The sequence below is a fragment of the Microcoleus sp. FACHB-1515 genome (assembly GCF_014696105.1).
Lineage (GTDB): Bacteria > Cyanobacteriota > Cyanobacteriia > Elainellales > Elainellaceae > JAAUTJ01.
This window is the reverse complement of the sequence record NZ_JACJPO010000020.1, coordinates 114,656-339,605: the sequence shown is the minus strand read 5'-3', so window position 1 is coordinate 339,605 and position 224,950 is coordinate 114,656. Positions and strand designations below refer to the sequence as shown.

General features: G+C 53.5%; 233 protein-coding genes, 2 tRNA genes and 2 pseudogenes (1 of these 237 only partly in view). 117 read left to right on the top strand and 120 right to left on the bottom strand.

The features are described from left to right. From H6F67_RS07260 to H6F67_RS07245, 4 genes are all read right to left on the bottom strand, one after another. On the bottom strand, positions 1-1,546 hold the 5' portion of the coding sequence (locus tag H6F67_RS07260) for a DEAD/DEAH box helicase (RefSeq protein WP_242020550.1). Its footprint begins 1,154 nt before the window's first position; 1,546 of the gene's 2,700 nt are visible here — the first part of the coding sequence; it begins with the start codon at positions 1,544-1,546; the stop codon falls past the left edge of the window. A 12-nt stretch (positions 1,547-1,558) separates the two neighbouring features. Then, a complete protein-coding gene (locus H6F67_RS07255; RefSeq protein WP_190764753.1) occupies positions 1,559-2,089 on the bottom strand; it encodes a hypothetical protein in 531 nt (176 codons plus the stop codon). 247 nt (positions 2,090-2,336) lie between these two features. Continuing rightward, positions 2,337-2,654, bottom strand: a complete 318-nt coding sequence (locus H6F67_RS07250; RefSeq protein ID WP_190764751.1) for a XisI protein — start codon at positions 2,652-2,654, stop codon at positions 2,337-2,339. Beyond that, a complete protein-coding gene (locus tag H6F67_RS07245) occupies positions 2,642-3,058 on the bottom strand; it encodes a XisH family protein (protein WP_190764749.1) in 417 nt (138 codons plus the stop codon). The genes H6F67_RS07250 and H6F67_RS07245 overlap by 13 nt, the downstream gene beginning before the upstream one ends. Before the next feature lie 581 nt (positions 3,059-3,639). On the opposite strand from H6F67_RS07245, the gene H6F67_RS07240 reads away from it, so the two are divergent. Both H6F67_RS07240 and H6F67_RS07235 read left to right on the top strand, forming a co-directional pair. After that, on the top strand, positions 3,640-4,092 hold the full coding sequence (locus H6F67_RS07240) for a DUF29 domain-containing protein (RefSeq protein ID WP_190764747.1): 453 nt from the start codon (positions 3,640-3,642) through the stop codon (positions 4,090-4,092). After that, complete coding sequence (locus tag H6F67_RS07235) at positions 4,093-4,287, top strand: hypothetical protein (RefSeq protein ID WP_190764745.1); 195 nt, start codon at positions 4,093-4,095, stop codon at positions 4,285-4,287. 23 nt (positions 4,288-4,310) lie between these two features. Here H6F67_RS07235 and H6F67_RS07230 read toward each other — a convergent pair whose 3' ends face one another. The 3 genes from H6F67_RS07230 to H6F67_RS07220 form a co-directional block, all read right to left on the bottom strand. Next, positions 4,311-4,604 (bottom strand): 4a-hydroxytetrahydrobiopterin dehydratase, encoded by a 294-nt coding sequence (locus H6F67_RS07230; protein ID WP_277874566.1) that lies wholly within the window; start codon positions 4,602-4,604, stop codon positions 4,311-4,313. Positions 4,605-4,780: 176 nt separating this feature from the next. After that, positions 4,781-6,301 (bottom strand): NAD(P)H-hydrate dehydratase, encoded by a 1,521-nt coding sequence (locus H6F67_RS07225; protein WP_190764902.1) that lies wholly within the window; start codon positions 6,299-6,301, stop codon positions 4,781-4,783. Positions 6,302-6,318: 17 nt separating this feature from the next. Beyond that, positions 6,319-7,197 carry a hypothetical protein gene (locus H6F67_RS07220; RefSeq protein ID WP_190764741.1) on the bottom strand — a complete coding sequence of 293 codons (879 nt, stop codon included), beginning with the start codon at positions 7,195-7,197 and terminating at the stop codon, positions 6,319-6,321. Positions 7,198-7,615: 418 nt separating this feature from the next. On the opposite strand from H6F67_RS07220, the gene H6F67_RS07215 reads away from it, so the two are divergent. After that, complete coding sequence (locus tag H6F67_RS07215; RefSeq protein ID WP_190764739.1) at positions 7,616-8,899, top strand: MFS transporter; 1,284 nt, start codon at positions 7,616-7,618, stop codon at positions 8,897-8,899. A gap of 34 nt (positions 8,900-8,933) precedes the next feature. On the opposite strand, the gene H6F67_RS07210 is transcribed toward H6F67_RS07215, so the two are convergent. Next, positions 8,934-9,440 (bottom strand): GUN4 domain-containing protein, encoded by a 507-nt coding sequence (locus H6F67_RS07210; RefSeq protein ID WP_190764737.1) that lies wholly within the window; start codon positions 9,438-9,440, stop codon positions 8,934-8,936. A gap of 212 nt (positions 9,441-9,652) precedes the next feature. Between H6F67_RS07210 and H6F67_RS07205 the strand changes: the two genes are divergently transcribed. From H6F67_RS07205 to H6F67_RS07155, 11 genes are all read left to right on the top strand, one after another. Continuing rightward, positions 9,653-10,843, top strand: a complete 1,191-nt coding sequence (locus H6F67_RS07205) for a bifunctional 2-polyprenyl-6-hydroxyphenol methylase/3-demethylubiquinol 3-O-methyltransferase UbiG (RefSeq protein WP_190764735.1) — start codon at positions 9,653-9,655, stop codon at positions 10,841-10,843. Between the two features lie 331 nt (positions 10,844-11,174). After that, positions 11,175-11,531 (top strand): ATP synthase subunit I, encoded by a 357-nt coding sequence (locus H6F67_RS07200; RefSeq protein WP_190764900.1) that lies wholly within the window; start codon positions 11,175-11,177, stop codon positions 11,529-11,531. Between the two features lie 47 nt (positions 11,532-11,578). Continuing rightward, entirely contained in the window at positions 11,579-12,331 is a 753-nt protein-coding gene (gene atpB, locus H6F67_RS07195; protein ID WP_199304269.1) for a F0F1 ATP synthase subunit A, read from the top strand. Positions 12,332-12,447: 116 nt separating this feature from the next. Then, positions 12,448-12,693 (top strand): ATP synthase F0 subunit C, encoded by a 246-nt coding sequence (gene atpE / locus H6F67_RS07190; protein WP_190764733.1) that lies wholly within the window; start codon positions 12,448-12,450, stop codon positions 12,691-12,693. 70 nt (positions 12,694-12,763) lie between these two features. Beyond that, a complete protein-coding gene (locus tag H6F67_RS07185; protein WP_190764731.1) occupies positions 12,764-13,261 on the top strand; it encodes a F0F1 ATP synthase subunit B' in 498 nt (165 codons plus the stop codon). Between the two features lie 22 nt (positions 13,262-13,283). After that, complete coding sequence (locus H6F67_RS07180) at positions 13,284-13,811, top strand: F0F1 ATP synthase subunit B (protein ID WP_190764729.1); 528 nt, start codon at positions 13,284-13,286, stop codon at positions 13,809-13,811. Between the two features lie 4 nt (positions 13,812-13,815). Continuing rightward, positions 13,816-14,373 (top strand): ATP synthase F1 subunit delta, encoded by a 558-nt coding sequence (atpH, locus tag H6F67_RS07175; protein WP_190764727.1) that lies wholly within the window; start codon positions 13,816-13,818, stop codon positions 14,371-14,373. Positions 14,374-14,409: 36 nt separating this feature from the next. Next, positions 14,410-15,927, top strand: coding sequence for a F0F1 ATP synthase subunit alpha (gene atpA / locus H6F67_RS07170; protein ID WP_190764725.1), 1,518 nt, complete (start codon positions 14,410-14,412; stop codon positions 15,925-15,927). Between the two features lie 78 nt (positions 15,928-16,005). Then, entirely contained in the window at positions 16,006-16,956 is a 951-nt protein-coding gene (locus tag H6F67_RS07165) for a F0F1 ATP synthase subunit gamma (protein WP_190764723.1), read from the top strand. 236 nt (positions 16,957-17,192) lie between these two features. After that, positions 17,193-18,845 carry a chaperonin GroEL gene (gene groL / locus H6F67_RS07160; RefSeq protein WP_190764721.1) on the top strand — a complete coding sequence of 551 codons (1,653 nt, stop codon included), beginning with the start codon at positions 17,193-17,195 and terminating at the stop codon, positions 18,843-18,845. A 122-nt stretch (positions 18,846-18,967) separates the two neighbouring features. After that, on the top strand, positions 18,968-19,453 hold the full coding sequence (locus tag H6F67_RS07155; RefSeq protein WP_190764719.1) for a DUF1643 domain-containing protein: 486 nt from the start codon (positions 18,968-18,970) through the stop codon (positions 19,451-19,453). Here H6F67_RS07155 and H6F67_RS07150 read toward each other — a convergent pair. Continuing rightward, positions 19,450-20,076, bottom strand: a complete 627-nt coding sequence (locus H6F67_RS07150) for a TenA family protein (protein WP_190764717.1) — start codon at positions 20,074-20,076, stop codon at positions 19,450-19,452. The two genes, H6F67_RS07155 and H6F67_RS07150, sit on opposite strands and share 4 nt — an antisense overlap. Before the next feature lie 160 nt (positions 20,077-20,236). Next, positions 20,237-21,001, bottom strand: a complete 765-nt coding sequence (locus tag H6F67_RS07145; RefSeq protein WP_190764715.1) for a YebC/PmpR family DNA-binding transcriptional regulator — start codon at positions 20,999-21,001, stop codon at positions 20,237-20,239. A 215-nt stretch (positions 21,002-21,216) separates the two neighbouring features. On the opposite strand from H6F67_RS07145, the gene H6F67_RS07140 reads away from it, so the two are divergent. Further along, positions 21,217-21,504 carry a WGxxGxxG family protein gene (locus tag H6F67_RS07140; protein WP_190764713.1) on the top strand — a complete coding sequence of 96 codons (288 nt, stop codon included), beginning with the start codon at positions 21,217-21,219 and terminating at the stop codon, positions 21,502-21,504. A 127-nt stretch (positions 21,505-21,631) separates the two neighbouring features. Here H6F67_RS07140 and H6F67_RS07135 read toward each other — a convergent pair whose 3' ends face one another. Genes H6F67_RS07135 through H6F67_RS07125 form a run of 3 tightly spaced genes read right to left on the bottom strand, consistent with a single transcriptional unit; the run spans position 21,632 to position 26,948 of the window. Continuing rightward, positions 21,632-23,185, bottom strand: a complete 1,554-nt coding sequence (locus H6F67_RS07135) for an HlyD family type I secretion periplasmic adaptor subunit (protein WP_190764711.1) — start codon at positions 23,183-23,185, stop codon at positions 21,632-21,634. A 32-nt stretch (positions 23,186-23,217) separates the two neighbouring features. Next, on the bottom strand, positions 23,218-26,202 hold the full coding sequence (locus H6F67_RS07130) for a type I secretion system permease/ATPase (RefSeq protein WP_190764709.1): 2,985 nt from the start codon (positions 26,200-26,202) through the stop codon (positions 23,218-23,220). After that, on the bottom strand, positions 26,199-26,948 hold the full coding sequence (locus H6F67_RS07125; RefSeq protein ID WP_190764707.1) for a peptidylprolyl isomerase: 750 nt from the start codon (positions 26,946-26,948) through the stop codon (positions 26,199-26,201). Before H6F67_RS07125 ends, H6F67_RS07130 begins: the two co-directional genes overlap by 4 nt. 8 nt (positions 26,949-26,956) lie before the next feature. Between H6F67_RS07125 and H6F67_RS07120 the strand changes: the two genes are divergently transcribed. Together H6F67_RS07120 and H6F67_RS07115 are read left to right on the top strand one after the other, a co-directional pair. Then, a complete protein-coding gene (locus H6F67_RS07120; RefSeq protein ID WP_190764705.1) occupies positions 26,957-27,181 on the top strand; it encodes a hypothetical protein in 225 nt (74 codons plus the stop codon). A 230-nt stretch (positions 27,182-27,411) separates the two neighbouring features. Then, complete coding sequence (locus tag H6F67_RS07115; RefSeq protein ID WP_190764703.1) at positions 27,412-28,251, top strand: metallophosphoesterase; 840 nt, start codon at positions 27,412-27,414, stop codon at positions 28,249-28,251. 23 nt (positions 28,252-28,274) lie between these two features. Here the strand turns inward: H6F67_RS07115 and H6F67_RS07110 are convergent, their stop codons facing one another. After that, complete coding sequence (locus tag H6F67_RS07110; protein WP_190764701.1) at positions 28,275-29,801, bottom strand: gluconokinase; 1,527 nt, start codon at positions 29,799-29,801, stop codon at positions 28,275-28,277. 95 nt (positions 29,802-29,896) lie between these two features. On the opposite strand from H6F67_RS07110, the gene cobO reads away from it, so the two are divergent. After that, entirely contained in the window at positions 29,897-30,514 is a 618-nt protein-coding gene (gene cobO / locus H6F67_RS07105) for a cob(I)yrinic acid a,c-diamide adenosyltransferase (protein ID WP_190764700.1), read from the top strand. Here the strand turns inward: cobO and H6F67_RS07100 are convergent. Both H6F67_RS07100 and H6F67_RS07095 read right to left on the bottom strand, forming a co-directional pair. Then, a complete protein-coding gene (locus H6F67_RS07100; protein ID WP_190764699.1) occupies positions 30,511-31,266 on the bottom strand; it encodes a 2-phosphosulfolactate phosphatase family protein in 756 nt (251 codons plus the stop codon). The two genes, cobO and H6F67_RS07100, sit on opposite strands and share 4 nt — an antisense overlap. A 120-nt stretch (positions 31,267-31,386) precedes the next feature. Then, complete coding sequence (locus H6F67_RS07095; RefSeq protein ID WP_190764698.1) at positions 31,387-33,876, bottom strand: U32 family peptidase; 2,490 nt, start codon at positions 33,874-33,876, stop codon at positions 31,387-31,389. A gap of 128 nt (positions 33,877-34,004) precedes the next feature. Here H6F67_RS07095 and H6F67_RS07090 point away from each other — a divergent pair, with 128 nt between their 5' ends. After that, entirely contained in the window at positions 34,005-34,400 is a 396-nt protein-coding gene (locus H6F67_RS07090; RefSeq protein ID WP_190764697.1) for a hypothetical protein, read from the top strand. Positions 34,401-34,463: 63 nt separating this feature from the next. Further along, entirely contained in the window at positions 34,464-36,368 is a 1,905-nt protein-coding gene (gene glmS, locus H6F67_RS07085) for a glutamine--fructose-6-phosphate transaminase (isomerizing) (RefSeq protein ID WP_190764696.1), read from the top strand. Here the strand turns inward: glmS and glpK are convergent. Then, positions 36,329-37,822: a glycerol kinase GlpK gene (gene glpK / locus H6F67_RS07080; protein WP_190764695.1), complete on the bottom strand. Its 1,494-nt coding sequence runs from the start codon at positions 37,820-37,822 to the stop codon at positions 36,329-36,331. The genes glmS and glpK overlap by 40 nt on opposite strands. 2 nt (positions 37,823-37,824) lie before the next feature. Beyond that, positions 37,825-38,001 carry a hypothetical protein gene (locus H6F67_RS07075; protein WP_190764693.1) on the bottom strand — a complete coding sequence of 59 codons (177 nt, stop codon included), beginning with the start codon at positions 37,999-38,001 and terminating at the stop codon, positions 37,825-37,827. Between the two features lie 345 nt (positions 38,002-38,346). On the opposite strand from H6F67_RS07075, the gene H6F67_RS07070 reads away from it, so the two are divergent. Then, a complete protein-coding gene (locus tag H6F67_RS07070) occupies positions 38,347-39,177 on the top strand; it encodes a restriction endonuclease (RefSeq protein ID WP_190764691.1) in 831 nt (276 codons plus the stop codon). Between the two features lie 124 nt (positions 39,178-39,301). Here the strand turns inward: H6F67_RS07070 and H6F67_RS07065 are convergent, their stop codons facing one another. Continuing rightward, the gene (locus tag H6F67_RS07065; RefSeq protein WP_190764689.1) at positions 39,302-40,726 is read right to left on the bottom strand and encodes a DEAD/DEAH box helicase; all 1,425 of its coding nucleotides are present in this window, start codon (positions 40,724-40,726) and stop codon (positions 39,302-39,304) included. A gap of 9 nt (positions 40,727-40,735) precedes the next feature. Continuing rightward, on the bottom strand, positions 40,736-42,100 hold the full coding sequence (gene rimO / locus H6F67_RS07060; RefSeq protein ID WP_190764687.1) for a 30S ribosomal protein S12 methylthiotransferase RimO: 1,365 nt from the start codon (positions 42,098-42,100) through the stop codon (positions 40,736-40,738). Between the two features lie 366 nt (positions 42,101-42,466). On the opposite strand from rimO, the gene btpA reads away from it, so the two are divergent. Both btpA and H6F67_RS07050 read left to right on the top strand, forming a co-directional pair. Beyond that, complete coding sequence (btpA, locus tag H6F67_RS07055) at positions 42,467-43,315, top strand: photosystem I biogenesis protein BtpA (protein ID WP_190764685.1); 849 nt, start codon at positions 42,467-42,469, stop codon at positions 43,313-43,315. 95 nt (positions 43,316-43,410) lie between these two features. Then, positions 43,411-44,361, top strand: coding sequence for a vitamin K epoxide reductase family protein (locus H6F67_RS07050; protein WP_190764683.1), 951 nt, complete (start codon positions 43,411-43,413; stop codon positions 44,359-44,361). A gap of 84 nt (positions 44,362-44,445) precedes the next feature. On the opposite strand, the gene H6F67_RS07045 is transcribed toward H6F67_RS07050, so the two are convergent. Continuing rightward, complete coding sequence (locus tag H6F67_RS07045) at positions 44,446-44,688, bottom strand: hypothetical protein (protein ID WP_190764681.1); 243 nt, start codon at positions 44,686-44,688, stop codon at positions 44,446-44,448. A gap of 155 nt (positions 44,689-44,843) precedes the next feature. On the opposite strand from H6F67_RS07045, the gene H6F67_RS07040 reads away from it, so the two are divergent. Further along, the gene (locus H6F67_RS07040; RefSeq protein WP_190764679.1) at positions 44,844-45,776 is read left to right on the top strand and encodes a LysR family transcriptional regulator; all 933 of its coding nucleotides are present in this window, start codon (positions 44,844-44,846) and stop codon (positions 45,774-45,776) included. A 48-nt stretch (positions 45,777-45,824) separates the two neighbouring features. On the opposite strand, the gene H6F67_RS07035 is transcribed toward H6F67_RS07040, so the two are convergent. The 6 genes from H6F67_RS07035 to gmd all read right to left on the bottom strand — a co-directional run bounded on the left by H6F67_RS07035 (position 45,825) and on the right by gmd (position 51,767). Beyond that, positions 45,825-46,241: an HHL1-like protein gene (locus tag H6F67_RS07035; RefSeq protein ID WP_190764677.1), complete on the bottom strand. Its 417-nt coding sequence runs from the start codon at positions 46,239-46,241 to the stop codon at positions 45,825-45,827. A 241-nt stretch (positions 46,242-46,482) separates the two neighbouring features. After that, positions 46,483-48,369 carry an ATP-dependent zinc metalloprotease FtsH4 gene (gene ftsH4 / locus H6F67_RS07030; protein WP_199304268.1) on the bottom strand — a complete coding sequence of 629 codons (1,887 nt, stop codon included), beginning with the start codon at positions 48,367-48,369 and terminating at the stop codon, positions 46,483-46,485. Positions 48,370-48,555: 186 nt separating this feature from the next. Then, the gene (locus H6F67_RS07025) at positions 48,556-48,747 is read right to left on the bottom strand and encodes a DUF2949 domain-containing protein (RefSeq protein ID WP_190764675.1); all 192 of its coding nucleotides are present in this window, start codon (positions 48,745-48,747) and stop codon (positions 48,556-48,558) included. 301 nt (positions 48,748-49,048) lie between these two features. After that, positions 49,049-49,972, bottom strand: a complete 924-nt coding sequence (locus H6F67_RS07020; RefSeq protein WP_190764674.1) for a DNA polymerase III subunit delta' — start codon at positions 49,970-49,972, stop codon at positions 49,049-49,051. Beyond that, complete coding sequence (gene tmk, locus H6F67_RS07015) at positions 49,945-50,631, bottom strand: dTMP kinase (protein ID WP_190764673.1); 687 nt, start codon at positions 50,629-50,631, stop codon at positions 49,945-49,947. Before tmk ends, H6F67_RS07020 begins: the two co-directional genes overlap by 28 nt. A gap of 65 nt (positions 50,632-50,696) precedes the next feature. After that, a complete protein-coding gene (gene gmd / locus H6F67_RS07010) occupies positions 50,697-51,767 on the bottom strand; it encodes a GDP-mannose 4,6-dehydratase (RefSeq protein ID WP_190764672.1) in 1,071 nt (356 codons plus the stop codon). A gap of 26 nt (positions 51,768-51,793) precedes the next feature. On the opposite strand from gmd, the gene H6F67_RS07005 reads away from it, so the two are divergent. From H6F67_RS07005 to H6F67_RS06995, 3 genes are all read left to right on the top strand, one after another. After that, complete coding sequence (locus H6F67_RS07005; RefSeq protein ID WP_206753893.1) at positions 51,794-52,054, top strand: hypothetical protein; 261 nt, start codon at positions 51,794-51,796, stop codon at positions 52,052-52,054. Between the two features lie 117 nt (positions 52,055-52,171). Then, entirely contained in the window at positions 52,172-52,468 is a 297-nt protein-coding gene (locus H6F67_RS07000) for a hypothetical protein (protein WP_190764669.1), read from the top strand. A gap of 251 nt (positions 52,469-52,719) precedes the next feature. Next, positions 52,720-53,172, top strand: coding sequence for an orange carotenoid protein N-terminal domain-containing protein (locus tag H6F67_RS06995; RefSeq protein ID WP_190764668.1), 453 nt, complete (start codon positions 52,720-52,722; stop codon positions 53,170-53,172). 56 nt (positions 53,173-53,228) lie between these two features. Here the strand turns inward: H6F67_RS06995 and H6F67_RS06990 are convergent, their stop codons facing one another. Then, a complete protein-coding gene (locus tag H6F67_RS06990) occupies positions 53,229-53,546 on the bottom strand; it encodes a hypothetical protein (protein ID WP_190764666.1) in 318 nt (105 codons plus the stop codon). Positions 53,547-53,658: 112 nt separating this feature from the next. Here H6F67_RS06990 and H6F67_RS06985 point away from each other — a divergent pair, with 112 nt between their 5' ends. Further along, positions 53,659-54,999 (top strand): 16S rRNA (cytosine(967)-C(5))-methyltransferase, encoded by a 1,341-nt coding sequence (locus H6F67_RS06985; RefSeq protein WP_190764663.1) that lies wholly within the window; start codon positions 53,659-53,661, stop codon positions 54,997-54,999. Positions 55,000-55,053: 54 nt separating this feature from the next. On the opposite strand, the gene psb35 is transcribed toward H6F67_RS06985, so the two are convergent. The 3 genes from psb35 to chlG all read right to left on the bottom strand — a co-directional run bounded on the left by psb35 (position 55,054) and on the right by chlG (position 58,915). Beyond that, positions 55,054-55,272 carry a photosystem II assembly protein Psb35 gene (psb35, locus tag H6F67_RS06980; RefSeq protein WP_190764661.1) on the bottom strand — a complete coding sequence of 73 codons (219 nt, stop codon included), beginning with the start codon at positions 55,270-55,272 and terminating at the stop codon, positions 55,054-55,056. A 103-nt stretch (positions 55,273-55,375) separates the two neighbouring features. Next, positions 55,376-57,691 carry a penicillin-binding protein 1A gene (locus H6F67_RS06975; RefSeq protein WP_313926776.1) on the bottom strand — a complete coding sequence of 772 codons (2,316 nt, stop codon included), beginning with the start codon at positions 57,689-57,691 and terminating at the stop codon, positions 55,376-55,378. 231 nt (positions 57,692-57,922) lie between these two features. After that, entirely contained in the window at positions 57,923-58,915 is a 993-nt protein-coding gene (gene chlG, locus H6F67_RS06970; protein WP_190764659.1) for a chlorophyll synthase ChlG, read from the bottom strand. A 359-nt stretch (positions 58,916-59,274) separates the two neighbouring features. Here chlG and cysE point away from each other — a divergent pair, with 359 nt between their 5' ends. The 3 genes from cysE (at position 59,275) to H6F67_RS06955 (ending at position 62,159) form a co-directional block, all read left to right on the top strand. After that, the gene (gene cysE, locus H6F67_RS06965) at positions 59,275-60,006 is read left to right on the top strand and encodes a serine O-acetyltransferase (RefSeq protein WP_190764893.1); all 732 of its coding nucleotides are present in this window, start codon (positions 59,275-59,277) and stop codon (positions 60,004-60,006) included. Positions 60,007-60,047: 41 nt separating this feature from the next. Further along, positions 60,048-61,382 carry a 3-phosphoshikimate 1-carboxyvinyltransferase gene (gene aroA / locus H6F67_RS06960; RefSeq protein WP_190764658.1) on the top strand — a complete coding sequence of 445 codons (1,335 nt, stop codon included), beginning with the start codon at positions 60,048-60,050 and terminating at the stop codon, positions 61,380-61,382. A gap of 132 nt (positions 61,383-61,514) precedes the next feature. Further along, a complete protein-coding gene (locus H6F67_RS06955) occupies positions 61,515-62,159 on the top strand; it encodes a Crp/Fnr family transcriptional regulator (protein ID WP_190764656.1) in 645 nt (214 codons plus the stop codon). On the opposite strand, the gene H6F67_RS28325 is transcribed toward H6F67_RS06955, so the two are convergent. From H6F67_RS28325 to H6F67_RS06925, 6 genes are all read right to left on the bottom strand, one after another. Further along, on the bottom strand, positions 62,111-63,100 hold the full coding sequence (locus H6F67_RS28325) for a septal ring lytic transglycosylase RlpA family protein (RefSeq protein WP_313926775.1): 990 nt from the start codon (positions 63,098-63,100) through the stop codon (positions 62,111-62,113). The two genes, H6F67_RS06955 and H6F67_RS28325, sit on opposite strands and share 49 nt — an antisense overlap. Before the next feature lie 426 nt (positions 63,101-63,526). Then, a complete protein-coding gene (locus tag H6F67_RS06945; RefSeq protein ID WP_190764652.1) occupies positions 63,527-63,664 on the bottom strand; it encodes a hypothetical protein in 138 nt (45 codons plus the stop codon). A 66-nt stretch (positions 63,665-63,730) separates the two neighbouring features. Further along, a tRNA-Val gene (locus H6F67_RS06940) sits at positions 63,731-63,804 on the bottom strand. 47 nt (positions 63,805-63,851) lie between these two features. Continuing rightward, the gene (locus tag H6F67_RS06935) at positions 63,852-64,910 is read right to left on the bottom strand and encodes an endonuclease/exonuclease/phosphatase family protein (RefSeq protein ID WP_190764650.1); all 1,059 of its coding nucleotides are present in this window, start codon (positions 64,908-64,910) and stop codon (positions 63,852-63,854) included. Continuing rightward, positions 64,911-65,690, bottom strand: coding sequence for a photosystem II S4 domain protein (locus tag H6F67_RS06930; protein ID WP_190764647.1), 780 nt, complete (start codon positions 65,688-65,690; stop codon positions 64,911-64,913). A 95-nt stretch (positions 65,691-65,785) separates the two neighbouring features. Then, positions 65,786-66,277 (bottom strand): MarR family winged helix-turn-helix transcriptional regulator, encoded by a 492-nt coding sequence (locus H6F67_RS06925; protein WP_190764645.1) that lies wholly within the window; start codon positions 66,275-66,277, stop codon positions 65,786-65,788. Positions 66,278-66,390: 113 nt separating this feature from the next. Between H6F67_RS06925 and H6F67_RS06920 the strand changes: the two genes are divergently transcribed. The 5 genes from H6F67_RS06920 (at position 66,391) to H6F67_RS06900 (ending at position 70,471) form a co-directional block, all read left to right on the top strand. Further along, positions 66,391-66,846, top strand: a complete 456-nt coding sequence (locus tag H6F67_RS06920) for a DMT family transporter (RefSeq protein WP_190764643.1) — start codon at positions 66,391-66,393, stop codon at positions 66,844-66,846. Positions 66,847-66,980: 134 nt separating this feature from the next. Next, a complete protein-coding gene (gene sufU, locus H6F67_RS06915) occupies positions 66,981-67,445 on the top strand; it encodes a Fe-S cluster assembly sulfur transfer protein SufU (RefSeq protein ID WP_190764641.1) in 465 nt (154 codons plus the stop codon). A gap of 71 nt (positions 67,446-67,516) precedes the next feature. Next, on the top strand, positions 67,517-68,056 hold the full coding sequence (locus tag H6F67_RS06910) for a Ycf51 family protein (RefSeq protein WP_190764639.1): 540 nt from the start codon (positions 67,517-67,519) through the stop codon (positions 68,054-68,056). A gap of 76 nt (positions 68,057-68,132) precedes the next feature. Beyond that, positions 68,133-69,269, top strand: a complete 1,137-nt coding sequence (locus H6F67_RS06905) for an iron-containing alcohol dehydrogenase family protein (protein WP_190764637.1) — start codon at positions 68,133-68,135, stop codon at positions 69,267-69,269. After that, positions 69,266-70,471 (top strand): aspartate aminotransferase, encoded by a 1,206-nt coding sequence (locus H6F67_RS06900; RefSeq protein WP_190764635.1) that lies wholly within the window; start codon positions 69,266-69,268, stop codon positions 70,469-70,471. The genes H6F67_RS06905 and H6F67_RS06900 overlap by 4 nt, the downstream gene beginning before the upstream one ends. A gap of 10 nt (positions 70,472-70,481) precedes the next feature. Here H6F67_RS06900 and H6F67_RS06895 read toward each other — a convergent pair whose 3' ends face one another. From H6F67_RS06895 to H6F67_RS06885, 3 genes are all read right to left on the bottom strand, one after another. Then, positions 70,482-71,525, bottom strand: a complete 1,044-nt coding sequence (locus H6F67_RS06895) for a chemotaxis protein CheB (RefSeq protein WP_190764634.1) — start codon at positions 71,523-71,525, stop codon at positions 70,482-70,484. A 44-nt stretch (positions 71,526-71,569) separates the two neighbouring features. After that, positions 71,570-72,925: an ATP-binding protein gene (locus tag H6F67_RS06890; protein ID WP_190764632.1), complete on the bottom strand. Its 1,356-nt coding sequence runs from the start codon at positions 72,923-72,925 to the stop codon at positions 71,570-71,572. A 400-nt stretch (positions 72,926-73,325) separates the two neighbouring features. Then, entirely contained in the window at positions 73,326-73,505 is a 180-nt protein-coding gene (locus H6F67_RS06885) for a hypothetical protein (protein ID WP_190764630.1), read from the bottom strand. A gap of 131 nt (positions 73,506-73,636) precedes the next feature. Here H6F67_RS06885 and H6F67_RS06880 point away from each other — a divergent pair, with 131 nt between their 5' ends. Continuing rightward, on the top strand, positions 73,637-73,849 hold the full coding sequence (locus tag H6F67_RS06880) for a helix-turn-helix transcriptional regulator (RefSeq protein WP_190764892.1): 213 nt from the start codon (positions 73,637-73,639) through the stop codon (positions 73,847-73,849). A 139-nt stretch (positions 73,850-73,988) separates the two neighbouring features. Continuing rightward, positions 73,989-74,162 (top strand): VOC family protein, encoded by a 174-nt coding sequence (locus tag H6F67_RS06875; RefSeq protein ID WP_190764628.1) that lies wholly within the window; start codon positions 73,989-73,991, stop codon positions 74,160-74,162. Positions 74,163-74,168: 6 nt separating this feature from the next. On the opposite strand, the gene larB is transcribed toward H6F67_RS06875, so the two are convergent. Together larB and H6F67_RS06865 are read right to left on the bottom strand one after the other, a co-directional pair. Beyond that, a complete protein-coding gene (larB, locus tag H6F67_RS06870; protein WP_190764627.1) occupies positions 74,169-74,945 on the bottom strand; it encodes a nickel pincer cofactor biosynthesis protein LarB in 777 nt (258 codons plus the stop codon). Positions 74,946-74,959: 14 nt separating this feature from the next. Further along, complete coding sequence (locus H6F67_RS06865) at positions 74,960-76,756, bottom strand: ABC transporter substrate-binding protein (protein ID WP_313926774.1); 1,797 nt, start codon at positions 76,754-76,756, stop codon at positions 74,960-74,962. A gap of 305 nt (positions 76,757-77,061) precedes the next feature. On the opposite strand from H6F67_RS06865, the gene H6F67_RS06860 reads away from it, so the two are divergent. The 6 genes from H6F67_RS06860 to H6F67_RS06835 all read left to right on the top strand — a co-directional run bounded on the left by H6F67_RS06860 (position 77,062) and on the right by H6F67_RS06835 (position 91,885). Continuing rightward, on the top strand, positions 77,062-77,379 hold the full coding sequence (locus H6F67_RS06860) for a DUF3155 domain-containing protein (protein WP_190764625.1): 318 nt from the start codon (positions 77,062-77,064) through the stop codon (positions 77,377-77,379). Positions 77,380-77,681: 302 nt separating this feature from the next. Next, the gene (locus H6F67_RS06855; protein ID WP_190764623.1) at positions 77,682-78,560 is read left to right on the top strand and encodes a lipid kinase; all 879 of its coding nucleotides are present in this window, start codon (positions 77,682-77,684) and stop codon (positions 78,558-78,560) included. Between the two features lie 562 nt (positions 78,561-79,122). Next, positions 79,123-87,945, top strand: a complete 8,823-nt coding sequence (locus H6F67_RS06850) for a calcium-binding protein (RefSeq protein ID WP_190764622.1) — start codon at positions 79,123-79,125, stop codon at positions 87,943-87,945. Between the two features lie 15 nt (positions 87,946-87,960). Further along, positions 87,961-89,166 (top strand): hypothetical protein, encoded by a 1,206-nt coding sequence (locus H6F67_RS06845; RefSeq protein ID WP_190764620.1) that lies wholly within the window; start codon positions 87,961-87,963, stop codon positions 89,164-89,166. 14 nt (positions 89,167-89,180) lie between these two features. Next, positions 89,181-90,425 (top strand): FAD-dependent oxidoreductase, encoded by a 1,245-nt coding sequence (locus tag H6F67_RS06840; protein WP_190764618.1) that lies wholly within the window; start codon positions 89,181-89,183, stop codon positions 90,423-90,425. Beyond that, positions 90,425-91,885: a hypothetical protein gene (locus H6F67_RS06835; RefSeq protein ID WP_190764616.1), complete on the top strand. Its 1,461-nt coding sequence runs from the start codon at positions 90,425-90,427 to the stop codon at positions 91,883-91,885. Before H6F67_RS06840 ends, H6F67_RS06835 begins: the two co-directional genes overlap by 1 nt. A 143-nt stretch (positions 91,886-92,028) precedes the next feature. Here the strand turns inward: H6F67_RS06835 and H6F67_RS06830 are convergent, their stop codons facing one another. Continuing rightward, positions 92,029-92,754: a DALR anticodon-binding domain-containing protein gene (locus tag H6F67_RS06830; RefSeq protein WP_190764614.1), complete on the bottom strand. Its 726-nt coding sequence runs from the start codon at positions 92,752-92,754 to the stop codon at positions 92,029-92,031. 422 nt (positions 92,755-93,176) lie between these two features. Here H6F67_RS06830 and H6F67_RS06825 point away from each other — a divergent pair, with 422 nt between their 5' ends. Next, entirely contained in the window at positions 93,177-93,866 is a 690-nt protein-coding gene (locus H6F67_RS06825) for a Crp/Fnr family transcriptional regulator (RefSeq protein WP_190764612.1), read from the top strand. Here the strand turns inward: H6F67_RS06825 and H6F67_RS06820 are convergent. The 4 genes from H6F67_RS06820 to H6F67_RS06805 are packed head-to-tail and all read right to left on the bottom strand — an operon-like array spanning position 93,863 to position 98,119. After that, a complete protein-coding gene (locus H6F67_RS06820; protein ID WP_190764610.1) occupies positions 93,863-94,132 on the bottom strand; it encodes a hypothetical protein in 270 nt (89 codons plus the stop codon). The genes H6F67_RS06825 and H6F67_RS06820 overlap by 4 nt on opposite strands. Before the next feature lie 38 nt (positions 94,133-94,170). Continuing rightward, complete coding sequence (locus H6F67_RS06815) at positions 94,171-95,586, bottom strand: ABC transporter substrate-binding protein (protein ID WP_190764608.1); 1,416 nt, start codon at positions 95,584-95,586, stop codon at positions 94,171-94,173. A 55-nt stretch (positions 95,587-95,641) separates the two neighbouring features. Next, a complete protein-coding gene (locus tag H6F67_RS06810) occupies positions 95,642-97,072 on the bottom strand; it encodes a serine/threonine-protein kinase (protein ID WP_190764607.1) in 1,431 nt (476 codons plus the stop codon). A 36-nt stretch (positions 97,073-97,108) separates the two neighbouring features. Further along, positions 97,109-98,119 carry a LysR family transcriptional regulator gene (locus tag H6F67_RS06805; protein ID WP_190764605.1) on the bottom strand — a complete coding sequence of 337 codons (1,011 nt, stop codon included), beginning with the start codon at positions 98,117-98,119 and terminating at the stop codon, positions 97,109-97,111. Between the two features lie 238 nt (positions 98,120-98,357). On the opposite strand from H6F67_RS06805, the gene H6F67_RS06800 reads away from it, so the two are divergent. From H6F67_RS06800 to H6F67_RS06765, 8 genes are all read left to right on the top strand, one after another. Further along, positions 98,358-99,107: a hypothetical protein gene (locus H6F67_RS06800; RefSeq protein WP_190764603.1), complete on the top strand. Its 750-nt coding sequence runs from the start codon at positions 98,358-98,360 to the stop codon at positions 99,105-99,107. Beyond that, positions 99,107-99,592 (top strand): 2Fe-2S iron-sulfur cluster-binding protein, encoded by a 486-nt coding sequence (locus H6F67_RS06795; RefSeq protein WP_190764601.1) that lies wholly within the window; start codon positions 99,107-99,109, stop codon positions 99,590-99,592. The genes H6F67_RS06800 and H6F67_RS06795 overlap by 1 nt, the downstream gene beginning before the upstream one ends. A gap of 309 nt (positions 99,593-99,901) precedes the next feature. Next, a complete protein-coding gene (locus H6F67_RS06790) occupies positions 99,902-100,375 on the top strand; it encodes a phycobilisome protein (protein WP_190764599.1) in 474 nt (157 codons plus the stop codon). Between the two features lie 66 nt (positions 100,376-100,441). Next, positions 100,442-101,113, top strand: coding sequence for a V4R domain-containing protein (locus tag H6F67_RS06785; protein ID WP_190764597.1), 672 nt, complete (start codon positions 100,442-100,444; stop codon positions 101,111-101,113). Further along, the gene (locus tag H6F67_RS06780) at positions 101,110-101,385 is read left to right on the top strand and encodes a hypothetical protein (protein ID WP_190764595.1); all 276 of its coding nucleotides are present in this window, start codon (positions 101,110-101,112) and stop codon (positions 101,383-101,385) included. The genes H6F67_RS06785 and H6F67_RS06780 overlap by 4 nt, the downstream gene beginning before the upstream one ends. A 22-nt stretch (positions 101,386-101,407) precedes the next feature. Further along, positions 101,408-101,896, top strand: coding sequence for a hypothetical protein (locus H6F67_RS06775; protein ID WP_190764593.1), 489 nt, complete (start codon positions 101,408-101,410; stop codon positions 101,894-101,896). Positions 101,897-101,915: 19 nt separating this feature from the next. Further along, positions 101,916-102,569 carry a V4R domain-containing protein gene (locus H6F67_RS06770; RefSeq protein ID WP_190764591.1) on the top strand — a complete coding sequence of 218 codons (654 nt, stop codon included), beginning with the start codon at positions 101,916-101,918 and terminating at the stop codon, positions 102,567-102,569. A gap of 10 nt (positions 102,570-102,579) precedes the next feature. Next, entirely contained in the window at positions 102,580-104,256 is a 1,677-nt protein-coding gene (locus H6F67_RS06765) for a serine/threonine-protein kinase (protein WP_313926773.1), read from the top strand. A 69-nt stretch (positions 104,257-104,325) separates the two neighbouring features. Here H6F67_RS06765 and cysK (H6F67_RS06760) read toward each other — a convergent pair whose 3' ends face one another. Further along, a complete protein-coding gene (gene cysK / locus H6F67_RS06760) occupies positions 104,326-105,288 on the bottom strand; it encodes a cysteine synthase A (RefSeq protein WP_190764589.1) in 963 nt (320 codons plus the stop codon). A gap of 184 nt (positions 105,289-105,472) precedes the next feature. On the opposite strand from cysK (H6F67_RS06760), the gene H6F67_RS28060 reads away from it, so the two are divergent. Beyond that, entirely contained in the window at positions 105,473-105,601 is a 129-nt protein-coding gene (locus tag H6F67_RS28060) for a hypothetical protein (RefSeq protein WP_277874562.1), read from the top strand. 26 nt (positions 105,602-105,627) lie between these two features. Here H6F67_RS28060 and H6F67_RS06755 read toward each other — a convergent pair whose 3' ends face one another. Further along, complete coding sequence (locus H6F67_RS06755; RefSeq protein ID WP_190764587.1) at positions 105,628-107,163, bottom strand: metallophosphoesterase; 1,536 nt, start codon at positions 107,161-107,163, stop codon at positions 105,628-105,630. Positions 107,164-107,305: 142 nt separating this feature from the next. Then, positions 107,306-108,046 carry a DUF2993 domain-containing protein gene (locus tag H6F67_RS06750; RefSeq protein WP_190764586.1) on the bottom strand — a complete coding sequence of 247 codons (741 nt, stop codon included), beginning with the start codon at positions 108,044-108,046 and terminating at the stop codon, positions 107,306-107,308. A gap of 187 nt (positions 108,047-108,233) precedes the next feature. Here H6F67_RS06750 and H6F67_RS06745 point away from each other — a divergent pair, with 187 nt between their 5' ends. Together H6F67_RS06745 and H6F67_RS06740 are read left to right on the top strand one after the other, a co-directional pair. Continuing rightward, positions 108,234-108,623, top strand: coding sequence for a peptide chain release factor 1 (locus tag H6F67_RS06745; protein ID WP_190764584.1), 390 nt, complete (start codon positions 108,234-108,236; stop codon positions 108,621-108,623). A 106-nt stretch (positions 108,624-108,729) separates the two neighbouring features. Further along, positions 108,730-109,113, top strand: a complete 384-nt coding sequence (locus H6F67_RS06740; RefSeq protein ID WP_190764582.1) for a rhodanese-like domain-containing protein — start codon at positions 108,730-108,732, stop codon at positions 109,111-109,113. Positions 109,114-109,317: 204 nt separating this feature from the next. Here the strand turns inward: H6F67_RS06740 and modB are convergent, their stop codons facing one another. From modB to H6F67_RS06720, 4 genes are all read right to left on the bottom strand, one after another. Then, the gene (gene modB / locus H6F67_RS06735; protein WP_396797683.1) at positions 109,318-111,183 is read right to left on the bottom strand and encodes a molybdate ABC transporter permease subunit; all 1,866 of its coding nucleotides are present in this window, start codon (positions 111,181-111,183) and stop codon (positions 109,318-109,320) included. Next, positions 111,167-111,958, bottom strand: a complete 792-nt coding sequence (gene modA / locus H6F67_RS06730; protein WP_190764580.1) for a molybdate ABC transporter substrate-binding protein — start codon at positions 111,956-111,958, stop codon at positions 111,167-111,169. The genes modB and modA overlap by 17 nt, the downstream gene beginning before the upstream one ends. Positions 111,959-112,072: 114 nt before the next feature. After that, positions 112,073-112,144 (bottom strand) — tRNA-Val (locus tag H6F67_RS06725). 72 nt (positions 112,145-112,216) lie between these two features. Next, positions 112,217-113,632, bottom strand: coding sequence for an amidohydrolase (locus H6F67_RS06720; protein WP_190764578.1), 1,416 nt, complete (start codon positions 113,630-113,632; stop codon positions 112,217-112,219). 95 nt (positions 113,633-113,727) lie between these two features. On the opposite strand from H6F67_RS06720, the gene H6F67_RS06715 reads away from it, so the two are divergent. Continuing rightward, positions 113,728-114,117 carry a RidA family protein gene (locus H6F67_RS06715; protein ID WP_190764576.1) on the top strand — a complete coding sequence of 130 codons (390 nt, stop codon included), beginning with the start codon at positions 113,728-113,730 and terminating at the stop codon, positions 114,115-114,117. 19 nt (positions 114,118-114,136) lie between these two features. On the opposite strand, the gene H6F67_RS06710 is transcribed toward H6F67_RS06715, so the two are convergent. Next, positions 114,137-114,802: a Uma2 family endonuclease gene (locus H6F67_RS06710; protein WP_190764574.1), complete on the bottom strand. Its 666-nt coding sequence runs from the start codon at positions 114,800-114,802 to the stop codon at positions 114,137-114,139. 187 nt (positions 114,803-114,989) lie between these two features. On the opposite strand from H6F67_RS06710, the gene H6F67_RS06705 reads away from it, so the two are divergent. Genes H6F67_RS06705 through H6F67_RS06695 form a run of 3 tightly spaced genes read left to right on the top strand, consistent with a single transcriptional unit; the run spans position 114,990 to position 117,880 of the window. Next, complete coding sequence (locus H6F67_RS06705) at positions 114,990-115,793, top strand: cysteine hydrolase family protein (RefSeq protein WP_190764572.1); 804 nt, start codon at positions 114,990-114,992, stop codon at positions 115,791-115,793. Positions 115,794-115,812: 19 nt separating this feature from the next. Further along, positions 115,813-116,268: a cupin domain-containing protein gene (locus H6F67_RS06700; protein WP_190764570.1), complete on the top strand. Its 456-nt coding sequence runs from the start codon at positions 115,813-115,815 to the stop codon at positions 116,266-116,268. A 4-nt stretch (positions 116,269-116,272) separates the two neighbouring features. Continuing rightward, entirely contained in the window at positions 116,273-117,880 is a 1,608-nt protein-coding gene (locus H6F67_RS06695) for a CocE/NonD family hydrolase (RefSeq protein WP_242020532.1), read from the top strand. Here H6F67_RS06695 and H6F67_RS06690 read toward each other — a convergent pair. Next, on the bottom strand, positions 117,877-118,416 hold the full coding sequence (locus H6F67_RS06690) for a Uma2 family endonuclease (RefSeq protein WP_190764568.1): 540 nt from the start codon (positions 118,414-118,416) through the stop codon (positions 117,877-117,879). The two genes, H6F67_RS06695 and H6F67_RS06690, sit on opposite strands and share 4 nt — an antisense overlap. Positions 118,417-118,535: 119 nt before the next feature. On the opposite strand from H6F67_RS06690, the gene H6F67_RS06685 reads away from it, so the two are divergent. Next, positions 118,536-119,075, top strand: coding sequence for a hypothetical protein (locus tag H6F67_RS06685; protein ID WP_199304266.1), 540 nt, complete (start codon positions 118,536-118,538; stop codon positions 119,073-119,075). A gap of 8 nt (positions 119,076-119,083) precedes the next feature. Here the strand turns inward: H6F67_RS06685 and H6F67_RS06680 are convergent, their stop codons facing one another. From H6F67_RS06680 to H6F67_RS06670, 3 genes are all read right to left on the bottom strand, one after another. Beyond that, positions 119,084-120,484 carry a sensor histidine kinase gene (locus H6F67_RS06680; protein ID WP_190764566.1) on the bottom strand — a complete coding sequence of 467 codons (1,401 nt, stop codon included), beginning with the start codon at positions 120,482-120,484 and terminating at the stop codon, positions 119,084-119,086. A 185-nt stretch (positions 120,485-120,669) separates the two neighbouring features. Continuing rightward, complete coding sequence (locus H6F67_RS06675) at positions 120,670-122,334, bottom strand: FAD-dependent oxidoreductase (RefSeq protein ID WP_190764564.1); 1,665 nt, start codon at positions 122,332-122,334, stop codon at positions 120,670-120,672. A gap of 175 nt (positions 122,335-122,509) precedes the next feature. Then, positions 122,510-123,019 carry a hypothetical protein gene (locus H6F67_RS06670; RefSeq protein WP_190764562.1) on the bottom strand — a complete coding sequence of 170 codons (510 nt, stop codon included), beginning with the start codon at positions 123,017-123,019 and terminating at the stop codon, positions 122,510-122,512. Between the two features lie 197 nt (positions 123,020-123,216). Between H6F67_RS06670 and pyrE the strand changes: the two genes are divergently transcribed. The 3 genes from pyrE to H6F67_RS06655 all read left to right on the top strand — a co-directional run bounded on the left by pyrE (position 123,217) and on the right by H6F67_RS06655 (position 126,142). Continuing rightward, positions 123,217-123,813: an orotate phosphoribosyltransferase gene (gene pyrE, locus H6F67_RS06665; RefSeq protein ID WP_190764560.1), complete on the top strand. Its 597-nt coding sequence runs from the start codon at positions 123,217-123,219 to the stop codon at positions 123,811-123,813. A 30-nt stretch (positions 123,814-123,843) separates the two neighbouring features. After that, positions 123,844-124,809 (top strand): EamA family transporter RarD, encoded by a 966-nt coding sequence (rarD, locus tag H6F67_RS06660; protein ID WP_190764559.1) that lies wholly within the window; start codon positions 123,844-123,846, stop codon positions 124,807-124,809. A gap of 631 nt (positions 124,810-125,440) precedes the next feature. Beyond that, positions 125,441-126,142 carry a glycosyltransferase gene (locus H6F67_RS06655; RefSeq protein ID WP_190764557.1) on the top strand — a complete coding sequence of 234 codons (702 nt, stop codon included), beginning with the start codon at positions 125,441-125,443 and terminating at the stop codon, positions 126,140-126,142. A 105-nt stretch (positions 126,143-126,247) separates the two neighbouring features. On the opposite strand, the gene H6F67_RS06650 is transcribed toward H6F67_RS06655, so the two are convergent. The 3 genes from H6F67_RS06650 to H6F67_RS06640 are packed head-to-tail and all read right to left on the bottom strand — an operon-like array spanning position 126,248 to position 129,221. After that, positions 126,248-127,543 (bottom strand): dihydroorotase, encoded by a 1,296-nt coding sequence (locus H6F67_RS06650; RefSeq protein ID WP_190764555.1) that lies wholly within the window; start codon positions 127,541-127,543, stop codon positions 126,248-126,250. Between the two features lie 57 nt (positions 127,544-127,600). Continuing rightward, positions 127,601-128,956, bottom strand: coding sequence for a histidine phosphatase family protein (locus tag H6F67_RS06645; RefSeq protein ID WP_190764553.1), 1,356 nt, complete (start codon positions 128,954-128,956; stop codon positions 127,601-127,603). A gap of 25 nt (positions 128,957-128,981) precedes the next feature. Continuing rightward, entirely contained in the window at positions 128,982-129,221 is a 240-nt protein-coding gene (locus H6F67_RS06640; protein ID WP_206753892.1) for a hypothetical protein, read from the bottom strand. Between the two features lie 2 nt (positions 129,222-129,223). Here H6F67_RS06640 and H6F67_RS06635 point away from each other — a divergent pair, with 2 nt between their 5' ends. Further along, positions 129,224-130,723, top strand: coding sequence for a type II CAAX prenyl endopeptidase Rce1 family protein (locus H6F67_RS06635; protein WP_190764549.1), 1,500 nt, complete (start codon positions 129,224-129,226; stop codon positions 130,721-130,723). On the opposite strand, the gene H6F67_RS06630 is transcribed toward H6F67_RS06635, so the two are convergent. The 3 genes from H6F67_RS06630 to H6F67_RS06620 form a co-directional block, all read right to left on the bottom strand. Beyond that, on the bottom strand, positions 130,689-130,979 hold the full coding sequence (locus H6F67_RS06630; protein ID WP_190764547.1) for a DUF4926 domain-containing protein: 291 nt from the start codon (positions 130,977-130,979) through the stop codon (positions 130,689-130,691). The genes H6F67_RS06635 and H6F67_RS06630 overlap by 35 nt on opposite strands. Positions 130,980-131,064: 85 nt before the next feature. After that, on the bottom strand, positions 131,065-131,193 hold the full coding sequence (locus H6F67_RS28470; RefSeq protein WP_396797720.1) for a ribbon-helix-helix domain-containing protein: 129 nt from the start codon (positions 131,191-131,193) through the stop codon (positions 131,065-131,067). 37 nt (positions 131,194-131,230) lie between these two features. Next, a complete protein-coding gene (locus tag H6F67_RS06620; protein ID WP_190764543.1) occupies positions 131,231-131,437 on the bottom strand; it encodes a hypothetical protein in 207 nt (68 codons plus the stop codon). 154 nt (positions 131,438-131,591) lie between these two features. Here H6F67_RS06620 and H6F67_RS28055 point away from each other — a divergent pair, with 154 nt between their 5' ends. Then, positions 131,592-131,720, top strand: coding sequence for a hypothetical protein (locus H6F67_RS28055; protein ID WP_277874561.1), 129 nt, complete (start codon positions 131,592-131,594; stop codon positions 131,718-131,720). 1 nt (position 131,721) lies between these two features. Next, complete coding sequence (locus tag H6F67_RS06615; RefSeq protein ID WP_190764541.1) at positions 131,722-131,931, top strand: hypothetical protein; 210 nt, start codon at positions 131,722-131,724, stop codon at positions 131,929-131,931. 59 nt (positions 131,932-131,990) lie between these two features. Here the strand turns inward: H6F67_RS06615 and H6F67_RS06610 are convergent, their stop codons facing one another. Beyond that, positions 131,991-132,272: a type II toxin-antitoxin system RelE/ParE family toxin gene (locus tag H6F67_RS06610; RefSeq protein ID WP_190764539.1), complete on the bottom strand. Its 282-nt coding sequence runs from the start codon at positions 132,270-132,272 to the stop codon at positions 131,991-131,993. A 1-nt stretch (position 132,273) separates the two neighbouring features. Beyond that, entirely contained in the window at positions 132,274-132,552 is a 279-nt protein-coding gene (locus H6F67_RS06605; protein ID WP_190764537.1) for a type II toxin-antitoxin system Phd/YefM family antitoxin, read from the bottom strand. A gap of 78 nt (positions 132,553-132,630) precedes the next feature. Here H6F67_RS06605 and H6F67_RS06600 point away from each other — a divergent pair, with 78 nt between their 5' ends. Further along, positions 132,631-132,882: a hypothetical protein gene (locus H6F67_RS06600; protein ID WP_190764535.1), complete on the top strand. Its 252-nt coding sequence runs from the start codon at positions 132,631-132,633 to the stop codon at positions 132,880-132,882. 13 nt (positions 132,883-132,895) lie between these two features. Here H6F67_RS06600 and H6F67_RS06595 read toward each other — a convergent pair whose 3' ends face one another. The 5 genes from H6F67_RS06595 to clpB form a co-directional block, all read right to left on the bottom strand. Further along, positions 132,896-133,231: a DUF5615 family PIN-like protein gene (locus H6F67_RS06595; RefSeq protein ID WP_190764533.1), complete on the bottom strand. Its 336-nt coding sequence runs from the start codon at positions 133,229-133,231 to the stop codon at positions 132,896-132,898. Further along, positions 133,200-133,535: a DUF433 domain-containing protein gene (locus tag H6F67_RS06590; protein ID WP_190764531.1), complete on the bottom strand. Its 336-nt coding sequence runs from the start codon at positions 133,533-133,535 to the stop codon at positions 133,200-133,202. Before H6F67_RS06590 ends, H6F67_RS06595 begins: the two co-directional genes overlap by 32 nt. A gap of 3 nt (positions 133,536-133,538) precedes the next feature. After that, on the bottom strand, positions 133,539-133,958 hold the full coding sequence (locus H6F67_RS06585; RefSeq protein ID WP_190764529.1) for a PD-(D/E)XK nuclease superfamily protein: 420 nt from the start codon (positions 133,956-133,958) through the stop codon (positions 133,539-133,541). A 23-nt stretch (positions 133,959-133,981) separates the two neighbouring features. Then, positions 133,982-134,860, bottom strand: a complete 879-nt coding sequence (locus H6F67_RS06580; RefSeq protein ID WP_190764528.1) for a hypothetical protein — start codon at positions 134,858-134,860, stop codon at positions 133,982-133,984. A gap of 571 nt (positions 134,861-135,431) precedes the next feature. After that, complete coding sequence (gene clpB, locus H6F67_RS06575; RefSeq protein WP_190764525.1) at positions 135,432-138,050, bottom strand: ATP-dependent chaperone ClpB; 2,619 nt, start codon at positions 138,048-138,050, stop codon at positions 135,432-135,434. Between the two features lie 323 nt (positions 138,051-138,373). On the opposite strand from clpB, the gene H6F67_RS06570 reads away from it, so the two are divergent. From H6F67_RS06570 to H6F67_RS06550, 5 genes and pseudogenes are all read left to right on the top strand, one after another. Next, on the top strand, positions 138,374-139,321 hold the full coding sequence (locus H6F67_RS06570) for a restriction endonuclease (RefSeq protein ID WP_190764523.1): 948 nt from the start codon (positions 138,374-138,376) through the stop codon (positions 139,319-139,321). Between the two features lie 181 nt (positions 139,322-139,502). Beyond that, on the top strand, positions 139,503-139,694 hold the full coding sequence (locus H6F67_RS06565) for a hypothetical protein (protein ID WP_190764521.1): 192 nt from the start codon (positions 139,503-139,505) through the stop codon (positions 139,692-139,694). Between the two features lie 44 nt (positions 139,695-139,738). Next, a pseudogene (locus H6F67_RS06560) lies at positions 139,739-140,038 on the top strand (type II toxin-antitoxin system PemK/MazF family toxin); the annotation flags it as partial. A 183-nt stretch (positions 140,039-140,221) separates the two neighbouring features. Continuing rightward, positions 140,222-140,509, top strand: coding sequence for a BrnT family toxin (locus H6F67_RS06555; protein ID WP_190764519.1), 288 nt, complete (start codon positions 140,222-140,224; stop codon positions 140,507-140,509). Beyond that, positions 140,496-140,750 (top strand): CopG family antitoxin, encoded by a 255-nt coding sequence (locus H6F67_RS06550; protein WP_190764517.1) that lies wholly within the window; start codon positions 140,496-140,498, stop codon positions 140,748-140,750. The genes H6F67_RS06555 and H6F67_RS06550 overlap by 14 nt, the downstream gene beginning before the upstream one ends. Before the next feature lie 149 nt (positions 140,751-140,899). Here H6F67_RS06550 and H6F67_RS06545 read toward each other — a convergent pair whose 3' ends face one another. After that, positions 140,900-141,250 (bottom strand): DUF5615 family PIN-like protein, encoded by a 351-nt coding sequence (locus H6F67_RS06545; protein ID WP_199304265.1) that lies wholly within the window; start codon positions 141,248-141,250, stop codon positions 140,900-140,902. Then, positions 141,199-141,432: a DUF433 domain-containing protein gene (locus tag H6F67_RS06540; RefSeq protein ID WP_190764515.1), complete on the bottom strand. Its 234-nt coding sequence runs from the start codon at positions 141,430-141,432 to the stop codon at positions 141,199-141,201. The genes H6F67_RS06545 and H6F67_RS06540 overlap by 52 nt, the downstream gene beginning before the upstream one ends. 217 nt (positions 141,433-141,649) lie before the next feature. On the opposite strand from H6F67_RS06540, the gene H6F67_RS06535 reads away from it, so the two are divergent. The 3 genes from H6F67_RS06535 to H6F67_RS06525 all read left to right on the top strand — a co-directional run bounded on the left by H6F67_RS06535 (position 141,650) and on the right by H6F67_RS06525 (position 143,225). Next, positions 141,650-142,105 carry a DUF29 domain-containing protein gene (locus H6F67_RS06535; RefSeq protein ID WP_190764514.1) on the top strand — a complete coding sequence of 152 codons (456 nt, stop codon included), beginning with the start codon at positions 141,650-141,652 and terminating at the stop codon, positions 142,103-142,105. A gap of 202 nt (positions 142,106-142,307) precedes the next feature. Continuing rightward, entirely contained in the window at positions 142,308-142,763 is a 456-nt protein-coding gene (locus H6F67_RS06530) for a DUF29 domain-containing protein (RefSeq protein ID WP_190764512.1), read from the top strand. Positions 142,764-142,871: 108 nt separating this feature from the next. Next, positions 142,872-143,225, top strand: coding sequence for a DUF4258 domain-containing protein (locus tag H6F67_RS06525; RefSeq protein WP_190764510.1), 354 nt, complete (start codon positions 142,872-142,874; stop codon positions 143,223-143,225). On the opposite strand, the gene H6F67_RS06520 is transcribed toward H6F67_RS06525, so the two are convergent. The 3 genes from H6F67_RS06520 to H6F67_RS27610 are packed head-to-tail and all read right to left on the bottom strand — an operon-like array spanning position 143,158 to position 143,724. After that, positions 143,158-143,403, bottom strand: coding sequence for a hypothetical protein (locus H6F67_RS06520; RefSeq protein ID WP_190764508.1), 246 nt, complete (start codon positions 143,401-143,403; stop codon positions 143,158-143,160). The genes H6F67_RS06525 and H6F67_RS06520 overlap by 68 nt on opposite strands. Beyond that, on the bottom strand, positions 143,400-143,546 hold the full coding sequence (locus tag H6F67_RS27615; RefSeq protein WP_242020530.1) for a hypothetical protein: 147 nt from the start codon (positions 143,544-143,546) through the stop codon (positions 143,400-143,402). Before H6F67_RS27615 ends, H6F67_RS06520 begins: the two co-directional genes overlap by 4 nt. A gap of 34 nt (positions 143,547-143,580) precedes the next feature. Further along, positions 143,581-143,724 carry a hypothetical protein gene (locus H6F67_RS27610; RefSeq protein ID WP_242020529.1) on the bottom strand — a complete coding sequence of 48 codons (144 nt, stop codon included), beginning with the start codon at positions 143,722-143,724 and terminating at the stop codon, positions 143,581-143,583. Positions 143,725-143,939: 215 nt separating this feature from the next. Between H6F67_RS27610 and H6F67_RS06510 the strand changes: the two genes are divergently transcribed. Next, a complete protein-coding gene (locus H6F67_RS06510; RefSeq protein WP_190764506.1) occupies positions 143,940-144,176 on the top strand; it encodes a DUF433 domain-containing protein in 237 nt (78 codons plus the stop codon). Then, a complete protein-coding gene (locus H6F67_RS06505) occupies positions 144,116-144,505 on the top strand; it encodes a DUF5615 family PIN-like protein (RefSeq protein WP_313926770.1) in 390 nt (129 codons plus the stop codon). The genes H6F67_RS06510 and H6F67_RS06505 overlap by 61 nt, the downstream gene beginning before the upstream one ends. Before the next feature lie 294 nt (positions 144,506-144,799). On the opposite strand, the gene H6F67_RS06500 is transcribed toward H6F67_RS06505, so the two are convergent. After that, positions 144,800-145,141: a hypothetical protein gene (locus H6F67_RS06500; protein WP_190764503.1), complete on the bottom strand. Its 342-nt coding sequence runs from the start codon at positions 145,139-145,141 to the stop codon at positions 144,800-144,802. Between the two features lie 328 nt (positions 145,142-145,469). Between H6F67_RS06500 and H6F67_RS06495 the strand changes: the two genes are divergently transcribed. The 5 genes from H6F67_RS06495 to H6F67_RS06475 are packed head-to-tail and all read left to right on the top strand — an operon-like array spanning position 145,470 to position 152,823. Continuing rightward, entirely contained in the window at positions 145,470-146,774 is a 1,305-nt protein-coding gene (locus H6F67_RS06495; RefSeq protein ID WP_190764501.1) for a hydroxymethylglutaryl-CoA reductase, read from the top strand. After that, positions 146,771-147,658, top strand: a complete 888-nt coding sequence (locus tag H6F67_RS06490) for a UbiA family prenyltransferase (RefSeq protein WP_190764499.1) — start codon at positions 146,771-146,773, stop codon at positions 147,656-147,658. The genes H6F67_RS06495 and H6F67_RS06490 overlap by 4 nt, the downstream gene beginning before the upstream one ends. Before the next feature lie 10 nt (positions 147,659-147,668). Continuing rightward, on the top strand, positions 147,669-150,353 hold the full coding sequence (locus H6F67_RS06485) for a PEP/pyruvate-binding domain-containing protein (protein ID WP_190764497.1): 2,685 nt from the start codon (positions 147,669-147,671) through the stop codon (positions 150,351-150,353). Beyond that, entirely contained in the window at positions 150,350-151,450 is a 1,101-nt protein-coding gene (locus H6F67_RS06480) for a DUF3419 family protein (RefSeq protein ID WP_190764495.1), read from the top strand. The genes H6F67_RS06485 and H6F67_RS06480 overlap by 4 nt, the downstream gene beginning before the upstream one ends. Continuing rightward, on the top strand, positions 151,450-152,823 hold the full coding sequence (locus H6F67_RS06475; protein ID WP_190764494.1) for a diacylglycerol/polyprenol kinase family protein: 1,374 nt from the start codon (positions 151,450-151,452) through the stop codon (positions 152,821-152,823). Before H6F67_RS06480 ends, H6F67_RS06475 begins: the two co-directional genes overlap by 1 nt. Here H6F67_RS06475 and H6F67_RS06470 read toward each other — a convergent pair. The 7 genes from H6F67_RS06470 to rfbC all read right to left on the bottom strand — a co-directional run bounded on the left by H6F67_RS06470 (position 152,820) and on the right by rfbC (position 160,795). Then, positions 152,820-153,806: a glycosyltransferase family 2 protein gene (locus H6F67_RS06470; protein ID WP_190764492.1), complete on the bottom strand. Its 987-nt coding sequence runs from the start codon at positions 153,804-153,806 to the stop codon at positions 152,820-152,822. The two genes, H6F67_RS06475 and H6F67_RS06470, sit on opposite strands and share 4 nt — an antisense overlap. A 21-nt stretch (positions 153,807-153,827) precedes the next feature. Continuing rightward, positions 153,828-155,546, bottom strand: a complete 1,719-nt coding sequence (locus H6F67_RS06465) for a cellulose-binding protein (protein ID WP_242020528.1) — start codon at positions 155,544-155,546, stop codon at positions 153,828-153,830. A 346-nt stretch (positions 155,547-155,892) separates the two neighbouring features. Continuing rightward, entirely contained in the window at positions 155,893-156,978 is a 1,086-nt protein-coding gene (gene rfbB / locus H6F67_RS06460) for a dTDP-glucose 4,6-dehydratase (RefSeq protein ID WP_190764490.1), read from the bottom strand. 47 nt (positions 156,979-157,025) lie between these two features. Next, positions 157,026-158,066, bottom strand: coding sequence for a glycosyltransferase (locus H6F67_RS06455; protein WP_190764488.1), 1,041 nt, complete (start codon positions 158,064-158,066; stop codon positions 157,026-157,028). A 76-nt stretch (positions 158,067-158,142) separates the two neighbouring features. Further along, positions 158,143-159,216, bottom strand: a complete 1,074-nt coding sequence (locus H6F67_RS06450; RefSeq protein WP_190764486.1) for a glucose-1-phosphate thymidylyltransferase — start codon at positions 159,214-159,216, stop codon at positions 158,143-158,145. Between the two features lie 95 nt (positions 159,217-159,311). Beyond that, on the bottom strand, positions 159,312-160,253 hold the full coding sequence (rfbD, locus tag H6F67_RS06445; protein ID WP_190764484.1) for a dTDP-4-dehydrorhamnose reductase: 942 nt from the start codon (positions 160,251-160,253) through the stop codon (positions 159,312-159,314). After that, positions 160,250-160,795, bottom strand: coding sequence for a dTDP-4-dehydrorhamnose 3,5-epimerase (gene rfbC, locus H6F67_RS06440; protein WP_190764482.1), 546 nt, complete (start codon positions 160,793-160,795; stop codon positions 160,250-160,252). The genes rfbD and rfbC overlap by 4 nt, the downstream gene beginning before the upstream one ends. A 178-nt stretch (positions 160,796-160,973) precedes the next feature. Here rfbC and H6F67_RS06435 point away from each other — a divergent pair, with 178 nt between their 5' ends. Next, positions 160,974-161,255, top strand: a complete 282-nt coding sequence (locus H6F67_RS06435) for a hypothetical protein (RefSeq protein WP_190764480.1) — start codon at positions 160,974-160,976, stop codon at positions 161,253-161,255. 144 nt (positions 161,256-161,399) lie between these two features. Here the strand turns inward: H6F67_RS06435 and H6F67_RS06430 are convergent, their stop codons facing one another. Next, positions 161,400-161,540: a hypothetical protein gene (locus H6F67_RS06430; protein ID WP_190764479.1), complete on the bottom strand. Its 141-nt coding sequence runs from the start codon at positions 161,538-161,540 to the stop codon at positions 161,400-161,402. A 336-nt stretch (positions 161,541-161,876) separates the two neighbouring features. Between H6F67_RS06430 and H6F67_RS06425 the strand changes: the two genes are divergently transcribed. Further along, complete coding sequence (locus H6F67_RS06425) at positions 161,877-163,346, top strand: CoA-acylating methylmalonate-semialdehyde dehydrogenase (protein ID WP_190764477.1); 1,470 nt, start codon at positions 161,877-161,879, stop codon at positions 163,344-163,346. Here the strand turns inward: H6F67_RS06425 and H6F67_RS06420 are convergent. Genes H6F67_RS06420 through H6F67_RS06410 form a run of 3 tightly spaced genes read right to left on the bottom strand, consistent with a single transcriptional unit; the run spans position 163,343 to position 164,777 of the window. Continuing rightward, positions 163,343-163,960, bottom strand: coding sequence for a helix-turn-helix domain-containing protein (locus H6F67_RS06420; protein ID WP_313926769.1), 618 nt, complete (start codon positions 163,958-163,960; stop codon positions 163,343-163,345). The genes H6F67_RS06425 and H6F67_RS06420 overlap by 4 nt on opposite strands. 57 nt (positions 163,961-164,017) lie before the next feature. Next, positions 164,018-164,485 carry a DNA starvation/stationary phase protection protein gene (locus tag H6F67_RS06415; RefSeq protein ID WP_190764882.1) on the bottom strand — a complete coding sequence of 156 codons (468 nt, stop codon included), beginning with the start codon at positions 164,483-164,485 and terminating at the stop codon, positions 164,018-164,020. Between the two features lie 28 nt (positions 164,486-164,513). After that, a complete protein-coding gene (locus H6F67_RS06410) occupies positions 164,514-164,777 on the bottom strand; it encodes a ParB N-terminal domain-containing protein (RefSeq protein WP_190764473.1) in 264 nt (87 codons plus the stop codon). A 173-nt stretch (positions 164,778-164,950) separates the two neighbouring features. On the opposite strand from H6F67_RS06410, the gene H6F67_RS06405 reads away from it, so the two are divergent. Next, positions 164,951-165,217: a hypothetical protein gene (locus tag H6F67_RS06405; RefSeq protein ID WP_190764471.1), complete on the top strand. Its 267-nt coding sequence runs from the start codon at positions 164,951-164,953 to the stop codon at positions 165,215-165,217. Positions 165,218-165,220: 3 nt separating this feature from the next. On the opposite strand, the gene pgsA is transcribed toward H6F67_RS06405, so the two are convergent. The 6 genes from pgsA to recA all read right to left on the bottom strand — a co-directional run bounded on the left by pgsA (position 165,221) and on the right by recA (position 168,527). After that, a complete protein-coding gene (pgsA, locus tag H6F67_RS06400; protein ID WP_190764469.1) occupies positions 165,221-165,748 on the bottom strand; it encodes a CDP-diacylglycerol--glycerol-3-phosphate 3-phosphatidyltransferase in 528 nt (175 codons plus the stop codon). Between the two features lie 229 nt (positions 165,749-165,977). Then, a complete protein-coding gene (locus tag H6F67_RS06395) occupies positions 165,978-166,220 on the bottom strand; it encodes a type II toxin-antitoxin system HicA family toxin (protein ID WP_190764467.1) in 243 nt (80 codons plus the stop codon). Continuing rightward, a complete protein-coding gene (locus H6F67_RS06390) occupies positions 166,213-166,479 on the bottom strand; it encodes a type II toxin-antitoxin system HicB family antitoxin (RefSeq protein ID WP_190764465.1) in 267 nt (88 codons plus the stop codon). The genes H6F67_RS06395 and H6F67_RS06390 overlap by 8 nt, the downstream gene beginning before the upstream one ends. Before the next feature lie 156 nt (positions 166,480-166,635). Then, positions 166,636-167,031 carry a hypothetical protein gene (locus tag H6F67_RS06385; RefSeq protein WP_190764463.1) on the bottom strand — a complete coding sequence of 132 codons (396 nt, stop codon included), beginning with the start codon at positions 167,029-167,031 and terminating at the stop codon, positions 166,636-166,638. Between the two features lie 80 nt (positions 167,032-167,111). Next, positions 167,112-167,312: a hypothetical protein gene (locus H6F67_RS06380; protein ID WP_190764461.1), complete on the bottom strand. Its 201-nt coding sequence runs from the start codon at positions 167,310-167,312 to the stop codon at positions 167,112-167,114. A 111-nt stretch (positions 167,313-167,423) separates the two neighbouring features. Next, the gene (recA, locus tag H6F67_RS06375) at positions 167,424-168,527 is read right to left on the bottom strand and encodes a recombinase RecA (RefSeq protein WP_190764459.1); all 1,104 of its coding nucleotides are present in this window, start codon (positions 168,525-168,527) and stop codon (positions 167,424-167,426) included. 358 nt (positions 168,528-168,885) lie between these two features. On the opposite strand from recA, the gene xseA reads away from it, so the two are divergent. Beyond that, complete coding sequence (xseA, locus tag H6F67_RS06370) at positions 168,886-170,124, top strand: exodeoxyribonuclease VII large subunit (protein ID WP_190764457.1); 1,239 nt, start codon at positions 168,886-168,888, stop codon at positions 170,122-170,124. Then, the gene (gene xseB / locus H6F67_RS06365) at positions 170,121-170,375 is read left to right on the top strand and encodes an exodeoxyribonuclease VII small subunit (protein ID WP_190764455.1); all 255 of its coding nucleotides are present in this window, start codon (positions 170,121-170,123) and stop codon (positions 170,373-170,375) included. The genes xseA and xseB overlap by 4 nt, the downstream gene beginning before the upstream one ends. A gap of 95 nt (positions 170,376-170,470) precedes the next feature. Here xseB and H6F67_RS06360 read toward each other — a convergent pair whose 3' ends face one another. Further along, complete coding sequence (locus H6F67_RS06360; protein ID WP_190764453.1) at positions 170,471-170,947, bottom strand: CRR6 family NdhI maturation factor; 477 nt, start codon at positions 170,945-170,947, stop codon at positions 170,471-170,473. 273 nt (positions 170,948-171,220) lie between these two features. Between H6F67_RS06360 and H6F67_RS06355 the strand changes: the two genes are divergently transcribed. The 5 genes from H6F67_RS06355 to H6F67_RS06335 all read left to right on the top strand — a co-directional run bounded on the left by H6F67_RS06355 (position 171,221) and on the right by H6F67_RS06335 (position 175,997). Beyond that, on the top strand, positions 171,221-171,664 hold the full coding sequence (locus tag H6F67_RS06355) for a Fur family transcriptional regulator (protein ID WP_190764880.1): 444 nt from the start codon (positions 171,221-171,223) through the stop codon (positions 171,662-171,664). 337 nt (positions 171,665-172,001) lie between these two features. After that, complete coding sequence (locus tag H6F67_RS06350; RefSeq protein WP_190764451.1) at positions 172,002-173,006, top strand: multicopper oxidase domain-containing protein; 1,005 nt, start codon at positions 172,002-172,004, stop codon at positions 173,004-173,006. A gap of 83 nt (positions 173,007-173,089) precedes the next feature. Beyond that, positions 173,090-174,097, top strand: coding sequence for a helix-hairpin-helix domain-containing protein (locus tag H6F67_RS06345; protein ID WP_190764450.1), 1,008 nt, complete (start codon positions 173,090-173,092; stop codon positions 174,095-174,097). 88 nt (positions 174,098-174,185) lie between these two features. After that, the gene (locus H6F67_RS06340) at positions 174,186-175,115 is read left to right on the top strand and encodes an FTR1 family protein (protein WP_190764448.1); all 930 of its coding nucleotides are present in this window, start codon (positions 174,186-174,188) and stop codon (positions 175,113-175,115) included. Positions 175,116-175,232: 117 nt separating this feature from the next. Then, a complete protein-coding gene (locus H6F67_RS06335) occupies positions 175,233-175,997 on the top strand; it encodes an ABC transporter ATP-binding protein (RefSeq protein ID WP_199304284.1) in 765 nt (254 codons plus the stop codon). A gap of 196 nt (positions 175,998-176,193) precedes the next feature. On the opposite strand, the gene chlP is transcribed toward H6F67_RS06335, so the two are convergent. Further along, positions 176,194-177,417, bottom strand: a complete 1,224-nt coding sequence (gene chlP / locus H6F67_RS06330) for a geranylgeranyl reductase (protein WP_190764444.1) — start codon at positions 177,415-177,417, stop codon at positions 176,194-176,196. Between the two features lie 258 nt (positions 177,418-177,675). On the opposite strand from chlP, the gene H6F67_RS06325 reads away from it, so the two are divergent. The 9 genes from H6F67_RS06325 to H6F67_RS06285 all read left to right on the top strand — a co-directional run bounded on the left by H6F67_RS06325 (position 177,676) and on the right by H6F67_RS06285 (position 188,859). Further along, complete coding sequence (locus tag H6F67_RS06325) at positions 177,676-178,269, top strand: CPBP family intramembrane glutamic endopeptidase (RefSeq protein ID WP_396797664.1); 594 nt, start codon at positions 177,676-177,678, stop codon at positions 178,267-178,269. Positions 178,270-179,097: 828 nt separating this feature from the next. Further along, positions 179,098-180,213: a glycosyltransferase family A protein gene (locus tag H6F67_RS06320; protein WP_190764442.1), complete on the top strand. Its 1,116-nt coding sequence runs from the start codon at positions 179,098-179,100 to the stop codon at positions 180,211-180,213. Positions 180,214-180,224: 11 nt separating this feature from the next. After that, positions 180,225-182,018, top strand: a complete 1,794-nt coding sequence (locus H6F67_RS06315; RefSeq protein WP_190764440.1) for an ABC transporter ATP-binding protein — start codon at positions 180,225-180,227, stop codon at positions 182,016-182,018. Positions 182,019-182,023: 5 nt separating this feature from the next. Next, positions 182,024-183,232 (top strand): glycosyltransferase family 2 protein, encoded by a 1,209-nt coding sequence (locus H6F67_RS06310; protein WP_190764438.1) that lies wholly within the window; start codon positions 182,024-182,026, stop codon positions 183,230-183,232. Beyond that, positions 183,225-184,262 carry a glycosyltransferase gene (locus H6F67_RS06305; RefSeq protein WP_190764436.1) on the top strand — a complete coding sequence of 346 codons (1,038 nt, stop codon included), beginning with the start codon at positions 183,225-183,227 and terminating at the stop codon, positions 184,260-184,262. The genes H6F67_RS06310 and H6F67_RS06305 overlap by 8 nt, the downstream gene beginning before the upstream one ends. Beyond that, a complete protein-coding gene (locus tag H6F67_RS06300) occupies positions 184,259-185,311 on the top strand; it encodes a glycosyltransferase family A protein (RefSeq protein ID WP_190764434.1) in 1,053 nt (350 codons plus the stop codon). Before H6F67_RS06305 ends, H6F67_RS06300 begins: the two co-directional genes overlap by 4 nt. Before the next feature lie 62 nt (positions 185,312-185,373). Beyond that, a complete protein-coding gene (locus H6F67_RS06295; RefSeq protein ID WP_190764432.1) occupies positions 185,374-186,747 on the top strand; it encodes a glycosyltransferase in 1,374 nt (457 codons plus the stop codon). Continuing rightward, the gene (locus tag H6F67_RS06290; RefSeq protein ID WP_190764431.1) at positions 186,704-187,474 is read left to right on the top strand and encodes a class I SAM-dependent methyltransferase; all 771 of its coding nucleotides are present in this window, start codon (positions 186,704-186,706) and stop codon (positions 187,472-187,474) included. The genes H6F67_RS06295 and H6F67_RS06290 overlap by 44 nt, the downstream gene beginning before the upstream one ends. Next, positions 187,462-188,859 (top strand): glycosyltransferase family 4 protein, encoded by a 1,398-nt coding sequence (locus H6F67_RS06285; RefSeq protein ID WP_242020527.1) that lies wholly within the window; start codon positions 187,462-187,464, stop codon positions 188,857-188,859. Before H6F67_RS06290 ends, H6F67_RS06285 begins: the two co-directional genes overlap by 13 nt. 54 nt (positions 188,860-188,913) lie before the next feature. On the opposite strand, the gene H6F67_RS06280 is transcribed toward H6F67_RS06285, so the two are convergent. Continuing rightward, a complete protein-coding gene (locus H6F67_RS06280; RefSeq protein WP_190764429.1) occupies positions 188,914-189,426 on the bottom strand; it encodes a type IV pilin-like G/H family protein in 513 nt (170 codons plus the stop codon). Positions 189,427-189,792: 366 nt separating this feature from the next. Beyond that, positions 189,793-191,127 carry a class I SAM-dependent methyltransferase gene (locus tag H6F67_RS06275; RefSeq protein WP_190764426.1) on the bottom strand — a complete coding sequence of 445 codons (1,335 nt, stop codon included), beginning with the start codon at positions 191,125-191,127 and terminating at the stop codon, positions 189,793-189,795. A gap of 284 nt (positions 191,128-191,411) precedes the next feature. Between H6F67_RS06275 and H6F67_RS06270 the strand changes: the two genes are divergently transcribed. Next, positions 191,412-193,718 (top strand): pentapeptide repeat-containing protein, encoded by a 2,307-nt coding sequence (locus H6F67_RS06270; RefSeq protein WP_190764424.1) that lies wholly within the window; start codon positions 191,412-191,414, stop codon positions 193,716-193,718. Positions 193,719-193,722: 4 nt separating this feature from the next. Here H6F67_RS06270 and ilvN read toward each other — a convergent pair whose 3' ends face one another. Next, positions 193,723-194,244: an acetolactate synthase small subunit gene (gene ilvN / locus H6F67_RS06265; RefSeq protein WP_190764422.1), complete on the bottom strand. Its 522-nt coding sequence runs from the start codon at positions 194,242-194,244 to the stop codon at positions 193,723-193,725. Positions 194,245-194,570: 326 nt separating this feature from the next. After that, a complete protein-coding gene (locus H6F67_RS06260) occupies positions 194,571-194,855 on the bottom strand; it encodes a hypothetical protein (RefSeq protein ID WP_206753891.1) in 285 nt (94 codons plus the stop codon). Between the two features lie 226 nt (positions 194,856-195,081). Here H6F67_RS06260 and H6F67_RS06255 point away from each other — a divergent pair, with 226 nt between their 5' ends. The 5 genes and pseudogenes from H6F67_RS06255 (at position 195,082) to H6F67_RS28465 (ending at position 198,442) form a co-directional block, all read left to right on the top strand. Continuing rightward, positions 195,082-195,867, top strand: coding sequence for an MlaE family lipid ABC transporter permease subunit (locus tag H6F67_RS06255; RefSeq protein ID WP_190764418.1), 786 nt, complete (start codon positions 195,082-195,084; stop codon positions 195,865-195,867). A gap of 55 nt (positions 195,868-195,922) precedes the next feature. Then, positions 195,923-196,318 (top strand): DUF3119 family protein, encoded by a 396-nt coding sequence (locus H6F67_RS06250; RefSeq protein ID WP_396797659.1) that lies wholly within the window; start codon positions 195,923-195,925, stop codon positions 196,316-196,318. A 29-nt stretch (positions 196,319-196,347) separates the two neighbouring features. After that, positions 196,348-197,742 (top strand): DUF3086 domain-containing protein, encoded by a 1,395-nt coding sequence (locus H6F67_RS06245; protein WP_190764417.1) that lies wholly within the window; start codon positions 196,348-196,350, stop codon positions 197,740-197,742. Positions 197,743-197,778: 36 nt separating this feature from the next. Further along, positions 197,779-198,408, top strand: a pseudogene (gene plsY, locus H6F67_RS06240) (glycerol-3-phosphate 1-O-acyltransferase PlsY); the annotation flags it as partial. Continuing rightward, positions 198,380-198,442, top strand: coding sequence for a hypothetical protein (locus H6F67_RS28465; RefSeq protein ID WP_396797718.1), 63 nt, complete (start codon positions 198,380-198,382; stop codon positions 198,440-198,442). The pseudogene plsY and the gene H6F67_RS28465, both read left to right, overlap by 29 nt. Here the strand turns inward: H6F67_RS28465 and H6F67_RS06235 are convergent. After that, a complete protein-coding gene (locus H6F67_RS06235; RefSeq protein WP_190764412.1) occupies positions 198,439-198,732 on the bottom strand; it encodes a hypothetical protein in 294 nt (97 codons plus the stop codon). The genes H6F67_RS28465 and H6F67_RS06235 overlap by 4 nt on opposite strands. 258 nt (positions 198,733-198,990) lie before the next feature. Between H6F67_RS06235 and H6F67_RS06230 the strand changes: the two genes are divergently transcribed. Beyond that, the gene (locus H6F67_RS06230) at positions 198,991-199,527 is read left to right on the top strand and encodes a GNAT family N-acetyltransferase (protein ID WP_190764410.1); all 537 of its coding nucleotides are present in this window, start codon (positions 198,991-198,993) and stop codon (positions 199,525-199,527) included. 90 nt (positions 199,528-199,617) lie between these two features. Here H6F67_RS06230 and proC read toward each other — a convergent pair whose 3' ends face one another. The 13 genes from proC to H6F67_RS06165 all read right to left on the bottom strand — a co-directional run bounded on the left by proC (position 199,618) and on the right by H6F67_RS06165 (position 212,402). Beyond that, positions 199,618-200,409: a pyrroline-5-carboxylate reductase gene (gene proC, locus H6F67_RS06225; protein ID WP_190764408.1), complete on the bottom strand. Its 792-nt coding sequence runs from the start codon at positions 200,407-200,409 to the stop codon at positions 199,618-199,620. Positions 200,410-200,480: 71 nt separating this feature from the next. Beyond that, on the bottom strand, positions 200,481-201,068 hold the full coding sequence (locus tag H6F67_RS06220; RefSeq protein WP_313926768.1) for a cell division protein SepF: 588 nt from the start codon (positions 201,066-201,068) through the stop codon (positions 200,481-200,483). Between the two features lie 519 nt (positions 201,069-201,587). Then, on the bottom strand, positions 201,588-202,286 hold the full coding sequence (locus H6F67_RS06215; RefSeq protein ID WP_242020526.1) for a YggS family pyridoxal phosphate-dependent enzyme: 699 nt from the start codon (positions 202,284-202,286) through the stop codon (positions 201,588-201,590). Positions 202,287-202,446: 160 nt separating this feature from the next. Next, a complete protein-coding gene (pipX, locus tag H6F67_RS06210) occupies positions 202,447-202,755 on the bottom strand; it encodes a transcriptional coactivator PipX (RefSeq protein WP_190764406.1) in 309 nt (102 codons plus the stop codon). 252 nt (positions 202,756-203,007) lie between these two features. Next, the gene (locus tag H6F67_RS06205; RefSeq protein WP_190764404.1) at positions 203,008-203,943 is read right to left on the bottom strand and encodes an energy-coupling factor transporter transmembrane protein EcfT; all 936 of its coding nucleotides are present in this window, start codon (positions 203,941-203,943) and stop codon (positions 203,008-203,010) included. A gap of 96 nt (positions 203,944-204,039) precedes the next feature. After that, positions 204,040-205,404 carry a ribosome biogenesis GTPase Der gene (gene der, locus H6F67_RS06200; RefSeq protein WP_190764402.1) on the bottom strand — a complete coding sequence of 455 codons (1,365 nt, stop codon included), beginning with the start codon at positions 205,402-205,404 and terminating at the stop codon, positions 204,040-204,042. 150 nt (positions 205,405-205,554) lie between these two features. Then, a complete protein-coding gene (locus H6F67_RS06195) occupies positions 205,555-205,986 on the bottom strand; it encodes a hypothetical protein (protein ID WP_190764399.1) in 432 nt (143 codons plus the stop codon). 12 nt (positions 205,987-205,998) lie between these two features. After that, entirely contained in the window at positions 205,999-206,688 is a 690-nt protein-coding gene (locus H6F67_RS06190; RefSeq protein ID WP_190764397.1) for a J domain-containing protein, read from the bottom strand. 40 nt (positions 206,689-206,728) lie between these two features. Beyond that, the gene (gene cysK / locus H6F67_RS06185) at positions 206,729-207,688 is read right to left on the bottom strand and encodes a cysteine synthase A (protein ID WP_190764395.1); all 960 of its coding nucleotides are present in this window, start codon (positions 207,686-207,688) and stop codon (positions 206,729-206,731) included. A gap of 22 nt (positions 207,689-207,710) precedes the next feature. Then, positions 207,711-208,148, bottom strand: a complete 438-nt coding sequence (locus H6F67_RS06180; RefSeq protein ID WP_190764394.1) for an Rrf2 family transcriptional regulator — start codon at positions 208,146-208,148, stop codon at positions 207,711-207,713. 150 nt (positions 208,149-208,298) lie between these two features. Then, a complete protein-coding gene (locus tag H6F67_RS06175; protein WP_190764392.1) occupies positions 208,299-210,143 on the bottom strand; it encodes an iron uptake porin in 1,845 nt (614 codons plus the stop codon). Positions 210,144-210,330: 187 nt separating this feature from the next. Next, positions 210,331-212,040 (bottom strand): iron uptake porin, encoded by a 1,710-nt coding sequence (locus H6F67_RS06170; protein WP_190764390.1) that lies wholly within the window; start codon positions 212,038-212,040, stop codon positions 210,331-210,333. Positions 212,041-212,123: 83 nt separating this feature from the next. Next, the gene (locus H6F67_RS06165; RefSeq protein ID WP_199304262.1) at positions 212,124-212,402 is read right to left on the bottom strand and encodes a 4a-hydroxytetrahydrobiopterin dehydratase; all 279 of its coding nucleotides are present in this window, start codon (positions 212,400-212,402) and stop codon (positions 212,124-212,126) included. Positions 212,403-212,877: 475 nt separating this feature from the next. Here H6F67_RS06165 and H6F67_RS06160 point away from each other — a divergent pair, with 475 nt between their 5' ends. The 3 genes from H6F67_RS06160 (at position 212,878) to H6F67_RS28050 (ending at position 214,668) form a co-directional block, all read left to right on the top strand. Next, positions 212,878-213,405, top strand: coding sequence for a cofactor assembly of complex C subunit B (locus H6F67_RS06160; protein ID WP_190764387.1), 528 nt, complete (start codon positions 212,878-212,880; stop codon positions 213,403-213,405). Between the two features lie 104 nt (positions 213,406-213,509). Next, positions 213,510-214,460 (top strand): beta-carotene hydroxylase, encoded by a 951-nt coding sequence (gene crtR / locus H6F67_RS06155; RefSeq protein WP_190764385.1) that lies wholly within the window; start codon positions 213,510-213,512, stop codon positions 214,458-214,460. Positions 214,461-214,539: 79 nt separating this feature from the next. After that, positions 214,540-214,668: a hypothetical protein gene (locus tag H6F67_RS28050; RefSeq protein ID WP_277874560.1), complete on the top strand. Its 129-nt coding sequence runs from the start codon at positions 214,540-214,542 to the stop codon at positions 214,666-214,668. Between the two features lie 218 nt (positions 214,669-214,886). On the opposite strand, the gene H6F67_RS06150 is transcribed toward H6F67_RS28050, so the two are convergent. Continuing rightward, positions 214,887-215,888, bottom strand: coding sequence for a hypothetical protein (locus H6F67_RS06150; protein WP_199304261.1), 1,002 nt, complete (start codon positions 215,886-215,888; stop codon positions 214,887-214,889). 157 nt (positions 215,889-216,045) lie between these two features. Here H6F67_RS06150 and H6F67_RS06145 point away from each other — a divergent pair, with 157 nt between their 5' ends. The 4 genes from H6F67_RS06145 (at position 216,046) to H6F67_RS06130 (ending at position 220,751) form a co-directional block, all read left to right on the top strand. Continuing rightward, entirely contained in the window at positions 216,046-216,276 is a 231-nt protein-coding gene (locus tag H6F67_RS06145) for a hypothetical protein (protein WP_190764383.1), read from the top strand. A gap of 125 nt (positions 216,277-216,401) precedes the next feature. After that, positions 216,402-217,463, top strand: a complete 1,062-nt coding sequence (gene mnmA, locus H6F67_RS06140) for a tRNA 2-thiouridine(34) synthase MnmA (protein ID WP_190764381.1) — start codon at positions 216,402-216,404, stop codon at positions 217,461-217,463. A gap of 89 nt (positions 217,464-217,552) precedes the next feature. After that, positions 217,553-218,731 carry a sulfate adenylyltransferase gene (gene sat, locus H6F67_RS06135; protein ID WP_190764379.1) on the top strand — a complete coding sequence of 393 codons (1,179 nt, stop codon included), beginning with the start codon at positions 217,553-217,555 and terminating at the stop codon, positions 218,729-218,731. A 4-nt stretch (positions 218,732-218,735) separates the two neighbouring features. Next, entirely contained in the window at positions 218,736-220,751 is a 2,016-nt protein-coding gene (locus tag H6F67_RS06130) for a caspase family protein (RefSeq protein WP_190764377.1), read from the top strand. Positions 220,752-220,775: 24 nt separating this feature from the next. Here H6F67_RS06130 and H6F67_RS06125 read toward each other — a convergent pair whose 3' ends face one another. The 3 genes from H6F67_RS06125 to H6F67_RS06115 are packed head-to-tail and all read right to left on the bottom strand — an operon-like array spanning position 220,776 to position 222,841. Then, positions 220,776-221,294: an N-acetyltransferase gene (locus tag H6F67_RS06125; RefSeq protein ID WP_190764375.1), complete on the bottom strand. Its 519-nt coding sequence runs from the start codon at positions 221,292-221,294 to the stop codon at positions 220,776-220,778. Further along, positions 221,294-221,515 (bottom strand): hypothetical protein, encoded by a 222-nt coding sequence (locus H6F67_RS06120; protein WP_190764373.1) that lies wholly within the window; start codon positions 221,513-221,515, stop codon positions 221,294-221,296. The genes H6F67_RS06125 and H6F67_RS06120 overlap by 1 nt, the downstream gene beginning before the upstream one ends. Positions 221,516-221,554: 39 nt before the next feature. Next, positions 221,555-222,841 carry an AmpG family muropeptide MFS transporter gene (locus H6F67_RS06115; protein ID WP_190764371.1) on the bottom strand — a complete coding sequence of 429 codons (1,287 nt, stop codon included), beginning with the start codon at positions 222,839-222,841 and terminating at the stop codon, positions 221,555-221,557. Positions 222,842-222,993: 152 nt separating this feature from the next. On the opposite strand from H6F67_RS06115, the gene glgA reads away from it, so the two are divergent. Then, a complete protein-coding gene (gene glgA, locus H6F67_RS06110) occupies positions 222,994-224,418 on the top strand; it encodes a glycogen synthase GlgA (protein WP_190764369.1) in 1,425 nt (474 codons plus the stop codon). A gap of 69 nt (positions 224,419-224,487) precedes the next feature. On the opposite strand, the gene H6F67_RS06105 is transcribed toward glgA, so the two are convergent. Next, positions 224,488-224,802 carry a hypothetical protein gene (locus H6F67_RS06105; RefSeq protein ID WP_190764367.1) on the bottom strand — a complete coding sequence of 105 codons (315 nt, stop codon included), beginning with the start codon at positions 224,800-224,802 and terminating at the stop codon, positions 224,488-224,490. Positions 224,803-224,950 lie beyond the last annotated feature (148 nt).

Here is a 224,950-nt window from a genome sequence, read left to right as displayed (position 1 = left end):
CCTTTGCTTTAGGGCTTGTTGTTTCTTCTTTCGCGAAATTACAAATTTGCTTCAGTTGTGTTATCAATGCAAAAATATGGCTTTTAGTTTGAGACGCTTGTTCTCCATTTAGTGAAGTTTCAATCTTTCTACGACCTGCATCTAATACTTGATCGTAAGCGTTTTGCTGGACGGTATCCAAATCAAGCCAGACCTCCTGCCTCTCCTTATCAGGAAGATCTTGCAAAACATCCTGCTTCAAGCGACGCAACACAAACGGCTTGATAGTGCTTGAAACGTCCTGGGGCGAATACTCAGCACTTCCCAAAAAAGTTCCCGGACGAATAAAATCAAACAATGCTTTCACATCATCTAATCGATTCTCAACTGGTGTACCAGTTAAAGCCCAACGATAATTTGTCTGAAGGCCATAAATGGCTCTTGCCGTCTTTGTATTTCTGTTCTTAACTTTTTGGGCTTCATCTAGAATGACGCAGTCAAATTGTTGGAGATCCACGAGTACACCTTCAGTTAGATCGCCTCTCAAAGTATCGTAGGTTGTAATATAAACATGAAAAAGTTTACACCAGTTTAGCCTTCTTTGTTCTTTCGTCATGCCATGCATAACAGCAACTTGCAACTCTGATGCCCAGTGATAGAGATGTCCTCTCCATCCTTCAGAGTTGCCAGTTTCAATACTTAGATCAACGCTACCAATAACAGCAGGAGGGCAAACAATCAGAACCGATCTAATGTGTGCTTGACGAAATAGTAATCGCAGCGCATTTACTGCTTGAACGGTTTTCCCAGTTCCCATTTCGTCCGCTAGCAATGCTGATTGATTATCAAACAGGAACTTAACACCTTGCTTTTGGTAATCACGTAACGGGCTATAAAAATCTAGGCTATCATAATCTTCTAGATGTAAGGGTGGTAGGAGAATAGGGTGTAGAATTTCGCAGTAGCTCGGTGACTTAAATAGAGCTTTGTCCTTTCCTTCCTGTATGTTCTTCCGTTTTCTTAAAGGTTCTTGAATTGATTGTATCTTCCCTTGTTGTCCGTTTTGACTAAAACAACACTTTAAGATTTCTGGTCTATCGAGAGTAGCAAAAAAATCTTCTAATATCTGAGGAATATCTAAAGCGAAGAACCAATCTGTCAGTACTGCTACTCTAAACTTCTCAATATTTCTGTATCTATAGATATTGGGAACTGCGAGAGTTTCTACATGATTCCTGGAGCAGGCTGCTTCAGCCAGCCAGTCAGTTAATTCAAGAATTTCTGGCGTCGCAATCTCGACACTGGCATAAGCTGAGATGTCGAGCTTATTAAATGGTTCTGATATTTCATGAATTTTGGGTATTTGTGGCAGCAGGTTAGCTGATGATCTGCTTTCTACTACTGCGGAGTGAAGGTCAGCAGATACTAAAACGTTAGGCAGCCGAAAACGCTTTGCAGCAATTAGTGGTGACTGAATTTTGCAATCTGAAACTGGATAAATTTCAGGCTGACAAACACCCGATGCTTTGCGAGTAATTTGTTTTGCAATCCAGCGGATTGGATTCATAAACACTGTTTATTACCTGCGTTCAGTACGATGCACATCAGTACAAGCCTTTTCAAGACGCTCGAATGGTTCTACAAGGTTTTTCAGTGAAAAGATCACTTGTAGCTGTTCAGCAATTGTTTTGCGATTTTCCGTATATTTTTCAGGAATGTAGAGCTGTGCTGATGGATAATTTGAATTTGGCGAGATTAGTTGCTGAATCTCAGCTTCCTTTTTTCCCAAGGTTTCACCTGCTCTCGCTATCCGGACTACCGGAACTTGCTGTTTGCTGCTTATACCCAGCAGCAAGTCATCGCACACTAAAACCAAATCAGGTTTACTCTCTAACACATTGAGAAGAGGTAGTCCAATCAGTTCTACTGCAACATACTCATCTAGCAACTCACCATATAAGATCGCCTGAAAACTCTGTGGGCGAATAGGTTCTGTGATGCGAAACTCTAGAGGCTTCGTGTCTGTAGCAGTAACTAGAATTGCTCCCCTTGTAGCGGCTCCCTTCTCAAAACGTTCTATCTTGAGGAATCCAATTGTATTGATTTCCATATGCACCGAGAGATTGTCTGGCGTACGAGTATCTATAGAGACCTGTTCTATGCTAATCGATCGCCTATTATCTTTGGGGAGTCAGAGCAGGTGATCGTACTCACAACAGACTCGATGATTTTGGAGAAGCAGGAATGAGTAAATCTAATCGCGATCGCGATCGACTGGACTGAAAGGCGATCGCTCCTTCTCCCTACGACAAGAAGCGATCGCTCATGCGATTAATTACGTCCAAAATTTCACAACCTCATAGAGTCGCTGCAAGACGTTCTCGAATGCTGGGCGATCGAAATCCCAAGATTATATCTTTGCGGGAAATGCCACGCTGAATTAGTTCTCGGTCGATAACAATTTCAGTGCTATTGTGCTGAAGCCAAACTTTGCCATCGATAATATCTAGCTGCATTGCACAACCGTAGATGCGATAGTCGCCTCGCCAACCTATATGCATGACCAGATAGCGATCGCGCTCAGTATCAAAAATCAGTTGGGCTTCGGGATCGTCAGCGGCGAAGTTTTGAAGAAATTCGCGCACAATTTGGCGGTATTCATCTACTCGATCCATTGTTCGATGCTCTCTTGAATTGGGTTGTAAACTATTAGGTAAACGTCGTATCGATCGATTACAGTTTTCGCTGGCTCAAAGCGAAGAAAAGTTTGATAAACATCGCTGGGCACTGCTAGATAGAGAATGCGGTTTGGCTCCTCTGAAGATTCTAGAGCGATGCGGTAGTTCAGGAACTGGCCGAGGGCAGTATGAAACTCAGAAATGGTTGAACCGCTTGCAAAGCTTTTGATCTCTACGGCAATTTTACGTCCTTCTTTTTCGGCAGCGATCGCTTCTTCGGCAGCGAGATCAATATAAACGTCGGCAATGCCATAGCGCAGGCGATAAGGATCGTGGGTGATTTTCCAACCATCCTTTTGCAAAGCAGTTTTTACTGCATCGTGAAAAATGTCTTTTGCCATTGCGATCGATTCTACTAAATGAGTGGATTTTGCTCAGCCCCTTATCAACAATTTCGATTGCTTTTTATTTTTCGGAACCAGAGCGATCGCGCTTGTCCTTTTTCGACAGAATCATCAAAGCTCGATCGATTTCGCCTACCTTAATGCCCCTGAGTGCAACGAGGATTGACTTGATCAGGGCAACCTCGTCATCTGAAAGTATCACCATCGATATTGTCTCCATAAGCTTTCGCTAATCATATCCTATTTGCCACAATGCCACAATACCACTACGCCACGTTGCTAAAATTCGGTGTAGGACAATGAAGCTTATTCTTCCTAGCGTTGTGATGCTGTGGCTGCAAAGCGAAAACCAGAGTTCAGAGTGTTCTGCGATGAGGGGACAGCCGCACTGATTCGGACGCTTGCCGCCCTGAAAAACATCAGCATTTCTGAGCTATTCAATGAATCGATGGAGTTATATCTGTCTCAAGATGAGATTCAACGGCTGATCGATCGACATAACCTCGATGAGATTGAAACAAAAGATTAGATCCTAGACTGGATGAATCGTTTAAGTTTGGCGACAACGCTTAAAAACAATGGCTAAACTTACAGCCCGACTGTACGAAACCGATTTTGTTGCCTGGGCGGAGCAGACCGCTCAGCAAATCCGGTCGCAACAGTTCGATCGATTGGATTGGGAAGCGATCGCGGAGGAGATTGAAAGCTTGGGGCGATCGGAACGGCGCGAGCTAAAAAGCCGCCTGGAAGTACTGTTACAGCATTTGCTCAAGTGGCAATATCAGCCGAATCGACGTAGCGGATCTTGGCGAAACACGATCGACGAGCAGCGCAACCGCATTGCTGATTTGCTGCAAGAAAGTCCGAGTTTACGGCCAAATCTGGCGGAACTGCTGGCCGAATGCTATCAGCGTGGACGAAAAGCGGCGAGTAACGAAACTGAACTGGCGATCGAAACTTTTCCCGCAGAATGTGGTTGTTCGATCGCCCAAATTCTCGATGATCAGTTTTTGCCGTCGGGCGATCGATAGATGGCAAAACGAAAAGATCAGCGAGAATTTCGGGTCTATGTGCCGGATGAGGTTTATAGACTCATCCAAAGCGTTGCGGCGATTCGAGATTCGTCAGTGAATGCGGTTGTGAATGAGGCGATCGAGTTTTGGCTGGCGGATGAAAATCAGCAAAAGACGATCGATCGCCATCGACTCGATGATCTCGAAGGATAGAATCGATTCGCTAAGCAAGTCCGTTAGCAAGCAGCTTGACATTCCTCATCCGCGAGGCGATCGATTTGTCGAGCGAGTGTAAAGTCTTGCTCAGTCAATCCTCCGACATCGTGGGTAGTTAAGCTGACAGTTACTTTGTTGTAAGCGATCGCGATGTCGGGATGGTGACCTGCTAACTCGGCGGGTGCAACTAAGCGATCGACAAACGCGATCGCCTCAACAAAATTTTCAAACTCGTAGGTGCAATAAATTCGTTGTCCGTCGGTTGTCCATCCAGGCAATTGCTGCATCTGCTCGGTCACTTCTGTTTGAGTCAAACGATGAAGTGGTGCTTCTGTAGCCCAAGTATTGCTGCTCAAAATGAATGTCGTTGCGATTGCCAGCAAACTTGATGTTGCACTTTGCCAAATCATCCTGGTTCTCCATTGTGCCCGTCAGATCTTCAGTTGTAAGTGTGTATCAGGGCGATCGATGTGTCGTGTCTACCAAACGTTCAGGCTGGATCGGTGCTTAGCCAGCGGCGCAGCGTTGGAATTAAAGCTTGCGACAGCGTCACCGGATCAACGCCGCGATCGCTCCGTTCCTGTGCAGTAGCGATCGCGGCCTGCGCGTGCCACCAAGTCGCACTGACGGCAATTTGAGCGATCGGATTGGGTTGATTCGCAGCAACCGCTTCGGCCAGCAGTCCGCCTGCCAATCCGGTCAGCACATCACCGCTGCCGCCCCGTGCTAAAGCTGGAGTGCTAGCAGGATTGACCCACATTTGATCTTGATGAGCGATCGCGACTCTTGCGCCCTTAAGCAGCACGGTTGCGCCACACTGCTGCGCGGCCTGCCAAACGGCCATCAGGCGATCGTCAACGGCAATTGTGGGAAAGAGCCGCTTGAATTCGCCGGGATGTGGCGTCAGCAGCGTTGAAGCAGAGCGATCGCGCAGCAGATCCAGCCGTTCCGCAATGATGTTGAGTCCGTCTGCATCCAGAACGAGTGGGCGATCGCTCTGCACAATTTGCTCGACGATCGCCGTTGCGTCCGAGGTGAGACCGGGGCCACAGGCGATCGCGTTGTATTTGCTCAGGTCGATCGGGAGTTGAGCGATCGCACCTGATTCGGTTTCTGCACAGCCGACGATCAGCGCTTCGGGCAGCCGAGCGGTGAGGATTGGCTTAAGCGTGTTGGGCACGGCGATCGATAACATTCCTACGCCACTGGCGCTCGCTGCCAGTCCTGCCAGAATTGCTGCCCCGCCATATTGCCGCGACCCGCAGACCAAGAGCAAGTGTCCCTGCCGATATTTGTGGGAAAGAGGCGATCGCGCAGCTCCAAGCGGAACAAGGGCGATCGTAGGCGTAACTCGCTGGAGTTGGGGCAATGTGCCGAGTACAGCTTGAATCTCTGCGATCGAAATGCCAAAGTCGATTCGCTCTGCTTGACCTGTGTAGGGCAAGGTGCGATCGTGCAGATAAGCTCGCTTCCACAAGCCCAAACATAAGCTGTGCGTAGCGCGAATTGCCGTGCCCATCACTTCACCTGTGTCGGTGTGCAGGCCAGAGGGAAGATCGATGCTGACGATCGCTTTGCCGCTGGAATTGATTTGCGCGATCAGTTCGGCTAGATTGCCTTCGATCGATCGGGTCAGCCCAAAGCCAAACAGTCCGTCGATGATCCAATCGCAGTTGAGCAGATCAGCCAGTTCAACTTGCGGAATGCCAAGGCTGGCCGCGTAGCGGGCGTGTGCTGCCGTGAGTTCTTTGGCGCGATCGATCGGCTGATGCAGCAGTACCTGATAGCCCCGAAAATGCAGCTCGCGAGCGACCACTAGGGCATCGCCGCCATTGTGTCCAGTTCCGACCAGCACGCCAACGCGACGATGGCAATGAAGCTGCTGCATTCGGTTTGCCAGCAAAATTCCGGCCTTTTCCATCAGCGCGGCAACTGGCATTCCAGCGGCAAAAATGCGAGATTCGATCGCGCTCATCTCGGCGGCAGTGACGGCGATCGCCTCAATGTCCATCATTTCGCGGCAATTCTTCAACGGCGATAGTAAACGCGAGCATCCAAGCCGAAATCGCGAAAATAGCGATTCCAGCGCGATGCTGTGCGGCGATCGACAAACGGCCCCACCAACACGTGCGGGCCACGTGGCGATCCGAGTTCTTGCACTTCCTCTTCGCTGACGTTCAGCCCACCGCCCAGCAGCGTCACCAAGTTGGCAATGTCCGGTAGGTTCGATCGCCGTCCGGGAACCACGACATAGTAGGAACTGCTGCGGACTGCGACTGCACTACTGGCAGGCGCGATCGGAGCGAGCGGCTGACCAAACTCGACCTGCTGGGGAACCACCACTTCCGGCAGCAAATCCGGCGGCAGGCCGTTGGTTGCTACTGCCTCTGGGCGATACTGTTCCGAGACGCCACGATCGATTGTTGGCGGAGCCGATCGCGTGATCCGACGCATCTGCGCTTCAATGCCCTGCTGCTGCAAAGCGAGAATTTGCTGCTGAGCGCGGTTTTCCTCGCCAAATACTCCGGCCTGAATCACCTGCTCGCCATCGCGATCGTCCACAAACGCGCTCGACTCGACTCGCCGCACCTGCGCCAGCAGCAAAGGACTGTCGCCCTCCACATACACCATATAGGCAGACGATGGCCGATCGGCTTCTGGCTGTAAGGGAATTCCTTCGACGGGGCGATCGGCAGGTGTGACAGCGGGAACAGGAGAAACCGGAGCCGTAAATTCCGGCGGCAGTGCAGGCTGAATGGTCGGCAGATTGGGTGGCGGCGGCAAACCATCGACAATGTTTTGCGCTCGCAGTGGTGCGGCTGTGCCACCCAGCAGCACTGCGGCAATCAGCAGCCGTGCGGCAACCCGTCGCCGCCAGCACCCGGATGAAGCGATCGATAACTCCATGACTCGCTCACTTGGTCGCAATTGAACCCACCAATTTTTGCGGTTAAGTTTAGCACGGTAGGTTGCGATCGAAAGATGCGTCAACTGGAAAAATTTGTGTGCTGCAATGGCGTCTCGATCGCAGCCCAACACTATAAATAGGACTTGCGCGAAATTGGGACTTACGCACATGTACCAGGAAATGAATTTCCTGGCTGAAAGCTCAAGTCAGTTGAAACAGACTTAAACTCCTTACTAACCCATTTGAATGGGTTTGCGCTTTGAGCCGGAAATTGATTTCACGGCTCCTGGGTTATCCCTGTATGAATTAGAGACATCCTGTATTGCCCAGAATCGTAAACAGGCTGACAAGCACTCAGACAGAGGCACAGTGGTCTGCTTCGCGGCAAAATCGGAAAGCATTGCAAAAAATCGATTCATGACATTGAGTTTTCCTGCCCTGCGATCGCGCAACTACCGATTGTTTTTTGGCGGACAGGGACTGTCGCTGATTGGCACCTGGATGACGCAGATCGCGACGGTTTGGCTGGTCTATCAGCTAACAAATTCCGCGCTCATGCTGGGCGTGGTCGGCTTTGTCGGGCAAATTCCCAGTTTTGTGCTGGCACCATTCGGCGGGGTTCTGGTCGATCGCCGCAATCCGCATCGAATTTTGGTGGTGACGCAGGTGTTGGCGATGATTCAGTCGCTTGCCTTGGCCGCCTTAACCTTAACGGGCATCATTCAAATCTGGCAAATTCTCGCGCTGAGTTTGTTTCAAGGCTTGATCAACGCCTTTGATGCGCCTGCTCGTCAAACGTTAGTTAAGGATATTGTCGATCGCCGTGAAGATCTCGCCAGCGCGATCGCCCTCAATTCCTCTTTGGTGAACGGAGCGCGACTGGTCGGGCCAGCGATCGCAGGCGTAATTATTGCTCGCATCGGCACGGGCTACTGCTTTTTGCTCGATGGCGTTAGCTACATCGCCGTGATCGCGGCACTGCTGGCGATGCGGTTGCGATCGCGTCCCCTCTTGCAGGCCGACGGTGCCACTCCGCTCCAGCGGATTCGTGAAGGCTTCGCCTATGCGTTTGGCTTTCCGCCGATTCGCGATGTGTTGCTGCTGCTGGCAACCTTTAGTGTCTTTGCCATGTCATATACGACGCTTGTTCCCATTTATGCAACGCAAATTCTGCACGGCGACGCACACACTTTGGGCTGGCTGATGTCGGCTTCGGGAATCGGCGCACTGGTGGGCGGCATCTATCTGAGCAGTCGCAAAACCGTTGTTGGACTGGGGAAAGTGATTGCTGCTGCTCCTGCCATCAGCGGAATCGGACTGATTGCCTTTTCGCAGTCGCGCAATTTGTGGCTCTCACTGCTGTTTGCGCTAGCGATCGGGCTGGGATCGATCTTGATCATCGCGGCGAGCAATACGGTCTTGCAGGCGATCGTCGAAGATGATAAGCGGGGGCGCGTCCTCAGCTTGTTTACGATGTCGTTTTTAGGGATGGTTCCCTTTGGCAATTTGCTTGCAGGCAGTTTAGCCAGCCGCATTGGAGTTGCCAACACGATGCTGATCGGCGGTTGCGTCTGCGTTGCCGCAGCGATCGCATTTTCGCGTCATCTCCCTTCCCTGCGTCGCATGGTGAAGCCGATCTACGAGCGAGCCGGAATTTTACCTGTTGAGCATCGAGCGGCCATCGATCAAAAGGTGCTGTAGCAGCTTACCTCAGAGCGATCGCGGCTTAGGCGAGTTAGCGCAATCGACACACTTCGAGCCTGCTGTAGAGTCGCGTAAAAACAGCGGGATGAGCGGTTAGCTGTGTGTGACTGGCCTCTACCCAAATCGGAAAATATCCGGTTGGAGCGCTGAGCTTGTTTGTCGGCGCATTCCAGCCTATTCGATCGCAAAACTGTATCCACCGCGAGTCTTGCGTGTTTTGAATTTCGATCGCGTCCTGACACATCTGCCGCCAAATGCGCTGCTGCACGCTAAAGCCAAAGCGACCCCGACTATATTTCAGCCACAGCGAGTCAAGCAGATGCAGATCGTAGCAGGAAAGATTGCCAATCTTGATGGTGCGATCGCTGGTCAACCCACAGATGCTAGACAGAATTGCAAAGGTTTCTTGGTTCGCAGTTTGCCACTCTTTCGTCGCTAAAAGCTGCTCAAGTTTGGTGAATTTTTCATTTTGAATTGGATAAGCAGCGATTGGAACTGGATGGGACGACAAGGAACCGACAACGCGAAATGACTGCATGTGCAAACTCAGGCGAAATGAAAGGTTTGGGTTGAACAGCAAAACAATTGGTTGAAGAATGAGCGAGAGTTGCGGGTTGCAATGTGCAATCGAGTTCTCTGCGTCTTGGTGGTAGGCGCACCCGCATTTAGATTTTCTTTAGATTTCCCTGAATAGCCGCGATCGTAACACTACTTTCGCTAGACTCTAGATCGCTGCCATTGTCCGCACTCATGTCTGATCCCCAAACCGTTAGCGCTGCCGTCGCCAAACTTTACGACACCTATCCCTTTCCACCCGAACCGCTGCTAGACGAACCACCTCCGGGCTACAACTGGCGCTGGAACTGGCTCGCCGCTCATAGCTTCTGTACGGGACGCAAGCCCGATCGCTCGAATATCCGCATTCTCGATGCTGGCTGCGGTACGGGAGTGGGAACCGAATATCTCGTCCATCTCAATCCGCAAGCTGACATTACGGCGATCGATCTGAGCAGCGGAGCCTTAGCCGTTGCTCAAGAACGCTGCCAGCGATCGGGCGCAAACCGCGTCAAATTTCACCACTTGTCGCTCTACGATGCCGATCAGCTAGAAGGCGAATTTGACCTGATTAACTGCGTCGGCGTACTGCATCACCTCCCCGATCCGATTCGCGGCATCCAGTCACTTGCCAAGAAGCTTGCTCCGGGCGGCTTGATGCACATCTTTGTCTATGGCGAATTGGGACGGCATGAAATCAAGTTGATGCAGCAGGCGATCGCTCTCCTGCAAGGCGACCAGCGCGGCGACTACAAGGACGGCGTCCAGGTTGGACGGCAAATCTTCGCCAGTCTGCCTGAGAAAAATCGACTGGTACAGCGCGAACAGGAACGCTGGTCAATAGAAAATCAGCGCGACGAATGCTTTGCCGATATGTATGTCCATCCGCAAGAGATTGACTACAACATCGACACGCTATTTGAGCTAATCGATGCATCCAGCTTAGAATTCGTCGGCTTCTCAAATCCGCGTGTGTGGGATCTCAATCGCCTTCTGGGAAAAGCACCCGATCTAATCGATCGCGTCCAAAATCTGAGCGATCGCCAGCGCTATCGACTGATCGAACTGCTCGACCCGGAAACGATCGCCCACTACGAATTTTTCCTCGCTCGTCCACCGTTCGATCGCACCGATTGGTCAAACGATCAGGATTTGCTGCAAGCGATCCCCGATCGATCGCCGTGCATGGACGGTTGGGATAGTCGCTGTCTATTTAACTACGACTATCAGATCGTCAATTTGAGCGAAGTGGAGTGGCAATTTCTCAAAGCTAGCGATGGCAATGAGAATCGGACGGTGGAGGAGATTTTGAAGGATGTGCCGTTGGGATTGGACGGAGTGCGATCGCTCCAGCAACAGCAGCTAATTTTGCTTACGGCTCGGTGATGGGGGCGATCGGCTTTTCCGCTGGCTCTCGCCCTCACCCTAAATCCCTCTCCCTAGGGGAGAGGGACTTCCGATCCCGGTTCGGCTCCCCTTCTCCCTGGGGAGAAGGGGTTGGGGGATGAGGGCAGGCTGTTGATCCCCCAAATGATCCCCGAAAAATTTCTCAATTAAGTATTGTTACCTTCGAGTGGTATGATTTTTTTGGGGTTAGCCGTAGCCCCTTGCCAACCACTCTGGTACAAGGTTCTAACTCGTGAACTCGCCAGAACAACCTCTTGATGCTCCCCAGTCGGAGCAACCTGGTGGCCTTCCACCAGAGCCAAATGCGTCCATGCAGGAGTACTACCAGCTTCAGCAAGAGTTATTCAAAACAACTCTGGTTTTGACTGGAATTGTCTTCTTCTCTGTATGGGTCACTTACTCGCTGAACATTGCGCTCAATTATCTAATTGGAGCGTGTACAGGTGTGGTTTACTTGAGAATGTTGGCAAGAAATGTGGAGCAGCTTGGCAGGCAGCGCGATCGATTAAGCAATACTCGGCTCGCACTGTTGATTGGCTTGATTTTAGTGGCTTCTCGCTGGAATCAGCTTCAAATCATGCCAATTTTTTTAGGTTTCCTCACCTACAAGGCTGCGCTCATCTTCTACATGCTGCGGACGACGCTTAGCGCGTCAACTTCAAACTGATTCAGGTGATCCTAGCACCATTCAAGATTTTGGGGAAACTTTTTCCGATGGAACTGTTGAACTTTTCTTTCAACGCCTTCCCCCTGGCGGAACTCGAAGTCGGTCATCACTTTTACTGGCAGCTTGGCAACTTTAAAATTCACGGCGAAACGATTCTCACCTCCTGGGTGGTGATCGGTATCCTGCTGGTGTTTGCCACGCTTGCTACGCGCAAGGTGGAACGAGTTCCGGCAGGCTTTCAAAACGCGATGGAATACGCGGTTGATTTCACCAGAGATCTCGCGAAAAACTCGATCGGCGAAAAAGAATATCGCCCTTGGGTTCCGTTTATCGGCTCGCTGTTTCTGTTTATCTTTTTGTCGAACTGGTCAGGCGCACTCGTTCCTTGGCGGCTGTTCAAGCTGCCTGCCGGAGAACTCGCCGCTCCGACGAGTGACATTAACACCACTGTCGCCTTAGCACTATTAACCTCGCTGGCCTACTTCTACGCTGGCTTTAGCAAGAAGGGGCTGGGCTACTTTGGTAACTACGTGCAGCCTGTGCCGTTCATGCTGCCGTTCAAAATTATTGAAGATTTCACCAAGCCGCTTTCCCTGAGCTTCCGTCTGTTCGGCAACATTTTGGCGGATGAACTGGTGGTTGGTGTGCTGGTTCTTCTGGTTCCCCTGTTCGTGCCTCTGCTGGTCATGGCGCTGGGTTTGTTCCTGAGTGGAATTCAAGCTCTGATTTTCGCCACGCTTGCGGCCACCTACATCGGGGAAGCGATGGAAGAACACGGCGAAGAGCATGGGGCGCACTAGCTCCCCAGTAGACGAGACGGTTCACGCGATCGATCGACATCGACGCAGAAGAACTCGGCGCACTCGCGCAATCGATTTGTTTCCGTTCATTTTGTACACAAGGTAAGGAAATCATCATGGATCCATTAATTGCTGCTGCTTCTGTTGTGGCTGCTGCGCTGGCAGTCGGCTTGGCGGCGATCGGCCCTGGCATCGGTCAAGGTAACGCTGCTGGTCAAGCTGTGGAAGGGATTGCTCGTCAGCCCGAAGCAGAAGGCAAAATTCGCGGAACGCTGCTGCTGAGCTTGGCGTTCATGGAAGCGTTGACGATCTACGGTCTGGTCGTTGCCCTCGTGCTGCTGTTTGCCAACCCGTTCTCGTAATTCTTCACAGGTGGGGGCGCAAGTCACTTTCGTCCCCACGCTCTATTTAACGTGACGGGAGACAAGCACAATGCACTGGACAATCTTGCTGGCAGTTGAAGCTGCTGAAGCTGTTGCCGAAGAAGGTGGCGGCGGACTATTTGATTTGGATGCCACGCTGCCCCTGATGGCAGTGCAGTTTCTCTTGCTGGTGGCCGTCCTGAACGCTTTGCTGTTTAAGCCACTGGGCAACGCGATCGATGAGCGCGACACCTACGTCCGCACGAATCTCACGGACGCTCGTGAACGTTTGTCGAAAGCCGAAAGCCTCGCCAAGCAGTACGAACAAGAACTGGCAGAAACGCGCCGTCAGTCGCAAGCGGTAATCACTGCCGCCCAAGCCGACGCGCAAAAGATCGCCGCTCAAAAAATTGCCGAAGCGCAGCAGGAAGCTCAGGCTCAGCGCGAACAGGCACAGCAGGAACTCGATCGCCAAAAGCAAGAAGCGATGCAAACGCTGGAGCAGCAGGTTTCCGCCTTGAGCCAGCAAATTCTCGACAAGCTATTAGGCGGCGTATCGATCGGTTAGGAGAAGGCAAGCGAGGAAGATCATGGGAATGGTATGGCTAGCGGTCGCCGCTGAGGAGGCATACGAAGCGGGATTCGGCCTCAACTTCGATATTTTAGAGACCAATTTAATCAACATTTCGATCATCGTCGGCGTTTTGGTGTACTTCGGGCGCGGCATTGTGAGGAAGACTCTGGGCGATCGACGGGCTGCGATCGAATCGGCGATCCGCGATGCCGAAAAGCGCAAGCAAGATGCCGCCGCCCAGCTTGCCGACCAGCAGCAAAAGCTGGCGCAAGCCCAAACGGAAGCCGCTCGCATCCGCTCCAGTGCCGAGGAAAGCGCCAAGTCTGCTAGAGCAGCGATTCTCGCTCAGGCTGAGCAAGACATCGAGCGTCTGAAGGCAACCGCAGCGCAAGACTTGAATTCACAGCAGGAGCGCGTGATCAGCGAACTGCGGCAGCGGGTCGCACAACTGGCGCTTGAGCAGGTGGAATCGAGGCTACAATCGATCAACCCCGACGCGCAGCAGCAGCTTATCGATCGATCGATCGCCCAGATGGGGAGTTAGGTAGATGAAAGACAATCTCGCTCAGTCTGAAATTTTTGAACCCTACGCGCAGGCGTTGATGTCGATCGCGCAGTCGAACAATCAGGTCGATCGCATTGGCGACGATGTGAACTACCTGCTGGGCTTGCTGAACGAATCGGAAGACTTCAAAACGCTGCTCTCCAGCCCGCTCGTAAAGCCGGACGCGAAAAAAGGCGTTTTGCGACAGATCGCCAACGATCAGGTTCACCCCTACACGCTGAACTTTTTGCTCGTCCTGGTCGATCGCGGTCGTATCCTGTTCCTCGAAGGCATCCTCAAGCAGTTCCAAGCTCTCCTGCGCGAACTGCGGCAAACCGTTCTGGCAGAAGTCACCTCAGCCGTTGAACTGAATGACGGACAGAAAGAAGCCGTCAAAGATCGCGTCCGACGCCTCGTGGATGCTCAGCAAGTCGATCTCGAAACGCGCATCGACCCTGACCTGATGGGCGGCGTGGTCATCAAAGTCGGCTCCCAAGTGATCGATGCCAGTCTGCGCGGACAACTGCGACGGATTGGTTTACGCCTGACCAGTTCCGTTTAACTCAAAACCCCTTAACCGTTCTATAGAGCAACAATCATGGTAGCGATTCGACCGGACGAAATTAGCAGCATTATTCGCCAGCAGATTGAGCAGTACGACCAAGACGTAAAGGTTTCCAACGTCGGAACCGTGCTGCAAGTCGGTGATGGCATCGCCCGCATCTACGGCCTTGAGCAAGCGATGGCAGGCGAACTCCTCGAATTTGAAGATGGCACAGTAGGCATCGCCCTCAACCTGGAAGAAGATAACGTCGGCGCAGTGCTGATGGGTGCGGGCTTGGGAATCCAAGAAGGTAGCTCCGTCACCTCAACCGGAAAAATTGCCTCGATTCCCGTTGGCGATGCAATGATCGGTCGCGTCGTGGATGCGCTCGCCCGCCCGATCGACGGTAAAGGCGAAATCAACACAACCGAAACCCGCCTGATCGAATCTCCCGCACCGGGCATCATCGAGCGCAAATCAGTTTACGAGCCGCTGCAAACGGGCATTACGGCGATCGACGCCATGATCCCGGTAGGACGCGGCCAGCGCGAACTGATCATCGGTGACAGACAGACGGGCAAAACCTCGGTTGCGGTCGATACGATTCTCAACCAGAAGGGCGAGAACGTGATCTGCGTGTATGTGGCGATCGGGCAGAAAGCCTCGACAGTGGCTCAAGTCGTCAACGTGCTGCAAGAGCGCGGCGCACTCGACTACACGATCATCGTCGCCGCCAACGCCAACGACCCCGCCACGCTGCAATACCTCGCGCCCTACACAGGTGCAACCCTGGCCGAATACTTCATGTATCGAGGTCAGCACACCCTGGTCATTTACGATGACTTGTCGAAGCAAGCACAAGCCTATCGCCAGATGTCCCTGCTGCTGCGTCGTCCGCCCGGTCGTGAAGCTTATCCTGGCGACGTGTTCTACCTCCACTCGCGCTTGCTGGAGCGTGCCGCCAAACTCAGCCCTGAATTGGGCGAAGGCAGCATGACCGCCCTGCCGATCATCGAAACCCAAGCGGGCGACGTGTCGGCTTACATTCCGACGAACGTGATTTCGATTACGGACGGACAAATCTTCTTGTCGTCCGACCTGTTCAACTCCGGCTTGCGTCCGGCTGTGAATGCAGGGATCTCAGTGTCCCGTGTAGGTTCTGCCGCTCAAACTAAGGCGATGAAGCAGGTCGCAGGTAAAGTGAAACTCGAACTCGCACAGTTCGCAGAACTCGAAGCCTTCTCGCAGTTTGCCTCTGACCTTGACCAAGCGACGCGCAACCAGCTTGCACGCGGTCAACGTCTGCGGGAAATTCTCAAGCAGCCGCAATACTCGCCGCTCTCAGTGGCCGAACAGGTCGCGATCATCTACTCCGGCATCAACGGCTATCTCGATGATATCCCGGCTGACAAAGTGTCGGGATACACCAGCGGCCTGCGCGACTATTTGAAGAACAGCAAGCCGCAGTTCCTCGAACTGATTCGCAACGAGAAGAAAATGGGTGAGGAAGCCGAAAAACTCTTGAAGGAAGCGATCACTGAATTCAAGAAGACCTACCTGGCATCGATCTAGGCGGAATTCGGAGTGGGGGTGAGGCGATCGCTTCCCCCACTTCCCCACCCCTGTGTACTCCCCCTCTCCCTCCTCGCTATGGCAAACCTCAAATTCATTCGCGATCGCATCCAGTCGGTCAAGAATACGAAAAAAATTACTGAAGCAATGCGGCTGGTGGCTGCGGCCAAAGTTCGTCGCGCTCAAGAGCAGGTGACAGCAACTCGTCCGTTTGCCGATCGCCTCGCCCAAGTCCTCTACGGTCTGCAAACTCGTCTGCGATTTGAAGAAGCCGATCTGCCTCTCCTGCGGAAGCGCGATGTGCAGACGGTTGGATTGCTCGTAGTATCGGGCGATCGCGGTTTGTGCGGTGGCTACAACGCCAACGTCATCCGCCGCGCCGAGAACCGCATCCGCGAACTGCAAGCCGAAGGCACCGACTACAAAATGGTGATCGTTGGACGCAAAGCCGCCCAGTATTTCCAGCGGCGCAATCATCCGATCACCGAAGTTTTTGCTGGATTGGAGCAAATTCCGACCGCTTCCGAAGCCTCAAAGATTGCCGATGAACTGCTCTCCTTGTTTTTAGGTGAAGCGGTCGATCGCGTCGAGATGATCTACACCAAGTTCGTCTCGCTCGTCAGTTCGCGTCCGGTCATCCAAACGCTGCTGCCGCTCGATCCAGAAGGACTGGACGATGCCGACGATGAAATCTTCCGCCTCACCACTCGCGGTGGCGATTTCCAGGTTGAACGTCAACGCATTGAAGGCGCACCGCAGCGCAGCCTGCCGCCCGATATGATCTTCGAGCAAGATCCGGTGCAGATTCTTAATGCGCTGCTGCCGCTCTACCTCAACAACCAGCTTCTCCGGGCACTTCAAGAATCTGCCGCAAGTGAACTGGCTGCCCGAATGACCGCGATGAACAACGCCAGCGACAACGCCAGCGATCTGATCGGCAGTTTGACACTGACCTACAACAAGGCACGTCAGGCGGCGATTACGCAGGAAATTCTGGAAGTGGTTGGCGGTGCGGAAGCGTTGACCTAGAGCCATACCGTAGGAGCATTGCACGATCGTCCACTCAAGGAAAGCGCTGGAGGACAAACCTTCGGCGCTTTTTGCTGCTCGATAATTCTCCCTGAATACCGTGAGTGATAACTTTTTGAGGGTGTGGAAATCCCTACCGCGATCGCCGCTAAACCGCCGAGCGATCGCCGCGTGAAAAGGTAGCACTCTCACCCTGTGAGTGCTAAATTGCAGTGTGGAGCGTTTCAAATCGGTAAATGGCAAAATTTGTTGTCTTTAATGAAGAGTCGCGGCAGGCGCTAGAGCGAGGCGTGAATGCGCTGGCGGATGCGGTGAAGATTACCCTTGGTCCCAAAGGACGCAACGTTGTTCTAGAGAAAAAGTTTGGGGCACCGCAGATTGTCAACGATGGCGTCACGATCGCCAAGGAAATTGAGCTAGAAGATCCGCTCGAAAATACCGGAGCGCAACTAATTCGCGAAGTTGCCTCGAAGACAAAAGATTTGGCAGGCGACGGCACGACGACCGCGACGGTTTTAGCACAGGCAATGATCCGCGAAGGCTTGAAGAACGTGGCAGCCGGAACTAATCCGGTTGCCCTGCGGCGCGGCATCGAAAAGGCGATCGTGCAGCTTGTCGATGGCATCGCCAATATCGCCAAGCCGATCGAAGGCAATGCGATCGCGCAGGTGGCAACGGTGTCGTCGGGCAACGATGAGGAAGTCGGCCAGATGATCGCCCAGGCGATGGATAAGGTCGGTCGAGACGGCGTGATCACGGTTGAAGAATCGAAATCCTTGGCGACCGAAATGGATTTGGTTGAAGGGATGCAGCTCGATCGCGGCTACATTTCGCCCTACTTCGTCACCGATTCGGAGCGGATGATCTGCGAACTGGAAAACGTCCGCATTTTGATCACCGACAAAAAAATTAGCTCGATTCAAGACCTCGTTCCGGTTCTCGAAAAGATTGCGCGATCGGGTCAGCCACTTTTGATCATTGCGGAAGATGTGGATGGTGAAGCCTTGGCGACGCTCGTTGTGAACCGTTTGCGCGGCGTGCTGAATGCGGTTGCAATCAAAGCTCCCGGCTTTGGCGATCGCCGCAAAGCGATGCTGCAAGATATCGCGGTTCTCACAGGCGGACAGATGATTTCAGAAGAAATCGGGCTGAGCCTCGATACGGCGACTTTGGAAATGCTCGGTACGGCTCGGAAAGTGACGCTGACCAAAGACACGACGACGATCGTAGCGGAAGCGGAAAATCGGGGCGACCTCGATCGCCGCATCGCTCAAATTCGGCAAGAACTGGAGCGAACCGATTCTGATTACGACAAAGAAAAGCTGCAAGAGCGTCTGGCGAAACTGGCAGGCGGCGTGGCTGTGATCAAAGTCGGCGCGGCGACTGAAACCGAACTCAAAGACCGCAAGCTGCGAATTGAAGATGCCCTCAACGCGACGAAAGCTGCTGTGGAAGAAGGCATCGTTCCCGGTGGCGGCACAACCTTGATTCACCTGGCGCAACAGCTTCAGGATTTCAAGAGCAGCCTCAGCACCGAAGAGCAAATCGGAGTGGAAATCGTGATTCGTGCCTTGGAAGCGCCGCTGCGCCAAATTGCCGACAATGCAGGCGTGGAAGGTTCGGTCGTGGTGGAAAAAGTGCGTGATCTCGACTTCAACATTGGATACAACGCTTTGACCAATCAGTATGAAGACTTGATTGCAGCAGGCATCATCGATCCGGCAAAAGTCGTGCGATCGGCGCTCCAAGATGCTGCTTCAGTGGCCGGAATGGTTCTCACAACCGAAGCGCTCGTGGTTGAGAAACCGGAGAAACAACCTGCTGGCGGTGCGCCCGACATGAGCGGCATGGGCGGCATGGGCGGCATGGGCGGCATGGGCATGATGTAGTGTCCGCCTGAATAACGCACTAACCTGGAGGGGTGGTTTCCGAACTGCCCCTCGTTTTTTTGATGCAGGCTCGATCGCCACCCTAAAATCAGAAAGTCCCAATCACTGCTCGAATTTACCAGATGCCGTTGCTTGCATCGCTCCGCAGCGGAGCCGTTTTTGATCAAAGCGAAACCTACCGCTATTGGCTGTGGCGCGAGTGGAATGTAGAATTGCCGCGCTTGAGCTTCGTAATGCTAAATCCCAGCACGGCAGATGCCGATCGCAACGATCCGACAATTCGCCGCTGCATTCAGTTCGCACAGTCTTGGGGCTATGGTGCGGTAGATGTGGTGAACTTGTTTGCCTACCGCACCACGCAGCCGCAGATGTTGTGTCGAGTGAAAGCACCGATCGGCCAGGAAAACGATCGCCATCTGCAAACTGTTTGCGCTCAGACGGATGCGATCGTGCTGGCCTGGGGCAACTGGGGATCGCTACACGGGCGCGATCGAGCCGTGCTGAAATTGCTGGAGGGGCAACGCGCTTTTTGTTTGGGGATGACGCGATCGAATCAGCCGCGCCACCCGCTATATGTCCGAGGAAACACGCTGATGCAAAGCTTTTAGTCTTTGCTGACCCAAGCAGCCTGAAAGAAATTGAGTTCGCACTGCATCGCGTAGCGGTAGGTTGCCTGAATCTGTGGATTGTTGGTGGCGTAGCGATCGGCCAATTCCGCCAACTGCTTGACTAGCGGCGCAAATTCCGTACCGCTGTAGGTGCGAATCCAGTCGGCGTATTGATGGCTGGGGATGCGCGGCTGCGCGAGCATTTGTCCCAGATAAGCATACAGGCGCATACAGGGCAGCATTGCCACTGTGATCATGCCGACCTCCTGACTCCAAGCGGTGGCAATCAGAAAATCGGTGTAGTGGCGCGTGGCAGATCCCGGTTCGACATTCGCAAGGCTAACGCCCCAGTTTGCAGCATAGCTGCCGTGCAGCTCAAGCTCTTGCAACACGCCGTTAGCGAGCGTGTGAAACACACCGAAGCTTTCCCAGTCGGGCGCTTTGGCGGCAGCGATCGAATAAGCTCGCGCAAACGCCTCCAGAAAGAAAGCATCTTGCCCAACGTAATTAGCAAATTTTTGGCGCGACAGCGACCCATCCCCAATGCCGCGCACAAACGGATGATCGAGACAGGCGATCGCCAGATCTTGATTTGCCTGCCAAAGTTGTTCAGCCAGCCCCATTGCACTCCTGATCCATCATCTGTTACTGCCCTAGTCAGTCCGGTAAGAAGTTGGAGCGTCAAAAGCGTGATCAGCCCGCTTCATTCTTCATCCTTGCTCCTTCTGCTATCTCCAGTTTCCCAGAATTGTCACGCCCTTCAATGGTCACACCATGCTCATGTCACACCATGCTCAACGACAAGAGTTCATCGGCCATCTCAAAATTTGCTGTAACGCTTTGCACATCGTCTAAATCTTCGAGCGCGTCCATGAGTTTGAGGAGCGATCGCGCCAAATCCGGATCGGTCACTTCCACTCGATTACCGGGAATCCAGCGGACTTCGGTTTCCACAATGCGATAGCCGTTTTGCTTCAGCGAGTCTTGCAGAGCTTCTAGATTGGCAGGATCGGTGAAGACATCGGCTCCCGGTTCATCTTCGTCTGCGATTAGTTCGTAGGATTCGGCTCCGCCTTCGATCGACGCTTCTAACAGTTCATCTTCATCAATTTCGCCTGCGATTGTAATTACGCCTTTTTGCTCAAACATCCAGCCAACGCAGCCTGTTTCGCCCAAATTGCCGCCGCGCTTGTTGAAGGCGGCTCTGAGATCGGCAGCGGTGCGGTTGCGATTGTCGGTCAACGCTTCGATCAAAATTGCAATTCCACCGGGGCCATAGCCTTCGTAGCGAATCGCTTCAAGTTCTGCCCCCGACCCGCCCATGCCCGATCCTTTGGCAATGGCGCGATCGATATTTTCGTTGGGAATTCCGGCTGCTCTAGCTTTTTCGATCGCCGTGCGAAGCTGAAAATTTCCGGCAGGGTCAGGAACGCCACTGCGAGCCGCCACAATAATTTCGCGCGAGATTTTGGCAAATATCTTGCCCTTAACGGCATCGACTCTGGCTTTTTGTCGCTTGATATTTGCCCACTTACTATGTCCGGCCATGCAGATAAAAATTGATAGGTTGCTGAGGAATGACTCTTTCTAATTTTATCTCTTGAGTAAGAGTGAATAATCGATCGAGCCTCTACCACAGATTGATTTGAATCGGCAGTCTCGATCGCTATTCTTGATTCGTAACGATAGTTTTGCAATCGAAAACAGATAGCTAGCAAACGTTAGTTATCGACTCAAAATTTGACTGAAAAAAGGAGCTTAAAATGACGAACTCGAAATTGACCAAATTGGTGAGCGCCACTGCTCTGTCTGTGGGTTTGGCTGTTCTGCCTGCGACGATCGCTTCGGCCACCACGACCACCACGACCGACCCCGCTGTGCCAACCGAAGCCAACGACGGCGTCCGCGAAACTGAAAACAATTTTGACTGGGGCTGGCTGGGTCTGCTGGGTCTGCTGGGCTTAGCAGGTTTGGCAGGTCGCAAGGAAGAACCCACTCGCTACCGTGAGCCGGAAGTCACCACCCGCACGACGGGCAGCGATCGCTACTAAGATTTACCGCGTCTGAAATTGATGGATTCCGACGAGGGGCAATGCGCCCCTTTTTTGTTGGCAATTACCGTAGGGGCGGTTCGCGAACCACCCCTACCGCAAATCTGCACAGATTGCGATCGCGCTTTTACCGCACGGTGCGGATGCTGTTGATCTTGTCGTCAAACAAATCGGTGAAGATGCTCATGACCGTGCGATCGCGGACGCGAATATTGGCCGTAACGGACATCCCCGACTGAAGGGGCAGTTGGCGACCGTTGACTTCGAGCGTTTGGCGTTCGAGTTCCACCTTGGCCGGAAAGTGGTAGAAAGGCAGCACTTCCGTTGGCGGCAGCGCATCATCGCCGATCGAAACGAGCTTGCCTTGAATGTCGCCAAATTCGCTAGAGGGGAACGAATCGACCCGCACATCCACCTCCATGCCTTCATGCAAAAAGCCGATGTCCTGATTGGTGATAAACACTTCAGCCACCAGCGCATTGCTCGGCACAATTTTCAGAACGGGCTGGCTCGTGTTTGCAACAAAGCCTGTGCCCTTGGGCTGCACGTCGAACACAACGCCATCGACGGGAGCGCGGAGTTCTTGATATTGCAGGCCGACTTGTGCCTGACTCAGTTGCGAATTCACTTCGGCCAACCGCTTGTTGTTCTCGACCAAAGCGCGATTAAGCTGGCTGTCGATTTCGGCGATGTCTTTGTCATTTTGGGCAATGCGTCCGAGCAAATCAGTCTGCGTCGTGTCGCGGGTGTTTTGGACGCGCTGGCCTGCTTGCGAAATGGCGTACTGAAGGCGGGCTTGCTCTTTGACCAGTCGATCGACTTCTGCCTGACCGTTGAGCACTTCAGTTTGCTGGCGCAAAAATTGAACGCGAGCGATCGCGCCTTCTTCCACAACGGGCGCAATGTCATCAAGAATGCCTTGATTGATCGCTAGAGTTTGCCGTGCGGTGGCAAGCTGACCTTGTGTTTGACTCAACTGCTGCTGAAGCTGTGACACTTCAAGCTGAGCCGCTGCCGTGCGCGAATCGGCTTCCGAGCGAATTGCCCCCAGTCGTGCTTGTTCTTCACCGCTCAAGCCGCCGCCGCCCGCTCCGGCAAGCTGACGGCGAAACAAATTGTTTTCTGCAACGAGATTCGACCGACTCGTCGTCAGGGCAACCACTTCGGGTGGCAGTCCGGCGAGCGCGGCAGGCGAAGCAGAGCCGCCATTTTGCAGCAGCGTTTGATAAAGGCGATTTTCCTGCTGAAGCGAGTTACGCACCTGTTCGAGCGATCGCACTTGTGCAGTGGCAGCAGTGGCATCAAAGCGCACCAGCACGTCACCCTGCTTCACTTCCTGTCCATCGCGCACCAAAATTTCGCGAACCACGCCGCCAGTGGGAGCCTGCACTTCCTGGACGTTGCCCTGTGGCTCCAGTTGGCCTGTGGCAGGAACGGCTTCTTCGATCTTGGCAACGGAAGCCCAAATCAAGCCAAACGTGGTAACGCCGACGATGCCCCAGACGATCGCTCGTGACCACAAGGCGGTTTGCTGCAAGATTACAGGCTGGTCGAATGCCTCGGTGCGAATCGCCTGACGCGATGGTTTCGCTTCTGCAGGTGCAGTGGGAGGCTGCGGGGCAGGAGCGGGTCGCTTGCCGTTGCCGTTATGTCCGTTGTGGCCGTTGGTGGTTACTGTCATACATCACCTAAAGAATGAGAAGGGGGCAAAAGCTACATCTGCGATTCTTGCTGCTGGTAGAGGCAGTAGTACCGTCCGCGCAAAGCCATCAGTTCTTCATGCACGCCTTTTTCGACGACCGAGCCTTTGTCCATCAGCACAATCATGTCGGCGTTGCGAATCGTGCTGAGACGGTGCGTGATGAAAAAGACGGTGCGATCGCGAAACGCTTCGGCCAGATTCAGGCACACCTGCCGTTCCGAGTCGTAGTCCAAGGCGCTCGTCGCTTCATCCAAAATCAGCATTGAGGGCGACTGAAGGACGGTGCGAGCGATCGCGATCCGCTGCCGCTGTCCGCCAGACAAAGCTGATCCGCGCTCTCCGACTCTTGTATTGTAGCCATTCGGCAATCCCATGATGAAATCGTGGGCAGCAGCGATTTTAGCAGCTTCGATGATTTGATCGGCGGACGCATCCGGGCAGTTGAGCGCGATATTTTCCTGCACCGATCCGTCAAACAGCAGCGTGTCTTGCGGCACGATGCCGATTTGCTGACGCAGCGAGTAGAGTTCCACTTTGCTGATGTCGTAGCCGTCGATCAAAATCCGTCCTGATTCCAGGTCGTACAGGCGCGGCAAAAGTTTCATCATCGTACTTTTGCCCGATCCGCTTTGGCCGACGATGCCGATGAACGATCCGGCGGGAAATTCCAGCGTCACCTGATTGAGCTGCAAGGGGCCACTCGTGCCGAAGCGGAACGACACATCATCGTATTTCACTTCGCCCTGAATGACGGGCATCGGGATGTTTTGGCGATCGATTTCGTCTGCTTCCGGTGCGGCGTCCACAATGTCGCTCAGCCGTTCGATCGACAAGCCAATTTCCTGGAAGTTCTGCCAAAGCTGAGCCAGTCTGAGCAGCGGGCCAGTTACATATCCGGCAATAATTCGGAAGGCGATCAGTTCACCCAAGGTCAACGTGCCTTGCAGCACAAGGTACGCGCCAACCCAAAGGACGAGCAGGCCAGACAGTTCATTGAGGAAGTTGCTGGTCGATCCGGCAGTTGTTCCGGTCAGAACCGTTTTGAATCCGGCACTGACATAGCGGGCGTAGCGCTGCTGCCACTGCCAGCGGGCACGGAGTTCCATGTTTTGCGCCTTGACGGTTTGAATGCCCGACAGGACTTCGACCAGATACGACTGCGTTTCAGCGTTGCGTTCGGCTTTGACGCGCAGTTGCCGACGAATCAGCGGAGAAGCGATCGCCGCCAGCGCCACGAAAAACGGAATCGTCACCAGTGAGACCAGAGCCAGCACCCAGCTATAGATGAACATCACGATGATGTAGATCACCGAGAAGATTGCGTCGAGTACGACGGTCAGCGCCGTCCCGGTGAGAAACTGGCGGATATTTTCAAGCTCTCCGATTCGTGTCGAAAGTTCACCGACTGGCCGCTTCTCGAAATAGCGCAAGGGCAGACGCAGCAGGTGATCGATAATCTCGGAGCCGAGCGACATATCGATCCGATTGGTCGTATCCACGAACAGGTAGGTTCGCAAGCTCGTCAGCAGCGCCTCGAAAATCGAGATCACGACGAGGAAAACGCCCAAAACTTGCAGCGTATCGACGCTTTTTTGCACAATCACCTTGTCGATGATCACCTGCACCATCAGCGGATTGGCGAGGGCGAAAAGCTGCACGAAAAACGAGGCGACAAACACTTCGATCAGCACTTTGCGGTGGCGCTTGATCGCAGGCAGAAACCACTCCAGCCCAAAGCGACGAGTTGGCGTTTCCTTCGTCGGCTTCACCATCAACACTTGTCCGCCTTCGCCCCAAGTTTCGGCAAAAGCGGCGGGTTTGCGCTTGACGATGCCCACGTCCGGCACGGCGATCACCAGTTCGCGATCGCTCGCTTCATAAATCACTGAGAGCGTGTCCTGCCACATGATCAGGGCGGGTGCTTCGATCCGTCCGATCGCGCTGGCCGGAATGCTAACAAGCTGCGCGTTCAGCCCCATCAGTTCCGAAACCACGCCGCACAGCTCCAGCGACAAGCCGCCCGTGCGCTGCATCTGGTTGTCGAGGACGCGGCGAATCACATCACGCCGGAAGGGAAGATTGAAGTGCTGGCACAGCATTTGGAAGCAGGCCGACGCGCCGTCAAGCGCTCCGCGTCCTCGCACGAGCGGATACTTGGACGGCTTGATCTGGTCGGCATCGGCGCGGAGGCTGTAGTCCCCTTCGGCGGGGCGATCGGGCGCGTAGGGAATATCCACCAAGGTCGCCTCGACCGGAATCGCCACATCTTGATCGGCTTCTGGCGAATCTGTTTGCAGCAGAGCAGCGGGCAGACCGATGATCCGAGCGGGACGCTTGCCGACGACTTCGATCGATGCCTGCTCAATGCGACTGGCAACCGGATGATCGGTAATGGCTCCACCCCCGCTAACCATCCAAAGGCGACCGGAGGCGGCGGAGCCATCGCTGGACTGCGGTAGAGTGGCCGTGCCCGAAGACAGATAGCGCAGTTCTGACTGCGCTTGTGCTTCGATCGCCAAATCTTTCAAGTCCACATCGCCCTCGGCGCGGCGGTGCAGTTCGGCTCCAAGCAGATCGAACACTTCAACCAGCGAAATTTGCTGCTCAAACGCTTTTTTCAAGGCGGGTTCGCGATCGAGCAAATTGACAAAATCCATTGCCGACATCACGAGGCAGACCGTTTCCGTTGAGGCGATCGCCGTTTCGCAGGGTACACCGCGCACTAATCCGATCGCGCCCAAGATCGATCCGGTAGACATCCGCTCTAGCGTCACAGGGCGCTGGGTGCGCGGGTCGTAGGCCAAGAAGCGGGCTTGGCCTTCCCAAATAATCGACAGTTGGGCGGGGAGGCGATCGCGCACCAAAATGGCCTGTCCCATCCGGTAGCGCAAAAGCTGAAACTGTTCGGCCAGCTTCGATCGCGTTTGGGCGGACAACTGGCTAAACGGCGGCACAGTTGCCAAAAATTCTTGAACGTTGACTTTGGTGTAGGTCATGATGCGGCACTCGTGGCAGCAGGAAGATTCACAGATTCAATTTGGTCGAGCTGCTCTTGCAGCCAAGTTTCAAAGCGTTCGTTCAGCAGGCGACGGCGCATTGTATCGTCAAGCTGGGCGGGCATGAACTTTTCTAGCCGAACGATGACGAGCCATTCGCCCACGCGAGTCGGTGGGGCAAGCTGTCCGGGCTGGCTGAGCGAAAGGATTTGCGCCAGGGTGGGATGCGGAACGCTGAGTTCAACGGGGCCAATTAAACCGTCGGTTTGCGCTTCGGGGCCTTGCGAATATTCGCGAGCCAGTTCTGCAAAGCTCTGTTCGCCTTCGTGGATGCGGAAGTAAAGCTCTTGGGCGATTCCCAAGTCCTGCGTGCGAATCAGCGAGTAGATGACTTTATCAAGCTGGCTTTTGCGCGTCAGAAAGTAGGATTCGAGCTTTGGTCCCCAAGTCGCCTGCTTGAAGCGATCGATCCGTAGTCCTCTGGTTGCCAAAGCTTCAAGCTGTGCCTCGGTCATGCCATAGCGTCCGAGCCAAGCTTGCCGCGCTTCTTCGCTGTCGATTTGCTGCTGGTGGCAGAACTGTTGGCAGGCGGCAGTCGTTTCTTCGGGCGTCAGTTCGATCGCGCCGATCGCCTGATCAATGATTAGCTCTCGCAAAAGCTGCGGCAGCATTTGATACCCCGAAATCAAGGGCAAAATTTCTTCTGCGGTAATCGTGCGATCGCCAATTTGCAAAACGACTGTCATTGTGACCCGTGAATGAACGACGAAAAACGAGCAGGCAGGATAAGCAGAAAAATATCGAGCATTTTGCTAAGAACGTAGCAGAAATCGTCAACGCAACTCAGATACAGCAGATGGCTCAGCTTCATCTTGGCGAAAATGCACCTCTCAAGATAGGTGCTTTATCAAAAATTGACATTTCAGATCGTGTTTTTGCTGAACTAGGTGCAGTTTGCCCCAGTGTTCCCCGAAGGTAACATCGCTACGCAAATTCTCGCTTGCGATCGACCCTAGCCGATCGCACAACCGGGATTTCTTTAGCTTTGCCATCGTCGTCCCTTGCTTCTTCCTTCTCTTAGAGTAGAAAGAATCCGGGCAGAATCGGCACGGCATCTGCTGCTAACATCATCGCCGCCAGCCTGCATTCCCAATTGCATCGGCTGCACCACCGTTCACTTTTATTACAGTTACAAACAGACCTGAAGCTATGCATTCAATTTTTTCTGGATCGCTGCGGGTCGAACCAATTACGGTCACGATCGCCAATCTGCCACCCGCGCTGGCAGGCTGCCGCATCGTGCAGATGTCCGACTTTCACTATGATGGATTGCGACTGCGAGAATCACTGCTGAACGAGGCGATCGCAGCCTGCAATCGTGCCCAGCCCGATCTGATTGCCCTGACCGGAGATTATGTCACGGACGATCCTAGCCCGATCGAACCGCTGGTCGATCGGCTGCGGCGGCTCAAAAGTCGCTGTGGCCTGTATGCCGTTTTGGGAAATCACGACTTACGCCACTACGACTCAAAAGATAAGATTACCCGCACCTTGGAAGCAGCGGGGATCACGGTTTTGTGGAATCAAATTGCTTATCCGTTTGGTGCAGATCTGCCGATCGTGGGTTTGCCAGATTTCCGGTCGCGATCGTTCGATCCACACACGCTCGATCGGCTTGCCGACACTACACCGCGCCTCGTCCTATCTCACAATCCTGACAGCGCGGCTGTTTTGGCGGAAAAACGAGTTGATTTGCAGTTGTCCGGCCACACGCACGGCGGGCAGGTGGTAATTCCCGGTTTGAAGCCGCTGCCCGCTTGGATTCCCACCATTGCACGCTGCGTTCCCAAACCGATGCGGCAGCAAATTCCGTATCTGCGAAAATCTTGCCGGACGATCGTGCAGCACTGGGAATGGTCGCAAGGGTTGCACCAAGTCGGCAACAATCAGCTTTACGTCAATCGTGGATTGGGAACGTATCTGCCGGGGCGGTTGTTTTGTCCGCCAGAAGTCACCGTGATTACGCTGTTGCCAGGTCGTTCAAGCTAGCAGTCATTACGAGATAAAAATCATCAGGCTGGGTTGAGGCGAGCAAGCTGAGTGAAAGCGTCAAGATTGTCGCGGTAAAGTCGATCGAACAGTGGATAAATTCGCTGATAGGCTTCGGTTTTCGATCGATCGGGCTGATACGAATCTTGAATCTGCACGAACTGCTGAACCGCTTCGAGGCGATCGATCGCGCCCACCGCATACATCGCCAACACTGCCGCGCCGAATCCGCTTCCTTCCGTGACGGCGGGAACTTGCACCTCGCAACCGCACAAATCAGCCAGCAGTTGCAGCCAAATTGGAGAGCGGGCAAAACCGCCAGAAGCGCGAAAGGCTTGCGTTGCGCCGCTGAGGTCTTCGAGGGCGGAGTTGATGCTGTAAACGGCGAACAAAATGCCTTCGAGCGTCGATCGAATCAGGTGCGATCGATTGTGATGCAGCCCCAGTCCAAAGAAAACGCCTCGCGCCCGCGCGTTCCAGTGCGGCGCACGTTCACCCGACAGATACGGCAAACAGATTAACCCTTCTGCACCCGGAGCAATTTTAGCGGCAGCTTCGATCATCACCTGATACGGATCGACGCCTTGCTGCTGTGCCTGCTGAACTTCAAGCAAGCAGAAGTTGTCGCGCAGCCAGCGTAGCAGGATGCCGCCATTGTTCGACGGGCCACCGATTATCCAATGGTTTTCCGTCAGGGCATAGCAAAAGGTGCGCGCTTGCTCGTCGGTGCGCGGCTGCGAAACAACCGTGCGAACCGCGCTGCTCGTTCCGATCGTCACGGCAACCTGACCCAGTTCGATCGCCCCCACGCCCAAATTTGCCAGCACGCCGTCACAAGCTCCCACCACAAACGGCGTCGCCGGATTCAGGTGCATCGCTTGCGCGTATTCGGGCTTGAGGTCGCGCAAGATGTGTGTCGTTGGCACAAGTTCGCTAAGCTGGCGGGCTTGAATTCCAGCAATTTCTAGAGCTTCTGCGTCCCACTGCAAGGAATTGAGGTTGAGAAATCCGCCTGCTGAAGCGATCGAATAATCAACAGCAAACACGCCGAAAAATCGATAGAGCAAATACTCTTTCAGCGAAATAAATCGAGCCGCTTTTTGAAAAATTTCCGGATCTTTCTCGCGCATCCACATCAGCTTTGTGACGGGTGAAACCGGATGAATTGGCGCTCCCGTCCGGCGGTAGAGCGCATGGCTAGCTGGATTTTGCTTGAATGCTTCGGCCTGAGCCAATCCGCGATTATCCGCCCAAATGATATTTCGCGTTAAACAGTTGCCCGATCGATCGATCGCAATCAAGCTGTGCGTCGCGGCACTCAGCCCGACTGCGGCAATTTCAGCAGGGGCGATGGCGGATTGCGCGATCGCCGTCCGAATCGCTTTCACAACGGCTTGCAAAATCATTTCGGGGTCTTGCTCTGCCCATCCCGGTTGCGGCACAACCAGCGGGTATTCCTCGGTGCAAATGCCTTTGGTTTCACCTGTTTCCGAGAAAACGATCGCCTTTGTGCTGGTTGTGCCAATATCAGCTCCAAGAAAATAAGACATTCGCGGCCTGATTGGTTTAATAAAACTTTGCTACAGATCTTCGATCGATTCCTTCCTTTCTATCGCATTCTTAAGAAGTGATTTCTGTTTGAAATATGGATTCTACAACGCCACTCAGCGCCGAACAGCACAAGCAAAAGATGCAGCGGCGCAAAGAAATTCAAGAGCAGCGATTGGCCGATCGAAATCTTGAAAAAGGCTTAATTATTGTCAACACGGGAAACGGCAAGGGCAAAACGACAGCGGCTTTGGGAATGGTGCTGCGATCGCTCGGTCATGGCTACAAAGTGGCGATCGTGCAGTTCATCAAAGGTGCGTGGGAACCTGCCGAAAAAGCCGTTTTCAGCTTGTGGCCGGATCAGCTTGAATTTCACGCGATGGGCGAGGGTTTCACATGGGAAACGCAGGATCGCGATCGCGATATTGCCAAAGCGCAGGAAGCTTGGGAAAAAGCGCTGACCTTCATTCGCAATCCAGAATTTCGGCTGGTTTTGCTGGATGAGGTGAATGTGGCGCTGAAGCTGGGCTATCTTTCGGCTGAAGCCGTTCTCGCCGGACTGGACGAGAAGCCCGCCGATTCGCACGTGATTTTGACAGGCCGAGGTGCGCCTCAAGCCCTGATCGATCGCGCTGATTTAGTGACGGAAATGACGCTCATCAAGCACCCGTTTCGCGAACAAGGCGTGAAAGCGCAGCCGGGCATTGAATTTTAGCTGTGGGAAAGCACTTCGCTGGTTTGCGGCGCACCGACAAGAACGCCCGTCTCGCGCTGCATTGGCAGGATGTTGAGCGTGTCGAGTTTGGCGCAATATTGAAGGTCGGTGTCGCAGTCGAGCCGCAACAGGCGCTTGCCATGACTGGCGTGGTGAAACAATTCGATTAGATTGTCTTTCCAAGTGGTGAACAGCGCGATCGCTGAAACGGTTTCGTCGTTTCCGGCTAGATCAGCGCCAAGCTGGATGCTGAGGCTGTGGGCGATCGCTCCGGCACAAACGGTATCCTCCAGCGAAAACGCGCCTTCCCAGCCTGACCCGACGATCCACACGGTTTCCGGTTGCTTCTCTAGCAGATGCTTAACGACGGCAGCGCGGTTAATCATGGCGGCGGTTAGAACAGTGGGCGCTGCTTGAATGCGGGTCAGACAGCGCGTTCCGTTCGTGGTGCTGATGAACAGGCGTTTGCCGCCGACGCGATCGGGCGTGCAGTCGAGCGGCGAATTACCCATGTCACAGCCTTCGACCATTGCTCCGCCACGCTCTCCAGCCCTAAGACGGCGATCGACAGGCCAAGCTTCGCTGTCGTGCATCAGTTGCTCCATTGAGCTGAACACCTGCACCGCTTCGGCTCCGGCAGCAAGCGCAGTCGCGATCGTGCTGGTGGCTCGCAGCACGTCTACCGCGATCGCACAGTCGGGCACGACGTGAGGAGGTGTCAGTTCAGGAGTATGAAATACAAAGAGTTTCACAGGCGAATTTGGTAGAAACTATAGAGTTATCTTAAGGCGATCGCGCCGTTTCCCTATGGTTCTCTAGATTGGGATCGATCGAGTCCAGCAATAGACTGACTCACGACTCGACGCAGAACGCTAGCGCAGCACAGCTTTTGACGATTCAGATTCCAGTGTACCCCGCGTCACGCCAAGCTGATTTTGCAGCTTGAGTTCGCGCCAAAGCTGCGCCCCGGTGATTTTACCTTCGAGTAGGTCTTGGTAGCGATCGATCGTCTGTCGCACCTGATCCGGCGTTTCGTTGACAAATTCGATGCGGAAATGCCGCAATCCCAGCTTGAGCAAATGCTGAACCAATTCGGCTCCAGTCTGTGCTGTGCCGTTGAAAACCGTGTTGCGACAGCCCGCATCGGCTTGAAGAATATGTTCTGTGCCGACGCGATCGCGCAGCTTCACCTCATGCGTTTCACAAGGCCGACCGCAATTCGTGTAGTCCGTTCCTTCGGAAAGAAACGCACAGAAAACGCAGTGTTCCATGTGAAACATCGGCATGTGCTGGTGAATCGTCACCTCAAACCAGTTCGGCGGACAGTATTTGAGTAACGCTTCAAGCTGCGTGATGTTGAGATCGTAAGAAGCGGTCAGCCGCTCCAGTCCTTGCGATTTGAACAGATCAGCCGCGATCGGATTGGCGACGTTGAGCGAGAAATCTCCGATGCAGCGTCGATCGGCAAAGAACTTGAGATGGTCGTAATTCCGCACGAGATAGCCATCCGCCTCAGATGCCAAAACTTGTTTAAGGATGTAATTCTCTCCGGGCTTGGTAATCCGGGGCGGCGCGACCCAGATGGTTGCATGATTTGACTGGCGAACTTTCTGGACAGCTTGACGATACAGCCGGACATCTTCAAATTCGCAGTAGATTGTTTGACTGTGGGAATCGATCGCGGCCTTAAGCTGATCGAGATTGCGAACTAAAACAATTAATTCTGGTTCAACAGGTGGAACCGAATCGATAGTCGGAAGCAAGTCGGTGAAGGATCGATCGCGGTGAAGCTGCCAGCGTTTCGGCTGAGCGCGAAGCTGTTCAAGCTGCCTGACAAACTCGCGCCGCATCCGATTCAGTTCGCTCACAGGTAAAAGGACTGCACCCTGTAAATGATTCGCCAGGGTTCCGAGGCGAAACGGCGTATTCCCCAAGCGTCCGAATTGTTCTTGGAGGCGATCGCTCGTCAACTGCTGATTTTGCGCTTCAATCAGCGGCATTTCTGAGGCGACTTCAATCACATGCCCGATTTCATCGCGGACGATCGCCACTAAAGGTTCTCCGATCGCACCGTGAACTTCGATCGCAATTTCGCGCTGAAACTGCGGCTTCTCTGCGGTGAAGGTTTGGCGAAGTTGGCGATCGAGTTCGGGGTCGCTGGTTTTCCACAGTCGATCGCCCACTTTAACGCGGCGCAGATCGATCGCTTGCCGTCCGAAGGTAACTAGAGTTTCTTTGCCTCGCGATTCAACGGCGTAAATGCGTCCGCCTTGCTCTTGCTGAGGATTGCCGGAATCGAAGACGACGCCATCACCCGCCTTCAACGGAGCTTGCAGCCGCAGGGCAATTTGCTTTTCGCGTCCGTCGTAAATTTTGCTGACTTCACCCAGAAAAACGCCACGCTTTTTGCCGAATTGGGCGTGAACCAAGCGCTGATTGTCGATGCCGTTCATCCATCCGGTCGAAAGCCCGCGAGAAAACGCCATTTCTAAGGTGTAACGGTCGCCCGCACTCACTTCATGCTCGAAACCTTGGACGATGCGATCGATTGCATCCCGATAAGTTCGCGTCACAGCGGCAACATATTCCGGCGTTTTCAGCCGTCCCTCGATTTTGAGCGACGTTACGCCCGTCCGAATCAGATCGGGCAATACTTCCAGTCCAGCCAAATCTTGCGGACTAAGAAGATATTTGCGATCGCCCAAGTCCCACTGCTGACCGTCCACAATCAGGTCATACGGCATTCGGCAAGCCTGAGCGCACTCGCCCCGATTGGCCGATCGCCCGCCCAGCGATTCGCTGGTCAAGCACTGCCCGGAATAGGCGACGCACAACGCGCCATGCACAAACACTTCCAGCGGCAAACCGCCATCGATTTTCGCTTGAATTTTTTCGATTTCTGCGATCGAACATTCCCGCGCCAGCACGACGAGATTGCAGCCGATCGATCGAGCAAACTCGACGCCTGCCGCATTCGAGACGGTCATCTGAGTAGAGCCGTGAATTGGAAAATCCGGCGACAAATGGCGGATCAAGCGACACATCCCCACGTCCTGGACGATCGCCGCATCCACGCCCGCCGCAATAATGCTGCGTAAATACTGCTCGGCATCCGCCAATTCTTGAGTAAAAACCAGCGTGTTGAACGTGACGTAGCCCTTCACACCGCGCTGATGCAAAAACGCCATCAGTTCGGGCAAATCCGCCTCGGTGAAGTTGTGCGCCCGCATTCGCGCGTTGAACCGCTCTAGGCCAAAGTAGATCGCGTCGGCTCCATTTTCGACGGCGGCTTTGGCACAGTCCCAACTGCCTGCGGGGGCGAGGAGTTCTGGCACGTGGAAGGAAGGAAGGGCGATCGTCATAAAAAATAGCGGCTCACTTCCTCCAGGATATCGTTCGTGCAGGAGGCGAGGTTCTGATCCATCGGCCTGCCTTTTCCTTCCCGATTGCTTTGTCGCTATAAGTGATGTAGTTGTTTGAATTTTCTTTTATGAGCGAACTACAGCCTGCGGAATTTTTGACTGAGACAGAATCGGCCTCAGTCGATCGCGCTCTTCTCGTTACTCGCGATAAATTTCTGACTCGCGTGGCGCTCTATTCGCTGCGATCGCTGCGTCAAATTGCCGAAACATCAGGGCAGGCGATCGAATCGGTGACGCCCGATCAGGTGCAGGCTTGGATCGCGCAGGATGCCAGCTTGCAAAAAGACGCGATCGATCCGTCATTTCGCAGTTTCTTTACGCAGCTTGTTTTATCTTCGCTGAAGCCATTGGGTCAGGCGGCGGAAATGAATGGAAAGGCGATCGCAGACCTCAGCGTTGACGAGGTGATCGCTTGGTTTGAGCAAGATGCCAAGCAGCGATTAGGCACGGCAGCGTCCGAGTAGCGCCCTACATTTCGCATTCCCATACAATAATCAGAATGGATTTGCGGGAAAGGAGCAGAATCGATGTGCGGAATTGTCGGCTATATCGGAACGCAGGCGGCGAGCGGCATTTTGCTGGAAGGGCTGCGGAAGCTGGAGTATCGCGGCTATGATTCTGCCGGAATTGCCACCGTTTGGGAAGGCAAGCTCGATCGCGTCCGCGCCAAAGGCAAACTGCAAAACTTGCAGGAAAAGCTCGAAGGTATGGAAAACCCGGCTCAGGTTGGCATCGGGCACACGCGCTGGGCAACGCACGGCAAGCCAGAGGAATACAACGCGCATCCACATTCGGATTCGAGCGATCGCATTGCCGTCGTCCAAAACGGCATCATTGAAAACTACCGCGAACTGCGCGAAGAACTGAAGGAAAAAGGCTACGAATTTCTTTCCGATACCGATACTGAAGTCGTGCCGAATCTGATTGCTGAATCTCTGAAGCATCCCGACAAAGCGGAAAAATCGCTCAGCTATCAGTCAGATTTGCTCGAAGCTGTGCGGCAAGCCGTCAACCGATTGGAAGGCGCGTTTGCCTTGGCGATCGTTTCTGCCGACTTTCCTGATGAACTGATTGCCGTTCGCAGACAGGCTCCTTTGTCGATCGGATTTGGGCAGGGCGAATTTTTCTGCGCGTCCGATACGCCCGCTTTGGTGGCTCATACTCGCGCCGTGCTGACCTTGGAAAATGGCGAAATTGCCCGTCTGACGCCGCTGGGCGTGGAGGTGTATAGCTTTGCGGGCGACAGGCTTCGCAAAACGCCGCGCACCCTGAACTGGAATCCGATCGTCGTGGAAAAGCAAGGCTTCCGGCACTTTATGGTGAAGGAAATCTATGAACAGCCTGGAGTTGTGCGAACTGGATTAGAAACTTATGTCGATGGCGACTGGACACCCGAATCGAATTCAAACCCGATTCGCCTCAATTTGCCGGATGCAATGTACGAAAATCTGGCGCAAATTCAGATCGTCGCCTGCGGCACAAGCTGGCACGCAAGTCTGGTCGGAAAATTTTTGCTAGAGCAGCTGGCGGGCGTTCCGACCTTGGTGGAATATGCGTCTGAGTTTCGCTATGCGCCGCCGCCACTTGCGCCCAACGTCCTGACGATCGGCGTGACGCAATCCGGCGAAACGGCGGATACGCTTTCGGCCTTGAACATGGAAATCGATCGCCGTCGATCGCTTGCTCCAGAAGAGTTTCAGCCGCGCCTGCTGGGAATCACCAATCGCACCGACAGCACGATCGCCCATCTGGTTAACTACCTGATCGATACTCATGCTGGAATCGAGATCGGCGTGGCAGCCACGAAAACTTTCACCGCGCAGCTAATCGCCTTTTACTGTTTGGCGTTGGATTTGGCCTATCGCCGCAATGCCTTGTCGCTCGATCGCATCGCGGAAATTCTCGATGGCTTGCGGCAGCTACCCGCGCAGATGGAAGCGATTTTAGAAAGTCAAGAGCGCTACATCGAAGAACTTGCCCACGACTTCGCGGAAACGCAGGATTTCATCTTTTTGGGGCGCGGCATCAACTTTCCGATCGCCCTCGAAGGCGCACTCAAGCTGAAGGAAATCAGCTACATCCACGCCGAAGGCTATCCGTCCGGCGAAATGAAGCACGGACCGATCGCGCTGTTAGATGTGAAGGTTCCGGTTGTGGCGATCGCCGTTCCTGGCAGCGTCTACGAAAAAGTGCTGTCTAACGCTCAAGAAGCCAAAGCCCGCGATGCTCGTTTGATCGGCGTGACGGAGATGAGCGATCCCCAAGCGGCGGAGGTGTTTGACAATCTGCTGCCAATTCCGGCAGTGGACGAACTGCTGTCGCCTTTGCTAACCGTGATTCCACTTCAGTTCTTGGCCTATCACATCGCCGCCCGTCGCGGTTTGGATGTCGATCAGCCGCGCAACCTAGCGAAGTCGGTGACGGTGGAGTAGGATTCTGCCCAATGTTTCGATCGCTCCACTGCCTCTAACCAGCGCTCAAATCCACTCGGTTTCGCTTGCGGCTCAAACACACAATCGATCGATCGCATCTGCATAAGTTCCGCATCGCTTGACCAGAAATCGATCGCCAATCCTGCTGCAAATGCCGCCCCCTGCACAGTGGAATCGCGCATCGTTGGCCGCTCGACCGGAATACCCAGCAGGTCGGCCTGAAACTGCATCAAAAAATTGTTTTGACAGGCGCCGCCATCCACGCGCAATCGCTCGACCGCAATACCGCTTTCCGAAATCGCCTGCACAACTTCTTTCACCTGAAACGCAATCGATTCCAACACGGCGCGGACGAGATGCGATCGCGTTGTGCCACCCGTGATCCCCAAAAACGCACCGCGAGCCGTTGCGTCCCAGTGCGGTGCGCCCAAGCCACTGAGAGCCGGAACAAAAAAGACATCGTTCGTATCGTTCACCGATCGAGCGATCGCTTCGGTTTCCGCTGCCGATCGAATCAGCCCCAGTCCGTCGCGCAACCACTGAATGCAGGCTCCGCTGGTGAACATGCTGCCTTCGATCGCATAGCCAATCGGCTGGTTGGCCTGAGTCCAAGCGATCGTGGCAATCAGATTGCGAGGCGATTTGACAATTTCTGATCCCGTATGGGCAACCAAAAAGCTGCCCGTGCCATACGTGCATTTGCTCAAACCAGGGCGATCGCATCCCTGTCCGAACAGCGCCGCCTGCTGATCGCCCAAGATTGCGGTAATCGGAATTTCTCCGCCTAAAAGAGTTGTTGTTCCGAACGTGCCAAGGCTCGATCGAATTTCGGGCAGAATCGATCGCGGAATGTTAAACAGATCGAGGAGGCGATCGTCCCAATCTCCGGTTCTAAGATTCATCAGCATCGTGCGGCTGGCGTTGCTGTGGTCGGTGGCGTGAAGTCCGCCCGTCAGCTTCCACAAAATCCAAGTGTCGATCGTGCCTGCCAAAGTCGTATCGGGATCAACCTCGCAGTGATTCAGCAGCCAAGCGAGTTTCGTTGCGGAAAAATAAGCATCGATGATCAGGCCAGTGGAATCGAAAATCTCCTGACTGTAGCCTTGCTGCTGAAGCTGCAAACAATGTCCAGCCGTGCGTCGATCCTGCCAAACGATCGCATTGTGCAGCGGTTCGCCCGTTGTTTTGTTCCACAGCAGACAGGTTTCGCGCTGCACGGTCAGCCCGATCGCCGCAATCTGACTGGCGGAAATTTTCGCCTGAGCAATTGCCGCCTCGATCACCTTGCAAGTATCTTGCCAAATTTCGATCGGGTCATGCTCTAGCCAGCCGGGTTGCGGATAGTGCTGCCCTAGTTCTTCGTAGGCCTGCGCGATCGCTTGTCCGGCGCGATCAAACACAAACGCGCGATTGCCTGTTGTTCCTAAATCCAGCGCCAAAATATATTGTGACATTGCTAATCTTGACGACGACGAAATTCATCGACCCATCCGGCACTGAGGCCAGTTGCGATCGCGCCCGTTGGCGTCAGCAACATTGAAGCGAGTTGCGGATAGCCCATTAGCAAGGTGACGATCGTGGCGCTCATGCCGCCCAACACGCTAATGACTAAACCTTGATAAAGCTGCTGCATACTATCAATTCATCCTTCATCTTCTACCCTACCAACAGTTGGGAAGCGATCGACTTTTCGTTCATCAAATATCACGCAATCGATCGGGGGATGGGTTGGATTGTGGATGAGTAGCGATCGCCCACTCAAAGAACGGTAGTAGGGTAGGGGTTCGATCGAGTTTGGAAAAGGTGTGGAGTGAACATGAGGGCGATTGGGTTGTTGAATCTTTGAATGGCGCTACTCACAACATCCAAAACCATTCATTTTGGACGCATTAATAGAACATCACAATTATTACTAAAAGCACAGAATCTTTAGTTCTCAAAGTTATACTAGTGCAAGAATATTACTTGAGTATCAGCTATGCCCAAGACTCCTTGTATTGAATGTGGTAAGAAAACAGTAGGACGACACCCAATTCTTGAATTTCCGCTTTGCAGGGATTGTCGCTTTAGAAATCCGGACAAGTATGGGTTTGTTACTAAAACACGGGCTGTTCGAGATTACCGCTTGAAACCTGATGAATTGTATAAGCTAAAGTTCATCGAAGAAAAGAATCCTCATTGGCGCTCCGGTCCTCATCCGATGCATTTGTTTCTGCATCAGCAAGTCAAAGATCTTTCCAAGCAGAAGTGGGGAAGCTCTGAAGTATATACTGTCAGCCTGTCTCAGTTCTCTGAACAACTTCTTGCATGGTTTCTTGAAGACTCAGATAGACTCAAGCAACTTCCGCCAGACAAGTTTCAGTTCTTTATTGCAGATAGATTAGAACGTCTTGGTTTGGAACCTAAACTTGTCGGTGATGTTAACAGAAAAGATGGCGGCGTAGATATAATTGCGTATCCAAAGAATCTCACCGTTCCATTCCTGTTGGCTGTGCAAGCAAAGCATCACCGCAAAGATTCACCCACAAAAGTTGGCGATGTTCGCGATTTTCATGGAGTTTTGACCTCGAACAACTCTCCATTTCATATGGGAATGCTTGTCACAAACACTAGGTTTACTGCTGATGCACAATGGTTTGCTGATAACAACAAGAAGTTGTTAAGGCTTAGAGGAATGCAAGATTTGCAGCGATGGCTAAAAGAGGATTTTGTTAACGAACATGAGTGGCGTGAAATTCCAGAAGAAATTGAGCTTGCACCAGGAATACGTGTCCAAATTCCCAGAGAAAAGCTGTGGCTGCCTAGTTAATATCGATGCAATCAGCGATGAAGCAGTCAGATTAAGAATTGAGGTTTAGGGGCGAATCGCCCCCACCCACAAAAAAATCAGGGCACAAACTGCACCCTGACTTCAGACTATCTATCTTGACGCACTATTGCTTCGGGGAAGCGGGCGTTCTGGGTGTCGGCTTGGCGCTGTTCGATCGCTTCACAGGCTTCATCGAATACGATTTTGGCTCGTCGTAAACCGGGTCTTCGCTGACGCCTTGATCGGTGCGCATCCAGGAAGGACGGGTTTGATCGTATGCCATTTGCAAAGCGGCGGCGGCGATCGTGCGGAGGTCGTATTCTTCGCTCAGTTGCGAGACGATCGGCAAGAACGAGGCCATGCGTTCGCCTGCGAGAGCTTCGCGGACTTGCGACTGGAGCTTTTCAAGCTGACGCGCCTCGATTTGGGCGCGAGTCGGAATTGTGCCCATCGTCAGCGATTGACGGACGTGGCGTTCGATGTCCTTCAGCTTGCGGCGATCGAGCGGCTGAATCAGCGAAATGGCTGTGCCTTCTTTGCCTGCGCGTCCGGTTCGTCCGATGCGGTGAACGTAGCTTTCGACGCTATCGGGCAAATCGTAGTTGATCACGTGCGTTAGATCTTCGACGTGCAAACCGCGAGCGGCGATGTCCGTTGCGACCACCCAGCGGACTTGACGTTGACGGAAGCGGAGCAGAAGACGTTCGCGCTGCGACTGGCTGAGGTCGCCGTGATATTCGTCAACGCTGTGTCCGGCAGCCTGAAGCTGACGGGTGAGGTCGGCGGCGGCGCGGCGGGTGCGAACGAAGATCAAGGCCGATTCGGGGTCTTCCAGTTCCAGGATCGGTTGGAGGGCGCGGGCTTTCGTCCAGCCACGCGGAACCATGTAGGCGATTTGGTTGATCCGAGTCGGGGCGGCTTTCGGCTGCTCGACCGTGACCGTAACGGGCGATCGCAAGAACTTCGCGGCCAAAGCGCGGATCGAGGGTTCCATCGTGGCTGAGAAGAAAGCAGTTTGCCGTTCAGCCGGAGCTTGACTGAGGATCTTCTCGACATCTTGAATGAAGCCCATGTTCAGCATTTCGTCGGCTTCATCGAGGACGAGCCAGCTTAGCTGATTCAGCTTGAGATCGCCGCGCTTGAGCAAATCAAGGACGCGACCGGGAGTGCCAACGACGATTTGAGCGCCGCGACGGAGCCGCTGGAGTTGCAGATCGATCGATTGCCCACCATAAATCGGTAGGACATGGATGCGGCGATCGTCGTTGAAGGCGCGAATTGAGGTGCAAACCTGCACGGCCAACTCGCGAGTCGGGGTGAGAATCAAAGCTTGAACGGCGTGATTGTTCACGTCGATTTGTTCGAGCATTGGCAGCGAGAAAGCTGCGGTTTTGCCCGTTCCGGTTTGCGCCTGACCGACGACATCGCGACCGGAAAGGAGGTGCGGAATTGCTTGGGCTTGAATGGCAGTCGGTGTCTCAAAGCCTGCTTTTTCGAGGTGTGCGACACGTGCTTCAGACAAACCGAGGCTGTGAAATGAAAGGGTCATCGAGTCTCCTTAATTGAGGGTTGCAGAGACACGACGAATCGCGCCTCTCAGTTGGGTGTGTGAGTTTGCGATCGATCCGTACAGGTCGTACACATCTGCGCCTGTGATCAGGACGGGCGCGATCGAACCCAATCGTGCCGAGCCTTGTACGTAGACCAAGCCATCAACTTCCGGCGCGAATCGGGGCGATCGTCCCACGAGTTCTCCGGTGTCTGGATGTTCTTGTTCGATCAAGACATCCACGACTTTGCCGACTTCGGCTTGATTTTTGAGTTGCGATATAGGCTGCTGAAGCGACATCAGCGCATCGCGGCGATCGTCCATCACGTCCTGCGGAATCTGGTTCGGCAGGTCGTAAGCGGCTGTGCCTTCTTCTTGTGAGAAGGTGAAAACGCCAACGTGATCAAACTGATGGCGATCGACAAATTCGAGTAGATGCTCAAACTGCGCGTCCGTTTCGCCAGGGAAACCGACGATGAACGTCGTCCGTGTGACCGCTTCGGGGATCGCGGTTTTGATGCGATCGATGATCTGGTCGTTCACCTGACCCTGCCAAGGCCGATTCATCGATCGCAGCACATCGGGATGCGAGTGCTGAAGCGGCAAGTCGAGGTAGGGCAGGACGTTCCGCGTTTCGCGCATTGCGGCGAGAACATCGTTTGTCAATCCGGTCGGATAGGCGTAGTGCATCCGAATCCAGGGAACTTCGACGCGACCGAGTGCCCGCAGCAGTTCGGCCAGCATCGGCTTTCCGTAAAGGTCAAGTCCGTAGTTCGTCGTGATTTGCGAAATCAAGATGATCTCTTGGACGCCTTCAGCGGCAAGCTGTTCGGCTTCGCGGACGATCGATTCGATCGAGCGCGATCGCTGCTTGCCCCGCAACTGCGGAATGATGCAGAACGCGCACTTGTAGTCGCAGCCTTCCGAGACGCGCAGGTAGGCAACGCCCTCGGTCGTGGTGCGATAGCGCGGGATGTTCTCGTCTGCGATGAACGTCGGATGGCTCGATACTTCCTGGACGCGCTCTCCGGTTTCTGCTCGCTGGATGACATCGACGATCTTGTGATAGTCACCTGTACCGACAACCGCGACGGCTTCGGGCAGTTCATCGAGCAGTTCTTTTTGGAAATGCTGCGCCATGCAGCCTGTGATTACGACTTTCTTGCCGTCTTCAGCCAGTTCGACGAGGGTGCGAACCGATTCTTCGCGAGCGGCCTGAATGAAGCTACAGGTATTGACAATGACGTAGTCGGCTAATTCTTCGTTGCTATCGACTTCATAGCCTGCCTGCACGAGCAGACCTAGCATATGTTCGGTATCGATGCGGTTTTTTTCGCAGCCTAAGTGAGAGATGGCAATTGTGGGTTTGCCCATGAATGACGGGATAGATTCACAAGAAGGGTTGACAGGTATTCAGCAGCAAAAAGCTGCCGAGCGATCGCATAATCAACGGACTTCTTCGTGTCCTATGTTCGTGTCACCAGAAGAGTCGAGTGACCCGCGAACAACCGTCAATCGCAACCGCAGTAGTGATTACGTTTCCATCCTAGCGCACAATTACATAACTTAACCATATTCACGGTGAATTCAATGTGACAGGGAAAGTTTTTCGGGCGGGGATCAACTATCGAAAGGAAGATGCGGCTCCCTGAAATCGTGCAGCCCATCCGCTGTTAGAGTAGATCTAAGCCAGCGGCGATCGCTGGATGTAGATACTAAAAGTCCGAATCTCAGATCCAAGTGGACTTAAGACAAACCTTCAACACGCCCAATCCGATTATTGGGGTCGTTCATTTGATGCCCCTGCCCACGTCTCCGCGCTGGGGCGGTTCGCTCAAAGCCGTAATCGATCGCGCCGAACAAGAAGCGACCGCGCTGGCTTCTGGCGGTGTCAACGGCATCATTGTCGAAAATTTCTTTGATGCCCCGTTCACGAAAAACAGAGTTGATCCCGCGATCGTCAGTGCAATGAGCCTTGTGGTAGAGCGCTTAAAGCATCTGGTGGAAGTGCCAATCGGTCTCAACGTTTTACGCAACGATGCCTTGAGCGCGATGGCGATCGCCTCTTGCGTTCAAGCCCACTTCATCCGCGTCAACGTCTTGACCGGAGTGATGGCAACCGATCAGGGGATTATCGAAGGGCAGGCGCACGAACTGCTGCGCTATCGGCGCGAACTGGGCAGCAACGTCAAGATTCTGGCGGATGTGCTGGTGAAACACGCAAGGCCGCTGGGATCGCCCAATTTGACGACAGCCGTGCAGGAAACGATCGATCGCGGCTTAGCCGATGGCGTGATCCTCTCCGGCTGGTCAACCGGAAGTCCACCGACACTAGAAGATCTGGAACTCGCCAGTGCTGCCGCGAACGGAACGCCCGTCTTCATCGGCAGTGGGGCAAGCTGGGAGAATATTCCGCAACTGATTCAGGCGGCGGATGGCGTGATCGTGTCGAGTTCCTTGAAGCGGCGCGGCCAGATCGAACAGCCGATCGACCCGATTCGCGTTAGTCAGTTTGTCGAAGCGATGCAGCGCAGCCTTGCCCTCAAAGCGCAGGAGAAAGCGCAGGCGATCATCACGGTTTCGCCTTAGGCGGCACTCGATCGCCAGAATGTAAGTCAAAATGGATGAGGTGGCAACTTTTGCCGCCATGATATTGTGTTGACGGAAATTTACAGCGTGAAGTTATGAGTCGTCGCCGCAGCCAACCTACTTCTTGGATTCACCGCTGGTCGCGTCCGCTGATTGGGGCGATCGCCCTGCTGGGTGCGCTGAATACGGGCTACATTACGTTCAATCGTTTGTTCGGCGGCGAAACCACCTGCCCGACCGGAGGCTGTGAGCAGGTTCTCACCAGCGACTACGCCTACATCGGCACAATTCCGCTGTCACTGTTTGGCCTGCTGGCTTATCTTGCCGTTGCCGCTTTTGCCCTTGCGCCCTTGCTGATCAATCCTGAGCGGAATAAACAGCAGCGATCGCAAGCCGAGTCTACAACCTGGCTATTGCTGTTTGTCAGCACAACGGCAATGATGATTTTTAGCGGCTATTTGATGTACATCATGGCCTCGAAGTTCATTGCTGTGTATGGTGCCAACGGCATTTGCTACTACTGCATCGCGTCTGCAATTTTTGCCACCAGCCTGTTTGTGCTGACGCTGGTGGGTCGCGCTTGGGATGATATCGGGCAACTGCTGGTTACGGGCGTCATTGTGGCAATGGTCACGTTAGTCGGAACGCTGGGCGTATATGCAGGTGTGCCAAATCCGGGAGAACCGCCGAGCGTCAGCACACCGGGAGAAGTGGGACCGCCGATTACGACAACATCAGGAGAGTCGGAAATCGCGCTGGCAAAACATCTCAAGTCGATCGGCGCGAAGATGTATTCGGCTTACTGGTGCCCACACTGCCACGATCAAAAGCAGCTATTTGGACGGCAAGCGGCTCAGGAGCTTCCCCTCGTTGAGTGCGATCCCGCAGGTCGAAATTCGCAAACTGCGCTTTGCCAGGAGAAATCCGAGCAAGTGACCGGATATCCCACTTGGGAAATCAACGGGAAATTCTACAACGGAACTCAATCGCTGGAACAGCTAGCTGAAGCATCGGGCTTCACCGGATCGCGCAACTTTAGAAACTAGCTTGAAGCTGGTGAAAGCTTGAATTTACATTAGAAAAACAGGGTGCGATCGCACCCTGTTTTGTATTTTTCATTGTTTCGCATCCTAAAAGTGATACCGCTGCTCTAACCACATCCGCACTTCTTTTTCACTTGAAAGATACAGCGTTTGATGGCGAATTGGATCGTAAACGCGCCAGCTATTATCACTGATCCGCTGAACTTTTGGCTCAGAACTTCCGGCTAGAAACGCGATGATCGATCGCCCGATTTTGCTGAGATTGCAGCGGTCACGCGATTGCTGGACACGAGCAAATTCTGCTGAAAGATTAACGCTTGATCCTTCCATTTTTCCGCCTCCGATGAAATCGTTTTCCCTTTGCCAATTACTGTAGGAAGTTGGCGATCGAAATTCAAAAGCTGGCGTGAATCACATCAATAGATTTTCTTCATGCAGCGATCGCGTCCTTCAGGCACAATTAAAATCAAGCGGAGGACGAGTGCATGGAGCGATTTAACCTGGATCAAGTCAAGCTGTCGCAGGTGCGGGCGTTTGTCGCGGTGGCAGAATGCAGCAACTTTGGCGAAGCAGGATTGCAATTGGGTGTGTCGCAATCAGCAATTAGCCATGCGATCGCCACCTTGGAAGATCAGTTAGGCGTGGTTTTGCTAACGCGAGGACGACATGGCGCAATGCTGACTCCGGCAGGCGAGCAGATTTTGCCTCATGCGCGGCAGATGTTGCAGGTTTTGGCTGCGATCGGCAACGAAGCGCGTCTCGTGCGCGGCTTGCAGGGCGGACAGGTGCGCGTTTCCACGTTTCGCAGCATCGCAACGCATATCCTGCCGGAAATGATTGCCCGCTTTCGCCAAGCCTACCCACAAGTTTCAGTTTCCCTCGATTTGGTGCGCGGCAGTGACGGTGTTGAGCAAGCGTTGCGGCAAGGTCGCGCCGACATTGGCTTTATCTGTGTCCCTGTCGCCAACCCCGATGAATTTGAACTGTGGGAGCTAATGCGCGATGAATATGTGGCGCTGCTGCCGCCCGATACTCAGGTGGATGAACCGCTGACCTGGAATGAACTTGCCCGCTTTCCGCTGATTTTTCCGCCCGAAGAGGACTACTGTGCGATTTTGATTCGCAATCATCTCGCTCAGGTTGCTCCCCACTTAAAGCCGAGCTACCGCATCAACGAAGATTCCGCGATCGTCAGTATGGTGATGCAGGGCTTGGGTGCCACAATTATCGCTCGCCTTGCCGCCGCTCCCCTGCCAACCGAGGCTCGCGTCTATCCTCTTCCCGATCCGCTCGATCGCGTCATTCAGGTGGCAACTCTTGCGGATGCACTACTTTCACCCGCCGTCTATGCGTTTTTGAATTTGGTGAAGCAGAGCGATCGCGTGTCTGCTCTGGCTGCCCTGAGTCATTCACTCTAAGCAATTCCCTCGGTTCTCCAACTGTGAAGCACCGAGGGAATCGTAGAATTAGCCGCGCTTGAAGAGTTTGGTGGCGCGATCGCGCAATCCAGCGATCGCAGACTGTACGGGCGGTTCCGGCTTGACGGCAAGCTGGATCGGTTCATCTTTGAACTCTTTGAGCCGATAGCCGTATTCAAGCTGATTTTGGTTTTTCCGCAGGACAGGATAGAGGCGGAATGCGCCTTGCAGCAGTTGCTCTTGGCTGTCGAAGATGGCGCGGTTGATCAGGCTCGATCGCTTCACGGCAAGCGCTCCGACCGGATACCACGCTTTTTTGCCTTGAATGCGAATGTAAATCTCAAAATCAGGAATACCGTCGGATTTCATCTTGTCGTACTGCTTGACGGCTGCGTCGCGTTCAGTCGTCCGCTTTGAAACTTTGGGCGCAGGCGGGGTTTTTCCGAATCCGAGGCTCTTGGTCATTGCGATTTATGAAAATTCTGTTAATGAAAGTTTACCTTAATTTCTATCCAGATTGAAGTGAATGGTTAGGGCCGTGCCTCTGCGAAAAATCCACGCTGAAGACTAATTCCAGGACAGGCAGAGGCCGTGAAATCAATTTCCGGGTGTTAATGCGTCAGTCCTGTAATTCGTTTGGTGCGAAATCAAAAAAATCCCCGATCGCACCAGGCAAGCGGGGACAAGAATAATTTCAACTCGATCGCTAACCCACTGTCGTCGGTGTTTGCTCCGGTGCTTTCACCTGCGCCAGCAGATCGTGCAAGATTTCGCCTTCGATCACTTCAGTTTCCAGCAGCTTTTGCGAGATCGATTCGAGCAAATCGCGATTCTGCGTCAGAATGTCCAGCGCGTGCTGGTGAGCATCTTCAACGATCGCCTTAACTTCTTGATCGATCGCTTCTGCCGTTTGAGCGCTAACCATCCGGCGCGGATTCATTGGTTCAGCACCGAGGAACGACTGCTGACCTTGCTGATAGGCCAAGGGGCCAAGCACTTTGCTCATCCCGTAAGTTGTCACCATCCGTTCGGCCAAGTCAGTTGCTCGCTGAAGGTCGTTGGAGGCTCCAGTGGTGATGCTGTTGAAGATGATTTCTTCAGCCGATCGACCACCCAGCATGGTTGCAATCTGACCGCGCAGTTCCGATTCGCTCATTAAGAAGCGATCTTCGGTCGGCAGTTGCAGGGTGTAGCCCAATGCTGCCATGCCGCGAGGGACGATCGAAATCTTCTCGACGCGACCGCTTCCCGGCATCAGTGCGCCGACGAGAGCGTGACCGACTTCGTGATAGGCCACGATTTTCTTTTCTTTTTCATTAAGGACGCGGCTTTTCTTTTCCAGTCCGGCCACGACGCGCTCGATCGCTTCGGCAAAGTCGGCTTGCGACACAGCTTCCCGGTTGTTGCGAGCGGCCAGCAGTGCAGCTTCGTTCACCAAGTTGGCAAGATCGGCTCCGGCAAATCCGGGTGTGCGCGTGGCGATTTGCCGCAGATCCACGTCTGAACCTAATTTGACTTGACGCGAGTGGATGTTGAGGATGGCTTCGCGACCGCTCAAGTCGGGGCGATCGACCAGCACCTGTCGATCAAATCGACCCGGACGCAGCAAAGCGGGGTCAAGCGTTTCGGGGCGGTTGGTTGCAGCAAGGACGATCACGGTTTGATCGCCTGCTGAGAAGCCGTCCATTTCGGTCAGCAGTTGGTTCAAGGTTTGTTCGCGCTCGTCGTTACCGCCATAGAAGCCGCCGCTGTTGCGCGACTTACCGATCGCATCCAGCTCGTCGATGAACACGATGCAGGGCGCTTGCTTTTTGGCCTGCTCGAATAGATCGCGGACGCGAGACGAACCAACACCAACAAACAGTTCAACAAACTCGGAACCGGAAATGCTGAAGAAGGGAACGCCTGCTTCGCCTGCAACGGCCTTGGCGAGAAGGGTTTTACCCGTTCCTGGCGGCCCAACGAGCAGAACGCCTTTGGGAATGCGAGCGCCAATTTGCGTAAAGCGCTTCGGATTTTTGAGGAAGTCTACGATCTCGACGAGTTCGGTCTTGGCTTCTTCGACACCTGCGACATCGGCAAATGTGATTTTGTCAGCTTCGCCTTCAACGTACACTTTGGCACGGCTCTTGCCGATCGACAGCGCACCTTGCGGACCACCCCCGCTGCGGTTGATGAAGAACTGCCAGATCGCCACAAAAATCAGCGGCGGAATTACCCAACTGAGGATATTGCCCACCCAGCCGTTGCGGGCAGGGGGAGCAGCGGCGAATTCAACGCCTTTGGCTTCCAGCAGTTTGGGAAGTTCCAGATCAAAAATCGGCGTGGTGGACAGAATTTGACCAGACTGTCCATCTTCTGGAGGAATCTGGTCGCCAAGCTGATAGCGAATTTCATTTTGACCAACTGAAACTCTGGAAACTTGGCCTTCTTCAACCTGATGGATGAACAGGCTGTAGGGCACTTGTGGCGTGCGCGGAGCAAACAGGCTGGGAAATAGCAGGTTTACAACTAAAAATAGACTTGACAACAGAATTAAAACGTTGCCAATTTGCCGCGATCGAGGCGGCTGGGGCTTGTCTTTAATAGGCATGGCAATGACGCTCCTTGAAAAAGCCTGGACGATCGACCGTCGATCGCAACCAGCAGCGCAGACGTACTAATCTTCGTACGCTCTTCGCTTCTTTAAGTTTAATTAACTTTATGTTTCTCAGACTTCTTCCAAGGGCGAGATAGCCGCACCTGTATCGCGCTTGACAGCAAGCGCGGCTTGAGAGTGCTAGGTCGTCTCCATCCAGTCGAAAATGCGATCGAGTTGTTCGGTTGTGATCAGGCCGTACTGCCACAAAATCATCGGCAGCAGGTTCGACCCCGGTTCATTATGTCGCAGGGCAAGGGCGATCGCCGAAGCGGGAACCGCCAGTTCTTCTTTTAGAAATTTAATTAAACCTGTCTGTTTTGCCGCGTCCATTGCGTTGAGGATGAGAAATGAATACAGTTTGTTAAGTTTTCGCAATATTTTCTCAGAAATATTACGGCCAATTATAAAGGAAACCTTTCTCCTGTGATCGGTGAATTTCGTGAATTTTGTATTCAATTTTGCAAAAAGTTGGCGAAGGAGCGGAATTGCAGTCAAGATCAGCGCAGCAATTGCTAAAAATCAGCGAAGGTTGCACTCGTTCCGGTCTCTCAGATTTCCACAAACTGTACTTTAATCTGGCGATCGACTTTATCTGTCTTAGGGACGATGCTGATCCCCGCCGCAGGTGAGATCACGTTGAGATCTGCAAAAATGTCACTTCCCACACTAGCCGCGCCTGTGCAAACGCCTGAAGCGATCGCCTCGTGGTTTCAAGAACTTGCAGCAATTTTGGCCGTCCAAGCTGCCAATAGCGCTGCTGGAGATAGTCAATCAGCCAAAGCTGCGTTTCCAGGTCAAGCTGTGCCACCTGTCGGGCTAATTCTAGCGCTTGTCGAGGCGATCGGGGCGGCTGCAACAATTCTTTTTGTAGTTCGGCTGGAATCCGTTCAAGCTGTTGGTGCGCCTCGATCGCACTGCTGACGCTGCCCTGCGCCAACGTCATCACATCTGAGAGCTGGAAGAGTTCGGTTTGCCCGTTGCGCTGCAAGATTTGGGCGATCGCGGCTTGGCTGAGCCGAATAAACGGAATCACCTGACAGCGCGAAACCAAAGTCGGCAGCAGCGACTCGACGCTGGGCGCAATCAAAATCATCGTTGCGCGTCCGGGTTCTTCCAGCGTTTTCAACAACCCATTTGCGGCTGGTTCGGCCATCGTTTCGGCCTGCTCGATCACGACGATCGATCGCTTCGCCTCCAGCGGCGGACGACTCAAAAACACAGTAATTTCGCGAATCTGCTCTAGCCGAATTTGGGGTGCGGCTTTGCGCTTCACGTTCATCTCAGTTGCTTCTGCTGCTGAAATTCGCTTGCCCTGATGCAGATAGGTTGGCTCAACCCAAAGCAAATCCGGGTGGTTACCTTGATTGACGCGATCGATCGCAGGCGATCCGCCCAGCAATTCCGTCGCAAAACAGCGAGCCGTCAAACCGCGACCCACTCCCGGAACGCCCGCAAACAAATAAGCCGGAGCAATTCGATCGCGGGCGATCGCCTGGCTGAGCAGCGTCACCGCCTGCGTCTGACCGATTACCGAAGCGAAAGCTGGGGATACCATTGCTGCATCTGCTGCGTAAAAACGGTTTGAATGGCTTGCGCTACTTCGTCAGGCGATCGACTTGCATCAATGGAAATGGTGCGATCGCTTGCTTGCGCCAGTTCTGTGAAGCCGCGCTGTACTCGTTGATGAAAAGCAAGGCCAGCCTGTTCGATTCGATCAATCACTTTACCATTCCGCTCAGCAGCACGAGCTAAACCAACTGAAACATCGAGATCAAGCCAGAAGGTGAGGTCGCTGGTGAGTTTGTCTGTGGCGATCGCATTCAGTTGATCGATGAGTGCTAAATCCAAGCCGCGCCCATAACCTTGATAGGCCAGCGTGGAATCGGTGAAGCGATCGCACAAAATTAGCGCACCATTGGCAAGCTGCGGCTGAAGCTGATGGGCAACATGTTGAGCGCGATCGGCAGCATAGAGCAGGAGTTCAGCGCGATCGCTCCAGCTTTCTGCTTCCGTTGGAGTCAAGAGTAAGCGGCGAATTTGCTGGGCGAGCGGTGTGCCGCCAGGTTCGCGCGTGACAATGAGTTCGCAGACGCAGCCGGACTGCTGCAACTGATTGAAAAGGCCGCTGGTGCGGAGCCACGTTTCGAGGCGGGAGATCTGCGTGGTTTTGCCGCAGCCCTCAACGCCCTCAAACACAATCAGTTTGCCTCGCATGGTGAAATTGGTGCGATCGACATCGCTCAGCTTAGCTTGATTTGGGTCGATCGCGAAAAACCCATCTAGCCGATCGAGAACTGACGAACAGTCGCTTGATCGTTGACAATTTGCGGCGTATGGCCGTTCAGCGGAATTAAACCCAATCCTTTTAGATCGGCTTCCACCATCATCGTCACCAGTTGCTCAAAGGGGACAGAAGGTTCCCAGCCAAGTTTCTGCTTGGCCTTGGTCGGGTCGCCAATTAGCAAATCGACTTCAGAGGGACGCAAATAGCGCGGGTCAAACTCAACGAAATCATGCCAGTCGAGATTGACATGGCGAAACGCAATTTCCAAAAACTCCTTGACTGCATGAGTTTCACCCGTTGCCACCACGTAATCATCCGGTTGATCTTGCTGAAGCATCAGCCACATGGCGCGGACGTAATCTTTGGCATAGCCCCAGTCGCGCTTCGCGTCCAAGTTGCCCATGTAAAGTTTCTTTTGCTGTCCGGCTACGATGCGAGCAACGGCGCGAGAGATTTTGCGCGTCACAAAAGTTTCACCGCGACGCGGAGATTCGTGGTTGAACAAAATGCCATTGCAGGCGAACAAACTGTAGGATTCGCGATAGTTGACGGTTTGCCAATGCGCGTAGACTTTCGCGCAGGCGTAGGGCGATCGCGGATAAAACGGCGTGGTTTCAGTTTGCGGCACTTGCTGAACTTTGCCATACATCTCTGACGATCCGGCTTGATAAAAGCGCACTTCGATTCCGGTTCGCTGCTGATAGTCGCGAATCGCTTCAAGCAGGCGCAACGTTCCCATGCCAACGCAGTCAACGGTGTATTCCGGCGAGTCGAAGCTGACGCGCACGTGCGACTGAGCACCAAGATTATAGATTTCAATCGGCTTCACGTCTTCAAGGATGCGGCGGAGCGTTGTGCCGTCGGTCAAATCGCCATAGTGCAAAAACAGGCGCGTCTGCTCGTCATGTGGATCGGTGTAGATGTGGTCGATGCGATCGGTATTAAAGGTGGAAGTGCGGCGAATGATGCCGTGCACCTCATAGCCTTTTGCCAACAAAAGCTCACTCAAATACGAGCCATCTTGACCTGTGATTCCTGTAATGAGTGCACGCTTGCGTTCTGTCATTCTCAATCATTCCCTCGTGTGCTTTGTTGGCTTGTCGTCAATTTGCGCCTGTTCCATTCTTGCGGTATCGCTGCTCAAAACGACAAGCCGATTCATCTAAAAGCTTACTGGCAGCGATCGCCCTGCCGACTGCAACGGCAGCAAACCTGTCGCTATTTGCACCGAAGCTTGGCGGACTTGACTGGCTCGATCGCCGCTGCAATTATTCGGTCTTTGGCATCGAAATTGATAAAAATCTCAACAAACAAATTTCAATGGTTCAAGCGAAACTCCAGAGAAATATCTAGAGCGAATTAACTGCCTATCTCTACAGGTCGAGTCAGAATCTATCTGCGGAGAGTCTGAACTGCGAAGGCAAGCCTGATAAATTTGGCTCACAAATGAATTGATATAGGAGCAAATCAATGGCACCCGAAATGGATGATCAAAGCCAATCGTTTGATGCTCAGCAAATGGTTGAAGAGATTCAAGAAGGCGAGCAGAAAGCTCCTTCTGTTGATCTCGATGCTGATTATGAAGCTGCAAAAGCGTTTAGCGTGAGTGAAATTGATGCCACTGAAGAGGGTGCAAAAGCGGCTGAAGCTGCAACCTCCAGTCATCTTGAAGTGCCGCAACCGCAAAGTGAACCGATCGAAGCTGCGGAAACTGGCGACCCAAGCGACTATGTAGAAATGGCAAAGGATGTCAATCCGAATCTGTAATTGTTGAGATAAACTTTTCACTGAATTATTCAAGAGGATCAGCATGATCCTCTTTTTGTTTGTCTAGCTGATTGTTGTATATCTCAATAAAAGGTTCTCCAACGTTTTCATCCGCCAATGGTAGCGATCGCGCTTTGCCCCGAAGGTAGAGTTATTCTGCCGTAATATTTTCTAACTTTTGTAAAAGAGCTTGAAAAGGTTTGCTTTTCTGCTTTGTTCACTCAATAGCAATCGAAGTTTCATAGAATCTCATGACATTTACAACAGACGACATCACCAAACAAGCGCTCGATCGCTTCCAGCAGTTTGATGCAGACACGCAGCTTGCCCTCTTGTGGTATGGCTATCTCGACATCAAAGATGAGCTTTCCCCCGGAACTCAAACAGCGGAAGAGCCAGCTCGTGCAGTTTATGATCAAATCAGAAATCTCTCGGCTGAAGAACAGCTACAGGCTCAGCGCGATATCGTCAATCGTGCTGATTCGCAATACAGCAAAGCCTATACTGCTTTGAGTTCCAGCGGCAAGCTGTATCTGTGGTTGCTGCTGGCGCAAGGCATGGAAGAAGGCTCGGTGATTCAAGTTCCTGAAAGCTATGAATTGCCGCAGGAAACCAACGAATTTGTCGAAATGATCAAAGGGTTGGACTTTGAGCAGCGGCTTAACTTCTCGCGCAGTGCCGTTGTGGAAATGGGTGCGAAGTAATCTCCTTTGTTGTGGCTGAATGGTTTGATTTGATGAAGCTGATTTGCGATCGCAGGTCAGCTTCTTTCTTTTTGCAACAGTCGCAAGGCAATCAATCCACTCGCCCAAAAAATCGCTGCATAAAATAGACTGTTGATTCCTAATGCGGAAAGATTGACGCTAGCCACATCGCCCTCATCAATTTTTCCCCAGCTTTGAGTTGGCGATTCGCCCACATTGTCGTCAAGGACAGGCAGCGGAAATCCACCTTGCTGTTTGCCAAACTGCGGGCAATCGGGATAGGGAATCGTACAGTTTGGCGGATTGACATAGAGAAATGCCGAAGCCACAGCCGCAATTAAGCCGATCGGCAAGCAAACGAAAAACAATTTCATCGAACTCGATCGCCATTCATTTCTTAATTTTTGACTTGAAAATCGTTGGTTTGTTTCGATCAGCTTCAACCGCAATTGATATCCTAGAAATCTGTTTCACTTCATTTTCTGCGTGACGCCATCGGCTCGACAACAAGCATTTCTCGCTCTGCGATCGATTACCTATCAAGACGCATTTGCCGATATTGCGCTCGATCGCGTTTTGCGGTCGGCGCAAATGGAACGGCTCGATCGCAGCCTAACGACCGAACTGGTTTATGGCTGCACGCGCCGTCGCCGCACGCTCGACGCCCTAATCGACCAGTTTGCAACAAAATCGGCAGCCCAGCAGCCACCGGATCTGCGAATTATTTTGCACTTGGGGCTTTATCAGCTTCGCTATCTCACTCAGATTCCGCCCAGTGCAGCGGTGACAACAACGGTTGATTTGGCAAAGCAAAATCGGCTGGGAGCGCTATCTGGATTTGTGAATGGCGTGCTGCGGCAGTATTTGCGGCAGGCGGCAGAAGCCGATCCGCTGCGACTGCCGAATGAGCCGATCGATCGCCTTGCGATTCAGTACAGCTATCCCGACTGGCTCACGCAACTGTGGATCAATCAGTTTGGGCTAGAGGTGGCTGAAACGCTGTGTGACTGGTTTAATCAGCCGCCGTCGATCGATTTGCGCGTTAATCCGCTTGCCACATCGATCGATCGGCTGGAAGCAGAATTTGCTGCGGCCAAAGTGCGAACCGTGCGTCTGCCCTATCTTCCGCAGGCGTTGCGCTTACAGGCTCGCACGGGCGCGATCGATGCCCTGCCCGGATTTGCACAAGGCTGGTGGACAGTGCAAGATGCGAGCGCTCAGCTTGTCGGACATCTGCTCAATCCACAGCCCGGAGAAGTTGTGATCGATGCATGTGCGGCTCCGGGCGGCAAAACAACGCATTTAGCGGAACTGATGCAGGATCAAGGCAAGATTTGGGCGATCGATCGCGCCGCCTCGCGCCTGAAAAAAGTCCAGCAAAATGCCGATCGCCTGAAGTTGCGATCGATCGAAACGCTGACCGCAGACAGTCGCGATCTGCCACAGTTTCACAAAACTGCCGATCGCGTTTTGCTGGATGCGCCCTGTTCCGGTCTGGGAACGCTGCACCGTCACGCCGATGCCCGCTGGCGGCAAACGCCCGACTCGATCGCCCAACTGGTGCAACTGCAAACGGAACTGCTCGCCCAAGCTGCCACCTGGGTAAAACCTGGCGGAGTTTTGGTGTATGCCACCTGCACGCTAAATCAGCAGGAAAATGAAGCGATCGTGCAGCAGTTTCTCGCCGATCATCCTGACTGGCAAATTCAGCCACCAGATTCAGAATGGGCTGAATTTGCAACCTCTGAAGGCTGGCTAAAGATTCGCCCGGATCAGCAGCAGATGGACGGCTTTTTTATGACAAAACTGCAATTGCGTGAAGAGTGACGGTAAAGCCCTGCTCGATCGATAAGCAGGGCTGAAGATGAAACGAATGGGTGACTATTCGAGCGGCTTGCCGATTCCCGGTGTTTCTTCCTTTTGCACTTCGGGCACAATATCGGGACGCTCCTTGTTTTCCCAACCGGGGGGACGCTTGGAGTTGTACCAGGCGATCGAGCCGATGCTCACCGCAGCAATGAAGCCGACCACATAAACCAGCGTGAACGAAACGGGAAAATGCGACTCTGCGGCCACCCCAACATCCATAAGCAGCATCATCTCGAAATTGCTCCTTGCACGAAAAAACTTACTCTAAACTATAGGGTTAGTTTGCCCCTGCACATCCATCCTTTTAGAGATCTCGTCGTTTTAACTACAGCCGCTAGGGTGGAGGCGGCTCGCCGGGTGCAGGTTCGCTGGCGGCAGGCGGTGCTGCTGGAATTGGCTTCGGCGCAGCTTCAACAGGTGCTGGGGCAGCAGGTTCGGGTGCAGGAGCAGACCGCTGAACTGGAGCAGCCTGACGACGCTGCGATCGACGGGCGGGTGCAGGTGCTTCTTCGGCAACCGGGGCAGCCTGACGACGACGACGACGCGGTTCTACCGGAGCTGATTCTTCGATGCGTGATGCGCTGCTGCGACGGCGCGATCGCGCTGGTGTGCTTGCTTCTTCGTCTTCGCTGTTGCGCGTCGGGGCAGTGTCGGCTCGCATCCGACGCGGTTTGATTGGTTCTGCCTCGATCGAGCCTTCGCGTCCTCGCAGGCGCGGCAGTTCCGGGAATGGCTCAACCTCCATGCCGTCCACAATGTCGCCCATGTAGTTGCGCCAAACGCGAGCCGCTGTGCTGCTTGCCCCATAGGTGGGGCGGTTGTTGTCGTTGCCCAACCACACACCCGTTACTAATTGCGGCACATAGCCGATGAACCACAGGTCGCGCCGATTTTCAGACGTTCCGGTTTTGCCTGCAACAGGACGATCGATCGCGGCATTTCCGCCCGTCCCACTCGACACGACGCCGCGCAGCATCCAGGTCATGATGGCGGCAGTATCCGCATCAACGGCTCGCTGTGCTTCCGGCTGGGCGCGATAAATTTCGTTGCCAAATCGATCGAACACGCGCCGAATGGCATGAGGCTGAACGTAATTGCCTTGATTTGCCAGCGTGCCATACGAGCTGGTGAGTTCCAGCAGATTCACTTCCGAGGATCCCAGCGCGAGCGAATAGGCCGGAACTAAATTCGACTGAATGCCCATGCGCTTCGACATAGCAATCACCGGATCGAAACCCACCTCGATCAGCGCCTTGACCGCAATGATGTTGACGGATTTGATCAGCGCTTCGCGCATCGACATCGAGCCGCTGTAGGTACGGCTGTAGTTTTGTGGTTCATAGCCGTCCACGACGAGCTTCGCATCCATGTACGGCTTATAGGGCGAAAAGCCTGCCGCGATCGCTGTCGTATACACCAACGTCTTGAACGTTGATCCCGGCTGGCGCTGTGCCTGCGTTGCGCGGTTGAACTGACTTTCGTTGAAGTCATTTCCACCAACGATCGATTTGATTTCGCCTGAGCGAGGATCGATCGACACCAACGCCGCTTCACCAAAATTTTGACCAGGGCCATAGCGCTCGATCGCGTTCTGAATCGTTTCTTGCCCGTGTGTTTGCTGGGCGACGTTCATCGTCGTTTCCACCGTCAGACCACCGATTTCAAGCTGCTCAGCCGGAATCAGCTTGGGCAACTGCTGCTGCACATAGGAGGTGAAGTAGGGATAGGGGCTGTAGAGGTTGCGCGGCTGACTCGGCTTGAGCACAAGGGGCGTGGCGATCGCTGCATCCGCTTCGGCCTGGGTGATGTAGCCTGCTTCGACCATTCGTCCCAAGACGAGATCGCGACGGCGATGGGCGAGTTCTTCATTCACCAGTGGCGAATAAGCACTCGGTGCAGGCGGCAATCCGGCGATCATTGCCATTTCCGGCAGCGTTAGCTGGTTGACCGATTTGCTGAAATAGATCCAGGCAGCATCGGCCACGCCGTAAGCACTCGACCCCAAATACACCAAATTGAGGTAGCGCTCTAGAATTTGCTCTTTGCTAATCTCGCGCTCGATTTTGCGAGCGAGCATGGCTTCACGCAGTTTGCGCTCGATACTGCGCTCTTGGTCGAGAAAAACGATGCGAGCAAGCTGCTGGGTAATGGTGCTGCCGCCTTCGACCACTTCGCCTTCAGTGACGTTGCGTAAAGTGGCGCGGGCGATCGCCTGAAAATCCACGCCGCTGTGCTGGTAGAAATCTGCGTCTTCTGAGGCCACAAATGCTTCAACAAGCTGCGTTGGCATTTGGCTCAAAGTCATGCGCTGGCGTGTCGCAGGGCCAAGCTGCTGCAAAACGGTTCCATCCGACGCCTTCATTGTCAGCGTGCCGTTACGCACATAGTTCAAAATCAGCTTTGTTTCTGGCAGGCCACGTCCGATCGACTGCATCGTTTGCGCGATCGCGATTGCACTGCCGCCTGCTGTTGCTCCGATGCCGAGGAGTGCCCAAATCCACCAGCGCTGATAGAGCGGAGGGGGAGTGCGACGACGCGATCGCCGCCTTCGTGTCGGTTCACCTTCGGTTTCGGGCGGAGGCGTATCTGTCTGATTGGGATCGCCCAGTCGGGTAGACATGGCTTTGAGCCGAGAGATGAAGTCTGTCACTGCAATTCCTCACACTGCCGCTGGGGATCGCTCGCCAAGGCGATTCGATCGTATGGTTGGTTCATCGAAAGCTGCATCAAAAATCGGGCGATCCCCAATTGTGACGTTCCTTGAACTCCAATCAAGGGTAGGGGAATCACCCGTTGATGTCAACTCAAGTCGAGAGCTTCGGGGATCGAGTATCGAGTATTAGCTGTTTCCTTTGGCCTTTTGCCCGCTGCTCTTTGCCTTCTAACTGCCTGCATGACCGATCGCCAACGCCGTCACCAGCATTCCCAACACGAGAAACGGCTGAGCGCTGGCTTGATATTTCACGTCGTTCTTGAGCGGATCGCGCAGGAAGTACATATCTTGAAACGTAATTTGCGGCACGATCAGCAAAATCAAAATCACGGCGTACAGATTTTGCTGAATGCTGATGAGATATCCGGCCACTCCCGCTTGAAACACATCGATCGCCAACACGCAAATCCACGCCGCATTGGTCACGCCAAACATTACGGGCAGCGATTTCAATCCAAGCTGGCGATCGCCCTCCACGCTCTTAAAATCGTTGACAACTGCAATTCCCAATCCGGCTAGGCTGTAGAACAGCGTTAGAACTACGATCGTCCAGTTCAGATTGCCAAACAAAGCGTGACCCGTCCACCAAGGCAGCGCAATGTAGCTCGCACCCAGCGCATAGTTACCCAACCAGCCATTTTGCTTGAGCTTCAAAGGTGGGGCAGAATAGATGTAAGCGAGGAACGAACCGCCGATCGCCAGCGCCGTAATGGTCGGAAACGGATGGCCTGCCCAAGTATCGAGCGCAAAGGCGATCGCGATTCCGGCAATGAGCAACATCCAGATCTGGGTCATCACCTGCGGCACAGAAATCGCCCCAGACGGAATGGGGCGGTAGGGTTCGTTGATGGCGTCGAGGTCGCGATCGTAATAGTCGTTGAGCGTTTGTGTGTATCCGGTCAGCAAGGGGCCAGCCAGCAGCATCGCCGCCGCCGAAATCAAAACGTTCTCCAACGTCCAGGTATATCTGCCGCCCGAAGCCGCCCCGCATACGACGCCCCAAATCAGGGGAATCCAGGTAATCGGCTTCATCAGTTGCAGGCGAATCTTCCAAATTGAAGTTTCACCTGAATTTGCGCCTTTCATGCCCAAAAGCTGACGCGCTTTTCCCGTCCGGCTCGGCTCAACGGGTGCTTCGATCGAAGGAGGAGTTTCAGACATACGGCAGAAGGTAGGGTTTCATTTGTTCAGTCTGCCATAGAAGCTAAGGAGGAGGGCGAGCGAGCTTCAGCCAAACTGAATTGAAGCAAGATGTGAAAAACTCGGCCTGCTCAAGGTGAGCAGCATATTCTGGAAGGTTCACTCTTGAAGGTCGAAGCCTGTACCTTTAAGCCGCGCCAGCGAACAGGTTGGATACAGCAGGCTGCCAGCAACTTGTGCGATCGCTCGATCGAAATTTAATCGGAGCGGAGTTAAAATTCTGCCGATCGTCCTCTGGCTTCCGCTCAACGCTCGATCGCCTCTCGATACCCAGAGCGCTAAAATATTTGTGGCCTTCACAATTACCGGGAAAGCTGCTCGTGTTTTCTTCTTTGCTGGCTGACTTTCGCATTATCTTTGAGCGTGACCCTGCGGCTCGAAATTGGCTGGAGGTGTTGTTTTGCTATCCGGGGTTGCAAGCGCTGTTGCTGTATCGGGTGGCGCATCGGCTGCACCAGTGGAAGCTGCCGTTTGTGCCGCGCTTGATTTCGCATTTGGCTCGCTTTTTCACGGGCATCGAGATTCACCCCGGAGCGGCGATCGGGTCTGGCGTCTTTATCGATCACGGCATGGGCGTGGTGATTGGTGAAACGGCGATCGTCGGAGACTATGCGCTGATCTATCAAGGTGTGACCTTGGGCGGAACCGGAAAAGAATGCGGCAAACGCCATCCCACTTTGGGCGCAAACGTCGTCGTCGGGGCGGGTGCGAAAGTGCTAGGCAACATCAACGTCGGCAGCAATGTGCGGATTGGCGCGGGGTCGGTTGTTTTGCGCGACGTGCCGTCTGACTGTACCGTTGTGGGCGTTCCAGGTCGAATTGTGTATCGATCGGGTGAGCGCGTTGGGCCACTGGAGCATGGCAGCCTGCCGGACTCGGAAGCGCAGGTGATTCGGGCGTTGCTCGATCGCATCGAATCGCTAGAGCGACAGGTGCAGCAGCTTCAATCTTCTCAGCCGACTCTGCCTGTGATGGCCGCAGTGGAAGATTCGGCCAGTTGTGATTTGCGCGATCGCCTGATCGAAGAATTTCTGAATGGAGCGGGAATTTAGCGGTACGATCGCTACGCCCACTTTTTGCACAGCGTTTCAGTATGGCGACGATTTCCCTCAGCGACACGAATGCTCATCACGTCCTGACGATCGCGCCACCTGCTGATTTGGCGTTGCGTGGACGCATTCAAATTCCTGGAGACAAATCGATTTCGCATCGCGCCTTGATGTTGGGGGCACTGGCCGAAGGCGAAACTTCGATCGCCGGATTGCTGCTGGGTGAAGATCCGCGCAGCACCGCAGCTTGCTTTCGATCGATGGGCGCAACGATTTCAGACCTCAATTCCAACCGCGTTACGGTTCAAGGCATTGGCTTGGGCAATCTGCAAGAGCCGATCGACATTTTGGATGCCGGAAATTCAGGAACGACGATGCGCTTGATGCTGGGAATTTTAGCTTCTCATCGCGATCGCTTTTTCACCGTCACGGGCGACGCTTCGCTGCGATCACGCCCGATGAAGCGCGTGATCGATCCGCTGCGGCAGATGGGCGCAGAAATTTGGCATCGTCAAGGCGGATTTGCACCGATCGCCGTGCAGGGTCGATCGCTCAAGCCAATTACCTATCGTTCTCCGATCGCGTCGGCTCAGGTCAAGTCCTGCATTTTGCTGGCCGGACTGCTGACCCAAGGTGAAACGACGGTGATCGAGCCTGCTCTGTCTCGCGATCACAGTGAACGAATGCTGCAAGCGTTTGGCGCAATGCTCAAGGTTGACCCAGAGCGGTGTAGCGTCACAATAATTGGAGGTGGACGGCTCCAAGGTCAGGAAGTCATCGTTCCGGGCGATATCAGTTCGGCGGCATTTTGGCTGGTGGCCGGAGCGATCGTGCCGAGTTCTGACTTGACGATCGAAAATGTCGGCGTCAATCCGACGCGAACCGGAATTCTGGAAGCGCTTTCCCAGATGGAAGCGGACATCACGTTAGAAAACGAGCGAATCGTCGCGGGTGAACCTGTGGCCGATTTGCGGGTGCGATCGAGTCGGCTCAAGGCAGCAGCGATTTCGGGCGATCTAATTCCTCGATTGATCGATGAAATTCCGATTCTGGCGGTTGCCGCTGCGGTTGCAGACGGCACAACGACAATTCGCGATGCGGCAGAACTGCGAGTCAAGGAAAGCGATCGCTTAGCAGTCATAGCGGCACAGCTTCAGCAAATGGGCGTTTCCGTCAGCGAATATCCAGACGGACTCGATATTGTCGGCGGCGCAGCGTTGAAAGGCACGGAAGTCGATAGCCATACCGATCACCGCATTGCAATGAGTTTGGCGATCGCTGCCCTCTGCGCTCAAGGCAAAACCACGATTCACCGTGCCGAAGCTGCCGCCATTTCTTACCCCAACTTCACCCCGACCCTACAGCAACTTTGCGAATAAGGTGGCAGCCAAGAAAACCAACGACAGGTGTTCGCTAACACAACCTTAACCAAAGGCCAATCTGCAAATTACCTGTTCTTCAGTTGAATGCTTTAGCCTGAAAGCCAGAACCTAGCGCACCCCTTCAACTTTATGCTGCAATCGATCGTGGCAACCTCGCCCCAGCCCGATTTGCGTCAGGCGCTCGAAGCGCTTTACAGCGGACGAAACCTTTATCCGTTTCGCAGTGGTCAAGCGATCGAACTGCTGCCAAACGAAATTTGGGTCGTCTGTCGCGGCGTTGTCCAGCTTGGCACGCTGTATGACAGCGGTGAAGAATCGCTTTTGGGCTTGGCCTGTCCGGGAATGCCGTTTGGTCTGCCGTTCTCGCTGATTCGTCCCTATCAAGCGTCGGCTCTGTCGGAAGTCGATTTGATGCGGCTGACGCTGGCCGAAGTTGAGCAGTCGCCCGCTCTGTCGCAAGGCTTGTTTCGCCAAATCGCTCGCCGCTTGCAGCAGGCCGAAACGATTTTGGCAATGGTGGGCTATCGGCGCGTCGAAGACCGCTTGCGGCATCTGCTGCTCTTACTTCAACAGGAAATTGGTCAGCCCACCGAGCGCGGCATTCGCCTCAGCGTGCGACTGACCCATCAGCAGCTTGCCAACGCGATCGGCACAACCCGCGTCACGGTCACTCGGCTGCTGAGCCAGTTGCGCGACGAGGGTTGGCTGGCGATCGATCCTCAGCGTCACTTGGTATTGCTCAACGCGACCGCATCCGGTGATGGACGGTCTTGAGCGATCGCAGGCGCATCAAGAATCACCGCTTCGTAATTGACGACGCCGCGAAGCTCGCTGCCGATGCTGCGGGCGGCCTGTCTGGATAAATCTAGCGATCGCGTACCGACATAGGGGCCGCGATCGTTAATTCGCACAATCACCGATTTTCCGGTTTCCAGATTGGTGACTTTGAGGAACGTATTGAATGGCAAGCTGGGATGCGCTGCCGTCAGTTCATTTTGATTGAAAATTTCGCCTGCTGCCGTTAGCCGTCCGTGAAAATACGGCCCATACCAAGAGGCAATGCCGCTCAGTTCGCCCTTGGACTGGTCAGATAAACCATAAAGCTGCATCTGCGCTTCCACCAAGCTCAACGGCTCAGCGTTTAGGGCGAGCCGAAGCTGATTGAGCCAGTCGATCGCAATCAGTTCGCGGTTGCGCCGGAGTGCTTTACTCAGACGAGGATCGATCGAAACCAGCACAGTGTCATCGACCAGAATCGCAGGCATATCATTCACAAACTGAAGCTGAAGGCGATCTGCCGATCGATCAGCTTTAAGCCACTGCCGCAGTCGATTTGCCATCGCGTCTGCCTGCGCTGGATTGGAAAATTCAGCCACGACGCGATCGCGCAGACAAACCTGAAAAATTTTGCCCTTTGACGGCTGCTTCTGACTCGATTGAAGGCAGTCATCCGCATCTTCTCCGGTTTGAAAGCGCGTTGCTCGCTGCACCGAAGTTAGATTGGGCGGCGCGATTGGTGCGCTGATGCGGTCGGGCTGGCGCTGCCACAGCGAAACGGCAAGCGGAATAACGCTGTTGGGCACGATGGCGAGGGCAGGACGAATTTTTGTTGCGGCTTGGGGCGTGCGCCTGGTCAACGCGGCGATCGACTGTAGCGACCGGACTGGCTTGGTAATTGAGGCTTGGAGCGATCGCACGGGTGGAAATGTTTTCACAAAAAAGCTTCCAGACCCGTAATCTGAAAGCTTTGGGAAGCTGGTTTGTGAAAAGAAACAGGTAATAAATGCAGCCGAAAAAAGTCCAAATAAATTCATGGACGGGTAAAAATCCAATGTAGAGTGCACGAAATTCAGTCAACGATCACTGACGATACTGAGGTTTTTCAACCTTCAAATCTATCTGGTGGTAGAAAAATGGTTGGTTGATCCCCTGCAACGACAAACAGCACTAACCCGACAAACTGGGCGATCCCAGCAGTCGGCTTTCCTAATTTGTATTAGCTTTTGCCTCTTGGAGTAACGATCGCTGCCTTGATTAACCCAGTGCATTGTGTGAAATTTTTCTTCACAATACGACGTGAACTGAACAAAATTTCTGTAAAAAGCAGACGATTTGTTCAGTGCTGGAAAGCAAGCAAACTATTAAGAAAATTCGTAATTCTTGCGCTTGAATTGCACGGCGGCGATCGCTTCATCAGGTGCTTGAATTTCAACTAAAGCTGGAATTTTTGCTAAGAATTTACTGCTGCGATCGATTGGCGGCTGCATCGTTGACGGCACAGCAGAACGGCGATTATCCGCTGGCAATCAGGCAGCAGGTATCCCCTTAAGCGGCAAAACGAGTGATGGACACAACTGGACTCGAACCAGTGACCCCTACGATGTCAACGTAGTGCTCTAACCAACTGAGCTATGCGTCCTTGCAGTAAACGATAATAGCACAGTCGATCGCTAAACTGCAAATTTTTTACTGACCGTTTGAAATCGCCAAATCCACCACGATCGGCAGGTGGTCAGAACCGACTGGCGCTCCGGTGTGCATGTCGATCGTGCGGAGATTTTGGCTGATCAGGCAGTGGTCGATCGGAATTGCCAGCAGCGGCGCGAGCCAAGCGGGAAACGGCGAAACCGGACTGGGTGTTGTCCAAGTGGGCAAAATACCAAAGCCTTTGCGCGAGTTGTGCAGGCCAAGCTTGGCGGTGAGCATCTGCAAGTAGGGCGACCACATTGTTGCGTTGAAATCGCCAACCACAATCAGCGAATTGGAGCGATCGATCTGCTCGCTCATTCCGGCAAACTGGCGATTGCGGCGATGAAAGAGGGCAGGGCGGACGGGAACCAGCGGATGCACGGCAACGAGCGAAACGGGATGCTGATCGATCGTCAACTGCGTCATAATGCTGGGCGTACTGTCCCGACGAAAGCGCACGATTTGGGAATTTTCCAGCGGCGATCGACTCAAAATCGCAATGCCCGCGCTCGCCTCTTCAGACAGCCCAAACCAGTAGGGATATTGGCGGTGCAAAGGTGCGAGCGGTTTGCCCCAGGTGTCGTTCACTTCCATCAAAACAACTACATCCGGCTGTTCTTGCTGCACCAGGTTGAGTAATCTCGAATAGTCGAAATTATTGACGTTCAAGTTCGAGGCCAGTACGCGCAGCAATGCGGTGTTGGCAGTGGGCAGATGGGGCAGATACCAAGGCAAAATTTGCTGTGCCAGCAGCGAAATACAGAGCAGACTAATCAAAATTAGCCAGCGTTGCCGAGTCAGCAGCAGCAGACCCAGCAGCACCAGCGAAAATCCGAAATACTGAAGCTGAAAGTGCGACGCTAGCTCCAGCAGCATCGGCCAGCCATAGCGCGTACTGACGATCGCCACCAGCGTACTTCCGACAATTCCTCCAAAGCAAAGCAAGGCCAGCAGCTTAACGGCCAGTTGGTTTTGGAATTTCGATCGCGGCATGACGCAGTAGACAGGACGACGCACGGAAATACAAGCGCTGAACGCAAAATTCCCGATCGCCATCTACACATATCGCGTTAGCTGCACACGGTAGCGGTCTTTTTTCGTCACAGCCACTTCGCCAATTTCCAGCCGTCCCTTGCCGCGAATTGCCACCAAATCGCCGGACTTGAGCGCGTGACTGGGCTGCGTGGTTTCCTTCCAGTTGACGCGCACATCGCCTGCGCTGATCAGGTCGGCCATTTTGCTGCGCGACATGCCAAATCCGGCTGAGGCAACTGCATCCAGCCGCATCGAAGCTTCCACTGTCGTCATTTCTTTTTTCTTCGGTTCGCGAATTTTCAGTTCGCTAAAGTCAATGCGGCGCGTTTTGACGGGAACCGATCGCACCTGCGTCAAGCTCATTTCCAGAAATTCCACCAGTTCCGGCACGACGATCGCCTGTGCCCCGCGTTCACCCAGGACGAGAATATCGCCTACCTTTTCGCGAACGATGCCCGTTCCCAGCAGCGCCCCCAGAAAATCGCGATGCGTCGCCGGATCGAACAGAAAGTTTCCGGCAATGTCGATCGCCGCCAAAGCCACCTGAGATGCATCCAGCGGAATTTCCGAGCGAGCGATCGCCACGCGCTGACGTTCGGCCTGCGGGTAGCCGCCCCACGCCAAAATTTCTACGTCCGTTAGGCGGGCAAACATCCGCTGCACGTCGGCCAGTTCCGGCGGCGAGAGAAAATCGGTGCATTCCACTTCCCAAGTTTTAAGGGCGCGATCGGCCTGATCAACAACTCGCGCTGCGCTGTCTCGGTCTTCGACGCCCTGAAGTAAGTCTTCTCTCGGCAGCATTCTTTCAGTTGCTCAATATCACAGAGCCTTTATTGTATCGATTGTATTCATTTGACGATCGCTGATGGCCTCAAGCAGCCCTAAATTACGCTCAGCTACTCCTCAAACGACGCTAAAAACTTACGAAGTAGCTGAGTGAGAACTTCACGTTCCGACGCTTCTAAACCGTTGAGGATTCGCTGTTCATTGATCACATGTGCTTCAACCGCTTTTTCGACCACGCTAAAGCCTTTCTCAGTTAGCTGAATTTGCGTTCCCCGACGATCGCTTCGATCGGGAATTCGCCGAACGAGTTCAGCTTGCTCTAAGCGATCGATCCGATGCGTCATCGTGCCGGATGAAACCATGAGGGTATTAAACAATTCGGTGGGTGAAAGCTGGTACGGCTGACCAGAACGACGCAGCGTTGCTAGCGCGTCAAACTCGCCAACAGTTAAGCCAAAATCTGAAAATGTTGTTTGGATGGCGTGTTCTAGATGTTTGGCTAATCGAGTCACCCGTCCAATAATCCCCATTGGGGAAACGTCTAGGTCAGGGCGTTCTCGCTGCCACTGCGCCAAAATCTGATCGACGCGATCGAACTCCATCGTGCAGCTTCCTCAGCTAAGTCTCTTGACATTAAATATCTTGACATCAAAACAGGTGCTACAATCTCGACATCAAGTATCTTAACTTCAAGATAAATCGAGAGGCTTCCAGCATGAATGGTCGGACAATTTACCTCCTCGCAGCCCTTGCTGGCGGTACTTTCATTCCAATACAGGTCGCCCTGAACACACTGCTGCGGCGTTATGTGGGCGAACCGATGCAGGTTACGTTTGTTTCGTATCTTGCAGGGACGTTGACCTCGCTCCTGATTTGCTTTTTTGCACAGTATCCACTTCCCACTTCGACGGCGTTGACTCAAACTTCTTGGTGGATGTGGACGGGTGGATGCTTGGGCACGCTCTACGTTTGGGCAACCATTGTGGCAACGCTAAGAATCGGAGCGACCCTAACGCTAGCGCTCACGTTTGCAGGACAGATGCTCGCAGCGCTATTTCTCGATCACTATGGCGCGATCGGGCTGGCAAAATATCCGGCCAGTCCAGCCCGAATTGCAGGAGTCGTCATTGTGTTCATTGGCGTTTCACTTGTGGCTTACGCCAAGCGGTAAACATCAGCGGCAGAAAGAGGCTGAGGCAGCGATCCGCAACCCACACCGCTTTGAGCGCAATATCCCTACTGCTAACCCCACACCAAGCCTGTTAGGATCAAGATATAGAGTAAGTATTTTGACCTGATCTCATCATGGCGCTAGACAACTTACGCGACCTCTATCAGCAGGTCATTTTGGAACGCTACAAGAAGCCGCGCAATCGCGGTACAACCACGCCCGTCGATCGCTACCAAAAAGGCCACAATCCCTCGTGTGGAGATACGATCGAACTGACGCTGCATCTGGACGAAACGGGCGATCGAATCGAGGATGTTCGGTTTGAGGGGGAAGGCTGTGCGATCGCGATGGCTTCTGCCGACCTGATGGCCGATGCTCTGCGCGGCAAAACGACCGAAGAAGCTTTGGCAATGGTGCAGCGCTTCCAAAGCATGATGAAAGGCGAAGCCGAATTTCCCAACGAACTCCGCAAGCTCAACGTCATGCAGGGCGTCGCGCAATTTCCCGTCCGCATCAAGTGCGCTAATCTGTCATGGCACACGGTTAAAGCGGCTTTAGAGCAATCGACCGCACAGCCCGCAGTTGTCAGCAACGAATAGCTGGCGATCGAATGTCGGCGAGTCGATCGCGACTTTTTGACATCCGCTTCTTGATCTTTGAACTCAAAACTATGATCACTCCCGCAGAATTTCTCATCTATGCACAATGGGCAGGCATTGCCACAGCCGTTTTTGCCGCGATCGCCGTTCTCAGCTTCCTCTTCAAGTGGGGCATTCGCTTTCAGATGATTGGCGTCACAGGCTTCACGGCGGTCTTGGCGTTCGGCCTGTTTGCCTTGGGGCTAGAGCCGTTTACGCGCACGGTAATCCCCGGTGCGGTGCGCTATTCGACCGTGTATGACGGCGGTGGTTCGCAAGTGGTGATTGTGGTGCCGGAAACGATCACTGAGACAGAACTGGAAGCGACGCTGAAGCAGGCGGCGAGTAATTTCTTTTCGCTCGGACGCTTGGGACAAGGTGAGCCGCAAATGACGATTCGCGCTCGGACGGTTCTGCATCCGGAACCGGGCGTGTCGCAGCCGCTCGTGCTGGGGCAGATTAAGCGATCGCTCGCTTCGCGCACCGACGATCAAATGGAAATTGAAATTTATCGCGATCGCCTCGCCCAGCTACCCGCTGCCGATGTGCCCTCAGATGTCAGGCAACAGTGACTTTGTTAAGTACGCTACAGATTAGATCGTGTAAATTAATAATCTATCGCAAGGGAATTTGAGGTTTGCTTGGCTTATGACCCAGACTGCTGAATCGGTGCTGTCGCTGATGGTGGCTCCCGCTTGTGTGGTGCGCGGCGGAGGTGCGATCGCTCAGTCAGGAATGTTGCTTGCCCGACTTGGTGGGCGGCCTTTGGTGATTGGTGGGGATCGATCGCTCACCGCCATTCAACCGCATCTCCAGCTTGTCCTTGAAGCGCACAATCTGACCTGGACGCAGGCAAGCTACGGGGCAGACTGTAGTGAATCTTCGCTGGCAAAATTGCGGCAGGCAGTCGCCAATCATCAAGCAGACTTGATCATCGGTGTGGGAGGCGGCAAAGCGATCGACGCTGCGAAGCTGATCGCCCATCAGTGCAATCTACGAATTGCCACAATTCCCACGTCGGGCGCAACCTGTGCGGCCTGGACAGCTTTGTCAAACGTCTATTCAGAGGAAGGCGCGTTTTCCTATGATGTGGCGCTCGATCGCGCTCCTGACCTGCTGATTCTCGACTATGACGTGATTCAAACCGCGAGTCAGCGCACGCTCGTAGCCGGAATTGGCGATGCGCTGGCGAAGTGGTATGAAGCTTCGGTGAGCAGTGGACAGAGCGATCGCACCCTCATCATCGCCGCCGTCCAGCAGGCCAGAGTTTTGCGCGATCTCCTCTTCCAAAAATCTGCCGCTGCCCTCGCCGATCCGGGCGGAACACAGTGGCGCGAAGTTGTGGATGCCACCGTGCTGCTGGCGGGCGCGATCGGCGGATTGGGCGGAGCGCAGTGCCGAACCGTCGCAGCTCACGCGGTTCACAACGGCCTGACTCACTTGTTGCAAAGTCACGGCACATTGCACGGCGAAAAAGTCGCTTACGGCATTTTGGTTCAGCTACGGCTGGAAGAACTGGTGCAGAACAATCGACTGGCGGCAACCGCTCGCCAGCAGCTACTCAAGTTTTATGCCGAAATTGGCTTGCCGCAGAGCTTGGCGGATTTGGGTTTGGCAAATATGACGATCGCTGACCTCCAACATGCTGCTGAAGTTGCCTGCTCGATCGGCTCCGACATTCACCGCCTGCCGTTTGCCGTGACGCCCGCCCAACTGATGGCCGCAATGGTTTCGACCACTGCGCCGACCGACAGCATGATCTCTAGCGTTGAGGTGACGGCATGAGCTTGGATTGGATTACGCCCGCCGATCGCCTCCGCGCCCTGCCGCCCTACGTTTTTGCCCGATTGGATGAACTCAAAGCCCGCGCCCGTGAACAAGGCTTAGACCTGATCGATTTGGGCATGGGAAATCCCGATGGCGCAACGCCTCAGCCCGTTGTGGATGCGGCGATCGCGGCTCTGCAAAATCCCGCCAATCATGGCTACCCGCCGTTTGAGGGAACCGCGAGCTTCCGGCGATCGATTACCCAGTGGTATCACCGTCGCTATGGTGTCGAACTTGATCCAGAGGGCGAAGCGTTGCCGCTGCTGGGATCAAAGGAAGGACTGGCGCATTTGGCGATCGCCTACATCAATCCGGGCGATCTGGTTCTCGTGCCGAGTCCCGCCTATCCCGCCCATTTTCGCGGCCCCTTGATTGCAGGTGGCGAAATTTATCCCTTGGTGCTGAAGGCAGAACAAGACTGGCTGATTGACTTGGGAGCGATTCCCGATGCAGTGGCCGATCGCGCCAAAATCATGTACTTCAACTATCCGAGCAACCCGACAGCGGCCACTGCTCCGCGTGAATTTTTCGAGGATGTGGTTGCCTTTGCTCGCAAGCACGAAATTCTGCTGGTTCACGACCAGGCGTATGCGGAACTCGCCTTTGATGGCTACCAGCCGACGAGTTTGCTGGAAATTGAGGGCGCAAAAGAGATCGGCGTGGAGTTTCACACGATGTCGAAAACCTACAACATGGCAGGCTGGCGCGTCGGCTTTGTCGTCGGCAATCGCCACGTGATTCAGGGCTTGCGGACGCTGAAAACCAACATGGACTACGGCATTTTTGCCGCCTTGCAATCGGCAGCGGAAACGGCTTTGCAGCTTCCTGATGTCTATTTGCATGAAGTGCAAGCTCGCTATCGGACGCGCCGCGACTTTTTGATTCAGGGGTTGGGCGAGTTGGGCTGGTCTGTGCCCAAAACGAAAGCAACGATGTATCTTTGGGTTCCCTGTCCGCCCGGAATGACCTCGACCGATTTTGCGCTTTCGGTTTTGCAGCAAACCGGAGTGGTGGTCACCCCCGGAAATGCCTTTGGCGCGGGCGGCGAAGGCTACGTCCGCATCAGCCTGATTGCGGAACTCGATCGCCTCCAAACCGCGCTCGATCGACTGCGCCAAGCGAACATCCGCTTTCAGCCGGAAGCGATCGCCGGAAAGTGAAGCGAGCCATCTAGCCGAGTGTTGACTTGCGGTCGGGCAGGTCGCCGTTGGGCGGCTCTTTCACCGGATCTTTCAGCAAAATGCGGCGAATTGTTTCGGCGTGCTGCTTGAGTTCATTCGCATCTTCTTCATACCGAGCCACCATGCGGTTTTGCTGCCGATCGCGAGCGCGATCGGCCATCCGCATCGTCAAAGCTGCTCGCTCTTCTAGTGACTTGAGCGCGACCCACAGCGCTTCCTCGATCGCTTCATTCTGTTCGGCCAGCAGGCTATCTTCCGACCAAGCATGACCAATGCGGCAGCGGAAGCGCAGAAACTGCCCTTCATTCATTTCCCACAGCGCCCCGCCACAAGACGGACAGCCAAACCCCGAAGGTTTACCCGGACGATCGCCGTTGGCTTTTTCGCTCGCGTCCATATCAATCTCCACCGTGTCTGATTCAAATTCAACTGTTCTTGGAACCGATCCGTTTGGCTCGTCGGGAACAGGTTCATGGGCAAGCTGCACCAGCGCATCGGGAATTTCTGACAGCGGCAAAATGCGATCGACCTCCACGCGATTGATCGCATTTTGCGGCATTCCAGCAAACAGCGCATCGTCGGGCGACTGCACGATCGCCTTGCCGCCGCTGTGTTTGACAACCAGCAATCCGGCACTGCCATCATCCAGCGTGCCCGACAAAATTACGCCGACGACTCGTCGCCCATATGCTCGAGCCGCCGTGCGAAACAGCGGGTCGATCGCAGGGCGATGTCCGTTTTCTCTTGGCCCCTGCACCAGCCGCACATAGCCGCGCTTGAGCAGCAAATGATAGTTGGGCGGCGCAATGTAGATTTTGCCCGGTTCGATCGCATCGCCGTCTTGGGGATGAAAGGCTTTGAGGTTGCCAGCCCGTTCAAGAATGCGGGGCATCGCGCTGGTTCCCGTTGTGGGCACATGCAGCACGACAAAAATCGCTGCCGGAATATCCGCAGGCAACCCTTTTGCCAGTTGCGTCAACGCCTCCACACCGCCGACCGAAGCTCCTACAACGATGATGTCGTGACCAGACATGAATTTCTCCTTACAGCGGGATCGGCACTTGCTGCCGCTTGAACCTATCGCAGAACCGAAGGCAGCGGAGCAGATTCCGCCTCAACCGCCTTCACGCAGCGCGGCAGCTTGACCGTGAAGGTTGAGCCGTTGCCCAGTTCGCTCGTGAGAGACAGCTTGCCCTGCATGATCTGCACCAGCGATCGCGTCACAGCTAGCCCCATTCCCGTACCTGAATGTCGGCGGTTGATGGCCTGATCGCCTTGCTGAAATGCTGTAAAAATCTGCTCCCGATACTGCGGCTCAATGCCAATTCCGGTATCTTGCACGCTCAGCACCAGTTCATCATCACCTGCCTGCCGCAAGCGAACCGTCACGCCGCCGCGATCGGTAAACTTGACAGCGTTGATAATCAGGTTGACCAAAATTTGCCGAAGGCGGGTGCTGTCGTTGATGGCGATCGGATTGTCCAGATCAATGTGTACATCGAGAAATAGCTGCTTTTGGTCGGCCATGCCGCGCAGTTCTGCGGCTGTCGTCTGCACCAGTTCCACCACGTTCACCGCTTCTAGATGCAGCCGCAAACTGCCCGTTTCCATCTGCGACAGGTCGAGCATATCGCTGATCATCGCCAGCAGATGCAGCCCGTTTCGATGAATGCGATCGATCATGTCGGCAGGTGTTCCCATTTGAAGCTGCCGCATCAGCAGACGCGAAAAGCCGATGATGGCGTTGAGCGGCGTGCGGAACTCGTGCGACATAACGGTGAGAAACTGTGCCTTGAGCTTGTTGGCTTCTTGCAGCCGCAAATTTTCAAGCTGAATGCGTTGCAGTTGCGCTTCGGCCTGCTTGCGAGCTTGAATGTCGCGCAAAATCCACCGCAGCGTGTGCGCTGTTTCTGTGGATGAGTCGGTGCTGACCGAGATTGCAACGGTAATCGGCTGCTGCTGGCGCGGCTGCAACTGCATTTCCCACTCTTGGACGCGATCGATCTCGCCCAGCTTCAAACGATTGAGCCGATGGCGAAACGTCAAGCGATCGGATTCGCTAATATAAACCGACAGCGGCTTGCCGACCAAAAATCGCTTGTCAACGCCCAGCAGCTTCGCCGCCATTTGATTGACTTCTTGAATCGTGCCATCTGCACTGGTGACAACGTAGCCATCTGGCGCAAACTCAAACAGTTCGGCATAGCGCGATCGCTCTGCTTCGATTTGTCTTCGCGCTTGGTCGAGTTCTTCATTCTGTTGCTGAAGCTCTTCAAGTGCCGCGTTCAATTCTTCCGTAGCGGTGCGTAACTCTTCAAACGAATCGGCTAGCAGCTCTGCCGATCGCAAATCGGGCGATTGCCCTTGATGAAACAGGCGATCGGCATATTCATAAACTTCCTGAATTTGCTGCTCAAACTGTTCAATGTTCATTACAGCGACTGACAGATGTTCAAGGCAGTGACGCGAAAGCGACCAATCGCCTCGATCGGCTGTGTGGCAATCCACGCACTCTGGCTGGAGTTGAACACGAACCGTCAGCAAGACGACTATCAAAATTGCCCTCGTTCTGATGGCAGCGCGTGGCTCAGAGGAGAGGGAAGTGGATTCTTGTCCTGACGATCATCTTAGTAGCAGTTGCAGTGTGCGATCGCCTTCTAAAGGTAGAGAGGCGATCGATTTTGTAAAAGTTGCTTCGGCATTTACTTATTCATTTTCTAAAAAAAACTTAGCACTAACAAGTTAGCAGGCTAAACAGTCCTCAAATTCTTCAGACTGAAAGTAATTCGAGGACTGTTGATTTTGTGCTGTCTGCTTCAAATTAAACCGAATTTCAAGGAGAAAACACGATCGCAAAAGCCGCTTCTGGTTCGATCCGCCGCAACACACTCAAATAGCCGTCGGCATTGCTGCGGTGATGAAAACGAGCGATCGTAATCCGCTGCATGTTGGGCAGCAACCGCACAATGCACCAAGGATAAAGACTTGATTTGCGCTGGAAGCTTGATACCATAGAGCAATCCTTCCCGCTTTTTGCGGGGGTTGAGGAACAGCGATCGATCTCTCGTTTTCCAGGCAAGGCGATCGATCGCTTTTGATGTCATTCATACTACGGGACTCGCCTGAGTCTTGTCAACACTTTCGATGGGGCTAATTCGGCTACGAATTCTTGAGCTTGCAGAAGAACGCGGCTGGACGCAGAAAGAAGTTGCTGTACGAGCAGGACTTCCCTACAGCACCGTCAAGAATTACGTTCAGCGTGGTGCAATGTCAACGACAGATTACACCGCAATTCTCAAGATTGCTCGTGCGTTTGATGTGGCGATCGAGGATCTTGTTGAAGTCCTAGAAGAATAGAACAAACGCTTTGGGATGTGTTTGAAGACCGTCAGGTGATTAGATTGCTTGGCGGGGATCCCCCTAAATCCCCCTTGAAAAGGGGGACTTTGAGAAGTGGTTTGGCCCCCTCCTTTTTAAGGAGGGCGGGGGAGGATCAATGGCTGTTAAAATGCACCAAGTCGATACGTTCTATCAAAAGCTGATTGAACTGGGAGCAACGATTCTCGATGCACCTGCCGAATACAGCTATTCACCGGGATATTACGCCGTGTTTTTTGCTGACCCGGACGGCATCAAGCTGGAACTTGTTCACATGCCAGACATTGCTTAACGTGGCTTAATGTGCTGATAGTTTCGCGGCAGTTCTTAAGATTTGTCCCGCCAAAATTGCTGCTCCAAATCCGTTGTCAATGTTGACCACGCCAACTCCTGCCGCGCAAGAATTCAGCATCGTCAACAGCGGCGCGAGTCCTTGAAAGCTTGCGCCATAGCCGACGCTGGTGGGAACGGCGACGATCGGACAGTCCGCCAAGCCTGCAACGACGCTGGGCAGTGCGCCTTCCATTCCGGCCACCACGATTAGCACGTCTGCCGACTGAACGAGATGGCGATGATTCAGCAAACGATGGATTCCAGCAACGCCCACATCCCACAGGCGGCGGACAGGAAAGCCGCAGAGTTCCGCTGTCACGGCGGCTTCTTCAGCAACGGGCAGATCTGCCGTACCTGCCGAAAGCAAGGTGATTGTGCCGATCGGCTGCGGCGGAATTGGCTCAGAGACGATCGCACAAATTCGCGCCATTTCGTAATAGCGCAGGTAGGGAATACGCTGCTGTAGCTGTTCATAAACATCGGGCGTAATTCGCGTTGCCATCACAACGGGCTGTTGCTGCTGCATCGTTTGGAAAATCTTGACCAGATGTTCGATCGATTTGCCTTCGCCCCAAATCACTTCTGGAAATCCGGTTCGCAGCGATCGATGGTGATCCAGCTTGGCAAAATCGCCAACAGGTTCATAGTCAAAATATTTCAGCTTTTCAAAAGCAGTATTCGGGCTAACTTGCCCTTGTGCGACGGCATCAAGCAGCGATCGCAAAGCATCAGGTTGTGTCATCACTCAATCATTAACTACTCATCTTCTACTCTAAGCGTTTGCACATTCCATAAGCCCCAACTTGGCAAGCCAGAGTATTTTTCGCCTTGGACGCGATCGCGCACGGCCATCAGCGCAATTTCGTGAACGAGGTGGATCACAGGCAATTGTTCCTGAACAATTTGCTGAAATCGATCGTAGATTTCTTTGCGTTTGGCTTCGTCAAATTCGCGTGCGCCTGCGATGAAGAGGCGATCGATCTCGCGTTCCCAATCGGACACTTGGCGGCCTTCTAGTGGAGCTTGTCCGGCCAAAGAAGCGCGATTAAATGAATGCGAACTGCCGTTACTTGTCCACAAATTTGCGGCCTCATGCGGTTCCAGTCCACCTGTGAAACCAATCAGATGCGCTTCCCAATCGCGCGTGTCATCAATTTTGCTAATTAAAGTATTGAAGTTAATCGGTGAGAAGTCTACCTGAATACCTATTTTGCTTAAGTCAACTTTAATTTGAGAACCGATCGCTTCCCGAATTCGATTGCCCGCATTCGTAATCAAACTAAACTGAACGCGATTGCCGTCTGAGTCGAATAGCTGTCCGCTAGAGTTGTATTTGAAGCCGACGGACTGCAATAATTCTTTTGCTTTTTCAACATTGTAATCGTAAACTTTCAGGCCATCTTCCGGCTTCAGATAAAACGGACTTTGCACGGAGATGGGCGAGTTTTGAGTTTCGCTGATGCCGCGATAGATGTTGTTGATCATGCGGGGACGATCGATCGCATACGCTACCGCTTGCCGAAATTCTTTGGTGTTAAACCAGCGCGATTTAATTGGGTCTACAAGCGGCTGACCGTTTTTCTTGCCTGTGTTGAGATTAAAGGTGAGATAGGTTGTCCCCGACCAAGGGCCACCGTTGAGAATGGTGAATCGGCCTCGTTTCTCTTCGCGCTTAAGCAGAGAAAAATATTCGGGGCGCAGGGGACGAACATCGCCCATTGCATCCAGTTCACCCGATCGAAATCGCAAGAGTTGCGCGTCAGTGGATTCCATCAGTTGCCAAACGACTCGATCGATATACGGCAGTTGATTTCCTTGTTCGTCTTTTTCCCAGTAGTACGGATTGCGCCGAAAAATAATTCGTTCTCCCGGCACATAGCGCTCCATCACATAGGGGCCATTTGTAATAATTTTGCTGGGATCGGTTCCGGTGTTCCAAGCGGCAATAAACTGGGGATTTCCGTTTGCGTCAAGCTGCTTAACCGAGTCTTCTAAAATGTGTTTTGGCAAGATGTGAACACCTGACCACTGGGCAGAAGTCGCTCGCAAAATCGGAGAGAACGGTTCAGGTAAAAGAAATTCGACGCGGCGGTTGTCTAGCTTACGAATTGTTGGCAAGATTCCTTTTTCACCAATCCGAAAGCCGTCTTTTGAAGTCGATGGAATCTTCTCATTAAAGACAACATCGCGATAGGTAAAAACTACATCATCGGCAGTGAGTGGCTGTCCGTCTGACCAGCGCAGATCAGGCCGCAAGGTGAACTGAATTTTTCGTTTATCTGGTGCAATTTGCCAGGATTCAGCCAAGGCGGGCAGAACTTCTCCGGTTGTGCCGTCTTCGATCGTCAGGCCGCGAAAGGTAAACATGAAGATCGAGGGAAATTCGCCGTTCATCGCCGGATTGAATGTGCCCGGATCTTGCAGCGAACTGAGGACAATTTGCGAACCCGAAAAGGCGGGAGCCGAAGCGGTTTGAGAATTGGAGCGTCCCCAAAGCAATGTAAAGATTAGTCCCAGTGCAATCAGTCCCAACAGCCAGCCACGACGCTTCACGGCAACTCTCCAGCGCAGAGCAATTTTGACACTGTAGCGCTAGGGAGATGCGGTGGCAGTATCAAGTGAGCGCGATCGCACTTTACAAATTATGAAGCTACAGAATTTCTTCATATTTTTCAAAAAATTGCTCTAACCTAAGAAATAGAAACACTCGAAAAGAATCTATCGGACGGCGGTTTCCAGCGTTTGTATCGATACATGAAGTACGCTTGCAATCCTTGCCGACAGCCGATATACTTTCGACGGTTTCTGCATTTTGTAACTACGACTACATCGACGCTTTAAGAGAGGAGGTAAGGAGGTTGGCAAGGAGACGTAAGCGTAAAAGCCGTCGTCGGCAGGAAGGTCGCCGGATTTTGGAATCGGTTCCTCAGTACAGCATTGAAAGCGGTGAAGATAAACCTGTCACTGCTGCCCGCAAGTTCATCGCCGCAGAAGGAATTTTGCCTCCCGCTTTGCTGCTGGTGAAGCGAAACGAGCATACCACAGATCGGTACTTCTGGGCGGAAAAGGGGCTGTTTGGCGCTCAGTATGTGGAAGAGAATCACTTCCTCTTCCCCAGTCTGCGTACGAACGAAGATGAAGCCGAAGCGCTGCCTGTCGCAGTCGGCAATTCTTAAGTTTTCGATCGAAATCGATTTGCGATCGATGCTAAAGGCTCAATTTCAGTCGGCTTTCAGCATTCCTGGCAAAAGTGACGAGCTTGACTTTTAGCAATTGAGCGCTACAAATTCAATGTCGAGCAAAGCGGAATGAAGCTTCGTTCCGCTTTGTTTTTTGCTGATGTAGATGCGATACCGTTCCGCCAGCGAAAGCGATAACCGTTCCGCAAGCTAAAGCGATACCGTTCCGCAAGCTAAAGCGATCGCCACTGCAAAAGCCAAAGTATGCTTAAAGCAATTCGTTTTTGAGCATCTAAGCAATGAGCCAGCGAGCATTGTTGTACGTGAATCAGCGAGCTAGACAGGGAAAACAGCAGCTTGGTGAAGCCGTCTCGCGACTCGAAACGCTCGGCCTGGAAGTTTTACTGGTTTCAGCAAAAAGTGGAGAGCAGCTTGGTGAAGCGATCGAACGGCATCGATCGCACATTGATCTGGTGATTATTGGCGGCGGCGATGGCACGCTCAATGCCGCTGTTGACAGTTTGGTGAAGCATCATCTGCCGCTGGGAATTTTGCCACTGGGCACGGCAAACGATTTGGCTCGCACGCTCAATCTGCCGACATCGATTTCCGAAGCGTGTCAGGTGATTGCGAGGGGCAAGCAGCGATCGATCGATTTGGGCTGGGTGAACGGCAAGTATTTTTTCAATGTTGCCAGCTTGGGATTGAGCGTCAAAATTACCAAGCGGCTCACCAAGCAGGTGAAGCAACGCTGGGGCGTGTTTGCCTACGCGATCGCTGCCACCCAAGCGATTCGGCAGACGCATCCGTTTGCCGCCCAAATTCAAATTGACGGGCGAGAAACTCCAGTGCGGACGGTGCAAATTGCGATCGGCAATGGGCGCTACTACGGGGGCGGTTTGGCAGTTGCGGCAGATGCGGCGATCGACGATCAGCGGCTTGATCTCTACAGTCTCGAAATCAAAAACTGGTGGCAAATGCTGCGAATTTTGCCGAAAATGCGGCAAGGGGAACATACGAATTTTCCCTGGGTGCGCCAGCTACACGGACGCGAAATCACCATCCAAACTCGCGATCGCCAGCAGATCAACACCGATGGCGAACTGACAGCCTACACGCCTGCCACCTTTCGCGTCATTCCCAACGCGATCTCTGTGTTTGTGCCAGAATCGCCTTGAAGCCAGCGGCTCGATTGTGGCTGCGATTGCGATCGGTTCAACTTCCAACGGTCGCGTTTACAAAAATTGCCATGAAGTAACCTAGATTTTTTGCTTTAGCAGCTATACTGGGCTGCTAAATTTACTGCAAAAAAAGGTATTCTATGTGTTCACTGTTTCGATTGTGGTGCGAGGAGATGAAATCAACTTGGAAAAAAGTTAGAGCTTTGTGTAATTTACAGCGAGCAATTGGGTAAGCTTACTAGCGATTTCTTTTTGATAAGCGACCCGCTTCTGATGTGAACAAATTAATACTGTTTTTATCTGACAAGCGAAATGCAGCATTCGTGCAGCGATCGTCCTAGCATCCAGCTTGCGCTCAACTGAGGTTGCGATCGCCCCCACTCTTCTCTTCCTCAGTTCTACATCGAAACGATTGCGCTGAATCTCTGTAGAATCATCAGCGTACAGTTGTCGCTGCAATCTTCAACATGTCTAAAGGCATCTTCCATCGAATTTTGCTTTTAAACAAAACTTGATTTTTTGTTCGTTAAATCTCCAGTCCTGATCGAGGGTAAATGACATGGCAACGATTCGAGGCACGAACGGCAACAACCGACTGAGAGGAACAAACAGTCGAGATAGCATCTTCGGTCTGGGCGGTAACGATGTCCTACTTGGCTTGAATGCTGACGACCTGCTAGATGGTGGTAGTGGCAACGACACGCTTGAGGGTGGTGCGGGCAACGATACCCTAGAAGGCGGCGGCGGCAGCGACACGCTCGATGGTGGTGCGGGCAACGATCGAATGGAAGGCGGTGGCGGCAACGATGTCTACGTGGTCGACAGCGCAGGCGATCGCGTGATTGAGCGGGGCGGACAGGGCACCGATACTGTTCAAGCGTCAATCAGCTTCAACCTGGGAGCCAACGTTGAAAACCTGACGCTGACGGGCAATCGCAACCTCAACGGCACAGGCAACAACCTCAACAACGTCATTAACGGCAACAGCGGCAACAACACACTGGAGGGCGGCGGCGGCAGCGATACGCTCAATGGCGGCGGTGGAGAAGACACGCTGCTTGGCGGCGACGGCAACGACCAGCTTAACGGCGGCGCGGGCGACGATTCGCTTGACGGTGGGGCAGGTGTTGATGCGCTGGTGGGTGGCGTAGGTAATGATGTCTATTCGGTTGACGATGCGGCAGACAGCATTACTGAAAACGCAGGCGAAGGCAACGATACGGTGAATGCCAGCGTCGACTATGCGATCGGCGCTAACGTTGAAACGCTCAATCTCACCGGAACAGGCAACATCAGCGGCACAGGTAACGACACTGACAACGTCATTAACGGCAACGAAGGCAATAACACGCTCAATGGCGGTGGCGGCAGTGATGTGCTCAACGGTGGCTTGGGAGCCGACACGCTCAATGGCGACGCGGGCAATGATTTTCTCGATGGTGGCTTGGGAGCTGATTTGCTCAATGGCGGGTTGGGCGATGACACCTACGTTGTGGATAATGCGGGCGATCGCGTCAGTGAAGTGGGCGGTGGCGGCATTGATCGTGTGTTTGCCAACTTTTCCGCAACGCTCAGCGCCGATGTCGAAGATCTATTTCTCTTAGGAAGCTCGAACGCCAGCGGTACAGGCAACGAGCTTGCCAACGTGATCGGCGGCAACAGCGGCAGCAACGCTCTCAATGGCGGTGCAGGCAATGACTATCTCGATGGGGGAGCCGGAGCCGATAGCTTGACGGGCGGGCTGGGCGATGACACCTACGTTGTGGATAATGCGGGCGATCGCATCATTGAGGTTGCGGATCAAGGAAACGATACGGTTGTTGCCGCAAGCAGCTACACGCTGAGCGAAAATCTCGAAAACTTGATTCTCACGGGAACAGCAGGCAATCGCGGCGTCGGCAACAGCGCCAACAACATCATCACTGGCAACGAAGGCAACAATGCGCTGGCTGGTGCAGACGGAAACGATGTCCTCAATGGTGGAGCGGGCAACGATTCGCTCGATGGTGGGGCAGGAATTGATACGCTTGTCGGCGGCCTGGGCAACGACACCTACATCGTCAGCGACAGCACCGATCGAATTGTTGAAGATGCGGGCGGTGGCTTTGACATTGTGCAGGCGAGCAGCGACTTCAGCCTGGGAGCCAACGTTGAAAACCTTCAGCTCACTGGAACAGGCAACCTCAGCGGAACGGGCAACGACGGCGACAACTCGATTATCGGAAACGCAGGCAACAACACGCTCAATGGCGGTGCAGGAGTTGATACGCTTGCGGGTGGCGCGGGCGATGACACCTACATCATCAGCGATAGCGGCGATTTGATCGTGGAAACAGCAGGCGGCGGCAATGATGTTGCCAACTCGACTGCGGTTTCTTTCAGCCTCGGCGCCAACGTTGAAACGCTTAATCTACTTGGCACGGCCAGCATCGGAATTGGCAATGCCAACAACAATACAATCAACGGCAACGCAGGCAACAACACGCTAGAAGGTGGCGACGGTAGCGATCTTCTCAACGGTGGCGATGGTGCAGACACACTCAGCGGTGGAGGAGGCAACGACACGCTTAATGGCGGTGCGGGAGCCGATGCGCTGCGGGGCGGTTTGGGGAACGACACTTATCTGATCGCGGACGCAACCGATACGGCGATCGACGAAGCGAATGGTGGAACCGATACGGCTCTCCTCAGCGTTAACTTTACGCTGGCAAGCGGCAGCAACATCGAAAACATCGTGCTGGCTGATGGCGTCCTGAACGCAGGCGGCAACGACAGCGACAACTCGATTCAAGGCAATGCAGGCAACAACTCGATCTCTGGCGGCGCGGGCAACGACATTCTCAACGGCAATGGCGGCACCGACACGCTGTTAGGCGGTGCGGGCAATGACACCTACTTCATCGACGACCCCACTGACGTTGCAACCGAACAAGCAGACGCAGGCATCGACACGATCATCTCCAACAGCAGCTACACGCTCGGTGCAAACCTGGAGAATTTGACGCTGACGGCTGAGGCAGGTGACGCGATCGGCGTGGGTAGCGCTGTCAACAACACGATCATCGGCAACGCAGGCAACAACTTCCTCGATGGTGGTGCGGGAGTCGATCGCCTCGTGGGTGGCGCAGGCGACGATAGCTATGTCGTGGATAACAGCGGCGACGTGGTGGTGGAACTCGCAAACGGTGGAAATGACACGGTGATCGCGCTGGTCAACTACACGCTGGGCGTCGAAGTCGAGAATTTGATTCTCGGCCAAGGTGCGGGCAACATCAGCGGCACGGGCAACGCTGTTGACAACACGATCATCGGCAATGAAGGCAACAACAGCCTCAGCGGTGTAGCAGGCAACGACAGCATTGATGGCGGTGCGGGCAACGACACGCTCGATGGTGGATTGGGAATCGATACGCTCACGGGTGGCGCGGGCAACGATACCTATGTTGTCGATAACCTGGAAGATGTGGTCGTGGAAAGCGACGCAGCAGGCGGCACGTTAGACACGGTGCGATCGAGCGTTGACTACACGCTAGGCGAAAATTTAGAACGGCTGGAACTTACAGGCACCGCCGCAACAGGCGTAGGCAACGCAGCCGCTAACACAATCCTTGGCAACGCAGCGGATAACCTGCTAGATGGACTCGGTGGTACAGATCTGCTGGTTGGTGGTGCGGGCAACGATATCTACTTCATCGAAACGGGTGACACCGTGCTCGAAGAAGTGAACGGCGGCATTGACACGATCAACTCAAACGGCGGCTACTCGCTGCGTCCGAATCAAGAAAACTTGACGCTGCTGGGCGATGGCGACTTTTTCGGCACAGGCAACGCGCTCAACAACACGATCATCGGCAACGACGGCAGCAATGACCTGGACGGCAGAGCAGGCGTGGATACGCTGCAAGGCGGCTTAGGCGACGACACCTACACCGTTGACAACGCCGCCGATGAGGTGGTCGAAGAAGACGGGGCGGGCAATGATACGGTGCGATCGACCATCACCTACACCCTGAGCACCAACCTCGAAAATCTAACGCTGTTGGGCAGAGCCAACATCAACGGCATAGGCAATGAGGGCAACAACACAATCATCGGAAACGATGGAGTGAACCTGCTCGATGGTGGTGCGGGTGACGATAATTTGCAGGGCGGCAGAGGCAACGACACCTACCTGGTCGATAGTGAAGGCGATGTGGTGACAGAAGCCGCTGATGCTGGAATTGATACGGTCGGTGCCAGCATTACTTACAGCCTTGGTGCCAACCTTGAGAATTTGAACCTCGAAGGCGAAGAGGCGATCGACGGCACAGGTAACGATCTCAACAACATCATCCGAGGCAACAACAACAACAACACGCTCAATGGCGGCGACGGCAGAGACACGCTGATCGGCTTGGCTGGCGACGACACCTACTTTTTGGGAGCGGGCGATCGCATCTTGGAAGGTGCGGATGCGGGCATTGATCTCGTCAACGCTGCCGTTTCCTTCACCCTGAGCGCAAATTTGGAAAACCTCGTCTTGCAAGCGGGCGCAGGCAACCTGATCGGCAGAGGCAATGCGTTTGACAACACGATCACCGGAAACGAAGGAAACAACTTGCTCAATGGCGATCTGGGAGCAGACACGCTCACGGGTGGCGGTGGCAACGATACCTACATCGTGGATAGCCTCGATGACGTGGTGACAGAAGCGTTGGAGACCGATGGACTCGATCTGGTGCAGTCCAGCGTTTCGTTCACCCTGGGCGAGAATCTAGAAAACCTGACGCTGACGGGAACCGCCAGCATTGACGGCACAGGCAACGCGCTCGACAACTCGATCGCCGGGAACAGCGCCAACAACACGATCGACGGCAGCACGGGCGCAGACATCATGGCTGGTGCTAGAGGCGACGACACCTATTTTGTTGATAACCTGGGCGATCGCGTCATCGAACTTCCGGGCGGCGGCAACGATACCGTCTTCACCAGTGTGGACTTTTCTTTCTCGCTCAATCCCAACATTGAGTCGGTTTCGATCGTCGGCAGCGAAAACGTCAACCTGATTGGTGACGATCGCGCCAACACTTTGATCGGCAACAGTGGCAACAACACTTTGTTGGGACTTGGCGGTAATGATCTGCTGATTGGCAACGAGGGCAACGACTTCCTCGATGGCGGTACGGGTGCCGATGTGATGAACGGCGGCGCAGGTGACGATACTCTCCTGGTGGATAGCGTCAGCGATCGCATCATTGCGGTGGAAAACGATGGCATTGATACCGTCATTTCTTCGGTCTCCTACACGCTGACGGAAAATCTGGAAAACCTCACCTTGATCGGCAATGCGATCGTCGGTCAGGGCAACAGTCTCAATAACGTCATCATTGGCAACAACCTCAGCAACACGCTGTTGGGGCTGCAAGGCGATGACACGCTCACGGGCAATGATGGCAACGACACGCTGTTAGGCGGCGAGGGCGTTGATGCCCTGAACGGCGGCGAGGGCAACGATGTTTATGGTGTGGACAATGCTGGCGATACCGTCGTCGATTCGGGCGGGATCGATCGCGTCCAAGCGCTGATCAGCTACAGCCTGGGCGAGGGCATCGAAAACTTAACCTTGCTGGGCACAGCAGCAGACGGACGCGGCAACGACCTCAACAACACGATCATCGGGAACGAGGGTGATAACTTCCTTGACGGTGAAGCGGGAGCCGATTTGCTCAATGGCGGTGCAGGCGGCAACGACACCTACATCGTGGACAATCTGGGCGATCGTGTCGAAGATGCGGGCGCAGGCATTGACCTGGTGGAGTCGAGCGTGTCGTTTACGCTGGGCAGCACGCTGGAAAATCTGACGCTCACTGGAACAGATGCGATCGTTGGCGTGGGCAACAGTCTCAACAACACGATTCGCGGCAACGACGGCGACAACACGATCGACGGTCGTGCAGGCGCAGACACGATGATCGGCGGCTTAGGCAACGACAGCTTTATCGTGGACGACTTGGGCGACACCGTCACGGATGCAGGCGTCGGCCTAGATAGCGTCACGTCCAGCGTCTCCTTCACCCTGGGCGCAAATTTGGAAAATCTTTTCCTGACAGGTGCAGCGGCGGAAGGCATCGGCAACAACCTCAACAACACGATCGTCGGCAACAACAACGACAACACGATCGATGGTCGCGAAGGAGCCGATGCGCTCAGCGGCGGCTTGGGCAACGACACCTACGTTGTGGACAACTTCGGCGATACCGTGACGGAAACTGGAGCGGGAATCGATCGCGTCGTGTCCACCGTAGCGTTTACGCTCGGCGATCTGCTCGAAAACCTAACGCTGATTGGCACTGCCGATCGAGGCATCGGCAACGACCTAAACAACACCATCATCGGCAACGAGGCCAACAACTTCCTCGATGGCGGACTTGGAGCCGACCAGCTTGAAGGCGGTGAGGGCGGCGATACCTACACCATTAATGAGGCGGGCGATCGAATTATCGAAACGGGAACCAGAGGCGTCGATCGCGTCATCTCCAGCATCTCGTTTACCCTGGCCGACAATCTGGAAAACCTCGACCTGATTGGCACAGCCGCAACGGGCGTTGGCAACCGTTCCAACAACACCATCAACGGCAATGAGGCCAACAACTTCCTCGATGGCGGACTTGGAGCCGACCAGCTCAACGGCGGCGCAGGCAGCGACAGCTATCTGGTCGATGATGTGGGCGATCGCGTTACGGATTCGGGAGCCGACCCAGCCGACATCGACACGGTATTCTCCTTCGTGTCATTTACGCTGGGTGCGAACCTAGACACTCTGGTGCTGCTGGGCGACAACGGCGTTAGCGGCGTCGGCAACGAGCTTGCCAACACGATCGTGGGCAACGTCGGCAATAACCTGTTGATCGGTGGCTTGGGTGATGACGTGCTGGCGGGCGGCATTGGCAGCGATGACTTGCAGGGCGGAGGCGGAAACGACACCTACTTCGTAGACAACACGGGCGATCGGGTTTCAGAAGCGGTCAACGCCGGACTGGATACGGTTTTCTCGACGGCTTCCTTCACCCTGCGCGACAACGTTGAAAACCTGACGCTGACGGGTGAAGACAACATTGACGGCACAGGCAATCGCGATGCCAACACAATTATCGGCAACAGCGGCGACAACCGCATCGACGGCGGATTTGGAATTGATACGCTCGAAGGCGGCGAGGGCAACGACACCTACACCGTTGATAATGCGGGCGATACGGTAATTGAAGCCGCCGATCAAGGTACGGACGCCATCATTGCCAGCATCAGCTACACGCTGGGCGACAACATCGAAAACTTGCTGCTCACGGTTGGCAGTCTTAACCTGGTGGCCGCTGGCAACGACCTCGACAACACGATCGTCGGCAACGACGGCAACAACGTGATCGACGGTGGCCTCGGAGCCGACACGATGTTTGGCGGACGCGGCAACGATACCTACACCGTAGACGACAGCCAAGACCTGGTTCTAGATGAGGCAGGCATTGATGTCGTGAACGCCAGCGTTGATTTCGATTTGTCTACACGCGGCACTGCGGTCGAAGTGCTGAACCTGCAAGGGTTGGCGATCAGCGGCACAGGCAACAACCTCGACAACACCATCAACGGCACTGACGCGAACAACGTCCTCGGCGGTGGTGCGGGCAATGATGTCTTGAATGGTGGTGCGGGAGCCGACGAACTGCGCGGCGGCGAAGGCGACGATACCTACTTGGCCGTTGGCGAAGGCGATCGCGTGCTGGAAGAAGTCAACCAAGGCCGCGATCTTGTTTTTGCAACCGTCAACTTCTCGCTCGATGCTCCCGTCGAAAATTTGGTTTTGGTGGCGGGAGCAGGCGATCTCGAAGGTCGAGGTAACGATCTGGTCAACTCGATCACGGGCAACGAGGGAAATAACCTGCTCGATGGCGGTGCGGGTGCTGATGTGCTGACGGGCGGTGCGGGCAACGATACCTATGTGGTCGATACGCTCGACGATCGCGTGGTTGAAATCAACACAGGCGGAACGAGCGATACGATCATCGCGCTGCTCGACTACACGCTGCCTCAATTTGTCGAAAACCTAACGCTCCAAAACAATGCGATCGGCGGAATTGGCAACGGCGTCGCCAACACAATCACAGGTAACGCTGCCAACAACTTCCTTGATGGTCGCGCTGGAGCCGATCGCTTAATTGGTGGAGCCGGAAACGACACCTATTTGATCGACAATGCGGGCGATGTAATCGATGAAAGCGGCGGACTTGCGACCGACATCGATTCGGTCTTCAGCACAACCACCTTCTCCCTCACTCCCGAACTGGAAAACCTGACGCTGGTGGCGGGCAACATCGACGGCACAGGTAACGACAGCAACAACACGATCGTCGGCAGCGCAGGCAACAACACTCTAAACGGCGGCTTGGGCGTTGATCAGCTTGAAGGCGGAGCGGGCAATGACATCTATGTGGTCGATTCTGCTGCCGATCGCGTCATCGAGCAGGCAGACGGCGGCACGGATTTGGTTCGCGCTGCGTCCAACTTCTCGCTGAGAGACAATCTGGAAAACCTGGAACTGCTTGGCACAGGCAACTTCAGCGGCACAGGCAACAATCTTGCCAATACGATCACAGGCAATGAGGGCAACAACGCGCTCAATGGCGGCGGCGGAAGCGACCTGCTGCAAGGTGGAGCCGGAAACGATGTTTACATCATCGACGCAGGCGACACGGTGATCGACACGGCGGGCATCGATCGCATCGAAGCAGGCTTTAGCATCGACCTCAGCGTTGGCAATTTCCTACAAATTGAAAACCTGACTTTGACAGGGACAGCAGCGATCGACGCGACGGGCAACACCTCAGCCAACAGCATTCGTGGCAACAGCGGCAACAACTCGATCAGCGGCTTGGCCGGAGATGATTTCTTGATCGGGCAGGGCGGCAACGATACCCTGTTGGGCGGCGTGGGTGCAGATGCGCTTCAGGGTGACGAGGGCGACGACATTCTCAATGGCGGAGCTGGCTCTGACGTTCTCGACGGCGGTGCAGATCTAGATGCCTTTGTCTTCGATACGTCATTAACCATCGAAGGAATCGATACGATCAACAACTTCGTGAGTGGCCAAGATGTAATTCGACTTTCGGCGACGGTCTTTTCTGACCTTAGCTCGGCACTCGATGGTTCGCTTCCAGACAACTCCAACCTGTTCCGCGTTGTGGCGACGGATCAAGCCGCTACGGGCACCAGCGGTACTCAGCCTGGCAACGCGATTGTTGAGTACAGTCAGGCCACAGGTAATTTGTTCTACAACAATCGCCTGTTTGCCACAATTAACCCGCAGAACAGCACTCAGGTAGCAGGGGGAGACATCATCATCATTTCGTAGTCCAACGAGTGATTGATGCAAGCGGGTGTCCGGTTCACTGGATGCCCGCTTTTTTACCACTCCAGCCGCCGCTCCGTCCAACTCCCTGTGATGAACGCGATCGCCCTCCGCCAGTTTCTCAGAACCCTACTCAAATCGCTGCCAGCCGATCGCCCTGCGCCCGAAGGTGGTGAAGCCATCGTGCCCGTTTCGGATGCACCCTTGATTCTGCCGCCGTTTGGGGGAGAGTTGGGGCACGAAGTGCGATCGTTTCTCGGTCGTGTTGAACCTTGGCTGCGATCCGGCTGGAAAATTCTTGCCAAACGACCGGATTTGTATCCGCCAGAAACGGCGATCGTCGATTCGGCCTATTTTGCACAGGAAAGCGTGCTGCTGCAAAAATACGGAGCGGTGCGATTAGGATTGAGCTATCACATTCCCCCTGCGGCCTCGGCACAGCCCGCCCCTGCCAGCTTGACGATCGACTCGCAACTCGCCCAAGCGATTCGTCTTAACGTTGAGAACATTCGCGATTTGGTGCAGGAAGCGCAGTTTGAATCCGAATTGCGATCGCTGTTTGCGCCTTATTTGCTTCGGCGCGATCGTCCGCTCACCGCTTGGGATACAACGCTGCTTTCGGTAACGAATTTCTTGAGCTACGAGCATCTGGCCGACTTCACGAACATCGTGGTGCCTAGCTATCGACCTCATGCCTTTGAGCAGCCGATCGCCACTTGCGATCTCCACATCGGGGTGCAGTTGCGATCGCGTTCCGAGTGGTCGCCCGATCGCAATTCCAATCCGGAGCGCGTCCTCACCTGGGCAAAGCGAGCCGCCGCACATCTGCAACTGCCGATTTTGATCTACGGGCATCCGCAGGGCGCTTATTTGCCAGCGGGATTCATTCACACTGCCGATCGCGGCGTGGAGAATTTGCTGCGGCGTGAACTTGGCTTTTTGCGGCAGTGTCAGGTGATGTTTGCGCCCGATAGCGGCTGGGCCGATTTGATGGCGTGGCTGCAAATTCCGACGCTGATTGAACAAGAAGTTGTCAGCCATGCGTTTACTTGGCTCGCGCCGTTTCGTCCGCGCCTCGCCGTGATCCGTCCCGACGTAGATATCATTGAACAGGTCGATCGCATTCGATCGCAGCCGCAGTCCGTCCCGATTCCCAATCCGAGTGGCGTGCAGGTTTCAACGCCCGATCGCCTCATGCAAATTAAACAAGCTTTCTTAAAATAGGCGGAGTTTTACTGGTGAAATCTTATCAGGTTGTGATTTTGGGCAGCGGCATCAGCGGCGTCGCATTTGCGCGGCTGATGCAGCGAGCTGGGCTGCATGATTTTGTTTTACTAGAAGCTGCTGGTGAAGCAGGTGGACTCTGCCGGACACGCCACATTGACGGGCACTGGCTTGACATCGGCGGCGGACATTTTTTATGCACAAAATATCCAGAAGTGTATGATTTTGTCTTTGCCCACTTGCCCAAAAGCGAATTTAATTTCTTTACACGAGTGTCAAAGCTGGCGATCGAAAATCACGAAATTGATTACCCGATCGAAAGCAATTTGTGGCAGCTTCCGATCGCGCTGCAAACCGAATTTCTCAACAGCGTTTTGCAAAACGGCGAGTCGCGAGGTTTACCTGCTCCCCAACATTTTGAGGACTGGGTGCGCTGGAAACTGGGCGATCGAATTGCCGACAGCTACATGATTCCCTACAACACAAAAATCTGGGGCGTTTCTCCGCAAGAACTTGACATCGACTGGCTGAGCAAGATTCCGAGATTGAATCTAGAAGAAATTATGTTCGCCTGCAAACATCAGCAAGCACCCAGCGGAAAGATGCCCAGCCACGAAGGATTTTACTATCCCAAGCAAGGCGGCTTTCAAACTGTTTTTGACGCGATCGCTCGTCCCGTTCAAAATCACATTCAACTCAATACGCCAGCGATCAATGTGGCAATTTTTAGTGAAAGAATTATCGTGAATGATGAATTTGAAGCGGCGATCGTGATTAATACCGTTCCCTGGTCAAAGCTGAATTTTGAATTTGCTTCACCAGAGATTGAGCGATCGATCGCTCAGCTTCAGCACAACTCAATTACCGTTTCTCTGCATGAGCAACCGAAGCATCTCACAGCACACTGGATTTATGAACCTGATCTGAATTTACGTCATCACCGCCGCTTCTTTATTCACAATTTTGCGCCGCACAGCCGCAAAGATGGCGTGTATTTTGAGACGAATCAAAAGCGCTGGTCTACTTCAACGGATGTCGTTTATTTTCACCACAATGAATATGCTTATCCCATTCCGACGCTCGGTCGGGCGCAGGCGATCGATCGCGTTTTGAGCTACATGCGCGATCGTCAAATTTTCGGCCTCGGTCGATGGGGACAGTGGCAATATTTCAACAGTGATGTTTGCATCTGGGAAGCAATGAAGCTGTTTCGATCGCTATTTCAAGCTGTGCCTATTCGACCTGTAGGAGTGCGCTAATGCTGAACGCAAACGCCACAATTTCACTGCTCGCACCGACGCGAGGACGACCCGAGCAAGCAGTTCGATTAGCCTTGAGCGTTCTGCAAACTGCCAGCCAACCGAAGCGAGTCGAACTGCTGTTCTATGTCGATAACAACGACGCTGAACAGACTAATTATATTCAAGCCTTTCAGCAACACAAATCGCAGTTCGATCGATTTTTGCGCTGCGCTTTGATGATTGGCGAACCGATCGGAATTTCTAAAGCTTGGAACGAATTAGCTGCTCGCAGTCAAGGTGACTTACTGGTTATGGCGGCAGACGATCAAACTTACAATACAACAGGGTGGGACGATCGATTACTATCAGAAATTCAGCGATTTGAAGATGAAATTTTTTGTGCCTGGTTTAATGATGGACACTGGGGCGCGAAGCTATGCACGTTTCCGATCGTCAGTCGTCGCTGGTGTTTAACCTTAGGGTATTTCACCACTGGACTGTTTGAATGTTTGTATGATGATTTGTGGATTATGGATTTAGCGCAGCGGCTCGATCGACTGCACTATATTCCAAATGTTTTAACTGAGCATTTGCACTGGAGCTATGGCAAATCTGAAATTGACGCAACCTATGAATGGAAGCAGGTCAATTCAGAAGGGCAGCTTAAGCCTGCGGTGCGTCGAGACATGAATTTGTTTAGCCGCACTGCGCCCTATCGCGAAACGGATGCACGGCGATTAATGCAGCAGATGAATTTGCCGTTGCAATCTTTAAAATCCGGTCTAGCGCTGATGGGAGAAGCCAGCATTTTCGTAGAAGAAACGCCGCTACCTGTTCGCTCCTTAGACTCGCGTAGCGAATCGATTCAGCCCACGATCGCCAATCTTCATTTGCCCAATCAAACCGAATGCAAATTGCTTTTGAAGCCGAACCTACCGAAGCAGCAGCAAATGCTACTGGCCTTTCAGCAGGGAAGATACTATCAGCCAGCAGCGTCACAACTGCTGATGCAACTGTTGCAGCCTGGGGATAGTTTTGTCGATTTAGATGCTGAAATTGGCTACTTTGTGGCACTAGCAGCGAAGACAGTAGGCGATCGCGGTAAAGTCATTGCGATCGAATCAAACTGTGATCATTACGCACAGCTACTCGAAACCATTCGCCTCAATCGTTTTCCTCAGGTGCAAGCGACGCAAGCAGAAGTGGACGCCACGCTGATCGATCGCCTGTTGGTTGAATCGCCAAAGTTATTGAAGCTGCCGATCGATCAAGCGGTTCGGTTGCTGTTGGCTTTGAGAAGCGATCGCACAGCTCCCAATCTGCTTTGTGAGGTCAAAACTGGATTTTCAAACTGGCAAGATTTTGAGCAAACTTTAGCGGCGAGTGGCTACACGGCTCACGAACTGACGGTGAAAGGATTGCAGTCGATCGGGCAGACTGTCCGCGAAGGAAGCTATTTGCTGCTGAGGACGGTATAGATGCAGAAAGAGCGCCGACGACTGACCGTGTTTCGTCTCGGCGCTCTTGCTGGTTCGCTCCTCACACTCCAATACAGTAGCAGACTCCTCTTGATTTGTCACCCTTTTGTAGGAAATATGTCGCAGATATGACAAAACGCAACCTAGAGCAATTTTGGCGCATCCAGATCTAGAGCGTTGAGCAGCACTTGCAGCAGTTGTTGGCCTGCCCAGGTTAAGCCCAACCGTGCTTGTGCCAAAGGTAAATCTTCTTTAAATTCGCTCCAGATTCGGCAGGCGGCATGAAAGGCGTCAAGCTGGCAGCTAAGGCTAACCGCTTGTTTCCACAGTCGATCGCTCGTCTGCTCCAAAGCCAGCGCATCAACCGCATCAAACAGCAAGCCGATCGCTTGCCGCTCAGCCTGCTGTTGCAGCCGCAAGTTACCCTTGCGCGTTAGCCAGGGCAGTGCAGGCGGCGGCAGCGATCGCTCAAACCAACCTTCTCGCCCTGCCGATTGCAGCAGCATCCAGCAGCGGGCATGAACGTACTGCACGCGAAAAAGCTGGTCAGGCGGACGCGATCGCTCAACATGCAGTTCGGACGTGCAGCCTGTTGGAACGGCCAGCAATCGCTGTAATTCAGCCGCAATGTTCGGTTCGCTGGCCTGAAGGCGGAGAAGACCGGATGGACTGGTGTGAATCTGCCAGCCTTCGACCACCGTAACAGTGGCGGCAATTTCGGCAGCTACAACTGCGGGCGATCGCTGCTGCTGGGCGGCGAGTTTGCGGGCGATCGCGCTTTCGTAGCAAATCGGCCACTGGGCAGAGTGGCGGCGAAGTGGCGCAATGGGTTCGCAAAGCGAAGTCGCGATCGATCGGCTCAGGGACAAAGCAAATGAGCGAGTTTGAAAAAAATCTTTACAAGTTTGGTTTGACCAGCTCGGTATTTTTGCAGACATTAGACTGGGCTTGCAACAGCGCGATCGCCAGACTCCGCACGATCGCGTAGGATAAGCAGACAGCGTGGATCAATTCACAACTTAAATGCGCCAATTTTGCAAAGAACGGATAAAACTTAATCAGGGAAAATAGCGCGATCGTAGTCTGCAACTGTAGAAATGTGACAAAATGCACATCTGTCCGTACTTTTCCCTACTTTAATAAAAAGCGATGAAGTTAAGCTAGTTCTACCGTGTCCCAAATAAAGCCGATTTGAGAAGTTGTGTCGAATGCGCGGTGCGCTCAGCCAGTTGCGGCTAGCAGCTTCTTGACGGACTACCTTGAACTCTCCCTATGTACTCAGTGAACCCCTATGTACTCAGTGAACACACAATCCGAGACCGCAAGACCGTTTCTGACTTGGCAGCGCATTCTCGACTGGGCGCAAGAGCATTATCGCTGTCGCACGTTTGCCAAAGACGAAAAGATTCCGACGCGCCCCGGTTTGCTCTATCTGGTACAGCGGGGCGCTGTGCGCTTGGTGGGTGAAGCCCAAGTCAGCGCCACGCCGAGCAATTCGCGCTTGCCCCGCATCAACTCCGAAGAAGCATTTTTGGGCTTTGTGGGTGCGGGTCAACCATTTGAGATTGTTTCGCAGTCTCCATTCACGCTGCAAAGCTTCGCCCATGTCGATCAAACAGCGGTGATCTGGCTCTACTGGCATGATTTAGACAACTGGCCGCACTTCCGTCGTGAAGTGCTAGACGCCTTTCGCTATCAACATCAGCGCAAACTGTTGTGGCTGAGCACTTTGGGTCAAAGGCGAACGATCGATCGCCTCCTCGGTTTCCTGACGCTGCTGATCGAAGAGTTTGGCGAACCTTGTGAGGAAGGCTACTGCCTGCCTTGGGCGCTCACTCATGCTCAGATTGGCAGCGCGATCGGTTCAACGCGCGTCACCGTCACGCGATTGATGGGTAAATTGCGGCAGCGCGGCTTGATTCGATCGTATGGCGATAATCTGTTGTGCATCCCAGCGGAGTCGGCTGTGCTTCAGCGCTAACGAATCGGGACAAAGCCTGCTTGCCTCAACAGGTCTTGTCCCTGCCTTGTCAGCAGCAGGTTGGCATACGCCTCGCCTGCTTGCTGATCGGACTGGCCGTTTTGCTTCACGATCACAAACAGTCGGCGCGTCAGCGGATAGTTATCGCGCAGCGCGTCCAGGTCAAGCTGCGTCCGCTGACCTGGACACTGCGGCGACAGAAAAATTTGCCCCTGATAGGGCGCGACAAACTGACCTGATTGCCGTCCGATCGCCAATGACTTCACAGTACAACGGCAAGTTGCGAATTTGGGTTACGCCTAGATTAAGGAATCGGCACAAAATCGTAGCCAAAGCCCGATCGATTTCCGGTTTTGACTGTGACAAGCTGCACGCCCTGATTGCGATCGCCCGAAGGCAAAAACCGCACCGTTTCCGACGCACCTTGAGCCGAGAAATCGGGCGATCGCAAGGCTTGCTCAACCCCGTCACGAGTCGGGTTACGTCCCAAAGCGGCAATCAAAGCCGCAGCAGCGTCATACGTCATTGCCGTGCGCCAGTTGACATCGCCACCCCAAAGCTGACGTGATTCGTTCACAAACGGTGTGCCCTGATGCGCCAGGACGTGCCAGGGAACTGCAACAATCATGTCAACGGCAGAAGCCCCACCGACTTCGAGCGTTTTCGGTGAATAGACATCATCGCCGCCGAGCAGCTTGAGGCGATTGCCGTTGACTTCGGCGACTTGCAAAGCGCGATCGAGCAAGCCGGAATTGGGAAACAGAGCGAGAACCGTTGCCTGCTGTGCGATCGCTTCATTGACGCTTTGAGCCGGACTGAAGCCGCCCTGCGACAAATCATATTCGTTTGTTACCTGTGCGCCTCCGAGAGACAGAGCCGTGACAAATTCCGATTTGAGCGACTGACTGTAGCCGCTTTGAGAATTGAAGAAAACTGCCGATCGCTGCTCATTCAGCGTGGTTTGCATGTAGTTGGCGAGCGCGCGAGCGGCCACGTAGTCGCTCGGTACGGTGCGGAAGGTGTAGGGACTGAGGCCAGAGAGCTTCACAGACGTACTGACGGGCGAAATTGAAACGAGTTTTCCCTGCGTGTAGACTTCTGAGGCGGCGATCGTCGTGTCGCTGGCAAAGTGACCCACCACGCCTAGCACATCTGGATCGGCTACTAAAGCGGCTGCTACCTCCTTGACCGTATCCGCACTGTCGTCATCGTTCGCGATGAGTACCTTCAGCGGAACGTTGCCAATGCCGCCCGCCTGATTAACGGCATTTTGTGCTTGGGCGACGCCGCGCAGCATTTCTTTTGCGCCGTTGATGTCGCTGCCGATCGGCACAGAAACCGCAATTTCATACGATCGATTCGTGCCGATCCGCGCGTTGTTGAGGTAGATCAGCGCTTCGGGATCGTTGGGTCGCGATCGCAACGACGCTTCTAACCGAGTCACCGCTTCGCCAAAATTGCCCGCTTTAATTGCGTCGATGCCCGCCTGCTTATCGGGTGTGACATCGTCGGAAACCAAAATGCGATCGCCTGTGCTGAGTCGATCGCTCACCTGTTCGATCGAGCTTCCTCCGCTTCCTCCGGTGCCGCCCGTTCCGCTATTTCCACTGAGGCCGGGGATTTGATTGCGAAAGAATCCTAGCCCAAGCGCGATCAGAACGCCTGTAATCAGCAGCGCAAGGAACAGGATCAGCGTTTCGTTTTTCGGTTTGGTGGACATGGCAGCGGTGAATCGCGGAAGTGTATTGATCATACACATCCAGACCGCTCGACTCCTAAAGGATGCGAGAGAGCAGCTTATAGATAATTTGGAATACGGCCATGATTGCGATCGCCACAAGTCCTGCCATCGCTGCAATGACAACGACCCCCGCTGCATTCGCGCTGACCACATCCCGCAAAGCCGGAACAAACCAAACCACCGCCAAGGTAATCGCACTAATGATTAGAAAATCTTTGCCTTCGATCGTGCGGCGGTTTTGCAGAAAGACCAACGCTCCAAGGAGGACAAGCCAAAAGCCAGAGCCGATCAGCGTCGTTCCCAATACGCTCAACGCGGCAATGCCCAACAGTCCGCCTTCAAATCCGGTGAACGCCGCATTGCCTAGCAACTCCAGCGTCGAAAATTGAGGTGGCGATGCAACTGGCGGAGAAATGGGTGGTTGAGGCGGCGTTCCGGGTGGGGAAATCGGGGGCGGCGAAACGACAGGCGGGGAAACGGGAACCTGAGTGGGTGGAGCAGTCGGCGGTGGCGTGGGAGTTGTAAGGGCAGCTAGCACGTCGTTGGCTGAGGCAAATCGATCGCCCGGATTGGGTTGCAGCATTCGGTTGAGGACGGCTTCGAGGCGATCGCTCACCTGCGCGTACTGACGCCAACTCCAACGGTTGTTGTAGGAATCAAAAAGATCTTCCGGCTCCTTTCCAGTCAGCAGCGCGATACAAGTAACGGCCAGCGCGTACAGGTCAGATGAAGGATAAACTTCGTTGCCGCGCATTTGCTCTGGAGCAGCGTACCACTGCGTATAGATGCCTGTTGATTTCCCTGGTGAGCCAACGCCCTGTGCCACTTTTTGCTTGACTGCGCCAAAATCGAGCAGATACAGCCGTCCGTTGCGATGACGCATAATGTTGGACGGCTTGATGTCGCGATGAATCGAGCCGTTGTCGTGAACATACTGCAAAACTTTCAGCGTTTCAGTCAGCACTTCTTGCACTTCGGCTTCGCTGAATTTACCTTTGGCTGCGAGTTCTTCTTCGAGGTTTTTGCCATCGATGAATTCTTGCACCAGGTAAAAGTAGCGTGTTGGCTTGCCGCCGCCCATGCTGGGCACATCCAGTTCAAAAAACGAAAACAAATCAGGAATTTGCGGATGCTTGTTGCCAAGCTGCTCTAGCACTTCGCCTTCACGCTCGAATAAACTTTGAGCAACCTGAAGCTGCTGCGGGCTGAGATCGGCTGCGGGCTGAAACTGCTTAACGACGCAATAGCGCATCGAGGGCGTGTAGCGATCGCGCCCCAAAAACGCCGCTCCGAATCCGCCTTTGCCAAGCAGCTTTTGCGGAATGTAGTGGCCGACCAAAATCAGCGGCATTCCGCAGGTCGTACAGAATTTTTGCTGCACTCGCTGACGAGTCTCTTTGTCATCGAGGTCAGCGAATTGGTTGACGGGACGGGGACAGCCCGGACGAGTGCAGTAAACTTCCATGAATGTAAAGGGCTAGCTCTACCTTTGTTATAAGTGCTAACTTCCGGCTGAGTGTGAAGAAGTCGGCTCTAGCGGACGCGAATCTAGCACTTCATGCACGATCGCCGTTCGATCGGCAGCGGGAATATGCGTGGCAAACTGCGGCAAAATTTCTTGCGTAAACGCTTCTGCGGCCTTCGATCGATAGCGATTTGGATTGATGATCACCGACAGCATTCGCGTCACGACGACATCTTCAACCCCTGCGCGATGCAATACGCCCATCTGTAGCTCTTTTTCGATCGCGCTGATCGAGACAAACGCCGCGCCCAGTCCGGCCTGCACTGCGTTTTTAATCGCCTCGATCGAATTCAGTTCCATTTCGATTTTGAGGCGGCGCGTTTCGATGCCGCAGCGCGTCAACACCTGATCGATGACTTTGCGAATCGTCGATTGCGAGTCGAGGGCGATGAAGTTGAGCTTGTAGAGGTCATCTTTTTGAATCGCGGAACTGCGAGCGAGCGGATGATCGACTGGGAGAATCAGTGCGAGTTCATCTTCCGCATAGGGAATAATTTCGAGAGATTCTTGTAGTTCTGGAGGCACTTCCCCCCCGATGATTGCCAGATCGATTTGTCCATTGGCGACGCTCCAAGCGGTTCGGCGCGTTGAATGCACATGAAGCTGAACGGCCACATCGCTGTAGCGCTGGCGAAACAAGCCGATCATGCGGGGCAGCAAATATGTTCCGGTCGTTTGGCTCGCGCCGACAATCAGCGTGCCGCCTTGCAGATTTTGCAGATCTTCGATCGCCCGACAGGTTTCTTGACACAGCGTCAAGATGCGATCGCCATAGCTCAAGAGCAGATGACCTGCCTCAGTGAGTTGGGCGCGTCTGCCGCCGCGATCGAACAGGGGCACATCAAGTTGGCGTTCGAGGTTTTGCACCTGCAAGCTGACGGCAGGCTGCGAGACGTATAGACTATCGGCGGCGCGTTTGAAGCTGCCTTCAGCGGCGATCGCCTTGAGAATGCGGAGTTGATCCAGCGTGAAAGGAAGGTCAGACATAGATAATTTTCAGCCTGAGAGGAACAATCCTGTGGCGAAAATATGCCTCCAGGTGTGTGTAGCACTGCGGCGCTGAAGCGAGCGACCGCCTCAGGTCATGTAAACGCAAACTAACCATATCCCATCAGTAAACCTTATTGGCGCAAACTGCAATAAAGTTGTTCCACCTGTCCAACTGCTTCGTTGCGCCGCAAAAATTTCAAACGAAAAGTCAATCAATCTATCTTTAAAGCGGCTTATGAAGCGGGAGGTTGTCCAAGACTTTCTGAATTTACCAGGAATTGCAGGCGTTGCTCTCATGGACGGTCGATCGCGTCCATTTTTTTGCGGTCTTGACCAAATCTTGAGCCTGCCACAGCGCGAAATGCTAGCTCAAGGCATTCATCAGGTGATGATCACCACGCCTGCCAATTTTGAGCGATTTGAATTTCAGTTTGTCCGCTATCAGGTGCATCTCTACAAGCTGGCTCACGGCTTGGTGCTGCTGATTCTAGCAAGCGTTGAGTTTGACGCAGTTCATCACGCGCAGATTGAACGACTCAAACTCGAACTTCAAGATTTTGCCAGCGCGATCGCAACCTTTCGTCTGCTGTCGGGAACGATTACCTTATCTGAGCAGCGCTACCCAAAGCGATTGACTGAAGCTGCGATCGACCCCGCCGATCTCGTCAACGCGCTCAATCAAATGAGTCAGCTTGCTAGCCGCTATCTTGGCGCAACCGTCAGCAGCAACTACTGGAAGGCTACGCGCCCCACTGAACAAGAACTGGCTGCCTTCGAGGTCGATCGCACGGCCTGCATTCAATTCACAGGTGCATCTACCCGAATTAATGCCAAGACTCAGCAGCAGATTCAAGTTTGGGCAGCAACATTTGTCGATCGCGGCACCAAAATCATCCGCGACTTTCCGATTTTGATTCAGCACAATCTTGATCCGCAGTCGTATCACCTACTTTTTTCCCCTGAAACTCAAAAGGATTCTTTGTAATGGCGAAAATCGTCCGGCTAGAGCCAATTGCGATCGAAACCTCCGTCGAAACCAACGGCAACCTCCTCTCCGTTCTGCTCAACAAAGACCTCGACGTTCTCAAAGAATGCGGCGGACGCGGCATGTGCGCCACCTGCCACGTCTTCGTACAGCAAGGCATGGACGCGCTCACCCCAATCAACCGCCGCGAACAGCGCACCCTAGAAGTAATCACGTCTTGCAACACCAACTCGCGCCTCGCCTGCCAAGCCCGCGTTTTGGGCAACGGCGTTGTTGTCGAACTGCCACCAGGGATGTACGTCAATTCCCTCCAAGACATCGAAGCCCTAATCGGTCGCCGCGCCGAACAGAATCTACTCCATCCAGTGACAGGTCAGGTGCTTGTAGAGGCAGGGAAGCTGATTACGCGATCGACCCTCAACCAAATCAAAGACACCACGAGCTTTCGCTTAAACGAATATTTTTCGCAGACACGAAATTTTTAAGGCGATCGGATGGAGACAGAGGGCAGAGGGCAAAAGGCAGAGGGCAGGAGGATCGGGAACGAGGGACGCGGCGGGTAAGCAGATGCGTAGCGCCACATTGAAGCCCACAGACAATCCCTTGCGTAGGGTGCAGGGAAAGGCACTCTCCCTGCTGGGGTTGGAGGTGTGGAGGAGGGGCAACGCCCCTAGCCTCCACTGGCTCGGAAATCAAAAGTAGTCCTGACAAGAGAAAGCCTATTGGCGATCGCGATTCCACCTTCCCATCCGGGAATTCTACTTCCAAGAGTTCCTGAAAAAGGAGGAAAAACGATGTTGAGCCAACTCCAACACCTCAGCCAAGAAATCGACGGACGCTACGCCACCGACACCGAACTACAATTCCTCACCGAAATCGCCCAAACCTTTCACCTCCGCGCCCAAACCTACCAAAAACTGCAAGCAGCCGAAGCCACCATCATTCAGCAGCTTCAAACCAAAATGCAAGCGCTCGACCCGACGCTATTCCGCAGCGGCAGCGAAGACATCACCGCCAAATGGAAGCGTGACACGATCCGCGTTTTGCGCTACTCCGCGATCGCCATGCTCCTCAACGACCCCGACACCCTGCGCGATCGTCTGCTCTTCTGGATGCAAACCGTAATGAAAGCCTTTGGCGCTCAGCGTTCCTGCAACGTCACCTACGAACTCATGCAGGACATCGTCAAACAGCACCTCACCCCACCCCAAGCCAAACTCTTCTGCCCAATTCTCGAACTCAACCGCCGATCGCTCGGCATCAGCTAGCGTTAGTTTCCCTTTGCGATCGGGCACTTTTTGAACAAGCTTGATAATTCCCTTCTAGAAACTTCGATGACAACGGCAACCGCACATCCCAAACTGCGAAATCCCAAAAAGCACAATCATTACGGCTTTCGTGAATTCTTTCAGTTCGACCCCGACAAAGGCACGATCGTCGATTGGAACGACAGCCAAAACATTCTCACCACTGAAGACTTCATCATCGGACTGGTCGAAGGACTGCAAGACGAAGTCGGCGATGCTGCCGCCGCCACGATGTATACGATCGGCTGCGAGTGGGGACAAAAAGACGCCTTTTTCTTCGAGTCCTGGTTTGAAAAAGAATTCGATCGATCGATTCGCCAAACCAACCTGATGTTCCTTTTAGAAACCTGGTGGTGGCCGCTTGCTGCCCAAGGCTGGGGACGCTGGGAAGTTGACATGGGCGATCGCAAACAAGGCTTCATGTTCATCAACCTGTTCGATTCTGCCGTTGCTCGCACCCTGGGTGATGTCGGCAAACCCGTCTGCTACCTCTACGCCGGATTGTTCTCCGGCTTCTTCACCGAACTGGTTCGCAAACAGCTTAGCTGCATTGAGCTTCAGTGCTACTCGATGGGCGAAACCTACTGCAAATTTTTGTTGGGCGGACGCGATCGCATCGACGCCGCTACCTTCTGGCAAACCGAAGGCGCAACCGCCCGCGATATCGAAAAGCGCCTCCGATCTGGAGAACTGCAATGACCTTCACCTTGCTACGCAGCAGTGCCGAACTCGTTGACCCTTCTCTCTTGCAAGCTTCGGTCAAATCCGTCTTTTCCAGCTTCAACTGGAGCGATCGCCCCGCCGCCTTGCAGTTCGATCGACCGAATGAACCGTTCAATTTGACCATGAGCGTACAGCAGTTTTTCAGCGGCTTTGCCTGGAAAGCTGGAGCGATCGCCCCACTCGCTGAGCCAGAACTGCCGCCGAGCGATCGCAACTTCACGCTCGATGATTTCTCGGCTTTGTTCTAATTCCCCACCCCCGGATTCCCATATGCACCCACAACTCACCCAGCTATTTGACGAAGCTGAAAATCGATATCTTAAGCCCGATGAGATTGGCAGCATTCACCAGTACATCACCTCGCTGCCCGAACGACTTGACGCCTACCGCAGTTTGCGCGACCAAGAGCTAGACCTGATGCAGCGTGTCGCCGATCAGCTACAGCGCGACTTCCCCAGCACTTCGATCGACACGCTAGCTCGCAGCCTCAAACATGCCCTCCTCCTGCTGCGAGCTAGCGCAATGGCAATGCTGCTCGACGACGAAATTTATCTACAGCGACGTCTGCTGCACTGGCTGACACCAACGATGCAGGTCTATCAAACGCAGGCGATCGACACGTCCCTCTATCGCAGCCTCAACCAGCAGCTTCAGCAAACCTTGACCCCCCAGCAAATGCAGCGCCTCAAGCCAATGCTCGTGCTGGCACAAACGACGCTACTGCACACCGGAACAGCCGCCACAAACGGCTCTCGCTAGCTCTTTCACCTTCACCGCCATGATCTCTGTCGCCAACCTCTTCACCAACGATCGCATTCCTAGCAGCTACTTTGCGCCCGACGCCTACTTGCGCGGCGATCTCGAGATGGGACTGCTCGAAAATCGTCAGGGCGATCGCCTCATCGCCCTTCCCGCCACGCTGCTTCAAGCGATTTATAGCGGACTCGATAAGGAAACCGGACAAGCATCGCGGCTGGTACTGATGAACTGTGGTCGCTGGTGGGGCAAAAATTTCTACCGTCGCTTTCACGAAGAACTGTCAAACTATCACGGACGATCGATCGCTGATTTGCCGATGGTCAAATTCCTCCAGTCGCTTCAGCAGTGCTGGCAAACGCACGGCTGGGGATCGATCGAACTCGACTTCAGCTATCAGCCACGCGGATTTCTCAGCGCCAAAATTCAAAATTCGGCCTTCGCGCAGCTTGCTTCTAACAGTACGCGGCCTGTTTGCTTCCTCGAAGCGGGTATTCTTGCCGCCTTTTTCAGCCAGCTTACCGGACAAGATTTGCACTGCATCCAAACGACCTGTGAATCTCTTGGAGCCGATCGCAATCACTTCGTCCTCGGCTTAGCGCAGCGGCTAGAGCCTGCTGAACCGCTGATCACGAAGTTCGATCACGACGCAATCATGCAGCAGTTGTGCGTTTAATTCAAGACCAGTGAAATTGCTGAGCCGCACCTCGAATCGATCGCAATACCGCATTCTTGGCCTGGTTGGTCAGGGACAATATGGGCGCGTCTATTGTGCAGTCCATTGCACGACAGGTCGGCTGGTTGCCCTCAAGCTGCTTGAGCCGCAATTTCCGACTCGTCAATTTTTGCGCGAACTGCGGTTTTTGCTGAGCGTTGATCATCCCAACATCGTTGCTTGTCGAGCGATCGAACACATGCCGCAAGGTCGATCGCTCGTGATGGACTATTGTGAAGGCGGCACACTGCGATCGCTCCTCAGCAAAACGCGAATTCCACCCTTACAAGCCGTTCAGCTTGTGTGCAATATTCTTGCTGGACTCGATCATGCCCACGCTCGCGGCATCGTGCATTGCGACATCAAGCCAGAAAATGTTTTGCTCTCGATCGCGCCTACCGGGTGGAATGCCCGCCTCAGCGACTTTGGGATTGCTCGTCTCAGTCAAGAATGCAATCATCCGGGCAGCGGGCAGACCGGATCGCCTGCTTACATGGCTCCTGAGCGCTTTTACGGTCAGTATTCAGTGCGATCGGATCTCTACTCGGTCGGCGTAATTTTGTTTGAACTGCTCACGGGCGATCGCCCTTTTTCCGGTACACCGCTCGAACTGATGTCCGCCCATCTGAATGATTCGATCGATTTGTCCGAGGTGATTCCCGATTGCTTGCAATCCATTGTGAAAACTGCGCTGCAAAAACTTCCGGCGCGACGCTTTGACTCAGCAGCACAGATGCAGACGGCACTGCTGAAGGCAGCTTCACAGCTACAAAATTCGCCATTGCTGCTGCCACGATCGATCGCCCCCGCCTCAGCGCAACTGCTCTCAGAGCGGATTGACTACCTCGCTGCCAGTGCATCGCATCGCTATTGGGTGACAAGTTCGCCGCGTGGAATTCGCCTGCACCGAGACAAAACTGAGACGATCGTGCCGGAACCTGTTCGATCGCTGCTGCTGCGTCCGCAAGGCTGCTTTGTGCTGACAAAAACAGCATTACATTTGCAGCCGATCGACTCCACCAAACTGCAATTGATCCGTTCGATCGCGCCTGAAACTCAAGTGGCGATCGCGCCGAATGGCCGTTGGTTTGTTGCGGTTTCACCCGAAGCAATCAAAATTCAAACGGTGGCAGGAGGGCGATCGATCGTTTGTCCTGTGTTGGAATCACCTGCTGAAGTAGTGATGCTCAGTTCGCGGCATTTTGCGATCGTCCGCCATGCAGATGAGAGCAACACGCAGATTGAAGTTTGGACGCGCCAAGGTCGGCGGATGGTCTGCTTTGAAATTGCTGCTGCGCTCAGTCAAATCACGCCTAGCCAGACGCAAGGTCAATTTTTGGCGATCGATCGCCAGCAGCCTAACCAGCTTTTGCAGATCGACGTGAAGCCGTTTCGTCTTCAGCGAATTGACCTGCCGATCGCCCCTTGCTCGATCGCCGCAGGTGCTTGGGGCTACGCCTGCGCCAGTGCCCAGGGTGAAATCGTCTTGCTCGATTTGGAAGGACAACCCTGCGAACAAATTGACGGAATTGGCGCTCCAACTGTGATCGCCGCGATCGATTCTCAGCTTGAAATTGCCACCTGGTCAACAGAAATTGGACATTTGTATCGCTTTGATTTCAGCACGTTAATCTCAGCACGACTGTAAGGCGAATGCATCTCGATCGTGACATCGGCTGAGACCAGCGGCCTGTCAGCAAGGCCTGAATCAAACTTGCTAAACGCGATCGAGCCATTCGGCTTCATCTGGGTCTTTGAACAGGGGCGTACTAAGATAGCGCTCGCCAAAGCTCGGTTGAATCATCACAATTAGCTTGCCTGCATTCTCTGGCCGCTTCGCCACCTTGATGGCAGCAAATAAAGCGGCTCCCGCTGAAATGCCCGACAGCAACCCTTCTTCTTTCGCCAGCCTGCGACCATAGGCGATCGCCTGCTCGTCCGTCACCGTAATCACTTCATCGATCAGGTCAGGCCGATAAACATCAGGAATAAATCCGGGACCGATGCCCTGAATCTTGTGCGACCCCGCTTGACCACCAGACAGAACAGGGCTGCTGATTGGCTCAACGGCGATCGCCTGAAAGCTGGGTTTACGCGCCTTGATCACTTCTGCGACTCCAGTAATCGTGCCGCCCGTGCCGACCCCGGCAATGAGAATATCAACCTTGCCCTCTGTGGCCTGCCAGATTTCTTCAGCCGTTGTTTCGCGGTGAGTCTGAGGATTGGCCGGATTGCGAAACTGTTGCAGCATATGGGCGTTGGGCGTGACGCTGACAATTTCTTGGGCACGGACGATCGCGCCCCGCATTCCTTTGACTCCCGGCGTTAGCTCCAGCTTTGCGCCATACGCTCTGAGCATTCTGCGTCGCTCAACGCTCATGGTGTCGGGCATCGTCAGAATCAGCCGATAGCCACGAGCCGCCGCCACCATTGCCAGCGCAATACCCGTGTTGCCGGACGTGGGTTCAACTAATGTGGTTACGCCAGGAAGAATCAAACCCGATCGCTCTGCTGCCTCAACCATGCTCAAAGCAATGCGGTCTTTCACCGAAGCTGCCGGATTCATGCTTTCGAGCTTGAGCACGATTTGCGCTATTGCTGCTTCGGCTTGGGGAATGCGGTTAAGCTGCACCAGCGGCGTGCGGCCAATCAGTTCGGTAACGTCTCTGGCAATTTGCATAGCGTCTTGTTACTTGGGAAATACTGCAAAAATCGATTGAGCAGCGCTCTGATGTATCAGCAGCTTAGGTTGGAGGCGAGTCCAGCGCAAGTACTGCTGCCAATATACTACGGTTCATCAATCGAATTACTGATATTAGTTCGACGACAATGAATTGTTCGATCGCGAGGTTGAAGAGCAGTCTGTGAGCGAGCAGAAAATGCGGTGCGATCGCCTCGCGCCACCAAGATTTCTACCAAGCGAATCGTATGTCAGCCAAAGCTGCGACATTCACCAAACGGGCGTAAAACTTTATATCGATCGCCTTAACTGAATGAAGACGGTTTGAACGGCGATCGCTCAAATCTCGAACGGATCGACATTGTAGGTGTTCCATTTGCCCTGAAAGCGTTCGGCCACACCCGGACGAACGACAAACCTCGGAGGCGTTCCGGGCTTTACGTCGATCCGCAGAAACGAATAGGGACGGCGGCGAAACGAGCCTTGGCCGTTGCGACCGACAAACAGCTTCGATCGCGCTACCATCCGACCTTCTTCCATCAGGTCTGCGCCTTCTTCGCGCTGGCGACGCAGACTGTAGCCGCTGCCGCCACACACGATCCAGTTCATGTTGGAATCGGCGTGTCCGGTGTCTCCGGTGCGGAGATATTCCAGACAGTGCGCGTGACCGTTCAACACTAAATCGACCAAGGGACGATCGCCCGCCAGTTTTTCAACTTCGATCGACACGGCATTGAGGACGCGCCTGAGCCGATGCCGGATCGCCAGCGTTTGCGCCTGATACCACTTGGTCGCCTCAGTGACGTAGGGCGGATGGTGAAAGAAAATGACGCGACCGCGCACATCCGGATTTTGCCAGGAGGCGATCAGGCGGTCTTTGAGCCAGTCAAGCTGCTCGGTGTCAACGGTGACCTCGCGATCGCTCTTCATCTGCTTTTCAATGTCGTTGATCATTTCATCAAGCTGCTGAATTTTCGCTTGAATGTCATCGAGGCGATCGGCTTCTTCGGTCACATTCGGATCGAACTTGGTCGATTCGGCCATCAGCGCTTGCTTTTCGCCTTCGAGTTCCGCAATTCGCGCCCGCAGCCGATTCACGTCGTCATCGGATTCGAGCGGGTCAGGATCGTTGAACGTGTTGGAGTCGATCGCAAAAAAATCGACGCCGCCGCAGCGAAAGGTGTAGTAGCGATTGGGCAGGCGCGTGAAGCTTCCCGGTTCATAGCGCAAACAGCGGCCTGTTTCGGTTTGGGCGGTGTAGTGGCGATCGAGATGGCGCTCTAGCTCTCCGGGCAGCAGGAAGCGATCGAGCGAGTCGATGAAGGCGCGAGTGTAGGCTTTGCCCTGCTCAGAACCGTGCCAGCCAATGTCAAAATCAAGGCGCGATCGCAAGAGATAGCGAAGCGGCTGCGCGGCCTGCGCCAGAAAACCGTAGGCCAGCGGCAGATCGTAGTAGTCGTGATTGCCCGGAATCGGAAGAAACGGCTGATTAAACACCATTTGGTCAAAGGCGATCCGCTTGGGATTGTCGCCACCGACCAAAAATTCGCGGTAGGGTTCGATGAAGTTGCTGGGGTAGTATTCGCTCGACCCGACTAGATAGATCACGTCTCCGGTGTGCAGCACAAACCGCGCTGCATCGCGATGTGCCAGCATCAACTCGGCAATTCGCCGCTGGGGATTGTGGCCTCGGTGTCCGCCCGATCCGCTGTCGCCCACGACGAGAAACGAGAATTCAGGATCGTCGGTGCCGTTATCTAGCACGAGTCGCGTTTGGTCGATGCCGCGATCGCGCACAACCGGATCTTGCCAGCGGACGCGCTGACGCATTTTGCGAATTTTAAGAGCGATCGGCGGATCGGTAACAAATTGCATTGCTAAAGGCTTTTCGATCGCGAATGAACGTTCCTTTCAACTATAAATCTGCCTGCTGCCGCCAGCGATACAGCTTAAGTTACAGGCGGCTCCTTCTTTAGACAGAAATGCCGATTACAAGTCGATCGGTTTGTAGCGTCGATTACATTGAGGGAATTTCTGCTAACAGAGCTTCACCGGAAAGAATCAAGCTGTCATCCACGATCGACAACTCTTTGACATGCAGAATCATTCCTTCCAATGCCAGATAAGGCGACTTGAGCAAATCTTGAGCTTTCTGCATCAGCGCGATCGTAAAGGGAATGGTGACGCCCTGTCCGGGCTGACAGTCAAACGATTCGAGTAGTGGCGGCTGATTTCCTTGACGCGGACAGCAAACTGCGGTGAAACTCGTTGGCCGCGTGCCATCCGGATAGTGCGCCAGCATCGTGCCGCTAAACCGCATTTTTCCAGGCGTGCTCAGGTCGATCGCCAGTGGCGGCTGCATCTCGATCGGAATTGTCACGCCCTCAACCAGGAGATCGATCGCAGTCATTTTGCTTTGCACAAACTCGGAGTTCATGGCGCGATTGAGATCTGCACTGGTCAACACCATTCGCGCCTGAGCGTTCAGCGGTTCTTTCAACTTAACGTGACCGAACAGGGCGCTGAGCGGATTGATCGCCAATCGATCGGTTTTCAGTTCCATTTGCTGAACGCGCACATCCGGTTGCAGCACCACGCCCTTGCCGTCGATCGCCACCGAATCGGCTTCGCCCTGCGCGGCTTTCAGCAAGTCGGTGTGAACTTCGACATTGAGATCTTCAGCAGTTTCGATCTGGGTGGAAAGGCCAAGTTCGATCGCCTGGGAAATCACCTGTTCGTCTGGCCGCAAGTCTGACATTGCTTTTGTTCGCGCTCTTCACTTGCCACTGTAATCAATGCCACAACTGCAAGTCTCTATACTGCGGCAGAAGTTGGCGATCGATCTAAAGACCGTGTCTTCCAGATTCGCTTTGCCGCTGAACTGATTTCAGCTTGCGGCTATGCTAGGAAGCACCGATCGAGGCGCCCTTTCAAGGCAGTCCACTATGCCCAATCCTCTGAGACGACTTCAGCAATTTCCCTGGCTTGCCCTCAGCCAAGCCGCCGCCGTTGCAACTGTGGTTGACACGCTGCTGGCGATCGGCCTTGGCGTTCCCGTCATTCGGCAGGTGGCGATTGTGCTGCTTCAGCCCACGCTGGCCGCATTCACGCTGATCGGATTTGCCTTTGTGATGGGCGCGATCGCCGTCTATTTGATAGAACATTTGCATCGCCAAATCTTCCTAAATGTGGGTGTGCTTTGGGCGCTGGTGCTGTGTGTCATGCTTACCCTATTGCTCAAGTCTCTTTTTCTGCCGACTTTGCTTTCGGGTGAACTTGCCCTCGTCGGCATTGTGTTGGGTGTGTTCTGGAAGGGTCGGCGCTACTGGCGGTAGAAATACTCAAAGCACATCAGCGCAATTTGGTAAAGAAGATTTCAATAAATGTTTGCAATTTATAGAAACAATCGTTACATTACGGGTAACGCGCTGGTTCTGTGATATGCATCCTCTGCACAAGCTTTTTGGTTTTCTACCGATTCCTGCTCCGCTGAAAGCTCGATCGCGAGTTCACGACCTCAAATCCCGGCTCGACTGGGGCGAACCTGCGCTGACGATCATCGATGTCCGCGATCGCGCCGAGTTCAACAGCGGTCACATTCCAGGCGCGGTGGCGATGCCCGCTGCCGAACTGCTCTATCGCGCGTTGACCAGCATTGGCCGCGATCGCGACCTGTATGTGTATGGCGAAACCGACGATGAAACGGCAGAAGCAGCGCAACTGCTGCGTAAAGCTGGCTATCAGCGTGTTTCAGAGCTGCGCGGCGGCCTGTCGGCTTGGAAGGCGGTTGGCTATCCGATCGAATCGCTGCGCGTTGCCGCCTAGGGCGTATGTTAACAGCGCCAAAGGGGACCGATCCCCCTGTCCCCTTAACAAGGGGGACTTTGAGGGGTGGTTCGGCTCCCTCCTTTTCAAGGCGGGTTGGGGAGGATCGAGCAGTCTGAAAACGCAGCCTAGTGTCAAAGAACCGCACACGACAAACTTCAGTAGACCAAGTTAGGCGAAGCATCAAACCCGATCGCGCTTCTGTCACCAATCTGCCATCAGCATGAGGCGGCTGGGTTCAAGCTGCACGTACCAGGGAAATGGCTGGTCTTTGATTGCGTGCCATTTTTCTTTGAAAATTTCTGCTTGAAGATGATAGTCTTGGGCGTCTGCGGGTGGAGCGTTAAGTTTGAGCAACAGCGTCATGCGGTGCGGCGTTTCGCTGGTGGCGGCGAGCCAGCAAGGGTAGGTGTTGGGACTGCTGGGAGCGATCGCCAGCTTGACTTGGTGAGCGCGAATACCTACATCCGTAAACGAATCGGGAATCGCTTCAATCACCTGAAGCGTAATGCCCCAGTCGATCGCCTGAATTGAATTGGCCGACTGCATCACGGCATGGGAAAAGTTTTTGCATCCGGTCAGTTGCGCGACGCGGACGGTTTGCGGATGCTCGAAAATTCGGTGTTTGCAGTCGTGGGCGATCGGCACTCCGCCGGACATCACCAGCAGCCTGTCACAAATTCGGTAGGCTTCTTCTAAATTGTGCGTCACAAACAGCGTAATGCCGCGATAGGTCGATAGCGTTTGCAAAAGCTGCCGCTCCATCTGACTGCGTAAGTAGGTGTCAAGTGCGGAAAACGGCTCGTCGAGCAGCAACACTTCTGGCTCGGTTGCCAAGGCTCGTGCCAACGCGACGCGCTGCTGCTGGCCGCCCGATAGTTGATGCGGATAGCGATCGCCCAAGTTCTGCATCTGCACGGCTGCGAGTTGCTGATTGACGCATTGCGATCGCAGCGATCGAGACAAATGCTGCAAGCCAAAGGCGATATTTTGACTCACCGTCAGGTGCGGAAACAGCGCGTAGTTCTGAAACACCAAGCTGACGTTGCGCTGATGGCTAGGCAGGTTGATGTGGCGATCGCGATCGAACAGCGTTTTGCCGTTCAGCACAATTCTCCCCTGCGTCGGCGTTTCAATTCCCGCGATGCAGCGGAGCGTCATGCTTTTGCCGGAACCGGAAGCGCCCAAAATGCCCAACCCGGACTGAGCGGTAAACGCCGTGTCGAGCCGGAAAGAAGGAAGCTGCTTTTCGATCTCGACAAGCAGGCCGCGAGTTGAATCGAGGATCTGCGGTTGTGACTGATGGCGCAACAGGGCAGGTGTGCGGCGTCTGCCGTTGCGATCGAGCGGTTCATCCGCTTCGATCTGGCCTGAGTGCGGGTGGCGATGTTCAAGCTGCTGCCAGCGATTGACGGTAATCAAACCAGACAGGGAAAGCGTCAAAATGGCGATCGACCACAGCCACGCGAGGGAGCGATCGCCCGCTTCAACTGCAAAGTAGATCGCCATTGGCATCGTCTGCGTTTGGCCGGGAATGTTGCCTGCCAGCATCAGCGTCGCGCCAAATTCGCCCAGTGCCCGCGCAAACGCCAGCGTCACTCCGGCCACCAGTCCCGGTGTTGCCAGCGGCAAAAGAATCTGGCGAAAAATCCGAAATTCAGATGCGCCCAATGTCCGGGCAACTTGCAGCAAGCTACTGTCGATCTGCTCGAATGCGCCCAAAGCGGTTTTGTACATCAGCGGAAACGACACGACGATCGCCGTGACGACAGCCGCATACCAGGTGAAGACGATCGAGAAATCAAACGCCTGCATCAGTTGACCGAGCCAGCCGTTTTTGCCAAACAGCAGCAGCAGCAAAAATCCCACAACCGTTGGCGGCAAAATCAGCGGCGCAATCAACACGCCCTCAATCAGCGGTTTCCAGCGACCGCGATAGCCCAGCATTCCGTAAGCTGCCGCTGTACCGAGGAAAAATGTGGCGATCGTTGCCACTCCAGCCGTTCTGAGCGAAATCCACAGCGGCGACCAGTCCACCTGCATCATCGCCTCCTCACTGAGTAATGCCAAAGCCAGCTTGTCGAAATCCTGCTTGAGCGGCTGGACTGCTGAGAAAATCCGCGTAGGTGCGAGCAGCCTGCGGATGACGGCTCGATCGAATCACGGCAATCGGATAGACGATCGGCGAATGCAAATTGCGGGGAGCCGTTGCGACCGGACGGACGCGATCGGAGATTCGAGCATCTGTGGCGTAAACAATGCCCGCATCCGCATCGCCGCTCTCGACCGTTCCCAAGACGCTGCGAACCGAGTTGCCGTAGACAAATTTCGATCGCAACGATTCGAGAATGCCCAAATTCTCCAGCAGTTCTTGGGCATAGCGTCCTGCCGGGACGCTGCGCGGCTCTCCGATCGCAATTCTTTTGATGCTGGCCTCGGTCATCTGCTGAAAGGTGCTTAGCTCTAGCGTGGAGCGACTGGGAACAATCAGCACCAGTTCATTGGTTAAGAGATTGCGCCGAGTTTCCGGCAAAATCAAGTTGCGAGTTTGCAGCGCATCCATCTGGGCGGCGGCGGCTGAAATAAACACATCAACGGGTGCTCCCTGCTCGATCTGCTGCTGAAGCGGACTGGATGCCGCGAAATTGTAGTTGATGGTAATTCCGGAATTGCCGCGCTCAAAGCTGGGATCAAGTTCTTCTAAGACATTTTGTAGGCTGGCTGCCGCCGCGACCAGCAGCGTGGTCGATTCTGCCTGGGTCGATGGAAGCAGAAACCTCAAGGCCGCAGACAGCAGTAAGGCCGCAAGCAAGCCCAGCACAACCAAAAGACCACGCCTGTTCATATCGTCAGATGCAGTTGCGAGTCAGCAGAAGCGATTATACGTGAGGAATCATGCGTCAAGTATGACACTTCGATCGCAGCATGACTGCTTGCATCATCGTCGCTAACTTTAGAATGGGCGATACTGGATTCGAACCAGTGACCCCTTCCGTGTGAAGGAAGTGCGCTACCGCTGTGCTAATCGCCCGCAGTTACTAACCATAGCACGGAAGCAACTGCTTTTACCAGATTGTTGAACGCCACCGATCGCCATTGCGATTTAGGGCTTCAGTCCCATTACCGATCGATAGTGCGATTCAGCAGCCATTGCCTGCGGAGACGATCGATTGCTGTGCCAATTGCTGTGGCGAAACAGTTCTTGCTGGAGGTGAGCCAGATCGATCGTGGTGAGTTGACCCTCAGCGATGACTTGCCGACCTGCGACCCAAGCGCTGTGAACCACTTGGGTTGGACGACCCCAGACCAGCAGGCCGATCGGGTCAGTGCGCGGCAGCAGCGAAAGATTCGTCAGGTCATACAGCACCAGATCCGCCTGCTTGCCGATCGTGAGACTGCCGAACTGGTCGGCCATGCCCAGCCCGATCGCGCCGCCCAGTGCCGCCATTTCGATCGCTTCTCGCGGCGTGATCCACTCGCGATAATCCAAATCCGTGACGTTGTGCAGCATCGAGCCGATCTTGATTGCTTCGAGGACATCTTGCGAATCATTGCTGGCCGCGCCGTCACAGCCAAACGTGACATTGACGCCTGCCCGACGATATTTGAGAATTGGCGCGATGCCGCTGCCCAGACGCAGATTGCTCAGCGGATTGTGAACGACGGTCGATCGCGTCGCCGCCAAAATTTCAATATCTGCATCGTCCAGCCAAACGCAGTGCGCCAGTGAGGTGCGCTCATTGAGAAAATCAAGTCGCTTCAGGTGTTCAACCGCGCTGTAGCCATATTTTTCTTCGGCAATCAGCTTTTGTGCTTTGGTTTCCAGCAGATGCGTGTGGCGGCAAAGATCATAGCGATCGCTCAGCTCGACGCAGCCTTTCAGCAGCGCATCTGAGGCGAGGTGAATCCCGGTCGGGGCGGGCATCATGCAAATGCCTTCATCGGGACGGTGGAACTGTTCGATCGCCTCGGTCAGCCACGCCAGCACTTCCTCAGTGGTGCGCGGAAACGCTTCATGTTCGCGCTCGGCTCCGCCTTCTGGAATTCCCGTCGAGATCGATTGGTCTTGAATCAGCGGCGCAACATAAGCGCGAATGCCAATTTCGCGATACGCTCGGACGGCAGCGGCGATCGTCTCAATTTCCCGATGCGGAATCAGGACGAGATGATCAACGACGCAGGTTCCGCCCGTCAGCAAAGTTTCCGCTGCCGTATGCAGAGCGCTCAGATAAATATGCTGCGGATCGAGCGGCGAAAAATCGTACAGTTCAGCTAGCCAAAGCTCCAGCGGTCGAGGCGGAATGCTGCCGCGCTGCCACATTTCTGAGGAGTGCGTGTGCGCGTTGACAAATCCGGGCAGCAGCAGCTTGTTTGTGCCGTCGATCGCGGTTCCCTGCACCTCCAGACCTGACCCGATCGCTGCAATCCGTCCATCAACAATTTGCACATCGATCGATTCGTAGCCCTCATTTTGATTGAAACAGCCGGGAACGATCGCGCCTCGAATTGTGTAGTTCACTTTACTTTCCTTAACCCTAGCCTTCACATCTGTACACAAGCGCTTCTAGCGTATCATTTCAAGCTAGGCTGAACTGTCGTTTTTATACTGAACCCGTGCTGGAATACATTACTTTACCCACTGATATTTTGCCTCCGGTCGCTCCTTATTCGCACGCGGTTCGCGCCGGAGATTTGCTGTTTGTGACCGGGCAACTGGCCGAAGATCCGGCGACAGGTGAAGTCGTCCGAGGAGCGATCGAAGACCAAACTCGCCGCGTCATGGAAAATCTCAAGCTCGTTCTAGACCACTGCGGCACGAGTTTCGATCGCGTCACAATGTCGCGAATTTTTGTGACCGATTTCCGCTTTTTTCCGATCGTCAACGAAATTTATGCCTCGTATTTCGCCAGCGATCGCCTGCCCTGCCGCACCACGATCGGCGTCACTGCACTGGCCGGATTGGGCGATGTCGAGATTGATTTAATCGTTTACTGCGGCAGTTAAAAATCTACAAAGCGATCGATCACTTCAGCGATTGAAGCTGCTGAGCAAACCAAGCTGCTGCACTGGTATTTGTTTCTTCAGCAAGCCGATCGATCGCTTGCTCTAACAGCGCGATCGGCAATCCTGACAATGCTTGAGAAGTCGTACAAATCTCATACTTTCCTAACTGTAACTCAAAAGCAAAAATGCGTCTGCCGCGCACATCGATCGCCCAATATTCCGGAATTTCTAGCGCTTCATACAAATGTTTCTTCTCATCTAAATCTGTCGCCAAAGTTGTATCACCAATTTCACCTACCAAATTTGGAACTCGCCAGCGTGACAAGTCAATGCGGCGCGGTTCACCTTCCCGCCAGCGCGGATAATCCTCACCGATATAAAGAACAAGATCCGGCGCACAAGCTTGGGTTTCCGGTTTCTCTAACAGGCAGCGACCAAACGAGTTGTACATCTGCTCTGGATGCTGCACTGCCCAAAATCCAAACAGCATTGTCAACAAATCGCTGACCTGAGAATGATTAATTCCTTCTCCGCCCATATCAAGCCACATCCTGCCGCGATCGAAAAATAGTCGCATCCGTTCCTCGATCGGCGCATCCCGCAGCACAACATACTCTGCCCAAGTTGCAGCAATCCACTGGTGCAGCGGCGGAATTGTGATTGAAGGTTGAGGGGCGATCGACATTTGGAGTAGCTGTGCTTGCGCTGATTATATCGAGCCTGCTTGTGGAGTTCGATCGCTCCAGTCACAAAAGATTAAGTTTTTCTACTTCCTATGACAGATTCTCGCGTTCTACAGAACGGTTCGTGCCTCACGTTACGGAAGCAAGCTAGGCTTTTGGCATACGACAGCAGTATTTAGACTCAGTGTCATGCCAACCAATCGATCGCTTCAAACCTTGGGTGTGCCGCCGAATGCGTGGTCGGTGGATGCCAACTTTGCCGACATCACACGCCCGCCTTTGACACCGCAGCCGATTACGCTGGCAACCGAAACAAAAGATGTGCGACTTGATTTGGCGAAAGCGGCGATCGTCGTGGTCGATATGCAAAACGATTTTTGTCACCCGGATGGCTGGCTGGCGCATATTGGCGTGGATGTCAGTCCGGCGCAAAGTCCGATCGCGCCGCTGCAAGCTCTCCTGCCCGCCCTGCGGCAAAAGCAGGTTCCCGTGATCTGGCTGAACTGGGGCAATCGCGCGGATTTAATCAACATTAGCGCCAGCGTTCGCCATGTTTACAATCCGACTGGCTTAGGCGTCGGTTTAGGCGATCCCTTGCCTGCCAATCAAGCACCCGTTTTGCAAAAGGGCAGTTGGGCGGCGGCAGTTGTCGATGAACTAGAGCAGTTGCCAGATGATATTTATGTCGATAAGTATCGGATGAGCGGATTTTGGGATACGCCGCTGGATAGCATTTTGCGGAACTTGGGGCGATCGACGCTCTTTTTCACCGGAGTCAACGCCGATCAGTGCGTCATGGCGACTTTGCAGGACGCAAACTTCCTCGGCTACGACTGCATTCTCGTCTCCGACTGCACAGCGACCACTTCACCGGAATATTGCTGGCAAGCGACGATCTACAACGTCCGACAGTGTTTTGGTTTTGTGTGCAGTTCGCACAATATTCTAGATGCCGTGAAGATGAACGAAAGCCGCCGATTGCCCGACGCTTAACAATCTGGAGAAATCAACCATGAATTCCAAAAGCTGTGTGATTCCCGTTATCAAATCGCCGACGGAATATCAGGCGTTTCGTATCAGCCCTGATGCGACAAATCGACTGGCGCTCGTCTTCGACCCCGTAATCGCCAACATGTCGCTCACCTTTTGCGTCGAAATCTTCGATGTAGGTGGAAAAACGCCGCCCAACCGACACCAAATGGCGGTTGAAATGTTCTTCGTCCTGAAAGGCGAAGGCACAGCAACCTGTGATGGCAAAACTGTTCCGATTCAGGCTGGAGATAGCCTGCTCGTGCCGCCCACTGGAATTCATGAGATTGAAAATACTGGGGCAGAGCGACTTTACACCTTGACCATTATGGTTCCCAACGAACACTTCGCGGAACTCATTCGCAGCGGTGTCCAGGTCGAGCTTGATGCCGAAGATATGGCTGTCCTCCGTCGCGCTCCGGCTGCGCTTTTAGCCTAAACCGATGCTGAACGTGCTTCCTCCCACAGTCGTTTCGATGCGGACGCGAGACGGCATTCGGCTCGATGCGGATGTTTACTATCCCGATGCGGACGGTGAATTTCCGGTTCTGCTGATGCGGCAGCCCTATGGCCGATCGATCGCCTCCACCGTCGTTTATGCTCACCCCACTTGGTACGCCGCGCAGGGCTACATCGTCGTGATTCAAGATACACGCGGACGCGGCACATCCGAGGGCGAGTTTTCCCTATTCGGGCACGAAGTCGAAGACGGCGAAGATACGGTGAACTGGGTCTCTCAGCTTTCCCGCAGTACAGGCGTGGTTGGGATGTATGGCTTTTCGTATCAGGGGATGACTCAGCTTTACGCCGCGAGTGCAAAACCGAGTGCGCTCAAGGCGATCGCGCCCGCAATGGTGGGCTATGACCTCTACCACGACTGGGCCTATGAAAATGGCGCGTTCTGCTATCAGCAAAGTTTGGGCTGGGCAATTCAGCTAGCCGCAGAAACAGCCAGACGCAAAGGCGACGAATCGGCATACAAACGGCTGTATGCAGCAGCGCGAATACCGCTGCAAGATCCCGTCAATGTGCGATCGCTCCTGCTCGAAGAACTCGCCCCCGATTCCTTCTACCACGATTGGATCGCCCATCCCACACCCGACGAATACTGGCAAAACCTCAAGCCGAATTTACAGGATGTCGATTTACCGATGCTGCATGTGGGCGGCTGGTTCGACATCTATTTGCGCGGCACAATGCGGCTGTATCGCGAAATGGCAGAACGGACTCAGCCGCAACATCTGTATGTTGGCCCTTGGGCGCATTTGCCTTGGAGTCGGCGCGTGGGCGCGATCGATTTTGGCGCGGCGGCAAACCACGATATCGATCGCATCCAAATTCGCTGGTTCGATCACTTCCTCAAAGGCAAAGATACCGGATTGCTCGACGAACCGCCCGTCCACTGCTTCGAGATGTTTGGCGATCGCTGGCGCAGCTTTCCCGAATACCCAACGACGAACCCCCAACTCCTTTATCTCACTTCAACCGGACTCGCCAGCCTGAGCGAAACCGAAGGTCAGCTTGTTGAACAAATTCCCGATCGTTCCCTCGAACTGCTCGTGCATGATCCTTGGCGACCCGTTCCGGCTTTGGGCGGACATGCAACCTTTCCGGCAGGATCGTTCGATCGATCGAGCCTCGACGGGCGATCGGACATTTTGACCTACACGAGTGAACCGCTCAGCGCAGATTTGCATTTGGCAGGTGAAGTGGTGCTTGAAGTGGATTGCGTTGCGGATGCAGCCAGTTTTGATCTATGTGCGGTTTTGTCGGACGTGCACTCGATCGGCATTTTCAACATCACTCAGGGCTATGCGCGGTTTGACTTGTCGAGTTCACCGCTCCGCATTCCCTTACAGCCAACTTGTGCGCGAATTGCGGCGGGTCACGCCTTGCGCTTGAGTTTGAGTGCGGCCTGTTCGCCTGCGTATGCGGTGAATGCGGGAACGGGTGATGCTCCACGCGACAGTCGGCTAATTGAGGCGCGAGTGATCACTTTGAGAATTGGGGGAGCGGGGCGATCGTTCCTCGAATTACCCGTCGCTCCTTAGAATTCCGGCGGCCAAATTTCGCTGATGACCAGTTCCCAGCCGGGCAGTAGATCGGGCAGCGTCAGAATCTCGCCGTCTTGCAGCGTGACGGGTGCTGCGTTGGAGCGGCGAACTTCGAGCGATCGCTGTTCTGGATTGATTAAGATACCAACCTGCGTTCCTTCTGCCAAAAAGCTGTCAATTTTGTTTCTCAGTCCGGTAAGGCTGTCGCTGGCCGACTTCACTTCTACGATTAGATCCGGTGCGAGTTCAGCAAAGCTGCGCGGACTGCGGCGCAACCGTTCTGCCAGAACAAACGATACATCAGGCGCACGCATGTCCGAGTTTGGCAAAACAAATCCAGCACTTGATCCGGTGACTCGTCCAAGCTGGCGCGGCTTTGCCCAATTGCCAAGCTGACGAGCCATCTCGGTTGCAACTTCTTCTGATTCATACCCTGACGGACTCGTTACAACAATTTCTCCATTGACTAACTCCATTCGATAATCTGGATAGTTGGCTTGCAGCTTTTCTAAATCTTTGAGTGTGAGTGACATTTTTACCTTCCTTTTGATTCATCTCAATTTTAGGGTCGAGATTTCGCTACTTTCGAGATACTAATCTTGTCTAGCTTGAAGGGTATACTGATTGTCAAAGTTGGGTCATTTTTGAATTCATGCTGCATCTGGCGCAGGTAAAAACCCAATCCACCGAGAAGACAACCCTTCAACTGCTGGCGGTCCAAAAATCCGATCCGGTTTGGGAAGTGCTGTCTAGTGAATCGATCGCCACTGTCGATCGCCTCGACTATGAAATTGGCGTGCTGCTGCTGGTCAAGCTGGCCGCATCAGGCGAACTGATCGAGGCCGAATCTGCCAAAGATTGGGTACTTGATTTGGTAGAACAATATCTTGCGGTTGGCATCACGCCCGAAACTTTGCAGCAAGAAGAACAGCGAGCCGAGCAGTGGCGACAATCGCTTACTCTGCAAAGTCAAGAATTGGGACGGCGATCGCTGGAAATGGAAGCGCGGCGCGACCAAATTCAAGACCTGGAAGAAAAGCTGAAAGCCGAAAAGCAGCAGCTAGAGCAAAAAGCCAAAGAAATCGAAGCGCGACACAGTGAAGTGATTGCGCTGCAAAGTGCGATCGATGCCGAAAAGCAGCGAATGCTCGATCGCATTGCAGAACTTGAAGCCCGATTAAATCAGCAGTAGCGGGTTGATTAATGAGTGATCGGCAGGCAAATGTTGAACTTGGTTTCTCCGGGTTTCGACTGAAGTGAAATTGTGCCGCCATGCCGATTTTCGATGATGCGGCGAGACAGTTCTAAGCCGAGGCCAGTGCCTTTACCGACGGGTTTGGTTGTATAAAATGGTTCAAAGATGCGCGATTGAATTTCGATCGGAATGCCCGTTCCCGAATCAGTAAACTGCACTTGAATTCGATCGCCCAGTCGCATCGTGGCAATTTGGATTGTGCCTTTGCCTGCAATTGCATCGATCGCATTGTCAATTAAATTTGTCCAGACCTGGTTGAGTTCGCTGCCATAAGCAAGGATTTTCGGCAGGGTGCGATCGTAACAGCGTTTAATTTCAATGCCTTGCTTCAGCTTGAAGCCAAACAGCCGCACAGTGTCTTCAATGCCCTCATGAATATCAATGAGTTGTTGTGCTCCTTGATCGAGATGTGAGTAGGATTTCATTGCCTGAACAAGTTCGGAAATTCGCTGTGCGCCCCGCAATCCACTAGTGATTAAAGTCATCACATCAAAAGAAAGTGCAAGCCAGCGGATTCCCATTTCTCGCAGTTCAGTCGGGTCATCTTGCCAGCGTTCCATCAGCATCGATAGCGTGTCTGGATCAACATTTCCCATTGCCAGCGGTGCCGCTAGTTTCCACGCATCATGAATGCCATAATTTTCCAGCCAGTCGAGCAGTTCCTCTTCGCGATCGCTCACCGCCATCACACTAAGGGAATGATTGAGAATCGTATCGTGACCGCGATCGCGCACGTTTGTCCACTGCTGCACATGATCGTCATCCATCTGCGCCCGACCTGCCACTAAATTCATTCGTTGCAGTTCCACTAACGCCGGAACAACATCCTGCATCGCTCGCACCACTGCCGCAGCCGGATTGTTTAATTCATGTGCCAATCCAGCCGAAAGCGTACCCAATGCCGCCATCTTTTCGCGATTGCGAATGAACGATTCCAATCCGCGCAATCGCTGTGCAACAACTTGAAAAATTTTGCGCTCAAACTCGCGGCATTCATGCAGCAGTTCAAGAAAATCTTCCTCCAAAATTTGAAAAATTCGGCAGTCTGTTTTGGCATAGAGCGTCACGGGCGTTCGGTCTCCGGTCAACACTTGAACTTCGCCAAAAAAGGCGGGTGCTTCGTGCTGACCGATCGGCATTTCGATTCCTTCACTGGTGCGCGTAATGCTGATTCGACCTTCCATCAAAATCAAGAATCCGCGCCCCGGATCGCCTTCGCGCACAAAAACATCGCCTGTTGCTAAGCGAATTTCTTGAGCGCGATCGCACACCCATTCCAAGCGCGTTCTCGGCAAAATTTGAAACAGTTCGATCGTCAGCAAACTATCCACACAAAGTCCGCTCATGGCTGCTCCACTGAAGAGGTTTTCCTGATTCGATCGTCGGGCGATCGGATTGGCTGAGAACAAGCCTTGAAATCAATTTCAGGCTAAAAGCGATAACCCATTGAAATGGGTTAAAGTTCGATCCCAGTCAGTTTCAACTGACTTTAGCTGTCAGCCCGAACTTTAGTTCAAGGCACTCGATCGCCTCACACTTTGCTCAAATAGCGATGCACAAACTGCACCGCGATCGCGCCTTCTCCCACGCCGGACGCGACGCGCTTCACCGAGCCGTAACGTACATCGCCAGCGGCAAAAATTCCAGGGACGTTGGTTTCCAGCAGGAACGGGTCGCGATCGAGCGTCCAGCCTTTCGGACGTTTGCGCTCCAGCATGAGATCGGGACCTGTGAGGACGAAGCCTTGTTTGTCGCGCTCCACCGTGCCGTCCAGCCAGTCGGTTCCCGGACTTGCACCGATGAAGATAAACAAAGAAGCGGCGGGAACCGTTTCAGTTCCTCCCGTGCGGGCATCGGCGATCGTCAGCGCTTCAAGATGCGTGTCGCCCTTAACTTCTTGAACAGTGGTGAACGGGCGCACGATGATATTTTCGGTCGATTCAATCTGGTCGATCAAATATTGCGACATGCTTTTGGTGAGCGATTCGCCGCGCACCAGCATGATCACTCGTCCGGCGTATTTGGAGAAGTACATCGCCGCTTGTCCGGCTGAGTTTGCGCCGCCGACAATGTAAACATCTTCGCCAGAGCAGGAGAGCGCTTCGGTCATGGCTGCACCGTAGTAAACGCCTGCTCCCGTGAGGCGATCGAGTCCCGGCACATCCAGTTTGCGATACGACACGCCCGTTGCAATCAGCAAAACGTGACAGCTAATTTCGCTGCCGTCTTGAAGTTCTACAACGCGATAGGGATCTTGCACGCGCACCCGCACCACCTCCTGCGGCGACAGCAGTTCCACACCAAATCGTCTGGCTTGCGTCACGGCGCGACGCGCCAAATCTGCTCCGCTCAGGCCAACGGGAAAGCCGAGGTAGTTTTCAATGCGCGAGCTTGATCCGGCCTGTCCGCCCGGAGCTTCGCGCTCAATCATCACGGTGCTGAGTCCCTCAGATGCGCCATACACTGCCGCTGCGAGTCCAGACGGACCACCACCGACAATGACGAGATCGTAGAAGGGGCGATCGGCTTGTGTTCTAAGGCCAATTTTTTCAGCAATTTGTAGGTTGGACGGTTTGATCAGTTTGGAGCCGTCAGGAAACAGAACCAGCGGCAAATCTTGGTGACAGTTCGACTCCGCAAATGTAACTAATTTTTCCGCTTCCAAGTCAAGTTCAATGTCCATCCACTGATAGGGAACTTGGTTGCGCGCGAGAAAATCTTTCACCTGATGCGACTGCGGCGACCAGCGATTGCCGACGACGCGAATGCCTTCAAACGGCGGGCGAAATGAGGCGAGCCAATCATTGAGCAAATCATCAAGAACCGGATAAAGTTTTTCTTCTGGCGGATTCCAAGGCTTCAGCAGGTAATAGTCAATTTGGGTACTGTTAATGGCTTGAATGGCTGCATCCGTATCGGCATAAGCCGTCAACAAGGCGCGTTTTGCATCAGGAAAAAGCGGCAGCGCCTGCTCTAAAAATTCAACGCCGTTCATCTGTGGCATCCGCTGATCGACCAAGAACAAAGCGATCGCTTCGTTTCTCAGCTTCAACTGTTCCACTGCATCGATCGCGCTTTGACCTGAATCGGCGCGAACAATCCGAAAGCGATCGCCATATTTTTGTCGTAAATCGCGGGCGATCGCCTGCAACACTTCGGGGTCATCATCAACGGTGAAAATTGCAGGTTTAGCCATATTCTTTTCCAACAATCAGCATTTTTTAAGTGTGGCAGAAATGTCCAAAAATAACCGCATTGAGGAATACGCCTACCGCATGAAATTCGATGGCAAAATTAAAAAGATGCCCAAGCGATCGCTTAAGCATCTTCAAAAAGATTCACCAAACGTTAATTAGACAAGCGCGATCGCTCTACCAAAGAGCAGGAACGGGAGCGCTGGGAGCCGCTGGCGGGGCGACTTCGGGCACGGGAGCGGGCGGCGGCGAAAACGGCACCACCGGAACGGGCGGAATGTCATTGACGGTTGAAAGCGTGGCCGAAGAAGCAGGCAGCAACAGCAGCGAAGTATCAAAAGGATTTTCTTGATCGGGTGTGCGAATAATGCCGTCGCTTAAAGTTTGATCGCGCAGTGCTTCGCGATAGAGGCGATCGACTGCTCGTCCATCTCCAGCGATTTCATTGTCTGTGAAGCTGTTGAGAAAATTGGTTCCCACGCCCAACACAAAATCAATTTGGCGACCGAGCCTGCGGTTTTGATAAAAGTTGCCGTCGTTGGCATAAAACGCTCGCAGAAATTCATCATTGAGTGGACGAGGCGGATCGCTTGGATTAACAGTTTGTGCGGCTGCGACATTGCCGATCGAGCTAGCGGCCATTGCGATTGTTAGCCCTGTGAATATTCCCCGCAGTTTCATAGACATACGTTCAACTCCTCGCATTGATTCTTCATCATAATGCCTTTGTGAAAAAGGTAATCAAATTCTGCCCATCATTTGCGGTCAAAATGACGGTTTGAGCAGGAATTTCTCAATTCGTTGAGCGAGTCGATCGCGAAATTTTGCAATTCCCCAATTGCCCAACCAAAGCTAGGCTATTGAGAGGAATTTATTCGATCGCTATGGATGCTACTGTGCTTGCTTCGCTCACCGATATTGCTAAACTGCGTGAATATTTGCTCGATTTGTTTTGTCAAGTCGCCTATCGCGAAGGCGATTTTCTGCTCTCGTCCGGCCAGCGCAGCACCTACTACATCAACGGCAAGCAGGTGACGCTGCATCCACAAGGGTCGCTTGCGGTTGGGCGTGTGCTGCTGTCGATGTTGCCTGCCGACACTCAAGCGGTTGCAGGCTTGACGCTCGGAGCCGACCCGATCGTCAGCGCAGTCAGCGTTGTCGGCGCAACGCAGGCGCGATCGATCGCCGCTCTCATCGTCCGCAAAGAAGCCAAAGGACACGGCACACAGGCTTACATCGAAGGGCTGGCGCTGCCTGAAAACAGTTCGGTTGTTGTCCTTGAAGATGTCGTCACAACTGGACAATCCGCCCTCAAAGCCGTCGATCGCCTGCGCCAAGCGGGATACAGCGTCGATCGCATCATTGCCCTGGTCGATCGACAGCAGGGCGGCGCGGAACTTTATCAGCAGCAGAATTTGCAGTTCGATACCGTCTTTTCAATCGCCGATCTGCAAGCACGCTGGGCACAACTGCACGGGTGATCGATCGCTGCCAATGCAATTCATTCATGGATGCAATCGATCGAATCAATCGATCGCGCTTTGGGAGAACCGCTACAATCAATTCCTGCCCTAAATTCACCTGATCAATCTTTGAACCGCCGACCCGCTTCTACCGGACTGCTCTACGCGATATTGGCCTATGCTGCTTGGGGAATGCTGCCCATTTACTGGAAGCTGTTTGGGCAAATTCCGGCTGTGGAAGTGTTGAGCCACCGCATGATCTGGTCGATGGTGCTGCTGACCGGACTGCTAGTTCTGCTGAAGCGGCGATCGGAACTGGCCGAAGCGATTCGGAAACCAAAAGCGATCGCGCTGCTTCTTGCCACTGCCCTCCTGCTCACGTTCAACTGGGGACTGTATATCTACGGCGTGAACAGCGATCGCGTTGTCGAAACCAGTCTGGGCTATTTCATCAATCCGCTGGCAAGCGTGCTGCTGGGCTTTGTATTTCTCAAAGAGCGGTTGACTCGCGCTCAGGTGGCGGCTGTGCTGCTGGCCGCTGTCGGCGTGGGCTATTTTGTTTGGAATGTCGGTCAGGTTCCGGCGATCGCCTTGGGACTCGCGTTTTCATTCGCCTTTTACGGACTGCTCCGCAAAATTGTTCCAGTCGCGCCAATGGTTGGGCTGGCGATCGAAACGCTGTTGATCACGCCGATCGCGCTGCTGCTGGTTGGCTATTGGGCGGCCACAGGTGTCGGTCATTTTGGGACAGACTGGCGAATTAATCTGCTGTTCGTTGGGGCAGGCGTCGCGACTTCGCTGCCGCTGTTGTGGTTCAACAATGCCGCCAAGCGGCTTCAGCTTTCAACTTTAGGCTTTTGCCAGTACCTCGCGCCCAGCCTGCAACTGCTGCTGGGCGTTTGGCTGTATCGCGAACCGTTCACGCCCGCTCATGCCGTCACGTTTGGCTGTATCTGGTCGGCGCTGCTGATTTTCTCGCTGAGCGCGGTCTGGCAGCGATCGCGCCATCACTAACTATTTCAATTTTTTAACAACCAGATCAACAATAGCAAGACCAATTGTTTTTACGCGAAGGTGGTATTTTTTATACTCAATTTTCTTAAATTTACGGTCACTGAGAATGTTATGAAGCAGTGTAGTTAATATAACAAGCACAATACAGTTTAGCCGCTGAAAAGTAACAAATTCGATTCACGTTTGTCCCTTAGCGCAACTCAAATAATGTGACACCTATCTTGAGAAAATAGTGCATCTCCTCTCAATTGCAGTTGTTTAATTCGTTTGCCTGATTAATGGTGGTTACAACCTTGTGCAAACACCATCTCTTAACAGAATTTCCATGCTGATCGTCTACTACACGAATTTGGGAGCGGGATGGGAACCATTAACCTACATGGTTAATCTTGCAGTAGAACTGTTTGAAGCCGAGCTTTTGGTGTTGGATGGTAAGAGGCCAAACCGCTTTCAGCAGCTAGAATATTTTTTGAGAAGACGAAAAAATACAGGCGGCGAATCTTGCCTGCTCATCTGTCCAAACCCCACCCTTCTTTTGTCTCTCTCGCTGATTCAAGGTTGGAGAAAACGTTTTAACCGGATTGCAGCCTGGATTATTGATTCCTATTGGGTGGATTGGATACCAAAAATCATGCAGGTCTCTCAGCTCTTTGATCACCTTTTTGTCACGACTCAAGAAGACGTGTTGGAATGGCAAAAGCTGATGAAAACTCCAACAACCTGGCTGCCTTGGGGCAGCGATGCTTTACGGCTTGGGGGAAGAAATTCAAACCGAATTTGGGACTTAGTTCGTGTTGGACGACAGCCACTTGAATGGGAAGATGATTCACAAACCGCACAGTTTTGTCTCGATCGAAACCTGCGCTTTCATGGACGACCCCAATTCTTTGCAAATGCAAACGAAAATCAAGCTAAACTCATGGAGTTTTATCGTCAAACAAAGTTTTCGCTTGCTTTTTCTAACATTGCCAATCCAACAACCTACACGCATCCATCGCGTGAATATTTGACGGGGCGCTGGGTTGATGCTTTGGCTTGTGGCGCGGTTGTGGCCGGAATTCCGCCTAAAGCGCCAAGCATCGATCGCTTACTGTGGGAAGGTGCGACTCTGGATTTGCAGTCGGTTCACATCCAAGAGGGGCTACAAATTATCTTTGAAGCAGCGCGAAACTGGAGAGCCGAGCAAGCAGAAAAAAACTATCAGCAAGCGCTAGAGCGACTTGATTGGCGCTGGAGATTTGCAGCGATCGCGGATACTCTTAACGAGTCACCAAAGCGCCTACACGATGAACTGCAACTCCTCAATCAAAAAATTGAGCGCTGCATGTGTTGAGGCTGCAAGTTCTACCTGCGAAAAGAGTCAGAATTTTTTGCTGTGGCGCACATCGTGACGGTGAATTGAATATTCGATCGCACTGACGCAACAGCCTTCCCTCATTCAACGCCAAACTCGCACCACGCGCCCTTGGATCTCCTGACCATACCAAGGCGTATTGCTCGATCGCGATTTCAGCGTTTGCTCATCGACCCGCCAAATCTGCTCAGGGTCAAACAAAATGCAGTTGGCGGGTTTTCCAGGTTCGATCGCATTCAAACTCAAGCCCAGACAGCGAGCCGGATCAACGCTCAGCTTGCGCCACAGATCGATCGCCGTCCACTGCCCTGATTTCACCAAACAACGCCACAGCAGCGGCAAGGCTAGCTCCAGCCCGATCGCTCCTGCGGGCGCTTCGGCAAACGCCACCGTTTTTTCTTCATAGGTGAACGGACTGTGATCAATGGCGATCGCGTCGATCGTGTCGTCTTGCAATCCGGCAATGAGAGCTTGGCGATCGATCGGGTTGCCCAGCGGTGGGTCAAGGTGCAGACTGGGTGCGTAGCTGATCAAATCATTGGTGTCGAGCAGCAGGTGCATCCAGGTTGTGCTTGCGGTAATCGGCAGTCCTTGCGCTTTGGCCGTGCGAATCAGGTCAACGCTGCGAGCGGTCGAGAGGCGCATCAGGTGAACGGGCGATCCGTCCCGGATCAGCTTGGCTGGTCGCACAGTACTCCCGGTGCGGTAGTGTATCTCAGCGACAATTTCCAGCAGAGCCGCGATCGCGCTGGTTTCGGACATGGCTGGATTTCCGGGTAGACCCAGCCGAATGGAGTTTGCCCCTTCACGCATGACGCCATTGCCAGCAAGCTTGGGATCGCAGCAGTAAAGCGCGATCGGACGATCGATCGGCTGCGTGTATTCCAACAGGCGACGCAACAAAGCAGAATTGGCGATCGGCTGACCGTCGGCAAATCCCACTACGCCTGCTGCCGCTAGTTCCACCAGTTCGCTCAACGCATTACCTGCGGCATCTTGCGTGAATGCACCCCAAACGTGAAGCTGCACTTCGTCGCCTTGCGCGAGTTGCCGCACTCGATCGACGTTCGCCGGATTGTCCACAGCAGGATGCGTGTCAGGCAAAATTGCCACCTGCGTAAAGCCGCCTGCTTTGGCCGCCTGCATGAGGGAATCGATCGTTTCTCTAGATTCAAATCCGGGTTCTCCCGAATGGCTGTAGAGGTCGATCAGTCCAGTTCCCAACACTAAACCAGGGCGATCGATCACTTCATCTGCCTGCGCGTCGATCGAGTCGGCAATTTCTGCAATCACGCCATCGGCTAGCAAAACATCCGTGACGCGATCGAGGGAAGCGATCGGATCAATCAGCCGGACTTGGCGCAACAGGTGACGAGGCATGGCGAAAACCATTCAGGGAACGGCTGAAATCGTAGCACCTGATGGGCTACAAATGGGCTACAGTGCGCCTGCCGCTGTGCGATCGATCACGCCGCCCAAATGCGACGTAATGTTCATCGCTTTGATAATCGGTTTGTCGCTTGCGCCTTTGGGATAGTCGATGACGCTGACGGCTCCGTTGCCCTGCTTGAATGCCCAGAAATGTTCAGGACTCCAGCCGACCAGATGACACAAAATCGCTTTGTTGACCGCATCGTGAGCGCTGACAAGAACCGTTGTGGGGCGATCGTCGCGCAGTTCGGTGGAGGAAACGATCGCCTCCCAAGCGCGGCTCGATCGATCCCAAACCTGCTGGAGATTTTCACCTCCGGGCATTTGCACGGTATGCGGAAGTTTCTGCCACTGATGCAAGTCGCCCGGAAAAGCCGCTTCGATTTCCGCTTCCAGCTTGCCTTCCCAAAGTCCGTGACTAATTTCCTGCAAATCGTCGATGAATTCCAGTTCGACATCGGGGTGATGCTGCAAAATGGCCTGAGCCGTTTGTTTGGGACGCAGAAGCGGGCTGCTGACGGCGCGATCGATCGGCACATCGCGCAAAAACGCTGCCGCCTGCTCTGCCTGAATCTGTCCCTGCTCGTTCAGCGGCACGTCGATCTGGCCTTGAAAGCGCTTTTGCCGATTCCAATCCGTCTCGCCATGTCGCACCAGCAACAGCCGAATCCCTTTTTGCTTGCGCCGCAGTTTCGGCAAGGTTTCGCCCAGATGCGCGGTGAGATTCACCGATTCCATCTGCACCATGTCGCCCAGCAGCCCATTCAAGTTCAAAACGCTGATGCCGCAGTTTGACTGGTGCATTCGCGGATAGTCTTGCGGCTCCAGTCCGACAGCCGTGTTGATCAAGGCGCGATTGATGCCGCTGTGTCCGACGATCAGCACGGTTTGCCCGTCGTGCTGGGGCAAAATGTCTTGCCAAAGTTTGCGGGCTTGGTCATACAGCGCGGGGACAGGGTAGAAGTTTTCGATCGCCCCAGCCTTTTCAATCTGCATACAAAGTTCGTGCGGCGCTTCCGTCCACTGGCGAAAGCCTTCGGGAAATTTGGCTTTCACCTCGTCAAACTTCATGCCTTCCCACAGCACCAAGTTGATTTCCTTCAGGTTGTCGGTGAAGCGAATTTCCGGTTGGGGGCGATCGCCTCCCCAGGTCGATCGAATAATCTCTGCTGTTTCACGCGCCCGTCGCAGCGGACTGCTGTAGATCGCATCAAACTTGACATCTTTGAGCGCGATTCCCGCTTGCTGCGCTCCCGATCGCCCTGCTTGAGTCAAAAACGATTGGTCACAGTGACCTTGAACGATGCGATCGACGTTGAACGTACTTTCACCATGCCGAACCAAAATCACGCGAGTCGCCACGTTGCCCTCTCAGTGCAAACCAAATTCAGTGCAAGCCAGATTGCATTCTACCGCGATCGGCAAGTGCTGCCTGCAAGGATTTGAGGGCTTCCGTTTGATTGCCCAACAAATCAGCTTCAGTGACTTCACCGCCTTGTCTGCCGCTGGTAAAGCGATCGCCGCTCCGTCGATCGAGCAAAATGCCATAATCCAGGTTGAGGGTGATTTGGCTTGCCCTCGTTTCCATCTCGATCGAGCAAGTGCGATCGCGCAATTTCCTGGGCAACTATGACGCTGAAACGATTGATTCTGGCTGGGCTGACGCTGATTGTCGTGTTTTTGGTGGGAACGAACCTGCTGAGCAGTTGGAACGAGCCGCAAATCTCCGATCGACTGGAGCTATCGCAAACCGATCTGCTGCTGCACGCCAGCGAACTTCAAGCAGACCAGACGCAGCCAAATCTACGCACGGCGATCGTTGGGGCAGAACCGCTCAAAACCGCATTAGAGCAATATCAAGAGGTGCGGCAGACTGCCCAGAAAAATTTGGACAAGCTGGAAAAACAGCTTGCAGACGCCGCGCTTGAACCAGCCGGACTGCTGCCGAAACCCACTGTCGAGAAGTTGAAGCCTGCGATCGTCCGCGAGCAAGCGGAGTTGCAAGACCTCGATCTGCGAATTGGATTGTTGCAGGCAAAGCAAAATAACGGGCAGGCCGCGATCGAAACTTGGAGGCAAGTCACCAGTCCGCAGCGAGAAGCGATCGCTGCGGTGCTGAGCGGCTTGTGGAGCGAACCGCCGCGTCTGCTGCCCGATGCCGAAAGCCAAATTCAAGCTTCGCTCGACGGCTGGTTTCGCTACACGGCACTGCACAAGCTCTATGAACTTCAGCAGCGATCGGATGCGATCGCCCAGCTTGAGCAGGCGCAACAAGAAACGGCACAGCAAACGATCGGCAAACTGGCGCTAGTCGGAACGGTTCCTGTACTGGGAGTTTTAACCGGAATCGGCCTGCTCGTATTTCTGGTGGTGCAGCGCGTGGTGCGCGGCAAAGAAGCGGTTCTCGCACTCGATGGCGGCTGGAGCGTTCCTTGGAATTGGGAAACGATCGTGCTGGTGCTGGTGGTCGGCTTTTTCCTGGTTGGGCAGGTCTTTTTGCCCCTGACGCTGCAACTGTCGGGTCTGAAATTCTCTGGGTTTGGAGTGCGATCGCAAGCCGTCTTCTCGCTGACGTTCTATCTGCTGATGGCAAGTTCTGGCCTGCTGGTGCTGTATCTGGCTGTGCGTCGCTGGTTGCCGTTGCCCGACGGCTGGTTTCAGTTCAAGTTCGGTGGCCGCTGGGCGCTGTGGGGCTTGGGCGGCTATTTTGTCGCGCTGCCGCTGATGATTGTGGTGTCGATCGTCAATTCGCGCATTTGGCAAGGGCAAGGCGGCAGCAATCCGCTGTTGCAACTGGTGCTGCAAGAAGGCGATCGCATCTCTCTGCTGATTTTTCTATTTACCGCTGCGGTGGCCGCCCCAATTTTTGAGGAAACGCTGTTTCGCGGATTTCTCTTGCCCTCACTGACGCGCTACTTGCCCGTGTGGGGCGCGATCGGATTAAGCAGCTTGATTTTTGCGATCGCGCACCTCAGCTTGTCGGAAGTGCTGCCGCTGACGGTTTTGGGCGCTGTCTTGGGATTTGTGTATACGCGATCGCGCAATTTGCTAGCTTCAATGCTGCTGCACAGCTTGTGGAACAGCGTCACGATGATCAGCTTGTTTCTGCTGGGCAGCGGCACGCGCTAGCGCGGATGCGATCGCTTCTCACCGCACTGCGATCGATCAAAATCCAAACGTAGTGTAGTTTGAGCAGTTGGCTTGTGTGGAGCGATAGCATGGCATAGGTTTGGCCGTTGTTGTCGCTGAAGTCAACCTCGTAAACATCAGGGGCTAAAAGTTCGACGATCGTTCCCACTTGACCTGCAAGTAACCCATTTTCAGGTAATGGTTCTTTGAGGGCAATGACATCTAAAAGCTGAAGTTGATTGAGGGTGTTGAGCATTGCATTACCTCAAGATGTAGCAACTGGTGAGCCGAGGAAAAGTTGATGAAGGAGATTTCAGCGTTCGGAAGTTGCATCGCGATCGCTACGATTGCTTGCTGTTTCTAGCTTCTAAAGCTTCCAAAATCAAGATCTCAATCAGCACACTGACCGATCGCTTATCCTTCTGTGCCTCAACAGATAAGCGATCTTTTAGCGCTTGAGGCAAGTACACGGTAATTCTGGCTTTATCGGTCGTCACGGAGCAAATTTTATTCTTCCAAATTACTCAGGTCTTCCAGGTTGAACCGTTTAATCAACTTTTGTACATCCGCATTGTGATTGATGTAAAACTCGATCGCCTCATTCACCAAACCGCTTAATGAAGTGTCTTTGAGACCCGAAAGTGCCTTGAGGAGCCGATCCAAGTCTTCCTCAACAAACACTCGAATCTCTGGCTTTCGTTTCTTTGCCGCCACGATCGACACCTAGATCCGTCAATGTCATTGTCTCTGATCACAGTTGCAAAATGTTTTATTTGCCGTGTTGTGAAACATGCCACACTACGGTATATTAGATTTCAAGTAGCCCAATCAAACAAACCATAGGGTGGCTACTGAAGGAGTTTTGCAAATGGTCACACTCTCAGACGACGAAGTTGCTTTGATTCGATCGATCCTGACCGCACTTCGGGCAATCAAGATTCGAGACATCGACAAAGCCCTCGTTATTTTGGCAAAAGCTGAAAAAGGAGGTCGCTAAAATGCTCGTTCTCAACGACTCACAAGCCTTGATTGTGGAAAATCTGCTGATTCGGATGCTGACGCAGGAGCCGTACTCGGTTCAGCAGTTGGAGGAGGCGATCGCTTGGTTTCAGCCTGAACGTCGAACGGTAAGCTGCCCGATGGAATCAACCTTGGCAAAAAGCATTTCTGAGGAGTTGTTTCGGTTGATCCGCTTGAATCAGGGTTGAAAGTGCCTGTTTCACAAGTCACAGGGGCGATCGATTCTGTGTGGGTTACGCCAATCACTCTATCCCAACAATCGCTTCAGTTGCTTGTAAACTTCATCATCATTGCGTTTACCAACTAAAACGATTTCAACTAAATCTTCGCCAGGTTTGAATCGATAAACAATTCGGTATTCGCCGCTGTCTACTCGGTAGTAGCCCGGATAACCAGTCAGTTCTTTGCTGTCGATCGGCCTTGGCTCTACGTTAAGCGCTAGAACTTTTTTGGCAATTTGAGCCGCAATCTTGGGCTGTAGTCCTTGAAGAAAATCGAGAACGATCGCAAGACCATCAAGCTTTGCCATCCTACTGCCCGCTGTCTAATGCGGCCAGTCGCTCCAGTTCTGCTGTGAAGGTTTCTGTACCAACCATGTGCGATCGCCCCAGCGCATCCTTAGCAGACTGCCCCAAAAGCCGATCTTCAAGCTCACTCAGTCGCTGAATGAGTTGCTGGTAGTTCTGAGCCGACAAAATTACATAGCTCGGCTGCGATTCTTCCGTCAGCAACACGGGTTCAGCGATCGCCTGCTCAAACACTTCCTTGAGTCGCGCATCGCCCAGTTCTGCGAGAGGATAACTTTGCATGACAGGTGGCTAGCTGGGATGTTTTCACTGTAACAGAGGCGCGATCGCTTACACTTCATGTAGCGGACAGGGTAAGTTATGAGGGCGATCGAAGTCACAGGCACAATTGACGCTGAAGGAAATCTGCTGCTAGATGCGCCAATCCAAGCGGCTGCTTCTAGTCGTGTGCGCGTCATTCTGCTATTTTCGGAACCTGCTGAAGAAACAGACGATTCAGACGATACGCCTGTTGAGGAAATTAAGGCAAGTCTTCAGCAAGCATTGCAGCAGGCAAAGTCGGGCGATCGAATTCCGCTATCCGAGATGTGGGACGGAACTGATTTGGAGTAGATAGCGATCGCCCTCACAAAAATTCAACTCGTCCAGCCATTTCTTCGGGTTCAACGAGTTCCCAGATCAAAACTAAGCCTCGGATGATTTCGCCGATCGATCGCGTGTTGTTCCGACAAAAAGCAATGCCTGCATGAGTCATTCCAGCTTGATGCAGTCTGAGCAAATCGGCATCTTGTGTAAACAGCACTCTTTGCTGAGCCGTTGCAAATGCAAGTTGTTCTTCATCGGATACACCCAGTAGTCCTTGCTCTGCGGTTGTTGTCACATCGATGCTGCGTCGCCGCAAGCCTTCCGCTACTGCATTGCTGACGTTTTCACCCAGATGGAAGCGAACTGTTGCGGACATTTTGTTCGGTCAATTTCTGCTGAACTAGCGAAGGCGTTTCGGCCTGCATCTGAGCGACTAAGGCATCGTCGGCTTGAATTTGCGATCGAATTTCTTCTAGGTGATCGTGATAGTAAGCCAAGGCAGCATAAACATCGGCTAGCGTGATGCTAGGGTAGTGCGTGACGATTTCGTCTGGGGAGAGGCCAAGGCGATCGCTCCAAACGACAATATCTTGCACCCGAATTCGATGTCCGGCAATCCTCGCTCTGCCGCCACAAATCCCAGGCGTAATTTCGATGTGTTCAGCAATGACGGATTCCATAAGCTAAGCTGCTAAAGTTAGTTTACGAGTAACCCAAGAAACAAATTCTTCTAGTGAAAGAACAGCAATCAATTTGTCTTGATCAACCTGAGATTTCAACCACCTAATTGCTCCTGGTCGAGTGCCACCTCCATGAATGACAATGACCGCAGGAAAAGGATAAATCGACTTGATGTTAGTAACCAGGTAAGGTAGCTTTTCGTCTACCGATCCTTTAACGTCTTGCCATTTGGATTCAACAGCTAAACCTTTTGGAAACGCAGGAATTCCCTCAACAAACAGATCGATCTTTAGCTCACAGTCATAAATGCTACGGCCAGCAATATACTGTGGTTTTACTACAAAGCCGTGATGCTTAAGAATACAAGCAAGAATATGTTCGGCTGTTTTTCCTGACAAGTTTGCTCTAGAACCCGATGACATTGTTTACCCTCTAGATTTCATTTCTAAAACTCAAGAGTTAACTGGCGCTCTGCCGTGTCTTGAGTCTCGTTCTGGTGAAAGATTGGAACTTCCTCAATAAATGCAACCCATGTTACCCATTTCATCAGGCAATTTGCCCGCCTTGTGATGGTTTCAGCCTTGTGATTGCCAGGGCTAACAAGCTCGATTATCTCTTCGACTAACTCGCGTGTTAGATTCTGCTTGGCTCTAGTAATTTCATTAAAAACTGCCTGGACTGGGTAGAAGCCAAGCATTGCCTTTGCTAGCAGGCGTTCTTTTGCAGTTCGATCGCGGCAGGTTGCGATGTACCTTCCTACAGTTGTCAGTTCGTACTTGTAGGAGCGGCCTTCTTTGCGATGCGTTAAAAGTTTAAGCTCCTCTGCTGCTCTGGCAAAATATGAGCCATGACGGGCGATGTCATCAAGATTATATTTTCTTCCTCCATGACCCAATCCAACGCCCAAGTCAAACGAATTGGTATATCCTTCACAAACCAACTCTAAAGTGCGAATCAGCTTGTCAGGACGATCGGCTTGAGGAATGTAAATTTCCACTTCTGTTTCTTCACTTTGCCAACCCGTTTCAATTGAATCGATGTATGCCGAAAATCTTTGAGAAGCATCCATTTCAAATCCGTATATCTTGATCTGTTTCTTCTTGGTTTCAACTGTGTAGACAATTTGACAAGAACGACAAGAAATTTGAAAACCTTCGCAAATGCTTAAGTCTTGGGCAAAGCGAATAAGTTTAGCACCAAAAAGATGACCCGCTTGAGCAAGCCTCTGTAGATACATTGCAGCATCATCAAATCGGCTGTCTCGTTTATGGAGCTTTGTCAGTATTTCGGTTGCCAAGCGATTGCCAGAAATCAGTTGAAACATTCTCTGTACCGTTCCAGTTAGTCATGAATGAGGGATCAGTCGTCAGCAACCAGCAAGACTTTTCCAGAATAGTCAAATACTGGAATTGAAAGATGAGGACTTAAGCGTCGATTAACAAAAGCCATAATGCAACGGGTGTGGAAAGTCAAGTATATGCAATCAACATTAGATTCGAGAAGCTCCCATGTTTCAGTTAATTCTTCTCTGAACCTGGTTAAAGGCATTTCTACTGACTTCTGAATTGGAACGTTGCAATCAGGAGCTAGATCGCTTAGTGGCAGTAGAAATCCTACTGTCTCCCCATAGTGAGTTACAACAATACGTTGCTGTCCCAACTGGACTTGCCGCTTGATCTTTGTCAACCTGATTCGTAGTTCGGAAATGGGAACTACTTTGAAGTTTTTAGACACAGCACTTTTCTCTCATCTACAAAGCTATGGTACTGAAACCAAAGAAGTTTGTCAAACATTTAAAACTTTTATCCTGGATCGGCCTCACTGCAAGCAACACAGCCAACAAAAAAGGGTGAGCATTGCTGCCCACCCCCAAACTTACAAAACCCGATCGCTCCTTACAGCGTCACCAACTCAGCAGGCAATCGCTTAAACGCCAGCCGCTCATTCTCGACATCGACAAAAATCGTGTCGCCATCGTTGAAGTCGCCGCGCAGGATGGCTTTGGCAATTTGCGTTTCGAGTTCGCGCTGGATGGCTCGCTTGAGCGGGCGTGCGCCGTAAACCGGGTCATAGCCGACTTCAGCGAGGAAGTCGAGGGCGGCATCCGAGAGGCGGAGAGACATTTTGCGATCGCCCAGTCTCCTTCCCAATCTCTCAACTTGCAGCTTGACGATCTCACGCAGTTCCGACTTGTCGAGGCCGTGAAAGATGATGATTTCGTCAATGCGGTTGAGGAATTCGGGGCGGAAGCTTTGGCGCATCGCTTCCATAACGCGACCGCGCATCTCGTCGTAGTGGCGATCGTCACCCGCCACATCGAGGATGTACTGCGACCCGATGTTGCTGGTCATGATGATCACGGTATTCTTGAAATCGACCGTGTGGCCTTGCGAATCGGTGACGCGACCATCATCGAGAATTTGCAGCATGACGTTGAAGACATCTGGGTGCGCCTTTTCGATTTCGTCAAACAGAATCACGGCATAGGGACGGCGGCGAATCGACTCGGTAAGCTGGCCGCCTTCGTCGTAGCCCACGTATCCGGGAGGCGCACCAATCAGGCGCGAAACCGAATGCTTCTCCATGTATTCCGACATATCGATGCGGACGAGGGCTTCTTCGGTATCGAACAGGTAGGCGGCGAGGGCTTTGGCGAGTTCGGTTTTGCCGACTCCAGTGGGGCCAAGGAAGATGAAGCTCGCTGTGGGGCGATTGGGGTCGGCGAGTCCGGCACGCGATCGCTGAATCGCATCCGCAACCGCTGTCACCGCTTCGGCCTGACCAATGACGCGCTTGTGCAGTTCGTCTTCAAGCTGCAAGAGTTTGTGCATCTCGGATTCGACCAGCTTGCTGATCGGAATGCCCGTCCACTTCGAGATGATTTCGGCAATGTCGGCCTCGGTGACTTCTTCGCGCAGCATCGACTTACCCGTCGTCTGCGTTTCCGCCAGCTTTTGCTCGGCTTCTTCAAGCTGCCGCTGGATGTCCGTCGATTTGCCGTACTTCAATTCGGCAGCGCGGTTGAGGTCGTAGTCGCGTTCGGCCTGCGCGATCTCGACGTTGAGGCGATCGAGTTCTTCCTTCAGCTTTTGGATGTCCGTAATCACATCCTTTTCGGCCTGCCACTGAGCATTCAGGGCGGATTGCTCTTCCTTGAGGTCGGCCAGTTCCTTCTCGATCCGCTCTAGTCGTTCGCGAGAGGCGCGATCGGTTTCCTTTTGCAGCGACAGCCGCTCCATCTCAAGCTGAAGAATCTTGCGATCGACTTCATCCAACTCTTCCGGCTTCGAGGTGATTTCCATCTTCAGCTTCGCAGCGGCTTCGTCTACCAGGTCGATCGCTTTGTCAGGCAGGAATCGATCGGAGATGTAGCGGGTCGAAAGTGCGGCGGCAGCAACGAGGGCACTGTCGGAAATCTTGACGCCGTGATGCACTTCGTAGCGTTCTTTCAGGCCGCGCAGAATCGAAACCGTGTCTTCGACTGTCGGCTGATCCACGTAGACCTGCTGGAATCGCCGTTCCAAGGCGGCATCCTTCTCGATGTATTTGCGGTATTCGTCCAGCGTGGTCGCACCGATGCAGCGGAGTTCACCCCGCGCCAGCATCGGCTTGAGCAGGTTTCCGGCGTCCATTGCGCCCTGCGTTGCGCCCGCGCCGACGACCGTGTGAATTTCGTCAATAAATAGAATGATCGTGCCGCGAGAATCGGTGACTTCTTTGAGGACGGCTTTGAGGCGTTCTTCAAATTCACCTCGGTATTTGGCTCCGGCGATCAGTGCGCCCATGTCCAGCGCGATCAGCTTGCGGTCTTTGAGCGACTGCGGCACGTCGCCGCTGACAATCCGCTGGGCGAGTCCTTCGGCGATCGCGGTCTTACCCACGCCCGGTTCACCAATCAGCACCGGATTGTTCTTCGTGCGGCGCGACAAAATCTGAATCGTGCGGCGAATTTCGTCATCTCGTCCAATCACCGGATCGAGCTTGCCTTCACGAGCGTACTGCGTCAGATCACGACCGTACTTTTCCAATGCTTCGTATTTTCCTTCGGGATTCTGGTCGGTCACTTTTTGATTGCCTCTCACCTGTTCGATCGTGCGGCGCAGCTTGTTTTCATCCAGGCGAAATTCCTGGAACATCGCCTTACCAAATCGATCGTCTTTTGCATAGCCCAACAGCAAATGCTCGATCGAAATATACTCGTCGCCAAATTCTTTGCGAAACGCCTCAGCCCGATCGAGCAGGGTATCGAGCGATCGCCCCAGATACACGGACGAACCCGCACCGGAAACTTTCGGCTGGCGGCTAATAAAGTCATCCGTATAGTCGCGCAGCTTTTGCGTGTTGATGCCTGCTTTGCTCAAGATGCTCGCGGTCAATCCTTCTTGGTCGAGCAGCGATCGCATCAAATGTTCAGATTCGATCTGCTGGTGCTGCGCTTGCTTGGCAACGTCGGGAGTTCGGGTAATCGCCTCCCACGCCTTTTCGGTAAATTGATTGGGATTGGTTGGCTGCATGGGTTAGGAGTTAGGGATTAGGGGTTAGGGATCAGGGCGACAGCCATGCTGAACCGACCCTCATCCGTTAAGCTAATGCTCCAATTGTATGCAGGCGGGAGGGGGTGAGGCGATCGGGTTTTGCGATCGGGTTTGGGGGGAGTGCCGTAGGGGGGGGGGGCGATCGGTACTTTCAAACTGATCACTTCAGTCAAATGCCTAGATTTGCTAAAACAGATATTTTCTCTAGAAACATACAAAAGCCTCCCGGACAATCATTTCACTTAGCAGTACTGTTTAAAGAGAATTTGACCCAACCCACAACTAGACGGGAGTTTTTTACTATGACAGTTCTTGACTTTAAAGAAATTCCAAGAGCAAATCAATCAAATGGTGAACAAGATGCTTTTGAATTATTTGCTAGAGATTTTCTTCTTATGGCTGGTTACTCTATCAAACGTGGGCCTGATCGTGGACAGGATGCAGGCCGCGATCTTATTGCGGTTGAAACGCGCAAAGGAGTAGGGGGAGAGACAATCGTTCGTTGGTTAGTTAGCTGCAAACATAAAGCGCACTCTGGCAATTCTACCGTACTTAGTGATGAGCCTGATATTCTTGAGCGAGTACAGTCACATGACTGTTGCGGCTTTATAGGTTTCTATTCGACCTTACCCGCTTCTTCGCTAACAAACCGCTTAAAAGGACTTGAAGAAAATCGAGGCTTACATTATCAGATTTTTGACAGGGCGAGCATTGAATCACAATTATTGAGTTCTTTGGAGGGACTTACGCTTGCTGAACGTTATTTTCCTAATTCCATAAAAACATGGCGACGAGAAAACCCGCAGCCAGCTAATCTCTTTGAAATTGACGAAACGTTAACTTGTGAGGCTTGTGGTAAACCCTTGCTAGAACCACCGGAAGGCATCGTCGGATTTGGATTCAATTTTATTCAAGTCAATGGGCAAACAAGAGAACGATATGAAGATATTTACTGGTGCTGTAGGGGAGCATGTGACAGAGAGCTACGAAGACGATTTCGATCACAAAATCTTATGGATGGCTGGCGAGATCTCTCAGACCTTTGTATTCCTAGTGCTTACTTGAAATTTACCAACTCAATCATTTTTCAGCTACAAACTGGTACACAATACAGTGAACAGTATCATAAGAAACTAGAGCATCTTGTGATCCAGCTTTTTCCACATATTTCAAGAGAGCTAACTTCTAGGGAGCGCGAAAAGATTGAAGAATTAGACGGATTAGATGTTTTGTTCGGTGGCTTGTTCTGATAGACGGCAATTGCTACAATCGCTCCTCAAGCAATGTTGTTTTGTGGGGGGGCGATCGCGCTTTTTGTTGGGTTTGCTGGGCGGCGATCGAGGGTGGTTTGTGTGGGGGCGATCGCTCTTGCTTTGAGGGAGGGCGATCGCTGCTTGTGCTATCGTGTGAGAACGATTGAGGTAGATGAGTATGACTACTTCTGCACAGGAACTTTTGGAGCTTTTCGATCGCCTACCAGAGTCGGAACAGCTAGATCTTGCTCTCGAAATCTTTAAGCGAATTCTTCATCTTGATTTTCCGCCATTGACAGATGAAGAATTAGCGTTCAATGCCGAAGAGTTATTTTTAGAACTCGATCGACAAGAAGCAGCTTATGAGTAGTTGCGATACCGTTCCGGGAGCGCTAGCGCGATCGTGGCGAAGTTTGGCTTGTCGATTTAGGCTACACCGCTAAAATCAGACCTTGTTTAGTCATCAGCATTCCTGCTGTAGAGCAAGATCGCGCCCTAGCAACTCTCATCCCTCACACAACTCGATTGCGAGGTTCAAGATTTGAAGTAGAAATCAAAGTCAACTTTCTCCGAGCCGGAGCATTTGACGTACAAAATCTCTTAACAACTTCTCATGCAAAGCTGATTCGCAAATTAGGAACTTTAACATCAGAGCAACTAGTGGAAGTTGAGCAAGTGTTGCTATTCTGGCTAGGGTTTGAAGAAGCTGAGTGAGTCGATCGCACCTCAAGTAATGTTGTTTTGTGAGGGGCGATCGCTTTTATCAATGGGGAGGGCGATACCGTTCCGGGAGCGCTTCGCGATCGCGCTTTTGTTGGGTTTGCTGGGGAGCGGTGGCTGCGCCGCCTACGGGCGAGGGTGTTTTGTTGGGGGGCGATCGCTTGGTACACTTGTCCTATGAGAATTGAATCGATCGTTTGCCCAGACTACATTGAAGAAAAGCTTCAGGCGAAGCACGGCGTTACTTGTAACGAAGCTCGTCAGGTTCTTCTAACCCAACCGCGCATCAGATTTGCCGAGAAGGGTCATACTGAAGGAAATGACGTGTATGCTGCCTTCGGGCGAACCTTTGCAGGAAGATACCTGTCAGTCTTTTTCATCTACAAGCCTGAAAATCAAACAGCAATTATCATCAGCGCACGGGACATGAGCAAAAAGGAGCGCAAAGCATATGGACGCAAATAAACTCAGCAGCATTTCAAAAGCAGAGACAGACGAAAAAATTGGTGAGTTCTGGGACACACACGACCTTACTGATTTTGATACCGACACGCCTGATATTGAATTTGAAATTACTTGTGCTGTGCCGATCGAAATAGAACTGTTTAATGCGATTGAACAGCAAGCTAAAAGGCGTGGCGTAACGATTGAGGTACTTGTCAACCTTTGGCTACAGCAAAAACTAATTGAGCAGTCAGCGAGTTAGTTTGCAGAAAAAATTGACTGACCTCAAGGCGATCGCGCTTTTGTTGGGTTTGTTGGGGGCGGTGGCTTCGCCTCCTACGGGCGAGGGTGTTTTGTTGGGGGGCGATCGCTTTAGGAATTACTGCTAATTTCTACGATCATTTCTCCTTGTTAGAGTTGTTCGATCGCGGCAGGCAATGTAATTGTAAGCAGTTGTCGTAGATTGCGATTCGTCACGTTACCGCAAGTTAGCCATAGAATTTGCGGTGGTGTTCCTAGCCGACAAACGAGATCAACGAAATCGCTGTCCTTCGTCATAATCACAACATTCTCAGTTCTTGCTGCCTCAAAAATCTCAATATCTTTCGCATCTCGTAGGCCAATTTCTCGGAGAGCAATTGCCTCTACATCAAAATTACTGCTAATCCAGTTTGCCAAAGTAGGCGGTAGCTGAGCATCAATCCAGACTCTTATGCAGTCAGCCGAGGAAAAGCGGTGCGTCGTGCTGCAAACAAAAGACAAGCTTGTATATCTTCAGGCTCTAAATCAGGGAAATCTTCAAGAATTTCACTAACGCTAACATTTTCAGCCAGCATCTCCAAAACATCGCTAACACGAATTCTCATCCCTCGAATACAAGGACGACCACCGCATTGACCCGGAGTTTGAGTAATGCGAAGTAGCAAATCAGGAATTGAACTCATTTAGTATTGACTGGTCAAGTGTTACCTGCATTTATTGTATCGATGGCTTGAAGAATTGCAAATGTTGTTTTGTGAGGAGCGATCGCTTTTGTGGAATGGAGGGAGGGCGATCGTGCTTTTGTTGGCTTTGAGGGAGGGCGATCGCTTCATCTTTAGTGTCTTCTATTGATTCAGCACTTAAAATAATTGTTATGCTGATTCAGCCAAGATTTGAATTATGACAGCCGAACTGAATGCCCAACGCCAAAGCTTGTATGAAACTGATTATCTTCAGTGGATTGAGGCGACGATCGACCAGTTAAAGCAGCAAAACTATGGGGCGATCGATTGGGAAAATTTAATAGACGAGATTGAAGACATGGGGCGCAGCGCACGAAAAGGATTTAGAAGTAGTCTTGTCATTCTTCTAACTCATCTACTCAAGTGGCAATTTCAACCAGAGCGAAGAAGCAATAGTTGGAAAGCAAGCATTGTTGAACATCGCCGACGCATTCTCGAAGATTTAGAAGAATCTCCAAGCTTCAAGCCCTACTTAGAGCAAGTATTCACGAAATGCTACGAGGCTGCGATCGAACAAGCCAGCGCAGAGACAGGGTTGCCAGAATCGACTTTTCCGCGATCGTGCCCTTACACATCTGCACAGGTTCTGGAGGCGGGTTTTCTGCCAGAGTGAGGAGCGATGGCTTCGCCGCCTACGGGCGGGGTTGATTGGAGTGGGGCGATACCGTTCCGCAAGCTTCGCGATCGCTTCTTTTGCTGTGGAGGCGATCGAGTTTGCAATCGAATCGGTATTGCCGCCCTGTCTTGTTGTCCTGTCTCGTGTCTCGCAAGACAACTCTAAAATGAGGATTAGAACAACCAGGTAGGATTCAACCATGACAGCCGAACTGAACGCCCAACGTCAAAATCTGTACGAAACCGATTATCTTCAGTGGATTGAGACGACGATCGACCAGATGAAACAGCAAAACTATGGGGCGATCGATTGGGAAAATCTGATTGAAGAGATCGAAGACATGGGGCGCAGTGAGCGGAGAAGTTTAGAGAGTAACCTTACCGTCATTTTGGTTCACCTTCTGAAGTGGCAATTTCAACCAGAACGCCGAAGCAATAGCTGGCAAGCAAGTATTGCTGAACATCGCCGACGCATTCGTAAAGCATTCAAAGACTCGCCTAGTCTCAAACGGTACTTGGAAGAGATGTTTGCAGAATGTTATGAAGATGCGATCGAACTTGCTAGCATCGAAACCGGACTACCCGCAAGCACTTTTCTGCGATCGTGCCCGTACACTTCTGCACAAGTTTTGGAGGCGGGTTTCTTGCCGGAATGAGGGGCGAGGGCTTCGCCTCCTACGGGCGAGGGTGTTTTTTTGGGGGGCGCTCGTTCTTGTCTTTGAGAGGGCGATCGCAAAGGCATCAACAGCAGGTACGATCGAGCTATGACAGCGCTTGTTGAAGAAATACGTCGCAAAGTCGCTGCGGACGAGTTTGAGTTTTCTAAGCACGCCGTTGATCAGTCGATTCTGCGGCAGATTCGAGTACAGGAAGTTCGGGAGGCAATTGCTCCAGGACAAGTCATTGAGGATTATCCTGAAGATAAGTATGGTGCTAGCTGTTTGATCTGTGGTGTGACCGGGACGGAGCGATACCGTTCCGCAAGCCGCGCGATCGCCCCACTCGATCCCCATCTTGCAAAAGCGCTCTGGGTGGCGAAGCGATCGCCCATCACAAGCCTAATTCTTCTCGTAATGATTGCAGCGAAATCGTTGCTTCTTCTTGAGAAAGCGATTTGAGAAATTCAATGAACTCAGTATTCTTTTTGAGTAGTTCTACTTCAACTTCAAAATCATCAACGGGTGCAAGTGCAAATAGTTTGCCATCGGGTTGTCGTAATACAATGGCTTCGTTTTTAGCTAAAGTCATGACTTGAGCAAGTGTTAGCTGTTCAGTTTCGAGTTCGATGATTTTCATAGCTGAAACTCCTTGCCGCCGATGTAAAGCTTGTTATGCACTTTATGCCCGATCGCCTTGATCTTGACAATCCCACCCTCATCCTCGATAACCACATCATAAAACACTCGAAAGCTATCGACCCGCAATTCCCAGTCAGACACCTCATTTTCACCGAGTCGCTTTCGGTTACGGGTTTCAGTGATGGGTTGATTTGGTAGCTGGGTCGCGATACCGTTCCGGGAGCGCTAAAGCGATCGCATCCAAAATAATTTGCTGCTCAAACTTTCGATATGCCCGCAGATGACCAGCAGCAGTTGGCGTAAAGTCAAGTTGGTACATTTACTGCAATCGATACACCACTGGAATTGTAAGTGCTCTGCGATCGCGAAGCTTGTGGAACGGTATCGCCCCACTCGCTCTGGGCAGCGAAGCGTATCGATCCCCCTCTTGCAAAAGCGATCGAACTTCAGTTGATTTTGGAGGTGCGATCGCTCCATCCGATACAGCATCGGCCACATTCGTTTATCCTAAACTCAGATGCTATTCAATTCACTATGACAACAAGCTACCGCGATATTATTACGATCGAGCCAGATAAACGAGGCGGGAAACCTTGTATTCGACGAATGCGAATCACAGTTTATGATGTGCTGGGCTGGCTGGCGGCGGGAATGTCTCACGCAGAGATTTTAGATGATTTTCCTGAGTTGACCGAAGCAGATATTCGCGCTTGTTTAGCGTTTGCTGCCGATCGAGAACATCGCTTAGTGGCTGTGGTGGGTGCTGCTTGAAGCTGTTGTTTGATCAAAATTTAAGTCGCAAACTAGTCTCTCGGTTAGCAGATATTTTTCCTGATTCCAGTCACGTTCAGTTTCATCAGCTAGCAGAGAAGACGGATACTGAAATTTGGAAGTTTGCGAAAACAGGCGATTTTTGCATTGTGACTCAGGATGCAGATTTTGCGGAAAGAAGCCGTTTGTATGGTTCTCCGCCTAAAGTGATTTGGCTCCGCTGTGGAAATGCGCCGACTCCAGAAATTGAAGCGCTGATGCGCTCTGGAGTAGAAGCAATCCAAGAGCTTTTGAGCAATCCGAGTTTACATTGCTTAGAACTGTACTGAGGTTATATCGATCGCCTCTACACGATCGTCCCCAAGAACCTCGATACCATTCCGGGAGCGCTTCGCGATCGCCCCACTCGCTCTGGGCAGCGAAGCGTATCGATCCTCATCTTGCAAAAGCGCCCGGAGGCGGCGAAGCCATCGAACTCCAGTTGATTTTGGGGAGTGCGATCGACTTTTCTGTGCTGTGAGGATGCGATCAAATACTTTAACCAAATCAAACAAATTGTCGATGTTTTTTGAGCCAAAGATTTAACTGAGCGTATTTGTTAAGAATTGAAGCTCACGTTCGCCCTACGAGCGCTCTACATATTCAAAGAGAAGTGCGCTTGCAAGACCAGTGAATTCATCTTTGCCAACCCGTCTGCTCACTTTCGGGTTATGAAAACTTATTTTGAGCATTTCATCCTCGGTCAATCCAATATCACGCATGATTCGTAGCACTGAACGTTGACCACGATCTTCACCTTTTTCTTTTTCACGTCGAAGATAATTTTCAAGACGTTTGTTCTTTTGACGAAATTCACACTGATATCTCAAATATCCATAAATGCCGACAAAAGCACCTGCTAGTGTAATGAAAAAAGTCAGTATGGACGTAAGGTCAACCCACCAATCTATGTTGTTTTGCGTCATTGTATCTTCACAAAGTAGCTTATAACTACCAACTGACAAACATCAGGTTCTTTTTTGGTGACAAGTTCAGGTAATTCTATCAACTCGCTTTAGTATAAAGCCATATAAGTTAGGTTGGTTGATGCAAAGTTTTACTTCTCTGAAGACAAAGTAGTGTTTCTTGTGAGTTACTGCTTTAACGCAAGTGATTAGGAAGCAAAGCTCGATCGCCCCACAACCCCAATGTTCCGCAGCACAGACTGGTACAGCCATCCGCACAAATAGCACTGCGAATCCATAGAGTAGGCATATCCCGCATTCACCTCAGTCAGCGGATAGATGCACTCCTATGGCAACACACTATCGGCAAGCCAGCGACTACCTGACGCAACTGCTCCAAGCTCGATCGCGCAGCGCTGCCGGAACGGACTCGATCGCTGCCCTGACCCAAGATCTTGCCCCCAAATCGATCGCACCCGCCGCCAAAATCAAGGGTGGTGCGAGGATTTCGGCTGAGGCGATCGATCGACGCTGGCAGATTCTCGATGCAACGGATGCAGTGCGATCGAATCTCCTGGATGCTCAAACTGAAGTCCAGATGCAGCGGTATGAGCGCAATATCGAGAACTTTATTGGCACGGTGAAATTGCCGATCGGGATTGCTGGCCCCTTGCGCGTGAACGGGTTGTTTGCTCAGGGCGATTACTATGTGCCCTTGGCGACGACTGAGGCGGCATTGGTGGCGTCCTACAGTCGAGGCGCACAGCTCATTAGCGAAGTGGGCGGCTGTACGGCAATGCTGCTGAATGAAGGCGTCAGTCGCGCTCCGGGGTTTGCCTTTCGCAATTTGGAGGAAGTCGGAAAGTTTATGCTGTGGGCGATCGCCCAGCAAGCCGCCTTCAAGCAAATTGCCGAATCCACCACCAGACACGGCAAGCTCACCGATATGCGAATCACGGTCGAAGGCAACCACGTTTATCTCGATTTTCAGTTCACAACCGGAGATGCGGCAGGCCAAAACATGGTGACGATCGCCACCCAAGCCGTCTGCGACTACATCCGCGCCCAATCGCCGATCGCCCCGCAGTACGCTTTTGTCGAGGCGAATCTGTCCGGCGACAAAAAAGCGAGTGCCCAATCGTTCCTTTCCGTTCGCGGCAAAAAGGTGACGGCAGAAGTGACGCTGCCTGCGGAACTGGTGAAAAAACGGTTGCGATCGACTCCCGCAGAAATGGTCAACTACTGGCGGATGTCTGCGATCGGCGGCACACTGGCTGGCACGATCGGCGTTCAGGGACATTACGCCAATGGACTGGCCGCCCTGTTCATCGCCTGCGGTCAAGATGCGGCTTGCGTCGCGGAGTCGGCGATCGGCGTAACGCGCTTTGAAGTGACCGAATCCGGAGCGCTCTATGCCGCTGTGACACTTCCCAATTTGATCGTCGGAACGGTGGGCGGCGGAACGGGACTCCCCAGCCAGCAAGCCTGTCTCGAAATTCTCGGCCTTGCAGGAACCGGACACGCGAAAGCCTTTGCGGAAGTTTGCGCGGCCTTACTGCTCTCCGGCGAACTGTCGATTATCGGGGCGATGTGCAGCGATGAATTTGCCCGCGCTCATCAGCGATTGGCACGAGGCAAAGGAGGATCGTCATGAATTGCTGGTGGATCTATCAAAAAGAGCGCTTTCCCATCTTCAAGCACGGTTTGCTGATCGCGATTTTTAGCGCTGGGGCGATCGGCTATTCGCACCAGTTAACGGGCAGTTCGATCGATCCGGGAGCCGCCCTAGTTGCCTTCATCGTCCTCTTCCTCGCCTTCCTACAACTGCGAATTGCCGACGAGTTCAAAGATTTCGAGGACGACTTTCGCTATCGGCCATATCGTCCCGTCCCGCGAGGCTTGGTGACGCTGAGCGAACTGCGGGCGATCGGCTGGGGCTGTGCCCCGATTCAACTGGGTCTGTCGATCGCTCTCGGCTGGAAATCCGTTCTGCTGCTGGCGATCATTTGGCTCTACACGACCTTGATGCGGCACGAATTTTTCGTTCCTGACTGGCTAAAAAGTCATCCGATCGCCTACCTCCTGTCCCACATGCTGATCATGCCGCTGCTCGCGCTGTATGCCTCAAGCTGCGACTGGCTGCGATCGAGTAACTTCCCGATCGCGCTGCTCTGGTTTCTGGCCGTCAGCTACGGAAACGGACTGGCGATCGAACTGGGTCGCAAAATCCGCGCTCCCGAAGCGGAAGAACCCGGAGTCGAAACCTACACCGCACTTTGGGGACAGACGAATGCGATCGCCGCTTGGCTCGGTTCACTCTGGATTGCCGGAATTGCGGCGATTGGTGCAGCCGTCCAGATTCGCTACTGGATTGCAATCGCGATCGTGCTGGCTCTCTTAGGAATTTCGATCGTCTTAGCAGGACGTTTCTGGATGCGTCCAACTTTGAAATCGGCACAGGCGATCGAACTGATGGCGGGAATCTGGACGCTGCTGGTGAATTTAAGTTTGGGTGTGCTGCCGCTGATTTTTTACTGAGAGAAAAGCAATGAAATTTGTTGTGGATGGAAGTGGATCGATCGAGCAGCTTGGCGGCAAAGCGGGCGCACTGGCAAAGCTAAAAGGCTTTCCGATTCCCGAATGGATCGCCTTATCGCCTGCTGCGTTTGACATGCAAACAGCCACCCTCACCCTAAATCCCTCTCCCACTGAGGGGAGAGGGACTTTGAACTCCGGAGGTTCGGTTCCCCTTCTCCCCCGGTGGGAGAAGGGGTTAGGGGATGAGGGGGACGGCTGTTTCCTCCATCCCACCATCCAATCCGAACTCTCCGCCGCCCTCGCGAAACTCTGCCCCAACGGAGAACGAGTCGCCGTTCGATCGTCTGCCCTTGACGAAGACGGCGATCGCTCCTTCGCAGGCCAACTCGAAAGCTTTCTGTTTGTCCCGATCGACCAAGTAGCCGATCGAATTCTCGACGTGTGGCGATCGGCATTTAGCGATCGAATCGTTGCCTATCGCCAAGAACACAATTTGCCGCCCGCCACCGCGCCCGCCGTCCTGATTCAAAAGATGGTCGATGCCGAAGTTGCCGGAGTTGCCTTCAGCGCTCATCCGGTCACAGGTCAGCGTGGCGTGTCGATCGTCTCTGCCGTCTACGGTTTGGGGAGTGCCTTAGTTGGGGGTGAAGTGGATGCGGATACTTACGAAGTCGATCGAGCAGGCAACATCACATCTCGCCAAATTGCCTGCAAGGAAATCGCGCATCGATCGAGCCTAAACGGTGTGATGGTGGAAGCGATCGATCCCGCTTTGGCCGAACAGCCCGCCCTCACGGATGCTCAAATTCTGCAAATTGTCTCTCTTGCGCGGGAAGTAGAGCGGCGATCGAATTGTCCGCAAGATATCGAATGGGCGATCGCGCAAGGCAAACTCTACCTCTTGCAAGCCCGCCCAATCACCACGCTGGCGCAACTGCCCGACCCCGACGGAACTCGCATCCTGTGGGACAACAGCAACATCTCGGAAAGCTACGGCGGCATCACGACTCCGCTCACTTTCTCCTTCGTCCGTCACGCTTATGCCGAAGTGTATCGCCAGTTTTGCCGGATGATGGGCGTGTCAGAAGGCGCGATCGCCGCCCAAGACACGACCTTCCGCTGTCTGCTCGGCCTGATTCGCGGACGCATCTACTACAACCTGATTAATTGGTATCGCCTCCTCGCCCTCCTGCCCGGATTCAAGATGAATCAGCGCTTCATGGAGCAGATGATGGGCGTTCGTGAACCTCTGCCGCCCGATGTGATCGCCACTTTGGAAAAGGCCAACTGGCGCGATCGCCTCCAAGACAGCCTCAGCTTCGCCAACACCCTGCGCGGCCTGCTCGTCAACTTCGCAACCTTGCCCAAGCAGATTCGCCGCTTCTATCAACGCCTCGATTCCGCCCTAACCGAAATCGATCTTTCTACCTTGCGGCCTGACGAACTCGCCGCCCACTACTACGACTTGGAACGGCAACTCTTGACCCGCTGGGATGCGCCGATCGTCAACGATTTCTTCGCGATGATTTTCTACGGCCTGCTGCGATCGCTCTGCGTCAAATGGTGCAGCGATTCCGGCACTTTGCAAAACGACCTAATCGGCGGCGAAGGCGGCATGATCAGCGCCGAACCCGCCCGCCGAATTCGCGAACTGGCTGCGATCGCCGCTCAATCTCCCGACTTTGCAGAACTCCTCTGCTCCGGTTCACTTCCAGAAATCACAGCCGAACTGAAAAATCAACTCCAATTCCAAACGCAATATCAAGACTATCTCGATCGATTTGGCGATCGCTGCCTCGAAGAACTCAAGCTTGAAAGTCCGACGCTGCACGACAATCCGATCATGCTGTTGCGATCGATCGGACAGCTTGCCCGTCAGCCGATCGCCGCATCCGCACCAACCACTTCCCCACGTCAACAGGCCGAAGCTAAAGTTGCCCAACTGATTAGAAATCCGATTCGTCGTTGGGTGTTCGATCGCGTTTTGCATCAGGCCAGAGCGCGAGTGCGCGATCGCGAAAACCTCCGATTTGAACGCACCCGCCTGTTTGGTCGCGTCCGCCGCATTGTCGTGGAATTGGGTCGGCGTTTGTGGGCGATCGATGCCATCCATTCACCCGAAGATGTCTTCTACCTCGAAATTCCCGAACTTTTGGGATACGTTGACGGCACAACGACAACCACCGACCTCAAAGGGTTAATTGCCATCCGCCAAGCCGAATTTGCCAAGTATGCAAAAATGGCGGCTCCGGGCGATCGATTGGAAACACACGGCATCACCCACCACGCCCAAACCTTCCGGTCTACCGCCGACACCCGACCCCCGACACCCGACACCCCTCAAGGCATCGGATGTTGTCCCGGCATCGTTCGTGCCCCCGTCCAAATCATCACCGACCCCAAAACCGCCGTCCTCCGCCCCGGATCGATCCTCGTCGCCAAACAAACTGATCCCGGGTGGATTCTTCTCTTCCCCGGTGCGGCAGGCGTCCTCGTCGAGCGCGGCGGCGTTTTGTCCCATGCCGCGATCGTCGCCCGCGAACTCAACCTGCCCGTGATCGTTTCCCTCCCCGGCCTACTCGACTGGCTCCAAGACGGCGACCTTGTTGAAATGGACGGCAGCACAGGCCAAGTTCACCGCCTGAGCGAAGTTGAGCCTGAGCGCCCCGTTGCCCTAACCGGAGGTGAAGCATGACCGCAACCCTCACAACCGAAGTTGCAACCCGCGCCGATTTTTCAAAAATTCGCTATGCCCAATGTTGGGAAGATGCCGATATTTTGCTGGAAGCGATGAACGTGCAGCGCGGTCATGTTTGTGTGTCGATCGCCTCTGCCGGAGACAATACGCTTGCCCTGCTCAGCAAAAATCCCGATCGCGTCATCGCCGTCGATCTCAGTCCCGCTCAGCTAGCCTGCCTTGAACTGCGCGTCGCCGCCTATCGCGAACTCGAACATTCAGAACTGCTGACTTTAATTGGTTCGCAACCTGGAAATCGCGCTGATTTCTATCAGAAATGCCGCAGCCAACTTTCGCCGGATGTCCGTTATTTTTGGGATTCACATCCCGACTGGATCGATCGCGGCATTGGTTCAGTCGGCAAATTCGAGCGCTACTTTGCTCTGTTTCGTCAGCGAATTTTGCCCCTCGTTCACAGTCGATCGCAAGTCACCCAGCTTCTACAAGGCGGAATCGAACGACAAGAATTCTACGATCGCACCTGGAACACTTGGCGCTGGCGATCGCTGTTTCGCATCTTTTTCTCCCGCTTCGTCATGGGACGAGCCGGACGCGATCCCAGCTTTTTCCGCTACGTCGAAGGCAATGTGGCCGATCGCCTGCTCGATCGCACCCGCTACGCCTTGACGGAACTTGATCCCGCCGAAAATCCCTATCTGCAATGGATTCTCACAGGTCGCCACCTGACTGCTTTGCCTTATGCTTTGCGGCCTGAAAATTTTGATGCAATCCGATCGAATCTCGATCGCCTCGAATGGCACTGCGGTTCGATTGAAGATGCGCTCGATCGCGTTGGCAAAAATGCGATCGATTCCTACAATCTCAGCGACATTTTCGAGTATTTGTCTTTGCCGAATTACTATCAGCTTCTCGATCGATTGGTCGATTCGGGTCGATCGAACGGTCGCTTGGTCTACTGGAATATGCTTGCGCCTCGGACTCGTCCTGATCAGATGAGCGATTGCCTCCATCCGCTCACCGATTTAGCTGAATCCCTCTACGCACAAGACAAAGCGTTCTTCTACAGCCGATTCGTCGTTGAGGAGATCGTCTAATGGTTAGTGCGGCTGAGGGAATGCTGCTCATTCTCGCGATTCTGGGCGGATTGATTGTCGGCCTCAAGCAAATTCAGCGGCGATTTTCACCGCATCCCGAAATCGTGCGGAAGCTGCTGCACATCCCGATGGGCTTAGTGACGCTGAGTTTTCCCTGGCTGTTTGACGATCCGCTTCCGGTCGTTTTGCTGACCGCGATCGCCATCGCCACCCTCCTCGCCATCCGCCTCTATGCCCCACTCCGCAACGAGTTCGGCAGCGTTTTGGGTGGAGTCGAACGCCGATCGCTCGGTGAAGTTTACTTTCCGGCGGCGATCGCCCTCCTCTTCTGCCTCGCCCATCAAGAGCCGCTACTCTACTGCATCCCAATTTTGATGCTCACCCTAGCGGATGCGCTAGCTGCTTTAATCGGAGTGCGTTACGGCACAGTCCGCTACGAAACGCTAGAAGGCCAAAAGAGCGCCGAAGGATCGATCGCCTTTTTCACGCTGGCGTTTTTTAGCGTTCACGTCCCCTTGCTGCTATTGAGTGAAGTCGGGCGGGCGGAAACCTTGCTGATCTCAGTGATTCTCGGTCTGCTCGTCATGCTGCTGGAGGCGATCGCATGGCGGGGACTCGACAACTTTTTCATTCCGCTCGGTGGCTACTTGCTGCTGCGGACGCATCTCGAAATGGACGTGCCTGCCCTGCTGACGCGACTGGTGATCACGATCGCCCTCGTCATCTTCACGCTGACCTGGCGCAGACGCACGACGCTCAACGATAGTGCCCTGATGGGAGCGACTTTATTCGGCTATCTAAGCTGGTCGATCGGCGGTTGGCAGTGGCTTTTGTCGCCTTTGACGGTTTTCTTGTGCTATCCGCTGCTGATGCGACGAGTTGATCCAAAGTTGGAGGAGCGCGATCGCCAATCAATGCCTTGGCTTCCGGCTGATGAAACCTGCGGCTGGGTGCGCGTTCACAACATCTACGCGGTCATGAGCGTCGTCGCGGCGGGAGCGCTGTGGCTGTTTCTGTTTGGCATTTGGGAGCGATCAAACCTGTTGTATCCCTACACGATCGGCTTTGCGGCAAGCCTCGCGATTATTGGGATTGCTGGACTGCCGCCAACTGCTTACTGGCTGCCTGCTCAGATCGGGCGCGTCATCCTTTACATCGGTAAAAGCTGGCTGCTGCTGTTTGTGCCGCTGCTGGCGATCGAACGCACTTCTATCCCAGTTTCCCTGCTTGGTCTGTTAGGAATTGCGATCGCAGGCATCACCTACTATCTGACACAGCCCTGGTTGCGATCGCGTCCGACCGATCGCTGGAACTGGATTGGTCGAGCGGCGTTTGCTACAGTCGCCTCTTGCCTCGGTCTGCTGGTACTTTAAGATTTGTACTCAATCAGTTCAGCCTGCTGGCCGCGCAGTTGCAGCAGGTAAAATCGCAAAGCGCCGATCGCTTCTGGAAAAACCGAAACGCCGCAGGACAAACTCCAGGCGACGCATTCGGCGATCGAGAATCCTTGTTGGGTGGTACGGCGAAATGTTTTGAGGGACGCCAGCGGATAGCGCAAGAAAGCTGCCAGCGAAATACCGTGCGTGATGGGAGCAAGAGCGATCGCGCTAACCGGAGCCAAAATGCCCCAAATCCAGATTCGACGGGCTTCACTGACAAACTTGCGCTCTGGCTGGTTCGCATACATCGAGGCGACCAAGGCATAGGCAAAGCCGCCGCGCTGTATCCGGTTCCACCACTGCGACAGGTGATGCATATCCGCATCGTGAACTGTGCTGGTGCGATCGAGCCGCAAAATGTCACCAATCCGCCGCAGCCGCACGCTCAGTTCCGGGTCTTCTCCCGCGATCATGCTGCTGTTGTAGCCTTCGACTTTCGAGAAGGCATCAGCGCGAATCATCACGTCTCCCCCAAAGCTTTCCACCAGTCCGGCTGATCCCAATCGCCACTCAACATCGCAAATCCGGTTGTAGACGCTGCGATCGGGATAGCGCTCTCGTCGCCAGCCGCAAACCGCAACGACGTTTGGATGCTCGTCTAGTGCTTCCGCTGCGGCATCGAGCCAGCCTGCTGTCACTTCGCAATCACCGTCGATGAACTGCACGTAGTCTAGATCGGGATGCTGCTGCTGCAAGCGATCGAATCCGGCATTGCGAGCGCGAGCAGCGGTAAAGGGAATCGACAAATCGAGAGTCACCACATCGACAGCGCGATCGAGCGCCGCTTGACAACTGCCGTCCGTTGATCCTGAATCCACATAGACCACCGGACGACTCGACCCGACGACTGCATCAAGGCTGCGAATCAAGCGATCGCCTTCATTGCGCCCAATTAAAACGATTCCAACCTGGCTCATTTCCTTCTCCTGCAACCGCGCCTAAGAAATCTCGTCTAAAAATTGCATCAACGCATCATATCGAGGGGAATGCGCCTGCTCGACATGTTCCAGCACACCCCAGCTTCCCCAACGTGACCTGCGGCCAAAATCGCTAAAGTTCATAAATAGCGTGCCGCCGCTGGCTTTCCAGCCCTGCAAAAGCTGACTGTACAGTTCGCCCATGCGTCGATCGCCATTGAGTGCAATGAAGAAATTCGTGAGCTTTTCATTGTCGGCACTGACCAAATGCTGACCGCCTTCATACACCACAAGCTCTAGGTTGCGCTGCTTTGCAACATCGAGATGATAGGCGAATAGGTCAAAAACACCCGCCAGCGAATCGTTGTAGCTATGTGCGGGAATGATGCCGCCTTGCTCCAGTTGCATGAACGCCTTCTCGAAACCGCCATCCGGCTCATTGAGCAAGGCTTCGGCAGCGGCTTGATTTTCCGCTTGCGTCAGGTTGCCGCTGAAATATCCGGCGATCGCATACAGATCAACGCTCTCATGGCAGGGTGCATGACCTTCTGCGACCCACAAAGGGCAGTCGAGCGCGGCTTCTTCCAATCCCCGCCAAACCGTTTGCGTTCCGATGATTGACCGGAGGCGATCGCGCTGATCGCCAAAGACCTGCTTCCACAATTCGGCCATTTGTGCCGATCGCATTCCGTACCACTGCATGTAAGCGTCGCCATGCTCGCCCCAGCGGGCTTTACCCTGCTCCAGCGCGTAGTGTGCTTGGGAGAACTGCCAGTTCCACACTTCATTCGATAGTTCGACATAGACGCGCAAATCTGGGTCAAGCTGGTCTTTGACAATCTGTGCAAACTCGCGCATGTATTCATCGGTGGCCTGGATTGGCAGGGTGAACCAGGGATCAGCGTGAATGCGGTTTGCCAGTGCGATCATGATTTCGACCGGAGCGCCCTTCATGGCGTAAGTTGCATCCTCGACCTTGGGTCGATCGCGCCATTCTTGTTGGGTCGAGTTGTTGGTGGACATCCAGTCCATGAAGCGGATCGCTTGAAATCGATCGATGCGTTCAAGAAAGACAGGATTGAATATTTCGCTGGCAAAGATTGTTTCAGCTTCGATCGGGACAACGTGAAGGTTGCGAATGTAGTTGCCTGTTCGGTTGGGATCAGTTGCCGTAATGATCAAGTAGATGCCTTCATTGGACGGTGTGACATTGATGATGTCGCGTCCGGGTCTCGATCGCGCTTCGTCTTTTTGGGCGTCGAACCGATATTCGATCGCGCCTTCCCCATCGTAGAGCACCACATACTGCCCGCCCGGATAGTGCCCTTCAATTTCGCGAAACAGCAGCGTTCCGACTCTCGTGAACATCGGCTCGTCATCGGCAGCAGGCAGCGATCGAACCCAGTTGTGTTCATCGAGATCGATGCGATCGAACTCCTGAGTATCCCAGCCATTGTCACAGCCCGGATCACCATTGACGCACTGGGGAATCCAGCGTCTAGCTGACTTGAACGCATCGAGAAACGGAAGCTGAGTTGAATAGTCAACAATACTGGTGATGTTGGTTCCCAACCCGACTGGCGAACCCGACGGCGAATTTGCGGCGGTTGCAGTTGGCAGTGGCAGATTCGATCGCAGCGGCGAACAGGCCAGCGCGATCGACAAGCCTGCCAGAAAAATGCTGCCAAACACGGCAACTTTTAACCGCCGAATTCGATTGAGGAAGGAAAGAACGATCATAGTTCAATTCACTTTTGCCAGAAGCGGTTTCATCCAAATTTTGCTTGAGCCGAGCAGTTCCGGAAGTTAAGTTTTTAAAACAAGTTCCAAACTTGCAGGCTGCCCTTGCAATCGATCGAACCCTGCGGTGCAGACTGAGAATCTGGCGTGCTTCAGCCCTCAACCTCGTTCTACTACCTCCTAGGGCGTGATTTCACGCCGATTGATCCTCCCCAACCCTCCTTAGCAAGGAGGGAGCCGAACCGCTCAAAGTCCGGGTTTTCAAGGGGACAGGGGGATCGATTCCTGCGGACAGCGCTTCGCGATCGCACACCTTCCGCTCCTGCTAGAGCTTTGAAAACGCGCCCTAGGCATACACACGGCGATAGTACTCTTGATATTCCGCCGACAGCAACGGTTGCCACCAAGCTTGATGACTGAGATACCACTCGATTGTTTCACGCAAGCCGCCTTCGAGCGTTTGAGCCGGAGTCCAGCCGAGTTCCGTTTTGATTTTGGTGGCGTCGATCGCATAGCGGCGATCGTGTCCCGGTCGGTCTTTGACAAACGTGATTAGCTTTTCAGCCGGACGCACGGGCAGACTGGGCGCAAGTTCATCCATTAAGCGGCACAGGGTTGTGACCAGATCGATGTTTTTGACTTCGTTGCTGCCGCCGACATTGTAGGTTGATCCTGGTGTGGCGCGGTGGATGACCGTATCGATCGCGCTACAGTGGTCTTTCACATACAGCCAGTCGCGCACGTTTTGCCCGTCGCCATAAACGGGAAGCGGCTTGCCCATGAGAATATTGATGCACATCAGCGGGATCAGCTTTTCAGGAAAGTGATATGGCCCGTAGTTGTTGGAACAGTTGGTCATCAAGGTTGGCAGCCCGTAGGTGTGGTGGTAGGCGCGAACGAGATGATCGCTTCCGGCTTTCGAGGCTGAATAGGGGCTGTTGGGCGCGTAGGGCGTGGTTTCACTAAAACCGGGATCGTCGGGGTTTAAGCTGCCATACACTTCATCGGTTGAAACATGGTGAAAGCGAAAGTGATTCGGCTTTTCGTGCATCAGCCAGTGCTGTCGAAACGCTTCGAGCAGCGTGAATGTGCCAACGACATTGGTGCGGACAAACGCATCTGGCGCGAGGATCGATCGATCGACATGCGATTCAGCCGCAAAATGCACGATCGTGTCAATCTGCTTGCTTGTCAGGAGCGAATCGACAAGGGCGCGATCGCAAATGTCGCCTTCGACCAGTTGCACCTGCGCGGCATCGAGTCCAACAAGGTTTTCGCGGTTTCCGGCATAGGTGAGCGCATCGAGGACAATCACGCGATCGCTCGGATAGTGCTGATGCCAGTAGTGGACGAAATTTGAGCCGATGAAGCCAGCTCCTCCAGTGACAAGCAGGCAGCGGGCAGGACGCAGGTTTGAATTGGAAATTACCATGTTTTGAAACTTAGAGATGAAGTTGAGCAGGCAAATCGAAACGCAGCTTAGCAATAGCTAGCTTGGTCTGCGACTTTATCGAGGATGCGACCGAGCGATTGTCCGGCGGCTTCGTCTGAAAAGTGAGCGGCGGCATATTCGCCAGCGGCTTCACCCAGTCGTTGCCGCAGATCCGCATCATTCCACAGCAGTTGAATCGCTTCAACCAAGGACTCGATCGAATTGGGTTCTACCAGCAGCCCGGTTTTGCCGTCTTGCACATAGTCTTCTGCCCCGTTGCAGCGCGTCACAATCAAGGCGCGTTTCATTCGCATCGCCTCGACGATCGTGACCTGTCCAGCAGCAGTGGCGGCAGCGTTGGGCAGCAGCGGCACGATGTTAATGCGAGCTTCTTGCGCCAGTTGCAAACAGTCTTGCTTGGAGATGCCAAACGGCGTTTGTACCGAGGTGGGAATCGTGAATCCTTCTAGCGCTCGCGTCCCAGACGCAACAACGGTCGGCAGCTTCAGCCGATCGACTGCAGCAAAGAGTGTTGCAAAATCACGATGGGCTGAACCAAGGGCAACAAGAAATGGCTGCTCGGTATTTTCCGAGTGTGTAATCGGAATTTCTGAAACCTGATAGGGTACGAATTCAAATCGTTCGATCGGCAGTTGCAGCCACTCACTGTAGATTTCGCGTTCGCGCTTGGTGTGAACAACGAAGCGATCGATTCGGCGGAGGCTAAGCTGAGCAATTTGCCGCCGCCAGCCGCCATAGCATGTGCCGATATTGAACAGCCACGCTACAACGGGAAATGGTCGCGGTGCGAGTTGCTGAAGAATGCCGACTGTGGCTGCAAGTTGCGGAAATACAACAATCACGCCACCGCCTTGAGCTTGTTGCAATGCATCAATTGCCTGTTGCCCATAGCGTACCCATTCGTGAAAGCTGGTAGTCGCAGAGCGGCGATCGTGCCAATTTTGCAGCGGAATGCTGTGCGGCACGATCGTAAACGAGTGGCGATTGCCTGGTACGTATGGAGTAAGCCAAGCGGAACTGGATAGTTCCAGTGAGTGAATAAACGGAGCAGCAACAGTCCAATGCATGTATTTCAGTCACCTTGAAGGCAGCGATCGCATCGCGATGGTAATGCAAAACGGTTCAGCAGTCGCGCAGCCTGATTTACGTCAGTTCGATTTGGCAGTCATCGCCAATCATGAGTCGCAGCGCTTTTGGGCGTTGAGGCGCCATCGATAAGTGTGCCCGCTGTCCAATCACGCTGTCCACAATTCGCTGATGAATCCCGACAACTTTTGCTCCTTGAAGCAGCACGCTATGTTCCAAATCAGCATCGACGAGCACGGCTTGGTCGGCAATGCTGCTATACGGCCCGATGAAGCAGTTTTCCAGATGGCAGTCGCGACCAATCGTGACTGGCCCGCGAATCGTGCAGTTGATCACGCGCGATCCGGCTCCGATTTGCACGCGCCCGGAAATGCGACTGCGGTCGTCTACTTCACCGAGATTTTCTGCCACCAAACAGGTATCTAGAATAATACAGTTCGCTTCGAGCAGATCGTCTTTCTTTCCGGTGTCCAACCACCAGCCGTGAATTTGGCTAGCCTCAACCAGCTTTTGCTGATCGATTAGGTGCTGAATTGCATCGGTGATTTCGAGTTCGCCCCGCGCCGACGGTTGAATGGACGCGATCGACTGGTGAATCCGATTTGAGAAAAAGTAGATCCCGACCAAAGCAAGATCAGAAGGTGGAACTTTCGGTTTTTCCACCAGTTTCAGCACGCGGCCACTTTCATCAACGGTCGCAACGCCAAACGCGCTCGGATTTGGAACCGAACACAGCAGCGTCATGGCGTCCAACCCTTTCGCCTGAAACTGCTCTAGAAATAAACCCAGTTCGCTCTGCACCAGGTTATCGCCTAGGTACATCACGAACGGCGAATCACCCAGAAATGGCTGTGCGACTTTGACGGCGTGTGCGAGTCCGGCGGGCTGTTCCTGCAAGATGTAGGTGATGTTGACGCCAAAGCGATCGCCGTTTCCAGTTTTGGCTTTGACTTCTTCTCCGGTTTCCGGACTGATGATAATGCCAATGTCAGTGATGCCTGCTTGCGCGATCGCTTCAATGCCGTACCAGAGGATGGGCTTATTGGCGACGGGAACAAGCTGTTTTGCGCCAGTGTGAGTAATAGGACGGAGGCGAGTGCCTTTGCCGCCGGAGAGGACGATCGCTTTCATGACTGTTGTTCGGGGGTGACTGGTTTAGGGAAAAGTCCGATCGAGCACCGCTACTAGAAGTATGCCCAGTTCAGCAGCGCAATCATCGTAAGGCGTTAGGAGTGCTCAGACAGTTCGCTCAGCATGGCGCGGAGGCTTTGCCGCCAGTGAGGAGGATGCGCTCCTGCCCAAGCTGACCATTTGCGGCGATCGAGAACAGAAAAAGCCGGACGCTGAGCAGGCGTAGGATATTCCGCCGCTGTAATGGGCACGACGCGATCGATTTTCAGCGGCCAATCGAGCCGTTTCGCTTCTTCAAAAATGGCAACCGCAAAGTCGTACCAGCTTGCGACGCCGCTATTGGTAAAGTGGAACGTGCCGATCGGCAGCGTGTCGATCGCGTTGTCAGCAGCAGATCCGCCTCCCACCAGAGCAGGCTGCATTGCCGACTGTAAGTGCGCGGCAGACAGCTTGGCGATCGCCAGCGCGATGTCTTTTGCCCAGGTGGGTGTGCCAATTTGGTCGGCAACAACGCGCAGTTCTTCGCGATCGGCTCCCAAGCGCAGCATCGTTTTGACAAAATTACCTTTGCCCTGCGTGCCGTAGACCCAGGCGGTTCTGAGAATAATGTGGCGATCGCAAGCTTGGCGAATGCCGATTTCGCCTTGGAGTTTTGTTTCGCCGTAGACACCGAGTGGACGAGTTGGGTCTGACTCGGTGTAGGCCAAATTTTGCGAACCGTCGAACACATAGTCGGTTGAAATGTGAATGAAGGTTGCGCCGAGCGTTTGCGCTGTTTCAGCAAGAACAGTCGGCGCAATTCCATTCACGGCAGTTGCGGTTTCGCGATCGCTTTCGGCTTTGTCCACCGCAGTATAGGCCGCAGCATTCACGATCAGGGCGGGCTGCGTTTCCAGAACCATTTGCCGAATCGCGTCGGGCTGCGTCAAGTCAAGCTGTGTGCGATCGACTGCAACGACTTCGGCCAGCGGTGACAAGACGGGCAGCAGTTCCTGGCCGACCTGTCCTTGAGCACCTGTGAGCAAAATGCGTTTCATGCGAACACCTCGCACTCAGCAAACGGCAAAGCGGCTTGGTCTTTTCCTGACAAAATCGGCTCCGCTTCCAGCGGCCATGCGATCGCCAAGTCGCGATCGTTCCACAGCAAACTGCGCTCATGCTGTGGTGCATAGTAGTCTGTTGCTTTGTAGAGTACTTCTGCCGATTCAGAGAGAACCAAAAAGCCGTGTGCAAAACCGGGAGGAACCCAAAGCTGCCGCTTATTTTCGGCAGACAGGACGCAGCTAATCCACTGCCCAAAAGTGGGGGAGCTTTTGCGTAGGTCAATCGCCACATCGAAAATGCTGCCAGCAACGGCTCGCACAAGTTTTCCCTGCGGCTGCTGAATTTGGTAGTGGAGTCCACGCAGCACGTTTTGCCCGGAGCGCGAGTGATTGTCTTGCACAAAGGCAAGCTCCACTCCGGTTTTCTCGACAAAACTGCGATGATTATAGCTCTCGAAGAAAAAGCCGCGATCGTCTCCAAAGACGCGAGGTTCGATGATTAAAACATCAGGAATTTCAGTTGGAATGATATTCACTCAAGATTCTTCCAGTGCTGCAAATGAACGACATGGCGGAACACTACCCGCAAAGCTTGCCATCAGCACCGACACAAGTTCACGCCTGCGGGTAAGCTGATGCAAGCTAGCGACATGGGTGGGGCTTATGCACATGGCATACTGATACACATGGCATACAAGCAAGGCAGTTCGCTTCGTGAATCATAGCGATCGCTCCAGCAAAATTTCAAAGGCTGACAGTGATGTTTACTGCTTCTTCACATATGCGGTCGATCACTGGGAAGCAAGCTTGCATTTATGCTACCCGCAGGCCAAAGAAGTACAACACCAGCAGATCCGGTTCAGTGCGCCGTTGCGTCGAGTCAATCGCGGCATCTTTCAAGCTGTAATTGATCGTGGCTGTAAAAAAAGATACAAATTAAAAGCGATTTGCGATCCTGTGCGATCGCAAGCTGGCAAGACAACGATCAATCCGTGAGATCGATTAGGACAATCAGGCAGAATTGCAGCTTTCGATTAATTCTTGATTGCAGTTCGATCGAAACGATTCATCAATCAAAAATTCTCAATAAAAAAGAGGTAGTCATTCAACTACCTCCTAAAAACACTTCAAATTGGAATCTTAGGCAAGTGGATATGCTGTTTGCAGCGCCCACACAATCAAGAAGGCAATTCCTCCTAGAATGAAGCAGGCTGACAGCACAATGGCAGCGCCACTGTCTGCACCTCGAAACTTCATGATTCCCCGGTTTAAGTCTGTCATTGCGATGACCTCCAGCGCGAAGTAAATCAATAAAAGACAGCGTATTCGGGCATTGACGCGAGAACTGGATCGTGCTCACCGCCGCCTCGATTATAGCGATCGCTCCACAGGGCAACTCCGTAATTTCTCGCTTTCTTCATAATTTCTATCGCAAGGCATTAATCGATCGACAGAACGTTGCTACAAACTTCAGCGATTTAGCAATAATTTTTACAAAATTTGCAACCTAAAAAATTCTACGTTCAGCAATTATTAATTATGGTCGAATCTGCTTGGTGATAGCGAGATGCAAAAGCAATGCGAGATAATGGGCAGACGTTGCATCTGGCGATTTTTATGACTGAGATTCTACAAAATTATATTAATGGCAAGTGGGAAACGCCGCAGGCGGATTTGCTGGATGTGGTGAATCCGGCAACCAGTGAGGTGCTAGCTTCTGTCCCGTTGTCGTCCGCCAGCGACATCGATCGCGCCGCTCAAGCTGCGGCAGCGGCCTTTCCGAGTTGGCGACGCACTCCGGCAGGCGATCGCGTCCAGTATCTTTTTCGCCTCAAAACATTGCTGGAAGAAAATTTAGACGATTTGGCGCGGACGATCACGCTGGAGTGCGGCAAAACGTTTGGCGAAGCCAGAGCCGAAATGCAGCGGGCGATCGAAAATGTTGAAGTTGCCTGCGGAACGCCGATTTTGATGCAGGGCTACAACTCCGAGGACATCGCCAGAGGCATTGACGAAATTTTGATTCGCCAGCCGATCGGCGTGGCGGCGGCGATCGCGCCGTTCAACTTTCCGGGCATGATTCCGTTTTGGTTTTTGCCGTATGCGATCGCCTGTGGCAACACCTATATCCTCAAGCCGTCCGAAAAAGTGCCGCTGACGATGCAAAAAGTCATGCGCCTGATTGAAAAAACCGGACTGCCCGATGGCGTTGTTAACCTTGTGAATGGCGCAAAGGAAGCTGTAGACGCGATTCTCGACCATCCAATCATTCGAGCGATCAGCTTTGTCGGGTCGAGTCCCGTTGCTCAGTATGTTTACAGTCGAGCAGCGGCAAACGGCAAGCGCGTCCAGTGTCAGGGCGGTGCGAAAAATCCGATCATCATTTTGCCAGATGCCGATTTGGATATGACGACGCGAATCACGATCGATAGCGCTTTTGGCTGTGCCGGACAGCGCTGCCTCGCTGCCTCGCTTGCCGTCACGGTCGGGTCAGCGCAAAAGCCGTTTACCGAAGCGATCGCTGAGGCCGCCAGTTCGCGCAAAGTCGGTTTCGGGCTGGATGAAGGCGTGCAGATGGGGCCAGTGATCAATCAGCAAAGTCGCGATCGCATCGAGAGCTTGATTCAGGAGGGATTGGACGAGGGTGCGTCGATCGTCGTAGATGGTCGCCGTCCGGAAATTGCAGGCTATGAGCAGGGAAGCTTTGTGCGTCCGACGGTGCTGCGAAACGTCCGACCGGACAGCCAGATTGCCAAAACCGAAATTTTTGGTCCCGTGCTTGGAATGCTGCATGTCGAAACGATCGACGACGCGATCGCGCTGGTCAACAGCGGACAGTGGGGCAACATGGCCTGTCTGTTCACCTCCAGCGGAGCCGCCGCCCGCAAGTTTCGCTACGAAGCGGAAGCGGGAAACATCGGCATCAACATTGGCGTGGCCGCGCCGATGGCCTTCTTTCCGTTTTCCGGCTGGAAAGACAGCTTCTTTGGCGATCTACATGGACAAGGCCGCGATGCGATCGAATTTTTCACGCAGTCCAAGGTGATTGTGGAACGCTGGTTTCAAGATTGGTCGCGGCAGTTCTAGACCGGACTCACTTTCGCCCGATGCAGCAGTCGATCGCCCTGTCGATATCCCGCATAGCGAATGCGGACGCGATCGCCCAAATTCGCGCTACCGTCCATCAGTTGATGCAGTTGCGGATCAAACGGCACTTCCTCGCCCACAGCGGCGATCGCTTCGACGCCCCAATCTTGCAAAAGCTGCTCGATCGGACGCATCAGCGGCAGCAAGCGCACGGCGGGCAACTGCGGATTTTGCTGAGCCGCATAAGCGGCAGTGGGAAACTGCAACAGCCACGACTCGATCGATTGCAAGGTCGATCGCTGAAATTCCTGCTTGAGCGTTTCGCGCTGTTCAACAAGCTGGACTTGAAGCCGCTGATATTCCTGCTGAAGGTTCGATTCGACGGGCACAGCCGACTCGATCGACAGCGACGAAAACTGCTCGATTAGCTGCGCGATCGACAAATTCAGTACCTGACCGATCTTGTGAAGCGACTGCACTTGCATTCGATCGGCCTCACCTCGCCGCAAGCGATCGATCTGCCGTTCCGACACGCCCGATTGCCGACTCAACGCCCGAAAACTCAAAACACCCACCGACTGCATGTGCGATCGCAATCGATGGGTGTAATCCACAGCTTCACTCATCCGAATCTCACAAAGCGGATGAGTTTATTATCTCAGCAGCGGAAACTACTGAAGCAAACTCCGCAGCATCCACGCCGTTTTCTCGTGCAGGCGCATCCGCTCAGTCAACAAATCCGCCGTCGATTCATCTCCGGCTCGTTCCGCAGCGGGAAAGGCCGCGCGAGCCGTGCGAACGACTGCTTCATTGCCAGCGACGAGCAGACGAATCATTTCATCTGCGGTGGGAACGCCCAAGGTTTCTTCGATCGAAGCCAGCTTTGCATAGTCCGTGTAGCTTCCCGGCGCGGGGAAGCCGAGCGATCGAATTCGTTCCGCGATGTCGTCAACGGCAACCGACAGTTCGGTGTATTGCTGCATGAACATTGTGTGCAGCGTTTGGAACATCGGACCTGTGACGTTCCAGTGGAAGTTGTGCGTTTTTAGATAGAGCGTGTAGGTATCGGCCAGCAGGTGCGACAATCCCTGCACGATCGATTCGCGATCGCTTTCGGAAATGCCGATATCAATCATCATTTGGTCTTGAGCTTGCATAAAAATCTCCTTAAGCTATGTGCATCTTTAGCACGGATTTTGGAGCGCGACGAACATTGCACCGAATCTTTTCCAATCCAAGGCGGGTGCAGGCTTCAAACCGATGGCAGCCTGAAAATCCGTAGTATTGCCCATCGACCTCCAGCACATCGATCGGCTCTTGCTGTCCAATTTCAGCGATCGAGGCCATCAGCGCTTTCACCTTTTCGGGATCGTTTTGGCGAAATAGCGGACGCCGAATTTGGCTCAAAGGAATGTCTTGAATTCTAGCCATCGCAGGTTGAGGGATTCACTTCTTCCTTAATCATACTCGTTATGAGTATGAGTTGCAATGTTTTGAGAAAATTTCCTGCAAAGGCGACAAAATCTCGGCAGATTGGCGGAGCATGTAATCCTCGCAACCCAGTAACGTAGGGTTTATTCAGAAATTCTACGGACTAGGCAAGTATGATAATCGAGGAGTTTGAGGGACAATACCGAGCGGCGATCGACGATGCACTCAATCAGATGCAAACCGTTGTGCTGCTGTTGGCGCAGGCCGAAACGAAAACCGTCGAACTCGGTAACTCGCTGCAAAATCTTCGCACCATGATGGACGACTATTTCGCCCAGCAGCAAATCGATCGCCCGACTGCGATCGCGGAAGAGTTCTCGCAGCTTTGCACAGCAGAACGCGAACTACGCCAAATTCTTGCCCGCCGATCGTTCCACTGAAGCTTACGATCGCTCGGTTGCCGATTCCGCTTGACCCTGCGGCAGCAAATAGATCACGCCCGAAATCCAGGTCATCCCGACGGCAAGCCAAAACGCAACGATCGCCAAACTGCTTTGGGCAGATGGCGGCGCAATCAGCAGTGCGATCGCCACAATCTGACTGATGGTTTTCAGCTTGCCCCACAAATTTGCGCCCGAAATCTTCGTTTGGTTCACGCGCCATCCTGCGATCGTCAACTCTCGCGCCAACACCAAAAACACGCCCCAACCGGGAATCTGCCCCAGTTCCACCAAGGCCAACAGCGGAGCCAAGACGAGCAGCTTATCCACCAGCGGATCGAGAAATTTTCCTAAGTCCGTCACCTGATTCAAACGCCGTGCCAAATAACCATCGAGCCAGTCCGTTCCCGCCGCAATCAGAAAAATAATTAAACTGATCCAGCGATCGCGCTCACTCGGCTGATTGAGCAATACCAGCAATAGCGGCACACCTAATAAACGGGAAACGGTTATCCAAGTTGGTAAGTTCATCAATCGCAATTCACTCTAAAAAATCCACCTGAAGCAGAGAATTAGAGTTTATCATTTGGCTTTTCGAGTCTAGGCGATCGCGCAATTCGTGCGAACCAAATATCGCCTGATTCAGCTAGCGATTGCTAGCACCATAATCATTGCTCATGCTTAGTTTCGATCGTAGCGGATTTTGAGGAGGGCGATCGAGTTTTAGAGTGAGGCGATCGCCGTCTTGAATGTCGTTGAACTACTGCTTCAAGAGAGATTGGACTTCTTCATCTGAGAAACCGAACTGCCTGAAGATTCGCAGTACATAAGCAGGTGACATTTCTCCAGCACCCATGTCGATCGGAACGACTCGCGTTTTATCTTCAACGACGCGAGTGTAAAGACGATGATCTCCTTTTCCTTCTCGATAGAATTTGCAGCCACCTTGCTCTAGCAGTTTGATAAGCTGCTTTGGCTTCAAAGAAGGAATATTTTTAGGCATAGACTGCTCGAAGCTCGTAAACTTCCGAAGTTGGCTCTTTTGCCTCCACGCTTAAAAATTCATGTAGTTCTTTGATTGACACAGCAGCACTGTAAATATCAGCTTCAGCTTGATAGATTTCCTGAAAGGACTCGATCGCTTCTTTGAGCTTGGCGATCGCCCCGTCCTGATTTTCCCCTTGCCCCACAAGCCCATTTTCTAAACACAAAGCAACCCAATAACCTGCGCTTTGCCTGAGAACAACCGTGTAAAATTCCATATTTTGTACTGTTTGAGAGAGTTTTTCTTAAGGGTCAGGGTGGGGCGATCGCTAGCACCATAATCTATTTTAGAAGTCTTGGTTTGATAGTAGAAGTTGGATGGAGGCAATTGGATTTGCTCATCTTCAGTAGATTGTAACTTGGTTAAGATATTTTCAATTATTTAACTCAATCCGAAAATAATCACACAAATCTTTTGCCTGAATCAGTGTTTCCTCAATAGCTTTCAGGTCTTTCACGATGCCCTCAAAATTTACACTCCAAATTAATCCATTAAAACTTTCTCCAGTTCTTCGCTTTCTTTCTATTTCTTTGGAAAGTTCATGAATCGCTTGTATTCCATCTAAAATTTTGTGCCAAGGGTCAATCTCATTGAGTATTTCTTCCAATTCTTGATCATAAAGCTTGAAATCTTTTGTCTGCTCAAGAAGCTTTAACTTCTCTAGAGATATTGAATCTTGTATTTTGTCTACAGGAACAACAAATTGAGAAATCTCAGCTATTTTTGCCCTTCTAGAGATTCTATCAAGAACATGAAAGCTGCGCGACAAATTCCAAACCTCGAAGGTTTTTCCTAAATGCTTAAAGCGTATGTATATGTACGATGACATGAGAATTATTGCTCATTGTATTAGATTGTTTGATAGTGACCTGCCTCAAAATCTGCGATCGCCTCCTCTGCCAACTTGTCTAACCGACCATCATTAACATCCTTCTCAAACTGTTCATTCCAGCGCTGATAATCTAATTCGAGAAACCAATTTAGAAGCTTCTGAAACTCTTCAGGTGGAAGTTGGAGAATGGCGGCTTCGATTTGTTCGAGTGTGGACATGATGAGTGTGAGTAATTGAATGAAACTATTTTAGTTGGGTATGAAAAAAGGGGCGTGATGTTCGCCCCTGAAAGATGGTTTTTGGAGAGGATCGATCGCCCCCTTCAAACTCTATTCTTCTTCGATGTATTCTTCATCCTCGTCTTCCGAATCACCAGACCCTGCGCCCACTGTGTTTGCCGAAACCTGTGCGCCCATTGCTAGTTTTTCGCGCACGAGTTTTTCGACATCCTTAGTGAAGTCGGGGTTTTCTTCCATGTACTTGATCGCGTTGTCGCGGCCTTGGCTGATGTTTTCGCCGTTGTAGCTGTACCATGCGCCCTTGCGGGTGACGACGTTGGTTTCCTCAGCAAGGTCGATCAGACAGCCCAAGGTGGAGATGCCTTTGCCGAAGATGATGTCGAATTCAGCGATGCGGAACGGCGGGGCAACTTTGTTTTTGGCGACTTTGACCTTGGCGCGAGTGCCAAATTCTTCTGTGCCCTTCTTGAGGGTTTGGATGCGGCGGATGTCGAGGCGGACGGAGGCGTAGAACTTGAGCGCGTTGCCGCCCGTTGTGGTTTCGGGGTTGCCGTAGCTGACGCCGATCTTCATGCGAAGCTGGTTGATGAAGATGACGCTGCATCCAGTTTTGCCGATGTTTCCGGTGATTTTCCGCAAGGCTTGGCTCATCAGACGTGCCTGCAAGCCCACGTGAGCATCGCCCATTTCGCCTTCGATTTCGGCGCGGGGAACGAGTGCGGCCACCGAGTCTACAACCACGATATCGACGGCGTTCGATCGCACCAACTGATCAACGATCTCTAGTCCTTGCTCTCCGGTATCCGGCTGCGAAACCAGGAGGTTGTCAATATCGACGCCAAGTGCGGCAGAGTAGACCGGATCGAGCGCGTGTTCCGCATCGACGTAAGCTGCGATGCCGCCTTGCTTTTGCACTTCGGCGACGGCATGAAGGGCAAGCGTGGTTTTACCGGAGCTTTCGGGGCCGTAGATTTCGATGATGCGTCCTTTGGGAAGTCCGCCGCCCAGTGCCAAATCCAGCGTCAAGGCTCCGGTCGGAATCGTTTCGACTTTCATGCGGCTGGCGTCTCCGAGCCGCATAATCGTGCCTTTGCCAAAGGTGCGATCGATTTGCGTCAAGACCAGATTGAGCGCTTTGGACTTTTCAGAATTATCGCTGGTGCTGCTGTTTTTTTCCGTGCTGGTTTTAGCCATTAACGCCTCAAGACGAGTGAGTAGGATTGAGTTTAGTGCGGAAGCGACGAGCGGATGGGGGCACTGTGCTGGAGTCGCCGCGATCGGGCGTGAAGGCCATCCAGCTTAACCCGAATATCAAAAGTCTAGTTACTCTATAAACAGTTGCTCCTTACTATATTGTAAATTTTTTGGAGCGGTTCTGCATACAGACGTACTAGAAAAAGTGACAATCTTTCCCCCTCATCCCCTAGCCCCTTCTCCCACCGGGGGAGAAGGGGGATCGAGCCTTCAAAGTCCCTCTCCCACAATGGGGAGAGGGATTTAGGGTGAGGGCACTCTCGCCTCCCATCAAACTATTTTTCCCACGTCAGCCGCCATGACGTTCGACCTGCCCAATTTACTGCTTCCCGATACTGCCCTTTCGGTCGGGGGCTTGACTTCCTACATCCAGGATTTGCTAGAGCAAGATGACCAGCTTCAGCAAATTTGGGTGACAGGTGAAGTGTCGAGCGCCAGTCGCTACCGCAGCGGCTTGTTTTTCACGCTGCAAGACCCGGACGCGCAGGCCGCAATTAGCTGTGTGGTCTGGAGCAGCCAAATTCCGCGACTGATGGCCGAACCGCGATCGGGCGAACAGCTCATCATTCTTGGTCGAATTCATCTGCATCCGCAACGGGGCAACTACCAGCTTATCGTTTGGCAAGCGCTACCCGCAGGAGAAGGACTGCGAGCCTTGCGCTATCGGCAGTTGCGCCAGCGCTTAGAGGCCGAAGGTTTGTTCGATGAGGAGCGCAAACAACCCTTACCTGAACATCCCCAGACGATCGCCGTCGTCACTTCCCCGCAAGCCGCCGCCTGGGGCGATATCCAGCGCACTCTCAAGCGTCGATATCCCGGTTTGCACGTGCTATTTTCTCCCGCCTTAGTGCAAGGGGATCAGGCTCCCGTTTCACTCGTGCGGGCGATCGAACGAGTCCAGCGCGATGGACGGGCGGAAGTGCTGATTTTGTCTCGCGGTGGGGGAGCGATCGAAGACATGGCCTGCTTCAACGATGAACGAGTCGTCCGCGCCATCTGCGAATGCGCGATCCCCGTCGTTTCCGGCATCGGCCACCAGCGCGACGAATCGCTGGCCGATCTCGCTGCGGATGTTTGCGCCCACACGCCCACTGCTGCCGCTGAACTGGTCGTGCCGCTCCTCAGCGATGTTTACGCTGACCACAAAGAGCGCGTCCATCTGCTGATGCAAATCTACTCGCAGCACATCAGCGGCATCCAAGAACAGCTTCATCGGTTGCGGGAACGCTTGCGGCGGCTGCAAATCGATCGCCAAATTCGGCAGGAACAACAGTCGATCGCGTGGCTCCAGCATCGCCTCATTCAGGAAGCCACTCGCCAAATGCAGCAGGCGCAACAGCACACGCAACTGCTGAGGCAAAAATTGATTAGCCTTGATCCGGCCTCAGTTCTTAGACGCGGTTATGCGATCGTGCGTCAAACTGATGGCACGGTGGCGCGATCGCCTGCCAGTCTAATTCCCGGTCAAGAACTCACGATTCAACTCTTTGAAGGTCAAATTAAAGTCACCGTTTCCTCTTCTGAAAAAGCACCATGACTCGTTCTGAATTTACCTCAAATGGTTCGTCTCCGAAGCTCGATCGCCCCGATTGGAACTACGAAGAAACGGTTGCCGAAGTAGAAGCAATCATCAGCCGTTTGGAGATGGGCGAGCTTGAATTAGCAGACGTTTTTGAGCAGTTTACAAAAGCGATCGATCGCCTCCACCAATGCGAAGCCTTCCTCAATCACCAACAGCAACAAATGGATTTATTAGTTGAAACGTTGCTCGATGAACCAGATTTTTAATTTGTGGGTGAACCGTTCGAGGTTGTGCCTGATCCGGGTATATGATTTCGATCCTGATTCGCTATTTGGCGATCGAGTGTGCGAAGCGATCACGCTCAACCCAATAGTATAAAAAACTCCTCGTCCAGGTCATAGCCCAAGGTTTGCGTCATAAATCGCAGCTTGGTCGGACTAAACGCGCCCTGCTGCTGAAGCCAATCAGCCAGCACAAACACCTTGTTCATCACAAATAGCTCTAGCGCTTCGGGGTTGTACTGAATGCCTTCAGTTTTGTTGAACTGATGCGGAACGAGCATCGCGGCGTAGCGCGTCAGTTCGCCGTTTTCCCAACTCAACAGCCAGGGCAGCCAAGGATAGCGAGCATCCGCTCGAAGAAACCACAGGCGCACTTCCGGAATTTCCGATAGTTCACGCGGATCGCCCGCTTCGCGCGGAAAATTGATCGCAAATGCCAGATCTTGTTCGTGCTGCGGAACTTCTCCCGCTTGCAGCCAGGGTTCGATCGTTTCGGTCAGCGGTGACAGATCGAGGCGATCGAAATGCTGGGCTTGCAGTGAAATTGTGGTTGTCATCTCAAATCTCTCCTCAAATCCATCGACTTCTCTCTAGGGGTAGACGCGAACACTATAGACAGTCAAATCTGTTTTAAGTTAAAGTTGTAGTGAGTTCATCTTAGAACTCCTATCTTGAACGGAATGCAATGGCCGTATTGAGACAGACTTCACAGTGGTAAACTCTGGCTTTGTCTGGTTGTGCATTCATCAAGCCTGCGTCAGCTAAGTACATTTTCTTATCGACCCCGGTAGACTGTAAGGTAGGCAATTTATCCGCCCAGTGTGTCAGCTATGCAAAGTGAAGCTGCTGCGAAAAAACCAATTCGATCGCTCGAAGACGCTCTCGATCGCTGTCAGGCGCAGGGAATGCGCTTGAGCAAGCAGCGACGTTTTATCTTAGAACTTTTGTGGCAAGAAAAAGAACACCTTTCCGCTCGCGAAATTTACAACCGTCTCAACCACCAAGGCAAAGACATCGGCCACACCTCGGTCTATCAAAATCTTGATGCGCTAGCAGAACAGGGCATCATCGAGTGCATCGATCGCGCGGATGGTCGGCTCTATGGCAACATCAGCGATCCACACAGCCACGTCAACTGCCTCGACACCAATCAAATTATGGATGTGCATGTTGAGCTGCCTGCCGAACTGATTGCCCAAATCGAAGCAGAAACAGGCGTCAAAATTACCGAATACTGCGTCAACTTCTTTGGCTATCGAAATGTAGACGCATAATCTTCATCTCTACAGCGAATCGATCGAAAAGCTCACTCGTGCTGGGTGGGCTTTTTTGCTGGGGCGATCGATTTTTTGATTCCTCATCCCTCGCAGCGATTGCTGCTGGATGTCCAGCACGTGATTGTGTTCGAGGCGAGCAATAGGCGGACGTGAGGCAAAGTCGATTGCTGTCGTAGTGCAGAGTTAGTGAATGCTTGTGACAAGAATAATAGAGATTTTACCTGCTATTTTATAATGTTTTAACACTGTTTTACTTTATAAACTCCGTATTGCAAGTAATATGCAATAGGGCGATCGATAAACAGTCTACAGCGATCGATCCGAATTTCCAAACATGGGGGAATCAGAAGGCACAAATTCTTGGAAAAAGCAGCTTTGGAGCCGTCGCCGTTTTCTAGCAGGTGCGGCAGGAGTTGGCGCAACCGGGGCGGTGCTGGCGAACCAGCGTTTCGATCGATTGCGTCCCGCTGCCATTCCCGCGATCGCGGCTGACCTGCCCACGCAGGGCAACGGCATCAGCCCGATGCAGTTTTGCCGCGAATTCGACTATGGAATTGTCAAACAAGAAAACGGACGGACGGTTCGCGAATTTGAAATCACCGCCAAAAGCACCACGCTCAAGCTCAACGACAACACCGAATATGTCACCTGGAACTATAACGGGCGCGTTCCGGGACCAACCTTGCGGGCGCAAGCGGGCGATCGCGTCCGTGTCCTGTTCCTTAACGAGGGTGGACATGCCCACACCATGCACTTTCACGGCTTTCACACCAGCGAAATGGATGGCATCCGCCCGGTTCGCAACGGGACGGCCTTTATCTACGAGTTCGACGCCGAACCGTATGGCCTTCATCTCTATCACTGCCACATTGCGCCCGTGACACGCCACATTGGAAAAGGACTGCACGGCGTTTTCATCATCGATCCGCCTGATCCCCGTCCGCCCGCTGACGAAATTGTTCTGGTGATGGAAGGCTATGACCTTGACGAAGACGAACACAACGAGCTGTACGCCTTCAACGCGCTGCCCAACTACTACATGCAGCACCCGATCGAGATCTACCAAAATCAGCTTGTGCGGGTGTATGTCCTCAACGTGACGGAGTTTGATCCGGCCTTGACGTTTCACCTGCACGCCAACTTTTTCGATATCTATCCGACTGGAATGACGATCGCGCCAACGGGCAAAAGCGACGTGATCACAATGGGCATGGCCGAGCGGCACATTTTGGAATTCACCTATTCGCTGCCTGGAGAATATATGTTTCATCCACATCACGACAAAATTGCCGAAGCGGGCTGTATGGGCTTGTTCAAAGTGCTGCCGCAAGCGGCCTAAATGTTGTTTACGGATTGGCAATTCATCTTGTCCTCTAGATGAGAATTTCTTGCATCAACTGTTGAATCGACTAGGAACTGATTATGTCGTTGCGTATACTCTTTCGCTACTTGCTGATGGCGATCGCCGTCATCTTTCTCGTGATTGGCCTCAACAACTGCGCCAACACCACACCCACTCAAACCACTTCTCCCGCCGCCGAAACTGCCGCACCCGCTGACACCGCAACTGCATCGGGCGACCCCAAAATCAACATTAATACCGCGATTCTCTCGGAACTCGACAAGCTCGAAGCTCAGCTTGGCATTCCTGCCTTGTCCAACCAAATTCAAGCAAGCCGTCCGTATGGCAGCACAGAAGATTTGGTGAGCAAAAATGTTTTAACGCAAGAGCAATACGACCAGATTAAAGACCAGGTGACGATCGAAGAAATCGAACTCACAGGCGAAGCCAAAGACGTAGACTACCTGACAAAATTGGCGCTAATGCAGGGTCACATGCTCGTGGCGGGCGAACTGCTCCAGCAAAATCTGCCCGATCAGGCAGATCCCCATTTAGGCCATCCGGTCGAGGAAATCTACGTGGATGTGGCCGACCAGCTTTCAGAGCGAAACGTGGCGGAGTTTAGCGATGTGCTGACGCGCGTTCAGGATTTGGTGAAGAACAATCCGACCAGTCCGGACGTGCAGCCGGAATATCAAAAAGCCGTTGCCGCTGTGGATGGAGCGATCGCTGCCCTGCCCGAAGCGGAACGCTCTTCGCCTGCGTTTGTCCTAAAAGCGATTAATGAAATGCTCGACACGGCAGCGGCAGAATACACCGCAGCCCTCAGCGGCGACAAAATTACCGCCGCGATCGAATATCAAGATTCTCGCGGCTTTGTGATGTACGCCAAGGACACGCTTTTGCCCAAAATCGAAGCGCAACTGACACAAACCAACGCCGCCGTTGCCCAAGATCTGAAAACCAAAATGGAAACGTTAGCGAAAGCCTGGCCTGCCGCAGTTCCTCCGGCAACGGCAGTCGTTCCCGCTGCGGAATTGGCAAATCAGGTGAAAGCGATCGAACAGGCTTCGGCCTCAGTCAGCTAGCTCATTGAACAGCGCGATCGCCACTGGAATTCAAGTCAGAAATGGCGATCGCGCTAAATTAAATTCTTTGATTTCTTCACATCAGCCAATGGATTTTAGTGTTGTTGCCCCCACGTTTTTGATTACGCTGCGCGAAGGCGTTGAAGCGGCGCTGATCGTCGGAATTGTGCTGGCTTACTTAAAGAAAGCAAAGCGATCGCAACTCAATATTTGGGTGTATGTCGGCATTGGTGCAGGTATTCTAGTTAGCGCGTTGATTGGCATTTTGTTTGGCTGGATCTTGCAGGCGATGGGCGCTCTGAGTCCGGCTGGGGAAGCGGTAATGGAAGGCGTTTTTAGCGTCTTGGCGATCGTGCTTCTCAGTTGGATGCTGGTGTGGATGACGCAGCAGGCGCGATCGATGAAGGGCATGGTGGAAGGCGAAGTTGCCGCCGTTCTGAAACAAGACAGCGCGGCGGCTTGGGGCATTTTTAGCTTGATCTTTGTGGCCGTTTTGCGGGAAGGATTTGAAACAGTGGTGTTTATCACAGCAAAGTTTCAGCAAGGGTTACTTCCAGCCTTGGGCGCATTAGCAGGTTTGGCAGTGGCGGCGGGAATTGGTGTTTTGATGTTTCGCTGGGGCGTGAAGATTAATTTGCGGTTATTTTTTCAGGTGATGGGCGCACTGTTGCTGCTGATTATTTCAGGATTAGTTGTCACCGCACTGGGTCATTTTGATGCGGTGATGCAAACACTCGCCAGTCAAAATCGCGCTTCTCAATCGCTGTGTTTCTATTACGAACATTTCACCAGGGTTCATTCTTGCGTGTTGGGATCAGACGTTTGGGATCTGTCGAAAGTATTGCCAGAAGATGAGTTTCCCGGCTTATTGTTGAGTGCTTTGTTTGGCTATACGCAGCGACTTTATCAAGTGCAGGCGATCGCCTATCTGCTGTTTTTGTTCACGATCGGCAGCCTCTATTTTCAAAGTTTGTCGGGTCGCGCTTTCTTCCGCCCCAGTCGCGCCAGTAAGCTTTAATTGTTGGTAGTCGATCGCACATTTCGCTGTGCCGCTTCAGAGTTAGCCTAAAGCAAATTTTGATTGCGATCGCTTATGCTTAACGCTAGCCCGTCTCTTGATCTGCGGCAACCGAACATGCTCGATCCTGCTCCAAAAATGGAGATTCGCGACCTCTCCAAATCGTTCGCCGCCTCCAATCAAGCGCTGCTCGTCCTCGACAGCATTAACCTGAAACTGTACCCGCGTGAATTTGTCTGCCTCGTGGGAACATCCGGCTGCGGCAAATCTACCCTGCTCAACATCGCAGCGGGACTGGTGACTCCGACATCTGGACAGGTTCTAGTCGATGGGCAACAGGTGACGGGACCGGGAAGCGATCGCGGCATGGTCTTTCAAAACTATACGCTCTATCCCTGGCTGACGGTGGCGCAAAATATCGCCTTTGGGCTGCAACTGAAACAGATGTCCAAGGCCGAACAGCGCGATCGCGTCAACTATTATCTAAACGTGGTTGGCCTAACGCAGTTTGCCAATGCTCACCCCAAGCAGCTATCAGGCGGGATGAAGCAGCGCGTTGCGATCGCTCGTGCCCTTGCCAACGAGCCGGAAGTGCTGCTGATGGATGAGCCGTTCGGTGCGCTTGACGCGCAGACGAAAGAGCAGATGCAGCAGTTTCTCCTGACCCTGTGGGAGCAGACGCACACGACGGTTTTGATGATTACGCACGATGTCGAGGAAGCGATCTATCTGTCGCAACGCATCTATGTGATGAGTGCGCGGCCCGGTCGGCTGAAATTGGAACTGCCGATCGATCTGCCAATCCCGCGCGATTTGGAAGTGAAACTGTCGCCGGAATTTGTCGAAATTAAGCGCCAAGTGCTACACGCCTTGCGCGAGTAGGCGGCGATCGGTGAAAAACGCCCCCTAAATCCCCCATGAATGGGGGACTTTGAGGATTGTCTGCGAGCGCGATCGCTTGCCGCTGCGGGTGCGATCGGCTTGCCGACACCCTTCTCACAAAAAAGCACCGAAGCCGATCGCTCCGATGCCAAAGTGTGTGAGGTTGTGGAGATGTTACCGCAATTGGGCAACGGTGTTAAGGTGCAAGAGCGTTGCCGCGCAGCAAGCTGCCGATCGTCTTTGCCGTAATCTTCAACTGCGTGATTGGATTGGCGGGAACGACCGTTTTGTAAAGGTAGCTGTCGAACGTCAGCTTTTGCACATCGATGTCCGAACACATTTCGACAAACGCCTCGCGGGTTGCGTCCGATCGATAGAACACGCGCTGCAACAAATCCAGAACCAGATAGGTTGCGCCGTACTGTCGATCCCAGCGCTTCAAGTAAACCTTGAGGTCGGCTTCGGTGGGGATGCGATCGCCTTTTTGGGAAAACTCGACGATCGTTTCGGCACACATCCGCGCAGACTTGGCCGCGAAGTAAATGCCTTCACCCGACGATTTTGTTACGGTTCCGGCGGCATCTCCGACCAGCGCGACGCGACCAACGACACGACGCGGGCGCGGATGTTCGGGGATCGGGTGCGCTTCCACCTTGATGATTTTGCCGCCTTCGAGTCGCTTGGCTGCGCGAGCGCGAATGCCTGCTTGCAGCTTTTTGATGTCGGCTTTGTGAACTTTCATTGTGCCCGTGCCGACTGCCACGTGATCGTATTTGGGGAAAACCCAGGCGTAGAAATCGGTCGAAACATCGTCACCGACGTACATTTCGGCCAGTTCTTCGTAGTAGGCCATTTTGTCTTCCGGCAGACGAATTCGCTCTTGAAAGGCGATCGCATAGTTGTAGTCGCCCGCATCGATCGCCTTGGCAATCCGCGAGTTTGCCCCATCCGCACCAATCACCAAGTCTACTTGCAGCGTTTTCGCTTCGCCTTCCAAATTGCCGCCAGAGTGGTCGGCATAGTGGAGCGTGTAGGGATCAATGTTGTTGGTGGGAATGTCGAGTCCGTGAACCGTGCCGTTGATCAGCTTCGCACCGAGCTTGTGAGCGCGATCGCGCATGAAGCCGTCCAGCACTTCGCGGCGACACATGCCGATATATTCGTCATCGTTGAGCGTCTGACCGATGTTGACTTCGACATTCGAGGGCGAAATCATTTTCATTTTGCGGACGCGGCGATCGATGATCTCCGGCGGCAAATCAAACTCGCTCACCATGCACAAGGGAATTGCACCGCCACAAGGTTTGGCGTTGTCCAGCTTGCGCTCAAATAAATAGGTTTCGATTCCCGCTTTTGCTAATGTCTCGGCGGCGGAGGAACCAGCAGGTCCCGATCCGACAACTGCAACCCGTAGTGCCAAGATTCCAACTCCTAAATTCCGCTTAGGCTACGCAAAGCATCGTATCACGGAGGTTTTGGGTACTTCACCGTTCTATTTCGAGATTGAAACAGAGCTTAATGTTTGGGGTGAGGAGTGAGGGGTAAGGAGTGGAAAATCTCGATGATTGTTGGGCGATCGAGCCTGCTGAAAGCTGAGGAGGAGGAAACACCTCAAAAAGACCAATCGCCGCTTTGATTTCAGTGTTAGCCTGAAGCCATTGCGTTAGCCGAAGCCGTCGTGTCTGAATTGCCTTCGCCCCAAACTGAATCGCTGAGCCGAATGCAGATTTTGCTGGCGATGGGATTGACGGCGATCGTCTTGCTCTGCGTGGCGCGGCTGTGGCTGCTGTTTGACTCGGTGCAACTGCTGTCTACGCGCTGGAGTGCGATCGATCTGCTGGTCGGTGTAGCGATCGGGCTGGGGATCAGCGGGGCGAGCAGCATTGTCTACCGCTTCTGGAAAAATTATCGTCAAAGCGCAGATTACTACCTAGCGCTGATTGTCAGTCCGCTCGTGTGGATGGATTTGGTGTGGCTGGGGCTGCTGCCCGGACTGAGTGAAGAATTGCTGTTTCGCGGCGTCATGCTGCCTGCGATCGGCCTAAATGGATTTGGGATTTTCATTTCGGCGCTTTGTTTTGGTGTGTTGCACTTTAGCGGTGCAAATCACTGGGCGTATGTGGCTTGGGCGGTGACGATCGGTTTAGTGTTGGGATTTTCTGCTTTGGCGAGCGGAAATTTGCTGGTGCCGATCGCGGCTCACGTCACAACAAACTTGCTGTCAAGCTGCATTTGGAAGCTGACGCACCAAACGGTTGAAGCAAACAGCTAAATCAAGGCAATCTGCTGTTATGTTTAGTGCATCGTCTGCTTCACACAGTCTTTATCAAATTTGCTAGAAGTATGTTTTTTCAGTGTTTTTCGCTGTTTAGGCAAACATCAAATTCAAAGTTAAATTAAGTGTCGTAGAGCGATCGAAATTAATCGTTAGATGTGGCAAGCATCGGAAAAGCAATCGCTGGAATAGCGCGATCGACTGCTCACTTGGCGGATTCTTTGGTCTAGCTAAGAATATTGCGACACCTACCAGCACGATAGTCTTGCTGAAAAGCGGGTGTGCATTATCTTTTCAAATTTGCAAGCGACCAATGAGATGATCTTTAAACAGAATCGATCGAGGTTTGATGTAGATCAATATTGTCTTCATTGCGATCGCTTGACATCAAGCAGATCGCAAGCTTGAGCAAGTTGAATGCATCAATTCATCTAGCGTCAATTCATCTAATAGTATTTCGTGTTCAACATCTTCGTTTCAATGGCAACTTCCTAATTCTTTGATTAAAATTGATTCAACAGCATCTATCTTTCTCCTAGAAAAAGCTGCCTGAGTGCCGTTGAGCAATCTAGTGGCAAAGCAAATCGATTGCAGTTGCCAAAAACGTTAAAGCTTGGGTGGCTGAATACTACCGTGCCTGTCTGGTATTTCTGCGGACAGCGATTCCACTGCGATTAAATTGCGATCGCCGCTTGGTTTTTCAGAAATCATACGGAGTAATCCTGACTTTCCCAGCGGCTATGATGCCCTGGCAAAGCAGCGACACTGTGCGGGCGTGAGCAAACTTGGTTGCGAAAAATTTTGAAGCGATTGAAGGATGAAGTGATGCCTCGTGATACTCCCTTGGTATCCGTGATTATTCCGGCTTACAATGCCGCTGCTTTTATCGATCGAACGCTGCGATCGGTGCTATCACAGACCTACGGCAATTTGGAAGTGCTGGTCGTAGACGATGGCTCAACCGACCAAACATCAGCGATCGTCACCGCCTTTGCCCGTGAGGACAAGCGAGTCCGGCTGCTGCAACAGGCAAATGCGGGCGTTGCTGCCGCTCGCAATCTGGCGATCGCCCAGGCCAACGGTGAGTTTATCGCTCCGATCGATGCCGACGATATTTGGTATCCGGACAATCTGGAAAGGCAAGTGGAGTGCTTGGTGCAGAGCGGTGATGCTGTGGGACTGGTGTATTCCTGGTCGGTAGATATTGACGACTCCGATGCTTTGATTGGCAGTTTTCGGGCTGCCAAAATAGAAGGCAATGTTTATGCCACGCTGGTTTGCCACAACTTCTTGGGCAATGCGAGCGCGACGCTGATGCGGCGCAGTTGTTTAGCGCAGGTAGGCGGCTATAATGCAGGGCTGCGATCGCAACAGGCGCAGGGCTGCGAAGACTGGGATTTGTACTTGCGAATTGCGGAGAAGTACGAGTTTCGCGTGGTTCCAGCCTTTTTAATTGGCTATCGCAAATTGTCGGCCAGTATGTCCTGTGATTTTACGCAGATGGCGCGATCGCACCGATTTGTCATGCAGGCGGTTCAGCAGCAGCATCCAGAACTGCCGCCCGGAATTTTTCGCTTGTCGCGCAGCAATTTGTATCTGTACTTTGCTCACCAAAGTCACCGCTTCAAGCAGCACCGCACCACGCTATTTTGGCTAGGACAAGCGCTGCAAGCCGACATCGTGACGCCCTGGATTCGCTTTGGGCTGTATTCGCTGCTGCTGCAAAGCCTGGGAGGACTGCTGCGATCGGCCATTTTTCCATCGGATCGGCTAGGGCAACATCACACAATCGATGCGGCAAAGACGTTGACCGAGATTGAGCAGCAAAAGCGATCGATCGCGCTGATGCTGCTGGTTGGCGATCTATTTCATCAAGTGATTGCTCGCTTCACGAATCAACCATTGCAGCTTGCCGCCGACTCATCTGGTTCAGATTCTTGACGAGGCACTGCATGAAGAATTTTGCTGCATTTCAACGACTGCTGCCTCTGGTCAAGCTTTTTCCCTGGGCGATTCCTGCGATCGTCGCGTTGGGCGTGTTGTCGTCGCTGTTTGAGGGATTGAGCATCAGTTTGTTTATTCCCGTGCTGCAAACGCTTTTGCAAGATGCTCCTCAGGCAGCCACCAACAGCCCGCTGCTTCAGGGATTGTTCCGCTTGCTGGCTGGCATTCCAGAGCGCGATCGCCTGTGGCTGCTGCCCGCTGCCATCTTCGGCTGCATCTTGATCAAAAACGGACTGAGCTATATCAACACGGTTCTTTCGGCCTGGCTTAGCGCTCGGATCAGCCATCGCTTGCGATCGCAGGTGTTTGAGCAGTTGCTCAGCGTCGGCTACAGCTATCTAGAAACGCAAGAGTCTGGCAAGCTGATGAACACCTTAGCCAGCGAAACCTGGCGCACCAGTCAGGCACTATCTACGCTGATTAGCCTAATCACCACCGTTTGCACAACCGTCGTGTATGCGGCGCTGCTGATGCTGATTTCCTGGCCGCTGACCTTGCTGATTGGCGTCGTGATGGGGTTGATTTCTCTGATCATTCAGCTTGTCACGCGCCGCATCAAGATTCTGGGTCAGCAGGCAGTGCAGGCCAACGCTGATTTAGGCGTGCGTATGTACGAGGGATTGGTTGGGATGCGAACCATCCGCGCTTTTGGGCAAGAAGATTACGAGCAGCAACAGTTCGATCGCACGTCGCGGCGCGTTCAAAAAGCGTTGCTGAAGCTCGATATTGTCTCTGGAACGGTGCAGCCGCTGTATGAGCTTCTTTCAGCTCTGCTGGTGCTGAGTATTTTGGTGCTGGTGGGGCTGCACGATCGCGCTTCGCTGCCGACGCTGCTGACGTTTTTGTTTATGCTTTACCGCTTGCAGCCGCAGATGCAGCAGATTGACGGCTACCGCACGTCGCTTTTGGCACTCTCTAGTTCGATCGATGATGTATTTCTGTTTCTCGATCGCGACAGCAAACCGTATTTGCGATCGGGCACAGTTCAATTTTTGGGGTTGCGGCAGCAGATCGCGCTGGAGTCGGTCAGCTTTCGCTACACGGCGCAAGACCAACCCGCGATCGACCACATCTGTTTGCAAATCGCGGCGGGCAAAACAACCGCACTGGTGGGGCCATCGGGAGCAGGCAAGTCAACGCTGATTCATTTGATCTGTCGCTTCCACGATCCGAGCGCAGGAGAAATTTGGGTTGATGGTCAGCCGCTGCGATCGCTTGACCTGAAAAGCTGGCGCGATCGCATGGCGATTGTCAGTCAAGACATTCACATTTTTAATGCAACGATCGCACAAAACATTGCCTATGGCTGCTCAACGGCCAGCCGTGCTGAAATTGTGGCGGCGGCAAAACAAGCTCATGCCCACGAATTTATCAGCCAGTTGCCCCAAGGCTACGATACGCCAGTGGGCGATCGCGGCATTCGGCTCTCTGGCGGACAGCGGCAGCGCATCGCCCTTGCCCGTGCCATCATTCGCGATCCCGACATTCTAATTTTGGATGAAGCGACAAATGCGCTCGACAGCATTTCTGAATTTTTGATTCAAGAAGCACTCGACCTGTTTGGCCGCGATCGCACCGTGATCGTGATTGCCCACCGCTTTTCCACCATTAAACACGCCGATCAAATCGCAGTGCTCGACCAAGGGCAAATAGTCGAGCAAGGAACGCTCGATCGCCTGCTGCGTCAAGATGGGCTGTTTGCTCAAATGTACCGATTGCAAAATCGCGCCCTTAAACCCTAGTTCTTATGCCCTACGCGATCGTTCACCTCGAAGTTACGCAACCTCTACCAACCCTGAACATTCCTGCTGACAAAACAGGCGTTGCCCTGATTGTCCGCCGCCACGATAAACCGATCGGGCTGCTGCTCAAAGCGTTGCCTGCGCCTTGTGCGATCGCGCCTGCCGAACTTGCAGACTGGCTTGCTCAAGACATGAGTGCAAAACTGCTGCAAGAGCGTTTGCATGAGGAGCTTGCACTTCCTGATCAACCCGTCAATTTTCCCAGCTTAACCGTTGCCATCTGCACGAAAGATCGCCCCGATTCCGTTGAGCGATTGCTGCGATCGCTGCTGCCCCTGCAACAAACTTCTCAGTTTGAAATTTTGGTTGTGGACAATGCGCCGAGCGACGATCGCACTCAGACCGTCGTGGCCGCCTTTGCCAGCGTTTGCTATGTCCGTGAACCGAAAGCAGGGCTGGATTTTGCGCGGAACTGCGCTCTGCAAACTGCAACTGGAGAACTGCTGGCGTTTCTCGATGATGATGTTGTGGTCGATCGCCAGTGGCTCAATGGCTTACGGGAAGCTTGGGCAGAAAATCCGGATGCCGCAGCGTTTACGGGGCTGGTACTGCCCTATGAACTCGAAACGGAAGCCCAAATTTTGTTTGAGCAGCGCGGCGGCTTTCGGCGCGGATTTGAGAAAATTCGCTACGGCCAGTATTTGCCGAACAACGTTGAATACCCTTGCGGATCAGGAATTTTTGGGGCAGGCTGCAACATGGCGTTTCGGCGCGATGTGCTGCGGGCGATCGGCGGATTTGACGACGCACTCGACACAGGCGCACCGCTACCGGGCGGCGGCGACATCGACATTTTCTACCGTATCATTCGAGCAGGCTACCCGCTGGTGTATGAACCGCGCTACCTCGTCTTTCACCAGCATCGCCGCGAACTCAAACAGCTTCGTCGTCAGTACTGGAGTTGGGGTTTGGGGGTCATGGCGTTTGTGACGAAATCCTATCGGTGTGATGCATCGCAGCGATCGAAGCTGCTGCGGCTAATTGCCTGGTGGTACAAAGACAAGTTTGGGCAACTGCTGTGCAGCTTTACGACTTCGCGGCAGGTTCCGCCCGTCATGATTTTGGCTGAACTCTGGGGCGGAGTAGTCGGACTGCTGGGTGAATACGATCGATCCTGCGATCGTGTCAATGCCATTCGGAGTCAGTATGAGTGAATTTCATCCTTATCGCGCTGTGATTCCTGCCGTGAGCGATCGCGATCGTCCGTTATGGTCAGTGATGATTCCGACATACCACTGCGCGGACTATCTGCGGCAAACGCTCGCGGGCGTCCTCGCTCAAGACCTCGGTGCGGACGTGATGCAAATTCAAGTGGTCGATGACCACTCCACCTTGGATGATCCCGAAGCCGTTGTACGCGAACTGGGGCAAGGCCGAGTCGAGTTCTACCGTCAGCCGCAAAATGTCGGGCATACCCGTAACTTTGCCACTTGTCTGGAGCGATCGCGCGGCCATCTCGTTCATCTGCTGCACGGGGATGACTGCGTGCTGGATGGCTTCTATGTCACGCTGCAACGTGCCTTTGCCGAACATCCTGAGATCGGTGCGGCCTTCTGTCGCCAAATCTATATGGACGAGCAGGGACACTGGCAAGCGTTTTCCGCGCTTGAGCAGCCCGATCGCGGCATTTTGGCAAACTGGTTGGAAAAAATCGCAGTCTATCAGCGCATTCAAACGCCCTCGATCGCCGTGCGCCGCAGCGTCTACGAACATCTGGGTGGATTTGATCAGCGGCTTTCTTGGGCAGAAGATTGGGAGATGTGGGCGCGAATTGCGGCTCACTATTCCTGCTGGTATGAGCCGCAGCCGCTCGCTGCCTACCGGATGCATTCGGCATCGAGTACCGGACGCCACGCCTGTACTGGGGAAAATATCCGCGATTTGGTGCGGGCGATCGAAGTGATCAAGCCCTACCTGCCTTCAGCCAAGGCCGAGGAACTGTCTCGGCGCTCTAGAGAACACTGGGCGTTTTATGCGCGATGGCTAGCGTATCAGATGCTGGCACAGGGCAAACTCGATGGTGCGATCGCTCAAGTGCGATCGGGCATCTTGTGTGGACAGTCTTTCAAAGTGAGATTGGCAATGATTCCCCTGCAATTGCGAATTGGACTGCGCTGGATGAAACAAAAGCTTCAGCCCGTTTCGTCTGCTCAGCCAACCGTCAAGGCGGAGATGCCGCGATGAACCAGCCTACCGTTTACCGAGCGGCGATCGCTCCGGTTCCGACCGATGCGCCCCGCCCCTTGTGGTCGGTGATGATTCCGACGTACCACTGCGCGGACTACTTGCGACAAACGCTCGCGAGCGTCCTCGCTCAAGACCTCGGTGCGGACGTGATGCAAATTCAAGTGGTTGATGACCACTCGACTCTAGATGACCCTGAAGCGGCAGTACGAGAATTGGGACAAGGCCGAATTGAATTTTATCGTCAGCCGCAAAACGTCGGCTACATTCGTAACTTCGAGACTTGTCTGGAGCGATCGCGCGGCCATCTCGTCCACCTACTGCACGGTGATGATTTAGTCCGAGTGGGCTTCTACCAAAAACTTCAGCGGGCATTCAAGCAGCATCCTGAACTGGGAGCCGCTTACTGCCGCCATATCATTTGTGACGAGTACGGACACTGGCAGCGACTTTCTCCGGTAGAACAGTCGCAAAGCGGCATTCTCAGCGATGCGCTGGCGCGAATTGTCAGCCGCCATCCGATTCAAACGCCCTCGATCGCCGTGCGTCGCAGCGTGTATGAGCAGTTGGGCGGGTTCGATCGCCGCATGGCTTCTTGTGGCGAGGACTGGGAAATGTGGGTGCGAATTGCCGCTCATTATCCTGTTTGGTTTGAAGCTGAGCCACTCGCCATCTATCGCTCTCGTGCTTCTTCCCTAAGTGGAAAAGCCATGCGGACTGGGCAGAATCTTCGCGATGTTCGGCTGGCAACTCAACTCATTCAGCCTTACCTGCCCGCTGCTCAAGCCAAATTGCTTCATCAGCAGGCCAGCCATCTTTGGGCATTTTGGGGGTTGAGTTGTGCAAGAGACATGCTGGCGCAGGGCGACTACAGCGGGGGACTAGTGCAAATCCGCGAAGCGCTTTGCTGTGCGACTTCTGCTTCTGTCATTCAATTTTTGCCGTTGGTTTTATTGGCGATCGTTTCGCACTGGAATCGACAGCTAAGGCAAGCGTGGAATCAACTGCACTGCGGCAAAACTGAGTTGTCGCGATCGGAGGAGCTGTAAGCAATGGCAAGCCTAAAATTCGCCTCGAATCAATTGTGGAAAAGCGCTGGGAGGCAAGCCTCGTGACTAACTTTTTGCCCTGGAAAATTCTGCACCTAGATTTGAGTCAGACCATTCCCGATCTGGCGATCGCACCGGGATATCAAGGGCTGTATCTGGTGTTTTGGTGGAAGACAATTCCGCTGGGGCATCGAGAACTCGTGTCTGCTCAGTTGCCGATGCCTGCTAGCCAAGTTGCTCATTTAGCCGCGCAGACGATTACCCCTGCGATCGGGCGACACTGGCTCAAGCAAGGCTTCATTCCGAATCTTGTTGCAAACTTGAATAAACCCGATCCGAAGCAAGCTCCGCCGCAGTTTGCCGACCTGCTGGCGATCGAGCATCCGCTGCATGAACTGCCCGCTCATCTGTCACCGCCCGATTCACAAGAGACGATTTCGATCGTGATTTGCACGCGCGATCGCCCGCAAGCGTTGGCGCGGTGCTTGCAGTCGATCGCGCAATTGTCGGTTACGCCGAATGAAATTTTGGTGGTGGACAATGCGCCCACCTCGGATGCTACTCGCGATCTGGTGGCTCAGATGCCGCAGGTGCGCTACGTTCTGGAACCGCAACTGGGACTGAGTTATGCCCGCAATGCTGGCATTGCTCACAGCACAAGCGACATCATTGCCTTCACCGACGACGATGTGGAAGTGCATTCTGACTGGATTGCTCATCTGCGCTGGGGCTTTGTCGAACCGGAAGTCATGGTGGTGACTGGGCTGGTTCTGGTGTCGGAACTGGCAAGCGAATCGCAATGGCTGTTTGAGCGGTACTGGTCGTTCAACCGGGGCTATCGCCGCAAAGTTTTCGATCGCGCCTTTTTTGAGCAAACGCGATCGCAAGGCGTGCCCGCACCCTGCATTGGCGCTGGGGCAAATATGGCCTGCCGTCGTGCGGCATTTGAGCATCTAGGCGGATTTGATGTGCGGCTGGGCGCAGGTGCATCTGGCTGTAGCGAAGACTCTGAGTTTTGGTATCGCGTGCTGGCCGCAGGCAAAAGCTGCATCTATCAGCCAACCGCGATCGTTTACCATGCCCATCGCGCCACTTTGCACAGCTTCAATGCTCAAATCAACGCTTATATGCGAGGCTATGTCGCGGCGTCGCTAATTCAAGCACAGCAGCATTTTCACTGGGGCAACTTGTATCCTTTGGTCGTCAACCTGCCAAAGTATTACCTGCGGCGGCTGCTGTTTGGCTTGGCGATCGGATTTCAGCCAGGCGACAAAACGCTGAAAGCCGAAGTGAGCGGATATTTATCTGGATTTGGCTATTATCTGCGTCGCTGTTTGTTCAGTTCTAGTCAGACGTTGCCGCCCGATCGCCAATCATCTTCCCTAGAAACTCATGCTCACCCTGTCAACCTTTCCTGCAACACCCGTGAAATATAAACAGCAGCTTAGTCAGTTTTTAAGTCAAAATCCGTTTCCTCGTCCACTGACGCAAGGCTTTTTCTACCGCGAAAAGATGACGGCGATTCATGCGATCGCGCCGGATGTGCCGCTCCAGGCCATTCTCGAAGTGGGCGGTGGCCCCAGCGGACTCACGGCCATGCTGTATCCGCAAGCTCACATCACCAATCTCGATCTCAATCCTGAATATGCAGCGGCACCCTGCAACCAGCAGCCGCAGGTGAAGTTTGTCTGCGGCGATGCGACGGCGTTGCCGTTTGGCGATCGATCGTTTGATGCGGTGACGATGTTTGATGTGCTAGAGCATATTCCCGACCACCATCAGGCGATCGCTGAAGTGAAACGGGTTCTCAAACCCGGTGGTTTTCTGCTTGTCAGCACGCCCAACGAACACTGGCGCTTTCCCTACTATGACTTTATGAAGCCTTTTTGTCCCCGCGATGTGGATGTGATGGCCGAGTGGGGACATGTGCGACGTGGCTACAGATTGGATGAGCTAGAAGCGCTGATTGATCTAGCCTGCCAGGACTATGCCACCTTCATCAATCCCATGACGGCGATCGGGCACGATGTCGCCTTTTCACGACTTTCACCGCTGAAGCGTGAGCTTTTCTGTACGCTGCTGAGTCCTTTGACCTGGTTTGGCTATCTGACGCACAAACCGCATTCGATCGGCACTGAAACGGTCTCGGTATGGCAGGTATAGCAGGGCAGGGGCGATCGCAGGGCGAACAGATGCAGCAAAACAATCATCACAGCACGACGACCTCCACACCGACGATCGCGCTACTCCATTGGGGAAACGTTTGGGAAGATTTTCTCGACCCGCTTGATGTTTCTTTAGAAGCCTTTTGCCAGCAGGGGCCGGGCGGCTGGATGCTCGGCTACATTGCTGCCTTGCAAGAAGTGCAGGTGAGAACCGTTTTATTTTTGTTTTCGCGGCAGGTCGATCGACCGCAGCGAAAAATTCATGCTGCCACTGGAACGACTTTTTGTATTCTTCCCGCACCAAAGGTTTACCGATCGATCGATCGCCGCATGGTCAATCCGTATGGGTGGACGGTGAAGGATACTTTTGGCGAAATGAATCGTTTGCGTGCGATGCTTGCAGGATTGGCGCGTGATCTTGCTCCTTACCTTGCCACGCCACTGATTACCCTTGCACAAGAACTGAAACGCGAAAATTGCACGGCGATTTTGTGTCAAGAGTACGAGTATGCGCGGTTTGATCTGTGCGTGCTGCTGGGCAAACTGCTCCGTCTGCCTGTGTTTGCAACATTTCAAGGCGGCGACTTTCAACTGAGTCGCCTGGAACGATTTATTCGTCCTCATACCCTACAGGCTTGTGCGGGCTTGATCGTTGCTTCCCAAGTTGAAATTCAGCGGTTGCAGAATTGTTATGCGAATTTGCCTGGTGACAAAATTACCCAAATTTTTAATCCGCTGGATTTGAGTTTGTGGCAGAGCAGTTCAGCAGAACGAGCCGAAATCAGAACTGAGGTTCGATCGAAACTGGCAATTCCTGTGGATGCCAAGGTGGTTGTCTATCACGGACGCATCGAGATTTATCGCAAAGGGCTGGATATTTTGATTGCGGCTTGGGCGCAGCTTTGCCAGGAGTTTCCTAACCAAAATTGGTGGCTGCTGTTGGTGGGAACGGGCAGCGATGCGCCGCAACTGCGCGATCGCATTGCCAGCCTGCCGACACAAACGGTGCGCTGGATGGATGAATATATTCTCGATCGCCAGACGATTCGACGCTATTTGTGTGCTGCCGATCTATACACCTTGCCTTCTCGCCATGAGGGATTTCCGGTTGCGCCGCTCGAAGCGATGGCCTGTGGACTGCCTGTGGTCGCCGCAGATGCGCCTGGTGTGCTGGACATTCTTGAGGATGGGCTGCAATCCGGCGGCATTGTGATTCCCCGTGAACAGCCGAACGAACTGGCACACTCGATCGCGCAACTGCTTCAGGATGATGCGCTGCGGCTGCAACTGGCTCGCAATGCTCGCGATCGAATGGAATCTTGCTTTTCCCTCAAAGTGGTTGGCAAACAACTCCTTCACTGCTGTTTGAACAATAAAAAATAGGCGGAAGGTCATCTCCTTCCGCCTGAGTTCGATCGAGCGTATTGCAAGCAGCAATTAGCGCATCGGGTCCATCGAGTCTGGGCACTTGGCCTCGTTGCTGACGAGCGTTGGGACAGCGGCTGCCGTAGCGACCTGCTTGGTTTGGCAAGCAGCAACCGAGGTCAAGCCTTGATCCGTGACAAACACACCACCGCTGAAGTTTTTCAGCGATTTGTCGCCTGCTACGGTTGAAGAAACGATCTTGGCTGAGTTTCCAGCATCAGCGGTGAGCGTGTAGGTGTAGTCTTGTGTTGCAGTGGGAAGGCCGATCTCCAAATTCGTAAAGTTCGTGGCGAATTCAGGGTTTTCGATCCGGTAGGCTTGCTGAGCGCGGTTGACTGCACCGATCGTCGTTTTTGCTTCGGTCATTTTGGCTTTGGCAGCCTGGTTGAGGAAGGAAGGCAGGGCGATCGCCGCGAGAATACCGATGATAATGATCACCACCAGCAGTTCGATCAAGGTGAAGCCTTTGTCCTTGTTTTTCGTGACGAGGTGCTGCAAGAACTTGGCTTTCAGTTCGGTTTTCATGAGAATCGTTTCTCCTTTAGGTTCGGGACGATGGATTTCTAACTCCTGCAACTAATTTGCCCAAGCCTTGTGCGTTTCATATCATCCATGTGGAAAAAATTCTGTAGAAACAGCCTGCCCTCATCCCCTAGGGTGTGTTTTAAAACCTCCTGGTGGTTAGATTTCTCCACTGAGATCCCCCTAAATCCCCCTTGAAAAGGGGGACTTTGAGCGGTTCGGCTCCCTCCTTAGTAAGGAGGGTTGGGGAGGATCACTGCCTTTTGAAACACGGCCTAGCCCCTTCTCCCTAGGGAGAAGGAGAATCTGTTGCCTCACTCCTCCGGGGTGAGGGGTGAGGGCAAGCCGATCGCCTGACCAGACCGCGAGCTAGATCGATCGCTCTGGCAGCACAAACAAAAATGCCTCAAGCTGATTGAGCATTTTTTTGATCGTTTGAAAGGCGACTTCTGGCGTGGTGGGTTCGAGCGTCACCGGATGGACGGGGCGCACCTTGAGGAAGCGATCGACCAGAACCTTGAACGGCTGCGGCGACTCCCACAAGGGCAGCAAACAAGACGCATTCGTATTTTCAATAAACACCTGACCCAAGCTGGAAACACTGACGAGGCGATTGATCTGGAACTGGGTGGAATCTTCGATCGCCTTGGTCAACGATTCGCGCATTGGTTCAGTCCGCAATTGTGGATGCAGGTGAATGATTGCATTTTGCCAGTCGTGATCTGACCAGTCATCGATCGGCGTGATCTCCACGTTGTCCGGATGGGTACACCAAAAGTCGAGCAGGCGATGCACAGGATGCATCAGTTCATACGCACGTAGACGTTCTTCCGGCGACGCGCCCAGCAAGCTCAAGCCGATGTAAGCAGGGAGATCGTCTGCATCTTTGAATAGATCGGTGACTTCCCACTGTCGCCAGTTGACCATGCTGACAAACTCCAAATCCGTTTCGCGCAGCATTGCAAACATCTGGGCAACGGTGAACCCTTTGTCGCCCAGCAGCAGATGATTCATCAAAATGGTTTGTTCTCCGTCTGGCCCTTCGTACTGAGGTTGCCAGTTTTGCGCCTTGAGTGCCACATCGTCTTTGAGCGCCTTCATCGTTTCGATGACGATGCCCACTTCTTCCTCACCCGGATTGTTCTCCGTCAGCCCCAGCATTTGAAACAGCGCTTGGCCGCGATGATAGCCCTGCCGCTGATAGGCACTGTGTAGATTGGTTCTGAGCAATCCCTGCGGCTTCAGCACCGACTTCATCACGTGCAGCCCTGCGATCGGATTTGGCAGGATATACAGCAGTTCATCGCAGTTGATATAGTCAAACGTCATGCCAAGCTGCGGAATGTCATCGACTGACATCGCATGAAACTCAACATTTTCAAAACCGTGATGCGCCAATCGCTGCTTTGCCAAATCGATCGACAGCGGCGACAGATCGATCCCGACAATTTTCGCACCCGGATTTGCTTCGGCAAGCTGCAAAGACTTATAGCCACTGCCACAGCCCACATCCAAAATCAGCTTGTCTTGCGTATCTACCACGCGCTGATAGCGCAAATAGTAAGGCGTCACCATGTTGTGAATAAACAACTGGTTGTAGTCATTTTTGGGCGAATTTTCCAGCGGAATGCGCGGGTAGGGAGAGCGATCGTACTGCTCGCGAATGCGATCGAGGTCGATTTGAGACGCTTGACGAGATTCCATAGGTTGTCTTGTCGTTGGAAGGCGATCGAGTTGAAATGAGCTTGCTTTTTAGTATGCCCAGTTGCCTGTGAGAAGTCACAAGCAGACAAATTTGCAGGAGAGTGACAAGGGGGGTTCTACGGAGGTAATCCTCTTTGCGCTTCGCGATCGGGTGTCGGGCGTTGGGGAGCGAAGATCAAGATGCGAGATTTCGCGTCTGTACCGGGGGGAGAGGGAGGGGTTGGGAAGTGTCAGAATAAATTGTGCCGCCTTTTGAACCCCAAAGACCCCTTGATACTGATGCAATGCGAAGCGCTTTAACGCCTCCCACCGATCGACCCTTGCGTGGGGGTGCAGGGGGGGACGACCCCCTGCTGGGGTTGGAGGTTTGGAGGAGGGGCAACGCCCCTAGCCTCCAATGGTTCGGAAAATCGAAAGGAATTCAAAAGGCGATCGCGCCATCTGCTTCCGAGCTTCTCACCATCATTCTCGCGATCGCCCTCGCCCTCCTACTCATCTTTTCCCACCCCAACAGTGCCCAAGCCGCGATCGCCCAACCCGCTCGCCTTCCACTCACCCTCGAACTCCTTCAACAGCGCATCGCCAACCCCACCCCTGCTGATGGCGTGCGATCGATCGATTTGCGCCGCTTCATCATCGACCTGCGCTCTGAAAACGCTGCCTTTCGCGACTCGTTCTACCGCCTTTTGCAAATTCAACTGCGGCGATCGAACACGCCAACCGGAATCGATTTGAGCTATTCACAAATCTTGGGCGAACTCAAATTCAGCGACTTCGGCTTTCCCGAACCGCTCTACGGCCAGCCCACCCCACTTTTAAGTGAAGGCGAACAAACGCAGCTTCAGCGCGATCGCCTCCGATTGCTGCAACTCAGCCAACTGTCGCGATCGCTCCTCGCCCGCCAGCCCGCCCCTCAGCAAATCACCGTCTTTCGCGGCCCCTTAAAACTTGTGCAAACCCGCTTCGAGGGCATTGCCAACTTCAGCAACACCTTTTTCCTGGCACGAGTCGAAGCCCAAGGCGCAGATTTCGACCAGACCGCTGCGATCGAATCGCGCTTCGGTCAAACTGCCAGCTTTGCCGGAGCAGTGTGGCGGCAAGATGCCCAATTTCGGAGTGCAATTTTCTTCGATCGCGCCAGCTTCAACCAAGCGCAATTTCAGGGCAGCACCACGTTTCAAAGCAGCGAATTTCAAAAAACCGCCAACTTCAGTCAGGCCAGCTTCCACCACGCCAACTTCAGCCGCATCCAGTGGCAAGGCAACGCCGATTTTGCTCAAACCCGCTGGCAAGCAGCCGTCAGCTTCGATCGCAGCCGCTTTCAGCAGTCAGTCTTTTTCAGCGATGCTGTCTGGAGCGATCGCGTCACCTTTTATGAATCCCAGTTCAGCCAGCCCGTGAATTTGCGCGGCGCTAGCATTCTCGATCGCGCCGATTTTGGCGACGCCAGCTTTGGCAAATCCGCATATTTGAACGTCGCTGGACTGCAATTTAGCGCCGATCGCGCTCGCATCTTGGGCAATCCTGGCATTGTCGGGCGCGTCCTTTCCGTGCCAACTTTGCGCGGCAATGAAACTCTGCTGCGAAACTTGGTGCGAAACTTTCGGCTGCAAGAGCAAATCACCGACGCCAATCAGATCGAATACACCACCGAACGACTGAGGCTGCAAGAACTCAAGCAGCGATTGCTTGGCACAAATTTGAATACCGCCTCGATCGAACAGCTTCGGCGCATCGGGTTTTCGCCCGACCAAGCCGCCGCCATTCTTGCGGCTCGATCGCCCCAACCGCTTCGCAATCTCACCGATTTGCTTAAACTTTCCGGCATCGACTTGGCAACCTATGTGCGAGTGCGCGATCGCGTCGTGGTGACTCAGGCGCGATCGATTCCTTCCTGGCTGCTGGATGCGGTGCACTGGCTCGGCCTGAACTTGCTGTTGCTGTTGAGTCAGTACGGCACGAATTTCTGGCTGATTTTTGGCGTGGGACTGGTGGCGATCGCCTACTTCGGCTTGGTGTTTTGGCTGGTCGATCGCTGCCGCCGCCGCATTCCCCAGCCAATTTTGCCAAACTTCAGCGAAACGGTATGGATGCTGAGCGGCTTTAGCTTTCTCACCTTGAGCGGGCTAGCGGCGATCGTTCGCACCTCGCAGCGTCCCGGTTGGACGATCGCCTGCCTTGCCCTCGTCTTGCTGCCTGTGCCGATCGCCCTGCTCACCGTAATTTACGGACGCGGACGCTATCACGATCTGATGAACGTCAGCTACTTCGAGGAAGAAGGCACGCTGCGCCAATTGCGAATCGTGATCGGACGTTTGCCTATCCTGCCGCGCTACGAAATGTTTCGCGAACGCTACCTGCCGATCTTGTGGGAGCGTCGCTGGAACTGGCTCAACTACTTTGATTTCAGCTTGAACAATCTGCTGAAGATCGGCTTCAACGATATTCGCCTGCGCGATCGCGCCTTGCCCGGAGCGATCGCCACACTTGCCTGGTATCAGTGGAGCCTCGGCCTGCTCTATATTGCTCTGCTGCTGTGGACGCTTTCGCGCACAATTCCCGGTTTGAACCTGCTGATCTACTTCAAGTAGGGCGCTACACCACTTTTGCTTCCAGCGACTTGAGGTATTCAGTATTCACACCGGATTCACGAGTCAGGGCAATCTTTCCAGTGCGGGCAATTTCACGCAGACCAAAGCGACTGAGGACTTGCACGATCGCCACCATCTTGCCGGGATCGCCGACTACTTCCACCGTCAGCGAATCCTCCGCCACATCCACGACTCGCGCCCGAAAAATCTGCACCAGTTCCAAAATTTCCGATCGATTAGAACTCGTCGCATTCACCTTCAGCAGCATCAGTTCCCGCTCAACGCACGGCACTTCCGTAATGTCTTGCACCTTGAGAACATTGATTAACTTATAAAGCTGCTTCGTAAGCTGTTCAATGATGCGATCGTCTCCCGGAACCACCATTGTGATTCGCGAGATTCCCATCTGTTCCGCAGGTCCCACCGCCAAGCTTTCAATATTGAAGCCGCGCCGCGCAAACAATCCCGCAATCCGCGTCAACACCCCCGCTTCATCTTCCACCAACACCGAAATCGTATGTTTCATCGCCCTGCTCGTTTGCTGTGTAGACCCTTGATCTTATAGCGATTCTCCTGCGATGCGATCGGGTGCCGGGTGTCAGGTGTCGGCAAAAGGCAATGGTTCGGAAACGAGGGACGCGGACGGCACAGCCAATGCGAAGCGCCACATCGACCTTGCAAGTAAGCCCTTGCGTAGCAAAGGGAAATGCAATCTCCCTGCTGGGGTTGGAGGTGTGGAGGAGGGGCAACCCCAACACTCCACTGGCTCGGAAATCGCAAGGAATCTTAAGGGCGATCGATATCTTCCCAAAACTGATTTAACCAAGAAGCAATCAATCTTCAAAAAGCCAGCTATCCGCGCAAACTTTGCCGATACAGCGTGTAGCTATCTAACAACACCCCAACTGCACTACAGGCTAATCCAATCACAATCAGCCCGCGCACCGCATGACCACTACCAAACACACTCAAAAACTGCGCCATCTCCCCCCCAATCTGATGCACGATCGCCCAGTCCGAAAGCCAATCCACTAGCTCCAGCGCTCCCCACAATCCGCCCAGTACCAAAACCGGAAGCAGAAAACCAAACAGCGCTGCAAGAAAAATCGACTGCAACAAATTGGGCAACAGGCTCATACGCGCTTGCATAGGCGATCGAATCAAGGTGATAAACTTCACTTGTTTCCAACATAAGCTCAAGTTGAAGATGCGCCAATCGGCTGTGAGAAATCTTAAATAAAGCTGAAAGATTCTGAGAAGCTAATCTCGCCAAACTGCTCAACCACGTTCCAGCAGATGAGACGATCGATCGACTAAACTTAAAGCGATTTAACGAATGACATAAAAGCAAGCAGGGCAACCCGTGAGCCAAACAGTCAAACCCGGACTGGGACTTTGGACGCAGCGATTAATCGCCGCCATCTTGCTTGGCGGTCAAGTTGTTGTTCATCTGCTGCGCGGACGCATCCATCGCCGCAACACCATCGAACAAATGGCGATCGTCGGGCCAGACTCGCTTCCGATCGCTCTGACGACAGCCTTATTTGTTGGCATGGTGTTCACCATTCAAGTTGCCAGAGAATTCATTAACTTTGGGGCGACTCGTGCAATTGGCGGCGTTTTGGCGATCGCGCTATCTCGCGAACTTGCTCCCGTCCTGACTGCCGTTGTTCTCGCTGGACGAGTCGGCTCGGCCTTTGCCGCCGAAATCGGCACAATGCGCGTCACCGAGCAAATTGACGCGCTGCAAATGCTCAAAGCCGACCCGATCGACTATCTCGTAATCCCGCGCTTGCTCGGCTGCTGCCTGATGCTGCCACTGCTCACAATTTTGTCATTTCTGATCGGCATGACAGGCGGAACATTCATCGCCTCCACCCTCTACGACATCCACCCAAACATCATTCTCGATTCGGCTCGCAATTTTCTTGACCCTTGGGACTTGATCAACGCCATGATCAAAGGGTCAATTTTTGGAAGCTTTATTGCCGTGATCGGCTGTAGCTGGGGCTTAACCACAACGGGCGGGGCAAAAGGCGTCGGCCAGTCTACAACCGCAGCCGTCGTTACGGCGATCCTCACCATTTTCATCAGCAATTTTTTTCTATCTTGGGCGATGTTTCGCGGGGCCAGCAGCGCCACGTTTTAGGGCAGGCCAATCATTCCGCCTTAAAATGAAACTGGCGAATTGGAAATAGATTATTGTGACAACCGCTTCTCCATCTTCTACCGAGATCGAGCTACAGCCGAGCTACGCTCTTCCGATCGCCCTTGTGCTGATCGCTGTGCCGCTATTTCTGGTTCGGCCTTGGGTGAGCGGTGCGATCGCGTTGTTCGGCTTGTTTCTTTTGTTTCAAGCCGCGACTTTGCGCCTGCGCTTCACCGAAACCGCGCTCGATATTTTTCGAGGGGAAACGCTAATTCGCCGTTTTCCCTACCAGGAGTGGCAAAACTGGCGGGTTTTCTGGCCGCCTGTGCCAATTTTGTTCTACTTCAAAGAAATCAAAAGCATTCATTTTCTGCCGATTTTGTTTGATCCCAAGTCGCTCGAAGCCTGTCTGCGCCAGCGCATTCCGCTCGATCCGCCCGCCGCAGAGTAGACTGGTCAAGAGATTGATGATTTGTGCCCATGTATTCCGACGAATTTCCGCAGCCACCCACCGATCGATCGCCTCAGCCGGACGGCGCACCTGCCGAAACCGATGATTCTGCCGACGCATTGCCGCTGGTGTCGCTGCCGGAGTTGACGCTGCCGCGATCGAACGGCACTGAGTCGGATACCAATTCGGACACCAGCGAAGATACCAACGAATTCGACTTCAACGACGAGACACCGCTGTATTTTGCCGATGGCGCAGAGGATGCAGAGCCGGAGGCGATCGATTCAGACCATTCAGACGACACGCACGCCGCCGAAACGCCGCTGCCCGAATTAACGCTGCCAGAAGTCGATCCGCCCGATTCCGATGCGGCAGAGTTTGATGCAGAAGTTTTTGATTCAGAAGTTACAGATCTTGCCGATCGCGTCGCGCAACTGCGGCAGCAAGAGCAAGCCCTCCAGCAGGAAATCGCCACCTTGCAAGCGAGCTACACGACCATGCTGCGCGAGCAAATGGCCGAATCTCAGCGCGTGTTGACGCGCATGATGAAAGAAGGCTTGAACGAACTAGAGCAGCGCAAACAAGCTCTACAGCTATCGATCGAGCAGCTTGAACGCCGCCAAGACCGTATCCGCGCCGAGATGCGATCGACCTTTGCCGGATCATCGCAGGAACTGGCGATTCGCGTGCAGGGCTTCAAAGACTATCTGGTTGGCAGTCTGCAAGATTTGGCAACAGCAGCCGAACAAATGCAGCTTGCCGCTCCACCTGCCCGCGAGTCAAGAGAACCCCGCGATCGAGAAGGCCGCGATCGAGACCGCGATCTGCGCGATCGAGACCGCGAGCGCGACCGCAATCCCCGTGACTCCGATGCGATGCCGCGCTTTGCCGAATCGACGTTTCAAGAGCAAACGCGCCAAATTCGCAAACTGCTCGATCAGTATCGCAACTCACCCGACTACTACGGCCCACCTTGGCAACTGCGCCGCACCTTTGAACCCGTTCACGCCGAGCGCGTTGCCAACTGGTTTTTCTCGCAGGGTGGACGAGGTGCAGTCCGCACGATGGGATCGCGCCTGCAAAACATCTTGGTTGTTTCTGCTGCCATCTCGATTTTGCGGAAGCTCTATGGTGAACGAGTGCGAACGCTGGTGCTTGCCAATTCTCCAGAGCGCTTGGGTGAATGGCGGCGTGGACTGCAAGACTGCTTGGGAATTACGCGCAACGACTTTGGCTCGGAGCAAGGCATTGTGCTGTTTGAAGCGCCCGAACCGCTGGCGCAGCGAGCCGATCGCCTGGTTAAGCGCGGCCAACTGCCTTTGATCATCATCGATGAAGCCGAAGATCAAATCAGCCTGTCGCTGCTGCAATTTCCGCTGTGGCTGGCGATCGCAGGCGATCCCAATGCAACACCTGTGATCTAAGGTGCAATACTCAAAAATAGCATTGAGGAATTCGCCATGTGGTACGTCTGGAGCGGTTTAGCTCTACTCGCAGCCTATCTGTTCGGTTCATTTCCAACCGGATATTTAGCAGGCCGATTGCTGAAAGGCATTGATATTCGCGATCACGGCTCTAAATCGATCGGAGCCACGAACGTTTTACGCACTTTGGGCAAATGGCCTGCCTTGGCCGTGCTGATTTTGGATGCCCTCAAAGGTGTTGCTGCCGTATTGCTGGCTCGCTGGCTGTACAGTCTGCCCGCTGTCATCTCAACTACACCCGCCGATCTCGACGCGAGTGCGCTGATTCCTTGGGCAATGGCAACAGGGGGACTCGCCGCTATCCTCGGTCACAGCAAATCCGTTTGGCTCAACTTTGCAGGCGGCAAATCGGTCGCGACTGGATTAGGCGTGCTGCTGGCTTTGTCTTGGCAGGTTGGCCTGTTGACGCTAGCTGTGTTTGGCGTTGTGCTGGCAATCACGCGAATTGTTTCAATTAGCTCGATCACCGCTGCGATCGCCTCCACGATTGTCGCCCTCATGCTCCACGCCCCCCTGCCGATGCTGCTAATTACGATCGCAGGCGGCCTTTATGTCGTCGTGCGTCATCGTGCCAACATTGGGCGGCTTTTGGAAGGAACAGAACCACGCCTCGGTCAGCGATCGGAATCGTAGCGCTTAGCGCCGCTTTCGGTAGGAAAAAATGGTGCTGAATAGATACAGCACGATCGTCGAGCCGATGATGGCCGGAACAATTTCAACGCCCTGAACATGCCAAAGCAAAATTGGATGCGTCAGGCCAAATTCACGGGCAATCAGCGCAAAGCTCCATTCACCAAGCGCTACGCCCAAAAATCCAATCACCATAAGTCCAGCGATTCCACCTGCAATCCGTCGCGGGATCAGTAGGTTTGCCACGCCTGCACACGCGATCGCCAACACAAGCTGTACGGCCAGATGAGAAATATCCATCGCTGTTCAAAAGAAAGTGGAGAACACAGCGGCGGAGCAATTTTCTTACTGCGAACGATAAACCACCCTGAAACGCTTGTCAGTTCCGCTCGCCATGCTCTCTATTCTATCGCTCAATTTTTCAATAGGGGAGCGATCGCTTTTTCGAGCAAAAGCATTTCAACTCCGCGCCAAGTCTTAAAAAATTCTAGCTAAAGCATAATTCTCCGAGAAGCCAATGAATGCTTTAAAGACAAGACTTCAAAGCACGATTTTGGTATGCCTTACAAAATATCTACCGCAACGATCGATGAGCTTGAAATCGTCGCGCAACTGATGAGTGATTATGTTCGGCAAAACTTAAATATGGCGGCATGGCCGTGTTCTGTTGAAATTTTCAAGCGCGATTATTCAAGCGGCTGCTTTCGGATGACCGTGATTTACAGTGTCGATCGCAATTGCGATCGCCTCGTCGGATTTGCTGCTTGGATGCCCAGCTACGATTTGCATCACTGCGTTCACGGTGCGTCGTTCATCGATTTTTATGTTGCTCCGGCATATCGAGGTCGAGGATTAGCCGCTGCTTTGCTGTGTGAAATTGCTGCCGAAATCACCCGTTTGGGCTGGGATTTTATGCGCGGATCTGCAATGACGGGTCGAGCTTCGCGGCTGTATGCCAGAGTCGGCGTTTGCTTCGGGTCAAATGAATACAACGTGAGCGGCAAAGCGCTCCGGCAGCTTGCGAGTTTAGCGGGTTTACCTGCACGGGAAATTGTGCGGGGATTGCCAACCAAAGAGATGAATTATGAACCATGAGAACGGCGTTCTAGCTACTCCTGTGCATCGAATGCAAGAGAAATTATTCACTTTAGAGTGAACTCAAAAAATGCGTTGCCGCTGTTTAGTTTAGCTGCCCAATTCTTTCGATCGATTTGCCGCCGCCCGCACTGCTTCGATCAGGATCGATCGAAATCCACTGGCTTCAAGCTGAGCGATCCCCGCGATCGTCGTGCCGCCCGGACTGGTCACGCGGTCTTTCAGTTCTGCCGGATGCATTCCGGTTGTTTGCAGCAGTTCTGCCGTGCCGCGCACCGTCTGGAGGGCTAGCTGAAGCGCAACCGCACGAGGCAAGCCTACTGCAACGCCGCCGTCGCTTAAGGCTTCAATCAAAACGGCAACATAGCCGGGACCCGATCCCGACAGCCCCGTGACGGCATCCATCCAGGTTTCTGGCACTTCCACGACTTCCCCAACGGCGGCAAAAATCTGTTTGGCCTCAGCGAGGTCTTGAGGCTGGGTGTGTTTTCCCGGGGCGATCGCCGTCATGCCTGCGCCGATTGTTGCGGGCGTATTGGGCATCGCTCGGATCACGGGACGATTGGGAAAGGCGGCTTCAAGCTGGGCGATCGAGATTCCCGCCAAAATCGAAATGACGCTGCCTTGAACAGGCGGCAAGGCCGCTGTCACTGCACCAAACATCTGCGGCTTAATGGCCAGCAGCAAGACATCGGCGCGGGCGGCAACTTCAGCATTATCTGCCGTCACCTGCACGCCATACTGCTGAGAAAGCAAATCGCGCCGTGTCGCTTGGGGATCGCTCACCCAGATGGCTTCTGGCTGCAAGATGCCTCGTTCAACCAAGCGCGAGAGCAGGGCTTCGCCCATCACGCCGCCGCCAATCATGCCCAATGTTTGCATCGTGTTTGCGCTCACACAACAAAGGCGATCGCCCTAGACTCAGCGATCGCCTCTTCATCTTCAACCGAACATTACGCCATCCGCGCTTGCTGCTCGTTCCAAGCCGGAGCAGGAGCGGCAGGACGAGCGGTTCGCATTTGCGGCTGCTGCATCGGGTCTTGACCCATCATCGGCTGTCCGGTGCTGACCTGGACGCAGTTGGGGGTGAACAGGAAAATGCTTTCGCCAATCCGCTCTTGATGACCGTCGATCGCATAGGTTCCGCCTGCGACGAAATCAACGGCTCGCTGTGCCTGATCGGGATCCATAATCGTCAAGTTCAGCACGACCGATTTGCGCTCACGCAGAGCACGAATCGCCTGCGGCATTTCTTCAAACGTTTGTGGCTCAAGCACAACCACTTCTGACATTCCGTTGACCGCTCCGGGCATTCCGATTACGTTGTTCATGGTTGTTCCCACTGCTGGTTCTGTCATCATCGATCGATCGCGCAACCGACGGCGGCGCGGTTCTTCTTCAAGCGCGGGCTGAGCGGGCGCAGAATTCTCTTCTTGATAGAGATTCTGATATTCCTCCCCGTCCATTTCGTCATATTCGTATTCGTACTCAACCGGGTCATTCAGTCCAACAAAATCGCGCAGTTTGGTGAAAATGCTCACTGTTCACGCTCCATCACAACGAAGGTTTATTTGCGAAGCTAGTCTCTGCTGTTTAAAGTGACACCTTTGGGGTGAATTTCGATCGACAAGTCTGAACTTTTGCTGTTTTTATTCCAACAATTTGCTGAAGCTCATACGGATGAATCTTTAAGCTTGAGAGTTGACTTGTAGACACCCTGTTTAATCTAGGCAGCCACCAAGATGAGTGAACAGTATACATCGAATTTCCCGGTTAGATACCCGATGACGATTTCAAGGAAAAAGTCGAACTGTCGGCAGACAAGGGAAATTGGAAATGCTCCTTTTTGGAGGGCTGTTCGCCCAAAGATCAGGCGACTACTTCAGTTGAATCGCAGAACTCGCGTGCAACCAACCCTAAATCTTTCTTAAGCTTTTAAGATTCACTCAATTTAAGATTTAGTGCAGGTTTTCGTTAAGTCTCTGCGGATTCATCGAGGAAATAATAGGTCGGTTATCGGAACTCGTCAAGCCTTTTTCAAACTTTTTCTCGAATGAAGATTATTGGCGATCGCCGAACAAAATTCGTCCAAGCCGAATCATCGTTGCCCCAGCTTCAACTGCAAGCAAATAATCGTCCGACATGCCCATCGACAGTTCCTCAATGTGAAGATTTGTCCAGGGCTGCTGCCGAATTTTTTCTGCCAGTTCTCGCGTTTGAACAAACACGCTTCGCGTTTGTTCGGGTGCCAGTTGATAAGGCGGAATTACCATTAAACCAGCAATGTGCAAATGCGTACAGCGATCGAGAAATTCCAAATTTTTTAACAATTGGTCGATCGCAAACCCATACTTATTGGGGTCAGGTAGCATTTTGACCTGCAAGCAAACCGAGGGTCGTTTTGCCTGCGAGTCAGATAGGGCGTTTAGCCGTTGAGCCAGCTTTAAGCTGTCAACTGACTGTATCCAGTCGAACTGCTCGATTGCTTTAGCAGCCTTGTTCGTCTGCAAGTGCCCAATCAAATGCCAGGTAACATCAGTGAGATCTTGCAGCGCGGCTTGTTTGGTGGCGGCTTCTTGCACCTTGCTTTCGCCAAAATCACGAATGCCAGCCGCATATGCCACTCGCATTGCCGCGATCGATACCTGCTTGGTCACGGCGATCAGCCGCACCGAGTCTGGAATTTTGGCGCGAATCTCTCCGATGCGATCGGTGATTTCGATTGCGTCAGCCGCACCCATCGAATCAAAAGCAGTCATCGCCAAACCTTTACCAAAATAGGCGCAAGAAAAAAGTGTAGAGCAAAAGCTTTGCACCAGCGCGATCGACGCATTAAATTTTTCAAGAATTTGAGCGCAGGCAGAATCGATCGCAACAGCAGTTGAAGCGGATTACAGCGTTGCAATTGAGCGAGCTGGCCTACTGAAAGGTTTGCTTGTGCGTTCGCATCAGTTGGTCATATTCGGCCTGCTGACCCAGACGACGCAGATGGCGCAAGCGGCCTTCCACCAAGACGCGAGCTTCAGCGCGGCTGATTGGCTCAAACTGCACGCCCTCGGCACTGCTGAAGACTTGAAAGAACAAGCGCTGCGCGTACAGCGTCGAAAACAGTTCGCGATTTTCTTCAACGAGGCAGACACGAAACAGTAAACCAAAGGTGGGATGGTTCAAATAGGTTTCGGTTGCCGTTCGAGTCGGAGCCGCTGAGCTTGTAGCTGACTTAGGCATGTTCAAAGGAGGGGAAGGAAATCAACAGGGAGATCAACGATCGATGCAGATGAAGTTGAAAGAACTGCAAGTCTAACCTTTTGGTAGATGCACAAGCTAGAAGTGAGCTTGTGCCTCCTGATACCGCTTAGACTGCTTTCCTCATTACTTTATGTGAAACTGTGTCATTCTGCTACAAAATTGTGGGCTTTCTCCAGTTTAATCATCCAAACGGTGGATGGACAGAACTTGGCAAAGTGAATGCGATCGCCCCTAAAAGCCAATTAGCGTAACGGCTCCACCCCAAATCCACCGAGCCGTCCAAAATCCAGCTAGCGCAAGCAGCACCAAGCCATCCGCCCAACTAAGGCGAAACTGATGCCAGCGGACGTGATGGCGATCGGAACCTGTGAAGCCGCGCACCTGCATCGCCGTTGCCGTTTGCTCTGCCCGCAATAGCAAATTCTCCAACAGTCGTTCGGCGACAGTTGCCCAAACTTGAGACGCGCCGCGCATTCCCAATTTTTTCCAGTTGATGGCGCGAGTGCGAATCGATCGCACCAGGTTTTGCACTTCCTCCAGCACCAGCGGAATAAACCGCAGTGCCAAAGTCAAAGTTAAAACAATCTCTGTCACAGGCACTTTCAGCCACCGCAGGGGACGCATGAGGCTATCGAGTCCGGCTGTGATTTCTTCGGGTGCGGTTGTGAGCAGATACAGATTTGTGCTGTAAATCAAGGTGAACATTAAGGTCGAAATGCGAATCGCCAGTTCCAGCGATCGCCGTGTCACCTTGGCGAAACTTTGCTCAAACAAGATGTACCGATAGCTGGTCGGCTGCGGCAAAATCAGCGGCGCGGCGTCCACATCTGGCGGCGTTTGCAAAATCGCTAGTTCGTTTGCAGGCAGACGCGGCTGTGAATCGACATTCACGCCATCTGGCGCAAACAGCGTCACGACAAACAGCAGCAGGCCAAACGCCAGCACCAGCCCGACCTGTCGTCGAAATACGCGCCAGGGAATCTGAGCAATCAGCGTCAGCAGCAGCAACACGCCCACAAGGGCAAGCCGCCAAAGTGAGCTAGCAGCGATCGGCGTGAGTAAAAAGCCTAACAGCCAAGCCAGCTTCACACGCGGATCAATCCGATGCAGCCATGTGACAGGTTGTTCGAGGTAAAGGCCGATCGGCAGCGATCGCAGCAAATCCATCAGCGTTGCCTGGTACAGATTGGCACTAGCTTAACAGTTGGGTGTTGGGCTTTGACGCAAGCTCAGCCGAACGGGATCAGGGGTGGGCAGCGATCGCTAAACCTTAACGCGAGTCGCGCGATTCGGATTTTCGCGTTCGAGTTCGCGCATTTTCTTACCGCGCCACATCAGGCGGACGGGCGTTCCCTGGAAACCAAGGCTTTTGCGGACTTGACCGTCGATGTAGCGGCGATAGTTGTCGTTAAACAGCTTGGGATCGTTGACGAATAGAGCGATCGCAGGCGGACGGCTGCTCACTTGCGTTCCGTAGTAAATCTTGCCCTGCCGACCTTGGCGTGTGGCAGGCGGCGAATGCCAGCGAGTCGCTTCTTCCAGCACTTCGTTGATCACCGAGGTCGAAACGCGGCGCTTGTGCTGTTCGGCAGCGGTGTTAACCAGTTCGAGGATTTTTTCGACGCGCTGACCTGTTTGAGCGCTGACAAAAATAGTTTCTGCCCAGTCGGTAAAGTGCAGTCGTTCTTTCAAGTGGCTTTCGTATTCGTAGATCGTGTGGGAATCTTTTTCGATCGCGTCCCACTTGTTCACGACAACCACGCAGGCGCGGCCATCTTCGGCAATCCGCCCAGCTAATTTTTGGTCTTGCTCCGTCACGCCATCGATCGCATCGATCACCAGCAGCACGACATCGGCACGCCGAATCGCTTTGAAGGCGCGATTGATCCCGAAAAATTCAGGACCATACTCGACCTGCTTTTTCTTGCGGATGCCCGCTGTGTCGATCAGGCGGTAGCGCTGATTGTTGCGCTCGACGACCATATCGATCGCGTCTCTCGTTGTGCCGGAAATCGGACTGACGATCGAGCGGTTTTCGCCTACAAAGGCATTGAGCAAGCTGGATTTGCCGACGTTGGGGCGACCCACGATCGCCACCTTAATTTCTTCAACTTCTTCGATCTGGTCGGTTTCCGGCAGATACTGCATCAGTTTATCGAGCAAATCGCCCGTGCCGTTTCCGTGAATGCCCGACACCGGATGCGGTTCACCCAGTCCCAAACTCCAAAATTCTGCGGCCTGTGCCAAACCTTGCTCTGCTGATTCGCACTTGTTGACGGCGAGCAGAACCGGAACTTTTTGCTGGCGCAGCCAGGTCGCGATCGTTTCGTCTGCCGCCGACAGTCCGGCCTTGCCATCCACGACAAACACAGCCGCACTTGCTTCCGCCAATGCTGCCATTGCCTGCTCGCGAATCAGCGGCAAAAATTCCGTGTCGTCATCAAACACTAAGCCGCCCGTATCAACCACGAAAAATTCGCGATCGCGCCAGAAGGCTTCTTTATATGTGCGATCGCGAGTGACGCCCGGTTCATCGTGGACGATCGCATCGTTGACTCCGGCCAAACGATTCACCAGAGTCGATTTGCCCACGTTGGGGCGACCAATGACAGCAACAATCGGCAGCATAAGGCAGTTCTCACGCGGAAATCTCCGCAACAAAAATCCGGCGGCACTTCACCGCAGGTCTTTCTATTGTCGCGTAGAAATTCAGGAATGGGCGGGGCGATCGAAGGTGGAAACCCGATCGCGACAATTTAGCCTCGCGCTGCCACAGAATTAGCGGCGATCGTACATTTCGCTTAATTCTTCATCAGAGAGGTTTTGACACAAAAATCCGGAAGTGCTGGGTCTGCCTTTCCAATCTACTTTGATGGCGTTCGGGTCGTAGGTGGAAGACCACTCGATGATTTGTCGCACGATCGCAGGCGTAACCGCGCCGTCTTTTTCCCACTGAGGACATCGCACTCGCTGATATCCTTTTCTAGTTCCACCGTTCTTCAATGGGAACTCGCTACCCATGCTGACTAGGTAACGATAGGCTTCAAGCTGACCAAGACCATATGAAACGTTGAAGTGCTTATCTTCAGAAATAATCGACAGAACAAAGCGCCATCCTGCTTCTATGTATGACCAATTCTCTGTGACGAACCAAAAAAAGCATCGATCGTTTACAACAATTTTGCGGCGATATTTTTTGGAAATTGCCATCGATCGCTCACCTCACGCCACGCGCTTCATCGCTGTTTGTGCTTCACGGCGCAGACCGTTGGCGATCCGAAATAGCTCTTGTCCCGTGTGCAAATAGTGGTCGTCGTAGCTGGTCGTAAAGCGCTCTAGCTCGTCAATGCCGTCGCTCACCTGATTAATACAGTAGTACAGATTGGCGGCGACAGAAGCAACGCTGGCGGGATTGGGAAGCGATCGAAACATTGCTTGCGCCCGCACGACAATATCGCGGCAGTCTTCCAGATATGCCTGAAAATCTGCAATCAAATCGTCGTCAAACGGATCGGCAGCGAGGTTATCAATCTCAGACTGGAGCGGCTTGATCACCTGCTGAAGCAGTCGATTCACGGGATTGTAGACGCGCTGGAGCCATTCGTACAGCAGTTCGTCAGCTTCGCGTCCGTTCGGGCGTTGCGCTTGATTCGATCGCGCTGCGCCTGCCGAAGATTTCGATCGCCTTGCACTCGGAAGGCCTCTAAGCTGGCGATCGTATGCCTGTCGCTGCTGCGGATCGCCCAGCACTTCGTAGGCGGCGTTTACCTGGGCGATGCGATCGTGGTTGGCAACCGCGTGATTGCTGTCAGGGTGATACTGCTTGGCGAGGCGTCGGTAAGCGTCTTTGATCTCGGCTTGGCTGGCAGTCGAGTTAATGTCGAGTGTGTTGTAGTGATTGGAGTCTGACATTTCTCCATTTTACTGTCCAGCCAAGCGCGGTAAATCCGACCTAATTCAGATTTGAGGCGACTAGTTCCGGGTCTTGGAACAGCGGCGTGCTGAGATAGCGCTCACCAAAGCTCGGCTGAATCATCACGATGAGCTTGCCTGCGTTTTCTGGTCGTTTGGCAACGCGAACGGCAGCACACAAAGCGGCTCCGCTGGAAATGCCAGAGAGCAAGCCTTCTTCGCGAGCGAGTCTGCGACCGTAGGCGATCGCTTCGTCGTCGCTGACCGTGATCACCTCATCGATCAGATCGACACGCAAAACAGGCGGCACAAAACCCGCACCAATGCCTTGAATCTTGTGGGGGCCAGGGCGACCGCCAGAGAGAATCGGACTGTTGGCAGGTTCGACGGCGATCGTCTTAAAGCTTGGCTTGCGTGCCTTGATTACTTCTGCGACTCCGGTAATCGTGCCGCCCGTGCCAATGCCCGCCACCATCATATCGACTTGCCCGTCGGTATCTTCCCAAATTTCTTCCGCCGTTGTTGTGCGGTGAATTTCAGGATTGGCCGGATTTTTGAACTGCTGAAGCATGTAGGCGTCTGGCGTGGTGTTGACGATTTGCTGCGCCCGCTGGATGCAGCCGCCCATACCTTCGATGCCGGGAGTGAGGACGAGTTCTGCACCGTAGGCTCGCAGCATCGATCGCCGCTCGGAACTCATCGTTTCTGGCATAGTCAAGATTAAGCGGTAGCCTTTGGCCGCTGCGGCCATCGCCAGGGCGATTCCGGTGTTGCCGGAAGTCGGCTCGACCAAAATCGTTTTACCTGGATGGATCAGGCCGTCACGTTCGGCAGATTCGATCATGCTGATGCCGATCCGGTCTTTTACCGAGGCAGAGGGATTCATGCCTTCGAGCTTGACGACAATTCGCGCAACGCAGCCTTCCGCTTGTGGAATGCGATTGAGTTCGACGAGCGGCGTCCGGCCAATCAGTTGAGTAATATTTTGGGCAATACGCATAGTTGCAGAAGATGAAGAGATTTTAGATGTAGTACATGATGTCGAGTTGGCGGCGAGCATCACGCTTCTCGGCGAGGTCTTGCAGCGTGTACTTTTGCAGAACGGCATCAGCGGCTTGTCCAGCTTCCTGCCAAATGTCTCGAATCACCGTGCCGCCGATCGATTTTGTGCCAAGGTTTGATTCAGTTGTTTGAGATTCGAGTCCCTCTATGCAGATGACTACTTCAAGGATTGAAATTTTCCAAGGCTCTCTTGCCAGCAAATAGCCGCCGCGTGCGCCGCGCTGACTGCGGACGATTCCCGATCGCCGCAAGGTGGCAAGAAGCTGTTCAAGGTAGCGATCGGGGATGTTCTGCTCAGCAGCAATTTGACGAATTTGTAGCGGCTCGCCGCTGCCATAGTGGGCGGTTAGCTCTAGCAGGGCTAGCAGCGCGTATTCGCTTTTACAGGAAAGTTCCACTGAATCTGGTAAAAAAGGTCTTTCTTCATTATATCCCATACCCCACTTCTCCACTGGGGTATGCAAGTTTAACAAAAAATAACAGCCCCTACCCGGAAGTAGAAGCTGTTATCTCAACGATGTTAACCGTTAGATTTGGGAACCAACTGCTTAGAAGCTGAAGCTCGTCCGCAGCGCACCGATCACAAGATCATCGTTGTCGTTGTTGTTGCCCGGATCTTGCAGCCAGATAATACCAGGCGTGATCGTGATGTTGTCGGTCAGCGGCAGACGGTAGAAGAGTTCAGCATGGAGTGCTGCGTCTTCTGTACCAGCGGTGACGCGATCGCCCTGCACTTCCAGGAAGGTTTGACGAGGCGGCACACCGACAATCAAGCCGAGCAAGCTACCTTCAACACCGAGATCAGCAACACCCAAGGTTCCGGCGTATGTCCAGAACGTGGCATCACCAGCACCATCTAGCTCATCCACATCGTAGTAGCTTGCCCAACCGCCGACGAAGAAAGCATCGTTGATGGCAAACTGTGCCGATACACCGTATGCATTGAGAATCAAGTTGTCGCGGTAAGAGTTCACATAGGTCAACGCCGCCGTCAGCGGGCTGTCACCCAAACCAAAGGTCAACTGACCGAAGGCGGCATAGTCGCCGCTGAACAAACCGCCAGATGTATCGCCGTCCAAATCTTCGCTAGGCTCATCACCTGCACCTGTCAAGTAGCCGAAGCCCAACTGAAGGTTGTCCGAGAAGTCGAAGGTTGCACCTGCACCAATACCGCGACCGGGAGCGATGTCATAGATCGGGTTGTAGCCGAAGTACGAGATCGAACCTTGTTCTGGATCGTCAAACGAGCTAATCGAGGAAACAATGTCGCTGATGCTAGCGCCCAAAGCTTCAATGTAAATCGTCGTTGCATCGCCAACCGGGAAGTAGTATTCCAAGCGCGACAAACGGACGTTGCCATCGGTGTCAGTACCATAGGACAACGAGGTTTGCGAAGCAAACAGCGCGTCGTTAATGACTGGGTTCGCGCCCGCATCAGCCCGCTGAGCAAAGCCGTTGAAGTTGCCCCACTGCAAGCGAGCGCGGAGGCGGTCTTCACCTGTGAAGCTGGTGTCAAAGTTCAAACGAACGCGGCTTTGGAAAACGGTGTTGGTGTCATCTTCGTTAAAGAGATCTTCACCACCAAAGATGTCGTTCAGCGAGAAGATCGTGCGACCACGCAGAACGGTTGTGGTCGAGAACTGGTTGGCTTCGAGTTCAGCCGTGCGAGCTTCGAGCGCATCGACACGACCGCGCAAAGTTGCCAGTTCTGCGGCAAATTCTTCTTGCAGACGCTGGAGGGCGGCCAAGTCTTCTTGAGTCACGACATCTTGAAGACCTGCTTGGATCAGTTCGTTGACGCGATCGAGACAGGCGTTCAAACCAGCGGCGAACTCAAAACGAGTCGTGGCACGCTGACCACGATAGGTTCCATCGGGATAACCCGCGATACAGCCATAGCGCTCAACCAGCGATTGCAGCGCTTGGAACGCCCAGTCAGTGGGCTGCACGTCCGACAGTTGCGAAATTGAGGTGACTTGATCCTGCGTGGCAGCGCCTTCGTTGCCGTACTGCATGATCTGGTCGATCGAGACTTCAGGCGCAGTAGTTGCAGGCGCAGCCATCGGAGCAGCGGGAACCTGAGCGATTTCAGCGGGGGCTGCGGTTACAGCAGCGGGAACTTCGATCGCAGCAGTTGCATCGGTAGAAGTAGCATCCGTTGCAGCAGGAGCATCAAGCGACAGAGCGGCTACTTCAGCCGGAGTTGCTTGGATTGCTTCCGCAACCGCATCGGTTTGAACTTCCGTCGTCTCAACAGACAGATCAGCCACCGAAGCTTCAACCATGTCTGCAACTTGAGCATCGGCAGCGATCGCCGAAGGAGAAACCAAGAGAGCTGCGCTCAATGCGGCAGGCGCAATCAGCAGCGAATTCCAAATGATCTTAGGTAGCATTATTTAGATCCTCACACCTAATCTAAGGGACTTGCAACCTATAAGTATTTATAGCACTGCAAATCTGAGATTGTTCATCACCTCCTAGAGATTAGCAGAAATTTTAAGTTTCGCTTACAAAGTTCTGCGAGGTTTTTGGATCATCTGCGTTTTGGCCTGCTTTGAGTGTCCGAATTGTTCGGGTTGACTAGAAGGAGAAGGTTGTGCGAATCGTGCCCAAAACGAGGTCGTCATTGGCTTCGTCGTGGTTGGGAGCAGTCAGCCAGACGATTCCAGGAGTAATGGCAACGTTGTCCGTAAGCTGAAGGCGGTAGAAGGCTTCGAGGTGCAACCCTGTATCCGCGTCGGAGTCTGCGCCCAGAAGTGCGGCGAGGTTGAAGCTAGCAGTTTGCAGGCGCGGCTGCATTCCGACAATCAAGCCGCCCAAATTGCCCCTTCCGCCCAGATCGGGAAATCCGAGGTGTGCGGCAAAATTAAAAATCTCGGCATCGCCCGTGTTGATCACTCGTGCAAAGGTGTAGCCTGCCCAGCCGCCAATTTCCAGTCGATCGCTCACCTCAAAATTAATCTGAGCGCCGTAAGCATTCGTGAGGATCGGCAAACCCAAATCAAGACTGGCGAGAGCGCTGCCTGTGCCAGAGTCGCCCGGAGGCGGCGAAGCCATCGCGCCTTGATAGTAGGCGTTGACGTAGGTTAAACCGAGGCGGAGGCGGTCGATCGGCCTCAGGGTCAACTGGGCGAACGCTGAATATTCGCCGTTGAATAAGCCTGTTCCGGCGTCGGGCATGTCGGCATCAGCGGCAATGTAGGCGAGATCGAGGCGAATCGCGTCCGTCAATTCTAAGTTCAAGCCGAGTCCGGCGTTTCCGGGTGTGCGGTAGACGGCAGGATTGCGGCGACCAAAGCGCGAAATTGCTCCGGTTCCAGACGAGTCAAACGGGCTGATCGTGTCGGTGAAATCGAATTCAGCATCCGCACCGTTGGCAATCAGATAGGCCGTAATCGAATCGTCGATCGCCCACCGATATTGCAAGATATCAATCTCCACGTTGCCATTCGTGTCGGTGTCGAAGCTCAAACGGGGTTCACGGGTTGTGCCGTTGCCCTGATTGGTTGCCGTCAAGTCAAACGGATTGAAATTTCCCCACTGCAAGCGAGCGACAAGCTGATCGTCCCCTGTAAAACTCGTTTCAAACCGCAGGCGAATTCGACTGCCAAAAATCATCGTGTTGTCTTCGCCCGTCTCGCCGCCAAATAGATCGGCCACGCCAAAAACCGTTTCACCAACGAGCCGAGTTGTAGTTGAAAACTGGTTTGCTTCCAGTTCAGTCGATCGCGCTTCGAGAGCATCGATGCGACCCCGAATTGGTATAACAGGTTCAGTAATAAACCGCTCTAAGGCGGCTACATCTTCTCTGGTCATGTCTATGTAAGGAAGTCGTTCATTGATGCGATCGAGACAAGCATTCAACCCTGCTGCAAACTCAAATCGAGTGATTGCCTGCTGACCGCGAAACGTGCCATTGGGATAGCCCGCGATGCAGCCGTAATTCTCAATCAAAGCTTGCAATGCTTGATACGTCCAATCCGTCGGCTGCACGTCCGATAGCTGTGAAACTGACGTTGCTTGCGCGAGAACGGGGCTAGGCGGTTGATTCAACGGTAATGCGATCGCCCCATCCTCAAGCAATTGCGAGACGGATGGAATTTGCGCTAGGGCAGAGTCAGGCGTTGGATTGAGTTCAATCGACTGAGTTGCGATCGATTCTGATTCTGAGATTTCTGCTGCTTCTGGCTCAAACTGTTCTGGTTCATTTGCGAAAGCCGGAACCGTGATGAACCAAACTCCTAGCAGCGAAAGCCTGACGAATTGAAGAAACCGCGACGAAGCCTGCATAAACCGTCCTCTATACCATGCGCTCATGATACGGAGGAGGTTTTGCACAGGCAATGCTGATTTTGTTCGATCGCCACCCGAATTTAGGAAATGGCAGAAATCGCTTTTGCGAGGTCAAAATCTTTTTCGGTCAAGCCGCCTGCATCGTGCGTGGTCAGGGCGATCGAAACCTTGTTGTAAGAAATGGTGATGTCGGGATGATGGCCTGCGGCTTCGGCAGGTTCCACCAGTTTGTTGACAAAGGCGATCGCTTCGACAAAATCGCGAAAGCGGCGGCTGAGTTCAATCTGGCGACCAGAAAGCGTCCAGTTGGGCAAATTGGCGAGGCGTTCTTGAATGTCGCGATCGCTGAGCAACGGCATAATTTTGACTGGGGGCTGTGGTTGGAAGGCAGCATATCACGATCGCCACTGCCAAAAAATGCCCCTTTAAAAAGCTATCCGCTCCTGTCAGAAGAGAGACAGGAGCGGTCTAGCGGGTCTTCAAGCTAACACCAGACTGCCGGGAGGAACGCTAGCGCATCCCAGCTTCTTGAAAGGGCGATGCCTCTCAAGCGTCAGGACATCAATGCTAGCGGACAGCCCCGGCACACAGCCGGCTCTCGCTAACTTGACGACCCTTGCATTTACTACTTTCTTGCATCGGCATCACCTCTTTTCTTACTAAACGACATGCGTGTACAAATCTTCAGCGCCGTAGCCTGAAACTGCCTTACGCCTATGCTCACTATAGCACAGCCGCAAAAAGGAGATCGAGTCAAGGATCAACTATGCAACGGCGAGAAGCGATCGCCTGCCGTAGAGTAGAAATAGACTGCCTTTGCTGATTTCAAGCCCTATGCCAGTTTTAACTTCGACTTTGCTGCTGACGCTGTTGATGCTGATCGGCCTTGTGTTTTTCATTCGCGCTTCAACCAAAGATCGCATTCAGGTTGCTCGATTGACCAGCAATCAGCCGCAGATCGAATTGCTTGAACAGCTTCAAGCCTATTTCAGCGATCGCGCCTACAAAATCGCGAAGGTCGAGGCCGATCGCAACCTTGTCACCTACGAAGGTTTCGTCAGACCCAGCGTATTTCTCGCTGTGTTTTTGACAGCGTTAGCAGCGGCTGGAATTTTGTGTTTGGCGCTGATTCTGGCGACGCTGCTGCCAAGTTTGGGCAACGCACTTCCCGCCCTGGCCTTGCTTTCGCCTTTGGCGGGCTGGTTTTACTGGACGCGATCGAGCCGCCCCGAACAAGTGCTGCTGCAAGTCGAAACGCCCGAAAATGCGCCCAGCATCGTTACCGTGACCGGACATCGTGACGAACTGGCGGAACTTCAGCAAGCCTTGCGTCTGGAGAAGCTGGAGGTTGAGGCGGGCTAAGCGATCGCCGTCACAAAACTTCATCTCCAGCGCAATTGTCGCTTATACTTACGTTGCAAAGCCATTTTTTTAAGATTCGTCCGATAACAAAAGGAGCTTGTTCGATGTCGGCGGCTGTTCGGCCTTTGACCGTGCCTAAGGAACTGTTGGGCGCACCCGTTGCTTTTAATCCCACGCTGCTCATTTTTCTCGTCTCGGTGGCGATCGCGATCGTCTCAAACGTCGGCTACTGGTGCTGGCACTGGGTTGATTGGTGCTGCTTCACGCTCAACGTGCTGGCGCTGCATTTGTCCGGCACGGTGATTCACGATGCCTGTCACAATGTCGCCCACCGCAACCGCATCGTCAACGCGATCATGGGTCACGGAAGCGCTTTGCTGCTAGCGTTTTCGTTTCCTGTCTTTACGCGAGTGCATTTGCAGCATCACGCCAACGTCAACCATCCGAAAGACGACCCGGATCATTACGTTTCGACCGGAGGGCCGCTGCTGCTGATTGCCGCTCGGTTTCTCTATCACGAAGTTTTCTTTTTCAAGCGCAGGCTGTGGCGCAAGTGGGAACTGCTGGAGTGGTTCATTGCGCGGGCGATCGTCGTCGGCATTTTTTGGGTCGGCATTCAAAACGGCTTCTTGGGCTATCTGCTGAATTTCTGGGGTATTCCTTCCGCGATCGTCGGCGTGACGCTCGGCTTGTTTTTCGACTATTTGCCTCATCGTCCGCACTTTTCACGCGATCGCTGGACAAATGCCAGGGTTTACCCAAATCGGATTTTGAACTGGCTGATTATGGGTCAAAACTATCACCTGATCCATCACCTGTGGCCGTCAATTCCCTGGTATAGATATGAGCGGGCGTATGGCGTGATGAAGCCGCTGCTTGATCAAAAAGGTTCGCCGCAGACGTTGGGTCTGCTGGAAGGCAAGAATTTTTGGCGCTTTCTCTACGATGTGTTCATTGGCATTCATTGGCATCACGCTTCGGCAGAAGAAAATACGCCTGAAACAATTGCAGTGGACGAAACGCTGATTGAGCCGACGGCTGTAGAAGTGCATTGAGTTTGAAGCTGAGCCTTGGACGCTGCGATCGAAATTTGCTGTAATCGAATCAGCAGTTTTGGCTTGTTGTGGAAGGCTTATGATTGACCCCCGCATGTGTGCCGAGGCTGTTGCGAATTGGGGAGCGATGACTTGGCGCGTCCTGCGCTGGCTGATTTCGCCCTCCAAAGTTGTTCCGGTGGTGATGGTGGCGATCGCGCTGCCCTAGCTGATTCGATCGCTCTAGCGCAAGTGGCTGTGGAGCGGATTTGGAGGGCTGCTGCTTGCGGCCTACCTCCTGCTAATTTCGCCTGTGGGACTGAGCGCGAGCAGTCAGCTTTTGGTGGAACTTGTTGCCTCGTGATTTGGGCGATCGCCTTAATCTGCTTTTATCTGTAGAAGAAACGGCGAATGCTTATCAAGCGAGCCACACCTCACCAACGGTTTCTACTTTGATAGGCAACTGCGATTGTAGGCTTGCTCAGATCGAGTTCTGATGGATTTTAGCAGCTTACTCACAATCCTCCACTGTATGGAAGATCGAACACTTATCGGTCCCAATTGCTCAAGCCACTGAGCAACTTCAAGATGAGTCTTGTAAAGACACTCTAGAAAAGTTGGCCAAAATGCAGGCCACATCGAATCGTGATAGTGAATGATTTTTGCTTCCCGCAGCAGCTCTTCTTTGTACCACTGATTATGGGTAGCGCTGAGCATTACATAATCATGTGAGTAGGGAAGCGATCGCCATCTCAGTTTCATTTTGATGACGGCAAAGCCGATCGAACTCATTTCTTTTAACCCAACGTTGTAGCCTTCTGCGTTCGTACCCAGGCGAGAATCTAGCAGTTGCAAACAGATATTGAGGTAGGTTTCTGCGAAGCGAGTTGAGCGACGGTAAACAAAAATGCCGCCATTGAAGTAGAGCCTAACCTGTTCATTTGTTTCTGCCGTTATCACCCAGGGCAAATCTGCAATGTTAATATCAAGAAGGCGACAAAATTCCTGCCAAAGCGGTTCGTAAGGATCTCCTAAACCGCTAGTTCCCATTTCTTTACACTCCACAGGGAAACCGAGGAAATCTTCAGATTCGGCCAGTTCAAGCTTGTCAGGCTCATCCACAATCAAAAGGTCGCTATCAAGCCAAGCGACCGCTTCAGAGGTGATGTGTTCTTCTGCGGCCACCAATGCCAATGGCTTGTTGAGAAACTTGAACCAGGGATAGTTTGTTTTAATCTGAGGACGCAAATAAGTAACACCCAGTTCGTCAAAGACCTGAAGCGTGTCCTTTGAAAGGGGCGGGCCAAAGCGAGGTGTGACTGCGATGATTGGAGCCGCAGCGAACTTCCCGCCGTATTGCCGTAGGCTCTGCACCATCCGCACAGTTTGAAGCTCAAGGCCTCCAAATTCTACACAGCAAACAAATGTGATATCTGGAGTTTTTGTCATACCAGGCTCTCTAAAGTATTTCCGTGATTTATGAGGTGCATCTGAGTAGAACGCAGTTTTGCCTGCTAACGATGCTGAATACATCATCCTTTTTTTAGATGAGGCTGAGTAAATATCCGGAAGACTTTAAGGCATCTTTACGTATTGCCTAAGCTACATGAATTTTTTACAATCGAAATTGGCTGGCGCGATCGAGAATCATGAGCCGAAACCATATGGCAGTGCTTATCAAGCTTCAACCTCGTTTAAATTTGATTCGCGCAAGAACAGCCTTGGCAGCGTCTTCTACCCGGATGACTTAGCAACTGAAATTTCACTGATTCGGGATTTTCTCGCAGGTTGGGAAAACGACCCTGTGATGCTTGCTGCGGTTCAAACGCAAATCTAAGCGTTGCCAGCGAGACGATCGGGAATTTATTGGTTGGGGTGGATGGCCGGATGCTCCAGCCAAAGCCGCCGGATTGCTCGTCAAAATGCTAGCCTAAAAGCTGAATTAACATTTCTCAAAACGCCATGAATCAGGTCGTCGTGGGGCTGTCTGGTGGCGTAGACAGTTCGGTTGCAGCCGCAACCCTGCAAGCGCAGGGCTATGATGTCGTCGGTTTAACCCTTTGGCTGATGAAGGGTAAGGGTCAGTGCTGCTCGGAAGGCATGATCGACGCGGCTCAGCTTTGCGAACAGATGGGCATCGCACATCACATCGTCGATATCCGCGAGACGTTTCAGGCGAATATCATTGACTACCTGGTGGAAGGCTACGGTGCGGGCGTGACGCCGCTGCCCTGTTCGCAGTGCAACAAAGCGGTGAAGTTTGGGCCGATGCTGGACTATGCGCGGAAAGAATTGGGCGCAGACAAAATCGCCACAGGTCACTATGCGCGAATTCAGTTTGACGAAGGAACGAATCGCTATCAGCTTTGGCGGGCGATCGATCGCAGCAAAGACCAGTCCTACTTCCTCTACGATCTGTCGCAAGACATTTTGGCGCACACGCTGTTTCCGCTGGGCAATCAGCCGAAGACCGAAACGCGCCGCATGGCCGGAGAATTTGGCTTGAGTACGGCCAGCAAGCCGGAAAGCCAAGACTTGTGCTTGATCGAAGCGCACGGCTCGATGCAGAAGTTTCTCGACAAGTTTTTGACGCCGAAGCCTGGAGAGATTGTGGATGAGTCGGGGCGCGTCTTGGGACAGCACAACGGCATTCACCACTACACGATCGGTCAGCGCAAAGGCTTGGGCATCGCTGCCGCCAATCCGCTTTACGTCGTCGGCATTGACGCCGGACGCAATCAGGTAATCGTGGGCGATCGCTCCAGCGGTCATCAGTCCGAATGCACGGTGCAGCGCGTCAACTGGGTTTCGATCGATCCGCCGACTGCGCCGATCTCGGCTCAGGTTCAGGTGAGGTATCGATCGCCTGCCGTGCCTGCGACAGTAATTCCCCTAGAGGGCGAGCGAGCCAAGGTGATCTTCGATGAGCCGCAGTTTAGCGTCACGCCCGGACAGGCGGCAGTGTGGTACGACGGCGAAATTCTGCTGGGCGGCGGCGTGATCGAACCGCACAACCAAGCTTAAGCGGCAAAATTGGCGCGATCGCTGTAATAAAATCGGTTTCGGAGCCAAATTCGGAACCGATCGCACCCTTACGCAGAAGAGGAAGTATCTTGAGTCAATTTTCAGACGCGATTGCGCCGCACGGAGGCGAACTGATTAACCGCATCGCCACACCAGCGCAAAAGCAGCAGTTTTTGGAGCAGGCCGATTCGCTGCCCAACGTCGTACTCGATGAGCGGGCGCTGTCGGATCTGGTGATGATTGCGATCGGCGCGTTCAGTCCGCTGACCGGATTTATGAATCAGGCGGATTATGATTCTGTCGTCGAGTCGATGCACTTGGCGAACGGCTTGCCCTGGTCGATTCCCGTGACGCTTTCCGTCGATGAAGCGACTGCGGAACCGTTGCAGGAAGGCAGTTCGATCGTGCTGCGCGATCGAGCCAATCGACCTGTCGGCATCCTCGAACTGATGCAGAAATATTCCTACGACAAGCGCAACGAAGCCGCCAAAGTTTATCTGACGGAAGACGACGCGCATCCGGGCGTCAAGGTGGTTTACCAGCAGGGCGCGATCAATTTGGCGGGTGCGGTGTGGCTGCTGGAGCGTGAGCCGCATCCGCTGTTTCCCGCCTATCAGCTTGACCCGATCGCCTCGCGTGCCCAGTTTCGCGAAAAGGGGTGGAAATCGATCGTCGGCTTCCAAACGCGCAACCCAATTCACCGCGCTCATGAATACATTCAAAAGTGCGCTCTCGAAACGGTTGACGGTTTGTTTTTGCATCCGCTCGTCGGCGCGACGAAAGAAGATGACATTCCCGCTGATGTGCGGATGCGCTGCTATGAGGTGATGCTGGAGCATTATTTCCCACAAGATCGGGTGATTTTGGCGATCAATCCTGCCGCAATGCGCTATGCAGGTCCCAGAGAAGCGATTTTTCACGCCTTGATTCGCAAAAACTACGGCTGTACGCACTTTATCGTCGGGCGCGATCATGCCGGAGTCGGTGACTACTACGGCACGTATGACGCGCAGCATATTTTCGATCGCTTCGACCCTGCCGCGCTGGGAATCGCGCCGATGAAGTTTGAACACGCTTTTTACTGTCTGCGGACGCAGGGCATGGCAACGACGAAGACGAGTCCGAGTACGCCTGCGGAGCGGGTGCATCTCTCAGGCACAAAAGTTCGGCAAATGCTGCGGAACGGAGAACTGCCGCCACCAGAATTTTCCCGTCCGGAAGTCGCAGCAGTTTTGGCTGAGGCGATGAAAGTGCCAGTGGAGGCGTAGTCTGGTGAGCCTGACGCGACGGGAATTGTTGCAGCGACTTTTGACGGCTGGGGTCGGCCTGACCTTGAGCGAAGTCGGATTTTTGCTGCGGGGCGATCGCTATGCCCAAGCCCTCGCCCAACCTGCCCGCCGCAAGCTCGCGCTCTTGATCGGCATCAACCAGTACCCCGAATCGGTCGCAGATCGATCGCCCGTTCGGGGTGCTGTTTTAACCGGATGCTTGACTGACATTGAGCTTCAGCGTGAACTGCTGACGGCACGATTCGGCTTTTTGCCCGCCGATATTTTGACCCTGACCGATCAGCAGGCGACCCGCAGCGCGATCGTGGATGCCTTTCAATTCCATCTCGCCCAAGCCCAAGCAAACGATACGGTGATTGTGCATTTCAGCGGTTTGGGCAGTCGCGTCAAATTGGAAGATGGAACGCTGCGAAGTTCGATCGTGCCGATCGATGCCACGCTGCCGACCGAAGAAAATCCTGACTGTATGGATCTGTTTACCGACACGCTCGAATTGCTGCTGGGCGGGCTAGAGAGCGATCGCGTCATTGCCGTTCTCGACTGCGGTTTCAGCAGCTTGGGCACTTCGATGCAGGGCAATCTCCGCATTCGCGCTCGTCCCAATGCGCCTGTCGGTCAAATCAGCGAGGCGGAACTTGCCCTTCGGAAAACCCTCCAAAGGCAACGCCCGACAATTCTCAGTGCGGCGGCGATCGATCAGCCTGCGGTTGAATATCAGTGGAACGGCTTCAGTGCGGGACTGTTCACCTACGCACTAACCCAGCAGCTTTGGCAGACAACTCAGACCAAGCTGACAGTGGCGTTTGAGCAGGCCAAGGCGATCGCGCAGCGCTTCAGCACGCAACAGCCCCAACTGAACACCAAGACGATTCCGCCGCTGGAAATTATGGCTGCATCGGGAGACGGCGCGATTTTGGGCAACGAAGCAGACGATCGATTTCGCGTTTGGCTGGGCGGACTTCCCCCTCAGGTGGTCGAAAATTATGCAGCGGGTTCGCTGTTGTCGGTGGAAGGTCGGCAGGCGATCGTTCGGTCTCGCGATGGCCTGATTGCGATCGCCCGCTGGATGGAGCCGGATGCAGCAGCGCCGGAGATTGGGCAAATCGTGCAGGAAGTGGTGCGAATTTTGCCGCCGGACATCAGCTTGACGATCGCCCTCGACAGCAGCCTAGAGCGCATCGAGCGGGTCGATGCGACCAGCGCGTTTGCCGCTCTGCCGCGCATTGCCGTTGCCACTGGCGACCATGCCGACTATCTGTTTGGTAAGTTGCAGGCTCCAACCTTGACCGCTTCAGTTTCGCCGGAGGTTGAACCTGCACCGCTCAAAGGCTACGGCCTGTTTCAGACTGACCGCAGCGCGATCGCCAACACGCTGATCGAAGCCGACGAAGCCGTTAAAACTGCGGTGACTCGCCTCGCTCCGCAACTGCAAACGCTGTTGGCGCTAAAGCTGCTGCGCCTAATGGAAAATCGCGCTTCCTCACAATTGAACGTTGAGGCGAGGCTGCTGATGAGCGATCGTGTTCCGCAAATTGTTCGACCGCAGCGTGTTTCCGACATGCCGCCTGCCGTGTTGCCCGCCCTACCGCTCAACAGCCGAATTGACTATCAGTTGCACAATCGCAGCGATCGATCGGTCTACGCCATTTTGATCGGGCTAGACAGCGACGAAAACGTCACCGCCTATTTGCCGCCCGCAGTGGAAGCAGGCGAAATTGCTCCGGATGCTGTGTTGACGATCGCTTCGGATGACTGGCTCAGGCAGATTGCATCGGGCTGGGTTGAGACACACGTGATCTTCAGCACATCTCCGTTTGGGCAGGCCGAATCGATCGCAGCGGGCGCAGTTCGTCCCGTCGCTAAGCCGCTCGATCTGGTGCAGGCCGTGCTGCAAGATCTACATCAGGCCAGCGGCAGTGAGTCAAGCGCGATCGCCTTAGACGTAAACCACTGGGCAACGTTCAGCTTTGCCTATCAGCTAGAGGATTCAACGAGTTGAACGCGATCGCTGTGCAACTTCATCTCACGTTGATCGCCTGTCCGCTTCACTCGATCGCTCGTCTAGCGATTTCACCATCCACAGCGATTGCACTTCATAGCCCAGCTTGGTGTAGAGATGCAAAGCGGGCTGATTGGTTTGGAAGACCTGAAGTCCAATTTGGCGATCGCCTCGCTGCCGCGCCCAGTTCTCGGCATACTGCATCAGTGCCTTGCCAATGCCTCGCCGTCGATGGGCGGGCGTGACGTAGAGCAAAAAGATGTGAGCGTGGCGATCGCCCGTCACCTGATCGATGGCGTTGCCGATCCACAGTCCGGCGGCAGTGGTGCGATCGGGGGCTGCGACCCACCACAGCGGCGTGTCGGCTGAAAGATACGAATCAACCGTTTGCGCGAGATGGGCGACACCGTTCCGGGAGCGCTCCGCGATCGGCTGCCCAGGAAAAAGTTCTTCGTAGGTGCGCTGCATGAACTGCACAAGCAGGGCGCGGTCAAGGCCAGAGCCGCGCCGTAGCTCGTATCCCGCTGGCAGCGGCGGATTCATTAGAGCGTGTTGGCGGGAATGCCATGCACCAAAACTTTGAGACTCGGCGGCAGTCCGGCGACTTCCGACGATCGCTCGATTTGCGACGTGGGTTCATCGATCGGCGCGGGGGCAATCATGTCGCTGGGCAGGAAAATGCGGGCACTCGTGGCAATCAGCGCAACGAGAAAGACAAGCAGTACGAGAAACGGAGCGATGTTCTGCCGAAAAAACGTCTTCATGTGGAGCAAATTCAAATATTTGTAAAGCTTATTCTCATCTTATCGCTCCGGCGGCGCATCTTCCTCTAGTCCGGGACGCGGCAGCGCGGCAGGTTGCACATTCCAAGGCGCAAAAATCGGCAGCAGCAAAAGTCCGGGTAGGGCAGCGGCGATCGTCAGCAAAAAGAACAGCGGCCAGCCGAGGCGATCGGCAATTCCACCTGCTGGAGCCACCAGAATATCGCGACTGACGGCCATCAAACTTGACAGCAAAGCGTACTGCGTTGCGGAAAAGCGCTGATTGCACAAACTCATTAAGAACGCGACAAAAGCGGCTGTCCCCAATCCACCGCAGAAATTCTCGATGTTAATCGCCACGACCATCATGGGATAGTTTTGTCCGGCCTGCGCCAGCAAGAAATACGCCAGATTGCTAATCGCCTGCAAGCCACCGAAAATCCACAGCGATCGATTCACGCCCCACTGACTCAGCAGCGCTCCGCCCGCCAATGCGCCTACGATCGTTGCAATCAGCCCCATGCCGCCTTGAATTTTGCCAATGTCGCCCTGCGTGAAACCCGTTTGCAGCAAAAACGGCGTCACCATGTTGTTGACCAGGGCATCACCGAGCTTGTAGAGCACGATGAATACCAAAATCAAAAAGCCTTGCGCGACGCCTTTGCGCTGAAAGAATTCGATGAATGGCAGCTTGACGGCATCCGCGAATGTGGCGGGCGGACGCACCGCAATCTCTGGTTCTGGTGCAAAAAACGAGGGCAAAATGCACAGCAGCATCAGTCCGGCCATGCCCAAGTAGATCGTCGGCCAAGGCAGGCGATCGGCCAAAATCAATGCCAGCGATCCGGTGACAAGCAGCGCAACTCGATAGCCCAGGACGGCAACCGCCGCACCCGCTCCGAGTTCACGCGGCTGCAAAACATCTGTCCGGTATGCATCAAAGGCAATATCTTGAGTCGCACTAAGGAACGCGATCGCCACAGCATTGATCGCAAACAACTGAAGCGCCTGAGCCGGACGCTGAACCGCCATCGCCGCGATCGCCAAGGCTAGCGCAATCTGCGTAATTACCAGCCAGCCGCGCCTGCGTCCCAAAAAGGGCGGCACGAATCGATCGAGAAACGGCGACCACAAAAACTTGAGCGAATACGGCAGCGCCACCAGGCTAATTGCGCCAACCTGAGCAAGATCAACACCCTCAACGGTCATCCAGGCTTGCAGCGTCCGACTGGTGAGAAACAACGGCAAACCAGAGGCAAAGCCCAACAGCAGCAGGGCGACCATTTTGCGGCTTTGGAAAACTTGCAGGAAAGACTGAGACGTATTCACGATCGATCGGCGAAGGTGCTTCGTGATTTTGCCATAGATCGCGGAAAGTCAATTGCGCGATTGTGGCGATCGCGCTTTCTACATTTGCTTTGCACGATCGCCACACGCCACTAGACTTGTAGTGGCAGTCATGACAGGAATTGGAAGGGCAAATGCGAATTTTGTTTGTGGCGGCAGAGGCAGCTCCGGTTGCAAAAGTTGGCGGCATGGGCGATGTCGTCGGGGCGCTTCCCAAAGTGCTGAAGGAAATGGGGCATGACGTGCGGATTTTTCTGCCCTATTACGGCTTTTTGCCCGACAAAATGACCATTCCCAAAGAGCCGATTTGGTACGGCTATGCAATGTTTCAAAATTTCCAGGTGTATGAATCGGTTTTGCCTGGAACCGACGTGCCGCTGTATCTGTTCGCGCATCCCGCCTTTGCACCGCGCCGCATCTACGCCGGAGAAGATGAAGACTGGCGCTTCACGCTGTTTGCCAATGGCGCTGCCGAATTTTGCTGGAACTACTGGAAGCCGCAAATTGTTCACTGCCACGATTGGCACACGGGAATGATTCCCGTTTGGATGCATCAGTCGCCAGATATTTCGACCGTCTTCACAATTCACAATTTGGCTTATCAGGGGCCTTGGCGCTGGCGGCTAGAGCAAATTACCTGGTGTCCTTGGTACATGCAGGGACACAATACAATGGCTGCTGCCGTGCAGTTTGCTGACCTGGTAACGACCGTTTCACCAACCTATGCCGAGCAGATTCAAACCGCAGAATATGGAGAATCGATCGAAGGTCTCCTCTCATTTATCAGCGGCAAACTCGAAGGCATCATTAACGGCATTGACACTGAAGTTTACGATCCTGCGAACGATAAACAGATTCCTCAAACCTTCACCGCAGAAACGATCGATCAGCGTTCTGCAAACAAAATTGCGCTGCAAGAAGAACTCGGTCTTGAAGTCAACTCCAGCGCATTTCTCATTGGAATTGTGTCGCGTTTGGTTGAGCAAAAAGGCTTGGATTTGGTGATTCAAGTCCTCGATCGCTTCATGGCCTACACGAATGCTCAGCTTGTGGTTTTGGGCACGGGCGATCGCTACTATGAAACGCAACTGTGGCAAATTGCCTCGCGCTTTCCCGGTCGCATGGCCGCCTACTTGCTCTACAACGATGCCCTTTCGCGCCGCATCTACGCGGGAACTGATGCTTTTTTAATGCCATCGCGCTTTGAACCTTGCGGCATCAGTCAAATGATGGCGTTGCGCTACGGCTCTGTCCCGATCGTCCGCCGCACAGGTGGCCTTGTTGATACGGTTTTCCCTCACATTCCGGCTGAAAAAACGGGAACGGGCTACTGTTTCGATCGCTACGAACCGCTGGATTTGTTTACCTGCATGGTGCGAGCTTGGGAAGGTTTCCAATACAAAGATTATTGGAAAGCGCTTCAGCAGCGTGGCATGAGTGAAGATTTCGGCTGGGAAAAATCGGCGATCGAATATGACAAAACCTATCGCCGCATTCTCGGCTTACCCGAAGAACTACCCGCGCCCGAAGAAACCCCACAACCAGAACTCGTTGCTTAACGAAATCGCCGCTGTGATTCGATCGAATTCCAGCGGCTTTTGTCAGGTTCGATCGCTCGTACCAACGGATCAGCGCGAGGTGAAATCGTCGGGCTGAAGCAGAATCCGTTTGGTCAACATTCGCATGAACTCACCTGGATTTGGCGTGGGAATCAACACTGTCCACTCGGCATAGTGCGCGATGTTGGCGCGATGCAGCAGATGCACAAATCGATTCACCACTGGTTTTGATCCCACTGCCAAAACGCGCAACACTTCTGGGTCGTTGATCGGCGGCAAAAAGATGGGGCGCGGCGGTTCCGGTTCGATCGGCAAGAACGGCTCCGGTAGCTCGAACGGTTCGATCGCCTCGTAGTCATCGTCTTTGTAATCTTCGTATGTCATTCGATTGTCTCCATGAGATGGGTACGAGATACACAGCGAGCAGACCGCACCTGCCCGCTGCCACCCTGCCTCCATGCACAACGAAGCCGCCTCACTGCGACAGCAAGACGGCCAGCGGATACAATCGAAGCTAGCCTTCAGGCTGGGA

Excerpts from the sequence above, each read along its gene's own strand:
- H6F67_RS06605 (WP_190764537.1), bottom strand. The coding sequence starts at position 132,552 with ATGCAAAGTTATCCTCTCGCAGAACTGGGCGATGCGCGACTCAAGGAA.
- glmS (WP_190764696.1), top strand. The coding sequence starts at position 34,464 with ATGTGCGGAATTGTCGGCTATATCGGAACGCAGGCGGCGAGCGGCATT.
- H6F67_RS06750 (WP_190764586.1), bottom strand. The coding sequence starts at position 108,046 with ATGTCAGACTTGCGGCCAGACGAACAGGTGATTTCCCAGGCGATCGAA.
- ftsH4 (WP_199304268.1), bottom strand. The coding sequence starts at position 48,369 with ATGCCTATTAAAGACAAGCCCCAGCCGCCTCGATCGCGGCAAATTGGC.
- H6F67_RS06175 (WP_190764392.1), bottom strand. The coding sequence starts at position 210,143 with ATGCTACCTAAGATCATTTGGAATTCGCTGCTGATTGCGCCTGCCGCA.
- H6F67_RS06145 (WP_190764383.1), top strand. The coding sequence starts at position 216,046 with ATGAATTTTTTACAATCGAAATTGGCTGGCGCGATCGAGAATCATGAG.
- H6F67_RS06590 (WP_190764531.1), bottom strand. The coding sequence starts at position 133,535 with ATGGAATCCGTCATTGCTGAACACATCGAAATTACGCCTGGGATTTGT.
- H6F67_RS07035 (WP_190764677.1), bottom strand. The coding sequence starts at position 46,241 with ATGACCAAGAGCCTCGGATTCGGAAAAACCCCGCCTGCGCCCAAAGTT.
- H6F67_RS07135 (WP_190764711.1), bottom strand. The coding sequence starts at position 23,185 with ATGACAGTAACCACCAACGGCCACAACGGACATAACGGCAACGGCAAG.
- H6F67_RS06610 (WP_190764539.1), bottom strand. The coding sequence starts at position 132,272 with ATGGCAAAGCTTGATGGTCTTGCGATCGTTCTCGATTTTCTTCAAGGA.
- H6F67_RS07130 (WP_190764709.1), bottom strand. The coding sequence starts at position 26,202 with ATGACCTACACCAAAGTCAACGTTCAAGAATTTTTGGCAACTGTGCCG.
- H6F67_RS06955 (WP_190764656.1), top strand. The coding sequence starts at position 61,515 with ATGCTGCAATCGATCGTGGCAACCTCGCCCCAGCCCGATTTGCGTCAG.
- H6F67_RS06335 (WP_199304284.1), top strand. The coding sequence starts at position 175,233 with ATGCTCGATCCTGCTCCAAAAATGGAGATTCGCGACCTCTCCAAATCG.
- H6F67_RS06350 (WP_190764451.1), top strand. The coding sequence starts at position 172,002 with ATGGGGGAATCAGAAGGCACAAATTCTTGGAAAAAGCAGCTTTGGAGC.
- H6F67_RS06930 (WP_190764647.1), bottom strand. The coding sequence starts at position 65,690 with ATGCTGCCGAGAGAAGACTTACTTCAGGGCGTCGAAGACCGAGACAGC.
- H6F67_RS06770 (WP_190764591.1), top strand. The coding sequence starts at position 101,916 with ATGATCTCTGTCGCCAACCTCTTCACCAACGATCGCATTCCTAGCAGC.
- H6F67_RS07090 (WP_190764697.1), top strand. The coding sequence starts at position 34,005 with ATGAGCGAACTACAGCCTGCGGAATTTTTGACTGAGACAGAATCGGCC.
- H6F67_RS06150 (WP_199304261.1), bottom strand. The coding sequence starts at position 215,888 with ATGACAAAAACTCCAGATATCACATTTGTTTGCTGTGTAGAATTTGGA.
- H6F67_RS27610 (WP_242020529.1), bottom strand. The coding sequence starts at position 143,724 with ATGTACCAACTTGACTTTACGCCAACTGCTGCTGGTCATCTGCGGGCA.
- H6F67_RS06675 (WP_190764564.1), bottom strand. The coding sequence starts at position 122,334 with ATGGCTAAACCTGCAATTTTCACCGTTGATGATGACCCCGAAGTGTTG.
- pyrE (WP_190764560.1), top strand. The coding sequence starts at position 123,217 with ATGGATGCTACTGTGCTTGCTTCGCTCACCGATATTGCTAAACTGCGT.
- H6F67_RS07070 (WP_190764691.1), top strand. The coding sequence starts at position 38,347 with ATGCCCAAGACTCCTTGTATTGAATGTGGTAAGAAAACAGTAGGACGA.
- H6F67_RS06315 (WP_190764440.1), top strand. The coding sequence starts at position 180,225 with ATGAAGAATTTTGCTGCATTTCAACGACTGCTGCCTCTGGTCAAGCTT.
- H6F67_RS07245 (WP_190764749.1), bottom strand. The coding sequence starts at position 3,058 with ATGGCAAAAGACATTTTTCACGATGCAGTAAAAACTGCTTTGCAAAAG.
- H6F67_RS06345 (WP_190764450.1), top strand. The coding sequence starts at position 173,090 with ATGTCGTTGCGTATACTCTTTCGCTACTTGCTGATGGCGATCGCCGTC.
- cysK (WP_190764395.1), bottom strand. The coding sequence starts at position 207,688 with ATGCGTATTGCCCAAAATATTACTCAACTGATTGGCCGGACGCCGCTC.
- H6F67_RS06510 (WP_190764506.1), top strand. The coding sequence starts at position 143,940 with ATGACAACAAGCTACCGCGATATTATTACGATCGAGCCAGATAAACGA.
- H6F67_RS07040 (WP_190764679.1), top strand. The coding sequence starts at position 44,844 with ATGGAGCGATTTAACCTGGATCAAGTCAAGCTGTCGCAGGTGCGGGCG.
- H6F67_RS07115 (WP_190764703.1), top strand. The coding sequence starts at position 27,412 with ATGCATTCAATTTTTTCTGGATCGCTGCGGGTCGAACCAATTACGGTC.
- H6F67_RS06380 (WP_190764461.1), bottom strand. The coding sequence starts at position 167,312 with ATGTCCACACTCGAACAAATCGAAGCCGCCATTCTCCAACTTCCACCT.
- H6F67_RS06685 (WP_199304266.1), top strand. The coding sequence starts at position 118,536 with ATGCTGCATCTGGCGCAGGTAAAAACCCAATCCACCGAGAAGACAACC.
- H6F67_RS06470 (WP_190764492.1), bottom strand. The coding sequence starts at position 153,806 with ATGAGCCAGGTTGGAATCGTTTTAATTGGGCGCAATGAAGGCGATCGC.
- H6F67_RS07200 (WP_190764900.1), top strand. The coding sequence starts at position 11,175 with ATGCAGGAGTACTACCAGCTTCAGCAAGAGTTATTCAAAACAACTCTG.
- glpK (WP_190764695.1), bottom strand. The coding sequence starts at position 37,822 with ATGTCACAATATATTTTGGCGCTGGATTTAGGAACAACAGGCAATCGC.
- H6F67_RS06475 (WP_190764494.1), top strand. The coding sequence starts at position 151,450 with ATGGTTAGTGCGGCTGAGGGAATGCTGCTCATTCTCGCGATTCTGGGC.
- H6F67_RS06340 (WP_190764448.1), top strand. The coding sequence starts at position 174,186 with ATGGATTTTAGTGTTGTTGCCCCCACGTTTTTGATTACGCTGCGCGAA.
- H6F67_RS06835 (WP_190764616.1), top strand. The coding sequence starts at position 90,425 with ATGCTGAACGCAAACGCCACAATTTCACTGCTCGCACCGACGCGAGGA.
- H6F67_RS06410 (WP_190764473.1), bottom strand. The coding sequence starts at position 164,777 with ATGGCTAGAATTCAAGACATTCCTTTGAGCCAAATTCGGCGTCCGCTA.
- H6F67_RS06845 (WP_190764620.1), top strand. The coding sequence starts at position 87,961 with ATGCAAGCGGGTGTCCGGTTCACTGGATGCCCGCTTTTTTACCACTCC.
- H6F67_RS06540 (WP_190764515.1), bottom strand. The coding sequence starts at position 141,432 with ATGAGTTCAATTCCTGATTTGCTACTTCGCATTACTCAAACTCCGGGT.
- H6F67_RS07165 (WP_190764723.1), top strand. The coding sequence starts at position 16,006 with ATGGCAAACCTCAAATTCATTCGCGATCGCATCCAGTCGGTCAAGAAT.
- pipX (WP_190764406.1), bottom strand. The coding sequence starts at position 202,755 with ATGCCTAAGTCAGCTACAAGCTCAGCGGCTCCGACTCGAACGGCAACC.
- H6F67_RS06785 (WP_190764597.1), top strand. The coding sequence starts at position 100,442 with ATGACAACGGCAACCGCACATCCCAAACTGCGAAATCCCAAAAAGCAC.
- H6F67_RS06465 (WP_242020528.1), bottom strand. The coding sequence starts at position 155,546 with ATGATCGTTCTTTCCTTCCTCAATCGAATTCGGCGGTTAAAAGTTGCC.
- H6F67_RS06105 (WP_190764367.1), bottom strand. The coding sequence starts at position 224,802 with ATGACATACGAAGATTACAAAGACGATGACTACGAGGCGATCGAACCG.
- H6F67_RS07145 (WP_190764715.1), bottom strand. The coding sequence starts at position 21,001 with ATGGCCGGACATAGTAAGTGGGCAAATATCAAGCGACAAAAAGCCAGA.
- H6F67_RS07140 (WP_190764713.1), top strand. The coding sequence starts at position 21,217 with ATGACGAACTCGAAATTGACCAAATTGGTGAGCGCCACTGCTCTGTCT.
- H6F67_RS06885 (WP_190764630.1), bottom strand. The coding sequence starts at position 73,505 with ATGGTATCAAGCTTCCAGCGCAAATCAAGTCTTTATCCTTGGTGCATT.
- H6F67_RS06570 (WP_190764523.1), top strand. The coding sequence starts at position 138,374 with ATGACAGTTCTTGACTTTAAAGAAATTCCAAGAGCAAATCAATCAAAT.
- H6F67_RS06615 (WP_190764541.1), top strand. The coding sequence starts at position 131,722 with ATGCTCGTTCTCAACGACTCACAAGCCTTGATTGTGGAAAATCTGCTG.
- H6F67_RS06275 (WP_190764426.1), bottom strand. The coding sequence starts at position 191,127 with ATGGAATCTCGTCAAGCGTCTCAAATCGACCTCGATCGCATTCGCGAG.
- glgA (WP_190764369.1), top strand. The coding sequence starts at position 222,994 with ATGCGAATTTTGTTTGTGGCGGCAGAGGCAGCTCCGGTTGCAAAAGTT.
- H6F67_RS06430 (WP_190764479.1), bottom strand. The coding sequence starts at position 161,540 with ATGACAGACTTAAACCGGGGAATCATGAAGTTTCGAGGTGCAGACAGT.
- H6F67_RS28055 (WP_277874561.1), top strand. The coding sequence starts at position 131,592 with ATGGTCACACTCTCAGACGACGAAGTTGCTTTGATTCGATCGATCCTG.
- ilvN (WP_190764422.1), bottom strand. The coding sequence starts at position 194,244 with ATGAAACATACGATTTCGGTGTTGGTGGAAGATGAAGCGGGGGTGTTG.
- H6F67_RS06910 (WP_190764639.1), top strand. The coding sequence starts at position 67,517 with ATGATCACTCCCGCAGAATTTCTCATCTATGCACAATGGGCAGGCATT.
- H6F67_RS06245 (WP_190764417.1), top strand. The coding sequence starts at position 196,348 with ATGTATTCCGACGAATTTCCGCAGCCACCCACCGATCGATCGCCTCAG.
- der (WP_190764402.1), bottom strand. The coding sequence starts at position 205,404 with ATGCTGCCGATTGTTGCTGTCATTGGTCGCCCCAACGTGGGCAAATCG.
- H6F67_RS06875 (WP_190764628.1), top strand. The coding sequence starts at position 73,989 with ATGGCTGTTAAAATGCACCAAGTCGATACGTTCTATCAAAAGCTGATT.
- H6F67_RS06650 (WP_190764555.1), bottom strand. The coding sequence starts at position 127,543 with ATGCCTCGTCACCTGTTGCGCCAAGTCCGGCTGATTGATCCGATCGCT.
- atpE (WP_190764733.1), top strand. The coding sequence starts at position 12,448 with ATGGATCCATTAATTGCTGCTGCTTCTGTTGTGGCTGCTGCGCTGGCA.
- pgsA (WP_190764469.1), bottom strand. The coding sequence starts at position 165,748 with ATGAACTTACCAACTTGGATAACCGTTTCCCGTTTATTAGGTGTGCCG.
- H6F67_RS06360 (WP_190764453.1), bottom strand. The coding sequence starts at position 170,947 with ATGACAACCACAATTTCACTGCAAGCCCAGCATTTCGATCGCCTCGAT.
- H6F67_RS06555 (WP_190764519.1), top strand. The coding sequence starts at position 140,222 with ATGAGAATTGAATCGATCGTTTGCCCAGACTACATTGAAGAAAAGCTT.
- H6F67_RS06230 (WP_190764410.1), top strand. The coding sequence starts at position 198,991 with ATGCCTTACAAAATATCTACCGCAACGATCGATGAGCTTGAAATCGTC.
- H6F67_RS06855 (WP_190764623.1), top strand. The coding sequence starts at position 77,682 with ATGAGCCAGCGAGCATTGTTGTACGTGAATCAGCGAGCTAGACAGGGA.
- H6F67_RS06695 (WP_242020532.1), top strand. The coding sequence starts at position 116,273 with ATGCTGAACGTGCTTCCTCCCACAGTCGTTTCGATGCGGACGCGAGAC.
- H6F67_RS06780 (WP_190764595.1), top strand. The coding sequence starts at position 101,110 with ATGACCTTCACCTTGCTACGCAGCAGTGCCGAACTCGTTGACCCTTCT.
- H6F67_RS06490 (WP_190764499.1), top strand. The coding sequence starts at position 146,771 with ATGAATTGCTGGTGGATCTATCAAAAAGAGCGCTTTCCCATCTTCAAG.
- H6F67_RS06895 (WP_190764634.1), bottom strand. The coding sequence starts at position 71,525 with ATGTCTGGTCACGACATCATCGTTGTAGGAGCTTCGGTCGGCGGTGTG.
- H6F67_RS07255 (WP_190764753.1), bottom strand. The coding sequence starts at position 2,089 with ATGGAAATCAATACAATTGGATTCCTCAAGATAGAACGTTTTGAGAAG.
- H6F67_RS07025 (WP_190764675.1), bottom strand. The coding sequence starts at position 48,747 with ATGGACGCGGCAAAACAGACAGGTTTAATTAAATTTCTAAAAGAAGAA.
- H6F67_RS06205 (WP_190764404.1), bottom strand. The coding sequence starts at position 203,943 with ATGGATTTGCTGCGATCGCTGCCGATCGGCCTTTACCTCGAACAACCT.
- H6F67_RS07075 (WP_190764693.1), bottom strand. The coding sequence starts at position 38,001 with ATGCAGCAGCTTTATCAAGGTTTAGTCATTAGCGTGTTGGGCGGCATG.
- H6F67_RS06405 (WP_190764471.1), top strand. The coding sequence starts at position 164,951 with ATGATAATCGAGGAGTTTGAGGGACAATACCGAGCGGCGATCGACGAT.
- H6F67_RS06890 (WP_190764632.1), bottom strand. The coding sequence starts at position 72,925 with ATGAACATTGAACAGTTTGAGCAGCAAATTCAGGAAGTTTATGAATAT.
- H6F67_RS06310 (WP_190764438.1), top strand. The coding sequence starts at position 182,024 with ATGCCCTACGCGATCGTTCACCTCGAAGTTACGCAACCTCTACCAACC.
- H6F67_RS06485 (WP_190764497.1), top strand. The coding sequence starts at position 147,669 with ATGAAATTTGTTGTGGATGGAAGTGGATCGATCGAGCAGCTTGGCGGC.
- H6F67_RS07000 (WP_190764669.1), top strand. The coding sequence starts at position 52,172 with ATGGCACCCGAAATGGATGATCAAAGCCAATCGTTTGATGCTCAGCAA.
- atpB (WP_199304269.1), top strand. The coding sequence starts at position 11,579 with ATGGAACTGTTGAACTTTTCTTTCAACGCCTTCCCCCTGGCGGAACTC.
- H6F67_RS07220 (WP_190764741.1), bottom strand. The coding sequence starts at position 7,197 with ATGGAGTTATCGATCGCTTCATCCGGGTGCTGGCGGCGACGGGTTGCC.
- H6F67_RS06920 (WP_190764643.1), top strand. The coding sequence starts at position 66,391 with ATGAATGGTCGGACAATTTACCTCCTCGCAGCCCTTGCTGGCGGTACT.
- H6F67_RS06680 (WP_190764566.1), bottom strand. The coding sequence starts at position 120,484 with ATGAGCGGACTTTGTGTGGATAGTTTGCTGACGATCGAACTGTTTCAA.
- H6F67_RS06170 (WP_190764390.1), bottom strand. The coding sequence starts at position 212,040 with ATGCAGGCTTCGTCGCGGTTTCTTCAATTCGTCAGGCTTTCGCTGCTA.
- H6F67_RS07065 (WP_190764689.1), bottom strand. The coding sequence starts at position 40,726 with ATGACCCTTTCATTTCACAGCCTCGGTTTGTCTGAAGCACGTGTCGCA.
- H6F67_RS06740 (WP_190764582.1), top strand. The coding sequence starts at position 108,730 with ATGCATCCTCTGCACAAGCTTTTTGGTTTTCTACCGATTCCTGCTCCG.
- H6F67_RS06630 (WP_190764547.1), bottom strand. The coding sequence starts at position 130,979 with ATGCTCAACACCCTCAATCAACTTCAGCTTTTAGATGTCATTGCCCTC.
- H6F67_RS06480 (WP_190764495.1), top strand. The coding sequence starts at position 150,350 with ATGACCGCAACCCTCACAACCGAAGTTGCAACCCGCGCCGATTTTTCA.
- H6F67_RS07205 (WP_190764735.1), top strand. The coding sequence starts at position 9,653 with ATGTCTGATCCCCAAACCGTTAGCGCTGCCGTCGCCAAACTTTACGAC.
- H6F67_RS07180 (WP_190764729.1), top strand. The coding sequence starts at position 13,284 with ATGGGAATGGTATGGCTAGCGGTCGCCGCTGAGGAGGCATACGAAGCG.
- H6F67_RS07235 (WP_190764745.1), top strand. The coding sequence starts at position 4,093 with ATGGCAAAACGAAAAGATCAGCGAGAATTTCGGGTCTATGTGCCGGAT.
- atpA (WP_190764725.1), top strand. The coding sequence starts at position 14,410 with ATGGTAGCGATTCGACCGGACGAAATTAGCAGCATTATTCGCCAGCAG.
- aroA (WP_190764658.1), top strand. The coding sequence starts at position 60,048 with ATGGCGACGATTTCCCTCAGCGACACGAATGCTCATCACGTCCTGACG.
- H6F67_RS06215 (WP_242020526.1), bottom strand. The coding sequence starts at position 202,286 with ATGACTGCTTTTGATTCGATGGGTGCGGCTGACGCAATCGAAATCACC.
- H6F67_RS28050 (WP_277874560.1), top strand. The coding sequence starts at position 214,540 with ATGATTGACCCCCGCATGTGTGCCGAGGCTGTTGCGAATTGGGGAGCG.
- H6F67_RS06525 (WP_190764510.1), top strand. The coding sequence starts at position 142,872 with ATGACAGCGCTTGTTGAAGAAATACGTCGCAAAGTCGCTGCGGACGAG.
- H6F67_RS07020 (WP_190764674.1), bottom strand. The coding sequence starts at position 49,972 with ATGGTATCCCCAGCTTTCGCTTCGGTAATCGGTCAGACGCAGGCGGTG.
- H6F67_RS06550 (WP_190764517.1), top strand. The coding sequence starts at position 140,496 with ATGGACGCAAATAAACTCAGCAGCATTTCAAAAGCAGAGACAGACGAA.
- H6F67_RS06235 (WP_190764412.1), bottom strand. The coding sequence starts at position 198,732 with ATGGATATTTCTCATCTGGCCGTACAGCTTGTGTTGGCGATCGCGTGT.
- H6F67_RS06195 (WP_190764399.1), bottom strand. The coding sequence starts at position 205,986 with ATGGCAATTTCCAAAAAATATCGCCGCAAAATTGTTGTAAACGATCGA.
- H6F67_RS06165 (WP_199304262.1), bottom strand. The coding sequence starts at position 212,402 with ATGCCGTTGCTCAGCGATCGCGACATTCAAGAACGCCTCGCCAATTTG.
- cobO (WP_190764700.1), top strand. The coding sequence starts at position 29,897 with ATGGATTCTACAACGCCACTCAGCGCCGAACAGCACAAGCAAAAGATG.
- H6F67_RS06415 (WP_190764882.1), bottom strand. The coding sequence starts at position 164,485 with ATGATGATTGATATCGGCATTTCCGAAAGCGATCGCGAATCGATCGTG.
- crtR (WP_190764385.1), top strand. The coding sequence starts at position 213,510 with ATGTCGGCGGCTGTTCGGCCTTTGACCGTGCCTAAGGAACTGTTGGGC.
- H6F67_RS06635 (WP_190764549.1), top strand. The coding sequence starts at position 129,224 with ATGACGCTGAAACGATTGATTCTGGCTGGGCTGACGCTGATTGTCGTG.
- H6F67_RS06905 (WP_190764637.1), top strand. The coding sequence starts at position 68,133 with ATGACCCAGACTGCTGAATCGGTGCTGTCGCTGATGGTGGCTCCCGCT.
- H6F67_RS06355 (WP_190764880.1), top strand. The coding sequence starts at position 171,221 with ATGCAAAGTGAAGCTGCTGCGAAAAAACCAATTCGATCGCTCGAAGAC.
- H6F67_RS06160 (WP_190764387.1), top strand. The coding sequence starts at position 212,878 with ATGCCAGTTTTAACTTCGACTTTGCTGCTGACGCTGTTGATGCTGATC.
- H6F67_RS06285 (WP_242020527.1), top strand. The coding sequence starts at position 187,462 with ATGGCAGGTATAGCAGGGCAGGGGCGATCGCAGGGCGAACAGATGCAG.
- H6F67_RS07150 (WP_190764717.1), bottom strand. The coding sequence starts at position 20,076 with ATGGGGCTGGCTGAACAACTTTGGCAGGCAAATCAAGATCTGGCGATC.
- cysK (WP_190764589.1), bottom strand. The coding sequence starts at position 105,288 with ATGCAAATTGCCAGAGACGTTACCGAACTGATTGGCCGCACGCCGCTG.
- H6F67_RS06320 (WP_190764442.1), top strand. The coding sequence starts at position 179,098 with ATGCCTCGTGATACTCCCTTGGTATCCGTGATTATTCCGGCTTACAAT.
- H6F67_RS07110 (WP_190764701.1), bottom strand. The coding sequence starts at position 29,801 with ATGTCTTATTTTCTTGGAGCTGATATTGGCACAACCAGCACAAAGGCG.
- H6F67_RS06390 (WP_190764465.1), bottom strand. The coding sequence starts at position 166,479 with ATGGAATTTTACACGGTTGTTCTCAGGCAAAGCGCAGGTTATTGGGTT.
- H6F67_RS06425 (WP_190764477.1), top strand. The coding sequence starts at position 161,877 with ATGACTGAGATTCTACAAAATTATATTAATGGCAAGTGGGAAACGCCG.
- H6F67_RS06775 (WP_190764593.1), top strand. The coding sequence starts at position 101,408 with ATGCACCCACAACTCACCCAGCTATTTGACGAAGCTGAAAATCGATAT.
- H6F67_RS06305 (WP_190764436.1), top strand. The coding sequence starts at position 183,225 with ATGAGTGAATTTCATCCTTATCGCGCTGTGATTCCTGCCGTGAGCGAT.
- H6F67_RS06805 (WP_190764605.1), bottom strand. The coding sequence starts at position 98,119 with ATGTCTGACCTTCCTTTCACGCTGGATCAACTCCGCATTCTCAAGGCG.
- H6F67_RS06455 (WP_190764488.1), bottom strand. The coding sequence starts at position 158,066 with ATGCATTGGACTGTTGCTGCTCCGTTTATTCACTCACTGGAACTATCC.
- chlG (WP_190764659.1), bottom strand. The coding sequence starts at position 58,915 with ATGTCTGAAACTCCTCCTTCGATCGAAGCACCCGTTGAGCCGAGCCGG.
- H6F67_RS06850 (WP_190764622.1), top strand. The coding sequence starts at position 79,123 with ATGGCAACGATTCGAGGCACGAACGGCAACAACCGACTGAGAGGAACA.
- proC (WP_190764408.1), bottom strand. The coding sequence starts at position 200,409 with ATGCAAACATTGGGCATGATTGGCGGCGGCGTGATGGGCGAAGCCCTG.
- H6F67_RS07095 (WP_190764698.1), bottom strand. The coding sequence starts at position 33,876 with ATGACGATCGCCCTTCCTTCCTTCCACGTGCCAGAACTCCTCGCCCCC.
- rfbD (WP_190764484.1), bottom strand. The coding sequence starts at position 160,253 with ATGAAACGCATTTTGCTCACAGGTGCTCAAGGACAGGTCGGCCAGGAA.
- H6F67_RS06595 (WP_190764533.1), bottom strand. The coding sequence starts at position 133,231 with ATGTCCGCAACAGTTCGCTTCCATCTGGGTGAAAACGTCAGCAATGCA.
- H6F67_RS07210 (WP_190764737.1), bottom strand. The coding sequence starts at position 9,440 with ATGCAGTCATTTCGCGTTGTCGGTTCCTTGTCGTCCCATCCAGTTCCA.
- H6F67_RS06655 (WP_190764557.1), top strand. The coding sequence starts at position 125,441 with ATGCAGGTCTCTCAGCTCTTTGATCACCTTTTTGTCACGACTCAAGAA.
- H6F67_RS06800 (WP_190764603.1), top strand. The coding sequence starts at position 98,358 with ATGAAGCGGGAGGTTGTCCAAGACTTTCTGAATTTACCAGGAATTGCA.
- H6F67_RS06290 (WP_190764431.1), top strand. The coding sequence starts at position 186,704 with ATGCTCACCCTGTCAACCTTTCCTGCAACACCCGTGAAATATAAACAG.
- H6F67_RS06745 (WP_190764584.1), top strand. The coding sequence starts at position 108,234 with ATGCCCAATCCTCTGAGACGACTTCAGCAATTTCCCTGGCTTGCCCTC.
- H6F67_RS06500 (WP_190764503.1), bottom strand. The coding sequence starts at position 145,141 with ATGACGCAAAACAACATAGATTGGTGGGTTGACCTTACGTCCATACTG.
- H6F67_RS06120 (WP_190764373.1), bottom strand. The coding sequence starts at position 221,515 with ATGAAGACGTTTTTTCGGCAGAACATCGCTCCGTTTCTCGTACTGCTT.
- groL (WP_190764721.1), top strand. The coding sequence starts at position 17,193 with ATGGCAAAATTTGTTGTCTTTAATGAAGAGTCGCGGCAGGCGCTAGAG.
- H6F67_RS06995 (WP_190764668.1), top strand. The coding sequence starts at position 52,720 with ATGACATTTACAACAGACGACATCACCAAACAAGCGCTCGATCGCTTC.
- xseA (WP_190764457.1), top strand. The coding sequence starts at position 168,886 with ATGACGTTCGACCTGCCCAATTTACTGCTTCCCGATACTGCCCTTTCG.
- H6F67_RS07215 (WP_190764739.1), top strand. The coding sequence starts at position 7,616 with ATGACATTGAGTTTTCCTGCCCTGCGATCGCGCAACTACCGATTGTTT.
- H6F67_RS06990 (WP_190764666.1), bottom strand. The coding sequence starts at position 53,546 with ATGAAATTGTTTTTCGTTTGCTTGCCGATCGGCTTAATTGCGGCTGTG.
- H6F67_RS06795 (WP_190764601.1), top strand. The coding sequence starts at position 99,107 with ATGGCGAAAATCGTCCGGCTAGAGCCAATTGCGATCGAAACCTCCGTC.
- H6F67_RS06700 (WP_190764570.1), top strand. The coding sequence starts at position 115,813 with ATGAATTCCAAAAGCTGTGTGATTCCCGTTATCAAATCGCCGACGGAA.
- psb35 (WP_190764661.1), bottom strand. The coding sequence starts at position 55,272 with ATGATGCTGCTTATGGATGTTGGGGTGGCCGCAGAGTCGCATTTTCCC.
- H6F67_RS07250 (WP_190764751.1), bottom strand. The coding sequence starts at position 2,654 with ATGGATCGAGTAGATGAATACCGCCAAATTGTGCGCGAATTTCTTCAA.
- H6F67_RS06705 (WP_190764572.1), top strand. The coding sequence starts at position 114,990 with ATGCCAACCAATCGATCGCTTCAAACCTTGGGTGTGCCGCCGAATGCG.
- H6F67_RS06690 (WP_190764568.1), bottom strand. The coding sequence starts at position 118,416 with ATGTCACTCACACTCAAAGATTTAGAAAAGCTGCAAGCCAACTATCCA.
- H6F67_RS06125 (WP_190764375.1), bottom strand. The coding sequence starts at position 221,294 with ATGAATCCGCCGCTGCCAGCGGGATACGAGCTACGGCGCGGCTCTGGC.
- atpH (WP_190764727.1), top strand. The coding sequence starts at position 13,816 with ATGAAAGACAATCTCGCTCAGTCTGAAATTTTTGAACCCTACGCGCAG.
- H6F67_RS07225 (WP_190764902.1), bottom strand. The coding sequence starts at position 6,301 with ATGGACATTGAGGCGATCGCCGTCACTGCCGCCGAGATGAGCGCGATC.
- mnmA (WP_190764381.1), top strand. The coding sequence starts at position 216,402 with ATGAATCAGGTCGTCGTGGGGCTGTCTGGTGGCGTAGACAGTTCGGTT.
- H6F67_RS06280 (WP_190764429.1), bottom strand. The coding sequence starts at position 189,426 with ATGAAAACCGAACTGAAAGCCAAGTTCTTGCAGCACCTCGTCACGAAA.
- rimO (WP_190764687.1), bottom strand. The coding sequence starts at position 42,100 with ATGGGCAAACCCACAATTGCCATCTCTCACTTAGGCTGCGAAAAAAAC.
- larB (WP_190764627.1), bottom strand. The coding sequence starts at position 74,945 with ATGACACAACCTGATGCTTTGCGATCGCTGCTTGATGCCGTCGCACAA.
- modA (WP_190764580.1), bottom strand. The coding sequence starts at position 111,958 with ATGAACAGGCGTGGTCTTTTGGTTGTGCTGGGCTTGCTTGCGGCCTTA.
- H6F67_RS06260 (WP_206753891.1), bottom strand. The coding sequence starts at position 194,855 with ATGAGCCTGTTGCCCAATTTGTTGCAGTCGATTTTTCTTGCAGCGCTG.
- H6F67_RS06710 (WP_190764574.1), bottom strand. The coding sequence starts at position 114,802 with ATGTCGATCGCCCCTCAACCTTCAATCACAATTCCGCCGCTGCACCAG.
- rarD (WP_190764559.1), top strand. The coding sequence starts at position 123,844 with ATGCAATCGATCGAATCAATCGATCGCGCTTTGGGAGAACCGCTACAA.
- H6F67_RS07240 (WP_190764747.1), top strand. The coding sequence starts at position 3,640 with ATGGCTAAACTTACAGCCCGACTGTACGAAACCGATTTTGTTGCCTGG.
- H6F67_RS06520 (WP_190764508.1), bottom strand. The coding sequence starts at position 143,403 with ATGAAAATCATCGAACTCGAAACTGAACAGCTAACACTTGCTCAAGTC.
- xseB (WP_190764455.1), top strand. The coding sequence starts at position 170,121 with ATGACTCGTTCTGAATTTACCTCAAATGGTTCGTCTCCGAAGCTCGAT.
- H6F67_RS06580 (WP_190764528.1), bottom strand. The coding sequence starts at position 134,860 with ATGTTTCAACTGATTTCTGGCAATCGCTTGGCAACCGAAATACTGACA.
- clpB (WP_190764525.1), bottom strand. The coding sequence starts at position 138,050 with ATGCAGCCAACCAATCCCAATCAATTTACCGAAAAGGCGTGGGAGGCG.
- H6F67_RS06880 (WP_190764892.1), top strand. The coding sequence starts at position 73,637 with ATGGGGCTAATTCGGCTACGAATTCTTGAGCTTGCAGAAGAACGCGGC.
- H6F67_RS06300 (WP_190764434.1), top strand. The coding sequence starts at position 184,259 with ATGAACCAGCCTACCGTTTACCGAGCGGCGATCGCTCCGGTTCCGACC.
- H6F67_RS06450 (WP_190764486.1), bottom strand. The coding sequence starts at position 159,216 with ATGAAAGCGATCGTCCTCTCCGGCGGCAAAGGCACTCGCCTCCGTCCT.
- H6F67_RS06585 (WP_190764529.1), bottom strand. The coding sequence starts at position 133,958 with ATGTCATCGGGTTCTAGAGCAAACTTGTCAGGAAAAACAGCCGAACAT.
- H6F67_RS06395 (WP_190764467.1), bottom strand. The coding sequence starts at position 166,220 with ATGCCTAAAAATATTCCTTCTTTGAAGCCAAAGCAGCTTATCAAACTG.
- H6F67_RS06900 (WP_190764635.1), top strand. The coding sequence starts at position 69,266 with ATGAGCTTGGATTGGATTACGCCCGCCGATCGCCTCCGCGCCCTGCCG.
- H6F67_RS07185 (WP_190764731.1), top strand. The coding sequence starts at position 12,764 with ATGCACTGGACAATCTTGCTGGCAGTTGAAGCTGCTGAAGCTGTTGCC.
- H6F67_RS07045 (WP_190764681.1), bottom strand. The coding sequence starts at position 44,688 with ATGGAAGGATCAAGCGTTAATCTTTCAGCAGAATTTGCTCGTGTCCAG.
- H6F67_RS07155 (WP_190764719.1), top strand. The coding sequence starts at position 18,968 with ATGCCGTTGCTTGCATCGCTCCGCAGCGGAGCCGTTTTTGATCAAAGC.
- H6F67_RS06790 (WP_190764599.1), top strand. The coding sequence starts at position 99,902 with ATGTTGAGCCAACTCCAACACCTCAGCCAAGAAATCGACGGACGCTAC.
- H6F67_RS06825 (WP_190764612.1), top strand. The coding sequence starts at position 93,177 with ATGTACTCAGTGAACACACAATCCGAGACCGCAAGACCGTTTCTGACT.
- recA (WP_190764459.1), bottom strand. The coding sequence starts at position 168,527 with ATGGCTAAAACCAGCACGGAAAAAAACAGCAGCACCAGCGATAATTCT.
- H6F67_RS07050 (WP_190764683.1), top strand. The coding sequence starts at position 43,411 with ATGAGTCGTCGCCGCAGCCAACCTACTTCTTGGATTCACCGCTGGTCG.
- tmk (WP_190764673.1), bottom strand. The coding sequence starts at position 50,631 with ATGCGAGGCAAACTGATTGTGTTTGAGGGCGTTGAGGGCTGCGGCAAA.
- H6F67_RS06495 (WP_190764501.1), top strand. The coding sequence starts at position 145,470 with ATGGCAACACACTATCGGCAAGCCAGCGACTACCTGACGCAACTGCTC.
- rfbB (WP_190764490.1), bottom strand. The coding sequence starts at position 156,978 with ATGGTAATTTCCAATTCAAACCTGCGTCCTGCCCGCTGCCTGCTTGTC.
- H6F67_RS06270 (WP_190764424.1), top strand. The coding sequence starts at position 191,412 with ATGCGAAGCGCTTTAACGCCTCCCACCGATCGACCCTTGCGTGGGGGT.
- H6F67_RS06935 (WP_190764650.1), bottom strand. The coding sequence starts at position 64,910 with ATGGCGATCGGGAATTTTGCGTTCAGCGCTTGTATTTCCGTGCGTCGT.
- H6F67_RS06925 (WP_190764645.1), bottom strand. The coding sequence starts at position 66,277 with ATGGAGTTCGATCGCGTCGATCAGATTTTGGCGCAGTGGCAGCGAGAA.
- H6F67_RS06755 (WP_190764587.1), bottom strand. The coding sequence starts at position 107,163 with ATGCAATTTGTTACCGATCCGCCGATCGCTCTTAAAATTCGCAAAATG.
- sufU (WP_190764641.1), top strand. The coding sequence starts at position 66,981 with ATGGCGCTAGACAACTTACGCGACCTCTATCAGCAGGTCATTTTGGAA.
- H6F67_RS06530 (WP_190764512.1), top strand. The coding sequence starts at position 142,308 with ATGACAGCCGAACTGAACGCCCAACGTCAAAATCTGTACGAAACCGAT.
- H6F67_RS06810 (WP_190764607.1), bottom strand. The coding sequence starts at position 97,072 with ATGGAAGTTTACTGCACTCGTCCGGGCTGTCCCCGTCCCGTCAACCAA.
- gmd (WP_190764672.1), bottom strand. The coding sequence starts at position 51,767 with ATGACAGAACGCAAGCGTGCACTCATTACAGGAATCACAGGTCAAGAT.
- H6F67_RS06565 (WP_190764521.1), top strand. The coding sequence starts at position 139,503 with ATGACTACTTCTGCACAGGAACTTTTGGAGCTTTTCGATCGCCTACCA.
- H6F67_RS06670 (WP_190764562.1), bottom strand. The coding sequence starts at position 123,019 with ATGTCTATGAAACTGCGGGGAATATTCACAGGGCTAACAATCGCAATG.
- H6F67_RS06535 (WP_190764514.1), top strand. The coding sequence starts at position 141,650 with ATGACAGCCGAACTGAATGCCCAACGCCAAAGCTTGTATGAAACTGAT.
- H6F67_RS06600 (WP_190764535.1), top strand. The coding sequence starts at position 132,631 with ATGAGGGCGATCGAAGTCACAGGCACAATTGACGCTGAAGGAAATCTG.
- H6F67_RS07125 (WP_190764707.1), bottom strand. The coding sequence starts at position 26,948 with ATGACAGTCGTTTTGCAAATTGGCGATCGCACGATTACCGCAGAAGAA.
- H6F67_RS06815 (WP_190764608.1), bottom strand. The coding sequence starts at position 95,586 with ATGTCCACCAAACCGAAAAACGAAACGCTGATCCTGTTCCTTGCGCTG.
- H6F67_RS06190 (WP_190764397.1), bottom strand. The coding sequence starts at position 206,688 with ATGTCAGACTCCAATCACTACAACACACTCGACATTAACTCGACTGCC.